Below are 230686 nucleotides of genomic sequence, written 5' to 3' on the forward strand. Positions count from 1 at the left end.
CGCCGCCTCCAGGCCGACGCGGACATCGTCACACCGACCGTCTGTCAGGATACCTTGCGAGCCCGCATAACCGCGCATCATCGGTAACGCCACCGCATAGCCACGTGACAGAAAATAGTATGCGGAGAATGTAAACCGATACCGGGGCTGCTGGCTCGGAGGCTCGTTCGATGTTGCACCATGATTCATCACGGCAAGCGGAAATGGCCCCTTGCCGTCAGGCACAATGATCGTCGTTTGCAGCCGTACGTCAGGGTCCGCGGACGGCACCATCACGACGCGCTCGTGCTCGAGCATCGCGGGCGGCGCTTTTGATGCATCGCCCTCATTGGCGGCGAATACCGGCTGCGCCGTGGCGAACGACTGCAACAGAAATGCCACGATTACAATAGATTGTTTTGACAGCATTATTCTGGTTCGGTGAGCGAGTTATCCGCAATCGTTTCTGGTAAAGGCAGTGGACTGCACCACCAGCGGGTCCGCGTGTTCCCTTTGTTCCATTGTGCAGTCCCGCGCTGTCGTCAACCAGGCCGTACAGTAATCGTGAAACTTGCCGGTGCTTCTCCGTCAAAATCAGCGGGCATCGGGTCCGAGCGGCGCACGGCGCGCAGGGCCGCCGCATCCCAGTCAGCATTGCCGCTTGAACGGACAACGGTCGCCGAAACCAGATTGCCATTCGGCAGACAATGCACTGCCACGGCGGTTTCAAGATGCTCCGTCGGCCCCGCCCAGACGATGTTGGGGCGGATGCGTCGCTGGATCTTTTCGGCATAGCTCAGATTGGCTGGCTCCGTCGGATGGGACACGCCATGCAACGATGCCAGGGAAGCAAACGCCATGATTTGCACGAGGACCTGTTTCGTGTCATCGTTTGCCGCGAGCATGGCCCAGTCACGATAAGGCTGCGCTGTAGCCTGCAGCGCGTGCTGTGAAACACGCATGGCCCGGCACCAGGATTGCGCAGACATGTCAGTCCGGTGTGCCATCAGCGCGGCGACATCGCCGGTTGCGGATGGATCACCCTTCAGCGCAGTTGCCAGCGACGCCGACATGGCCAGTTGGCCCTGCAGGCGCTGTTCGGGGGTAAGCTTTGGGACCGGCGTGGTCTGGGCCAACTGCTTCACAAGATCGAAGATCGTCTGCAGGTACGCTCGGAACTCATCGTCGCTCATTGTCTGGATCGACATGTAGCGTGACGTGATGGCAACCGGGTTTTTCAGACCACCACAGTCGGGTGGCGCGTTGTCCATTGCAGCCACGCTGACATCAAATAGTCGCGCCCGATCGTCAGGCGAGAGCCTCGCAATGCCATCGAAAAAACTGGTCACACGTCCGAGTGCATCGCGAGCCGCATTGGCTGCGGGACTATTGCTTGCGACAGGAGCCTTCAGGCCTGCAATGTAGCGTTTGATATCCGGATCGCCAGAGATTTCCTCTGCCCACTTCTTGATAATGTCCGCCCTGATTGAACCGGGCGCGATACTGAATCGCGCCATGAGCGCTTTGTCATCGAGTGGCGGCAACAGAAATGGTGCGCTCGCCAGGGGGGATACCCTGTCCGCAGGGGTGGCAGCTGTCGCCGGCATAACAAAAGCCGACGAGCTGGCGGAAGCCATACCTGCCGGAGAGAGGCCCTGTGATTCAACACCGGCGTTCGTCTCGGTAAGGGTCTGCGGCGGTACATAAGACGGCGACAGGGCCGCGTGTACTTCGCCCAGCCCGCCCAGCAGCGCCACGGGCAGGATGAACACTTTCATTCCGGTGATGCCGCCATCACGGCGGGCCCGGAGACCAAACGAACGCATGCTGATTTTCACTGCCACTCCCTTGCGCAAAGATCGCCATTTTGAAGAATTTTCCGTGATGCCGGCTTCCTGAAGCGTGCTCGCCATCGCAACTTCATCGCGTTTTACGGTGAACCCTGATTGTCGTCGTGCGCCAGATCACTCGCATCCAGTCTCCCGAGCTTTGCCGCGAGATCGACACGCGCATTGTCCCAGTCCGCCAGCGTCTGGATGCGCCGCTGTTTCGCGTTCGCCAGCGCCGCCTGCGTGTTCATCAGTTCAAGGATATTGCCGACGCCGGCATCGTACCGGTGTCTCGCCGCCTTCCAGGCCTGCTGCGCAGTGTCGAGCAGTTGCGCACTGTTCTGCGCGTTGCGCGTCGCGCCCGTCAGCGCCTGGTAGCTCGTCCACACATCCAGCGCGACCTTTCGCCTTGCATCGTCAACGGCATCCTGCTGCCGCCCGGCCTGCGCCCGTGCCTGGTCGATCTGGTAATGCCGTCCAAACCCCTCGAAAAGCGGGATGCTTACCTGTACGCCGATATAGGCTTCATGTCCGGTCGCCGGATAAGTAGGCAGACCAAGCCCCATGCTTTCGGGCTGGTTGTCCGAGCTGTATTTCCCCACCAGACTGATTGAGGGCAGGCCCTGCGCGCGCGTCTGCGAAACCTTCGCGAGCGCGGCGGCGTACTGCGCCTGCGCGGCACGAACCGAGGGATGCTCGATCTGCACATCACGGATCAGCTGCGCAACCGGCTCGCTGAACGTCGCGTCTGTGCGGGCATCTTCGGTCACAGGCGGCACTTCCAGCGGCTCGGCGGGATCCAGGTTCATGTCCGACGCCAGCGTGCCCAGCGCAGCCTGCGCTTCGCTTTCGGCCTTCGTGAGGCCGAACACCGCCTGTTCGTGCTGCGTCTGCGCCTGCAGCGCATCCGTGACGGGTGCGATACCCCGGTCGGTGCGCGCCTGCGCGGCCACCATGCTCTGGCGTGTCATGTGCTCCACGTCTTTCTCTGCGTCGAGTTCACCGATCGCCGTCTGCACTGCATAGTAGTCCTTTGCTACCGTTGCGAATTCATCCTGCAGCGTCGCATCCTGTGTAGCGCGCGCCGCCTCCAGCAGCGCATTCGCGTTCCTGAGCGCCGCCTCGCGCCCCCCGAAGTCAAACAGCAGCCAGTTCAGCGATACGCCTTCCGAGCGCACCGTCGAGGTGTAGTCCGTGCCGAGCGTCGGGTGATTCCTGATATCGACCACGGAATTCTCGCGCACGCCCTGCCAGTTCGCGGAAACGGTTGGCAGGTATGCCGCGCGCGCGATGCCGACCGCTGCTGCCTGCGCCTTGACATCGGCCCACGCCTCGCGGGTCTTCGGATTGCTGCACAGGGCCCGCTCGACGGCTTCGGACAGATGCAGCGGTCGCGCCGGTGCGCCGGTCGGGCAGCCGTCAACGGCCGGGAGCATGGCACCTGCCGCCGTAGAGGAAATGTTCCGCTCCGCGCGCAGCACGTCGAACGCGCCCGCTGTTTGCGCCGTCACCATCGCCACGCCGGACAGGATCACGATATGCAGCCGCCTAGCGTTCATGCATGCTCTCCCGCGCCGTCTGCATCAGCGGATCGAGGAAATATCCGATCACGCTGCGCCGCCCCGTGCGAATGTCGGCCGTCACCGCCATGCCGGGAGTGAGCGTAATCCAGCGGTTATCCACCCTGATCCGGTTCGTGTTCAGGCGGATGCGCACCGGGAAGGTCAGTCCGAGCTTTTTGTCCTGTACCGCGTCGTTCGAAACCTCGACCACCGTCCCGTCCAGGTAGCCGTAACGTGTATACGGAAATGCCTCGATCTTCACGGCGACGCGCTGCCCGACCTCCACGAAGCCCACGTCCCGGTTCTGCAGCCGGGCCTCCACCTCCAGCGCATCGTCCGGCACGACCTCCATCAGCGTCTGTGCGGTCGTCACCACGCCGCCGAGCGTATGCACGGCGAGCTGCTGCACCGTGCCCGCTACGGGCGCAGTGAGGCTCAGCAGCGCCTGGCGTGTGTGCGCCTTGGTTTCGTCGTCGCGGCTCTGTGTGGCCTGCTGGGTGTCCTTCTCCAGTTCGTCGAGCTGGTCGTGCCGGAACTTCGAGGCGGTCGCTTCCAGGTCCGAACGCTGCTCCGCGATACCAGCGGCCAGTTCCTTCGCGTGCGCACGTTGCGCAGTGAGTTCGTTCTCCTTGTCAAGTGCGCCCTGCTCCTTGTCCAGGTAGTCGGTACGCGCGACATATTTATCGCCAACGAGCGCCCGGTACGCGTCGGCCTGCTGGCGCGCCAGCGGCGCGGTCTGTTCCAGCTTCACAATTTCCGCGCGCGTGCTGTCCAGCTCGGCCTGACGCTTGAGCAGTTCCGCATGCGCGCTGTCATACTGGTCACGGTAGGCGAGCCACGCGCCTTCGGCCTGGTGCTGCGCATCCTGCATCCGGTCGGCCGCCGCGCCTTCGACCGGGGGAATCACGGGCGCGTGATTCTCACGCTGTGCCGTGAGCAGCGCACTGGCGCGCGCGGCGGCAAGTTCGGCATCGAGCCGGGACGACCGGGCCTTGTCCGCATCGGCCGCCGCCTGCGTGGTGTCCAGCACCACCAGTACCTGGCCGGCGTTCACGCGCTCGCCGTCGTGCACCCGGATGTCGCGCACGACGCCTGTGATCGCCGGCTGGATCACCTTGACCTGGGCATTGGGGATGAACTGGCCGCTGGCCGATACCACGATATCGAGCCGCCCGGCCACACCGATCAGCAGCACCAGCAGCGAGAGGACCACGAGGACGCGTAGTGCCCACCGGGGCGCGGGATGCACCGGTGTCTCGACCAGTTCCAGTTCGGCGGGCAGGAACGCGAGCTGGTCGGCGTCGCGCGGCGGCCGTTCCAGTTGCTCCCGCATCGACCAGACGCTTCGCCAGATGTGAGCGTAGTGGCGCATCAGATCGCCCAGGGCCTGAAGGCGCAGTGATTTCATGATCAGTCGTTCTGAAGGGCTACGAGATGGGCGTAATAGCCGCCCTGGCTCAACAGGCTGTCGTGATTGCCCTGTTCGACAATACGCCCGTGGTCCATGGCGATGATGCGGTCCGCGTGCCGCACGGCCGAAAGACGGTGCGCGATGATGATGACGGTGCGCCCTGTGCTCATCGCCTTCATGTTGTTGCGGATGACCCGCTCGGTCTCAAAGTCGAGCGCGCTGGTCGCTTCATCGAAGATCAGGATGCGCGGATTGGTCAGCAGCGCCCGGGCAATAGCCAGGCGCTGGCGCTGGCCACCCGACAGGTTGCCGCCGTGCTCCCCCACCAGCGTGTCGTAGCCTTCAGGCAGTTCGCAGATGAACTCGTGCGCACCGGCCAGTTTTGCGGCGCGGATCACGGCGTCGAGCGGCGCGCCCGGATCGGTCAGCGCGATGTTCGCCCGCACCGGGCGGTTAAACAGCAGGTTTTCCTGCAGCACGACGCCAACCTGGCGGCGCAGCCAGGCGGGATCGGCCAGCGCCAGGTCGATCCCGTCGATGCGCACCGTGCCCTGCTCGGGAATGTAGAGCCGCTGCAGCAGCTTCGTGAGCGTGCTCTTGCCCGAACCCGAACGGCCAACGATGCCGATGACCTCGCCCGGGCGGATATCGAGCGATACGCCGTCGATGACGGGCGGGCCGTCAGGCCGGTAGCGGAAGCGGATGTTGTCCAATGCAATGTCGCCCCGGATGGGCGGCAGCGCCTGGCGGCTTGCAGGCAGCTCGGTGCGGGTGTTCAGGATATCGCCCAGGCGCTGCATCGAGATGCCGATCTGCTGGAAGTCCTGCCACAGCTGCGCGAGGCGCAGGACCGGCGCGCTCACGCGTTGCGACATCATGTTGAAGGCGACCAGTTCGCCCACGCTCAGGTGCCCGTCGATGACGAGCCGGGCACCGAAAAAGAGCGTGCCGAGCGTCACAAGCTTGCCGACGAGCTGGATCAGCTGCTGGCCGACGTTGCCCAGCTGGGTGACACGGAAACCTGCGCTCACGTAGGCGGCAAGCTGTGATTCCCAGCGCCGCACGAACTGTGGTTCGACTGCCATGGCCTTGACGGTCTCGACGCCGGAGACCGACTCAACCAGAAACGACTGGTTGTCTGCACCCCGGGCGAATTTCTCGTTGAGCCGCACACGGAAGGCCGGCACAAGTAATGCCGAGATGGCGACGTAGACCGGCAGCGACGCGACGACGACGAGCGTGAGCCAGACACTGTAGACGCACATGACGCCGATGAAGACGAACGAGAACGCCAGGTCGATCAGCGCAGTGAGCGCCTGGCCGGTCAGGAAGTTGCGGATGTTCTCCAGTTCGCGCACCCGAGCGACGGTGTCGCCAACGCGCCGCGCGCCGAAATACCCGAGCGGCAGTGCCACCAGATGCCGGAACAGCCGTGCGCCGAGTTCGACATCGATGCGGTTCGTCGTGTGGGAGAACACGTAGTTGCGCAGGCCCGTCAGCAGCACTTCGAAAACCGAGCTGACGAGCAGCGTGATACATACGACATTCAGCGTGCTGTAGGTGCGATTGACCAGCACCTTGTCCATCACGACCTGGAACATCAGCGGCGAGACAAGCCCGAAGAGCTGCAGCACGAGCGAGACGCCCAGCACTTCGAGGAGCAGCCGGCGGTAGCGGACGATCGCCGGGATGAACCAGGAGAAATCGAACCGGGCCAGTTCACCTGCGAGCGATGCGCGCGAGGCAAAGAGGATCATCGTGCCGCTGCTGCGCGCGAGGACTTCCTCCAGCGGACGCACCGAAGGCGCGGCCGCACCTGGCTCCATCACGAGCGCGCTCTTGCCGTCCGATTTCGCGAGAATGAAGTGCCGTCCTTCGCGGTCAAGTACGAGTGCGGGCAGTGGCGTGCGCGAGAACCGTTCGGGGCGCAGGGCAACGACGCGGGCTTTCATGCCCAGACGGCGTGCGGCAAGCACAAGGTCCTTCGCACTGAAGGCTGACGCAGTGGCGGCATCATGCCGGATCTGCGCGGCATCGGCCGCGATGCCGTGAAAGCGGGCGATATCGACAAGCGCGGTGAGGCCCGCGTCGGGTGGGGGGGATACTTGGGTCTGCATGCGGGAGAAACGGATTACACAGGCAAGGGCACATGTACGTCACGCCCCTGCCGCCAGGCAGCTCAGGCCTGGCAGCAGGGGGGCGTTGTTAGTGAAATGGCCTGACGGCCTGTCAGGCAGCGGCAAGCAGCGTCTGGGGCTGCTCGATGGTTCCCGTTACGGTGGTGCCTGCCGACGACTGTGGCGCATAGGCCGCCATCGCCTGGATCAGCTGGCTCACTGCGGAGGACGACGTGGCCGACGCATTGCCGCCGTACAGCGTCTGGATGCCCGCCAGGTCCGTCGCATCAAGCGTGCGGTTGGTCGCGCCCAGCTCGTAGTACATGATCGAGTTCACGTCTGCGTTGCTGGCCAGACCCAGCGCGTGGCCGATCTCGTGCAGCACAACCTGCTCGAACTCCGCGTCCGTACCGGAGTAGGCCAGCTGGCCATCCGCATCCGTTGTCAGGGCATCCTGGTTCGGGTCCTCGATCCGGATCGTTGCACCCGATGCGAACACCCCATCCTGGGCAGGCGTCGTGGTCATGCCCACGACGCCTGTACTGGCCGTATCCAGATCCGCGAGGCCGAGCGTAATGTCGGCCTGCGACGGATCCGCTACTTCCACGAACTGCAGGCCTGAAGCTGCCGCCCACGTTGCAAACGCCTGCTCGACCAGGATTTCCTCGGTGCTGGTCATATCGGCACTGAAACCGCTCGTGCTGTCACCGAAACTCCAGGTGACGACATTGCTGTTCCAGCTTGCCCCCTCGAATATCGATGTACCCGTTCCGCCCGACATGGATGAGAGCTGCGCTGCCAGTGCCGCTTCCTGCAGCCCGCCTTCTGCTGCCGTGGTGCCTGCCGCCGTCCCACCGCCGACTGCCTGGGCAGCCGCATCCAGGCCCGCACCCAGTGTCTGGTTGATGACGCTCTGGCTGCCTGCCAGACCGGCATATTCACTGAGGCTGTCTATGTCGTCGCCGATCGTATCCAGTTCACTGCCGAGATCGGCGAGGTCATTCAGGCCGTAAAGACTATCATCCAGACCAGCCAGACTATCGGTGAAAGAGCCCAGATCCAGAACTGAATAATCGAAGCCCGATGCCAGAAGGCCATTCACGTTCGCGGAAACGGCATCCCCCACCTGGGTAAATACCCACGGGTTCAGGATCGCATCGGGTGTTCCGGACGTGGCTTGACCCTGCGAGTTGATATTGACGTAATCAGTAACCTGGCCGTTATCGATGACATCCACCCTGTTCACATAGTGATTATTCGGGTCATCGTTAAAGAAAACCTCTCCCGTCACAGCCCCACCACTTATCGTCGTGATGCCAGTGACCACGCCGCTCGACGTGTCGTAGAAGATGGTGTCGACCTGCTGGCCGTCACTGAAGATCGCCTGGGCTGTCACCTGCTGCTGGTCATTGAACCAGAAGTAGCCATCCTGCTGCGCCTGTCCATTAACGTCAGTGAAGGTCGCTTCGGTTTGCAGTACGCCGCCCTGATAGCTCAAGGCCGCCGTTTCCACGCCCGTTACGGCGTCGTACTGCTGCGTTTGCGTGAGCTGACCATTCTGGTAAAAATCCAGCTCCGTCCACACGCCAGTCGTCGGGTCGCGAACCTCGTTCTCCGTCACCTGGCCCGTGGCCGGATCGATCGACTGGTAGCCGGTCTGCTGGCCGTCGCCGAAAATCGACTGCGCAGTGACCTGCTGCTGGTCGTTGAACCAGTAATACCCGTCCTGCTGCGCCTGCCCGTCCACATCGGCAAAGGTGGCCTCGTTTTGCAGCGTGCCGTCCTGATACAGATAAGCGGCGGTTTCCACACCAGTCTCCGGGTCGTACAGCACGGTTTCCGTGAGCTGGCCATTCTGGTAAAAGTCCGTCTCCGTCCACACGCCGGTCGTCGGGTCACGAACCTCGTTCTCCGTCACCTGGCCCGTAGCCGGATCGAAGTTCTGCCAGCCGTCCTGCTGACCGTTTGCGTTGAACAACGCCTGGCTGACCAGGTCTCCGTCCTGATAGTTGAGCTGTGCCGTTTCCGTGCCCGTTACCGCGTCGTACTGTTTCGTTTCCGTGAGCACACCGTTCTGGTAGAAGTCCAGCTCGGTCCACACGCCGGTCGTCGGGTCACGAACCTCGTTCTCTGTCACCTGGCCCGTAACCGGATCGAAGTTCTGCCAGCCGTCCTGCTGGCCGTTGTCGTTAAACAACGCCTGGCTGACCAAGTCTCCGTCCTGATAGTTGAGCTGTGCCGTTTCCGTGCCCGTTACCGCGTCGTACTGTTTCGTTTCCGTGAGCAGACCGTTCTGGTAGAAGTCCAGCTCGGTCCACACACCGGTCGTCGGGTCACGAACCTCGTTCTCTGTCACCTGACCCGTAACCGGATCGAAGGTCTGCCAGCCGTCCTGCTGACCGTTGTCGTTGAACAACGCCTGGCTGACCAGGTCTCCGTCCTGATAGTTGAGCTGTGCCGTTTCCGCGCCCGTTACCGCATCGTACTGTTTCGTTTCCGTGAGCAAACCGTTCTGGTAGAAGTCCATCTCGGTCCACACGCCGGTCGTGGGATCCATCACGTCGCTCTCGGTCACCTGACCCGTGGCAGGATCAATGGTCTCGTAGCTGGTCTGCTGGCCATCGACATAACCGGCATACCCGACCTCCTGCCCGTCCTGGTAGATGATGGTGGCGGTCTGCTCGCCGGTGGTCGGGTCGAACTGGCGGTCCTGGGTCACCTCGCCGGTGCCCGGGTCAATGACCTCATAGTCGGTCATCTCGGTATTGCTGTTGTACAGCCGCACGCCATCGATCTGACCGTCCGTGTCGTAATAGTCGATTTCGAGCCACTGGCCTGTGTCCGGGTCACGGACTTCATCGGCTGACATCTGGCCCGTGGTCGGATCGAAGACGAGATAGTCGGTCTGCCGGCCCTGGTCGTTGAAGAGCGCTTCGCCCGTTATCTGGTTGCCGTCGGCCGGGTTGTCATCGTAACAAATGACAGCCGTTTCATTCCCGGTCTGCGGGTTCCGCTCGACATCCTGTGTAACCAGTCCGGTCGTCGGGTCGATCGTAATGTAGTCGGACTGCTGGCCATTGACGTAGTCGGCATACCCCACCTCCTGGCCATCCTGGTAGACGTACGTAATGGTCTGCTTGCCGGTGGCCGGATCGAACTTGCGGTCCTGCGTCATCTCACCGGTAGCCGCATCGAAAAGTACGTAGTCGGTCTGCTGCAGATTGGAATTGAAAATCTGCTCCGTGGTCAGGTCACCATTCGCGTCAAAATACAGCTTGTCGTCTGGCTGTCCGTTGGCATAGTCAGTCTCCACTGATATCACGCCATCCGAATAGCTGATCGTACTGCTGAGCTGCTTGGTGCCGACTATGTAGTTGTTTTCCTGCGTTACGTCGCCCGTGTCCGGATCGAAGGTCAGTGCACTGACTTTCTGGTTGTCGCCATTGAACAGCGTTTCGCCCGTAAGCTGCCCGTCTGCGTTGTAGGTCATGTCGGTCAGGGACGTTTCATCTCCGTTGGCGTCGAATGTCTGCACCGTGCTCAACTGGCCGTTGCCGGTATAGGTGAATTGCGACGAGCCGGTCAGGGCGCCGTTTGCATCGAACGTGTAAAGCGCAGTCTGCTGACCTGCCGTATTCGTAACGCTAAGCGAGCTGCTACCGTCTAGGTTGTAAGTATACGTATTGCCACTTGCTGCGGTATACGAACCAATCGAAGAGGACACGTCACTGGTAGTCGTCGTAATACCGTTGCTCGTTGACGTGCTGTTACTCAACGAAAGATTGATAAGAACATTCCCGTTCGCATCCGTTGCGGAGAATTGATAGCTGCCGTTGCCGGAATTCACGTCGAGGGTGGCCGTACCACCGCCAGATATCGGGATCGACCACACCCGGTCGAAGGCGTTGACGCTGATGTTGTTGGCGTCGCCGCCGGCTGCGTCTACGGTCAGCGTCGTCCCATCTGGAAAGGTATATCGCGTAGCACCATTTGCAAGCGTCGTAGTGCTGGTCGGCGATTCATCAGTGGATGTCGTCAGATTCCCGGATGAATCTACCTTCGGCACAAGGAAAGTCTGTCCGGAGGCATCACTTGTGCTCAGCCCCACGCTTTGCAATGCCGAATCGAGCACCGACTGGTTACCGGATAGCGTTTGTGTGGTAAGGGCAGCCTGAGTCAACTGCGAAGATGTCAGCGTCGTTTGCGCGACAGAGCCGGACGCACTCACCGTCCACGCATTAGCAGTCGCGACAAGTTGCCATCCGCCGGCTGCGGTCGAAACCAGAACCAGTGGAACGACAACCCAGTCAGATCCGTCAGCCAAAATTATGCAATTAGCTGCAAGGCCAAATATGTTCCCTACCAACTGAGCAACGTCGCTTTGTGCAACTGGTGTCTGATTGCTTAGCGCGCCCCATATATTTTTAATGGCGCCTGAGATTTGCGACGCGTTAAATGCGGCGCCCATCCCCGTAACGGAAATCGAGGATGTTGCAATCGAAACAATGCTTTGAGCTGTTTGCCCAACGTTAATAACCGTCGCTGCCGCATCGCTCGCACTAGTGAACGTTCCGGCCGCCGTGGTTCCGGCCGACAAATTACCTATCACAACAATACCTGCTGGAATTTCGCCGCTCATGCCTTCTTACCTTCCTTCTTAAAAACAAGATACAACACGAAAATGACTATTACGACTAGTCCAAATTGAAGCCAGCGATTAAAGTCGACCTCCTTTTCGTATGTAGATTTGATTTGAGAGAAAGGCACATCGATGGCTGCGCAATCTACCCGCCAAACGAAAAAACGCGAAGGGAATTGCCAGTCCACCTTTTTCCCGTATATCGTTGCATCGCAGTTTTTTAGCAACTTCGCCTGCGTGATTGTCAAACCGGAAAACCGGCGATCCGTCGTGAGAATAGAGTTATTGACGGCCGGAAAGAACGCTCTCCCGACCACACCTTCAGGGAATACAAGCGTAACGCCATCATTGATTTCACTGACATCGATAATTTTGGCGTGAAAGCTGGTTAAATTATTTTCACTTGGCACGGGATTCTTCCAGCGTATAATGAACGGATATCCAAAAATAACAATGAATGCCAAAGCCAAAAAAATCGTCCGCGGATATTTTTTAAATAGATCTCGCATTTTCTCGTCCACTCACGCAACAACCTTACAATCATTTCGCGCGACTAGCTAAGTTGCAGATGTCGCTGCCCCCGATCCGCGCAGATCATGAATAACCGCATTGTTCACGGTGGTGATTGCGCGGGAAAGCAGGCATTAAGATTGCAATTAAAACGGCTGAAAATAATACAATCAAGGTCCCTGCAAATGGGGGCACTCTATGAAAGATGCCAAGAAGTCCATCACAACCTGAAAACGAAAAAGCTCCAACCAAGAGCATCAGGATCGCTGTGAATATAACGAGCAGTGCCTTCGAAAGGCAGTTACTGTTGAAAGCTTGCAGTTTCAACGTCGTTTCTCCTGACTGTTCGATGGGCGCCGCTGAGGGGGGAGCTTTTTTCCGGAATCACGTTCTAGTCCTACTTAGAGTGGCTAACACAACCTGGACATGAGGCCATGAAAGCCATATCCTGGCGGCATGTCCAGACGCAAAATCAGTAACGAGTTATGGGCGGCGTTGGAGCCGCTGATTCCGGAATTTACGCCATCGCCCAAAGGTGGCCGACGCCGAACGGTGGATGACCGCGCAGCATTGAATGGCATCCTGTATGTCCTGCAAACAGGCATTCCGTGGGAATACCTGCCCAAGGAACTGGGTTTCGGCAGCGGCATGACCTGCTGGCGACGGCTACGGGACTGGCAGGCCGAAGGCGTGTGGGAGCAACTGCATCTGGCAATGCTTCGCCGCTTGCGTGAGCATGACCAGATTGATTGGGAGCGAGCGAGCCTTGATGCCGCCAGCGTTTCCAGCCCCCGGGGGGCCAGGAAACCGGCCCCAACCCGACGGACCGGGGCAAACTCGGGTCGAAGCGGCACATCGTCGTAGACGCGCGCGGCATTCCTCTGGCCATCACGGTCACGGGTGCCAACCGCCACGACTCGATGGCCTTCGAGCCCACGCTCAATGCCATTCCGGCTGTGCCGGGACTGAATGGCCAGCCTCGCAAACGCCCGGACAAGTTGCATGCGGACAAGGGCTATGACTTTGCACGCTGTCGGCGTTACCTGAAGCGGCGCGGCATCACGGCACGTATCGCCCGTCGCGGTGTGGAAAGCCGCGAGCGGCTCGGACGGCATCGCTGGGTGGTCGAGCGCACGCATGCCTGGTTTGCCGGTTTCGGCAAACTGCGCATTCGTTTCGAACGGCGTCTCGACATTCATGTCGCGTTGCTTTCCCTGGCGGCTGCCGTTATCTGCTCACGCTTCGTTGATGACTTGTGTTAGCGACTCTAAAGTGGGGTCGGAAATCTCAGTTCGCGACGTTCGCCATTGCTTGTCTCAACAACCAGATTGGGTGGTCGCTCCGAGACACGCAGTATCTTGGCGTGAAAATGAGTCAAGTCAGATTCAGGAGGTGGTGGATTGAGTTTCACCAGTAAAGCCGGCACACCAAAAATGACGGCCCACAATAGAACGCCCCATACGACATTGGAATATTTTTTATCAAGCCCACCCTCCAGATGTTCCCTCTCGTTTTTTAATTTCCTTCACCCGTCACTTCAAATGACCCCATTGCACATGTCCTCGCGTCACGCAACCCTTTGATGAATACGCGTAATCGTCGATGTGACGCGCAGACAAAGCCTCACTGACCATCGAATTCTTTCCTGGTCGCGCCCATCATGTAGCTGCCGGAAGGCAGCACAACCATCTCGGAGCATGCATCGCGGTCGTGAAAATGGCCAATCTGCGCAACTTGCTCCGCGCGCCCGTCAGCCATCGCAGCACCCGATACTATTGAAAATGCAACGACGGCCAACAATCTTCCTACGATGGTCGTTTCCTGCTTATCCGACATTTTCAATACTCCCGACAGGCATGACGCGAGCAGCTAGGATTAGCCCTAGCCCCGATATTTCCCCAACTCTCACTCCAAAACAATCAGACAGGCACTAAAAAAAGGGACACAACCTTACAAATAAAAGAGACGCATCCTTACAACTTTAAATTATTTCCCTTCAGGAAATTGACTTCCAGAAAAACAGCCTCATATGGTCGGTAATCAGGACGCTCCACTGCCGCTCCCGAACTCCGAAAGCCCACAATCGGGCTTTGTCGTTTACAACAATCCCCGTATTTCCTCGGCATGCGCCTGATCAGTTTTAACGGATTTTATGCACTGAAGATATGCGCGCAGCCCGAGCCCGTAACCAACGAGCGCCTTTTATGATTCGCTCTGCGATGGTGCAGCGTCACCGGGCGACCTCCCCGCGTCGCCGAGGATATCGCCGCGTTGCACACACGCAGCAAACGCGAACGCGAAGTTCAACACCACCTCGAATGGTGCCGCGTAGCGATGCACGAGGATCGAGACACTGATGGCCGCCGCCATGGTGGCCACCAGCGTGCGCGCGATCGCCATGCGCCCCGGCTGCGCACGCGGGAAGCCGGTGAAGTACGCGCGCGCTGCGCACGCGATCGCGTTGGCGAGACTCCACAGGGTGTCAGCGTTCATGGGGACGTTCGGGCGGGTCCGCGCCCGTAATCCGCTTGCGCGCCTCCGCGCCAATGCGGCTGGCGAGCGACGGGAACACCTTGTCGGCCTGCCGGAACGCCGCGATCGGGGCGCCCACGATCAGCGCACTCGCCAGCGCCCCGGCCAGCATGTTCGGCATGATGGGTACGCGCTGATGGACCCAGGGCGCGACGCCGTAGCCCAGCACCACCGAAATGACGGCGTAGGTGATCTTGCGCCAGCGCCGCGATTCGGTCGTCTCCAGCAGATAGACGAACGCGCCGCAGACGTTGCCCACAGCAATCGCGCCGTGCACCTCATCACCGCTCCAGATGCCGGAGGCCGCCGCCCACAGCGCCGCTTCGAAGCCGGTACAGTCGGGCATGACTCACGCGAGGGCAAACGCGGTTCTGGCCGCCGCCCAGTAGGTCTCGCGCCTTACCTGACCGTCCATCGCGGGTCCGTTGATGATTCTTGTCGTGGCCGCGAAGTCGCCGCGATCGGCGGCCTCATTGCAGCCGTGCGAGGCCCAGAACCACGCTGCGGAGCGCGCCGCCAGATGGTCGTCCGTGGCGAGTTCATCGGGATGGCTGACGAGATCGACGCCCAGCGCGCGAGCGCAGTCGCGGTAGTTGTCGCGAAAGGTAATCTGCTTCAGTCCCCGCCCGCGAAAACGCCAGCCATCTCCGCTCGCGGCATCCCCATTGCCATAGCGGCTCGCGTAGGCCAGATTGGCGATCTGCTGCTGGCGTGCCAGCGGTACGGTCGTTTCGTTGGGATGCCGCCCGAGTGTCGCGCGCATCGCCGCCGGCACGCGCGAGAAGATCGCCAGCGCTTCGGGGCGGTAGTTGAACGCTTCAGTGAGTTGCGTCAGCCCCCCGATTCGTGGCGGATCTGCGCGAGAAAAGCGGCTTGTCGCGCGGGCGTATTGATCGCGAATTCGGTCATCGCCGCCGACACGGGCGCGAACCAGCGCGCGGTGAGCGTATCGGTAAGCGCCGCAGCGCGCTGGAAGGTGTCACGGTCCATGTTGGCTCTCCACAAAAAACGCGCGACCAGCAACGCCGCGCGTGCGAAAGACAGGGCGTCGTGCAGTCAGACACGCATGCCGACGTTGTAGTGATTGCGAACCTGTTGCGCGGTGAGCGCATAGGTGTAAAGGGCGACTTCGCCGATCACGCCTTCGAGCGGCCCGAAGTTCCAGCCGATCGAGCCGATCTGCAGGGTGCTCTGGATGGTCGGCGCATTCAGCAGGTTGGCGTCGCCCGCATTCGCCACCAGGTGCCCGTTGACGTAGATCGAGGGTGGATGTGACGTGCCCGTACCGTTCATCACGTAGACGTAATGCGCGACGCTGTCGAGCGGCGCAACGGTCCCGTTGGCGGAGAAATACTGCGCGTTGTTGCCCGTCCAGTAATAGATCACGTCCGCCTGGCCGCCCTGGTTCTGGTGCTGGATACCCAGGTCCAGCCCGCCCTGGCGGCTGCTGCCGCCAAGCCAGGTCTTGTTACCGAGAAAGCGCACGCCGGTACAGGGCGGATAGGAACCATTCGCGCCCGCGTTCGTGTACGCGGTGAGATTGACCCACCATTCGACGCTCCACGTACTGCCCGAGCAGAAGCTCGCGGCGGCGCTTACGTCGATATACGCATCCGACGCGCCCGAAAGGCTCACATAGGCATCCGCACTATTGGGCGGGAGCGAAGAGAGGTGGCCGCGCAAATTCGGACAGTCGGATAAGTGGTTTGGCCGGGGCCTGAGCCAGCGATAATGCTGGCAAAGGAACCGAGGAAATGACGAAGAGAACCCGACGGACGCACTCAGCGGCGTTCAAAGCGAAAGTGGCACTGGCAGCGGTCAAAGGTGAGCGCACGCTGGCCGAACTGGCACAGCAGTTTGATGTACATCCGAACCAGATCACGGAATGGAAGCGGCAGTTGCAGGAGCGTGCGGCAGACGTGTTTGGTGCGACAGGTGCACCGTCGAGCGATCCGCCGGTGGACGTGAAAACGCTGCACGCGAAGATCGGGCAGTTGACGCTGGAGAACGATTTTTTGTCAGGAGCGCTCGGCAAAGCCGGACTGCTGAGCGCAAAGCGATGATTGACTGTACGCATGCGCTGCCGGTTTCGCGACAGACGCGACTGGTTGGCATCGCGAGATCGAGCGCATATTACCGGGCGCAGCCGGTCAGCGAGGTCGATCAGTTGCTGATGCGGCGAATCGACGAACTGCACATGGAGTTCCCATTTGCAGGGGCGCGGATGCTGGCGCGCCTGTTGCGCCGGGAAGGCCATGAGGTGGGTCGCCGTCGCGTACGCACGCTGATGAAGCGCATGGGCGTCGAGGCGCTGTACTGCAAGCCGAACACGAGCCGCCGCAACGCGCAGCACAAGATCTGGCCGTACCTGCTGCGCGGCATGAAGATCGAGCGTGCCAATCAGGTGTTCGCCCTCGACACGACGTACATTCCGATGGCGCGCGGCTTCGTGTACCTGACGGCAGTGGTGGACTGGGCGAGCCGCAAGATTCTCGCGTACCGGGTCGCCATCACGCTGGAAGCCACGCACGCCGTCGAGGCGCTGGAAGAGGCGTTCGCCCGCTACGGACTGCCCGACATCGTGAACACCGATCAGGGTAGCCAGTTCACGGCGGGCGCGTTCACCGAGGCGGTGCTGAGCCGGGGCGTGCGGCTGTCGATGGACGGCAAAGGGGCCTGGCGCGACAACGTGTTCGTCGAACGGGTGTGGCGCAGCATCAAGTACGAAGAGGTCTACCTGAAAGCGTACGAGTCGGTCAGCCATGCCCGGCGCTCCATCGGCGAATACGTCGAGCTGTACAACCGGAAACGGCCCCATTCGAGCCTGGCGGATCAGACCCCGGATGAGGCATACTTCGCGACGCTGCCTGCGATCAAATCGGCAGCATGATTGCCTCGGACGTTCCACTTAAAAATCTCAGATGACTGTCCGAACGAGTGAGGCCACCTCTAAGCCGCTGCGAGCGTCACTCCGGTTTGATAGGTGCCATCGCGCCCGTTACCCGAACTGTCGGCGGCGACGATACCGTCCGCTTCGTTGAGCCGGTAATACGCATAAGGGTCATCGGCCAGCACCACAGCCTGATAGGGCGGCCCGCTGCCGCTTGCCATCAGCAGCCGGCGCGCGAGATGGTTCACTGATTTTGTGCTGCCATGAAACCGCAGTACGTCGCACCGCCGTCCTGGGTGTACAGGATGAAAGTGTCGACCTTGCCTGCCGCCCCAGAGAGCGACGGCGCGAGGCCCTGCGGCCATCTGATCGTCGAGGGCCAGGTGATCGCCGAACCCGTACTGTTCGTGACGACCAGCACGAATTCGGCGAGGGTGCCCGCGGCCGGCGCATTGGTGATCGAGACCGTGGTGTTCGTGCTCGAGGCGACCGGCAGGTTAAAGAGGATTTCGGGCGCACCCTGCGCAAGCGGCGTGAGGTCGAGCGCGACGCTCGCCGCGCCGGTGCGATGGTCGTCCCGGGTCCTGCGATGACACCGCCCAGCGTCGTGGCCGTCGCTGCCGGCAGCGTGTAGTCCACCGGGATGCGCGTGACGAGCACATCGTATTCGCCGTTCACGCGCGCAAGACACACCGCGAACTCGCCTGGTTGCAGAACCACCTCCGCGACCGCAGTCGGCCCGCCCATCCAGATGAAGTCGCTACCCTGCGCGACCAGGTTCAGCACGCCCAGACCGTGGTTGTAGACGAGAAACGCAATGGCGCTGAGCGGCAGCGTCGCGGTCGGCGCGAGCGTCAGGGTGCCGCCGTCCGGACCCGCCCACTGGATCGCCATGCCGGCATCGGTCGCGTCCAGTCCGGTATCCTCACCATAGGTCACCTGGCCCGCGTAACTGCCCAGCGCGCGCTGCACGAAAGCGCTCGTAGCGGCAGCGGTGCTGACATCGAACTGCGGCGGCGTGGTGAACACCGGCTCGCCGGTCAGGTCCGCATAGCTGCCGGTGGTGGCGACCGTGGCGAGGTCGGGGCGATTCAGGATCTGCGCGGGGCCGCCCGCCGCGTCCCAGTCGGCGTTGACCTGGGCGGCCGGAATCTCCGGTACATCCGTGAGATCGCCGTAGCGGCCAGTGGTCGCCACGGTCGCGAGATTCGGTCGATGGAGGATCTGCGCAAGCCCCGAGGTGGCGTCCCAGTCGGCGTTGACGGGCGCGGACGGCGTGCCGGTGAGGTCGCCATATTGTCCGCTGGTTGCGACTTTCGCGAGATTGGGGCGGTTGAGGATCTGCGCGGGGCCGCCCGTGGCATTCCAGTCGGCATTCAGGAGCACCCACCCGCTCGCACTGCCGTCGTTGGTGATATCTGCGGCGTCGGGATCGGTGGTGTTGTCATCCCGCAGGTTCAGCCACAGCCCCTGGCCATTCGCGCGCAGCAGCACGACGCCCGCCGGATAGCCGCCGATGTTCGGGTCATTGGCAAAGGTGGCGCTGTAGACGAGCGGGCCACCGGCCATCAGCCACCGCACGGCCTGCGAGAGCACGAACAGGATGCCGTTCATGTCGACGCCGAACGGCGGGATGCCGCCCTTGAGCGGGTCGGTCATCGTCAGCGGCGGGAAGCCGTCATTGAACGAGGCCGCGCCTTTCGTCATGCCGGTCTGCGAGGCGACCGGAATCGTGTTGCGGTTGCCGTTCTGCGCGAACGGCACCGTGACCGGCGGCGGGCTATCGGTCAGACGCATGATCGTGACTCCGCTAACGTGTCAGGTTGCCTGCCAGGTGATCGCCCCGACCTGCGCGACGGTCGTAGCCGCCATGACCGCAGCGATCTTCACGAGCAGCGCCGCATAGTCGGGTTGGGCGCGGTTCGCGATGGTCCGCGCGAGTCCCTCCAGATCGTTCCAGGTGAAGGGTGAGACCGGCAGGCCACCTGCGGTTAGCCACAGGTCGGGGGGCCAGCTCCCGGCCTGTGTGTTTGCCGCGAGCATCGCGTCAAGGTTCGCGATGCTCGCGGCGTCACACGCGTACAGGTCGGTATGACCTGCGGCGGTCGTGAAGCTGACCGGTGCCTCGCCTGCGGCCTGCCAGGCCGCGCGCAGTTGTGCGATTCGCGCGGCCTGCGCTTCGGCCAGGCTCATCGATAATTCGGGCGGTGCCGCAAACAGCGCGTTTTCGGGTGGCGTCTCGCCCAGCGCCGTGATGCGGTGTGCGCTGCCGTCCGCGAGCCAGTACGCCGTGTCGCGCCAGTCGGCGACCACCGCCCACTGGCCGCCCGCGATCACGGCGATCTCATGCGCGCCCGCAGCGGGCCGGTTCTCCGGCGTGGGTACGACAATGGACGGCGGGACAGACGGCGCACCCTCATCGGGCGTCGCAGGCACGGGTGCCTCTTCGGGCGGCGGCAGAGCGTGCACGGCCCATGCGCCCTCTTGCCAGACGGCGGTCTGCGACACCGGTTCGAACGCGGGCGGCGCATGCAGCACGCAGCCCGGCGGCAGCAGAAACGTGCCCGGCGTCAGCGGGTCCTCCTGGACGATCGTTTCGCCAATGAACACTCCCTGCGCGTCGCATTGCCAGGCAGTCCGGATTGTCATCCTGCGCGCCATCGACGCGTCAGTACGCGATGAGGAAGTTGACGGCGAGGTTCTTGCCGCGCGTTTCGGTGCTGCCCGCCGCGGCGATGCTGATGCCCGTGCCATTGCTGTAGATCCCTATATTCGTCGCGCTGCCGTAGATGCCGATGCCCGTGCCCGAACCCCCGATATAGATGCCGGTCCCGCCTGCGCTGGTGGCGTTGCGCGTGCCGTTGTAGGCCCCGTACTGGTTCGGCGGGCTGACCGCGCACGCCCCGCCGTTGTCCTGGCCCGCCTGCACCCAGCCGCCCGCGGGCATCACGTGCGCGTGACCCGGGTCGCCCACGCCGTGCGCGTGGCCGGGGTCCGCGACGCCATGCGCGTGTCCCGGATCGGACACACCGTGGGCGTGGCCGGGGTCCGAGACGGTGTGCGCGTGCGAGGCGTAGGCGTCGGCCTGGTAGCTGCCGAGCGCGCGGCCTGAATCGAGCCCGCGCCCGTTGTCGAGCCCCCGCAGGCACACGCCCCGTGTATCGGGCAGGTTGAAGGTGGTGGCGCCATCGCCCGTGCCGTAGGTCGTGCCGATCGCGAGAAAGAGCGACGCATAGGTCGCGCGCGACACCGCTGCACCGTTCGCGAGCAGAAAGCCTGCCGGCACCGATCCGCCCGCGAACGGCAGCAAGGCACCGGGCGGGATGAACGAGCCCGGCACACCGGTCAGGTCGCGGTACTGGCCGGTGGTGGCAACAGTGGCGAGATCCGGCCTGTTGAGGATCGCCCCCGGCCCGCAAACCGCATTCCAGTCGGCGTTCAGCGCGAGCCAGTTGCGGGCCGCATTGGGGTCATTCGCGTCCGTCGCATCGGGGTTCGTCGTGTTGTTGTCGGCGCTGTTGAACCAGAAGCCCGTGAGATCCGCGCGCAGCACCACCGCCCCAGCCGGATAGCCGCCGAGGTTCGGGTTACGGGTGAACGCGGGATCGTAGACAAACGAGCCGCCCGCCTGCATCCAGCGCGCCACTGCCGAGATGACGAACAGGATGCCGTTGAAGTCGAGGCCGTCCGGCGGCACGCCGCCCTGGGTCTTCGGCTGCATCGTCAGCGGCGGAAAACCGTCGTTCTGCGACGCCTCGGGGATCGTATTGCGCAGCCCGTTGGCGGCAAACGGCAGCGTGACGAGGGCCGGGGACTGGTCAGCCTGCACTGAGCACTCCCGTCGAGAACACCCCCTGGTTGAAGGGCTGGAAGTCGTCGACCGCGTTGGCGAAGCCGAACACCTCGCCGGAGGCCTGCACGAGATTGCACAGCACACCGGTCGGACGCGGCAGCACACCCGACTGCGTGAGAAACGCGACTTCGAGGATCGTCAGGTCGAACTCGAACACGTACAGCATCGTCATCGCGCCGGTGTCGAGCGCATAGCAGCGACCACGGCCCGCGAACAGGTACTGCAGCATCTGGTTCAGCGACGCGCACGAGCCCGCCGTGATGTTGCCGATCGCCTTGGTCATGATGAGCGTGCGATAGGTGGTGTCGTCGAGCGCGACGTTGCGCACCACGGGCGGCGAGCCGTCGCTGAAGACGCCGTAGTTGAACGGCTGCACGCCTTCGGTCGGGTTGGCCGCATCGAACGCTTCGGCAAAGCCAAACTCGGCGGGCGGCAAAGCCGCCGCCACACCACGCGTCACGTTGACGATCCTGCCCCACACGTCCAGCCCGTTGCCGATGGCGGTCGCGACATTCCAGATCGTGTCGTAAAAAGCATCGAGGTCCGCGTGCGGCTCGATGTCCTGGTTGAGACACCCGATCAGCGCCGTAATCGTGGGGCTGTTCGCATACTGCGCGAGCAGCGTGGCGGTCCAGTCTTTCATGACGTGCTTACCTGGATCACCGCCACGTTGGTCGGATCGAGCGTCGGGTACTCATCGATGCCGAACGCAAGCGACGTTTGCGACACGTCCAGCGGATCGGTGCCCAGCGCAATCGAGAAGATGTTCACGTTCGCGTCGGTGGCGGCGACGCCTGCGTAGTAGCGCCCCGCATAGGTGGTCGAGCCGATGCGCGCCCTGGTGCCTCCACCCGCCCCGCCGTCCTCGCCATTGAAGGCCGACACGATCGCCGCCTGGATCAGCGAGGTGATGTCGTCAGGCAACTGGTCGTTCGCCTGGATCGTGACGGTAAGAAAGCACTGCACCGGCGCGGGCGTCTCCCAGCTCACCGTGTACTGCGGCTGCGGCGGCGTGTAGCTCGTGTCATGGAGCGTGTACGAGGTGTTGCCGTTGTAGTCGCAGCCCGGGGCCTTCCTGCTCCAGATGGCCGCGGCAATCGCGGCAGGGTCGCCGCCAATGGCCGAGACGAACAGCGAATGGCCCGCGAGCGGATAGTTCGTCGCGCCGTAGTTCACCACCGCACTCGTGGGGTTGTCGATCACGAACGCATCCAGCACGTTCGGCACGTTGAGCACCGCGCCATAGACCGACTGCACGCTGTTGACCGAGTTGATCGCCACCGACAGGCGGCGGCGCGCCTCGAACGCGGCGCGGCTCTCGACGAGCTGCCCCGGCGTGCCCGCCGTCGCGTTCGTGACGCGGTCCCAGCTCTGCGCTGCGGTGTAGATCGTTGCGAGCGCCCCGATCGGGCAGGCCACCGGCCCCATCGTCTGGCACTGGAAGGGCACGTCGACCGAGCCTGAAGCGGGGATCGTCGCGGCTACCGTCGAGGCGTACAGGTAGCCGTTCACGTCCTGGGCCACCGACCCTGCCGGGATCACCGCCCCGACGAGGCCGATGCAGGTTGCCGTGACGACCGTGCCGGAGGCCGCGATGCGGTTCAGGAAGTAGATGCGCCCGATCGCATCCTGCCAGCGGCCCGAGGCGACATCGGGATCGATCTGGTTCGCGACCGCCAGGATGTCGGCGTTCTTGTCGCCGATGATGGCAGTGAGCGACTGCGCGAGCTGTCCCTGCGGCGAGCTGAGCTGCGGATTGACGCCGCCGCCGAAGGCCGCGTCGATATCGGCCTGCACACCGGCGAGGATCGCCGATTCGGCAGGCACGACCGGCCCCTGATCCGTGCACCGGATCGGCGGAACACTGGTCTGCATGGCTGCGCCTGCAGCACGAAGGACGGCAATTCGACGGCAGTCTAAAAGGTCACGGTTTGCGTATTACCGCTGGTGTCGGTCACGTCGATCTCGCCCGCCAGTTGCCGCCCGTTGAGCACGAGCTGCGTAACGGTGGCTGAGGCGGCGTTCGGCACCGTCAGTGCGGCATTGACGAGTTCGCTGCGGATGAACGAGGCCGGGGGTAATTGCCCGAGTACCGCCTGCCAGTAAGGGATGCCGAGAGTCGTGTCGTACCAGCATTCACCGCGAAAGGTCTGGATCGCGCTCGCGACATCCTGCGCGACCTGATACGAGTCGCTCGCGCAGGCAATGTTGCCGGAGGCATCCAGAACAGGATCCCACCCCGTGCGATCGAGCAAAAATGTGCGCACGTCAGAGCCACCTGGTCCGGTGATCCGCGGCAAGAAACGGGGATATTTTTGTCGACGTCAAAGTCACCAGCAGGCAGCATCGTCGCCAAAGTGACAGCCTATGGAGCAACCATGGAGGGAAATGTGGAAAATTTTCAGTATCAGATGGTCCAGATACCACCCAATATCGCCGTCAATGCAAAGGCTCATCGCGGCAATGAGGCCGCCACGCACCTTCAGCAAATTGTCGACAAATATGCCGTAGACGGTTGGGAGTTCTACCGGATCGACAATTTTGGCGTCAACGTGCAGCCGGGTTGTCTCGGTGCCTTGTTCGGAGGCAAAGCGCAATCCATCGTCTATTACGTCGTTACGTTCAGACGCCGTGCTTAGGGCAAGCGAGTGGGTCATTGCCCTCTACCGGCGCCTTGCTCCCAGTCGTCTCAGGTCCGCCTGTCGTTTCGAGCCCACCTGTTCCGAATATGCGTTGCTTGCCATTCGCAGGTATGGTGCCATCCGGGGGTGGGCCAAGGCGCTTGCACGGATCTCGCGATGCCGCCCCCCCAATGGCGGCATAGACAACCCGTAAAGTCGAAAAATCGCTGCCCGGTTCAAAGTGGCGTGCTCGTCGTGCCGCCCATCGAATCGCGGTGCTCGTGACCATGCACGCTCGTCCCGGCAGCGGTCACGTCCTGATACACCGTCAGCGGCCCCGCCATCGTTGCATCGCCCCCCTCTGGCCCTTCACCTTGCGTGACCGCCCCATCGAGTTCGATGGCCGGGGCCGGATCCGTGATGCCACTGCCTGCCGTGAGACCGATGTCGTTATCCGCCTGCAGCACAATGGTAGGAGCTGCCAGCCGGATCTGCACGGGCGACACGATATCGATTCCGTCCGGTGCGAACGCCACGTACTGCTGCGGCGCTGCACCGAGCGCAAATCGTTGACCATTGCCTCGACGCAACCCGCGTTGAGCCAGCGTTGTGGTTGCTGGTAGACCATCTCCCACGGCGCGAAGTTGGTCGGCAGCATGCTGCCACGACGCACCGGCACGCGCCATCCAGCGCAGCGCGTTGAACATTCCACGCAGTTCGTATCGGCGCTGCGGCGCGTCTTCGCTCATCAAGATCAGGTATGGAGCGGCGAAGCTCCATTCTTCGTCTGAAACGTCCGTGGGGTAGGGCTTGCGTTCTGGCATCCCGCCAGGTTACCAGGTTAGACCGAAAGTACCTAGGGTCTGTTTACATTCGATGAAATGTGTTTACATCTTGTCTTTTGCGCGAGCAGGCCAAGGTGATCCGAACGTTATTGAGCGATGAAGTATGGTCACGAATCGAATCCGTCTTGCCGGGCAAGGAAGGCGATCCAGGTCGAACCGCGACCGACAATCGTTGGTTTGTCGAAGCAGTCCTCTGGATTGGCCGGACCGGTTGCCCGTGGCGCGATTTGCCAAAGGCGTTCGGCCGATGGCATACGGTGTACATGCGTTTCTCGAGGTGGCGTCGCAAGGGAGTGTGGGAACGCGTGATCCACGCCCTGGCCGACGAAACCGAGATCAGGCATGTGCTGATCGATTCGACCATTGTGCGGGCACACCAGCATTCATCTGGAGCTCGAAAAAAAACGGTCCGCAAGCACTCGGCCGCTCGCGAGGCGGACTGACCACCAAGTTGTACCTTGCCGTCGATGACGCCGGACGCCCCCTGCGGTTGATTGCCACCGAGGGACAAGTTTCCGATATTACGTGCGCGAATGAACTGGTTGAGCATTTGCGCGCCGGTGCGGTCATCGCTGACAAGGGCTACGACTCGAACGCCTTTGTGGAGCGCATCCGCGCTACGCGTGCGAAGGCTGTGATCCCATCGCGTTCGAATCGAAAGACCAAGCGCTCCTATAGCCGTGTGCTGTATCGGACCCGCAACATCGTCGAGCGCTTTTTCAGTCGTATCAAACATTTTCGTCGTGTCGCCACTCGCTACGACAAGCTGGCAGGGAACTATCTCGCCTTTGCTTCGCTTGCCTGTGCCTTTGGACCGCTCGTGAGAATGTGAACAGAACCTAACACGCTACAAGGGCTTCCCCGTTGAGCGCAAGCTCAATCGAGGTTCGCTGTTGATACATGCCGCAATGCCGCGCTAGTGCATGTGAGAAGGTGAAGGACTGCGGTTCTACAACCGGTCATGTTGGGCCAATGGCCCGGACCCTGATGAAAGACGCGCGCAGGGGCCTCATTCTCTAGCCGGGAATGGATATCCCCGCCGTGTTAGCCAGGTGCGCCCTGCGCGGGTCCAACCCGCTTCACATCACCGCTGGCAGTGCAAAGTGATCGTTTTCAGGTGCTCATGATGTCCGTGCTCAAGTCCAGGCGTCGGTTGATTGACAGGCTCGAATCGAACTCACTCTGCCGCAAGTTCGAGCTTGAAGTTCTCGCCATATTTCAATGAGGCCCACGCCAATCTCGCGTTCTTTGCGGCAATCGCGATGGCGGCCCGCCAGTAGCCGCGGCGCTCGACCAGGGTTCGGACCCACCGGCTGAAGCGGTCCTGTTTCTCGCCGAGACTGGCAATAACGGCGCGGGCGCCGTTGACCAGCAGGCCACGCAGATAGGCGTCGCCTGCCTTCGTGATACTGCCCAGCCGCGCCTTGCCGCCACTGCTGTATTGACCGGGCGTGAGTCCGATCCACGCGGCTACCTGTCGGCCGTTTCTGAAGTCGTGCCCGGCACCGATACTGGCGAGCAACGCACTGGCCGTGGTTGGGCCGATGCCGCGCAACTGCATCAGCCTCCTGCTGCGCGCATCCTCACGCGCGATCTCGCTGATCGCACGGTCGTAGTCGAGCAGGCGATCCTCGATATGGCCGGCGTGCTCAAGCAGATCGCTGATGCTACGCTTCGCCCAGCCTGGCAATGTGTCCAGATGTTCCGTGATGTACCTGCGCAACTTCTCCGGACTCTGTGGCAGCACTACACCGAATTCCGAGAGCAGGCCTCGCAACCGGTTGTAGGTCGCTGTCCTCTCTTCGACGAAGCCTTGTCGTGTCCGATGCAGGCAAAGCGTTGCCTGCTGATGTTCGTCCTTCAGCGGCACGAAACGCATGCTCGGGCGCGTCACCGCTTCGCAGATCGCAGCAGCATCCGCCGCGTCGTTCTTGCCGCGCTTGCCCGACATGCGATAAGGCGCGACAAGATCGGGCGCCATGAGCTTGACCGTATGGCCGTGCTGCTGGAACAGGCGTGCCCAGTGATGCGCACCGGAGCAGGCCTCCATGCCGATGAGGCACGCTGGCAACTGCGCAATCAACGTCGCCAGCTGATCGCGCGGAACACGTGGCTTGATGAGCATTGCTTTACCGGTTTCGTCCACGCCGTGAACGGCGAATACATTCTTGGCAAGATCGATTCCGATAGTGACAATAGGCATGGACTTCCCCTCTCGCTGGTGTCGATGAACGTTCGCAACTTCATCCTGGCACATTGATGCCGACTCGCGGCTTCCGCCGCAGCCTCGGGACGGGGAAGTCCCTTTCATTCTTTAGAAGTTGTACTGCAGGTAGAGCTGCGTAAAGTTGATGCCCGGATTCGGCGTCTTGATGTCAGCATTCGAGAGGTGCTGGAACCGGAGCCCGGCCTGATAGTTCTGATGTTCGCCGAATTGCGCGCCGACGCCAACCGCGTCGGCAAACTGGAATGCGGACGACAGCCTGCGATCGGGCGTCAGCTCCACATGCGAAAGCAGGCGCACGCCCACGCCCGCCTCGAAGTACGGGCGAATCCAGCCTGTGTCCTTGATGATGCGAAACATCGGCGTAAATCCGAACTCCCAGATCTGTGGCTGCGTGGCGGCCCGCTCGGTCAGATGCCAGTACGCGACGTGACCTTCGCCGACCACGGTGAAATGAAAACCTCCGATATGCCACCACTGCCAGCCAGGGTCCCATACGACGCCAAGGTCGAGCTTCTTGACGTCGTGGTCAGCCACGCCTGCACCAAACTGGATACCGAACTGGTCCGCATGCGCGCTTGCGGACCCGAGCGCGAGAAGCGCACTCAGCGCGCCGCCCGCGACCTGAACCTGCCAGACTGATCTTCTTGTTACCATGTATGCAAATCCGCGATACAAACGACAACGTGTCGCGAGGCTGGCACAAACCCGCCTCGGTACGGCCATCGCTCCGCGCATAGGCGGGCCGGTCCAGCACTCGTCGTCTCAGTTGCGAAACGGTCCGCTGTTGGCCGCAGCAAACGTGCCACACGGGGCCAGAAGGTACCGTTTCCGCAGAGTCGAATAAACCGTTAACGCGGTAATTCATAATTACGCAATCGACACCAGTACGACATGCGCCGCCCAGTCAATTCAGGCAAATCTGCTTGAGTTATTAATCAAACACTTCGCTTTTGGCTTTCTTGACGGCCACCAGGGCAAGCGAGTGGGTTATTGCCCTCTACAGGCGCCTTGCTCCCAGTCGTCTCAGGTCCGCCTGTCGTTTCTAGCCCACCTGTTCCGAATATGCGTTGCTTGCCATTCGCAGGTGTGGTGCCATTCGGGGGTGGGCCGGGGCGCTTGCACGGATCTCGCGATGCTGCCCCCCCAATGGCGGCATAGACAACCCGCAAAGTCGCGAATCGCTGCCCGGTTCAAAGTGGCGCGCTCGTCGTGCCGCCCATCGAATCGCGGTGCTCGTGTCCATGTACGCTGGTACCTGCCGCCCTCACGTCCTGCTGCACCGTCAAGGGGCCTGCCATCGTCGCGTCGCCCCCCCTGCGGGCCTTCACCCTGCGTGACCGCCCCGTCGAGTTCGATGGCCGGAGCCGAGGCCGTAATGCCGCTGCCCGCCGTGAGACCGATGTCGTTATCCGCCTGCAGCACGATGACCGGTGCGGCCAGCCGGATCTGCACGGGCGAGACGATGTCGATGCCGTCCGGCGCGAACGCCACGTACTGCTGCGGGGCTGCGCCTAACACGGTAGTGACGTACACCGAATCCGACAGGTCGTGGCGACGCAGGCTGCCCGGTGCCGCCGGTCCCGCGTTCGCGATCACCGACGAGCTGTCGCGGTCGCACACCGCGACGAGTCCAATGTCGCCCGCCTGCGGATCGAGGATCACCGCGTTCGCCCCACCCGCCAGCCGCAGGTACGGGATGCCGTAGATCACCCCATGCGCGATCACGTTGCCGACACCGTCGAGCTGCCCGGCGAGCGGCAGCACATCGACCGTGCCTGCGCCCTGCACTACACCGTTTTGCCTGGCCGCGACGACCTTGCCGAGATACGCGGTACGCACGCGCGTGAGCAACTGCTCGACCACGGTACGCTGGCGCGCGTACTCGCCCGCCAGCGACCACGGACGGATGCTGGTGACGGCGGCACTAGTTGGGACTGACACCGAGATACCCCACCGGAGAAAGATTCAGCGTGCTGAACCATGGACCGTCGGGCGTGAGCGTCGAGAGTTCGTGGCTCGAGCGCATCACCTGCCAGCTGCCAGAGGCCATCGGCACGATTGACCGCACGTTCGCGGTCGCACCAAAGAGGATCGCCGCATTCCATTCGCAGCCCACCTCGATTCCAGTCGGCGTGAAGGTCGGATAACCGCGCATGCCGGTCGAGGCCGACAGTGTGACGGCGGGATAATCCGGTGCGCCACCGTTGGGCCATATGTGCAGCACACCCTGGTCGAGCAGCACGAGCGTCTGCGTCGCGCCCGCCACCTTTTCGATCTGGTCCATCAGCGTGCCGGCCAGATACTGGCCCGAGATCTTCGCGGTGACGCCGTGATTCTGGAACGCGTAGCCCGCCTGTTTCGCCAGTCCCCCGATGATGCTCGCCACGTCCTGCGGGCCGGGATAGGTGTTCGGCGGCGCGGCCTGGATACGCTGCAGGAAGCCGCTCGACGCGTTGACCACGAACGACACATCAGGGCTGCCGCTGAAGTCGGTGATCGCCGAATAGATCGTGCCGACAAAAATCGTGTTCATGAGGCCATTGCCCGCGCTGTCCACCGAGCCCGCCTCGATGGTGACCTGGTCGCCGTTCACGGCGAGGCCCGTGAGGCCCCGCGTCGCCAGCGCCCCCATGTCGGCGAGCCGCATGCCGTAGATTCGCAGCGCGAGCGTCGGCAGTGCCAGGCCCCCGCCGTTGTTGGCGAGGCTGACCTGCACACGATGGCCTGCGAGGTCGAGGATCTGCGAGCCATCGGGAAACGTCGTCTTCGCCAGTGCGAAGGTCACGTCGATGCGGCGCCGGGCGAAGCCCATGTGTCACCGCCCTGCTCGCACCCGGCTGCAACGGGTCGAAACGTTGCCTGCTACGACGCCGGAAGAACGGTCCGCCCTTGCAGAAGCTGTTCATAGGCTTCCGGCTCAAGTAATGCAGAAAGCTGCAGACAAACTGGTTGCGATGGGGGTGGAGCATCTGCCGGACGCAGCTCACATGCTACATACGTGGATACACCAGATTTCAGCGTGAGCACGCGCCGCAGGAGCACGAAGCCAATACAGGGCGGCAGTTCACGTCCCTCGCGGGTCGTGGTGCCGATATCGGATGTCAGGCGAATCCACAGCTCGGGCCGGTCGCACGGCAGATCGAGCGCAATACGAAAAAAAGCGTCGAAGTCGGCATGCACCGTGCTCGCAATCTCACGCGGAGAAGCGAAGCGGTGATAGAGGTCAATCGCTGGCATCCCTTCCTCCCTGCATCTGTCCAGAACTACCGCGCCTCACGGTGTCGCCGCGACGTACAGCAGCAGCCAGCGCGAGCCGAGTCCCGTGTAGTTGGGATCATCGCTGCCCGCCGTATCGGTGAACACGCGATCCCCGGCAAAGCCCAGATACGCCTCGCGCACCAGATACACGCCTGTGCGGCACAGCACGCCCGCCATGACGAGGTTGCCCGCGACGTACAGGTCAAGATAAAGGCCCGTGCGTTTCTGGTAGAGCGCGAGGCCGCAGTTCTGCTGCGCGAGCGCCACCGACAGGCGCTGCGAGGGCACCGCCGCCAGCGGCACGGTCTGCATCTGGTCCGCCTATGCAAAGAGGCCCGAGGCGGCGGTCTCGAGCGACGCGGCCACGCCCGAAAAACCCTGCGTGAGCTGCGTCGAGATGGTCGACTCGATCTGCTGCAGGGAGGGCTGTGCATTCGCGAACATCGATGCGACGCTCGCCGACGCCTGCTGCAGCGGCGTTTGCTGGTTGGTCGGCGCGCTCGGATCCGCCGCGGTGCACACCCACCCCTGGCTCTGCGGATCCGCGCCCGAGGGCTGTGCCGTGTTCGAATACGATGCCTGCGTGCTGGTGCGGATCTCGGTGAAGTGGACCTCCGCCGTGATCAGCGACAGACCGGTCGAGGCTTTGCGCACATAGTCGACCCGGTCGATGTTGTAGTTGCGAAAAGTAACCTCAGGCGTAGAGATGCAAACGAGCGTGAGCGACGTGCGCAGCGTGTCGAGCGTCGCGAGAAACGCATCGCGCCCCATGTTGTGCCCGCCGCACGACAGGCGCAGCGTCAGCTCCTGCGGCTGCGCGACCTTGTTGTAGGAGGCGAACGAGCCTTGCTCGACCGGATAGGAGGCGACGCGCTCCTCGCCGCAATAGCTGAGGTCGACCAGCGAATCGGGCGTGATGAGCGCATTGCCCTCGTCATCGCAGATCATCCACTGCGGCGTGTCGCCCGGCAGGAATCCGAAATAGTCGAGCCCCTGCACCGCCTGAACCGTGCCGGTGAACGCGTCCACCGCGAGCGGCACGCGGGCGAGGTCCGGCACACCCGCCACGGCTGGCACATCGGGAAACGGGATCAGCGGCATCACGTCACCTTCAGCTCATGCCGTAAGCCGCGCCCGCGATCAACCCGTTCTGGCTCAGCTCGTCGCGCATATCCGCCACCACAGCATGGCCGTCGCTCGTATCCGAACCATAGACGTTCACCGTGCCGATATGGGTGTCGGTGCGGTTGTGGCTGTTGACCATCGATGCGCCCGCGCCCGCCTGATACGCGGCGGTCATCATCGGGGCGGCGGCGGGTGGTGCAGCGCTCCCTGCTGCTGCTCCGCCGGGCAGCGACGCATACAGCGCGCTCGCCGCCGCCGAGCGCTTGGCCGTTTCCTTTTCGACGTGCAGGGGCCGCTCGTACTTCGCCGACACGATCGCGCCCGCCTCGCCAGCGGATCTCGCGCCTCGCAGCGCGCGGCCTGCGGCCTGCTCACGCCCGCGCGTGAGTTCATAGTTCACGAACGCCAGCTGCTCGTCGAGCGACGAACCACGAATGTCGTGACCAAATACGCGCCTGAACCCGGCCTGGCGGTCGGCATGCCACTGGCCGATGCCATAGGCCGCGCCGTTGTCGCCCACGATGTTGGGCCGCAGCCCGCTCTCGATATTCAGGTTCGCCGCGATGCCCGCCGCCTGCTCGCGCGACCAGCCCATCTTCATGAACGCCGCGGCGGCGGACTTCGCACTGCCGGTCACGACTGATCCCGGCGCGGGTCCGGGGGCGGCACCGGATCCGGCAGGCAATTCAGCCGCACCCGCCCCGGTCGATACCGCGTTCGCCAGATCCTTCGCCGCATCGACCAGCGCCTGCGAGGCCGCCCTTGCCCCATCAAGTTGCGACTGCGCGGCCTTGTCCTGCGCCCTGGCCGCTGTCTCAAGCGGGTTCGCGCCCTTCGCGATAGCCTCGGCAATCTGCTCGTTCGTCCGCCCCTCCGATCTGGCCGTCAGCGAACGCATCAGATCCAGCGGGTTCATCTCGGCGGAGGCCGTCCACCAGTTGCCCTTGCGGATATCCTCTGCGGCCTTCCTGCGGTCCACATCCGGTAGGCCCGCCGCTTTCGCGACCTGCAGGCCGCCAACCGCCGCAAGACCGGCAATACCCAGCGTGGAAGCAAGACCGCCGCCCGCTGCACCACCGAAGCCCAGCATGGGGCCCACGCCCCCCAGTACGGTTTTCAGGCCACCGAGCGCCCCCGTGAGCTTCATGATGCCGCCCAGCGTCGAGGCTGCCATCAGCGTGCCGAAGAGGCCCGCCGTCAGGTCCGGGTGCGCCTGCATGAAGGTATTCAGGCCACCGAGCGCGGTACTGAGTCCCCCGATCGCGGGCGTCAGGTCCTGGAACAGCGTGTTCTTCACGTTGTCCCAGGTGGTGGCAAGGCGCGGCGGGTCTCGTCGGCCTGCCTGGCGCTTGCTTCGCTCACCGCCGAGTTGCGGTAGCTCTCGTCGTAGAGCGCCGAGAGCGCCCCGCGCCCCTGGCGCAGCATGTTCAGCGTCCCTTCGTCGATCCCCAGGCGCCCCGCCCACACGATCTGGTCCTGGCGGTTCGGCATCTTGCGAAAAGCCGCCGCGAGATCGAGCAGCACCTCCTTCATCGGACGCATCCTGCCCGAGGCATCGGTCACCTTCACGCCCAGGTTCTGCAGCGAGGCGACCACCGTGTTCGACACGTCGCCTGCCTTGAACGCCTCGATGCCGCCGAGGATCGACTGCACCGACCTGTCGAAGCCCACGGCAGTACCGCCCAGGGCCTGCTTCGCGCTCTGGTGCCACGCATCGAGTTCGCGCGCGGACAGGCTGAAGTCTTTCGAGGTCTGCAGGAGGCGCGACTGCCCGCCCACGACCGAGGTGAAAAAATCCTTGATGGCCAACGCGCCGAACGCGGCGGCGGTCATGCCGAGGATCTCGTTGCGCACCTTTTCGTACTGACGCTCGAGCTTCTTCGCCTCGGCCCCGGCGGCCCTGGCCGCGCGCACCTGTTCGGCGGCGGCCTTCTTCGCCGCCTTCTCGGCCTCCGACGCCGCCTTCCTCGCGGCCTTCTCCTGTTCGGCTTCGGCCTTCTGTGCGGCTCTGGCGACTGCCTGTGCGGCCTTCTCCGCACTCGCCCCCTGGTCGTTCGCGAGCGCCTTGCCCGTGGCGCTCGCCTCGTCGGCACCCGCCTTGTACGCCGAGGTGTCGAGCCCAAGCTTGACGATCAGCGTATCAATGACGGTCGGCATCGCGGGCCTTTGCGGTGTTGTGACAGTTCACGGCGTGAATCTCGATCAGGTCCCACAGGTCTTCTGTGCCATAGATGCCCTGCAGTTCGGCCAGGCTCGCCAGCCCACTCGTGACCACGAAGCCGATCGGGGGCGGCACATTCAGGTAGTCCATCCGGCGCGCGGGTTGACCATGCATCGGGCCGTCAGGAATGCCGAAGTCCAGAACCTGACGGCCACTCAAAAACCCGTGTGCAGGCGCATCACCTCGCGCCGCAGCGCCAGGCGCGTGGCGATCTCCTCGACGTCCTCGGGCACCAGCTCGCGCACGATCGCCGGATTGGCCGGATTAGGCTGGAAGCGCACGCACGCCATCGTCTCGTCGAGCAGCGGTCCCGCGTCGCTGAAATCGATGCGCATGAGCGCCGACAGGCCAATGCGCGCGAGCGCCGCCATGCCTTCGTGCTCGATGCCGGGCGGCAGATCGACACCCGCGCGCCCGATCGCCAGCAGCACGCGGATCGCCCACCGCTCGCCCGCGTCGGCGGGCATCTCGGTGAGATGAAACACCTTGCCCCTGTCGCGGCCTTCGGCCTGCACGGTATAAGCGAGGGTCTTTCTCATGCGCGCCTCTCCTAAACCTGCTCGCCTATGATTCGCTCGAAGGCGATCACATACGAGACGTACTCGAGCACGCGCTTCGCGTTGACGATCGGGTTGCCCGAACGCAGGATGCCGTTGAGCAGCGTGTACTTGCGTGAGATCGATGGCACCGCGATCGAGCCGTTCGCATAGAACACCTCGCGCGCGGTGCGCTGGTAAGTCATCCAGTTTTCGAACACCGGCATCGACGGCGAGTCGGGCATGATCGCCACCTTCAGCAGCGACGGGTTGAAGATAAAACCGCCCGACATGTGGCCGTCCACGCCCATGACGATCTCGGCCAGCTCGATCGCCTCGGCGCTGAACGCGTCGTCGGCGGCGTAGCCCTGGTTCGACTGCGGTGCGGGATAGAGGTTCGTCACCGCGAGACTGAAGGCCGGGTTGGCGGAAGTGATAGTGGACATGCTGTGTCCTCCTCTGTCGATACGCCTGCCCTGTCACCGCCGTGTCGTTACATCACGCAGATGCTCGCGAGCGTGAGCGTCTGGATGCTGCCGCCGTCGGTGTAGTACAGCGTCATCGAGGGGCTCGCGCGCGCTGCGCGGATGGCGGCGGTGGCCGGCTGGATCTGCAGATAGAAGCCCTTGGCCTCAATCGACGGCGAGGCATCGAAACCGAGTGCGTTCTGGATGGCGCTGACTTCGCTGTCCGAGAGTTCGATGCCGGTGCGGATCGCGCCGAAGTTCACGGCATTGCCGATCGGGTCCATGCAGGCCGCCTCGACCATCGCGTAGCCCGCGTCGTTGTACGGCAGCGACCCCACGTTCATGAGCAGCGTGATCATCGCGAGCTGCAGGTTCGCGTTCAGCCAGATCTGGTCGAGGAACGAATCGAGCCACGCCCACTGGCCCGAGATCGAGCCGGGGTAGGCGAAGTTGAACGATTGCGTCGCGGTGGCCCACGCGCCGAAGAAGTTGTAGCCGTTGGCCTGCAGCGCCAGTGCGTCCGAGGCGTTGGTGACGCCTGGCACGAGGCCCCCCTGGTTGCGAAACGCGAGCGTCGTGCGGCCGTTCAGGCGCGCAAAGTCGAGCGAGGCCGCGAAGCCCAGCACGAACGCGGCGTGCGTCGCATCGCCAAAGAGCGGCACCGAGCCGTCGATCGCGTCGGCCTGGAGCACCGCGCCCCAGCAGATCGTGGAGCCAGAGAATTTCGCGCCCGGATCGGAGTCGTAGCCGACGTAGCCGAAGCGGTACGACGTGCCGTTGGCCCACTGCGAGAACGCGAGCTTGTCCGCCAGCGGCGGCTCCCAGGTGGTGGCGAAGAGCGCCCAGTTCTGCGAGACGTTCGTGATGAGGTCATCGAGAAACGTGGCCGGGTCGGCGGCGTCCGCCCCCGGCGAGACCGTCGCGCCCGAGGCCGCGTCGAGCGCCAGCGCCGTGGCTGCCGGGCCAGTCGCTGCGGTGATCGTCGAGGCCGCGCCCGTCGTGGCCGAGGTAATCACGAACGCCTGGCGCTGCGCATCGAACGTCACGTCCGCGCCGAGATCCGTGGACAATGCCGCTGCCGCATCCGAAAAGCTCGTCGCGCTGGAGAGGTCCACCGTGGCGTCCAGAACCACGCCGTCGACCGTGACGCTCAGATCGCCCGCCACCGCCTGCAACTGCACGAGGGTCATCGACGCGAGCGACGCCCCGCACAGCTAGGCCGCCACCGGCACTGTGTTGTACTGCGCGAAATAGAGCGCCCCCGGGGTCTTCGTGCAGTTCGTATAGCCCGCGAAATAGATCGTCGCCATCGCGGCCTCGGTCGAGGCCGCGCCGAAGGTCGAGATCACGTCCTGCTTGTCGGCATACACCAGCGCCTGGCCGATGGGGACCGAGGTGGAGTGCGTCAGGACCAGACCGTTGAGGTTGACGGCATTGCCTGCCGCCGCGAGCACGCCCGGGTTGACCCGGACGATCTGTGAGATCGGAATCGTGTTCGGCATGGCCGCACCTCAGCGGTGAGGGTTTTCGGGAGTCCGGAGCAAAGCGCAGCGGGTCAGAGACCGATCCGTCACGCGGGCTTGTGTCGACCTCGCGTGTCGATCTCGATGAGGCCGGCCCAGGGCTGGACGGTCGTGGTTTGTGCGGTCACGGGGTGCCCCGCGTCGCCGATCTCGAGTGAGGCGGCGAAGGCCTGCGGGACCGTCACGGCGGGGTTGACCTGGAGGACGAGATCGACGCTCCAGCGCGTCTCGACCTGCTGCTCGCCATTCAGGAACGGGATCTGGCGGGCTTCACTGGCGTAGAGCGGCGCGAGATCAAGAGCACTCGAGGCGAGCGCGTCACAGGCCGTCACATCGCGCCACAGCGTGGTCACAAGCTGGGTGGCGTCGGCCCCTGCCGGACCGTGGAGGTCGAGCTGCACGGCGAGCTTCGTGGCCTGGCGCACGGCCTTCTCACAGGGCGCATCGGGCCAGCCGTCGCGCCAGGTGGTGACGTTCGTCGACAGCCGCTCGCGCAGCACCGGCGTCATCACCACGAAGTCGACCCCGACCGGTGGAGGCACGCGATTGTCCTGACCCGCGATGACCTCCGTGCCGTGCGGCAGCACCGCCAGCAAGAACGCGCGCACGGCCGCCATCGCCTGGCTTTCGCTCAGGCTCAGCAGTGGGCGCGGCATGATGAACACTCAGGCGGTCAAGGGTGGGCGTGCGATGAGGCGTGCTCAGTGGCCGGGTTCAACTGGCGCGTGACGGCACATTTGCACCAGCCATCGGTGAGCCACCAGTTCTCCAGCACGAGCGCCACGAGCCACAACGAGCCCGAATCTGATCCATCGGGCAGCGTGACGAGATCGCCGCCCTTCACCTCGGGGCGCAGCACGCCCTGCCAGTTGCCGTTCAGGTACAGCGCGCGGCGCTCGCCCTGCAGGTTCAGTCCATCGAGCTGCAACAGGTCACGCAAGGTAAGCGCCTGCACCTGGGCCAGTACCGGCACCGGCTCGGCATAGGCGGGTGTGCGTCGGCCATCCGGCGCGGTCGTGTAGCCGGTCGATGCCGCGAGCGTCACGGTCAGCCACGGATTGACCGCCGCGACGCAGGGGCCGACCACGCCGTGAAGATTCATGACTCACGCCCCGGTGCCACCGGGGTCGATGCGCCAGGTGGTGCCCCTGAGCATCGTGCCGCTGTCGACGAGCGGGTCGTCGACACCCTTCTTCGCGATGGTCGAGGGCGCGTTGGGCGGGTCCGTGAAGTTGCGGATCGACTCGATCAACTCGCCGTTGATGGCCTCGCCCATCAGGTCGAGCGCGCGGTCGGCGTCGTAGTTCACGGCCACCAGTACCTTGCCGAGATCGCCGCCCCAGTGCTAGCTTTCTTTCGCGACCATCGAGCGGAAGAACGGGCGTGGCGGGATCGTCACCGTGTAGGCCGGCACCTCGTGCGTGGTCGCAAAGTTCGACTGTTTTGCCTTTACGAAACGTCCGCCGCGCAGCAGGTCGCCCGCGCGCCCGAGGCTGCGGTACACGGTGGTCTCGTGCGCGGGCACGTTCACCGTGCCGCCGAACTCGTTCACCGTCGCCACCTCGACCACCGGCGTGTTGTCCGCTTCGGTGGCCTCGCTCATGAAGCCCACCTCGAGCGTGCCCGCTGCCGCGAGTTTCGCGGTGGCCACGCGCAGAACCGCCTCGAGCTTCGCGCCGCCGGTGATCGTCGCTGCCATGATGCGTATCTCCTGTCATCGGGTGATGAAGGGCGCGTAAGGGTCCAGATTGCGCGGCGGGGGTGCCGCGACGACGTAGCGCATGGTGCGGTACGCGGCAGTGGCAGCCCAGAACTCGGCGCCATATGGCGTCTGGTTAAACCACTGCGCACTGCCCGGCGGTACGTCCATCTGCGTGGCGACCGACACGCTGCCTTCGGTGGCGCTGATGATGCGCCCCACCAGCGGAGAAGGTCCGGGCGAGGGACCCGCTGCAGCGCCACCACCTCCGCCGGTCGTTGAGCCGCCGGACGTGGCACCTGAAGCTGTACCTTGCGGCATATTCAGGATCGCCAGGTGCGCGACAAGCAGGTTCAGGAGCGTCGCGCGGATCGCGAGGTTGCGCACGGGACTCATCGGTGTGTTGTCGCAAAAGAGCTGCGCCTCGCTGAAATACGCCTGCGCCTGCTTCGGCCTGACACTTGCCGCCAGCGACGGATAACGCGCGGCCCAGGTGCGGTACGAGAACACCACCACCCCGGTCGGCATGATCCTGCTCACTCTTTCGACAGCGGCGCGAGATCGCGGCCCGGCTTCTTCGGATCCATCGGATCGAGTCCGCTCTTGACCTCACCGCGCTCGCCCGCCTGGTCCTCGACCGATGCCTTCTGTTTGTGCGCGAAGATCAGGCCGTGCTTCACGGCGGGCAGCTCCTGGTGCTCCACCAGCCACTGCTCGAAGAACGCGCGCGGCACGTGCTCCGTGATGCCGAAGCCCGCCACCGCGCGCGGCGAGTTCGCGCCATTCAGGGTCACGCGACGGCGCACTTCGCCGTGCCGGATGATGTCCAGATGCAGGCCCTGCGGCAGGCGACAGGCCACCGTCACGGTGTCGCCGGAGGGCGCCGGTGCGACCGGGGGCGTCGCCACAGCGGGCTGCAGGACCGGCGACTCCGGGGGCATGGGGGGCGGTTCAGCTTTACCTGCAGCAGGCGTTGCCGCCTTGGCACCGGTGGTACGCGTAGCCATGTCATGCTCCTCAGACGCCGAGCATCGAGGCGATCGCGAACGGCTGGAACAGCACCGCGCCCCACGAGCCCTGCGACTTCTTCTGCTTGAAGCTGCTCGTCTCGCGCACGATGCCGTGCGCGCGCAGCTTCTCGGTGAACGCGCAGTACCCCGTCTTCTGTCCGTCGATGGCCTCGGCGATCAGTTGCAGCAGGTTGCCGCCCGCCGGGTTCTGGTACTGCACCGCCGTCTCGATCGTGAGGTTCGGGAAGTTCTTCTTCAGCAGGTCGGTGACGTTGACGTTGTACAGGTTGGTGGTCGTGAGCGCGACGCTCGACGAGGGGGCCATCGCCAGCGTCATGCGCGCATCCATTTCGATGAGCCCCCCGACTGCAGCACCAGCTCGTTAAAGAGCGTCTGGATGTCGGTGTAGATCTCGTTCGCGCTCGCGGTCACCGCGCCGTTGGTGATCCATGGTCCCGAGGCGTTGTCGTTGAACGCCTTGGCTCCTGGTGTGAGCGAGGCCGCCGGGCGCGGGTCGTTCAGGAGGCCGTAGTTCTGCAGGCCCGCCACGCCGAAGAAGTACGTGTTGTTCTGGAACTTGTCGAGCACGATGGCCGAGGCGATGTTCACGCGCGACACGTAGTCGATCTTCGCGAGCGAACTCATATCGAGCTGCCGTTCGCCCCACTGCGTCATGGTCTGGTAGTGGTACGACTGCCGCTGCGGGAATTCGGCGTTCGCGCCCACCGAGCCGTTTTCGTTGTAGTCCCCATAACTGGAGACCTCGCCGGTCGATTCGATCACCGGGAAGGTGGCGGTCAGCGTGGTCCAGTCGCCCTTCTTCGCCTCGCCGAGGATCGCGGCGGCCTTGTTGGGCGTGACCAGCACCTCGATGAAATCCGGATCGATGAAGTTGGCGAGCCACGCGGGAATGCCGGCGTTGGGCGCGGTGACGAGCGGCCCCTGGGCGTCCATGGCCATGAGCGCCGTGGTGTAGTCGAGCACCTCCGGCATGACGATGCCGAAGGTGCGCTCGAGCTGGTCGAAATCGCTATGTCGCATGGTCGCCTCGCATGATCGTCTGCGCGCGCAGCAAAAACACGAAGGCCCCAACCGGTTACCCGGTCAGGGCCTTCGAGGGGATGGGGCGTGGTTCGGTTGTCGGTGGTAGATCTGGCCGCGGCTTTATCCCAGCGGCCAGGACGAGATCTTCATGAGTTCGCCCGGGGCGGCTGCCGACATCACGAACCACTTCGTCTCGACCGCCCCGGCCACGCTCGCGCCCGCCGCACCCGGCGAGGCCGAGCCATCGGTGGTGCTCGCGAACGCCTTGTCGCCTGCCGCAGACGGCGCGCTGCCCGCGTTGCGCGCCCAGAAGTCGCCCGCGCTGTGCAGCGTCACCGGCAGTCCGGCAGGGACGAGCAGCGTCGACTCGGCGAGCCACTGCGTGATGAGCGCCTGCTGCTCGCGGTGCACGAACCCGGCAGGCACGCCCGTGCCGGTGTTGCTCACGAGGTTGTAGAAATCGGTCTCGCCGGAACTGGCGTTCTCCTCACCATTCGAGGCGGCCCAGGCGAAGCGCCCCACCGTGACGCCCTCGGGTCCGGCCACCAGCGCGCCCGGCCCCGCCAGCACCGAGGCGCGCGGATTGGCCGAGGCGAAATCGCCCTCGACCGCCGGCGAGGGCTGCACATAGACCTGCTGCTGGAATCCCATGACTGGTTACCTCCGGTCTGCCGGGCTGCGTCATCCAAGCTGTTTCACATTGGCCGCATGCGGGAAGCGCTCGGCGAAGCTCTTCATCGAGGGGGCGTCCATCGCGGGTTGGCCACGATTCAGGGCGCGATGCAGGCCGGGTTTGGGTTGCGCCTCGAGGATCGCGCGGTACGCGCTCGGGTGAATGCCATCCAGCCGCACACCGAGCGTCGTGAGGGCCGCGCGGTGGACCTCCTCGGCGCTGTCCTGCGCGAGCGCCAGATGTCCGACCCACGGCTGCACGAACGCCTCGGCATCGGCCACCGCGCGCATGCGCCGGATCGCGGCGGTCTCCGCATCCTTCGCGGCCTGCTGGGTCGCCTGCTTGACCGCCTCGCGCATGGCGGCGTCCATCGCCACGCGCGCATCGCGCCGTACCTGCGCAATTGCGGCATCCATCGCGGGACGGCTCACCGGATCGGTGTCCTTCGCAGCGGGCGAGGCTGGCACGGGCGGCGCGGGCGCACCCGCTGCACTAGGTCCGGGCGGCGGCGCGTCGAGCGCCGACACTTCGCCCTCCTGATCGCCCGCGAGCTTCAGCGCGCGCAGCTTCGGCTCGATGGCGGCCAGGTCCTCGTCGCTGAGCTTGCCGCGCAGCGCGCCGAGAATCTCGGCGATCGGGTCCGCGTCCTGGGTACTGGCTGCCGCGACCGGCACGGCGGGTGCGGCAGGCGCATCGGGCTTCGCCCCCGGCTCGCCGTTATCTCCCTCGCCCGCGTCTTCGGTGTCGAGACTGTCGAGCAGCGACACGAGGTTCTCGATGTCGGCGTCGGTGGCCAGCTTCGGCTTCAGTGCCGCGAGAATCGACGCCTTGCCCGCCGCCCAGTTCGCGCGCGTGAGAGCCGAGAGCGTCGGACCCAGACCGCTGCAGGCATCGGCAGCCAGCGCGGGGCGAAAGCCCAGCAGCGCGCCGCGCACGAGCGCGCCACGGCGCGAGAGTTTCGGACGCTCGCCGCCATGCAGGCCGGTGAGTGCTACACCGACGAGGCGCTTGCCAGCAAGCTCGGCTGGCCGATTAGCGTGACACGCGAAACATCCGCCGTGCGGAAAGAGCCGATGTCCTGCTGCGACAGATCTGGGCGCGGCATGCCGTTTATCTGCGTGCCTATGGCCGGTTCCCGGGCGCATCATTGCCGGACCGGGGCGGCGGGCTCAGGCATGAACGGGTGGAACTGGACGCGCGGCAACGGGACATTAGCGGCTATGAACAGGCATGGCGCACTTTCCGTGATCTGTGCATGCTTGCGCACCGGTCGTAAGCACAGGGACTCGAAAACACAGGTCGCGCAAAACTCAACGTCGTCTATGCTTTCATGGTCGGTTACTGGATCCGCGTGCGGGATCCAGAGGATGAGCCTGTTATGCCTTTGCATGGAGAGGCGGATGAAAACGGTATGCATCGATGTCACCCCGGCGCTTGCACGCCGGTGGCTCAAACATAATCAGGGCAACCGGCGCGTTCGTGCGAGCTGGGTGCAGACACTGAAGGCGGCGTTCGAGCGCGGCGAGTATGTAATGTCGCATCAGGGGGTTGCCTTCAGCGACACGGGCGAGCTGCTCGATGGCCAGCACCGGTTGATGGCGATTGCCGCGCAGCCCGATGAGCGGGCTTTTCCGATGCTGGTGACCCGGGGTCTGTCGCGAGATACGGTGTTTCAGGTCATGGATAGTGGCCAGCGCCGCACGCTTTCGGATCTGACGGGCCACGGCCACCAGGAGATTGAGATCGCGCGTCTGATCGCGCGGCAATTCTCCAGTGCGCCGGTGACGCCAACGTTGCTGATTCCGCTGTGCGAGCGGCTTGCGCCCTGGCTTGAACGTCTGCTCGATGGTAGTCACGCGCTGGTTCGCACCTGGAGCAGCGCGCCCATGCGCGCGGGCGCGGTACTCACGATGATGATGGGTCACGATGTCAGTTAAGTGCACGCGGTCTATCACGCCTTTGTTGTCCAGGATTTCATGGCACTGCCCGCGGCGGCGCACGCACTCATGCGCGCGCAGATGCGTGGCGTGGTGGATGCCATGCATACGGCGGAGCTGTTTCGCCGGGCACTGGTGGTGTTCAATCCGCAACTGCGTGAAGTGACGCGCCTGGCGCCGCGCGATGAGAAGGCCATGCTCGAGGCGATTGGCGGGTTCGTGCGAACACAAATTCTGGATGTGGTGCTCCCCGAAGCAACTGGGACGAGTCCGGCGAGGAAGGCGGCACCCAGTGGCGATTCGGCGAGAAAGGTGCGCTCGGGGGTATCCCGGCCGGATGCCATCAGGGCGTCATCGACCCTTCATTAAGGCCTCCATCGCCTGACGCCTGGGTTCTCGTGCACGGAGACGGCGCTCGATGGCGACGGGTGATGTTCAGCGGCCACGTGCCGGTCTGCGCGTGGTTCAGTGTCGCGAGGGTCGCACGCCAAAATGCGGCACCCCGGAGCGTGGCTCACTGGATGCGGGTTGGTCCGCCCCGTATAGCGCCGCAGCTTCGCGATCGAGCCGCCGGCTGTCCATCGTGGTCCGCCGCGACCGGGTCAATATGCGGCGTAGTCGTGTCCTGAACATTGTGTTCCTTGTATGGTGAGCCGCATCTGAAACGCCTGGCCGCCTGCTTCGGCCACAACCTTCACTGCCCTTTCGCCGTAACGCGTGAGTGCGCCGATTTCAGGCGACCCGGGCTTGCGTCATCTGGAGGGCATGCAATTCATGCGGATGTTAACGCCCAATGCCGATTTGATAATAGTTGATAAATGGTGTGGTATGAACTTGACGATGGGGAGAATCAGACATGATTAGCGCGGATCTTGGGCGGCAGTTCGAAGAGTATGGTTAAAGTTGCCCATTCCCCACAGATTGAAAACCTTCTCGAAACCCGTTCCAGCATTGGCTTTTAGAGGTGCGGGAGAGCTAAAATTGGCTTGGAGGAGGGATTTTCTTGGTGGTCGTTCAGCATTCGTCAGGTTCGGCCGCCGCGTCCCGCCCCCGTTGCCCAGTACTCCAGATCGTCGTAATACGCGGCGAGCAAGTCGATGTCGATGGGAGCCGATGCCGGGGGACGGCTTGCGGTCCGTTATGGCATTACAAACGTTTTCACGAGCGTCAACTCGCCCGGCTTACGCATCGGCACTCGAATGGTTTCGCTCTTTTCGTTCGGCGTGTTCTCGTTCGTGATGATCGTCACCTGCGCGACGGTCATATCGCTGCCGCTGTTCCCGTTACCGTAGTAATTCACATACACCAGATACGTGCCCTTCAAGGGCGCCGCCGACGAGTAAACCTCTGGCCCATAGCCAGTCGTCACATCCACGTCGAGCGCGCCGCCGTTCGGCGCGACACGGTCGCCATACCAGGTATGCACCCCGTCCGGCGACACCACGTGCAAGTCCAGATCGGTGCCGTCGGTGTCCCATGCGAGCACGACGCGCAACTTGGGCTGCGTCTTGCCGCTGTAGGCGTCGTAAAACTGCACGCGCTTGCGCGAGCCGTCCGGCGCCCGCAGTTCCACGCTGTTGCTGCCGGATGGAAACGCATAAGGCCGCGAAAACTTACCGTCTTCCTCCACGCGCTGAGGCAACGGCGTGCCGTCGACCACCAGCGTGCCCACCGTGGCGCCCTTCTTCTTCGGGGTGTTGCGGATCTGCCCTTCGATCAGCGCGAACTTCGACTGCCCTTCCGGCGTCGACACCGATACTGCCGGGTAGTGCACGTCCTGCGTATAGCGCTCGATGTCGCCGCTGGTGTTGCGCCAGCCGTTCAACGGCGCGCCGAAGTCGATGTCGCTCGCGTGCGCCACGGCCGCAGCCTGCAAGCAGGCGACGACGAGCATCATCCGGCCAGCCTTCACCCACCCCGTCATCTTGACCTTCATCGTCACTGCCCCCATCCCGCTGTCAAAGTTGCTCGCTTTTCACGAGCATCAGGTCGCCGATCTTACGCAGCGGCACAACCATCGTCTCACGCCGTTCGTCCGGCGTGTTTTCATTGAACACCAGCGTCAACGTCGCGGTAATCACGTCGCGCTCGTGCGCGGCGGCGTCGAAGTTGTAGCCGGTCGAATCGAAATTGCCCCAGTAGTTCAGAAAGAACAGCCACGTACCGTGCTCGGGCGCCGCCGACGAAAATATCTCCGGCCCCGCGCCATCCACCGAATCGACATCGAAGCCGCTACCGTCTTCGAGCGTCGGATTGGCGAAGAACGCGTGCAGACCACCTGGCGTGATTACGTGCAGATCCATCTGCGCTTTCGGATCGTCCCACGTGACGATCGCGCGCAGCCTGGCCTGCGGCTTGCTGCGGTCGGCTTCGTAGAACTGCATGCGCTGGCGCTGCTTGCCGTCGGCGGAAATCAGCTCGATGCTGTTCGAGCCCGCGCCGAATGCCCACGGACGCGCGAATGCACCTTCGTCGTCGGTATAGAGCGGTGTCGGGTTGCCGTTGACAACCAGAATGGGCGGCTTGCGCGCGTGTTTGTCGATCTGCTTCAGGCGCCCTTCGATCAGCGTGCGATAGCGTTGCGCGCCTCGGTCGACCGGCGGCCGGGGATACGCCGCGACGAACTGCTCGCCTTCATTCGTGAGTCCGCTGTGGCGCCAGCCGCCGAACGCGCCGGTGAGATCGGCGAGTGCGCCGCCACCGCCATCCGCACCGGCGGCTTGCACATTCGCCGTCATACTCGCCGCCAATACAGCCGAGGTTGCGGCAATTGCCATATGAGTTCGGACACCGCGCGCAAGAAGTGGCAAGGTAATGGCCACGCGAACTCGAACGCTATGCGCAGCAGGCGCCAAGGCAACGGCCGCAAGAACCCGAACGCGGCGTATCACAGGAAGCACGCGGAACACGGCGGAAAACGAGCGCGAGACGGTGTTCATTGGATCGGATTGTCGGTACGGATCAGCGTACGTGCGGTGCGTTCGACAAACGCTTCGTCGAGGCCGCGCGGATGATGCTGAAACGCGAGGTGAATATATTCATGCGCCAGCGCGATGCGGTCCTCTTCGGTTTGCAGGCGGTACACATACACGCGATTGCGCTGCGCATCGGCATACGGCCGCCCTTCACGCACCGCGCACACGGCCGGTAAATCAGGCGTCTCATAGCCTGCCGCGCCGTCCATGCGCCGCGCCCACAACGGCGCATTGCGCTGCAGCCATTGCTGGGCGCCGGCCACCTGGATGCAATCGCCGGACAACGGACTCTCGAACGACGTCAAGGTCCCTTGTGGCCAGGTCCGCGAGAGAATGGTGTCGAAGGTGAGGCCGGTTTGCGCAGCCGCCTTCGCGGCGAGCCAGTTCATCTGGCCCGGCGCGGCCTTGTTGTAGTGATACTGAACCGGCACGCCGGTGAGCACGAGCGCATCGGTCAGATCGGCCGCGCGGCGCGCAGCCGCGGTCGGCGCGCGCGGCAGGACGCGCTGCGTGCTGCTACTGTCGTCGATACGGAAGCAGCCGTGATCGTGATTGCTGTGCTGCACGACGTAGGAGCGCACCGCCACCGCCAACGCCTTGGCCGCTTCCGGTTGGGTCGTGTCACCTTCCCGCTCGACCACCCGCGCGACGTAGTCATTCATGCCGAAGCGGCCGACCACGTGAGGCGCACCTGCGGCGTCGCGATCGAGCCGCAGTTCGCCGCGGCTTTCCACATGCGCCCAGTTACCGTTGACAAAGCCGATTCGGAACTCGCCGCGCAGCGGACCATCCTGCACCGCAGCCGGACCTTTCTCGCCGAGCACCTGGCGAATCGGATAGCGGCTGAAGAAGTCGACCAGCACGCACGCATTGTCGTCCGGTACGGTGACTTGCGTGAGCAATGGCGCGACGCGCGGCGCGGCGTCCGCCAGCACGCGCGCACTGCCGCCGGGGCCGCCCAGCCACACCGGCGTGCCGTCGGCGAGCCAGCCTGCCGCGCCACCGATCGAAGCGCCAGGCCGGGCCGGGTCTGGCATCGTCCAGGTTTTGGCGCGCAGCAGGCTGCCGTATAGCGACACGGTGCCCTCGCCGCGCCCGCTCGTCAGCACCGACACCAGCGTGCTCGCCGCCGCTTCGCGCGGCTTTGCCGGCATGGCCTGCAAGGCCGCCAGCAAATCGGTCACGGGCACGCGTCGCGTCGGCGTCATCGCGTAAAGGTCGCGCAGCCAGGCGGGCGCATGCGCGGCGGCCCAATACTTGCGCCAGTCGGCGGGATCGAGCTGCAGGCGTGCGGGCTCGAAAAAACGTCCGCACGATTGCACCAGCGCATGTTCGCGGTCGATGTGACCGCCCGTCATACAGCAATACACCTCTTCAGGATCACCGCCGTTGCAGACGTAGTCGGGTGTGGCGATATTGCGATCGACCAGATAGCCATAGACGAAAAGCTTCCACACGCTGCCGAGCGGAGTCCCGAGTGTCGCTGGCAAGGGCTGGACGGACTGCGGCATGAAGCCGTCCGCAGTGGTTGCGGCGCCGGTGTTGAATTGCCAAAGCTGCGATTGACCGTCGCGCAACCAGGCGAAGTGCAGCATTTGCGCCGGCGATGCTGTTGAGGACAACTTTGACGACGCGATCGGTGCAGAACTTGCCGCCGCAGCCGGCGACGCAGTCGACGATGCCATCGCCGCATTCGCCGCCACGCCCGCACCGCCAAAAACACACCCCGCCCCCACGGCGAGCGCAACCCGCAGCGTAGCTGCCAGACGATCACGCGAGTGCCGAAGAGCGGAGAGCATAGCGGTCTCGCTTACTGAATACGCAAAGTTGTCACGCGATCGCTCTTGCCGCCTTCGAACGCCTTGGCGTCCGGCTGATACATGCGGAAGTAGCGAGCCGGTGGCAAGGCGAACGTGCCCGGCAATGCAAAGCGCACCAGTTGCCGCAACGTCACAGGGCGATCGAGCAAGGGCACCGGCTGATGATAGGCCAGTTCACCCATCTCATACGAAGCGGCACGCGCGAACGGCTGCGGACCGCTTGCCCCTTCCTTCACACCCGGCAATCCGTCGATCGACACGCCCCAGCTGGTCGCCTCGACATCGCCGCCCGGCGGTAGCGGCACGTCGAGCAGACCATAGTGATATGCGTTGCCGGAGCGCGGCGTAAGCGTGACTTCGTCAACGTACAGCGCATTGCTGTCGATCGCATTGCCCGGCTTAACCAGGCGCGCCGTAAATGCGGAGCGACCCAGTTGGTTCTTCGCGTTCCCCGCCTTCGGATCGACCATCACTTCCAGCGGCTCGAGCTTGTAGAAACGGCGTTCGACGGTGACGTTCAGTCGGCTGTCCTCGCTCGTATGGCTGCGGAACGAAACCAGTGCGTTCACATCGGTGCGCGGGCCGCCTGCATCGAACGTAGCCGGCAATGCTGCCCCGGTCCACTTCCAGAGCGGCGTGCCCGTCGGCGTCGCGGCGCGCCTCCAGCCCGCACCTTGCAGCGAAGGCAGTGAGGCCATCGCCACATCACCGCCGAGCGCTTTACGCACCCACAACAACGTGAGTGCGCGGTCGAGCGTCGGGTAGTCCGCGCTGCTTTTCGCGAGCAAAGCCGATGCATCGACCGTCGCGCCACCATTGCCACGTGTCATATAAAGCAGGCTCTGCACGAGCGGGGCGGGATCGTTGGCCAGAGCCGTACGCGCGGCGTCCGCCGCTGCCTCGAAGCCATCCGGCAGTTGAGCACTCGCGCTGCGCGCCAGGTTAGCGATCAGCAGCGTCGCCATCTGCTTGCCGCGCGGTGAATCGGCTTGCGCGAACACGATGCTGTCCGTTGCGCCATACGTGAATTTACCCGGCGGCGCTTTGCCCGCGGCCGCTGCATCGCCCGTCAAATCCGCCGCAACCCCCGACACCGGCGTCGTGACCGGCAGGCCCATTTGCTGCATGAACCACAGCGCCAGCGCGCGATGCAACAGTGGTTCTTTCGCACCGGCATCGCGATAGACGTCCATCGCATGCTGCCAGTTGTCGGCAGGCAGAGTAATGCCGAGGCTGCGGCTCGCGAGCCAGTCTGCGTAGTACGCGTACGCGGTGATCAGCGAACTGCCGCCAGTCGTATCGCCCCACCAGCCAAACGTGCCGCCGACACCAGCCAGCAGCGCCAGACGTTGCCGCTGGTTGCGCAACAGCGCTTCGAGCCCCTGTGTCGAACTCGCACTATCGCCGCGGCCGATGGCATCGTGCGCGAGCGCAAGGGGAATCAGGCGGCTCGACGTCTGCTCGGCGCATCCGTACGGATAATCGATCAGATCGTCGGTGACGCGCGCGAACTGGCTCGCGGCATTGCCGATGAAACGCACGCTGACGTCCTGCGCATCTCGCGGCAGATTGAGCGGCTGGTTCGACCCGTCGAGCGCCACGGTGTTCTGATGCAAATCGAGCCAGCCACTCGCATCGAGCTGGATCGTGGTCTGCAAGCGATCCACGTCCTTACCCGCACGACGCAAGGCCGCGTTGATCACACCCGCCTTCAACGCGCCGGTCGGCAGCCGCAAGTAGTTCGCGCCGCGCTTGAGCGTGACCTTCTGGTTCAACGAGAGACCGCCGCCGTCGACCACCCACTCGGCGTCCATATCCGTGTCGGTCTGATTGAAGGCGATCATGTCGATGGCCGGCTGATCGTTGGTGCGGAAATGCGAAGGCCCGCTCCACTTGAGATACAGCGCCTTGTCCGAACGCACGTAGGCGGTGCGTTGACCGACCATGCCGTCTGGCGCCGCCGCACGCACGGTGACGCGCCAGCGGGCCAGCGAGTCCGGCATCCTGAACGCCATGGCGGCGTGGCCGTTCGCGTCGGTCTTCAGCGTGCCTTCCCACGCGGCCGTGTCCTGATCGTCACGGCGCGGCCGTTCGAGCACCTTTACACCGCGCTCGTTATAGTTGGCGCGCTGCGGGCTGTCCGGCGCCCCCTTCAACGGCGAGCGCGCGAGATCGTACGTAATGAACGACAGACTCGACGAAGTCCGTACATTGTTGCGGCGCGGGTGATAGAAAAAGTCGACGATGTTCGGTGCGATTTCCGGCTGCAACACGTAGACCATTTCATCGACCACGCTCACCGTCAGGTTCGCCACTTTCGGCTTGCCGTTCAGCGTGCTGTCGAAGTTCAGCGTGACCGTATCGCCCGGACCGTACACCGGCTTGTCACTCTTCACGTTCAGTTCGATCTGCGGTTGCGCCACGACGATGCCAGCGTTCTGGAACACGTATTCGCCGGCATGCACGTACAGCACCGAGAACGTCATGTTCGGCGCGAATGCTTCGCCGACCTTGATGTGCGCCTTCCATTGCGACGGCGCCACGCGTTGCAGTTGCAGCCAGTCGCCACCGGTCGTCAGCAACGCGCGATGTTCGACGTTGTCGCGCTCCAGTGTCAGGAGCGCATCGTCGACCGGCATCGGGAAGGTGATCAGCGCTTCGGCGGTATCGCCGATTTTGTACCTGTCGCGATCGAACACGATCTCGACGCTTCCCGGAATCGACTTCAGGCCGTCGCCCGCCACCCAATGGCTCGCGGCGGCGAGCAGATTGCCCGTGTCGTCCTTGACGGACAGCATGTATGAACCCGGCTCAACGAACTGCACCGGAAACGACTGCTTGCCACCCGCCGTTGCGCCTTTAAGGGCGCCTTCGCCATGAGTTTGCGATTCGAGGCGCGTCCATTCCCACCTGGCCGGCGCACGCGAAGACGGATCGATCGTACCGAGCGCCTGCAGATCGAAGTTGACCGTTTCCTTCGGTTGCGAAAACGATTTGGCCGTCGACAGGCGATAAGGCGTCGCACCACGCGCAATCAGCACCTCGCGTGTCACACGCACCTTGTAGGCCGCACCGTCCTGCGCGAACAGCGTCAACGCATAACGGCTCGGTTCTTTGGCGGCAGGCAGCGTGAGGCTCGCGTTGCCGTCGCTATCGGTCGTGAGCTCCTGCTGTTCCAGCTTGACCGGAAACAGCCCGGCATAGCGCAGTTCACCGTCGACGATCGTCACTTTCTGCGCACGCAGCGTGACCGACACCTTGCTGTCGCGCACCGGCTTGCCATCCGGATAGCGCAACTGGATTTTGCCCTTCAGTTGCTCGCCCGTCGCATAGTCGGCCTTATCCATCGACAGGTTGACGTCGAAATGCGGCTTCACATATTCGGCGACGCGAAATGCGCTGCCGTATATATCGCCGTTGTAATCGAAGCGCAGCGTATAGCCACCGGCGGTGGCATCGGCGGGCAGCGTGAAGGACGCATCCGCACCCGTATCGGAAGCGAAATGCACCTTGCTGGTTGCGACCGGCGAGCCGTTGGGATCGAGCACGTCGAGCTTGATATCGGCTTGCGCAGGCGCGGTCGATTGTGTCGCGTTCTGGAACGTGCGGCCGATGAACTTCACGTGCACCCCGTCACCGGGCCGGTACATCGGACGGTCGGTCACCGCGTAGATCCTGGTGTTGTAGATCTCGCTGTCGTAGTAGAAATTCTCCGAGACAAACACACCGCCTTGCGGATCGGTGCCGAGCACGTAGCTGCGCTCGGGGCTCACGTGTTGCAGCATCAGTGCGCCGTCGCCGCCGGTGGTGCCGCTTTGCAGCACGCCTACACCGTCGGTCCAGTTCACGTAGGTATTCGCCACCGGCTTGCCGCTATCGCGCCGCGCAGTCCACACCAGCATGCCGCTCGATGCCGCTTTCACGACCGCGACCGTGTCCGATACGAACAGCAAGGTATGCGCACGATAGTTGCCGATCACCGCCTCGACGATATACAGCCCCGGCGGCAGCTTGCCCACCGGAATCATCACGTTGCCCGAACTCGCCTCGATGAAGTTACTGCTGCTACCTTCGAGATTCACGCCCTTCGGCGGTTCGATCACTTTCGCGTCCCAGATCGGATAGCGAAAGCGCGCGACCATGTCATAGCCCTTCAGCGGCGCGAAATTCGAATTCTGCTGGAATTGCGTCTGCTTGCCGGTCTGCTCGCCGAGCTTGAATTGCGGCGTGGCTTCGGTCGCCTTGCTGCGCGTCGCGAACGACAGCACACGCTGCCACGCGCGGCGTGCTTCGGTGAACCAGCGGTCCCACAGATAAGCCAGCGTATTCGCCAGCCCTTCGCCCTGATAATTCGGCGCGACATTCAACCGATGCAGATTCTTCTGCGCCTTCAGAAAGTCCAACGGCTTCGGTACGCGATACACGACAATGTCCGCACCGCCGTATGCTTGCAGCTCGTCCTTGAACTCGCGACCGGGGGCTTCGAGACGCACCTGCGCCAACTGATCGCTGCCGAAGCTCGCATCCGAGAGCAGGAAGAACGGCTGGCCGTCAACCTTCTGCGACGCGAAGTTGCTCGATGGCGCGGTTTGCAGCGTCGGGTTCGCGGCGATGTTGGTATCGGCGGTGCTGCTCGATGCGGCGTCGTCGGCATAAACCGTTGGCGCGATGACGAGCGTCATGGCCGCGAAGAGCGCGACCGCGGCGAGGCCCGCGCGACGTTTCAGATTGCCAAGCCAGGCGCGCGACGCGGTGACGGAGTTCATTCGGGTCATGGTGTCAGAAAGTCCAGACGAAACACGCCAACGAAATTCGGATTGCCGTCGAGCGGCTGCCAGCGGGAATCTTTCCATTGCATCAGGTCGGAAACGGCCACGGCGCGCAGACCGGTATCGGCCGGCGTAACGGTGCCTGTGTGATAAGCGACGTAGCGATCCAGCCAGATCATCAGATGCTGGTCGTCGCCCTGGTCGAAGAACAGCAGATCGCCGGGCAGCGCCTGGTTCACGTCCTTCGAAACAAAACGGCTGTTGCGTTGAATCAGTGCGATCGCCGACGCGTACGCGCCGGTCGAGCCGTCGAGCCGGCTCCAGCGGTTCGCGATTGTGCGTTGCGATGCGGACAGCTGCAGCTCGGGCGGCATGCTGCTGGTGTCCGCGAGACTGGTCATGCCGTTCGCGCGCAGCCATCTGGTGTCGTGCGGTTTGAGCGTCTCGCCGACGGCAAAGCGCACGAGACCCGCGCAATCTCGCTGGGTCCAACGCGGCGTCGGGCCGCGGCGCATTTGCTGGTCGACGATACGCACAAACCACGCGCGAAACGCGGCGGACTGCCGCGGGGAGAGCGCGTCGGGGTCGGGCGGGGACGTGGTGACGGTCAGTGCGTTCGCGTACGGCGCGAGGCCGGCCATGACAAACGCCGACGCAGCGCGCGCGAGCCACATGCGGCGTGCCGTGCGGGCATTCGTCGCGACTGCCGCGTCGGGGACGTGAAGGCGGCGCACTTAGTCGGCCTCTGTGCCGGGCTGATCAGCAGGCGCATCGGCCACGCCGGCATCCACACCGCCGCCTGCCTTCGCGCGATCGAACCACCACTCCACCGGAACCCAGCCCGTCGAACCCGGCAAGTTCTGCGGCAGCGTCAACGAAACCGGCGGGTAGTGTGCGAGCGCATGCAGCTTCGGCACGAGATGGGTGCGCGATGCATTGCGGAACACCGCTTCCTGATCGGCTGGCAACGCCGCGCCCGCTTCACGCTCGATCAATGCCGCCGCCGCCGAAGGCGTCAGCGTGAGAATCGTGCGCGGCAGACGCTGCGGCGCAAGCGTATCCGCGAGCGCCGGATAGCGCTTGTCGAGTACGGCGAGCGTGTCGTCGACCAGACGTGAATCAGGGGAGAAAATCAGGTAGCCGTTCGCGAGAGCGAGCGTCACCGGGAAATAGCGCTCCGCCGACAGTTGCGACGCAAACGGCGCCTTGCTGGACAAGGCCGTACCTGAAAGCGCACTGACCGGCCGTTGCCACACGGTAACGCCCGCGCTCTGATCGTGCTTCGTAACCGGCAAGCGACGATAGCCCGAATCGGCGTCGCCGGACATGGCGGCCTTCGCCTCGTACGCGCCGATCACGTCGCCAAAGGTCTTGCCAAGTGCGGTCTTCAGCGCGGCCATGCTCGCCACGTCCTGCGCCTTCACGCGCGCGACGAACACCGGCGCGACCAGCGTGGACTTCGCATACCAGCAGACGGCCGCGGGGCCGGCGAGCTGATCGCCGATCGCAGCAGCGCCGTCCGCGCCTACATCGGCCACCTTGCCCAACAAGCCCGCTGCCTCTTTCCAGTCCGCCGGCAAGCTCGTGCACGCTGCCGGATTGGCCGGCAAGGCGCGCCACAGGTCGGCGCTATTCCACGCCTGAGGCAACTTGCCCGGCTCGATCAAAGCGGAGGTCTGCCAGTTTGCCGCAGCACTGCCGTTTGGTGAAAAATCGAACCGCAGTGCGTCGATACCAGGGAAAAATGCCTGATAGCCAAACGACAGATAGTTGGCCGACACCACCAGCCGGTGGCCCTTCGGTGCATCGTCCGGTGCGTCCAGCTGATAAGCGCGCGCCGCGTCGTCGCGCCCGGAAGCAAGCATCTCCGACACGGCGTCGGCCCGCTCGCCCAGCAAGCTGCCTTTGGCGTCGATCAGCACGCCGGGGGCGGACATCACGACAAGGCGGTCGTCTTTCGTCGCGAACAGAATCGTGCGGCCAACCGCCAGCTTCAACGCGTAGACCGGCACGTCGCCGGAGAGTTTGGCGACCTGGCTCAACTGCGAATCGCTCGCGGCAACGTTGCCGAAGCCTTGCAGCAGCTTCACCAGGCCGTTGCGGTGTATCGACATCACCCAGTACCCGAGGCGGCCATCCGGCGAACGCCACAGCAGCACATGGGCGGGCTCGTCGAATACGCGGCGGATCAATTCATCGCGCCAGTCGAGTTGATGTTCGAACGCGAGACGACGCAGCGCGCCTTCTGTGGTTAAGCGCGTATCGTTCGATTCGTAATAGTCGACGAAGTCCTGAGTCAGCACGTCGTGCAGCAACGGCACGCGCAAGATGTCGCGCGGCAAACGCGAGAGCGCCTCGCTGTCGATCACCGCATCCGGGTGATGAATATCGAGCACGATTTCGCTTGTCCCGGCGGCTTTGTGATGCGCGAATGGTCGCCACACCGCCTGAATGACGACACCGGCCACGGCCAGAAGACCGACTACCAGGATTGCAATCTTTTTTCGCGACATCTTCTTCATGCCGGCCTCCGGCGGTACCTTCGCGCAGCTTTTTCAGGTCGACTACACCAAAGAGTTCCGAGGGTTGTGTAAATCTCACGAACAGGTATTCGAAATAGCTGCCTTCCAGTGTTTGCGCCACACGATGGACGTCGGCCCTCCTGGCCGTGCCAGGAGGGCCCGCGAACGGAAATTTGCAGGGAGGACATCTTGAGAATTTCGCAATTGGCAGAACCGCTTATTCTGACGCAAAGCCAATTCAGGCCATCTCAAATTAATCAAATTTGAATATGGTTCTGGCACCAGGAATGCAAAGACAACGAGGTCGCCGATCAGGATTGTCGGAATGCATTCGCAATACAGACGACGAATATTTCCGCTCCGGCCGGCCCTGCGCGTTGGTCCTCCACCTGCTGGGTGAGCCGCCCGACGTCGATTGGCATTTCAAACCGTCGCCTGGCAGCATCGTTACGAACGGCAGTAGACGACCCTACCCGCCCGTCATCCACTGAATGGCCGGCAACGCGGCATGGAGATCCTGCGCGAGACGCGACAGCGACACGTTGACGATAGTCGCATCAAGCCGATCGCGTTGCGTCGCGCTCAAAACAGACCTTCGCGACGCACACGGCCGAAATGAACCGATGTGAAAACACCCATGACTAGCATGCCGGCAAGCAGCGCCGCGCTATCGACGTTCATGCCCGGCGCGAACGGATGGTAGACCAGCAGCGCCAGACCAATCAATGCATTCAGCATGCCCCACAGGAAATTGACCAGCGGCGACGACGGCCCCTTGCCATGCGGCGTCGAGAACGGAGAAGGGAACACCTCGCCGCGCAGACCTGCGGTGAGATGCGGCATAGCGTTACACAGGAAGGCACCCGCGAAAAAGATCGCAACGAAGCTCATGGTTCGTTCTATCAGAGATGGAGAAGCCGCAAAGGCTAGGGAAATGAGGAATCGCCGAGCCGCCGGATGAGTGGAATGGCCGCAGCAAGCGTCGCGACGTCGTGCGGATCGAACTGTTCGAGCTTCGCCAGCAGCCACTCGCGTTTGGCCGCCGTGCGCCGCTTGCGTTCGTCCAGCCCTTTGCGCGTGATCGCGAACAGGATCTGGCGAGCGTCCGTGGGATGCGGTTCGCGCTCGACGCATGCTTCTTCTTCGAGGCCCCCGAGGATGATTCTCATAGACTGCGGCTTCATCAATTCGGCGCGCGCGAGATTCGCGGTGGTCATCGGGCCTTCACGTTCCAGCCGCGCGAGCACGCTGGACTGCGACAGGTTCAGGTCGCCGGGATTGGCGCTGCGCAGCCGGCGCAAAAGCTGGCCGACAGCGAGCGTCAGATCGGAGACAACGCATTCCAGCGGCGGAGTGGATTCACGGGAGCGGGCCATGCGTGAAGCGTAAATCAAGACAGATAAACTTGCAAGTTTATCTGTCTAATTGTGAACGCGAACTACAACGCGCGCATTCATTCGGAACGTATGCCGGATCGTCGTCCGGCTGAATCCGCCGGTGCGAAGTTGATGCTCGAATGCCTCATCGAGGGAGGCGGCAAATGGTAGATGTTGGCCGAACATGGTCAGGCTGACCTTGCCCCATTTCCGCGTACAGCACTTCATGCAGCGTCGAGCGTGGCCTCGCATTTGATCGGAGTGCGGTATTCGGTTGAGGAATGAAGGCGTTGCCGATTGTAATAGCCTTCGATCCAGTCAACGATATCCAGCCTCTCCCGTGCGCATGTTTCGTACCGCATCTGATAGATGCGTTCGACCTTTAGCGCCCTGAAAGCTTTCCATCGGAGCGTTATCCCACGCGTTGGCTCTGCGGCTCATCGACACCATCATGCCCCAGCCGTTCCACTTATCGACCTGTCCAGATTTCCGCCGCCAGCTCTCTCCCGAACGCTGTTTAGCATGCGTCCGGCAACAGCGGTTCATGTCACGCCGTGAACGTGGTTCCCGGCAAGGGCGAGCCAATGGGAAAAAACAATTGGCGTGCTTGAGTGGCGCGCATAAATTAAGAATAATCTTATGTATTTTGAAGGACATTTCATACTTGTCCGAATAAAAACAAGCGATTTTTCTGTAAACTGCAATCAACATACCTGATGAAAATGCTAACGAGAAACAATCGGTATGGACTGGGAGGCGGGTCTCGCCGTCCAGAATCCGTGTTGACGCGGCTAACGTCGCCGTTGCGGACACTCATCTGCCGACACCCCTGAAACATCGGACTGACGTCTGACCATCTTCGGCGTGGGGGTAGGTCGAACGGACTGTGGCAGCTTTGCTGCAGTCCTGCCTGGAGTAAATGTCGCATGAAAATCAAAGTCGTAATTGCCGATCACCATCCAGTGGTTATCGCAGGATTGTCCCAATTTCTGGGCGATATAGGGACCATAGATGTTATCGGTGTAACGGAAAATTATGCAGAAATCGTAAATCTTGTGAGCAGTGGAAACTGCAATGTGCTCATCATGGGTTTATCGTCGCCCGGCGGTACAAACGGTGATGGTCTCAGGTCAATCGCAGATGTTCGTCAACAATTCCCGGCGCTCAAGATTATCGTATACACGATGATCAGCAATCAGGCGATAATCAAACAGCTCCTGCAGCTTGGTGTTCGCTCGGTCATAAACAAGAGCGAAAAAATGGATCATCTCATCGTGGCCATTCATGCAGTCTACGCGGGGGCAATATATTTTCCGGCAGCAGGGGATGCCACGTCGAACGCGACCAATCGTGCATTGGTTGCCGGATCGAGGTTCCTGGAGTTGTCCAAGCGTGAACTGGAGGTAATCGGGTTGCTCGCGTCTGGCATGTCGATGAGTGAGATCGCGGAATACAAGCATCGATCGATAAAGACAGTCAGTGCGCAAAAGAGGAGCGCGATGAAAAGGCTTGGAGTCTCTCGCGAAGTCGAATTGTATCAATATGCGTTCGAATCAGCCCTGGAATTTCCGGACCAGCTGAAACTTGAGAGAACGGCTTCCAGCGGAGAAAGGAAGTCATGAAGAAGAGCCGGTTCACCGGCGAGCAGATGGTCTCGATCCTGCGTGAGGCAGACAAGGCGCCAGTTACCGAGGTCGCGAAGAAGCACGGGATCAGCGAGCAGACGATCTATAACTGGCGGCAGCATGAACGCCCCGGCTATTCCACTTAAAAATCTCCGGACCCTGCCCGAACAGGCGATGCCACCTCTCCCGTACCCGTCTTCAGGCGTGCCGTGAAGGGCGAAGCTGGCAAGGTCGGCAGCGAAGCGACCTACGGTGCGCTCATCTGCAAGTTCGTTGTGAACGGCGGAAATGCGAGCGACTTCCGCTCCATTCAGGAGCGCTTCGCGGAGTAGATCCGGTCCACCGGGAGACCGCTACTTACTTACGCCTGGCGGGATGGGTTTTCCCATCCCGCTTTTTTTCGGTTCATCGCAGATTTCCGGGGAAAGGCTCTGTTCGACCCTGAGCGGACTGTCATCCTATTTGAGAGCGGACATTCACCGGGTGCAACGGAATGTAGATTCTTACTCGGGAAAAGTACCAGGTTCGAAGACTTGCGCTACGTCCCGCGCGATCTGCTCTAGGCTGCCAGCTTCCAGCGCGAGATGGGTCGACATCGAACTCGTCAAGGCGGCAAGTTCGATTGTGAGCGCAACTTGCCCAAGCCTGGTGATTGTCGCAGAGAGATTCAAGTCTCCATCTATGGAAGTCCAACTTTTCGCGCCGTCCCACCCAGTCCATGCCTCTGCCATTTCGCGAAAGAAGGCAGAGATCGGTCCGACCACGTAAGTCGACGCTCCCACCTCGCCGTGGAATGGTGGATCCGTGAGCGTGGCGATAAACAGTGTCTCGTCCGAAGCACGAGACGTGACTCGCAAATTCAATGAACCTCCGCCGTGACAGGACTTCACTTCGACACAATCCATTTTTGCTCCGCTGGCGTTCATTCGTTGGGCAATCTTAGCGGATACGCTTGTCTTCGTAGCAACAACGCGCAGACCATTCGTCCGCTTTGGAGACGCAATTGTGAGTGTCTCTTAGTGGCCGATTGTGTTGAAAAACTCATCGAGCAAGTGTTCAGTGCGGTTTTGAGGAGTCCTCTTACCCCTACCCGATGCTCACGAGCGGTTTGTGAGGCGATCTGAGAGGCCGATTTTTCGCGAGCCGGTCCTGCGCCGCAGAGAACAGAGTTTTTGAACACAATCGGCCGAGTACGGCCTGTCCGTGAGCGGCCCCCCCGGAAATCCGCGAAGAACCTTTTTTTCTCCCTCTCTTTCAACATCCCATCGTCTGGGCCCGACAATCTTCATCGGAGTCAACGATGCCCGGCGTCATTACAGCGGAATTTTTCAAGCGTGATCCATTCTCGCGAACTACGAACACAGTTATTTGGAATTCCCGTCCGAAACAAAATAACTCACCTGCGCATCAGCGATCCGACTGGTCAGTTCTGTTACGACCCCTCGTTTCCGCGCCTCATCGGACGAAAGCACCTTCCTCTGGTCTTCACTGTACAGAATGGATTTGAGTTCACCCTCCCTGAAATCCGAACATCCCTTGTAGATATCAACAAGCATCTGGTTGTATCTGCCCAGAGTTTGCTGTGCCATTTCCAGCTGGTCAGGCTGCATACGGCTGCTTTGCGAGATGGCGGCTGGGTGCATGATAAACTGTGCCCCCTCAAATGAGGATCTTTCGCTTGCGCCACAGAACAACATGGTGGCCGCCGACATCACCGTGGCAAGATTGACCGTCACGACAGGAATCCTTGAGCTTTTTATGGCCTGGTAGGCGATATACCCACTGTCCATATCGCCACCATAACTGTTTATGTACAGATAGATCTTGCCCAGATTTCTGTAATTCATGTTCAGGTCGTCAAGTGCTCCGATCAGCTCATTGGTCTTCTGAATGTTTATGCCGCCGGTGTAGTATATTTTTGCGATGGTCACTTTTTCCGATGTACTATCGCCTGTCTGGGATATTTTCCTGTAGTCGGCACTGGCATCTGTCATCAGGCAAAGAATGATTCCAATGGAAAACAGAAATCGCTTGTAGAAAACGTTCATGCCGAATTAATCCCTTGTTTCGCACTGCATTATTACTGAAAAGCCTTGTGAGCCGGAAGCGGTAACCTCAGCCGTCACTCCGGAACAACTCCTGCGGATTTGAACTTCCTTACCAGATCCACTGGCGTCCCGGCATCCGCATGCTACCTTTACCGTAGATCGCCACGCAGTTCACGGCAGTCGGGGAGTAAAGCGCTGTCTACTCCTCCCCTCGCCCCCCTTGGGGACCGAGAAAATTTGGCCTGCATAGCACCCTCCCCGGTGGAGAGGGCGTCCGGATGTTTCTTGTTTTGCCTTAAATCAGATCAGCACGATCAGCCGGTAACCGCGCTGCTCGATGGCGTATTCACTGCGGCCAGCGCTGCGACCGCAAGTGCCGCCGTCACGTCCTGCCCGGTCGACAGCACGGAGCTCGATCTCACCTGATTGGCCGCTGTCAAACGCAATCTCAAGTTGATACATCTTTGGAGTGAACGCGGCTAGGAACAGCGAAATAACCAGCGCGAACATGACCAAAGTGATGGTTCGTCGTAGCATGATGGACTAGCGCTGGATTGTATTCGTTGAAAAAATGATTGCCAGGATCAGGCGCAGAAAAGCCAAACTGAAAACAAACGAAATAATCAGGGCAATGATCGCGGTCCGGGGTGTCCACTGCAGTCGCATTCTGCCGCGTTCCTGCCCGATTGTCCTTTGTGACCTCGTCAGCCATTTCACGTCGCGTGTACCGGATGTATATTCCTGCTCACCCATGGTTTTAGTTTGATTTGTCAAATTATTTTGACGTAGCAGTCGTAACCAGCCTGTACAAGGCTTTACTATTGGTTTTGTGCGGGTACTTGCATCGCCTGATTATACCGGCCTCAAGCAGTTCATCCATCGCCTGATGGACAGCTTGTGCCGGCAGTCCGGTCACGTTACTGATCGGCGGGAATGATAGACAGGTATCCTCGTCGAATGACAGCACGTGTGCGATAACCTGAGCCGTGAGGAATGCCGGGTCAGAAACACCCAGTCCGGCTCGTGCCTGGGTGCGCCGGGCGATGCCGCTGAACGTGATCGAACCCTGTGGGCCGGCGCACCAGTCCGCAGATGTCGCGCTGTGTGGCAGACGAAGCTGCCGCACGATGGACAGCATCCCCGCATAGCGACCTGTTTTCTCCTCCTTTATATGCTTACCCGTCATGACGGCTCAATTCGCTCCTGCGAGAGCGTTTCCCGAAGCTCCATCGCGTAACGGCGGTACAGCCATGCCGAGCACGATACGCTCACGAGCAGAAGTACTGTAAAAGCAAGGGGCGACGCGATCCCAAAGAACCAGGCCGATGCGTTACCACCCGCACCCCTGAGAACGCGCCGGAGGACTGCGAAGCAAATCGTCACTGGCAGCGAAAGCGGCAGGGCCGCCATGACATGGCTGCCCCACAGACTCCAGAAGCGACCGCGTGAGTCACGCCATGCCTGCCTCCAGCGTACCCGGCCGCCCGCCGCAACATGTGCGAGCAGCAGGCACAGCCGGGTGCTCAGATACGTCAGACAGACGACAAACAAGCCAGCGACAAGCATCACGGTGTACGCACGCTCAAAGCGCACGCCCAGCGCACGGATAAGCGCGGACACCAGCCATCCGCTGGTTGCTGCCATGACGCCTGCCAGCACGAAGACCGCCAGACAAACCCCCAGGTAACGCCAGAAGCCGCGATCAAGAAATTTGCTGGCACGCGCCCTGACAGGATCGAGCAGGACATACCTCGCCGCCTGCACCGGCAGGGCAACCCAGGCAGCAAGCCGGACCAGCGAGCACACCATGTTCACGGTGGCCTGCCACAGGGCCGGGGTGCCAGCTGGACCAGCAGTTGCCGCATCGAGCTGCATCTGAACCTGGACGAGGCATGAGAGAAGATAAACGATCAGGAGCAGTACACTGCCCGGCCTGTTCATCAGGGAACGCCACGCATCTCGCCATGCGCCCTTGAAGCATTGTTCGAATGAAATCTGTTCCATACTGTCTGCCGTCATCGTATTGCGGTTTTTCCTGTTCACCAGTTCACACGCTCATCACCGGGTGAACAACGCGCGCACAATCCTCGCAGGCCATCCATGGCGACTGCCCGCCGTATCACTGTCACTGCTGGATGGCTGCGCCCTTGATCTGCGCGGCGGTAAACTGCGCCGCTGCCTTCTGTACCGCGAGCGCCTGCAACTGCTGACGCATCGTGTCCTTTGCCTGATCGAACGCCGGTACCTGCGTCGGGCGCTTCGCGTCGAGCTTCACGATCACCCAGACGTTGCCCACCTGGACCGGTTGCGGCGTCATCCCGCCCACCGGCAGCTTCGCGATGGTCTGCGCCAGTACCAGAGGCAGGCCCTGCGTCCTGCCCTCCGTCACCGGCACCGGATAGCTCACCCACGGCATCTCGCCACCGTTCGCCTTGCTGGGGGCAACGCTGTACTGCTTCGCCAGCGCATCGAATCCAGCGCCCGACTTCGCCTTGCCCAGTACCGACTTCGCCGTCGCCTCATCCGCCACGGCAATGATCCTCGACTTGAACTCCTCCTTGCCGAGCCCGGCGACGATCGCGTCGTAGCGCGCCTTCACCTGGTCGTCCGTCACCGCCTCCGCGTGGATGTTGTCCTTGAGGTACAACCGGATCTCGGTATCGGCTTTTGCGTCCGTTGCCGCCTGCTGCACTTCGGGCTTCTGGCCATAGTGCGCCTTCTCCGCGTTCTGGCGGAACACTTCGCGCGCGATCAGGTCGCTCTTGAGGATCTGGCGCAACTGCGGCGTTTCGGGCTGGCCGGTCTTCGCGGTCACCATGCGCACGGCAGCGTCGAGCTGGGCCTGCGACACCGCCACGCCATTGACGGTGGCCACCGTGCCTGCGGGCAGGTTCGTTGCAGGCGCATCGGCTGCGTGTGCGAACGAAGGCGCAAGGCCGCTGAGCGTCACGGAGGCGAAAGCCGTCAGGCAGGTGGTACGGATCGTGTTTTTGAATCGGAGCATGCTGTTACCTCTTTTCGAAAGTTCAATAAGTCCAGTTAACCGTGCCGAGCGCGAGCGTCGACTTCGGGCCGCTGGCCGCGGGACGGCACAACTGCCGCCCCACCAGCCCTTCGGCGGAGAACTGCTGGTGATGCCACTGCCATTGCGCACGCAGGCCTGCACCCACACCGGCCAGCGTCGAAAAGCCCGGTGTTGCGATGAGGTCCGCCTTGCCCGCATCGAGAAACACGTAGGGTTCGATACGCCCGTTGTGCCACACCGGCACGTTCACCCAGGCCAGTTCGTTGCGCGAGTAGATACCCCGGTCGCCCGCGATATCGCCCGAGCGGAAACCGCGGATTGTGTCCATGCCGCCGAGGTATAACTGGTCGGTACCGTATAGCGCCACATTCGTGTACTGGCCTCCCATCGCGCCACGATACGCCAGCGAGGCGGGGCCTACCTTCGGCAACGGCACCGTCCACGTCGCCGTCGCGTCGAATTTCGTGAACTGCGCATGCGCGTCGTCCCGCTGGATCGCTGCGGCGTCATGGTTCGCGCCGAACCACGGCAGGCCCTGCGAGAAGCCCGCGTCGAGCGTGAAATTGCCCGGCGCGTCGTTCAGCACGAAGCGGTGCAGCCAGTTGCCGCCCACGCGCAGCACCGCCACGCGCTGCGGGTCGAGATCGAAGTTGTTGATCTCGCGGTCGGTGCGCCGCCACGCGAGCGTCGCATCGAGCGCCGTGAGGTCGGAGGCCGTCCGCCCGAGCTGGTAGTTCCAGCCGAAGATGTGGCTGAGCGTGCGCCCGTATTCGAGCGCGGTGGTACCGACGAGCTGCTGGTATTCGGAGTCCGAAAGCGTATAGCTGAACGTGTTGCGTCCCCACGGAATCGCGAACGAGCCGACCAGCGCGTTGCTCTCGATGCTGTCGATGTAGTTCAGGCTCAGCGATTCCTGCAGGCCGATCAGGTTGTCGGCCTCGATACCCGCGCGGTAGCGCGTCACACCGGTCGATGCCGCGCCGTAGTTGTCCACGCCAAGTGTGTACCAGGTGCGGTCACCCGGCTGGTTGCTGATGGCCACGACCGAATCGCCTACGGCCTGCCCGGGCAGCACCTGCACGCTCGCCTGGTTGCGCCGCAGGCGATTGATCTGGGACACGCCCTGATCGATGTCGGAGAGCCGCAGCGGATCACCCGGGCCGGAAGGGAACGCGTTCTGGTAACCCGCGTCGGTGAGCCACCCTCCCCCGGCAGACTGCCCGTTCGTCGGGACACGCTGGATGGGCCGGCCGTTGACCGTGAACGCCTCGATGCGGCCCGTCTGGATCACGACCGTCAGCGTACCCGCACCGATGTTCTGTGGTCCGAGCACCGCGCGTGTGGTGACGTACCCGACCGAGACATACGCGTTGGTCAGGCGCCGTAGCAGCACGTTCAGGCGGTGCGAGCCGATCTCGTGGCCAGTGAATGCCGCCGTGATCGCATCAAGCGTCGACTGCGACACGGCAGTGCGTGCAGGCGGCTGTCCGCCTGGCCCCGTCAGCACGATCTGCTGCACACGAAAGGTCGGGCCGGGTTCGGGGATCTGGTCGACCGGCGTATCCAGCGGGATGTTCAGCGAGGCATCACCGCCCTGCGGCGCGACGCCGATCTGCGCGGGCGGCTCGGCAAGTTGCCGCTGACGGGCCTGCTCGCGCTGCTGTTCGATCAGTTGCTGCGCCGGGTCCTGCACCGGGCGCGGTGCCGCAGGTGGTGCAACCGGAGGGGGCGTCTGTGCGCAGACGTTCGTGACAAGGGCGAGCGCCGCCGGAAGCGCGGCAAGCCGCCATGCTGTTTTCATCCGCATCGTCAGAACCACCACCACGTCGCCAGGCCCAGATGCTGGCCGATCTGCACCGGCGTGCTCGACGGCGCGCGCAGCGTCGTGACGTGGCCGCTGACGCCCTGGAGGCCACTGATATAACCGCCGTTAATCAGGGCGTCGCCCGTGAGCGTTACGAGCCCGTCTGCCGAGAAGCCACCGCCGGTATCCGTCGCGATGAGCTGCGCCCAGGTCGAGCCGAAGAACGCCTTGAAGCCCCGGTCCTGGTGGATCGCCGAGTAGCCCGTCACGCCCGTGGCATAGGCGAGCGGCGCATCGACCGTGATGTTGCCGTTTGCGATGACGTTGCCGCCGATGTTCGCGGCGCTCGTGCCGGCTGTGATGGACACGTTCTGGTTCGAATAGATCGTGCCGCCGTAGGGCGTCACATTGCTCGACGCGCTACCGTGGCAGAAGATGAAGCAGCTTTGCGAATAGCTCGCCTGACCCGCGAACACCGCCGCGTTCGTGAACGCATCCTGCGCGTGGATCGTCACGTCGCCGTCGCTGGCCTCGATCAGGCCGCCCGAATTCGTGACGTTATGTCCGGAGATCGAGACCGGCCCGGTGCTCGACGCGATATACGCGAGCTGGTCCGGCTCGGTGACGGTGCCATAGTCGACGTTGAAACCACTCGACGTGTGCTGGAAGAACAGGAACCGTCCGCCTTCATACGAGTACGCCACGGGTGCGCCACCATTGATGCCACCGGTATGGTCGATGATGTTGTTCACGTCGCCCTGCGCGGCGAGTGTGATCGCACCATTGGCGAGGATTCGCGCATTGTCGTTCGTGATATCGCTCTGTGTGCTGAGCAGTGCCTGGCCGTTGGCCGAGAACAGGATGCCGAGGTTCGTGGCATCCGACCGGTTCGTGATGCCGCCGCCGGCGTCGAGCGTCAGGTCGCCGCCCGAGGACGTGCCATCCGGCTGCACGACGCCCGCCTGGATCAGGCTGCCGGTGTTCGAGATATCTCCCGTGCTCGTCAGCGTCAGCGCGTTGTCGGCCCGCACGGTCGCCGGACCCGACGCGTCGTCGGACACCGTTATGCCGGCGGCCTGGAGCGCTGCATCGCGACTGGCCCCGATCAGGCCGCCCTGCGTCGACAGTGCGCCGCCTGCAGTCAGCGACAGGTCCTGCGTGGCCAGCGTCTGCGCGTCCTGCAGCGTGACCGCGCCCGCCGCGTTGATGGCTGTGTCGTTGCCGGACTGGATCGTGCTGCCGGTACTGGTGAGGTCGCCACTGCTCGCGAGGATCGCGTTACGGTTCGCGGAGATCGTCGAAGGCCCCGTGCCGTCCGTTACCAGCGTGATGCCAGCCGCCTGCAGCAGCACGTCCTCACCCGACAGCACCTGAGAGCCCGCTGCGCTGAACGCACCGGCTGCGGTCAGCGAGACATCCTGGCCAGCGGTGACCGTCATATCCTGCAGCGTCATCGGACCACCCAGCGCATCAAGCGTTGTATCGCTGCCTGCCTCGACGGAACCGCCCTGCAGCGCGATGGTGGTGCCGGCGCTCACATTCACATCGTGGCCCGCCTTGACCGGCGTGCCCTGCACCGACACCGCACCGGCTGCGGTCATCGTGACGTCATTGGCTGCGGTGATAGAACCGCCCGCGACTGTGACGTCGCCATTGGCCTGCACGACCGCGTCGCCTGCCGTGGCATTGAGCGTGCCGGCGCTGCGCACGCCCGCGCCCTGATCCGTCACGATCAGTTGTACGCGGCCAGCCGTGAGGCCGCCCGCCTCGGTGATATCGACCGCATAGGCCGGACCCTGCACGTCTGGCGAAGTCAGGCCGATGAGCCAGTCGTGGCCGTTGTCGGAGGGCGAGAGGCCCGTGTCCCACGTGGTCGTACTGCTGCCGGTGATCACGCGGATGCCGCCGGTTGAACTTGAATAGTCGTTCGTGATCGGGCCATTTACCGCGAGCTGCTTCGAGACGAGGTCGAGATTGATGAGCGTTCCCGTGAGGCCGCCCGGTCCGATCGTGATCGCACCGCCGTTCGTCGTGAGCACAATGTTGCGCTGGATCTGGCCCGGAGCCAGCGTGAGATCATCGAACCTGACCTGTCCCGTCGACAGCACGACGTGGCCGGCGTTCACGAATGAGCCGCCATCCACGGTGATGCCGTTGGGGTTCGCCAGGATAACGTTTGCGCGAGCGCCCAGCACATTGACGGCCCCCTGGATCAGCGAGGGGTTCGTGCTGGTGACCTGGTTGACGATGGTACGCGCGTTGATGCCAGCGTTGTTCAGGTCCGCGCCTGCCGTCGATACGTTGAACGAACGGTAGGTGTTGTTCGACACGCCTCCGACCGCTGGCGCGATGCTGACCGTCTGGTGGCCATTGGCCGCCGTCGAGACGCTGGTTGCAGTACCACCATCGGTGACGATCCCGGCGGCATGCGCACCCGACATGGCGAACGCCAGTGCCACGCAAAGACTGAACAGCTTCAGTGCTGTCGACCCTTCCCCGGTGCGCTCCGAGGCGATTTTTCTGGATATTCTCATTCTTCGTTCTTCACAATCGCGAATCTGCTACGCCTTTCCAATTCCACCGCAATCGATTGGGAAGGTATTTCTATCAAAATCAATCTCACCTGAACTGGTTCACCGGCTCAGGAATATGAGTTTCGTACTTCAGGCCCTGAATAATCGACTGCGCCGAACCGGCTTGTTCCAGCGTCGGAGTGATCCGCCCAACAAGAATGCCGAGACCGACAGAAGTACGAACATATTTGGTCTCGCCCGAATTAAGCGAGAAGGTCACATCCTTCTCAACCTCGGTTTTGGTCGCTACCGTATACTTCCCTGCGGGCTCGTCAACATAGAAGAATGCCCCCGGAATCGAGTTACCGACTGCCGTATTGTTCACGCGGATTTCAGGCTGAATCCCGCCACCGAAGAGCGAAGTCTCGCGGAAAAAATAGATTCGCCCCTGGCCATCTGCCAGCGTCGGAATAGACGCTGCCATATCCTTGTATTGCGGACCTGATGCACACCCCGCAGCCAGAAGCGCAACAACACAAGCGACAAAAAAAGCACGATACATCTTCATCATTCAGTATCTCAAGGCGTTATGGAAGCCGGGTTATCCAGCGGCGAAAATATTTGTCCAGGTCCGCGCCTGCCGTCGATACGTTGAACGAACGGTAGGTGTTGTTCGACACGCCTCCGACCGCTGGCACGATGCTGACCGTCTGGTGGCCATTGGCTGCCGTCGAGACGCTGGTCGCGGTGCCACCTTCAGCGACGATGTCGGCGGCGTATGCGCCAAGAATCGTCAGCGCAAGCCCAACTGCAAGGCACAGCGGACGTAGCAGGCCACGTCCACACCCGGCGCGCACAACGCGCGCCAAACTTGTAGTTTTCTGCATCTTAATTTTCAATACTGCTACCTACCGCCCCCTGCCCGACGAATGATCCCGCTACTCAGTGGGGCACCGTGAGAACAAAGGACCAAGTTCTGCATAAGTGTCCGTTGGCTTATGCTCCGACAGCGAAGCGTGGCACTATGTCAACTCCTAAACACATTGACCTCTCAATCGAGGTTCCACTTCATAGTTCAATCGGCTTCTTCGTATGACCACAAACCTTACGCATCTCGACCAGATCAGTAAATACCTCAGCTATATCCTTCGCCACGAACCGCATGCCATTGGTTTGCAGCTCGATACGGAGGGCTGGGCAAATATCGATGACTTAATTGAATGTGCGAACAAGCATGGACATGCGCTCGACAAGGCAACAGTCCACGCTGTTGTAGTTACCAACAGCAAGAAGCGATTCACCATTTCGGACGACAATCAACGAATCCGTGCTGTCCAAGGACATTCGACGCCAATCGTGCGACGCATGTACACAGAGACAGCACCACCGGAAGTCCTATATCACGGCACTGCTACGCGTTTTCTTACCCCAATTATGGAGCAAGGACTAAAGACCGGATCTCGCCACCATGTACATCTGTCACTTGACATCCCCACTGCTGTCACTGTCGGGATGCGCCACGGAAAGCCAGCGATATTAGAAATCCAGGCCCTGCGAATGCACCATCAAGGTTTCAAATTCTTTCTCGCAGAGAACGGTGTCTGGCTCACAGACTTTGTTCCACCCGCATTTCTTAAATTGATCGGATAGTGGGCTCACCGAGCGAGACATCACTCGCCAAAACTTCCAGCAGGAGGTTTTCCGCCACGAAAGCGATGCTGTAATGGCGAACATCTCTGGAATTTACAAAATGCCGGACCCAAGCCTTGGCAGCATCTGAATCGGGGTATTCAACCAACACTCCGCGCAAGAGCAATGCGACATCACGCTCCTCAACTTCAAGCATCGAGGGCCCTGGAAATAGTTGTGAGTAAAAAGAACAAGCAGAAGCACACCGCAGTTCCCGCTCACACTCCCCTGCATCGGAGTCGTACTGTATCGTAACGATCAGGTCAGTACCTTCCGTTCGAACATTTACAGCATTCTCACCGTGCCCCGGAAGCCACTCATAGGGGTCGAGAACTTCAATGCCGCGACCTATCTTCATCATTTTGACCCCCTCGGCACAGTAGATGTCCCTGTTGGCGATAGCTTGTTTCGTGCCAATTGCGCTGCAGCTAAATCGTTAAAAGTAGTCCCAGTTGGCATACCAGGCACCTGAACACCAGTTTGATTGACTCCGTACCATTCTGACTGCGGTATCCCTGCTTGACTCAGGGCAACGGAGGTGCGTGTATTCAATATTAACTGCGTTCCATTCGATGAAACCACATAGTCGACAGGCAGTTGACTCGGCCTAATAAGACCGCTCGCAATAGCCCCAGCCAAGTCATCGATTGTGTTTATAGGTACGCCCGCAAGTTGACTGTACTTGGCGGCGCCTGCGGCACTAAATGTACCAGCTGCGTTAATAGCAGATTGCGCAAAGTTCGCATCTGCGACCGAGCCAGCTACCGCATTATTTGTGGCCGCCTCAGTTGCAGCGGATTTAGCAGTACCACTTACCAGCGCGCCTACACCAAGCGCTCCCGCGAACGACACCAGACTTCCGAAGTCCGGGTCGTCGTACGGCAGCATATAGCTGCTCAGGAACGGAACATAATCCGGGTAGCCCGGCAATGCCCCGCTCACCAAGTTCGGCACGGACTGCACCGCACCCAGCGCAGTATTCCATGCCGCTCGTCCGGTATCCTTCACCGCGCTCGCCAGTGTCCCGCAATTGTGGCCTGCCGCGCAGGTGTTGTTCAGCGTCTCGTTTTCGGCTGCCAAGGCTGCTGCACTCGCGTTCTGCCCGAGGAGCGCTGCCGCACCGCCACCCAGCAGCATCGTCGCTGCCGTGACCGCTGCCAACTGGCTGGGGTCGGTAATCCCCTGACCACCCGTCACAAGCGTTGCGATCTGGTTTGCCAGTGCCGCCGACAAAGCCCCGCCAATGGCCCCACCGCCACATCCTTCACCCGATGCTGCTCCCGCCGCACACCCCAATGCGGCTTGGCTAACCGCACTGTTTGTGGCGAGTTATCCCCACCACCTAAGTTATCTCCCAATAAAAGTCGGTCAATAGGTGCTCCATAGTGACCGGCAATTGCCCTTGAGTGCGATACCGCTCTAGCCAAAGAAACACTTCCCTTGGACTATGCGTTGAGGAGAACGTTTTGAAAGCCGCCCCCATACTGGCATCCGCAGCATCGAGGTCGCGCTGAAATTCCGCATAGTAGTAGGCAATTCCTTTCATTTCCCGTTCCCTGTTGGGAGCGTCCCGAAGCCCTTGACTTGAATCGGCTGGTTCGTAATGGCTTGCGTGCCTCCACCAGTTCCCCATTCAGGGAATGTATTGGTGATCGGTTCGGGCGTTGTAGTCGTATTCCACTTTCCCATTGGGATCGACAAATCATTGATAAGCGGCAGCGTATCAAAACTAACCCAATTGGACGGTGTCCGCGGCAACTGCAAAAGGCTTTGTGCCGCAGACGGGCTCATGTTAGTGATGTCGTCAAACGTAATATACGTCGGATTGCGAGGCGCGATCGTCCCTGCCTGGGCCTCTGCAACTGCAGGACCACCCACCGCACGATAGCCCGTCGCCGGCACTGCAGTCCCATCAGATGTTACATAAAAGTTGATTCCGCTTAAGCCAGCAGTAGCGTCGCGGTTTGTGGCTGCCGCGCCAGCTGAAATCGCTGCTTCCTCTGCGGCAAACGCACCTTCCGCAGCTTCAACCGGTCCCTCGTCCTCCCCAGCAACACCCGCAGCCTCAATCGAATTGGCGACCAGCATGCCTGCCGGCGTAGTGAACCAGGTCGCTGCCGTAACGCCAGCGTTCTTCAATGTATTGACGATGTGCTGCCACGCCCCCGAGTTATTCAGCGCCTCACTCGTGGCCTGACTCACTGCACCCTGCAGGTTCGTGCCCGTCAGGATCGCGGCGCTGCCACCAGCGGCCGTCGCAAACGCGGCCAGCACCGCCTGCTGCGCTGCATTAAGCGGTGCGCCTGACGGATCCATCGCGCTCACCAGGCTCGGTGACAACGCCGCGCTCGCGGCCCCGCCAATGGCCCCGCCACCACATCCTTCACCCGATGCTGCTCCCGCCGCACACCCCAATGCGGCGTGACTGACGATGCTCGCCAGCATGTTCGGATCATCACCAGTCGGACCGAACAGATTGCCGATCGCATAATTCGCCGACGCCGCGACATCCGCTACCGCATCATTGCGCAGGTTCGTCAGGAAGCTGCCGCCCTCGATCAGGCTCTGCGCACCCGCCTGAATGCCCGCGGCTGCCGCCAGTGCAAGACCGGCTTCGACGCCGCTGCCCGTCGCGCTCGATGCAGTCGGCACCAGCGCATTGCCCACGCTCTGCACGCCTGCCAGCGCAGCCAGGCTGTTCGACGAGGCCGTCGTCGTGAAGCCGACGCCTGCTGCATCGCTATAGGTAATGCCGTTCGTCAGGCCTGCCGTTACGAACGCCGTTGCGCCCGCTTCCAGCATTGCGCCAAAACTGAAGTCATTGCCGAACGCCGTCTGCGTCATCGCACTGTCGACCATGCTACCGACCGCAGCCGACAGCGCAACGTTGCCGACGCCCGCACCCAGCGCCCCTACCCCCGTACCTGCCGCGGCGAATGTCGCGCCCGAGCCTGCTGCCCCGGCTCCCGCCGCAGACGATGCCACACCGACCGCCGCAGACGCTGCCGAGGCTGCGCCCATCGAGATCACCGCGATCGTCACCATCGTGAACAGCTTGCCCCAGAGGCTTTCACTATCGTCAGCCACAACCGTCGTCTGCAGATCGTTGCTCACCGTGGTCTGCATGAAACTGCTGCCCAGCTGGTTCTTCAGGTTCGCCAGCAGCTGCGCGGTCGCGGCATCGTTCGCGCTGCCGTCCGCATTGAGCTGCTCCAGCACACCGCCGATCTGGTTCAGGCTCTGCACCTGCAGGTCGTAGTTGGCGGCGGTCATCACACCACCCTGCTGCACCACCGTGCCGGTCGTATCCGTCACGCCTGCGCCATCGGCCAGCCTCGTGTAAACGTCGCCGATGTTGGTCGAGCGCTGCTCGTTCGTCAGCGACGCCGTATTGACCGTCAGACTGTCGGCGCTGATCGTCCCGGTATTGAGGATGCTGTTCGCGTAGTTCAGCGCGACGTTCGTGCCGGTGATCGTGCCGTCCGCGTTCACCTCCGCAAAGTTCTGCGGCAGCAGCACCTCGGGCATGAGCGCCTGTACGGTCGGACATGCGCCGTTACCCGTGGCCGTACAGCCCGGCTCGGGCACCGTCTCCTCGACGTACCAGAGCATCGGGGCATTGACGAGCGCAAGCTGCGCCTCGCTCAGCTGCGTGCCCAGCGCGACGTTGTTCTGCTCGGCATACTGCAGCGCCGCGCCGTACAGCGCCGCCGTATCGAGGTTATTGACGGTCGTCTGGCTCGCGCTGTCGGTCTGCGACGGCAGCGCGTAGAAGCTCGACTGCCCCGTCGCCTGCAGCGCAGCCTGCTCGACCTGCTGCGCCTGCGTGTACGGGTCGTAGTAGAACTGCGTCGTGTCCGGCTGCAGGCTCGCGGGCAACTGCGCGATAAGCGCCGCCGGCGACAGGTCGTTCGTGACCGCCGAGGCCGGACTGTTGAGCAGGTACGTCACGTCGACCGTCTGTCCGCCGACGGTCTGCACCATCGTGCCATTCGCCACGCTGGCAGCCGTACCTGCCGAGGCGGTGCCAGCCTGCGCGCCAGATGGCGTGCCCGACGTCACGCTGCCCGGCGCAACCGGCTGTCCCACTGTCGTCACGCCAATCGGCGAGTTCGACGGCAGGCCCGCCGCGCCCGTTACCGAAACCGGCTTGCCCGCCAGGTTCGTCACCAATCCCGCTGCATTGACTGTCGTGGTCGCTGTTGACGGCACCGAAGGCGGTCCGAGCGTGATCACCTGGCCTGCCACCGCAGGCGGTGGCGTATAAACGTCCAGGTTCGTGAGCCCGTTCACGAGCGTCGAGCCCGTGAGGCTCACGGTCGTCCCGATCACGTTGCCCGTATTGGTCAGCGTGGGTGAGTTCACCGCGAGCGTATTGCCTGCCTCGATCGTGCCCGGCACGAAGTCAGACAATCCCACGGCATCCGGCAGTCCCGCCGGGTCCTGTGCCTGCGCACTCTGGTATGCACTGCCATAGAGCGACGCACACAGTGACGGATCGTTCGAGCAGCCCCACGCCGGGAAATTTGCATCGAAATAGGTGAGATTCGCGTGCCAGTACGCGTTCAGGTACTGGTTGTCACTGCTCGCGCCCGTCGTCGCGTTGACCGTGACGTTGTTCAGCGCGCTCACCAGGCTGCCTGTGTTCGAGAACGTACCTGCGTTCAGGTTGACATCATGGTTGGCCGTGATCGTCGCCGGATCGGCTGACTGCACCTCGACATACGCCTCGCAGTTCGACGAACAACCCGTGTAGGGCGTTGCGCTGCCGTAGTTCTGGTGAATCTGTACCGGCGCCGCGATCGTGTTGACAAGGCTCGCCGCATTGATGTCCACATCGTTGCCCGCTGCAATCGCACCCGAGATATTCGCCACGCTCGCGGCCTGCGGGACACTCACCGGTGTCGTGGACGTATCGCCCGCCGTCGTACCCGCGCCGCCGATTACGACGTTTCGGCCCGCCACCAGGTTGCCGTAGGTATTGCTGACCGTGTTTGCGGCGATCACGACATCGTTGCCCGCCGTCACGTTCGCATTGATCTGCTGGTAGCTGTACGCCGTCGAGTTGGGATTTGTGGTCGACAGCGACGAACAGCCGGCGCTGTAGCCTGCCGCGCAGCCGGCGGTAGTCGTCATCGTCCCGGTGTTGGTCCCCTGGTTCGTGAAGCTGCCCGCCGTGATGTTCACGTCGTTCGCCGCGGCAATCGTGCCCGCGTTCGTGAGATTGCCGCCCGAGAGGTCCACATTGTGACCGGCGACGATCTGCCCGGCCTGACCCTGCACCGTCACCGATGAACTCACCGAGGGCGACGCCACCGTCCCCGGTGCATCGATTGAGAATGTCGCAGGGGCGTAATCGCTAGTAGTAACCGTGTAAGGCATCCCGGAACCATAGACTGCCACGACTCCCGCCCCCGAATACGTAGGGCCCACTGGATTCGGTATGGGCAATGTCGTCAATGCCGTCAGGAACGTATCAAGTGAGGCTGCATCCACCGTATCGGTCACTGTCTGCGAATACGTGGCCGCACCGTTCTCCAGCGACTTGATGTTGAGGTTCGCGTCGTTACCGGCACTGACCGTGCCACCCGTGTTCTGCAGGTCGTTTGCCGTGAGCGTCAGGTTATGCCCGGCGGCGATCACCGAGTTGTCGGTGGTGCTGCCGGTCGTCGTCACCGTTTCGGTGACCGTTGGCAGTGCTACGGTTACGACATCGTAAGTACGATATGTTCCGGCAGGATAAACTGACCCCGAAGTCGGGACGCTGCCATCCTGGATATACCAGTAAGCAGTCGAATAGTTAGCCAACACACTGCTGCCAAAGTATGCTATGGCTGTCGGCACATTGACGAGCTCGACCGTACCCGATGTCGCGACCGGATCTGTCCGGGTGGACACGACTGGCTGAAAGGTCGCGTATCCGCCAAGAGCGTAACCAGGGATCGAGTAGCTCGTGTCAAAATATGATGTCCATGCCTTCATGTCCGGTGCAGCGCCGCTTGGCGACAGCAGATCACCCAACGTCAACGGAATGGTCTCTTTGGCCGCGGTGCCTACGAGCGCCCCTGGGTTGATGACCGCGACCAGGGTTTCCGTGCCAACGACGGTCGACATCAGCAACGGGGTGTTCTCAACCGTGGTGGTGGTGGTCGTCGTGGCCCCGGTGGCCGTCGCACCCGTATTGATGACAGCGTTCGCCGTGATCGCGAGATCGTTGGTCGCGGTGATCGTCCCGCCCGCGTTGATCAGATCGCCCGACAGGTTGATCGACATGTCGCCGGTGCCCGCCGTGCCCGTACCGGACTGCGTCATACCGTTCGAGTTGTCGTAGCTCGCGCCGCTGAGGGTCAGGTTGTTGAGGGCCTCGACCGTCCCCGCATTCGTGCCCGAACCATTGAGCGTGAAGGCATCGTTCGCCTGCACGGTCGCGCCCGCCGCATTCGCCAGCCAGCCATTGATCGTCAGGTCCTGCGCGCTAATCGTGCCGCTGTTGGCCACCGCTCCGTTGAGCGCGAGCGACCCCGACGCCTGGTCTATCGTGCCGGTATTGCTGATGCCCTGGCTCGCCGTCACGCTGACAGCTGTATCCGGCAACGTCCACGTCCCGCTGTTGGTGATCGCCGCCACCGACAGGTTGAATGCGTTACCGCCGTTGGCCGTGCCGAACGTGGCCGACAACGGATCAAGCGCCTCATTGGGCAGATTCAGCGTCACGCTGTCAAAACCGAGGATCTGTCCGTTCGTGTTGCTGAAGCTGCCAGCGGGGCCGGTCAGGTTGACCGTCACGTCGCCCGCGCCCGAGGTCGGGTTGTTCACGTCGCCCGCGAAGATGAGCCCGTTGCTGTTGTCCAGCGTGGATGTGGCCAGCGTAAGCGCGTCGGTCGCCATCAGCGCGCCGCTGTTGGTCGCGCTGTTCGCGACCGTGATATTCGTGCTCGGCCCGTACACCGTGCCGCTGTTGACGAGGTTCGTCGCGTTGATGTTCGCAGCAGTCAGGCCCGAGAGCGCGCCCGCATTCGTCACCGTCGAGCCCGATACGGTCAGCGTGCCCCCCGCCATCTGCGTGCCGCTGTTCGTCACCGTGCCGCCTGAGCCACCTGAGAGCGTCGCGTCGCCGAGATACGCGCCCGTACCCGTCGTCGTCAGGCTCTGCGTGCCGGTCGCACTGTATGTACCGCCCACGGTCGCATCGCCCGTCGTCACCGTCACGCCCTGGAGCGTGGCCGCGCCGTTCACGGCCAGCGCGCCCGCCGACGTGTCGAGGTTCTGCGCAGCGGTGGCCGTCAGGTTGCCACCGGCCGAGAACGCCTGGGTCGTGATGTTCGCGCCCGTGAGCGTGGCATTGCCCTGGATGGTCGTCTGGCCGTTCAGCGCGAGATTCTGGCCCGCGTTCAGCGTCGCGTTGCCCGCCGTCGAGACCGGGCCACCCGCCGTGAGGTTGCCCCCCTGCGCATTCAGGTTCAGGTCGCCCAGTGCCTGCGCGCTGCCCGGCACGTTCACATCCGTGCCGGCCGTGACACCCAGGTTGCCGCCCGTCAGCACATCGCCGCCAAGCGTCGCGCTGCCGTTCGTGGCCGTGATGCTCGCGTTGCCCACCGCCGTCACCGCGCCCGTCGTCACGTCCTGCGCGGCGGTGGCCGTCAGGTCATGGCCGGTCTGCACCGCACCCGTGAGCGCAATGCTGTGACCGGCGCTCAGCGTCGTGTCGTTCGCGACGTTGATTGCGCCGCTGCCGGTGATGTTGCCGCCCGCCGTGACGGTCGCATTGCCCGTGCCGTCGGCTTCGAGGCCGCCGTTCAGCGTCACGTTGCCGCCTGCGTTGACACCCGTGTCGCTGCCGCTGTGCACCGCACCCGCCACCGTCGCATCCTGCGCCGCGCTCACCGTGATCGTGCCGGGGCTCGTGAGCGTCCCCGCGACCGACACCGCGCCCGCACCCGAGGTAATCGACGCATTGCCCTGGCTGTAGACCGTGCCACCCAGGTTAGCGCCCTGCTCACCGCTCGCGGTGAGCGTGCCCAGGGTCACCACGTCGCCGGCCGTGGCGAGCGTACCGGCTGCCGCCGACAGCGTCATGTTGCCGATCGACCCGACCGTGCCGTCGATCAACGCGTTGTTGCCCGCCGCGACCGTCAGCGTCGAGCCAGCGGTCGCCGTCCCGCCAAGCGTGGCGTCCTGCCCTGCCGTCACACTGACCGCGCCGGGTGCGGTGACCGTGCCGCCCAGCGTGGCGTTCGCGCCCGCGCTCACGGCGAGGTCCGTGCCGGCCTGCAGATTTCCGCCCGCCTGCACGTTCTGGCCTGCGCTCAGCGAGACGGCATCACCCGACGAGGCGACATCGCCCTGCCCGGTGATCGAGCCGTTTGTTGCGGTAATCGTCACCGGTCCCTGCGCCTGCGCAGTGCCACCCAGCGACACGTCCTGCGCGGCGGTCGTCGTCAGCGCCCCGTTCGTCTGCACACTGCCCGCCACCGACGCCGAACCGGTCTGCGCCGTCATCGTCGTATCGCCGACGGCGGCAATCGAGCCGCTCACCGCCGCGTTGCGCCCTGCGGTGAGCGCCACCGTACCGCCCCCGGTCACATTGCCGGTCTCGTTCACGTCGCGGCCGGCCTGCACCGTGATCGCCCCCGGCGCAGAAATATCCGCGAGACTGGCATCCACGCCAGCCAGCACACCCAGGCGGGCGCCCGACTGGATGACCCCGCTGTAGTCGATACTGCCCCCGGCGCTCACATCCACGTCACCGCTGACCGTGCCGATGGCGCCGGAGCCGCTGAGGTTGCCGCTCGTGGCCGCAAGCGTCAGCGCGCCCGTCGTGTTCACCGCACCGTCCACGGCAAGATTGCCGCCCGCACTGACCGTCGCCGTCTGCGCCTGGGTCTGTCCGTCCAGCGCCACGTCCTGGCCGGCGGTCACGGCCAGCGCACCGGGCGTCACGACCGTCCCCGCCAGTTGTGCGCTGCCGTGCGTCGCCGCGATGGTCACGGCACCCAGCGCCGAGAGGTTGCCACCCACACTGACGTTCTGGCCTGCGCTGACATCGAGCACACCATTGGTAACCGCGTCACCGGCGATCGACGCCGAGCCGGACTGCGCGGTCAGCGTGGTGTCGCCCACGCCGCTCACCGAGCCATTGACTGTCGCGTTGCGCGCGCCCGTGAGCGCTACCGTGCTGCCGCCCTGCACCGCCCCGTTGATGGTCAGGTCGCGCCCCGCGGTGGCCGCGATCGTGCCGGGCGCGGTCAGCGCCGAATTGACGGTGAGGTCGCCGGTTCCCGTCTGCAGGGCGATCGCATTCGCTGCGAGCGAGCCGAGCGTCATCGAGTTGCCGGCCACCAGGCTCGCCTGGCCGTTCGCAGCGACTGATGCTGCGTTCAGGTTATTGCCTGCCGTGAGCGACACGTCCTGTCCCGCCGACACACTCCCCGTCGCGTTGATGTCGCCCGCCGCGGTGACGGTGTAGTTCTGGTTCGCCAGTCCCGTATCGGTGACCGACACGCTGCCTGCCCCCGTGAGGCTGACGTTCTGGTTCGCAAACGTTTGCCCGACGACGATGTCGCCATTCGAACTGACGCTCACGTCACCGGCGGTGGCCGCGAGCGGCCCCTGCATATTCACGCCCTGGCCTGCGGCCGTGGAGACGATATAGATCTGCCCCGCCGTGACCGATCCGTACTGGCTCGCGTCGACGGCCACTACACCCGGAGCGCCCGCCATCACGTTCGACGTGCCGTAGCCGGTGCCCGATGCACCCGTCGCGGTGGGTGTCACCGTCTGGTTGCCTGTAATGACGTTGACTGTCTGGTTCGCGTAAAGCGGCGCGACCAGGCTCACCGACTGACCGATGAGATCGATGTTGCCGACCGTCCCCTCGATGCCCGCGCCGGGGCCGTTCACGCCTGCCGGGCCGTTGACTGCGATGGTGCCCGAGGAAACGCTGTAGGCGACGGCGCCCGCGTTCGCGAAGCTCGTTGTACTGCCGCCCGGGCCGGTGATGAACTGCGGCACGCCCGTGGTCAGAACGAGGCCCGGTGCATTCGTCAGCGAAAGACCGTTGACACTGATTCCATTCGGATTACTGATGATGATGCTTGCCGGACTGCCGAAAACTTCAAGCGGCCCGGCCAGCGTCGAGGGCGCGGCAGAGGTCACCTGATTGAGAATCGTGGTGGCCGTGCGGCCGTTCAGGTTCGGGTTGGCACCGAGCGTGCCGCCCAGCAGCGGCGTGCCCGCCACCAGGCTGTTGTTCAGCACGATCCCCGCACTGTCGACATTGAACGAACTGTACTGGTTCGCGCTCAGGCCACTGGAATTGGGCGCGGCGATATTGACGGCCGGGACCCCGGTGCTGGTCTGCGTCACGGTCGGCAGGAACGTGACGGGCGCGCGCGGGTCGACGATCGGCGCGGCGTGCGCAGTCTGGTCGGCAAGCAGCACGGCGGGCGCCAAATACATCACGACCGTCATGACGGCGGCGGTCGCGCGCATCCACAGCGGACGATGCGCGTCCGTTCTCCCTTCGCCCGGAAGGCGAATGAAACGACGGCTGTCGAATGCCGCGCGATGCCGGACCAGGGAACCTCTCAGATGTGTCGTCATTGCTTGTGAATTTTTACTGACTTGTTTTGCAACAGACTGCTGGACGGCCGAACCGTAACAGTTCGGCGGGCCTCCGCACTGTCAAGAATCGTCAACACCTGACGCACAGCTTGACGGCCATCAACATCCCACAAGAACCTGTTGCGCCAACGGCTCATTTTCTGGCTCTGTCAGGAATGCTATTTGTACAAATTTGTACAATTCTCATAAGAAGCGCAGTATTGCTGTCGCCGTCGTACCATCCGTGGGCACTCCCCCGTCTGATGTAACGCCTGGACGATGAACGCAGCGTCCAGGCACGCACAGGATTTGGCCTGCCGGCCGACCTGCTGGAACACGTCCATCAATGCCTGACGCTGGGCTTCAATGGTGCCCGGCCACACGCTGCTGCGCGTGACTGGCCGCGAGCACCGCAAAATTCTCGAGGCGGTCGTTCTCGCACAGCAGGGCCTACAAGGTGTTGACCTGACGCGCAGGAAGAAGATCACTCCCAGCCGTCAACCTTGTTAGATATCCATAATAATTATAAAAAAAATGATAGGGTAGCTGAACAGCGTGAACATACGGGAGAGGAGATTCCGGCGTCCTGCGGGAACAGCCCGCAGCACCGGCCAGGACGGGTAAGCGGGCGAATGCCTGGGTTGGACGACCGGCGAGCCCGAAGGCTCCCCCCGACATCACCCGCCTGTAGAGAAATACAGGGACGAGCCGTTGACTGTCAGACCTCGCGAACGAGGATGACAAAAAACGACACGCTTTCGGTTCTGTCGCATGATGGTGCCTGCCGGATATCCGGATGTAACCGCCCTGCCCGGCTACCGCACTCACTGCGCCGATATTTTGTCAAGCACTATGAAATCGATAATTCCAGCGCGAATGAACGTGCGCTGGAATCTTATTCACCCGGTTTCTTCTTTGTCTTTTCCTCCTCTTCTGTTTCCTCTTCCTCATTTTCCTTCCTGTTCTTTTCTGATTCTTTCTCCTCCTCTTCCTCTGCAACGGGTTCCGCCTCTTCCGGTGCCGTCCGTTCCCCAGTTTCCTCCCCAGGCTCCTTGCCCGTACCGAATTCGGACGGCGTGGGCGCTGTTTCTCCCTCCCCCATTCCGCCACCACCGAATCCTCCGCCCCCACCAAACTCCGGCATTTCCCCTGTGCCCATATCTGATCCCATGGCGCCGCCCATGTCACCACCTGCCCCCCAGCCGCCAAACCCGCCGCCTTCACCGCCCGACATATCCTGTCCTGATGAATACGTGTCGGTACCCGTCGCTTCGGTCGTGCTCTTGTCCTGGATGGTCTTGAACTTTTCGTTGGCGCGGTTGGTAATCGGCAGCAGCCCCTTGAAGAAGTCCCCAAATGCCTTCTGCAGCTGTTCGATGTGCTCGGTCTGCATGCGGAACACATCCACGAGCGGCTTGCCGTCCTCGTCCATCGTCGTGAGTTGCGCGAGCTCCGGCAGCATGCCGTTTTCGATCATGTAGAGGCGCACGAAATAGGCTTTGGCCACCTCCTTGAGGACTTCGATCTTTGCGGCCACGTCCCCCCCCGTGTCGACGGTAAAGAATTTTTCCGAGAGCCACGCCTCGAGCCCCGCGTCGAGCGCCTTGGTGTACGTTTCAAGGGCTGTCACCTGGTTTTCGAGCGTCGACGAGTTCGGCCGCGGCAGTGACACCTCGATGTTCATGAGGAATTCGGTAAGAATCTGCCCGATCAGATATTCCTTCTGTTCCTCTGCGATGTTCCTGTCGCCATCGTTGTCGCCTTTCTCACGAATCGGGCGCTCGGTCACCACGCGCACCTGGGCCTTACGGTAATGCCCCCGTTTTCCACGGTGGGCAGAAGTAGAAACTAAGCGGCCATGGCCAGCCGCTGCTTCGGGGTAAAACCGCCCAATGCCATATTCGGGCGCTCGTGATTGTAAATCCACATCCAGTCGGCCGCCGCTTCGCGAACCTGCTCCAGGTCTTCCCACAGATACTGCGACAACCATTCGTACCGAGCAGTCCGGTTGAACCGTTCGATATACGCATTCTGCTGCGGCTTGCCCGGCTCGATGTATTCCAACCGGATGCCTTGCTTCTGCGTCCACGTCACGATGGCCGCGCTCAGATATTCCGGGCCGTTGTCGCACCGGATGACCTTCGGCTTGCCTCGCCATTCCATATGCTGCTTCAGCGTGCGAATCACCCGCTCGGATGGCAACGAGAAATCCACCTCGATGCCCAGCGCCTCGCGGTTGAAATCATCAATCACGTTCAGCGTCCGGATACTGCGCCCGTCAACCAGCTGGTCATGCATGAAGTCCATCGACCACACTTCATTGATGGCCTCCGGTACCGATAGCGGCTGCGGCGTTTCCCGCACCAGCCGCTTTTTCGGCTTGATGCGCAGGTTCAGCTCCAGCTCGCGGTAAATCCGGTAAATGCGCTTATGGTTCCAGCCGAATCCCTTCACGTTACGCAGGTAGAAGTAGCACAGCAGAAAACCCCAGTTGCGATGGCAACCCGTGATACGCAGCAGCCAGTTGGCAATCTCTTCGTTCTCCGTGTTCAACTTCGCCTCGTACCGGTAGCACGACTCGCTGATGCCAAACGCCGCGCACGCCACACGAATTGACACGCGCCGCTGTTGCACAACCCGCTTTGCCATCTCGCGCCGACGAGATGGCTTCAGAACTTTTTTTGCAGTGCCTCCGAGGCAATCTCAGCCTTGAGCTTCTCCTCGATGTACATCTTGCGAAGCCGGGCATTCTCCGCCTCCAGTTCCTTCATGCGCGACATCATCGACGCGTCCATGCCGCCGTACTTCGAGCGCCATTTATAAAACGTCGCCGAACTGATGCCCAGCTCCCGGCACAGCTCCGGCACCGCCAGTCCGGCCTCCGCGCGCTTGAGCGCCTCCAGTATCTGGCTGTCCGTGAATCTCGACTTCTTCATCTGCAGAACTCCCTCTTAACGAGAAAATTCTACTTCTCCCGACGATGGATTTGCGGGGGCATTACCTTACGATCAGCCGGAACTTCCGCGTGCAACCGTGACCATTGCCGCGCCTCCTGCCGGTCCTCCTGATCGAATTTGAGCTTGGCGAAGTTATCGCGCAGAATCTGCAACATGTCCTCCATCGTCTCCTGCGTGTTCATCACGTGAATGCGCATGTGGGCTGCGAGCTGCGGATGGAATTCATCCTGCAGCTGCATCACGCGCTTGGACATGAGCGTGTTGCTGGTAACAATCGAGGTCGCAAACTCAGGCTGGCTCGCGGTGTCGATGAGCTCGGGGGGCGTGCCTACCTTCATGAGCGCGCGCTTGCGCAGGTTGTCTTCGAGATCGGTGTCGGGCTTGGCGTAGTTCGTATTCTTCTCGCCAAAATCGATATTCACATCCGGATAGCCCGGATGCCCCTCGACCACGAAATTGAACCCGGCACGCCCGATAAAATCCAGCACATCGTAGGGCGAGCTGATCCCCACCGGCATCTGGTTCGAGCGCAGACGCGCGGTTTCATTCATGATCGTTTCCATCGTCTTCTCGGGGTTCGGGTCCTCCTCATCGAGCTTGATCTTCACGTCGGTGCGCGCGATCGAATTGCGCACGCCTGCCATCACGTTCGCGAAAAGCAGCGTGGTACGCAAGCCATTGAGGATGCGGATCTCGTCAAGCAGCGACTCGCCGATGCCGTTCTCGTTGTAGCGGAACGCGAAATACGTCATGAACTCCGCAGGGATGAAGAGCAACTGGCTGTTCTGGCGCGCGAGCGCCCGCGCGAACATCACCCGGTAGACCTCCTCGCGGCGCGCGAGCTCCACCCCCGAGCCATAGACGCCGTTGCGCAGGCGCGCGAGCAGGTCCTGCTCGATCATGTCGCCATAGACACGGGCGCTGTAGTCGATCGACTCGCGGTTCGTGATGTTGAAGCCCTCCATCTGGGACTTCACCTTGTTCATCATCGCCGAGGGAAACGAGCCGCCCGTATTGAGCTGCTGCGTCATCTGCTGGTACGAGTCGGTGATCGCCTGGCGCACGATCGGATGCCCCTCCATGTCGAGCAGCACGAAAAATCCGACCTGGTGCTCGGGGGTGCCCGGCACGTGAACTGGAATCACCGCTTCCGAAGGGATGTGCATCGTGAGGGGACTCCCCACCGTGCGGCGCGTGAGCTGCTCCTGGGTCTTGACACTCGCAATCGGCTGGTAGCCGTACTGCCGGTTGCGGTAGAGCAGTCCCGTGAGTTCGCGGTCGTTCATCTGGGCGATCGACCGTTCACCCAACCCCGCGCGACCGTAGCCAACCGACTCCAGCGCGGGAGACTTCAATGATTCGAGAATCCGGCGCTCGCGGATCTTCTGTTTGATCTCGGGGATCTTCAGCACCGTCGGATTGTCGGTAACGGTGAGAAATACGTCGGGGACCGGTAGCGGCTGGGTGAAGGCGAGTTCAAACCTCACCTGCCCGAGATGCCGGTTGTCCCACGCGTTGAAATGCGGCTCGGCGAACGACTCGGCAGAAATGCCTGTCGTCTTCTGCTCGGTGGGGGCGGATTTCTGCACAGGCCCGAGGATGCCGAGCGGTCGCAGCGTTCCGTCCGCGTAGATGTGCTCCGAGAGCGCTTCCATCGACAGGCGCTGCTCGCCATTGATCACGGCATCCACCGAGTTTTCCGGAATCACGGCGACGGGCCATGAGCCAGTCTGGAAAAGTGCCGTCCTCAGGATCTCGGGAATCAGTGCCTTGATCTTATGGACCTGCTCAAAGTGCCGCCGGTAGCGGTCGATGAGCGCCCCGCTCACGTCGGGCGGCATCAGGCCCTCCGGTGGCGTGAAGGTCAGGTCGATCGACATCATGTCCTTGGGCGAGCCGATGCTCGCCACCAGCACCTGCTGCGCGAGCTCCATGTCGGGCAGCAGGCCCATCACCGTTTCCGCGTCGTTAATGTTGCGCGCGGTCTGCTCCGCGGCATTGCGGAACTCATACAGGTTGGGCTGCGTGATCTCCCTTTGTCCTGTCTGGCTGTACTGCGGGGGATTGACCGGGGGCACGAGCTTGGCGAGGATCGCGGCCGTCTGCGGGTCGCGGCGCACCAGTTGCAGGACGTGGAACTTCTTGCCGGTGGCAGCGGATTCGATCACCCGCCGGTAGGCGCTTGAGCTCATGGGATGTCCCCCTGTTTCCGTTCCGGTAGCTGGTCCAGCAGCCCTGTTTCAGTGGCCCATTCAGGAACCCACCCGTGGAGCACTGTCGTGGCGTCGAGCAATTCGAGTGAACTACAGGTCTATCTGGACCAGTGCATCGCGCTTGCGAGCACCCTCGTCGTGAAGTCGCAGGAAAGCGTCGATGGACTGAACCAGTATGTGCAGGATTACTACGGAACAGGCACGTTTGACGAAACGGACCCAACGACCTGGAAGTACTACATGAATCTGGCGGGCCAGTATCACCCGACCGATACGATGATGCAGGTGAAGTCCCTCGACACCATGCAGGTCATCGATTTCACCGTCGCGAATCTGATGGTCCACACGGCCACGGCCGGCGCTTACCAGTTCAATACCTGGGAATACCAGCAGCTCGTCACGCAATATCCGAACCAGGTGTTCCTGATCCTCGGCGTCATCTATCCGGCGGACCTGCCCACGGCCATCAGTGCGGCGGACGGCACCATCCTCGGCTGGCCCGCCTCGCTCATTGAAGTCAACGAAGCAAGCCTCGTGAACAAACTGGAACAGTGGGTCAAGGCTTTCAAGGCGCGCTGGTTCAATCCCCAGTACGGCGTGAGCGACGAGCTCTACTTCACGGTACAGAATTCGAACCTGTACTACGGCCTGATCATGGCGATCATCGCGTATCGCCTCGAAGCCTGTGGCACGGCCGAGGCCCACAGCTATCACGTCAGGCAGTATCTCGCCTCACATCTCGCGCTCGATGCGTACTACGACCAGCTCACGCTTGAGCAGTCGATCTGGCTGTATCGCAACATCAACTACCTCGAGCGCAACGCCGGCAAGCAGTCAACCTTCCGCACCCTGATCCAGAAGCTCCTCACCGACCGGGGCATACCGCTTGCCGCCTACGTGATGAACCACAACGTGTCGGCGATGCCCGACGACCTCTATCCCACCGTCGAATTCGATGCCGTGCCGCTCAATCTGGGCTACAGCGCGGTGGCCGACACGACGTGGACGCTCGACCAGTTGCTGGACAACGAGCAGCCGGTGGCCACAGGCAATGCGCTGATCCAGCCGGACGTGGAAGCCGATATCCAGACGCGTCTGGAAAATTCCCGCTCGAACACCCTGCCCACCAAGGTGCTCAATTCGGCCATGATCGACATGTCTGAAACGGGGCCCTGGACGCTCACGGACCTCCTGCTGCACCACTGGGCGTTCTTCAGCAACCGGGGCCTCTATACGGCGTTTCTCGTGGTGAACAATCCGGTGACGGGCGAGCCGATCGTGCCAATGACCGCGCAGGATGGCTTCACCTTCATGATCTACTGCTTCTGCCAGTCGGCCGGTTTTGATCTTACGAACGAACCCGTTCCGTCCGTCATCGCCACGCGCGTGCAGCGCATCCCGACACCCTCTGTCGACGACCTGATGTCGGTGGTCGACACGACGCTCGTGACACAGGATATCGCCGCGCTGGCGCTATCCTGGCAGCCGGCGATCGCGCCGATGATATCGGTCGATGCCTTCTGCGCCACCGTCAACTCGATCTGGCAGGCCAGTACTAACCAGTGGAAGCTCATCGGTTTTCAGGAACATCAGGCGCGCCGCGGCATGGTCTCTGGCATGGTCGAGCGGATCTACTCCGACAACGTGATCCAGCTCGGCGATGGTGCCAGCAGCGGCAATGGCGAGACCTACGCGCAATGGTTCAAATTGCGCAACATCGACATCACGGTGTTCTCGGCCGACGACTACGGCCTGATGTACCAGTCGCTCGTCGAGGCGGCCACCGGCGTGAACCTGCAGTCGACGCACTCGGTCGCGAACCTGCAGGCCGCCATGCTCGCGATGATGCAGAAGCTCTCCAGCTACAGCATCCAGTTCATCTCCGAAATCAACGACTCGACGATCCAGGATGTGGGCTCGGCCATCATACGAACCGGCGACAACCTCACCTTCTCCACGGAAGACGTCTATGACGAGATCTTCGGCGCCGGGTTCGTTCGTCAGCGTGTGGCGCCTGCGCTGAACTTCACGTGCGAGATCAACGCGGCGCGCATGGACCACCCCGGCAACCGGCTCACCACATCCGCACAACTTGCTGTCAATGACCGCATTGGCCTGAAGGTCCAGACGACCCGCATCCCCCTTGAAGTGTCCGGCTTTGTGGGCATGGCGGGGCTTGACGTGCGCTCAACCGTCCGGGTTCAAACCGGCAGTCCGGTTATCCCGCCCCTGATCGGCATCGAGAACTGGCTGGCGCTGCCTGAGGCCGAGCGCGCCGCCTCCATTGTCAGCATCTGGCCACCCTCCTACCAGAGCCCGGATAACCCGCTGCCACAGATGTCCCGTATCTGGCCCGTGCGCAATCTCACCGGCCTCGTCTACACGCCACCGACCGAATAGAAACCGCTGCAGATTCCCCTCGGTTTCGCATCAGTTTTCCTTCTCCTGTCAAATCGGTCAATATGGAGTCCGAAGTGGAACAAAGTCAGCGTACCGCATGGGGGGCCTATCTGCAGACCTGCCTGCTGCAAAACCTGCCGTTCACGATGATGGCCAACACCACGCTGAACGAGAAGTTTGGCGTGCAGGCAGGCGTGGCCCCCTCCCCCGGCATTCTCCCCTCGCAGCGTTATTACTGCATCGGCAACGGCGGCGCGGGCGTGACCGCCGGCGCCGACAACGTCGCGCTCTCCCAGCCACTGCAGCATCAGGCCACCGATGCGACGCTCTTCAATCATCTGCCCTTCATCATGCGGCCGGTGAGTGCCGATCTCAGTGCCTCGCAGATGGCGCAATATGCGCTGCGTCAGGTCATCACCTGGAACAGCGTCGTCTATGCGGCCTATTTCCTGCGCCGCATAGACTTTACGGGCGTAGGCGTCGAACTGGACATGGTGACGACCTCCAGTGGCGTCGCCACCACCACCCCCTATGTGCCCGACGCCACGAACCTCAACCCGCAGCCGTCGATGCCGGCCAGTGGCACGATCAATATCCTCTCCGGGGACTTCATCACGGCCGCGGCCATCGTCACGCTGTCGTTTAGCGCGCAGGACGTCACGGAGCTACTGAACTGCACCAACATCATCTATGGCGACTCCACCTACGCGATTGTCAACGAGATTGGCCTCGTGAGCGGCGTGGACAAGGTCGTCAATGTGCCCGTCTCCGGCGGCTCGTTCAACATGAACGAGGTCATCTGCGCGCAGATCTGTTCGTTCTTTAATACCTACCAGGCGATGAATTACCAGAACGGCGGCGTGAACATCTCATTGTCGATCGGGGCCACCGAACCGCTCTTTACCTTACAGCCAGCCACAAGCTAGGGGGCGCCATGCCGACCGGTTCCCCGTGCGAACTCGCGATCGCCGGTATCGATCCAGGGAGCGTGCATCTGGGTACCACCATCCTGCGCCTGAACCTGGCCACGCTTGCCATTACCGGCACTTCTGCCCGCACCCTTGAAGCTCCACGGGAGGGTGCCGGACTGTGGACCACCCAGCTCTTTGGCGAGCGCATTGCGCGCATCGCCTCGCTCGAAGACGCGCTCCTCGCATTTTTTCGCGAGGCCGATCCCTGCATGATCGCCTGCGAGGCCCCCTTCATCAACCTGCGACGCCCCCAGGCCCATGGCGTCCTCACCGAGGTGATCTGTGGCATCAGGCGGGCCGTGATGCGCTACGACACATGGAAGCCGCTTTATCTGATCGATCCCGCCCGTGTGAAAAACGCCGTCGGCGCAAAAGGCAATGCGGACAAGGCGGCGATAAAAGCCGCAGTCCTGCACCTGCGCGACCTGCATTACGACGGCGAAATCCCGCTCACGCTGCTCGACGAGCACAGCCTTGACGCCATCGCGGTGGCTTACGCTCATCGCAAGGCGTGGATGGAGTCGCTATGTTTGGCAAACTGAAGGAGTACGCCGACATCCTGATCGGCGTCGGGGCGCTCATCGTGCTGGTGGCGCTCATCGACTTTGGCGCCTGGCAGTGGCACAAGGTCAGGGTCCTCAACCAGAGTCTCGAGGCGGCCCAGCTGCAGGTTGACCAGCTGCAGGTCGCCAACCGCAATCTCACCCTGCAACTGCAGCTTGCCCAGACGCTTAACCGTGTCAACGACGCGGTCGTCACCGCCACGCTCGAGGAGCACGCGCAGATGACGGCTACGCAGCAGACGATCACCTCCACCATCCAGACCCAGATCGCAGCGGTGCAGAAAAAATACGAACCGGCACCCGGCGAGACCAAAACCCAGACGCACATCGAAGCCGAGGCGCGTGAGATCAGCGAGATCCAGCTCGACGGCATGTGGAAATCCTTCTGTACCGCAGCGCCACCGGGGACCCGGGGCTGTACAGAATTTACTTCATCGCGTGATCCTGTAGCCCGCGCACTGGCATCAGCACCGATTCCGGTGCTGCTGGCCAGCACCGACGCGGCCTCTCGCCAGAACGGGCGGCCGATGCGCGCAACCGTCCCCGAACCCGGGAGCGAAACCGATGAAGCCATGCACTGTGATTGCCGCGCAGGTCCTCGCGATCTGTCTGGCGGCCTGCCAGACGCCCTCTCCCACCGTGGTGAACCACTACCAGACGATCCTGCCGGAGATTCCGTCGGTCCTGATGGCTGACTGCCCGGTGGCGCCGCCCCCCGATCGGGAGCAATACCTGGCGAGCGACTGGCAGGGCAAGGAAAACCTGCTCGCGCAGGCCTACATCGCACAGACCACGAATCTGGCCAGCTGCAATATCGACAAGAAAAACCTGCGCACCTGGTGGGCGCAGACGCGCGAGGCGGTGGAGAAAGCCAATGCAGCCGGTGAGAAGGCAGCGCCATGAGCGCAGACATCACCCAGGCGGTCAGGCTCATGCTCCGCGATGTCGAGGACGCGACGCTGCTAAAGGACACGGAGGACGGCCCGCATTCGCTGCACGACCTACTGCTCGCCTGGCAGATGCTCGCCGCGGACGATGCGCATCTGCCCACGCTCACCCCCGAGTCCACGGCGGGCCAACTCAAGGAGGCCATCGCAGAACTCGACCCCGCCCATGCTCTGATCGTGCTGGCCCGATACAGGGCACAGGACAGCCACGCACACAAGCATGCCCGGCTGGACTCCACGCCGGACCGGCTGCACATCGCCAGCATGCAGACCCAGATCTATGTGCTCGCACTCGTGCTCGCCGTGATGCTCGCGCTCGGTACGGTATTCGCCGCGCTCGCCGTCTTCATTCACCTCGGACTGGTGACACCCACTGCGGCACTGCAGGACATGCTGCAGACCCTGCGCGACGCGCTCAGAACGTTCACGAGATTCGACTGACTGCAATCCCGGTACGCAGTGACAAAACCTGGAGAATGCTTCATGTTCTTCGTTGAACGTTTCGACAGGAATACGCGCGGGCGGGATCTGGCCGTCGGCGATGTGCACGGCATGTACACCGTCCTCTCGCAGTTACTTCAGGCAAGCGGATTTGATCCCGCCGTTGACCGGCTGTTCTGCACGGGGGATCTCGTGGATCGCGGGCCCGAATCGGCGCGCGTACTCGAATGGCTCGACACTCCCTGGTTTCATTCCGTGCGCGGCAATCACGACGATTTCGCCATCCGCTTCCCTGAAGGCACCGTCAACGCAACAACGTATCTTGCCAACGGCGGCGCATGGAATCTCGCCAATCCTGCCGCATTGCAGCGGCGCATCTCGGCCGCCCTCGATCAGTTACCCATCGCGATTGAGGTAGAAACCGCAGCGGGTGTCATCGGCATCATTCACGCCGACTGTCCGCTGCCCTCCTGGCAAGATTTCGTCACTCGCATGACCGATATACGCGTTGCTGACGAAGAACACGATCATCTCGCGAACCTCGCCATGTGGAGCCGTGCCCGTCTCATGGCACAGGACCCTTCGGGTGTGGGCGACATTCACGCGGTCGTGGCCGGTCACACACCTGTCGTCGAATACAGCACGCTTGGCAACGTGCACTTTATCGATACGGGCGCCGTATTCGATGGCGGCCACTTCACACTGCTCGATATTGCAAGCCTGACACCGGTTGTGCCTGCTATCCCTCCTGCCAGCCAATCCAGGTAGCACTGTGGGCAGACTCGCAGCAATAAAACGGCGGTCAGACCTATATCACGTCTGGGAACAGTCACCGGGAGCGCATTCGCGCTCCCTTTTTCTTTTCCAGATCCGGGATATGTCATGAGCCGCAAGAACAGGAATCCGTTTCCGATTATTGCCGATCCGCACAAGCACGCCATTGTGGAAGGTTTGCGTTCACTTTCCCAGAAACGCCATCCGTATACCGTTTTCTGCGATTTTATCGAGATCAGTGCAATTCTCCTGAGTAACCGCACCGATTTTTCCAATGTCGAAAAGCGAAAAATCCGGTACGCCGAAATCATCAAGAAATACACCGATGATGAACAATCCAGCTTCGCGACGATGCTCCACGAGCTTGTGCTGTGTTACCAGCAGCGCGTCGATTCACTCGGCCCCGCAGGACTTCGCAACGATATCGAGAACATCGGCGACATACTTGGCAGCATCTATATGCAGCTAGAAATCGCCAATGAGCGCATGGCGCAGTTTTTCACGCCGTATAACGTCTCTACTGCCATGGCCACCATGATGTTCGGCGGCGAAAACCAGGTACGGGAGATGGTCCGCGAACACGGATTTGCCACGCTCCTCGACCCCTGCTGCGGTGCCAGCGGGATGATTGTCGCCGCGGCCCAGGCCTTTCACCAGTTGGGATTCAACTATGTCGAGCAGTTTCATGCTACCTGCGTCGACATTGATCCAGTATGTGTGCATATGTCCTATCTGCAACTCTCGCTGCTCGGCATTCCGGCAGTCATCATCCACGGTAATTCGCTGACGATGGAGTCGTGGGATACGTGGTACACCGTTCCCCATATCCTCGCTGGCTGGGGTAGACGATTGCGACGACGGCGCGAACAGGAAAAAGAAAAGGAAGCTATCCGGCAGGTTCAAAGTCTGCTCCAGTCAGCCGGCGAAACACCTGCGCCTGAAGCGACTCCCACCCAGGAGACCCACTATGCCAGCAAGCTTCGACTTCCGCCGCCTGCTGCCCGCGCGAATCCGGCTCCTCAGACTCCCCGCCCCCCTTCGCCGTGAACTGCAGCCCGAGCACCTGTCCTTAGGCTTCTGCCTTCATCGATACAGCAAATGGCAGATGGTCGATGGTTTCAGACGCTACAAGGACAGCCGGCGCCTGTATTGTGAACAGTACAGGGAATGCCAGAAGTGCGGCAAGGTCGAGCTTCGGCTTACCGATGCCCGCAACACGGGTTGAAATCTTCTGAACCCCTCTCATTGCGAGAATCTCATGCAAACCGATTTCGAAATACTCTCCGACGTCGACGTGCATCTCCGTGAGGCCGAACAGGCACTTGCCATCGCGATTGCCAAATTTGGCCCGCGTTGTGGCGGCTACTGGCGATTTTCCGGGGCCTGGCGGCACTACAAGAGGGCCATCGGCACGCTGCTGCGCCTGCGCGACTTCCGCAACCAGCTTGGCAAGGCGATCCAGCGGGCGGCCAGTGCCCCCAGCGATCGCTTTACCCCCTGAACAGGCATAATCGCCCGACCATCGATACCAGGTCACATGAAATTCCTTTCTCCCGCGCTATTTATAAGGATATCGAAATGCCAGAATCCACCGGAACTCAGGAAAACGAATCCGCAAACCTCAAGATCCGTCTTGAAGTTGTCATGAACCGGTTGCGTAAAGCGGGCTATCCGGTTTCGCTTTCATCCGATATGCCTTTACGGCTGAGAGTCGTTACCCGCGATGAGATCGCCGTCGCCCACCTGAACCCGGATGACGTCGACCAGTTTCTGGCTGACCATCCCTGCGGACCAAGAAAGCAGATGCCCACACCCGGCACCGGGGAGATTACGCAGGCACAGGCGGCTGGCTTCAGGGTGCATCAGGGACAGGCTGCCGATGGCGCAGAACTGGATGGACGCTGGTGGTGGACACTCAGTCAGCCAGGCTGGGTCGAAGCCGAATCGGGCGACGCCAGTTTTCCTGATGAGATGGGCGCATGGGCGGACGCCGTGCGCGAACTGTGGCGGGACCCCAGACTGGTCCTGAGCGGCAAGGATGATGTCTGCGCCGAAGCAGGCGCACAAGCCATTGTCCTCGTCAGCATTCCGGAACTCATGCACCGGTTTTCTGCAGAACAGTCGCTCAGTCCCGCCATGCGCATGGTGAGAATCGGACAGGCCATCAAGGCATGGCATGTCGCCGATCATGCTGATGAAATCCACGACACGCCTGAGAGTGCGCCATCAACGCTCGTTTGCATGCTCTCGGATCTGCGGCACGACTGCGAAGCCAACCAGCTCGACTTTACGAAACTGGTGGGTGAATCGTACACGGAGTGTCAACTGACGAAACACCATCACGCAGCAAAGGAGACTCCCGTGAACGTGCTGCCCCATGATGCGCAGGAATGCCTGATGGACTTCATCAGTCACCACGGCGATTTCATCAAGGCCTGCCGCTTTATCGCGGATGCCCAGACCGGTTCTGATGACCGGCTGTACTGGCAGCATCAGATCGACGTTCTTGAACGTATGAAACGCCAGGCGAATCGCGTACTGGATTATCTATCTGGTAAAACGCCAATGATCAGTTAGTGGATGTTCGGCGCGTCGATATCCTCGAGCGACGTGAGTTTCTGTGTGGTCGTATTACCCGTAATCTGCGCATTGCCCTTCACGTTCACGTTTGCCGCGATGCTCACCTGACCCGTACCCGCTCCCGTGCTGCCGGGAGCAGTGGTCATGTCGCCATTCAGTTGCAGCGCCCCGTTCTCGGTAAAGTTGCCAGTGTGCGTGGTGGTAGCCTGGATATTCAGGGTCGTCGTCCTGATATCGATTTCGTCCTGCGCGAACACGCTCAGCTTCGTGGCCATCATCTGCAGTAGCGACTGGTCTCCATTGCCGATCTCGAAGTGGTTCTGGGTCGAGTCGAGCACGAGGTAATTACCGATATCGTCCTGAATGCGCAGATATCCCTCCTTCGTGTTCAGCTGAATCCCATACGCGTAGGGCTCGCCATTCGCTTTCGAGGTGGTGAGCGTCACCAGCCCCGTGTGTGTCGAGACCTGAAAGTAGTAGCTGTTCGACGGATCCGGTTGCGCTGACTCGTCCTGCGTGCCACTCCAGGCGTGCGTGACCGTCTCGAGCTTGCGCAAGCCCGAATCATCTCCGCACACCGTCCAGTAATAGCGGTCGGTATCCGCGAACTGGTAGAGCTTCACGCGTGCACCACGCCTTACATCCGGTGCACTCACCCGGTTCGATTCCCCCTCTCTTAACCATTCAGCCTTGATCGTGTTCGATGAAGCAACCTGCGTGCTGTAGGCCGCCCCGTTCACATCCGTGCCCGAACTCGATAGCGTCGTTCCGGTCTGGGTGAGTTCGCCGTCCACGAACGGCAGTTTCTCGATCGGTGTGACCTCCACGGTATTGCTTGAAGGCAGCTTGTTTTCCGCCACGATACCAATGGAAAACGGCTGCAGGTGAGAAGCAGGAGGATTCGCCATAAAACCTCCGCATGATCGTCTGCAAATCAGTCAACCAGAAAAAAATCGCCCAGGATCATCGTCTGAAGGAGAACTCCAACAAGGAAAAATGACATGAACGATAAGGAATACCAGGTACATCGCGGAGACCTGATGCTCTACATGGCTACCGTGCCGATGCTCGTTGACGAGGAAGGTTCATTGCTCGCGTGTTACTGGTCACTGGCACGCGTCACCAGCGTGACGCCCAACGGACACGTAGGCGCATACCGCACGTTCGGCACGCATTTCGTGAGCAGAGAAGAGCCTGATGAGTGCGCGTTTCTTTCGGCCAGCAAGGTTGATGTCCAGGCGATCGAACGCGACATGAATGCACGGGTGGTGAGACAGCGAGATGCCAACAGGTTCAAGCTTCCCGACTACGCCTACGAGTACGTGCAGACATTCATGCTGGAGACCACGAAACCATGACAGAAACCCACCGCACCCAGGATGCCGGAATGACTGACATCCAGCACATCCCCACACAGAAACTGCTGGCAGAACTGGCCAGGCGTCAGGCCCTCCATCAGATGCAGGGTGCGATCGAGGCACTGTACGACCAGCTCGAACGTACCGGTGCTCTCTCAGGTGACAGCGCCCTGTCCGCCTACCTGATGTACCGGGTACGACGTGAGGCCGCTCTCGTCCATGGCACACCGAATGCACATCAATCTGCGCAGTTCTGGCAGGCAAAGATCGATGCGCTTGACGAAGACCAGCGTAATCCCGCCCGCCCTCCCCCCTTCAAAACCATTCATGAAAAAGGAAACTTCACCCGCACGGCGCGGGGACCTGATCATCACGCAGGCGACATCGTCATTCGTCCATCTCAAGGAAGGACGGCAAAGCCGCACGTTCTGGACACTGGGTCGCGTAACATCCGTGTCCCGCGACGGACGAGTGAAGGCGTATCGCACCTTTGGTGTCCATCATGACAGCCGGCACACACCGCTGCACTGTCATCTGGTAACAGCACAGAGAGCTGATCTCGCTGCGATCGCGCGCGACATGACCGAACTGATTGCAAGCCGGTGGAATGCCAACGAATTCGCCGATCTCGACGCCGTACGCGCTTACCTGCAGGCGTACAGGATCGAACCTCAACGCCGGTAACAAACTGTCCGCCTTCTCCATGAACAGGAAGAACAAACCCGCCCGGCGCGGAGATCTGGTCGTTGTACAGATGGCCGAACTCGCCACCCAGGACGGCGAAATTGAAATCAAACGTTGCTTCCTGACCCTGGGCCGGGTCACGCTCGCCAACGAAAAAGGAACCGTTATGGCTTACCGCCGCTTCGGCAGACATTTCGTTGACCGGGAAGTGCCAGAGCAGTGCGCGGGCGTCAACGCCCAGCGCATCGACATGCAGGCCATCGAGCGCGACATGACTGCGCGTATCGCGAAAAATCCCACCGCCAACGAATTCGCCGACCTCGAAACGCTGGAAGCCTATTTGTGCACGTTCATGAAGGAAACCCGCGTCCCATGAAAGCTAACCCGTCCACCACGTATTTCATCAGACTCGACACCGCCACCGGAATCGCCACCCGCGCAGCCGACGATTCCCGCCTGCCGCAAACGATATTCCGTACTCCCGACACAGCCGGCTGGACCCATACCAACTCGCTCGCACGTATCCTGGACAGCCGTCACTGCGAGGTTTTCGTGACGATACTGCCCCGACATTACTTCCCATAGCGCCAGCGCCGCGCAGAACCCGGAGGAAATGGCCGTGTACTACACCGCGTTAATCCTCAGGGGCTACAAACGTTTTGCCCTGAACCCGATCGCGACCTTCATCCTCCGGCCGGTCGAGATCATCCAGCTGATTCTCGGCACCAACGGCTCGGGCAAGTCTTCCCTGCTGCGCGAACTCTCGCCGCTACCCGCCGTGGCCGCTGACTTCCAGAAGGATGGCTCCAAGGAAATCCACATCACCGACCGGGGCCACCAGTACCGGCTCATCAGTTCTTTCGGTTCAACAACACGTCACAGCTTTCTCAGGGATGGCGAGGAGCTCAACCCGGGTGGCACCGCCACCGTGCATCGCGAACTGGTGCAGCAGACCTTTGGCGTCACGCCCGAGACGCACGAGCTCATGCTCGGCACCGAACGCTTCACCACCATGGGACCGGCGCGTCGGCGCGAATGGTTCACAAAGCTCTCCGACATCAACTTCGATTACGCGATTGCCGTCTATACGCGCCTGAAGGACGAATGGCGCAACGTGTCGGGTGCGCTCAAGCTCGATCGCAGGCAGCTCGTGCTCGAGCAGGCGAAGATCATTACCCGGGAGGAACAGGCAAAGCTCGACGCCGAAGTCAAAAGCCTGCACAGCGATCTCACCCGCCTCATTGAGCTGCGCGCGCCCATCGAGCGGCCAGTGGAGGACATCGACGTTGATCGCCGGGCGATCGAGAATGAGCTTCGCACGATGAGCCGGCAACTGCTCGGCCTTCGCGCACAGGCGCCACCCGCGCTTTCCGGCACGCTTTCCGGCACGCAAACCGGCCTCCCGGAAAAGCTCACCTTTGAGAACACCGGCGACGTCGACCGTCATATCGAGGCGATCCGCCACCGGATCACGGCACAGGAGGCCGTCCTCACCCGCTGCGTCACCGAGCACGACCAGCTCAGGGAGGCCGTCGATGTGCTGCGGCGGCGTGGCAGCGCTGACCTGAAAAGCCTCAGCAGGCGTATCTCGCAGCTGCAGGACGCCCGCCATCAACTCCTCGCCGCGCGGCGTCTGAAGCTCGAGGGGTTCGAGGCCACCGCAGCCATGCAGACGTTCACGTCCATCAGTGAGACGCTGGCAGAAAAACTCGCGACGCTGCCCGCCATCGGGGAGGGACACTACAGTGCGGCGCTTCTGAAGCAGGAACGCGAGCGCGTCCTGAAGCTCCGGGAGGCGCGCACGCAGTCCATGCGGCAGCTCGCGAGCCTGCAGGCGAAAAAGCTGCACGCCGAGCAGCATCGTGCGCAGGGCAGCATCACCTGTCCGAAGTGTCGTCATGTCTTCACGCAGGGCGCGACTGGGGACACGCTGCGCCAGCTTGCAAAGGAAATCGCAGCGGCCACCGATGCGCTGGCACGGCTGGAAAAGCAGGTCACCCGGGCCGAAGAATCGGTCGCCACGATCCAGGCCTATGGGGATCGCTACCGCGAGATCCAGCAGATCATTCACATGGCGCCGGCACTTAAATCCTTCTGGGAGCATCTGGCTGATACCAATGAACTGAGACTCGCCCCCGCGAAGCTCGTGGGCACACTCGCGCTCCTCGGTGAAGATCTCGAACTGGAGGTCAGGGCCGCCACCCACCAGCTTGAGATCGACGAGGCCAGGAAGCTGCTTGTCCAGTCTGAGCGCCTGGGAGACGCCACGCTTGAGCAGAGCGTACAGAAACTCACCGGGGCAGCGCGCAGCGTGGGTGAACTCACCCAGACGCTCGCGGCACAGCGCCAGTCGCTCGCGGACTTCACGCACTACCGCAGGAAGCTCGCCGAGGCGATGGCGCTCGCCTCCCGCATCGAAGCGGCCTGCCGCGAGTTCGAGACACTCACCCAGGAGCAGGTCGAGATGCTGTACCGTTCGACCATTCACCAGTGCATACGCCAGCTACAGAGCGAGCTCGCCCGCAAGGAGGAAATCCTCTCCAGCCTGAACCAGCAGAAAGCCGTCGTCGCGAGTCTGGAAAAGATAATCGACAGGCGCACGCTTGAGGAAGCGGCGCTCGCGGCCGCCCTCCAGGAGCTCTCCCCCACTGACGGCCTGATTGCCGAAGGCCTGACCGGATTTATCCGCGTGTTCACGCGCCAGATGAACCAGCTCATCCGCAAGATCTGGGTCTATCCACTGGAAATCCGGCCGTGTGTGGCCATCGAGGAAAAGGGCGTCGAGCTCGACTACCGGTTTCCGCTCATGGTGGGCGACGAGGCGAACGTGGTGGCGGATGTGAGCCGCGGCAGCAGCGGCATGCAGGAGATCGTCGATCTTGCCTTCAAGGTGCAGGCCATGAAATACCTGCATCTGGACGAGGGGCCGCTCCTGCTCGACGAATGGGGCATCACATTCGATGCCGCGCATCGCAGCGCCTCGATTGCCGCCGTCAAGCAGCTCATGGACACACGGCCCTTCAGCCAGCTTTTCATGATCTCGCACTACGCCGCGACCTACGGCGCGTTCAGCAACGTCCAGACGTGCGTACTGGATGCGCGCAACATCGCGGTGCCCAAAGTCTACAACACGCACGTCACCATGACCTGAGTGGGGAAGACATGACCCGCGATGAAATCACCCAGGCGCTCGCCTCAATCGGGCGGCATCACACCCATGCGCAGCGTGAACTCGTGCAGCTGGTCAAGCGCCTGCAGAAGGAGGGCGCAAGTATGGAACCGGTTGAGTCCACCGATGCACCGGTTGACGGGCCAGCCAGCGTACCGCGCGATCCTAGCGTGGCGCCGCCCACCCGTGAAGAGGCGCTCGCTACCGCAAAGGAAGTCCTCAGGGAGAAGCTGCGTGGCGCAGGGCAGTCCCATCTGCTGCATCTGGTCGACCAGGTACAGCAGCCGGATCTCGATGCGCTGCATCGTGCTGCACCCGCTGGCCCGAACCCGTCCCCCTGCACAGCGTTACGGGAGCGTGTCCCGGATACGGCCGACCTGGAATTCCTGCGGGACATCTTCGATGGCGAGACCCTTGCAGGCGGGCGCGGGCGCATCGGCCGTGGTGCCGGCGGGCTCAGGCAGTACGAGCAGGACGTCCGGGTGGCCAGCCAGGCTGATCTGAAAACCTGGCCCAGCGGCTTTTATACCGACCACACGAACCAGGCCACCCAGTTCCTCTTCAATCAGGCCGCGAACGGCTGGGCGCTCCTCATCGAGGGTCTGCCGGCCGGTACCGGTATTTTCACGCTGCATTACGGCGACGCCGGGCGAACCTGCTTTTTCCCGGTGGCAACCAGCGGGCTCGACCACGAGACACGGGAGTTTCTGGCGGCAAGTTTCAGGCAGGTGTTCATGCCGTGACACGCTCACGCCTGCTTCATCGAACCTGAGCCGCACCATATCCAGCCCGTACAGCTTTCCTTACATCAATCAGGATTACGAATTGATTTAGTTGATAATTCAGTTACCATTGACCGATGGGCGCATCTTGAACCGTTTGGCATTAACGCCCTCACGGGAGAGGCCTGTCACTACATGATGCGCCTGCTGTGCGATGTCAACGAGGAGGGGCGCCAGGCGCTCCTCGACTACCTTTCGCTGCCCGCCAGTACGGTACTCGCCGATCCCTGGAACCACTTCGTGAATGGCGAGCCCAGTGTGGGCAGCATCATGCTGCACACGGGCAGCCTGCCCGCGCTCGCCGAATTCCTGCTGCGGCGCTCGGGCGCGAAAGCGCTGGTGCGTCTGTCCTCATCAGGTGCCATCACCGGCCTGTTCACCGATGAGCGCGTGGCGCAGTACAGGCAGTTGCTCAGGGACATGCCCCATTCCACGCACCGCTGGCAGATCCAGCGCCTCACATCAGGTACCCAACCCCACGCCGGTTCGCGCAACCTCCACGCCGCGACCGGACGCTCACTATAGGGGTTACGCATTCATGACCGGACAGGACATTGAAACCGCCGCATGGCATTTTGTCATCGCGGCTATCTGGGCCGATGCCACCGAAGGCGTACTGGTCAGAAGCACCCGCGAGACCAGTGCCATTGCCCGAACCTTTGTGGAGGAATTCGTCAAGGCATACCCGGTCGAATGCGCCGCGATACTGGCAGCACAGGAATACGGCGCTCACCCTGATGCGGGCTCACCGGCTGCCGCCTTCGGCCACGATCTCTATCTGACCTGCACGGGTCATGGCACCGGATTCTGGGACCGGCGAGAACTGGGAGAAACGGGCAAACGCATCAGCGAGCGCATTCGCCTCGAATCACGACGCTGGAATATCGAAACGTATTGCGACCGTCGGCAGCTGCACTTCTGCGTCTCGCCGCGCATGCACTTTCTTTCCCGGTACCGCCCATGAAAGTCGGTCAGGACGTACTGAAAGTACTGGGCTCGGCATCGGTGCGTGGCAGTACGCTCGCGCTCAGCAACATGCTCGGGCGCCAGCTCTATCAACGTACCGACAAGGTACTCAAGGCAGCCGGCGGCGAATGGAACCGCAAGGCCCGCGCACATCTCTTTGACTGCGATGCCGCGGACGCAATCGAGCAGATCATCCTTTCGGGTGAAGTCACGGTTGCCCAGGACTTCGGCTTTTTCCCGACGCCAGCAACGATTGTGCAGCGCCTGATCGCACTCGCCGGTATCCAGTCAAATCACATCGTGCTCGAACCCAGCGCCGGTCGCGGCAACATCGCCCGCGCGCTCGGTCATGCCAGACGGGTGGACTGCTACGAACTGCTGCCGAAGAACGTTGCGGCATTGCGTGGTCTGGATCTGAAGAACTGCCGCATTGTCGAGGCTGATTTTCTTGACATCAAGCCGCGGCCTGTCTACGACCGCATCGTGATGAATCCGCCGTTCGCAAAACGCGCCGACATTCATCATGTCCGGCACGCGCTGGACTTTCTCAAACCCGGCGGCCGCCTCGTCTCGGTGATGTCCAGGAGCGTGATGTTCCGTGAGGACCGGCTCGCGAAGGAATTCCGGGACCTGGTCGCGCAACGGGGCGGGCAGTTCGAGGCGCTCGAGGATGGCGCCTTCACCGAAAGCGGCACGCTAGTCAGCACCGTGATCGTCACCATCCCGGGTACCGCGGGTCGCGGCACACGCCAGCGCCCCGTGGTACCCGTGCGCAAGCCCCGGCACACGGACGCAGAAAAGACTCTGGCGCAGGAGCGTATCGACCTCATCAAAACCCCGCAATCCGGTCGACCGGAAAGCCGCCCCCTCCCTCCCCGGGTTGAACTGCTGGCCAGGTTGCCGGTTGAGCTGCCTGAAGGGTGGAGTATCGAGCCCTAAGGCGAAGACGGCATCGTCGTCATCAAGGCCCCGCACCAGCACGGCACCCTGTCTTACAACTCATACCGGGATCCAGTCGCACGTTTGCTGACCCAGGACGAAGTTGACCAGCACCGGCAATACGTCGATGATGCCGTCACGCAAATGCGTGCCGGGCAACGGGCGCGGGCAAGCGCTACCGGTCGTGATGTGCTGGTTCCGCCCTCGCGCTAGTCGTCAGCTATTGAAATCAATGTCGCACCCGATCTGCAGGAAGTACGCGGGACTCACGCCCGCGGCATGCATCGGATTGCGACTGTCGGTCAGGCCCGTCTCGCCCTTCGCATCGACCGTGCGGTAGAGGTAATTGTCTTTCAGATTGTCCTCAACCCTCAAGGACCACTGCCTGTCCTCCGGGACGGGCCAGTATTCAGCGATCTTTCCGCTGCCTGTCATGAGCGGCCAGACGGGCTCCACGTAGCTGATATAGGCGCCCGGCCAGCGCGGCGCCTCCACGCCCACGAGTTCGGTCCACAGCTGCGTATTGTCGATGAGCACCACAAAGGACTGGCTCATCGCCAGATACGCCTCGATATAGGCGTCCGAGATCATTTCGGCCACCGTAAACGCATGCGGATTGTCCGGCCACTTCGAAAGCGGCAGCATTGAGAGGTCGATGAAGCGCCCCGACTCGTAGTACCGGTCAAAGAGCGGCAGGTTATTGAAATTGATCATGAGCGAGCGGATCCCCACGAGCGAGACGGTCTTCGCATCGAGCACGTGCAGGTAGCCGCCGATCACCACCATCACCGTATAGCCCGTCAAATCCACGCCCAGATTCAGGTACGCGCGGTTGCCCAGATTTTCGGTATCGATCTGTTTATAGATCATCTCCGGTGTGATCGGCACATACGTGAGCGTGCCCAGATCCTCAAAGTCCACGATCCCGACTTTAATTTTTTTGGCGTGTATCACGGATTTCATGCCGTCGATCACCCAGATGCCGTTCTCGCGGTCGGTGTCGATGAGGTGAAAGAAGCCGTTCACGCTCACCATGCAGCTCTGGATAAAATCGCTGTACGACGTCGACTCGCGTGTCATGAAGAGATCGGTCTTCTCCGTGGTGGGCAGGGGACTCGTGAGTGACGCGATGGGACTGATGGGTTCGATGGCATAGCCCGCCTGGAACGCATCCTGATAGCGTGCGTACGCGGGAGTAAGGGTCGGGATGGTGTCGGACGTGGGTAGCGCCGCATCACCCATCGCGGCCAGATACGCATTGAAGGTCTGCTGCTGGTCGGTAATCGTGGCGAGAATATCGTTCAGGTTCAGGGATACCGGCGCTGCGAGAAACGGGTTGGCCAGCACCGCGTAGACCACCGCGTAGTTCTGGATCACCGCTGCAAAGCTCATGTCGCCCAGATCAATGGCGCTCCAGTCCTGCCCCCCGCCCAAGGCCTTGCCCATCGCAGAAACGAGCGTATACATCGCTAACCTCCTCCCGGAAACCCTTCACGAATCGTATGGCTGCCTGCACATGCTGCACAGCCATACGATGCGCGACGTGTTTTCAGGAGTGCGAACAGCATGGCTACCACGCCTTCGTACCCGTTCGATCCGACCGGCTCACTCGCCTCGAACCTGATCACCGGGGAGCAGCAGGTGCTGGTCGCGCAGAACTATCGTGACCAGCACCTGATCATTCCGGCGGCCGCCCCCTATTTTGCCGACACCCTCCAGATCCAGTTCAAGGATACGAGCGGACAGATCACGACGCTCAAGGAGGGCACCGACTACTTCTGCACGTACTGGTTCATCTCCGCAAGCCGCTCGTGCGCGATGCGCATCTACGGCTCCGTGAGCTTCATCAATACCGCCCTCTCGGGTGTGGTGCAACTGCGCTACCAGACGCTCGGTGGCATCTGGGTGCTCGATGCCGCCACGGTTGCCCAGTTGCTCGCCAGCAGCATGAACAACGCGCGTGTGACCTCGTGGGAGGAGATCAGCGGCACACCGTACGCCTTTCCACCCGAAGCCCACACCTGGGACGTCTATGACATGGTGGGCATGGACTATGTGGTGGCCGCGCTCGCAGGTATCCAGGACACGCTGCAGCAAACCGGGGGCGCGGGACTCGCCGCCCACGAAGCGGACCACAGCAATCCACACATCGTCACCGCTGTGCAGGTGGGCTTAGGCAACGTCCAGAACTACGCCATGGCGGCCAGCAGTGACGCCGTGGCGGGCACCTCCACCACGCTTTACATGACGCCCGCGGCGACCTCCGCCGCCATCCAGTCCCAGGTGCTCGGCCCCTTTCTCATCCACGTCAGCAACACCGCCAATCCGCACCAGGTTACCGCCGCCCAGGTGGGACTCGGCAACGTCCAGAACTATGGCGTGGCATCGAAAAGTGATGCCGTCACCGGTGCCTCCACCACGCTTTACATGACACCGGTCGCCACGGCTGCCGCGATCAACGGCACCGTGGGCCTCACGATCAACCAGCACCTGCTCAACACCAGCAACCCGCACCTGGTCAGCGCCGCGCAGGTAGGACTCGGCAACGTGCGCAACCTGTCAACGGCGAGCAGCAGTGATGCCATCACGGGCACGAGCAACGACCTGTACATGACGCCGGCGGCCACGGCCGCCGCGATTGCCGCAACCGGGTCGCTCGGGCAGATGAATGCCCACCTCACCGACTACAGCAACCCCCACCGGGTCACGGCCGCCCAGACCGGTGCCATCACCCTGGACGATGCCAGCAACCTGCTGCAGGCCTGTCTGCCTGTCAGCGCAACGGCTGCCGACACCACGCTCGCGTACGGCATGACGCTCTCGGAGCTCACCGCCCAGATTCTCGCCGGCACGGCCTCCAACGCGGCGACGGTTGGCGGGATGACGCCGCAGGAGCTGCTCAGCTATGTGGCAAGCGGCGCCTCGAGTGACGCAACAACGTTCGGTGGCATGTCACCCACCGACTGGCAGACCTATATCGCCAACGCGACGGTGGCGAACTCGAACCTCGCCTATGGTCTGACCCAGAGCGCACTGACGGCGGCGATCCTCACCGGAACCGCCGGCAACGCAAACCAGCTCGCCGGCATGCCGGTGGCGGACCTCACGGCCAGCATCCTCTCGGGCACGGCTGCCAACAGCACGCTCGCCTACGGGTTGACACAATCACAGCTCGCAAGCGCCATTCTTCAGGGGACGGCTGCGAACGCGACCCTCTTCAATGGCATGACCTCGAGTGCGCTCATCCAGATGGCGGTGAACGTCGTCAGTGCAGCCGTCGCCGCCCAGGAATTCATTGCGGAAAACACCGACGCTGTCGCCAGTGTCTGGACGCCGCTTGGCCAGGTTGCCATGCCGGGGGCAGCGCAAACGCAGAGCGTCTTTCCGGACGTGCAGTGGATCGTCGCCGGGGGCGACGCGATCACCGACACCGACAGCGGTGCGTGGCTTGTGCGCGTCTCGGTGAGGGCCGCCAGTGCACCGGACAATGTCCGGCTAGGCGTCACGAGCCTCAATGGCATGAACATGGGCACCGTCTCGTTCGGTTTCACGGTGGATAGCACAACCACACCGGGCGCGCCCGTGCTCACCGTGTGGATGCAAACCCCGGGGGAAACCAACCCGATGACTGTTACATCCCTCTCCACCAATACGACCCAGCTCACGGGCAATGTCAACCCGGTCACGACTGAGCCTGCCGGCATTGTGTATTCGGCGGCCGATGAATTCGCGAAGTTCCCGGATCTGTCCGGTGTGGTGGACAACCTGATCACCGCGTTCACCACCCTCTCCAGCTCGCTGGTGTCCTGATCTACATCCTGATCCACGTCCTGATGTGTGCCCTGAAGTGAATCGCTGATGGGTCGCGGGGGATGCCATGTCTACACAGGTTTCGTTGCCTGTCTCGCTTGCCTTCGATCCGGGTGGCCGCTCACCGGCCAACCGCATCGAGAACGAAATCCAGGTCATCGGGCTGCGCGCCGTCCGCGCCTTTCCCCTGAACTACGGACTCTTCTTTGGACGCTCCCTCATTCTCGTTGATGATGCGAGCGGCGCTGTACTCGCACCCGACACGCAGTACTACGTCACGCAGATCGACGTCGAAGCCTGCATGCGCTGCGGCAGTGAGGTTGTCGAAGTGGTGGTCATCACCGACCTGACGGTGGGCGAGCGCGTGCGCGCAACCTACCAGGCGCTGGGTGGCCCGAACAGCGTGTCGCTGGGGGCGCTGCAGCTCGCCATCGACAGTCTGAACATCAATGACGGCCCCATCGCGTGGGACCATGTTACCGCCAGGCCCCAGGCTTTCCCGCCCACGCCGCACCACCCGCATATCGGGGATGACGTCTATGGCATGGAATACATCGTCGCCGCGCTTGCACGCCTGGCTGCCTCCATGCTCGCTGGCCAGGGCGGCGCGCAGGGAGAACTGCTCGCTTATGCACAGGACTGCGTGAACGAGGCGCTTGACTCGATTGCAGCGGCCAGTGCGGCACTGGATGCGCACGAGACCAATTACGGCAACCCGCATGAGGACACGGCGCACATGATCGGCGCTTACCTCACCGGGGAAACCCGCGCTGCGATCGCGCTTGAGCGCAGCAACCAGCAGGCGGCTGATACGGTCATCCAGGGCGAGCTCGACACCCATATCGCCGACACCGCCAATCCGCACGAAGTGAGCGCGAACCAGCTCGGCGGCTACTCGACGGCGCAGTCCGATACCGCTATGGCCACCATGCAGGCCACGCTCATGCAGTCGATCACGGCGACCGAGGCACTCCAGAACGCCCACTTCGTCAACACCGGCAACCCGCACCAGGACAGCGCCGCCAGTATCGGCACGCTCACCAGCGGCCAGATCGCAAGTGCTGCGACTGCGGGCGCCGCCTCGCCCGCCTCCCAGGCTTCGGGACTGGCGACTGCCATCAACAGCCACGTCACCAACATTGGCAATCCGCATCAGGACACCGCCAACAACACCGGCACATGGACCTACACGGCGATCCAGACGAACGTCGTCACACCGCTCACCGCCCACATCAACAACCTCAGCAACCCCCATCAGGTCAGCGTCGCCCAGCTCGGCACCTACCCGTCCACCACGATCAACAGCAACATCGCCGCCGCACTTAACCAGATCGTCGCCGACGTGAATTCACTGAACGGCACGATCTCGGCACACACCGGCAATTACAGCAATCCGCACCAGGACACGCTGGCCAATACCGGCGCGGCGGGATTCACTGCCGGCGCGCTACAGAACGCGATCAACCAGCTGCAGGGGCCCGGTGGCAGCGCTGCGAACGCCATCGCCGTGCTGCCCTGAATCCATCAACGATGGAGACCCATCGTGATACCCAATCTCTACCGGTACGCGCCCGACCTGTCGGGCTCGAGCCGCCGCAATTTCGTCACGGGCGAGCCGCACGCGATCGGCATGCGCCCGGTACGGGTAATTGCCCCCCGCCAGGGGCTTTTCTTTGCCCGCTCGGTCCAGGTGATGGATGCCTTCACGCGTGCGGTCCTCTCGCCGCTGCAGTACCGGTTCCAGTTCATGCACGCCCACGCGAGCCGGCTCACCGGCCAGGAGGTCGATGCCCTCATCGTCATCACCGACCACACCGTCGGTCCGATCGTGCTCATCACGTACCAGGCGCTGGGTGGCGAGTACAGCCAGCCGCTCGCCGCGATCGCCGGTGAAATCACGGCGCTCTCGAACGACACGCGCGGCGTCGCCTTTCGCAACATCCGCAACCGCCCCAATACGTACCCACCGGTGCCACACCTGCACGAGATTGGCGACACCTACGACTGGGACTACATCGTCACGGCCATCGAGATGCTGATGGCCATCATGAGCCTCGCGGAAAACGCCTCCTATGACACGGTACTGGGTTTTATCGACCAACAGGGCAACCTGCGCGATGCCGACATCGCCAGCCTGGCGCAGGCGCTGAACGCGCACATTACGAACTACAGCAACCCGCATCAGGTCACGCTCGCGCAGCTCGACATGTATTCGGCCACACAGGTGAGCGCACTGATTGCGGCCCAGAGCGGCATGCGCGTGGCGGACGACAACACGTTGCTGACCCATATCGCCACCCACGCGGCCGACGGAAATATTCCCCATGACGATACCGCTGCTGACGTCGGCGGCTATACCATCGAAGAGGCGGACGCCAGGCTGAACGCGATCGTGCTCGCGCTCGACGCGACGCTCGCAGCGGATGCACAGGCGATGGCGGCCCACGCGGCCGATACCAGTAATCCACATAAAGTCACGCTCGAACAGATCGACGCGCTCTCCACCGCCCAGATCGGTGACGTGATTTCCACGGCCATGCAGCCGGCCACAAGCCAGCTTGCTGCCTGCGAAGCCCAGCTCGACGCACACATCACGGATTACAGCAACCCGCACCAGACCACGCTCTCGCAGATCAGTGGCTGGGACAGCGGCAGCATCGGCACGCTCAACAGTGAGGCGGGCGCTCACATCGCCAGTACGGCCAACCCCCATCAGTTGACCGCGAGGCAGGTTGGCACGCTCACCGCGAGCCAGATTACCAGCAACATCAGCGGCAATCTCACCACGCCCGCCACGAACTCGTATCTCACACCGCAGGCCAACACCATCAACGGCCACGCCGGCGACACCAACAACCCGCACAACACCACGCCCGCGATGCTCGGCGGCTGGACCTACGCGCAATGGCAGGCGGCGCTGCAGGCCGCCATCAATGCCCTGTCTTATTGATGATCCTTATATTCAGGAGTCCATCTCATGTCGCACGTCATGAGTTTGCCACTGGATGTGACGGGCGCGGCCCCGACGAACCACATCACGGATGAGCCCTACGTGATCGGCTCGGCCCTCACCCGGGCCTTCGCCACGAATTACGGCGGCTTTTATGCATCGAGCCTCGTCATCCGGGACGTCGCAACCGGCATGCCCCTCGCACCGGACCAGTATTTCCTCTCGGGCATCATGGATCTCGCGACCGCGAAATACGGCAGGCCCAACGACACGCAGATCGTCTCGATCGTGGTCGTCACCGATGCGGGAGTTTCACCCGATGTCGAGCTCGATTACCAGGCGCTGGGTGCGAAGTACGCCACACCGCAGACCGCCATCGCGAATGCGATCGAGACCTACGAGCCCGATACGCGAAACGTGCAGTGGCCTTCAGTCATCGATAACGTGGCTGATCTGCCACCCTCGCAGGCCGTGCACGACGCCGGCCAGAAGGGGCTGATCACCTTCGAGTACGTGGTCCACGCGATTGACCGCCTACAGCAGCTCGCGCTCATGGGCGACCCGGTAACACAGGACGAGGTCAGGGCCTATGCGGATCGCGCCAAATCTGTGCAGAGCGCTGGCGTTCAGGCGCAGCTCGCGCTGCTCGATGCGCACGAAGCCGACACGGACAATCCGCACGAGCTCACGCCCGCACAACTGCAGGCGATGACCCGGTCCCAGCAGGACGCGGCGATCCTCACCGAAACCAGCGCGCGCATCGCAGCCGATGCCAGTGTTGAACAGACGCTCGACGCCCACACCACCAACTACGGTAATCCGCACCAGACCACGCTGGCGCAGGTCGACATGTATTCCGTCGCGCAGGCGAACAGCCAGATCACCACCGCCCGGAACGGCGTCAATGCGGTGCTCGCCTTGAATGTGGGTGCGATGAACGCTCACATCAACAACACGGACAATCCCCATCAAACCACACCCGCCGAACTGGAAACGCTCAGTGCGAGCGATATCTCGACGGCGATATCGCTCGCCGCCAGTGCGGTGAGTTCAGACACCGCGGCCACCCTCGTGGCACTGAACACCCATATCAGCAACACGGCCAACCCGCACGAGGTCACACCCGACCAGCTCGGCACGTGGAGTGCCGCCCAGCTCCAGTCGCTTGCCGGCACGGTATCGGCCCACACCGTGAACTATGCCAATCCGCACGCCGATACGGTTGCGGCTATCAGCGGCATGGCCAGCACCGCCATCGACAGCGCGATCAGCGCGGCACTCTCAAGCCTTCTTTCGTACTACTCGAACAATAATTCCGCGATGGTGGGCCACATCAACAATCTCAACAATCCCCATCAGGTCAGCGCCCAGGCGATCGGCTGCGTGGGTCCGTGGAATAACCTCGCGGGGGACCTCAACAACGCCCAGGCACAGATCACGAATTCGGTGCCTGTGATCAACGATGCAGTCTTTTCATCATTTCATGCCTATGTGGACCGGGACGGCTATATCTCGGTCGATTTCAGAACCGCTGCGTGGAGCGGTTACGGATTTAACGGAAACCATTCACCGAGCCTCGTATCCTATACGCCCGTGATGGGCGGCGTCTCGCAGATCGCGATATACCGGAGCGTCAGCACCAGTCCGGTCATCACCAGTACCGATGCCGGACCACCGCTATCCGTAACCTTGACCCAGGCGCCCAATGCCTCCAATGACTGGACGGCCATCGTCTACATCAACGATAACCCCCAAAGCGGGGCGCACAATTACTACGTTGATGTTCACCTGACCTGCACCATGTAATGAGGCCACCGGCTGCCTTCATGCAATGAGCATTAATCCGGGCAACGGCGATGGTGCGTGATCGTCAGATTGACTGGAGATTTTTTCATCCAATTCCCCGAGCAATCAGGAAGAACCTTATTCCCATCAGCACTATATTTAATAAAAGGATTTATCCGAAAGACTCAAAGGAGTAGCCATGAAGCGCGATAAATTTCACGAACTTCATTCACTATTACCGGTAGAACACCAGCGTGCGCTGCGTGCTGCCACACATGGTGATCGGGACGCCGTCATAGCGCTCCTGCGCAAGGAATCGCCCCAGTACTTCCATGTCGAACACGGCGAAAACCAGACGCTCAGGATGCGCGAGTTTGTCGACGAACCGGGCACCGAAGTATTGTGCCGGGGCTGGCTCCGAGATAGTGCCGTGAAACGGCGCGATGCGTGGCACCATGCGTTGTTCGAAACAGACGTGGCGAACATGGAATAACCTGGCGTCTTCGCCGCTCACCCGCGAAGAGTCCTGAGAACCTGCATCGTAGGGCAATGATGATGGAACTGCCATTCGGGAATTATTTCGGAATTCACGACAGGACTTCACGCCAGATTCTTCGTGATCTGGTTTTTTCAGTTCCGGCTTCATGCTGCCTGAATGCGGCATCGGGTTTGGCAAGCCGGTTCAGAACAGGCCCCTGCGGGGCGACGCCCTGAAGTGCAACACGCGGGTCACGGTCACGATCTATGGGATGGAGGAAGGTAAGCGGTGCGATGAAGGATACGGCGATGGACGCAGGGAGGAACCTCTGCGGGGCAGCCGCACCTTCTGGTACCGGCGCATTGATCTGCGCTTGGTTGCTGCTTCGCGCGTGCGCAGGCCCGCTGTTCCCATAGCCGGTTACCCGTCGCGCACGCATGAACTGCTCGATGAGATCAATCGGTATTACGGCCTGAAACTCGAAGAAGAAGATGTCGAGAATCTCGTCTACCAGCCAGGCGAGACCGCCTGGCTCGTGGCCAGTCCCGCGTCACTTGTCTTCACGGGACGCACAAGACTTGATCTCGCGCGGCCGGCCATCACGAGCCTCGTCGATATCACGAGCCTTGGTGGATTCGACGTGGCAGCATAAAGACTGGGTGCGCTGCGCGCTCGCCCAGGCGGCATATACTTAGACACAGTATGCAAACATTTGTGGCACGCAGGCATGGAACATTTTCTTGAACATAACGAGCAGGCTCGCGACACCTTTGAGCAACTCAAGGGCGGCGTACGCGACCGGTGGCGCCAGATGGCGCGCGATGCACTGGGCAATCTGCCCACCTGGGCTGACCCGTCACCGCGCCGGAGCATCAGCCCAGCCGCACCTGATGAAGACAGCACGCACACATCAGCCGTCTGACGTATCCAGCCGGTGAGGAGCCGGGTCTCACCTCCATGCAAAAGTGTGCGTGCCCAGGAAACTAAAAATCGCCATTGCGCCTAGGCCGACGACCAGAGCAGAGCAAGCTTCACCAGCAGTGCCAGGAATTCGCGCATATCTATCCCCCAGGTGGCCGGTTACCCGAACCAGACGTAGCAGGTTTCGACAGATAGGTCGGGAGCTGCACCAGCGCTCCCACGAACAGAATGAATCAGCTATCACTTCCGCTACGAGCAGGACAATCGGCAGCCCGTTAAAGAGCGCACGGAGGATCCAGCGCATGAAGCAGATCTCAAACTACCCGAAGCTGAATGTCGCGAACACGCGTCCAAACGGGTTAAAATTTGACATAAAAAATTAAACTTTGACACCTTCAAATTCTATGACGTCATTCAATTTTGGATATTTTTTCTTGAGCACCGCTACATAACATATCGCGCTTACCATAAACACAAAAATCATCGCGAATATTATGAAAAAAATAGATAGACCAAATTTAACAGCCAGAAAGATGATGGGCCAAATTGAAATAATCGCAAGCGATACAAAGCAACCCACTAAAAATCTTGGCCCGTTCATCCGCTCCCACGTGGAAGGATCTATACCATAAGATAAAAATATGCCAGGGGAAAATCTCAGGCCGCGAAGCGCCAATCCTTTTAAAACAGCAATCTGCAATTCACGTTTATTTTTGAATCTCTTAAATTCGCCCTGAAAATAAAGGACGTGCTTTTCTTGACCCACCCAAAATTCAAGGCCGGTAGGCTCATACTTCCTTCCGCCATGAGTTCCGACATCGTACCAACTGGACACGTTTTCCTTGATATCGCCCCATGCTATGTCACACACTTTTCCGCCATATGAAAAGTTTATGCCATCGTTATTTACAACAAATGAGTAATTTATTTCCTCCTTTCCAGATCGCCCCAGAAGATAAAAAGAAAATGCAAATAAGCCAACAACCAGGAAAAATTCAATAATAAATGCCGACGGAGGAAATCGCTCGCCATCTAAAAATAATATTACCATGAAGCCAAAACTGCCAATAGCGCAAAAAACCCCTGTCACAATATACATTATTTCCGTGAATAATTTTGCAGGAATGCCGCGCACTTCTTCGACAGAGTCAAAAGAAATAAGAAATTTTCTACTCATATTCTATTTTATGACATTTAATCCTAATGGCGAGCAGTTTCCTTGCCTTCGATAGAGGCTCGGAGGATACGTGACGTCATTGATAAAACCTGAATATTCGCGTCTACCTGCTTGGGAGTCGCTTGCCTGTTCCTCGCCAAACCCATGGCCGCGAGTTCTATTTTTCCTCGTCAGATAATTGAATTGGCGGTTTCGTAATGTCAAGATAACTGACGCTTGGCACCCCCTGGCTATGACGCCCACCCCTACATTAAGTATCGAATATGTCAGCGTAATCGGGATCATCTTTTGCCAGACGTCATACCCGGTTGAAGCAACAGCTTTGCTCGGCAAATGTTCGTATAGCGCCTTCCGTTTTCCATTATGTCCGAAAGACGAATGACATCAGTCATGCTTACGCTAATTGCCCTCTTGAGCAGGCCAAAATTCGTGAGCGCCATATAAACGGAAAAATCGATATCCCGATACTGCTCAGGGATTTGAGGCTTCAACTTTCGCCTAAGCCACTCACTATTTATCACAATAAGAGATTCCGGATCGCACATATCCATTACCACCTGATCCCGGCTCGTCAGACTGAGAGCCGAATCAGGCATAGCACGCACGGCATCACCACGGCCGAACTCATCTAACAATGAGGCTGCTTCCTCGTAAATATCCTGCTGCACCATATTCTGTGCTTTCTGGCTGCCACAATCCGGAACCGGACTACAGGCACTCAAATTTGCCACCGCGATAGTCAATAACAATAGCCGAATTATCCATTTCAAGCGCCCCTCTTTTGGCTGAGTTACATTGCCAAATAATTCGTGCTTACATAGCGTGGTACAACTTGCCCTAAAACAAAGGTCTGTGCCAACGGCAGGTTTGCGCACTTCATCGCGTTTCGGCCAGGCGCAGGTAAAGTGAACTTCCTACGACTGAGAATTCTGAAATCCCATGACCTTTGTTTTTTCCTGCCCGTAGTGAATAAAGACAGTATGGCCACATCCAGCCAGTGCTTCAGATGCTGGCTCTGGCACCACCATACCACGAGCCACAAACTGATATCATCAGGTTCAATAAAGTTCGCACACCCATAAGAGCGAACCGTTGAGACTTCGGCCGGATCATTCTTTGCATGGGTGTTACCGTCTCTGCATTTACCGGGGAGACTACCGAGTGAAAAATTTAACGACAGACAGCGGATAACTTGCATAACAATCTACGCGTTCGCTTGATAATTGCGCAAGTAATCATGAAAGGCGATCGCCAAATCATCAAGAAATGTCAAGGAAAACGCTGTCCACATTTGTGAATTCCCGATTTTCCTCAATTTTCATCTCACATGAAATACCACGGCAGTCAGCTTCCTGATGTCGAACCCATTTGTGTATTCCACGGATTATATCCGCTGGGTACCGCATTGACGAACGCGCTGCTGCCCGGATTGAACGTGACCTGATCGGCCACCTGCCAGGTCGACGCCGCGGGAAACACCTGCGTCGCCTGACCGTTGTGCTGGCAGATGCTCCCGATCGCGATGCCGCCCACGTTGCCCACCGGATTCTGGTTCATGGCCACGCCCCCGTTCCACTGCTGCGTGACCGGATTAAAGAACCAGATGAGCGCATCGACAAGATTCACCGCCATGCCGACCGTCACGCCCTGCGCGGGTGGCTGCGCGCCGATCGAGGCAACCGTGCCCCCCAGATAGAGCACGCCGCTCGTCGCCTTCGCGACATTGGTGACCATCATGATGCTGTTCGCATCCGCCCCGAGTTCGCCCACCGGCACACCAAACTGGTTCGTGAGGCCAAACCCGCTCGCGCCCGTGAGACGGTCATACGTCGCTTCGGCGTAGAAGTAGCCCGATACCTGCGCGTAGGTCGTGCGGGCACTCAGCCACTCGTTGGCCAGCGCCACCACGGTCATGTTGCTGTTGGCAAGGTCCATGCCATCGGGCAGCAGTGTCGCATCGAACGTCGCATTCACCGTCGGCAGGGTGGGCGTACTACCGCCACCTGGCGGCGCGATACCGGCGCCCGCAATGATGCCTTCGTCGATGAGGCTCTGGATGAACTGGGAGAGGGATGCGACCTGCTGCTGGAGGGTGGCAACCTGCACGCGTGCTGCGGCAAGCTGTGCGGTAGGGGTGCCGTTGCGTCCCATCAGCGCCTCACGGCTCGCGGTAACCGACGCGTCCTCGGCGGGACTGATCTGGGTCTGGGCGGTCACGGCGAGCGAGCGGATCGTGCCCGGGTCCACGCCGATCGCGTCCTGCACCACCGCTCTCACCTGCGACTTCACGTAGGTCAGGTCGAGCGAGTCGGGCAGCGCCCCCAGTTTCACCCCGAGCACGATACCCCGGTACGGGATGTTGTTGCCGTTGGGCATCTGGCAGATGTATGTGCTGGGCACGTGAATGCGGTTCGCGCCTGTCGCCTGCAGCGAAATGATGGATGCCCCCGCGGCGACATCGTTCTGGTAGTCGCTTTGCTGCAGATTTTGCGGCTGGTAGTAGAGCGTGAACGGATCCCCGCCATCGGCGATGATGTCGGCCAGCTCGCGCACCGCCACGCAGGTGTACGCGACGGTGGACGAAACCAGCTGGTCAAAGGGCGTCACCAGTGACCACAGGCCCGAGGCTCCGAGGTTCGGATTCAGGGGGGTTGTCATTGCGGTTCCGGTTTAAGGAGGCTTGTGTCAGGAAGTGGTTCCGGTCTCTGCCGATTGCTCCGGAGCGGGCACACCAGCCAGAGGAAAGCTGGATTTCGTGACCATCAGGTAGCTGATGTTGTTGTAATTCGTCACGAGATAGAGGACGTTGTTGCGCGTGAGTTTGGTCATGCCCGCGGGCACACTGCCGTACTGGGTGAGTGTCTCCGCATTCACGAGCATGGTCACGAGCAGCAGCAGGAAGTTTTGCGTGGCCACCGCCATGCGGTTAAAGTCCACACTCTGCGAGGGCACACCGAGGAGATCGGGAAACACGTCGACGATCTGGAAGGCGTTATTCTGGTTGCTGGGCGAGCCGCAGCTCACAAGCGCAATGGATTTATAGGGCACCGTCTGCACGCAGGCATTCGCATTTATATGACTCGCCCCATAGGCGGCGACCTGGCCGATCATCGTATTCGCGCGGCCTAAGTTCGCCACCGGCGAATAGATCCCGCGCTGCTGGCTGCGATCGGGAATCGCGAACTGGTCCCACATCGGCACGAGTGTAAATTCCGTGCGTTTGAAGATCTCCGGCAGGATCGCTTCCCAGTCGGCCTGATCATGCGTGCTGTTGGCGAGTATGAAATTGATGATCGCGCCCGCCACCGAATCGATGTTGTTGCCGGCAAGGCCATAGATCAGGATCGTCCAGTTCGTCAGGATCGTGTTCTCCGCATTGTTCGGATCGATGTAGTTGAAGCTCTGCGCCTCGAGCATCGTTTCCGGGAAATTGCCGCGCGCGGTGTTCACGAGCGCAATCGTGTCGGTGTACGTCTGGGCCGCCACGAGCGCCGCCACACTCGATGAGGTCGTGAAGAAGTCGTCCAGATTCGCGACTGGCGGCACGACGAGGATGGTGTAGTCGTCGTACTGCGAACCGAACGCGGAGTCGGTGAACCAGATGCGGATCACGCAGGTGCCGCCGCTCATCATCTCGCCGTAGACCGGATCAGTGAGGTTTTCCCACTGCAGCCACTCGGGCACCCAGTACGTGCCATCGGTCGCCATCGGGCCGCAGGTGAAATTCTGCGCCTCGGTCTGGAAAGTCGCGAGCAGCCGGTCGAGCAGCGTCTGCGCGGCAATCTCCCCGGGGTTCGGAACCGCCTGGGTCTGGGCATAGATCCACGCCGCGAAATTCAGGACCTGCGTGGCGATGCCCGCGGGAACGCCGACCGCGCCCGACTCGTCCTGGCTCGTAAAACTCACGAGAAAGAGATCGGGACTTGACTCCTGGAACTCCATCGACTTCGTCACTGCGTAGGTGCTCGAATACTCCGAGAGTGCACCAATCGTTGCGAGCGTGCCCGCTGGGGCGGCACTCGCCAGTTTCGAGTTGTTGATGAAACCTTTGAGCAGATACATCGCGCCACTCCCGCCAAAGTGTCGTCAAGAAGCACCCCGGGCTACCCGGGCCATAGAATGCGCGAGGCCTTCCATGCCATTTTTCCAGACCCTTCTGAAGCTGTTCACCTCGGTATGGTCGGTCGTGCGGGAAATGGTGCTCAACAACGAATCGTTCCTCGAAGTGCTGCGCCAGAACCGGCGCCGCGCGATTTTCAGCATCGTGGTGATGGCGAGCCTCGCTTTCAGCGCGATCAGTCTGGGCGTGGATGCGCGCTTCGTTTCCATCCTCATCCGTTATGTACGGCTGGAGCGCAAATATCAGGACCTCGAAACAGCATCGCGCCGTGAACACGAGATGGGTCACCCGCAGGCCGGTCACCAGCCTTCCGCACCCGATGCGAGAACCGGGACGACGTCCGATCCCGTCACGGATCTGCGCTCGGCGCTCACCGACTGGGAACCCGAAAACTGACACGCCCGTGGAAACCGCCATGTTCCTGCCCGCATGGGTGGCCTGCGGCACGACTGTCGTCCTGCTGCCGGGCTGCATCACGCTCAATACCACCACGCCTACCGCCACGCCCGTCCCGTTATATGTCTTCACCCCGGCAACCCTTCCTGCCCCATCCTCCGCCCCACCCGTCACTCCACTTGCTACCCCGCCCGTCACCGCTCCCTCTCCCGGCAGACCGCGCCACCCTGCCGCCGCACGCCGCTCCCGCACCCAGGCCCGGGCAAGCCCGGCCCCTGTGAACCCGTCACAGCCCGCCTGCACCCGCTTTGTCATGCCGGCGCTCCCCGCCCTGCCTAAAGCGCCGCTCAGGGAGCTCGACGCCGTCAGCGACACGGCCGCCGCACTTGCGCTCGCCGACCGGCACATCGTCGACCTGCACCACTACATCATCGCCCTGCGCAACACGTTCAATACCGCCTACCGCGACTATCTGGAGCGCTGCCACGCCAGCAGCGCCGGACACCCATAAAACCGCTGTAAAAGATTACCGGCCCGCCTGATTGTGTGTCCCGCCCCCCTGAGGAATCCTGACAAGGAGCCGCGATGAGCACAGACGACGAGGTACTGGAACAACCCCTGGAGGAAACACGGGAAGAAAATGCTGCACCCGACGAGGCTGCCCCAGACGAGGCCGCGGGGCATGCCCGCGCCCGCCCTTCATCGCCGGGGCTGGACGCGATCGCAAAAGGACTGGTGCTCTATACCGACGCGGGCAGCAACCCCAATCCGGGACCCACCGGCTGGGGCGTGCACGGCTACCTGTATGCCGATGCGGTACCCACCCGGGGCAGCGGCAACCCGCGGTGGCTGCTCACGCGCCGCGGCTATGTGGAAAAGTACGATGCCGCAAAACGCATGGGGCTCACCGAGGTCACCCCCATCCACTATGTCGACGGGTTTGGGTCCGTGCTGGCCAGCAACGGACATGCCCCGACCAATAACGTGGGCGAGCTCATGGCGGCGGTCCGTGCGCTCGAATACGCGCAGGCGTTCGACGTCGCCCGCGTGATAGTGCGCGTGGATAGCGAATACGTGCGTCGCGGCATGGAAGAATGGATCGCGGCATGGAAGAAGAACGGATGGGTCAAGCGCGGCGGCGAGCCGCTGCCCAACGCCGAACTCTGGAAGGAACTGGAGGTGGCGAAAACCCGCCTCATCGAACGGGGCGTAGAGGTAAAGTTCACGTGGGTGAAGAGCCACAGCCACCATCTGGGCAACGTGCTCGCCGACAAGCTCGCCACCATCGGCATCGCGCTCTCCGCCCAGGGCAGCGCGAAAAACGAAATCGGCTCAACCGCGGCCCAGGGGTACTGGAAGTACGATACCGGCCGTCATCCGATGCTCGCCAACCGGTGCCTGTACTTCAACAGCGTGGCGCAATACCAGCAGGCGGGTGTCTACTGGCTGGGCGACCACGGCAAGGAGGACGAGCTGCTGGGCAAGCGCGTGAGCGATGGCGCGCATACGGTGGCCAGGTTGCGCGAACCCGATGCGGCCATCGAGCTCGTGCGCCGCTACACCACGGAACTCGCCGGCGGCCTTGATTCCATCGTGATCGTGCGTCTGGACCAGCTCTTCAGCGCCACCACGCACCGCGAACTCCTCACCTGGGGCACCGCCGCGCTGCTGCGCCCGAGCGCCTGGCGGCTCGACCTGAACTGCCTGGATGAGGAGCCTGGCGGCCACACCCACAAGCCGCTTTCGCGCGAATGCCGCCCACCGCGCATTGCGATGCGTGCGATTGCAGCGGTCTCGGAACTGATGGAGCGTCTACGCCTCTACGAGGAGCACGATGCATCGTTCACCGTTACCGACCTGACTGAACAGCTTTATGAAACCAGGGAAAAGCGCGGCGGAAAAAAAGAGGCAACGGGCAGCACTTCGGAAAGCGTCACGGAAAAGACGATGGAACTGCGCGCCGAATACGGCGTGGGCTTTGCCGCCCTGACGGTACCGGCCCGCTATCGCGCAGGGAACTTTGTCTCGACCATTCCCGTGACGCTCACACTCGGCATCGACCTCATCAACCGCAACGCGCTCAAACGGCTGGAGAAGGCCAACCCAAAGGTGAGTCTGATCACATGGTCCGAGTCGGAGCGCTCGTTCCGGTACGCCACCGTCGTGGAGGCTGATGGAGATATCTGCATCAGCGCCGGCACTTACTCAAACCTGAGAGTCATCCCCTGACTCATCCGCGCTTTCGCAATCCCGCGAACGGATTCCATCCGTTATCGCCCTTTACCGTCTTCAGGTAGAACGGATAATTCGTGCACAGGGACGCTGCCACGGCAAAGCCCATGTTGATGCCAAAATCAATCCCGTGGGGAATGTCGATATTCGTCGCAACCTCGAAGACCGCTTCCAGGACACCCACTGCCAGCGCAATCGCGAGCCATGTTACCGCCCGCCGCCACATGCCCAGCGCGAGCCAGTAAAGCGGGCCGAAAAAAAAGCCCAGCCAGCTGGCGCTGATGAGCCGCTTTTTCCTGCCGGGCAGTATCCTGAACGCTGCGCTGAATTCAGCTGATGACGGCGCGCCATACTGTTCGAAGAATTCGAACCGCTCACGCCATTTCGGTTTCCGCTCAGAAGGCAATGCGCTGGCTCCAGGGGTGAGTTCAGGCATGGTTTCGTCTCCAGATTATTGTCATTTAGCGGGCAATCCTGGCTCAGCTATTATCCGGACCCGAATTGTCCGGCCGGACGGCTTTCACGTAGTGACTCTGCCAGTACGGCTGGTTGATGTTTTCCACCCGCACATGTTCACCCGTTGACGGCGCATGAATGAAGTCACCGTGACCGAGATAAAGTCCCACATGTGTAATGCCGCGACCGAACGTATGGAAAAAGACCAGATCGCCCGTGTGCAGGTCCCCGAGCGCAACGGGTTTGCCTTCTGAGGCCTGGGCCGCCGCCGAACGGGCCAGATGCACTCCGGCTGCCCGGCTGAGCACATACTGCACAAAGCCGCTGCAGTCAAAGCCGTTCGCGGGCGAGTTGCCGCCACGGCGGTAACGGATGCCCACGAGGCTCAGCGCCTTGTCCTGTATGCGATCAAGCGCCGCACGCCATCCGCCGGCTGAATTCGCATCGGGATCAACGGTCGTCCAGCCTTCCGAATCACGGTCTGATACCGTAACGGGCCCGGGGGTTGATTCACTCGACGGCCCGGCCTCACTGTCAGTGACCGGCCCAGTGAGCCGAACGTCCTTCAACGCCCCGACCGGCTGCAGGTCCGGCGCAGCAGACGAAGTGGATGCTGTGGTGTGCTCAGGAACGACATCCGCATGCAGGGCGACATGCTGCGCAAGACGATGCGCTAACGGCCGATGCTGGACCTTTTGCACGCGGTGCTGCTCAGGATGCGCCCATACGGGCATAGCGCCCGTGACGGCCGCGATGGCCAGGATGATCGCCTCGGCGCGCAGCACAGATGTCGCCTTGCGGCAAAGGGATTGCAGTCGCATGGTGCTCTGGCCAGTCAGGCGCCAGAGATGCGCACGGACCCAAACCGGCGTGTCGTGATGATTGTGTGCACAACAATATCACCGGATCAATACAACTGAAAGCTTTGTTAATTTTCATTTAACGCTTATGGCAAATCCCCCCTCAAAATAATCAGGCCCCCTTGCCCTGCATTCCATGCCCGTCGCCGTCTGGCAGCTGAAGAGCCCGCAACACGACCTGGGTGCTGAAGTTCACCGCGGTGACGAATGTCTGCACCTTGTACCAGATGGTGCTGTACATCTCGAGCTGCGAAGCTATCTGGTACGCCCCTTCCGAGAGCTCCGTCACGACCTCGGGTGAAATGCCTTCAAGCTCGCGGCGCGCGATCTTCTTCTCGATTACACCCAGCAGGTGAAGGGATTCGTCGATCTTCTTCTGGATGAGCGTGCGATCGACGCGGCTGATCTCTGCCGCAAGACGGCTGGTTACCTCGAATACCGCCTTCCAGTCGGCATTACGCGAGACCACATCCGCGTAGGTGCGATCTGTCTTCGTGGAGCCGGCCTGGAAACACTCGCCGAGCTTCAGATTGTCTTCATCGCGCTGGCGATGTAACCCCCCGTAGTAGTCCGGGTTGTACTGCGCGCTGAACTGGAAATCGGCGCTGGTCACGAGCTGGCCGAGAAAGAGCGTGTAACGCGAAAGCTCATCGAGAATGGCCGTCGCATGCGAGACCGCCTCCGAGAGCGCTGCGGCATAGACGAGGTATGGCACCTTCAGCCCCTGCGGCACGCGTGCCGGCAGCGGCGAGAGCGTGACGTAGTTATACCCCGCAAGCAGCGCCAGAAACTGTTTCTGGTCGGCGCTGAACGCCACGGGCCGCTCACCCGGCGAGACGAGCGCGGCAAGATCCCCAAGCCCCTGCCGGACGGCGGGAATGATCCGGTGCAGCAGTCCGGTGATATCGGCAAGGTTAAAGGCTTCGAGCGCCACGACCTGGCGCTGGTTTTCGAGTAGCGTGGTCATGACAGGTCATCCATGATCGCGGGCAGACATAAAATAATTTCGCGGCACATCGTCTGCAAGCACTCCTGAACAGCGTATTTCCCATCGCGGGAGAAACCATGCCTGCGGACATCGATCTTCGCTCCAGGATGACGCCCGCACCGAATGTCAAGCTCATGATCAACCTCGGTGCGTGCCTGGACATTCCCACCGGCCACTACATCGAGGGGCAGCGCGGCGAATCGGTCCTCAACGGGGGACTCGGCTACATCACCGGGATCGTCGGCATCGGCAACAACTTCAAGTCCACCATCGAGCGCTTCATGATGCTCACCGCCATGTCGCGCATGATGTACTCCACCGCCAAGACCTACGACACCGAAACCAGTATCCACGAGGAACACCAGATCCGGGTCGCCGCGAACATCGCGGACTTTCACCACGAGAACATCCTCGCCAGTGGCCGCTGGCTAGTCACCGACAAGACCGTCTATGCCGGTGACGAGTGGTACCGCCTGCACAAGGAAGAACTGGAAGAAAAGCGCCGCCGCCGCGACATCACCGTCGCTACCCCCTACTGGAACCGTGAGCGCTCGGCAAACCTCTCGATGCTTGTTCCCACCTTCACCGAGATTGACTCGTTCAGCGAGTTCGAGACGAGCAACATCATCGAGATGCAGGACGAGATTGAACTCGGCGAGGCCAAAGGTAACACCATCGACATGCAGCAGGGGCGCGTGAAAAACCGCATCCTGATGGAGGTGCCGCGCATCCACACGAGCGTCTACGACTATCTGCTCATGACCGCGCACATCGGCCACGTGATCGATCTGCACGGCGGGCCGCCCGGTACCGGGGGCGCTGCCACAATGCTCAGATACCTGCGCAACGGCGAGAAGATCAAGGGGGTACCCGCGAAGTTCACGTTCCTCACCCACAACTGCTGGCACGCATTCAATGCGGCACCGCTCGTCAATCATGCCACGAAGGGGCCAGAATATCCGCGCAGCAGCAGCGATGACCTCGCCCACGACACGGACCTGAACGCGGTGCTCATCCGTAACCTGCGCGGCAAGGCGGGACCGTCTGGCATGCCCATCACACTGATCGTTTCGCAGTCCGATGGCGTGCTGCCGTCACTGACCGAGTTTCACCACATCCGGGAGAACGGCCACTATGGACTTGAAGGCAGCAACACGAGCTATGCACTCGCGCTCTACCCGGAGGTGAAACTGCAGCGCACCACCGTGCGCGCGAAGATCGATGCCGATCCGCTCCTGCGCCGGGCGCTCACGATTACCTCCGAGATGTGCCAGATGAGCTATCTCTGGCACACCCAGCCCGAGCGGTTCCGCCTCACACCCAGGGCGCTTTACGAAAACCTCAAGGCACAGGGCTACGACTGGAAAGTGCTGCTCGATACACGCGGATGGTGGACCCACGAAGCGGGTGAGACCCGGGAGCTGCCGTTTCTCTCGACGCTGGATCTCATTCGTATGAGTCTCGCGACGGGCCACCCCGAGCGTTACGTGCCCTACTGGCTCGAAGCAGACAGGAAGACCATCAAGGCCCGTTACCAGCGCTGCATCGAAGCCTACCGCGCACGCGACGTACCGGTCGACATGCAGGCCGGCACAAGCGTCGCCTGACACACATACACAGAACCGATCGCAAAAGGGCTGAGTCCTATATCACGTCAATGGAAACGCATCATGACTGAACCCCACGATGCCCCGGAAGGCATGGACACAGCGGGTCCGGATACAACGCCTGAAAACCTGGTCGCCTTCGTCACGCCCCTGCTCGCGGCGCATCACCACCCGGAACCCCATGCGTGGCTGCGCTTTCTGCAGGCCGGTGTCGAGTCGTTACCCGACCCCAACTATCAACGCTTTGCCATCAACCGGGCGTGGCGGCTTATCTTCGCTAAACTGAATCAACGCGAGCGCATCGACACCATCGACGTGCGCTACTGCCTGGTGGACAAGGAAGGGAGCATTCAGGATTGGAAAAAACTCTTCGAAACCGGCGTGCTGCCGTTCATTCTCGAGCACCAGCTCCCCGGGTCCCTATGATCGGCCACTACGCACTCAGCCACGCCGCGATAACGGGCTTCGACGAAGCCGTGGTGGTCTCGGGCAGCCGTAGCTTTAACAACTATGCCCTCTTCGTGGAGCTGCTCGAGTCGTGGATCGCCCACACGGTGCCCGATGTACCGGTCATCTTCATGACCGGTCGGGCCGCGAGTGGCCCCGACGAAATGATCATCCGGTGGTGCCGCCAGAACGGGCGCGCCTGGACCGAATATCCGGCCGACTGGGAGGATCTGGGCGCACCGGACTCGTATATCAAACGCAACGCTGTCACGGGGCGCCTCTACAACGCCCGCGCGGGCCATCAGCGCAACCGCGAGATGGCACGCGTGGCCACCCGCGTGGTGTGCTTCTGGGATGGCGTCTCGCCCGGTACCCGCAACATGATAGCGGAGGCTGAAGACCGCAACATCGCACCCACCGTCTTTTTCGTCGATCGCGATCCGGAGTCCTGTCATGGGCAATATGGACAGCACGGAGAACACACAGGGCACAGGCAAAACGGACAAACCCACCGGAAGGAGAAAGCAGACCGAAAAATTCATCCTTGACTACATCGGCCGCCTGATCCCGGGATCCGACAGCAACGTCAGGATCTATCAGTCCCTCTTTGCCGGCATGGACGACGCCGCCTTTCACACGTTCATGCGGCAGCTTGAGCACGGCGAAATCCACCTGGCGCTCGTCGCTCCCAACCTCTCGAAAGAGAAGGTCACCATCGCCAATAACCTGGCGATCGCCGACGAGCTCGGGCACAACTTCTTCGAGCGCATCTGGATCGATCACGGCAATGACACACCGCCTTATCTCTCGCCAGTGCGCTATCTCGTGTGCGACCTCACGCTGTGCCGCCAGGCGCAGCTGCTCGTGAAGAAGATCTCGATTCCTGAGGACAACCGCAGCGTCGACGATCTCACCGGCCAGCCATCGGGCAAGTCGGAAGCGAGCAAGATCTCGTTTCCCGAGAACCAGGTACTCGCCGCCTTTCATCTGGACCGGACCCTGCACGAGCTGATCACGCTGCGCGGGGGCGACACCCAGGGGTTCAATGCGATGAACGAGAGTTTCGCGCGCACGGGCGGTGCCTCGCAGAAGGCGATCGAACCCTTCCGTGGCGGCGTGAAATCAACCCAGGCGCTGCGCATCATGCTGCTGTCCATGCACCTCGATGCCGAGGGACTGTGATTTGCCCAACCAGGGAGCGCATCCGTGGCTCTCACAACCGACGAATGGCGGGACACCGCCGCAGTCTTTACGGAAAGCGTGGAGTTTGTCCTCAATAACGTGGCCGGCCCCAACGACGAGCTGCGCGAGAAGCTGACCGGTTTCCTGATGTCGCTCATTCTCGCCGACAAGCCCTATCTGCTCGCCGCCGCGAGAGGACTCGAGCGGGCCGTCGATCTCGCGTTTGAGGATCCGCAGGTGTGCGACTTCATCCTCATGATCGTCTTTGTATTCTTCTCGCGCTGGGGCGCGTCAGGTGAACGTTACGCGAGCCTGGTCGAGTCGCTCGCCTTTGCCGTTGAGGCTGACGCCTCACACCTGTCGCACGCATCACCTGCGCCGGGTGTCCAGCGCCAGGAGCTCGTCGCCACACCGCCCGAAATCCATGAGTCGCTGCCCGACCCCGGCCTCACCCGGGAGCTGCTGCTGCAGAACAAGTGGCTCACGGTGCTGCTGCTCATCCACCTCTTTGTCGTGATTCCGCGTGCAAAACACACGGTACGCACGGTACGCATGACCCGCACCGCACATAGCGAAACCACGACCGGGTAACCCACCATGACCGAAGGCACGCATCTTGCCTCGGTCCTGATCTTCCTCGACTGCCTGCTCGACACGCGTCTGGCCACGCTCGCCGTGATCGACGACGCCCTCGCACGGCGTGCGCTCTTGGGCAACTATCATCAGCGCGAGGAAGATGTGTTTGACGGGATCGAGCCTGAAACCTTCCGGCGCCTGTATCGCGAGCGCGACATCAACACACTGCGGCACGCCACCATCACCACGCTCACCACGCTGCTTGCGGATTTCACACGCACACTCGCGGGCATTGTCGGCTCACGCCCCTGGCTCGACGGTGCGCGCCTGCTCGTGAACACCTGGCCGTACCGGATCGATGCCGCCACGCTCGAAGCATTACAGGCCGCCATCACATACTGGTGCCGCGGACACATGCCGGTCGAGATGGTTAGCCACACGCCCGCGCAGCTCACGCCCCTTGTTGTGAAGGCGAGTTTTGACATGCTCTTCATGTATGACTATGAAGAGTGGCTCGACATGCATGAACAGGCGTTTCACAGGACCTCGCTGGCCGATATCAACGTGGTGGTGCCCGCGCTCTACTTTAACCACCGCCCGGACGAGGCTACGCTGCAGAAGTTTGTGCATGATGGCAGCCATCCCTTTGCGGCGATGACCATACTGACCTCCGCCTTCGTCGGGCTGGAGCTCATCGACGTGCGCTATTTCAGCATTGCGCAACCCGCTGGCAGGGTGTCGACGTGAACAGCGGGCGCTATGGCAGGTACAGGCGGCGGCATAAGCCGCCTCTCCCCACCGGGACGAGGCGGCCGGTCATGATGTTGCTGTCAGGATGCCTTGGCGTTTTCACGCAGCAGCGCTAAAACCCGCCATGAAGGTGTCGACATCCATCTGCGCGGCATCCATGTCGGTTTCGCCGGGCACCAGCACGGGCTCCGGCACGCTTGCAGGCAGCACCGTAATGCCTTGTTGCTGCCGGGCGAGCAGGGCACCCTGCCCGATGCCCGGTGTGCCGAGTATCCGCGCGATAATTGCGGCGGCCGCGGCCTGGCTGGCCAGCGCCAGGTTCTCCGACTTCAGGCGCTTTTTGCCGAGCGCCACCCGGTCCATGCCATCGAGCGCGGCCAGCAGTACGTCCAGATGGCGCAGGGAGAGATCTTTCAGGCTCGCGCCGTCCTCGCCCACCATCGTCACGATGATTCTGCGGCGCTCACGCACCGTGTAATCGAGAATCTGGTCCTCGTCATCGAACCCGTCAATACCGGCTCCTGTGCCCGGCTGCCCGCGTTGCCCGGCTGGCATGGATACGTACTGCATACAAGGGGGCGACATGATTTTCCTCTCGTGGTGTTATCACAACCGGAATTGAACGGCCTATCATAAAAATGAACGATTGCGCGCGAGCAGGACTGCCGGTGAGGTTTCAATGCGATCGTGGCAAATTCAGTTCAGACACTGGTTTCGCGGCAAGCGCTGCGCACGGCATCTGGCCCGCCTCATTGCGCAGGAACAGGCCCTCTCCAGTCATGAGGCCGGCCGCGCGGTACTCCAAGCACTGTGCCAGTGCCTGGACATGGAAAGGTTCCAGAACTTCCACCTCTCCGATTCGTTTGGTTTCAGCATCCGGCCGTTCTACGCCACGATCGGTCTTTACTGCAGCGAACTGCGCATCATCAATGCGCGTCTGGCTTCAGGCGCGCCGCTGTCCACACAGTGGGCCACGCTCGAAGGCCGTGCGACCACGCTCGACCGCTTCTTCGAATCGAAGGAGGGCTTTTATGTCGATGTCCCGGAACACCTCGCGTGCTTTCGCGCCGAAATCCTGCACCTGTGCCACCTCATGCGCGAGAGCGACAGCGTACAAACAGGTATCCATCCGTACAACCTGCGCATGCTCACACGCGTGTTTGTCAACCTGCGCCGACTCATGATCGTCCTGATCGAAATGAGCCACGCCATCGAACAGGCCGGCGCCTGAGCGGGTGCCGGACGCACAGGCAGTCTCACGGACCGTTCCACACGTATTTTCACGAGGCAGCACGATCATGGTTTCCCGACAGCTCGGCCAGATCCTGCGCGCGGGCAATTCCGCCGATTCCAGCGGCATCCTCACGGGGCTCTATCGCAAGATGCTTCTCGAGCTCAATATCGGCCCGGTGCGCCTCAGCGATCTGCTGCACGAATACGTGAGCGATCCACGCAATGCCATCCCACAGACCCCTTCGGACCTCACCACCGTACGCGGCAACTTCACCCGCGAGCTCGCGCGTTCCGGCATGACCTTCAAGGTCTTTCTGAAGGCCCTGCGCCTCTTGATGATCGTGAAGCTCGATTTCGGCGTGCGCTGCCACTTCCCGGATGGACGCTATTCGGACCACACCATCACGATCTATCCGGGCAATGCCAGCGCCGGCCCCGTCATTCCCCCCAATGTGATTCTCGCCACGCTGCTGCGCAGGATTCTGGTCGAACTCGACATCGGACCCGAGCGTCTGAGTGCCCTGCTCGATGACTACGTGAGCGACCCGCGCAACGCCATCGCCCAGACGCCCACGGAGCGCACCGCGGCCCGCTACAGACAGGCAAGAGAACTTGCCCGGCCCGCGATGACCTTCAGGGTATTCGTGCGAAGCCTGCGCCTGCTGCAGACCTCGCAGGCAGATTTCAGCGTGCGCTGTCATTTCCGTAGCGGCCGCATCTCGGTGCACGGCACGACCATCGGCTTCGGGCAACTGCTGCCTGGCGCCGGTCCCCGTGACGTATCCGGCCACCGCACGGGACAGGATGAATTCCGTGACGAAATGGATTCGCCACGGCCTGAAGATGAGTCACGCCTGACCCTGATGAGCCTTGATTCATTGTGATATCTGACACCACAGACTGTGTGTCTTCCCCGGTCCTGAATCGCGGAGCAAACCATGTCATCAGGCGTGCTGGCCAATCCAGGCTTTCTCACCGGTCCCGCAGACAGTCTTGCCGCGATTGACGTCTATAGCGGCACAGCTGCCGGCATCGTCAACTCGATCCAGAGTCTCGCCGCGAAATACGACGTCAACCTGCTCGGCATGCTGCGCGCGGGAGCCGCCGCGGCCCAGCTCCTGCCGCTCGTGCAGAGTGTCGCCAACGGCCAGCTCCTGATGAACCCACAGAACACCATCGCACGCATCCTCACAGCGTCCAATACGCTCGTGCAGGCGGTCTCCGGTGGCACCGTCAACAGCGCGGTGTCCGCGCTCTCGCCCACCGCGCAGGCGAGCCTCACGTCCCCAGCCCAAGTCATCGGCAGCGTGCAGGCCAGTGTGGGTGGAGTCGTGAGCAGCATCGCCAACGGCGCCATTACCGATATCCAGAGTCTGGGCAGGCTCATCAATGCCTTCTCGGGATCGTCGTCGTTCATGATGATCGACAACCAGGCCCTGGGCGGCGTGGCTGCGAGTGTCATCAACCAGTGCGCGAGTCTGGGCGTCTCGGGCGTGTTTGCACCGCTCGTGAGCCAGATCACGAGTCCCACGGTGCTCTCGGCGATCGTCAGCCAGACCTTACCCAGTCTTGTGAGTACGGGGGACCTCGCGAGCCTGCAAAGCCTCGCCGCCACCGCAGGCCCGGCCGGCATCGCTGCGGTCAATCCGATGGTGATCGCGCAGTTCGTACAGACCTACAACCGCAACGCCTCGGGCGCGCTCTCGCAGGCCACGCCCGCGCTTGATACGCTCACCTATGTGCAGATGATCAACGTGTTCGATACGGCTTCGCCATCATGGAAAATCTGCACCCGCTCGAGCACCAGACCCGATGACGACGCGATTGACATCTCATCGCTCATCGGCGGCACTGACGACTTTAACAGCGTGCTGGCCGCGGGCGTATCCAGCGCCACGGACCCCGACGAACAGCTCTATGGGCTAGCCGCAACCTGCCCGCTTACCGACGTCGATACGCTGCTCAAGAACCAGTACCCGGGCGCCTATATCGATCCGGCGCTACGCATTACGGGCCAGTCGGTCGATCCATCACAGGCGGGGACAACCACCGGTGTGAGCGCAGCCACCAGCACGACGGCCATCCAGACCACGACCACTGCGGCCACCGCAGCCACCTCCACCCCACCAGCGAGCGACCCCGTCAGTGGCCAGTCCAATGCGTCAACCTGGGCCCTCCTTTTATCAGGCTCGTCCAGTTCGTCCGGCACGGGCGCATCCACCACCGTAACGAACAACCAGATCAACTGGCTCGCCGCGGCCTGACTGCTCGGTAGTCTTGACTTTTTATCTGCGGTCGTTTCTACCTCTCTATTCACTTCAGGAGCTTACCTTGATGAACTCACTCGAAACCGCGATGCAATCCAGCCCGTTCCGGAAGCTGGACGATAAACAATTGTCAGACGAACTGACCCGGGTTGAACTTCATGACGCACATGTAGCCAGTGCGCTCAGGTATGAAAATCTATGGTCAGCCCGATTTTTGCAAGTGAGGTTGTGTTGACCTAAAGTGGACTTGCTCGAATCTATCCGGGGTCGTGGATGGGAATCTATGGTCAGCCCTGAGAAAAGCGGCACGAGGACGTCTCATGGCTGATGCATTCCTCAGAATCGCCAACAGCGCACGCCTGCTGGACAGCAGCCAGTTGACCCAGTTTGTCACGCCAGCCATTCTCGATGCCGTATCACGATATAACCTGAACCGCCCGCTCCCCGAATTCAACTGGGATATTGCCGTCGCGCTGAAGGATATCCATGCCGCGGCTGGCAATGGAACGCCCTACTCGCCGTCAGAATTGCAGGATCTGGAGAAATTTGGTCACGCGTGGTTTGGTGCACCGGTTCTTTGTTCCCAGGAGGTGAGAGATCTTCCCAGTGAGATCGGGATGTGCGACCCCCAGACACTTGAAATCAACAACCAGCCCGGAGCGCTCAGACTGAGCATTGACCAGCGAGCAACAATAAAGATGTACCGCGGCGAGTTTGACTATCTGATGGACTGTCCCACCGAAGAAGCGTTTAAGGCAGCGCTGGATCAATGTGGATGCGAAGTGCTAAAGATCACGCTTCCAAAAAAGATGCCTGCACACAGCACCACCCTTTCGCTGGAGAACCGCGCTGCCTTCAGGTAAGTTGCCGCGTGCGAATTGCAACCTATGCAATTTTTTGTGAATCTGTCGATATCGGCACAATCGTGATTCACCTGCCCCCCACCGTTCATTAGCGGAACAAAGAGAACCCCGGCGCGCTGCCGTCTGGCTCAGGCGGTCCATGTCGGGCTCTTTTTTGTTTGTCATACTAACAAAATAATCCTTCCACCCTTCACGATTACCACGGAAACCACCATGTCTGCACACCGGTGCTGCCTGCGCGGCAACCTCCTCCTCAAGGAACATATCACTCATGAGGCCATCGCCCATGCCGTTGCGCCATTGCTCGAAGCCAATGGCTTCGAATTCACACGTGAACTCGCCCACAGCGCGATCGAAATCCAGGAAGACCCGCCCAGGCTTAATCTGTCCATCGAATTCTGGGGCAAGGCATGGTACGTCGATACGGAGCTCGTCCATACCGCCGAACGTCTGAACCAGCTCGTCGCCGATCATGGCTGCCTCGAACTGGTCGACCACGATACAGCCGACACGGAGTCCATGATCGTCCCGCGGTTCCTGGGTACCACCCTGCTCGCGCGGAACCGCGCCCGTGTCCAGTATGCGATCGATCAGGCCTCTCCGTGGCTGGAGGGTGCACTCGATGCAAAAGCCTTGCACAGCATCCGGGATTACATCGCTTCGCTCGAGCCACTCGCCGAGCCTCTGTCCAGAAAATCTGGAGTGCATGATGACGCGGGATGAGATCCCGTTTCAGACCGGCTATTCCATTCGTCCTGAACACATGCAGTCGATGTTGCTGGCCCGACTGGAGCGGGCCAGCCATTTCCTGCTGATGACTCCCGGTGCGGCGATCGCTGCGCGCGCGGCATCAGTTCCTTCCGGGTTGGGTGTCTTCGTTCTGGCTATGTTCCTGTTCGTCTGGCAACCCGGCACTAAAAGTGTTCTGGCGAGCGCACAGAAACAGAATTACGAAAACCTGCGCGCGAAGATTGACGATCTGCCGAAAGCCGGATTGCAGCAAGGCTTTGCCCTGTTACAGGAGAATGATTCGCAGACGCCCGGTTGCCTGTGCGAGGTGGCTTGCATGGGTGAAATGATCCGGCGTGGCATCACACCGGATTTCAGCCTCACGTGGCTTCAGAAAGTGATGGCCTTCATGGCCGGAGACCTGCCGCGGCAATGAGTACGCGCAGATCCTTTAAATGGACCGCAGCCTGCCAGACAGGATGCGCTCGAATCGAATGACCGCTTTTTGGAACATCGAATCATCATAACGTCACAACCGTCCGCAGTCCGATCACAGCCTCGTTGCCGATGCGCGCACCGTTGTTGTTCGGATCAGGGATGCCGCCGCCCGGATGGAAGATGTACTGAAGCTCGCCCTGCAACAGCCACCACGGCGTGACCTGGTATTGGTACATCGCCTCGATCACCGTCTCAGCCGTTCGCACGGGGTAACCCGGCGTCTGGAATGTTGCAACGTCACGATCGAGCGCGCTCGCGCTCGAGCTGACGTTTGCGTAACTGAGTGCGAGCCCGACCGAGTCGTTGTCCCGGCCCTTGAATGGAGCCTTCAGCACAACTCCCGCATTGATATTGAAGTCGAGCAGGTTGCGGTCGCCCGGCGCGCCCATCACACGCGTAAACACGCCGAGCGACTGTGCGCTGCCGGCATCCGGACGCCACACCATCTGGTCTGCGACTGTATAAACGCTGAAGTTGCCGTGATGCGAGGCGGGTACGCCATTCGACGACGGGCTTGCGAGCGAGATGCCGTTTGTATCGAGGTGTTGATCTGCGAAGCGATTGTTGTTGTACCAGAAGCCCAGCTTGTACGTGCCGGGGAGCCCGCTCGGTTGCGCCACGCCGAAATCGCCTGCTGCGGGACGGTTTACTGCGTACTGGACCTCGCCGATGATCATTGCTCCGTTGTGCAGATTGAACCGCGTGCCGCTGGCGTTGATCTGTTGTGGGTCGCCATTGCCCGGCGCCGGGTTGCCGTCGAAGATGCCACCGAGAATCGTCATCGAATCACTCGGCTTGAACCGCAGGCGCACACCGGGCGATGACAGTGGGTAGGCGGGGCCGCCCGCAGGCAAGGCGGTAGCAGCGAGAACGGGCCAGCCGAATGTTGCGTTAGCGAAAGTGCTGGCGTACTGGCTGACGATGAATTCCTGATCGAGGCTCTGCTGGCCAATCTTGACGTCGAACTCGTCGCTGAGCGCCTGCTGATACCAGAGCCCCCACAAACGTGTCGTCGCTTCGGCTTCGACGCCGCTCACGGCTTGCAGCGAATCTAAACGCGCTGCCGTGATGCCATGCCCGTGAATCTGCAAGGCATCGACGAAAAAGGTGCCGCCCTTCAGGCTGAACGCTTTGTCGGTATCAACGCTAAGGCCGAATTGCGTGGCGCCGTTGTAAGAAGCTCCCTTCGAGATACCGCCGGAGAAGTTGCCGTAGAGCTCGCTCGTCTCTTGCGCATTGAACGTGACACCGTGGTCGCCCAGCAGCGTGCGCAATCCGTCCATGTCGCCGAGCAGGTTCGAGCGCTCCCAGAAGCCGGTCGGTGCAGCCGGGGCGGCGGCACCGCCCTGTGTGGGCTGTACGTCAGCGTCCGTGGCCGGTGCGGAGTCCTGGTTTGTCGCTGACGGCGCGGCTGACTCCGACTCTGCGTAAGCCGGCGTAGGTACACCGGTGGCCAGTGCAATCATCAGCGCCGCAGCGGCGCAGACCGGCTTCAGGCTGGACGACGGGGCGAGGAGGCACTGCTTGTGAATGCCGTTGGCGTTTTGTGTGAGCGTGGTAGAGGAGATCATTTTTACTTTTTCTGAGAAATGCACTGACGAATGAGCGATGCCGAAGCAGGAAGATGTGCGCACACGGCTCGCAGTTGGTCCGCATTCTGGTGAAATCGTACTCGCGACAACAGCCCATTCAGGCCGGCCACGATGTGCCGGGAGTGTTGCGTCGTGATGTCGGCCAGAGGGACGCAATTGAGGCACTGCCTTGCACTGCCTGATTTGTGAGGGTGCTTGTGCGCTGCCAGAGCAGGCCTGGGCCATCAAAGCCCCCGCGCGGCGCGACGACCGGTGACGCCCGCAGGTAAGCGCGCGAAACGCGTAGAAAGCGTTCGATATGCATGATTCAACTCCCGTCGAGCCCGGCCAGGCCCGACAACGTTCGATAAGCGAAGAGCCTTCAGCGAAGTTAAACGCTGTCGGCTTTCTTACACAAAAAAGGGAGCGTGCTACAGACAGACCGCACAGGCGGTCTGGGAAGAAGCGCGCTGACCCGGCAATCGGGGTCAGCGGCAGGGAGGAAAGTCCGGCGTCGCTAACGCGCGATTGCAACCTGGGTGCCGGCGTGGGCCGACGTACAAGATCGACTACTAGAGCTTGCGTCCACGAAGGACTCTCCTGTTCCTAAGACAAGGCGAATTCTATGCGCGCCATTTGGGAATGCACAAGCAGAAATTGCTTTGCAGTGCTTAGCCACTTGCAAAGCATCATCGCGCGCAACACTGCGGCATGAATGCAATAGGTAGAGGTGTGGAAAATGATTCGCATCCAGCGCAAGTAACGGATTCGAAAGAAAAATGTCCGAAATAATCGTTGACTCGGCTCGCGCATCATCACTAGAATCTCGACGTTTCCACGAAAGGGGCATATGCCTTGGACAGTTGTTGTAGTCGATCCTCGAAATGTTTTTCTGCCTGACCGGCACGACGCCCGCCTGGATTCTTCCTTAGCCGCCGTCCTGCCCGCAGGCAGACGGTGCGCGCCGCAGTAGATTCCGCAGTTTCTTCCCTCGCGCATCTCCTCGATTGACCACCGTCGTTGACGCGTGCGTTGTAACGCACATTCGTCTACGCGACGACATGACGCGTAGAGCCGTTGGCTCGCGTGTCGCTTGCTCACGCCGCTTTTGCGCCTCGAATGTTGCGCGAATCCAGCGTGCGGTTAAACACGTCCGTTAAACGCGTATCGGACACAAACGACAGAGGAGTTCACGATGCCCGACCCTGAGCCTTGTCCTTACATGACCCGCCGCGCGTTCTCGCTGAACGCCGCCCGTTTGGCCTGACCTCCTGGCCGCACACGTTCCTCCCACACGCCCGGGCACTTCGCCCCGCGTGAACTGAAACGAAGGCAGGCCTGGTCGAAGGCGCCACGTTTCACGTACTGGAGGAATCACCATGAACTTCGCTCTGCTCGTTTCGCAACTCCCGCGTGTCGAAGAAGCTCGCACGTACTACAACGAAATGCTCGTGCTCGACGCCCGTCCGCACGTTTCGGCACGCGTGGTCGCCGCCATCCGGACGGCGCTCAGGAAGCTCGTTCACTGATGCCACCAGGCGTTGCCGCCCGCCGGTGCGCTGCACGAATACTGGCGCACGGCAACGTCGTGCCGCGTGTTCAGGCATCGACTTCAAGAATTACAGAAAAGGATAAATTCAAATGTCCACCACACCTGCAAACGTCACGCCGCGCCGGAGTGCCGTGCTCGACGACGCGCACGTCGGTGATATCAAAGGCGCCTTCGGCACGATCGCCCACCACGACACTGCCCCGCGCAGCAACTGGATGGCACGTCTGCGTACGCTGCTCGCGATCCTTGGCCCCGGCCTCATCGTCATGGTCGGCGATAACGACGCCGGCGCTTTCGGCACCTATACGCAAGCTGGCCAGAACTACGGTACGTCGCTGCTCTGGACGCTCGCCCTGCTGATCCCGGTTCTCTACGTAAATCAGGAAATGGTGCTGCGCCTCGGCGCCGTGACCGGTGTCGGCCACGCACGCCTCATCTTCGAACGCTTCGGCAAGTTCTGGGGCGCCTTCAGCGTCATCGACCTCTTCCTGCTCAATGCGCTCACGATCGTCACCGAGTTCATAGGTATCACATTTGCGCTCGACTTCCTCGGCGTCTCGAAGGTTCTCGGCGTCTGCATTGCTGCACTCCTGACGATGGCTGCGGTCAGTACCGGCAACTTCCGGCGCTTCGAACGCTTCGCGATCGTCCTGTGCCTGCTGAGCCTCCTCCTGATTCCCGTGCTCGTCGCGATCCACCCGCCGGTCCATGTCATCGCGCGCGACTTCTTCGTGCCGACCTGGCCGAAGAATTCGAAGCTCTCCGACGTGATGCTGCTCGTCATCGGCATCGTCGGCACGACCGTCGCACCGTGGCAGTTGTTTTTCCAGCAGAGCTACGTGATCGACAAGCGCATCACTCCGCGCTTCATGAGGTACGAAAAGGCGGACCTCTGGATCGGCATCGCATTTGTGATCATTGGCGCCGTGGCGATGATGGCCTTCACGGCCGCGCTTTTTGACGGCAGGCCCGAGTTCGGCAATTTTACCGACGCGGGTGGTGTTATCGCTGGCTTGCACAAGTATGTCGGCGAGACGTCGGCGACGATCTTCGCTGTCGCGCTGCTCGACGCGTCGATTATCGGCGCTGCCGCCGTTTCGCTCTCGACGGCCTACGCCATCGGCGATACCTTCAAGGTAAAACACTCACTGCACCGTAGCGTACTCGATGCAAAGGGCTTCTATCTTGTCTATTTCGGCATCATTGTGCTCGCTGCGGCCCTGGTGCTGATGCCCGGCAGCCCACTTGGCCTCCTGACCGAGGCCGTGCAGACGCTCGCCGGCGTGCTGCTGCCGAGCGCAACAGTTTTTCTGCTGCTGCTGTGCAATGACAAGGCCGTGCTTGGCCCGTGGGTGAACTCGAAGAAACTGAACGTATTCACGGGCGCCGTCATCGCCGTCCTCGTCGTGCTGTCGATCATCCTGACCGCCGCCACTGTGTATCCGGACCTCAGCGGCGCGGCGATCGTCAAGATTCTCGTGGGCGGCTGCGGTCTCGCCGTGGCCGTGTTCGCCGCCGTGGAAATCTCGCGCAAACTACATGGCACGGCTGCCGCCAACGATGTTTCGACGCTGAACAAGCCGTCCCTGAAGGCGTTGCGCGAAACGTGGCGCATGTCACCGCTCGAAGACCTGCCGGCGCCGCAGCATATGACGCTGTCGACACGCGTGTGGATGGGCGTGCTGCGTGGCTATCTCATCGTCGCGGTGGGTCTCGTCATCGTGAAGGTCGTGCAGATGGCCATTCACTAAGGGCGGTCGAGTGGCACGGACAGCGTGTGCGCGCTTTGCTCTTCAAACGCGTCACAGCGTAGAACGGGTGCCCGAAGCGGACAGATTGTCAACGATTTGTAGGTGGTGTCAACTGGCCGAAACTGGCCGAAACTGGCCGACCAGCGTCCCACGACCGAGCGCAACGATCGCCTCAGGTGCGATTTCTCATGCAAAAGGCATAACCCGACCCGGAGCGGTTATTCAAGTTAGCGTTGCGAGTGTCCGCTTCCCAAATTTCTTGAGACATTTTACGGACCACTCCGTCCCACGTGCGTTCAATGAACCCACTGCATCCTTGATACGCTCTACATCGCGAGTACCAAGGGGACACATCGGCACACTTATCTTCACCGGTGCCGTAAGCTTGGTTTGCCCACATCTACAGCACCGAGACAGACAAAATCAACATGACAGACAAACTTCTCGTCGGTCTGGCTGCCACAGTCACGATAGGAATCGGCAGCGCCCACGCACTGCCATCGTCACAGTATGTGCCAGCGGGTCGCATACCATGTCACTATGGCTTGCCGCCTGAGGCACTGTATAAACTGCCTCCGCAGCGCCTTTTTGCTGCAGTCCGGGTCTATCTCGATGAGCACGGTAAAGTGAAGGACGCCGTGCTTGAGAAGTCTTCGGGTGATTCTGCCTTTGATAGTCTCGCGGTACGCCAGTCCCGGCAGGCCATTTGCAAGCCCTTTTTCGATGTCGGCGGAAACCCCGTCCAGGTAGAAACGAATTTCACATTTGCTGTCGAGTCTGCCGAACTTCGTCCTGATCCTTCATCCGAGTCGTTTGCGGCGCAGGTTGAGCGTCGGATCAGGGCCAACGTTGTATGGGACGGAGAAACTGGCCACTTACAAACAACAATTTCCGTACGCTGCTCTACAGACGGTAAGCTGTTATCGGCGAAAATCGTTCGATCAAGTGGCAATCCCGCATGGGATGTAGCCGCGCTAAAAGCGGTTCAACGCTCAGACCCAATGCCGACCGACATCTACGGGAGAACTCCGAAGTATTTCAAGGTAACGGTTCAGCCGGGACCAGCGTGAACCGTAACGCGCAGCATCTGGCGCACGTTTAGTGGGAGTCTGATGCACTACTTCAAAACACACGTGCAGGCCGATGACAATTGTCCGTCGGGCTCCGGTCATTCAGAACGCCATTCCGAACGTCTCTGAATGGCCGATTCTGTTGAAAAACTCGGAATCGGGAGGCTCGCACGGGCGATTTCGCTCTATGAGCCCTTGACTGAATGTCCTGCGTTCCGCGGGCTACCGCCCGAACAAGAAATCGCGCCTCAAGCCCACTACGCGTCTCCGAAGGCCATCGACGCAGCACGCGCGACCTGGAGTTTGCAAGCGGGGCATGACGGGCCTCGTCCGGTGCTCGAGTTTTTCAACAAAATCGGCCGGTCAGCGCCATTGCACCTGGACATTAATCCGGTGTTTGGTGCGGCGCACAAGACTAAGAGCGGCTAACACAACCTGGACATGAAGCCGTGAAAGCCATATCCTGGCGGCATGTCCAGGCGCAGAATCAGTAATGAATTGTGGGCGGCGTTGGAGCCGCTAATTCCTGTGTTCACACCGTCTCCCAAGGGCGGACGACGCCGAACGGTGGATGACCGCGCAGCACTGAATGGCATCCTGTACGTCCTGCAAACAGGCATTCCGTGGGAATACCTGCCGAAGGAACTGGGTTTCGGCAGCGGCATGACGTGCTGGCGACGGCTGCGAGACTGGCAGGCCGCAGGCGTGTGGGAGCAACTGCATCTGGCGATGCTTCGCCGGTTACGTGAACATGACCAGATTGATTGGGAACGGGCGAGTCTTGATGCCGCCAGTGTTTCCAGCCCCCGGGGGGCCAGGAAACCGGCCCCAACCCGACAGACCGGGGCAAGCTCGGGTCGAAACGGCACATCGTCGTAGATGCGCGCGGCATTCCGTTGGCCATCAAGGTTACCGGTGCCAACCGGCACGATTCGATGGCATTCGAGCCCACGCTTGATGCCATTCCGGCGGTGTCGGGCCTGAATGGCCAGCCTCGCAAACGCCCCGGCAAGTTGCATGCAGACAAAGGCTATGACTTCGCACGCTGTCGTCGTTACCTGAAGCAGCGCGGTATCACGGCCCGTATCGCCCGGCGCGCAGTGGAAAGCAAGGAGCGGCTCGGACGGCATCGCTGGGTGGTCGAGCGCACGCATGCCTGGTTCGCCGGTTTCGGCAAACTGCGAATTCGTTTCGAGCGTCGTCTCGACATCCATGTTGCGTTGCTTTCTCTCGCTGCTGCCGTTATCTGTTCACGCTTCGTTGATGACTTGTGTTAGCGGCTCTAAATCAACCGCGAAATGCACATAATTTTTTGCATCACGACAACTTCAGATATTCGAATCGATACCCTTGAAAAAACCCGAAATAAGGCGCGCCGGCATGATGTCGCCCGCAAAGCTCGCCCAGTGCGCCGGCGAGAGCCATGACTTCCACTGCGCCATCTGCATCGTGAGATTGAGCTTCAGGCGCCGGAACACGTAGATCTGGTCCGCGAGTCCAAGCCCCCCTAGCACTGCCATGTAGTCCGTGAACGGATTGTCGCCATCGAAGATATTGTCTAGCGACGTGGCGATGTTCGATGCCGTATCCACCACCGTGCCCAGTGCCGCGCCCGCAGCTGACACCGCCGTGGCCGCCGGCAGCGCCGCAGCAGCAGCCCCCGCTCCACCGGCAACCGCCCCGGCTGGTCCCGCTACTGCTCCACCTCCCACGGCACCCGCCACCGCCACCGCCCCCTCTGTCACCGCAAATCCCAGGCTCGCTCCCGTCTGCGCCGCCGCCGTGCTCAAGCCCTGGCTGATCGGCAGATACACGAGCGAGGAAAGATCAGCGACCGTGAAGGTCACGTCGATCGCCATCGCGCGGCCTTCATTGCTGAACCCCAGATTGCCCGTGCCGCGGGTGACCGAGAGGCTGTCGATGACGCCCAGCCGCACCTGGCAGCGGCCACGATCGTAGAGCTCGCAGATAAAGGGCGCCGTGTACGACTGGCGGCCGGTGGCAAGTGGCAGCGCGCCCGCGATCAGCATCGCCAGCGGGATGTACAGGTTGATCAGCTGCGAGACCGGATTGCCGTAGGGACTCACGAGGTTGACCGTGTAACTGGTTCGCGCCAGTGTGGCCGAGGCCGACTGCCAGTGCCGCGGAATATCGACGAACGCCGAGCCGCCGAGCGCGGCGAGTCCCGAGAGGCCCATGCCACCTGCGATGCCGGCCGCAAAGTCCAGCGCATCGTTGACCGCACTGCCCACCAGTCCCAGCACCCCGCCGCTCGCGAGATTGCCGCCCGCCGCATCAAAGCGCGTGGTGCGCGCCTGGCTCGACATGCTGTTGATCTTGTTCGCGATCTCGGAGTCGGCCGTCTGGTTCTGGAACGAATCGGTCACCGCACCCGTCGCGTTCACCCGGAAACTCACGAACGCACCGCCGTCGTTGAGTTCCGCGTTCAGGAAATCGAAGAAGCCCGCGTTGTCGCTCTGGCTCTGCGAGAAGGCTTCCGTGACCGAGTCCAGTGTCGCGTTATCCTGCGTCTGGGTCACTGACGTGCCCGTACCCGTTGACGTAGCGCCTGAGGTTGCGGTGGCATTGGTGCCCGTGGTACCTGTTGTGTCTGCGGATGCGGTAGTCCCCGCCGCGCTGTCGTCGCCTCCCCCTGACGGTTTCACCTGCGCGTTGGCGACCGTGCCGAACCACTGCGAGATATAGTCGCTGAACGATCGTGCACCCGTGTCGTCGAGCTTGTTGCCGGGCCCGAAGATGCCCTGGATGACCGAGGCAAGACTCGTGTTCGTCAGCGTGCCGGTATCCATCGCCGCCTGGTACATCGCGATCTGTTTCGCTTCGAGCCGCCGCGCACGCGTGGACATCCTGTAGACGTCGATGCCCCCGCCATCGAAAAAGATGTCGGGCCACGCCGCCTGCATCTGTGCAACGGCTGCTGCATCAAACTGGTACTGCTCGCCAAGCCCCGGGATGTTGGTTACGTCCGCGCCCACCACCGCCTCGCCCGCACGGGGAATCACGCCCATGTTCACGGCAATCTGGTTGACAATGGTCTGCACGACCTGCCAGTAGACCGGCATCGTACGCTTGAGGTAATAGAACTTCGAGGAGGGCTTGTTCATGAGGAAGTTCAGCCCCACGCCCGCCAGATGAAAGGCAAGCAGCTTCCAGCTCATGAGCGACACCACAAAACCTGCCGCCTTGCCCAGCGTGTAGAAGAACGTGGTGCCGCGCCCGGTGCGCGCAAGCACCCCCGCACCGCTGTTGTAGAAGCTCGTAAAGAACTGCGTGAGCGAATTGAACTGCGGCACACCGAAGCTCAGGTGGATGACCTGGGCGTTGTCATCGATTGCCTCGCTGTAGTAGATACCGAGGCCATTGCTGCCGTTCAGGCGCGAGGGTGCCTTGGGGTCGGCGTAGCGCGTGAACTGCGGCGGCGGGTTGATCGCGATGTTGCCGCCGGGTCGCGTATCGACGTACTTGAGTGTGGCGCTCGTATAGAAACGGTTCGCGACGTCGGCGCTGCCCGCTGTGAAATACGAGGACGGCACGAGAAAGGACTGCCGCACCCAGCTCACATCACTGCCCTGGGTGTCGAGCGTGTTGAGATTGCTGATCATGAAGGAATCCTTACTGTATGGGTGAGACTGGAAGACACGATGACTTCCGGTGCCCGGTGGCGGATGGCACCCGGCCTCAGGTGACGGGTCGCCTCGACCGACTCTCGACGGACAACTACAGGCCGGTCGACTGCAGGCGGCTATGCCATCCGGACCATCGACACGGGCGGCGTGGGCATCGGGCGCGATACGCCACCCGTGGGCGTCGGCAGTCCAGTGGCAGGCGCACCTGGGCTGCCCGCACCGCTGTTTGCTGCCGTACCCTGACGTGCGCTGACCGCCTGCTGGATCAATGCATACATCGCCTTGAGGACATCGAGCGCCTGCTCGTGGACCTTCAGTGAGGAAGCCAGCGTGTCGCCCACACCACCGAGCGCGTCCATGTGCTGGTCATGCTGGGCCTGCTGGACTGCCATGATGGATTTCGGCCCTTCCCCAACCGGCTTCGCCGAGGCCGGGCCAAAGCCAAACGGTGAGGCGCCCGCCAGTGCCCCAGCGAACCCACCCACAGCCGGCAACCTCGCAAGCGCACTGCCGCTCATCACGTTCATGCCCGGTTGTGGCACCAGTCCCGTCTTCGACAGCGCGGTATTGATGAGACCCGACACCGAACCCGTCGCCGCACCCGGTGCGGCCAGCCGTGGTGCCACCGGCACGAGCGCACCCTTTGAAGGGTTCACGACGGGAATCGTCGCCACAGGCCGTGCCACTGGCGCCGCTGCGCTTGACGCGGCCGCTGTCATGCCCGCCGCAGGACCCGCCGCGGTGCTGCCCGCACCACGCGTACCCCTCACCCCTGTCACCCCCGTCGTGGCGGAGGTGGCCGCTGCACCGATAGCTGTGCCGGCCGCCGTATTGGCCGTCGTATTAACTGCCCCAGTACTGGCCGCTGATGCCGGCGAAGCCGGTCTGGCCGGTGCGCCAGGCGGCGGAGCGTTAGTTGCATTTACCCCCGATGTCCCGGGGGCGGCAGGCCCGGCGGGGTTCGCCGTCGCCACCGTTGTCTTGCCCGCCGTTTTGCCATCACCCGTCCTGACTGGCGCCGAGGCCACATCAACCGCCCCGCCCGATACCCCTGTCTGTTTCAGTCCGAACTGCACGCGCCGGCCAATCTCCGCATAGACCTCCCTGACCGTGCGGTGCGAGCCATCCCTGTTAAAGAAGATCGAACGGTTCGCGGCCGCCGGGCCCGGCATCAGCGCCACCGCATCCGTGCCCGGGTCGGCCTTCAGAAGCTGGCGCGCGCCACCCGGGCCTAGGAAGTGGGCGAGATAGACATCGGTCGGCGTGATGTCCGACTTCACGCCCTTCAGTGCCGCGACGTTTTCCTTGATGAACTCCGCCCCCATCAGCGCGCTCGCGCGGGGATCGGTCTGCGGCGTACCCGCCGGAATGTCATACTTCGCCCCGTACTTGCGGAGCATCGTCTGCCAGGTGCTGTTGATGAACTGGAACAGGCCCGAGGCGCTGCTCGTGGGCGCCTTCGCTGCCGGATTGAACGCTGACTCGATCGCGCCGATGGCGGCGAGCAGGATCGGATCCACGCCCACCATCGAGGCAGCCTTGCCGATCAGGTCCTTCAATGCGCTCCAGCCACGGCCAGTGGGCAGGGGCAACTGGCCGATCCGGCCACCGAGCGCCTGCAGGCCCGTCCTGATCGCGCTGCCTGCGGCACCCAGTCCACCAGCCACACCGGCTACGGTCTCCTTCACGCCCGAGACCACCCTGCCCGCTGCGCCCGCCACCGCGGCACCCGCACGGGTAGCCGCTCCCGCGACACCTGCCACAACATCTTTCGCAACCGTACTCACGCCCGAGGCGACCTTGCCCGCCACGCCCTTCACGCCACCCCACATGCTGGCGATCAGCCCCGAGGCATCTCCCACGCCCGCTTCCACCTTGTCCGTGAGCAGGTCCGTCCAGCCCTTGCCCTGATCCTTCGCCGGTGTGCTGGCCGCCTGCCTGCGGGCGGCATCCTGTTTTGCGTCCTCTTTCTTTTTTGCCTGTGTCGCGGCCGCTGCCGCTACGGCCCCCGTCTTCTTCGCGCCCGCTTTCGCGTCAGCCGCTTCCTCTGCGGGCATTTTGTCGATCTGCGCCTGGGCGGCCGCCACATAGGTGCTCACCGTCTTCGGCCCCGAATCGAGCGTGAGGCTGCGGTGCAGCGTGAGGATCGAGCCGTGAAACGGCGAGCGCATTTCGTTGTACGGACCACCCGGCCAGGCGACCAGTTTGAGGTACTGCTGCCGGTCCGCCTTGCTGCGCAGCTTCTCATCGACCTCGGTGAGATTCACCGCCTGATGCAGCACCGGGCCCATCGACCTGAGGGCGCTCAGGTGCGTGCAGAACACGGGCTTGAAGCGCCGCAGATACCACATCGCAAAGTTAGCCACTTCGCTTTTATTGGCCGGATCGATATCGAAGGGCGCCACCACCTCGCGGAAATTGATCGACTTGCCGCTGATGTCGGCCTGGGTCCCGCCCTTGCCCTCGCGGTACCACACGCCCTTCATGAGCGTTGCTTCGAGCGTGAGCACCACTTTCACGCTGTCCATGTCGTCGGGCATGAAGCCATACTGCGCAATGCGCACGCGGGTGAGTGGCCCGGGCTTTTTCTCCAGCAGCTTTTTGATGCCGCGATACGCGAGATAGCCAAGACCGGCCACTGCCGCCGCGCCCAGCAGCACGGGCAGCGAGAGGAACCCGCCCACGGCCGCCACGCCCGCACCGATCACTTCGCCTGTCGCGGCCAGCGCTTCAGCACCCGTGGCACCTGCCGCGACCGCCTCTCCTCCGGCCAGTGCCTGCGCGCCTTCAGTGAGCGCCGCGCGCCCGAGCAGCCGGCTGATACCCTTGCCGCCGATTGCCTTCAGGCCGCGCCCTGCCCACTTCGCACCCCTGATGAGTTTGCCGCCACCGAATTTACCCAACCGCGCGCCGAGCTTCTTTTCGACCCAGTTTTCCGCTGCACCTGTCAGACCTCCGCCACCGTCTTCCTCATCCCCTTCGCCTTCGTCTTTCCCCTTGCCGCGGCCCCGCAGTTTCCCAAGCAGTCCCCCCAGTCCCGCAAGCAGGCCTCTGGACGCCCCACCTTCCCCAGCCGCTTCACCAGCCTGCCCTTTTTCCGCGAGCGCCTTCCTGCGCTGCAGGTCCTCCCACGAGTTCGTGATCAGGCCCGTGCCTTCCTCGTCGCCAACGAGCCGTTTGCGGGGTTTGGGCAGACGTTCGGTGAGCAGATCCCGGATTTCCGTCAGCCGCTGCGTGATGGTCCTCGAACCCGCAAAGACGATGCCTTCGGGACCCACGAGCTTGTTGAACCACTCGCCAAGTCCCCGGAAGGGCGAAAGCGCAAGATCCCTGATGAGGCCCACGCCCTTTTTCACGGACCTGAACAAACCCTTCACCGGCGCCATTACGAGCGCAGCAAGCTTCATGAGCGGCGTGCGGATGGGTCGCCCCTGGGCATCCACCAGGCCTTTGGCCAGATCCTCTTTTCTCAATACGACCTTCGGATTGCCACGTTCGCTCACATCGAGCACCGGACCGTCGATCATGCCCGGGCGCAGGATCACCTTCTCTTCATGCAGCTGCGAGCGGTAGGCGCCAGAGCGCATCATGATAGCGAGCAGCCGCGGCTCACTCTCGCCCTTCACGTAGATGTCGACGGGCTCATCGAGCAGTGCGAGTCCCCTTTTCGCGAGCCCCATGCCGGTGCGCAGCACACGCTGTGCCATCGGAAACACATTGCCGGTGAGCAGCGCCGCAGCACCGCCAATGAGCTTGCCGCCCGCGCCCAGCGCCGAGATGAGTTTTTCCTTCAGACGACCCTTCGCATACGCGCGCTTGATGTCTTTCTCCTGCAGCACCACATTGTTGCCGTCCGTGACATCGATCACATCACCCTTGATATCCCGGTACGAACGGATGACCGTGCCTGTTGCGCGGTCACGGTAGTGACCCAGACGCATCTTCCAGGCAAGCAGCACGGGTTCGCTCGACTCGGGCAGATAGACGTCCTTCAGGCTTGCGATGAATTCGAGTCCCCGGCCTGCTCCTGCCTTCGCGATTCCGAAGCCTGAACGCAGGGCGTGCGCACCCAGCCGTTCCGCTTTCCCGAACCACGTGCGGCCCGCGCGGCCCACCGCACTCATGGCACCGATGCCAGCACCGGCCAGATCGCCCACGGTCCAGTCAGCCAGACCCTTATGCCAGATTGAATCCCTGAAACGCTCCTTCATCTCGTCAAGCCGCTGCGCCGTACCGGCGGCAGCACGCCGTGCCGCTCCCTTCAGACGCGTGCCCAGTCCGGAAATACCAGGCACCCCGGGCATCACCAGCAACCCCTCCTCAACCTTCTTCTGGATGGCGAGCACCGATTCGTAGAGCTTTGCCACCAGCGGCCTGCTGCTGTGCTCGCGGATGGCCTCAATTACTGAACCCGTGGTGGTGCCCGACAGCGCATCGGCGTGCGTGAAGGGATGCGCCGTACCGAATGCAGGTGTCGCAGGGGACGCGGACATCGCTGGCATGGCCGCGGGCTGCAGCGAGCGGCCCCACTTCTGCTGCAGGAAGCGGTCCACATCACGTGCCGCGCTGCCGTGATGCACCGGATGTTCGGACTCCTCTCCTTCACCCGTTGGCGCTTGCTGCTGCGTCTGCTGCTGTGCAACGCCCGCCACCGTGGTCGCCGGTGGCGGCGCGGCCTGCCCGAGGCCAGTCACGCCCGTGAGCGGCTGGGCAGGACGGGCACGCCGCGGCCTTGCCCGGGGTGGCACGCGCGCGAAGGTCCGGATGGCGCGCGGCGCGCGCCGGCGTGCTGCCATCGAGCTCACGCCCGACACCGGCCCTCTGCCTGGACCACGCGCCCCGCCGGGCACTGCACCCGGTTCGCCGCCTGGCCCCACACCGCGCAGCCCCCCTACGGCATGCTCGACACCGGGGGTGTACTCCTTCGACAGGTAGTAGTCGATCAGGCGCTGCGGGTCGATCACACCGTTCTTGACGATGCCCGCCTCTTCGGCAAACTCGAGCATGCCGGCATTGATGAGGTTCTGGATCATCTCGCGCGGGTCGGCGATCGCGCCACCGAGATTCGCAAAGCGCGCATGGAACTCCCGCTGCCGCGTCTCACGGTCCTGCGCCCCATACTGCTGGAACAGCTTCGCGAAGGTGCCCGCGTGTTTCGCCTCCTCTCCGGCATACGTCCACACATCGGCGTAGCGTTTAAGCGACCCGCTGCGGTTGGCGAAGTTGTCCCGCACGAGCCGGCGGATTAATACCTGGCGCTGCTCGTCGTCGAGCTTCACGCCACTGTTCTTTTCCAGCTCATCGATGAGCGAGCCGGCGTGCTGCCGGACATACTGCCGCTCGCTGGGCTTGACGACCGCCTCGAACGCGCGTTTGAAGGTCTGCGAGCGATCGCGGAAACGGCTGGTTGTCCAGTCGAAGCTCGTGAGCTCCACCTTCGTGTCGCCCGTGCGCAGGATCTGCAGTTCGCGGTAGATGCGCGCGAGAAACCCCGGGATGATCTCGGTGATCGACTTGCGTGCCAGATTCGTGAAGGGCGCCGGCTCCTGGAGATTGCGCAGGGTATCGACCTGTACACCCGTCTGCACCGCGCCTGCCTGAATGATCTGGCTCTTGAGCCAGCGCACCGCGGACCCCACCACCGGTGCGTCATCCAGGCGGTCCGAATGGGCGAACTCGGTGAGGTGCTGCGGAATGCTCTCACCGAGATAGCCGGCAGTGCGCCCGTGCCGTTCCAGAAATTCGCCCACACGCGTGCCAGTCAGTCGCCGGCCGATACGCTTGCCGAGAGCCGAAGCGAGACCCTGGGTCACGCCCCCGCCAATCATCCCGCCTGCCATCGCCGCGCGGCCAGGCGCCATGCCGTCCATGTCCTCCATGCCGGGCATCGCGGCGCCGGTATCCGCCATGGCGAGGCCCATCTGGGCGCTACCGACCAGGTTACGCAGCGACGAGGTCAGTGAGGACTTGATCTGCCCGGAAAGCGCGCGCATGAAGTTGCCGCGCTGGCCCAGAAACCAGCTGCCCGCATTGCCCATGAACTTGTTTCTGAGCAGTGTCGGCCAGTCTTCGCGCATCCTGATTTTCAGCAGATCCGGCAGCGCCGTGTTCTTCTGGATGTTCGTGAGCAGCTCGCGCGTGGCCACACCCTGCTTTCGCTGCTCGATGAGCGTGTCCATCGCCACGAAATAGTGGCGCAGCTGCACCTCAAGCGACTTGCGCTGGTAGTTGACCGTGACGCGGTCCTGATAGTCGGCCAGCCGCTGCAGCGCGAGCCGTATCGAATTCAGGTGCGAGAGCTGGCTGCCCGCGCGGTCGGTCTCGATCTGTTTCTGGATGTTCGCTTCGGCTTGGTCCTCGGCGCGCTGCTGTGCCTGGGTCTCGGCCTGATAGCTGAAGATGTCGCCGAGTGTGGCCTGCAGGCTCGCGTGACGCGCCGCTTCCGTGGAGAAGCCCGTGCCGGTATCGGCCGACTCCGCCCAGCTTTTGAGGCGGTCCTGCGCGCTTTTGGGCAGGAATTTGCCACCGGCCGGCAGCAGTTTGGCGACGGTGCGCCTGAGTTCGTTCTGGACCGGCTTTATTTCGCGTACCGAAGCATTGTATAGGTCCCGGATCGACGAGGCGGCCTCGTCCGCACGGTCCATCGCGCTCCCGTAGCCCGCAGGCAGCGCCTCGCGCAGGGTCCGGCTGATAAAAGCCCTGCTGCGCGCACCCTCCCAGAGACCGCCTGCCGCCCCCCGCACGAACTCCTTCGCGTGCTTCGTGACCGGCACCCGGTCCTCCTTTTTCCTGCTCTCACGAAAATCGAATTCGGGAATCGTGAGATCCGCATCAAAACCAAAGTCGCTGCTCGCCTTGAACGTCTTCTTTCTGAACATGGCGGCTCCCGTTTCAGCCTGTGTGAAAACGTGCTGATCGCCTAAACTGAATCAACGCACTGAGACCGGGTGACTCATGAAGCGATTCGTTGAAGGCGATGACCGCAAACAGGTCGCACTACTTCCCGAATGCGTCGATGACTATATCGAAGCAGACAATCCGGTCAGGGTCATTGATGCCTTCGTCGACGAGCTGGACCTTGCGGAACTCGGTTTCGACGGCATCACACCGGCGACTACCGGCCGACCGTCCTATCACCCTGGGGTGATGCTCAAGATTTATATCTACGGGTACGTGAACCGCATCCCCTCCAGCCGACGGCTGGAGCGTGAATGCCAGCGCAACGTCGAATTGATGTGGCTAACGGGCCGTCTGGCTCCGGACTTCAAGACAATCGCGGACTTTCGGCGTGACAGCGGCATGGCCATTCGTAACACATGCCGGCGCTTCGTCGAACTGTGTCGCGGGCTGAAACTGCTATCCAGTGACATGGTGGCCATCGACGGCAGCAAGTTCAAGGCATCAAACAGCCGGGACCTGAACTACACAACAGGCAAGATCGACAGGCGCCAGCAGCAGATCGAGGAGAGTGTGCAACGATATCTCGACCTGATTGAAACCGCAGACCGCACCAGTCCAACAGGTTTCGCCGCGAAGACTGACCGGCTGTACGAGAAGATCGCCCGCCTGCGCCTGCAGATGCGTGAACTCGCACAGATCAGGAAGCAGCTGGAAAAACAACCAGACAAACAACTATCGATGACGGATCCCGACGCGCGCTCCATGGCGACAAGCGGAAGAGGCTCCGGCATAGTGGGTTATAACGTGCAGGCGGCCGTAGACACGAAACATCACCTGGTCGTCGAGCACGAGGTAACCAACATCGGAAATGATCACGGACAACTCAGCAGAATGGCGCTCGCCGCAAAGAGCGCGATGGGCAGATCGAATCTGGAGGTTGTTGCTGATCGTGGTTACTTCAGCGGGCCGGAGATAAGAACATGCGATCTGAACGGAATCCGTGTGTACGTGCCCAAGCCGCTCACTTCTGCGTCACGGAAGAAAGGTCTGTTCACCAAAGCCGACTTTGTGTACGAGGCAAGAAGCGACGTGTATCGATGTCCTGCCGGCGAGAAAGCCATTTATCGATTTACGACCGTTGAACATGAAATGAATCTGCGGGTCTACTGGCCGAGTGCGTGCCCGGGTTGCCCTATGAAGGCGCGATGCTCTCCCAGTGACTATCGCCGCATCCGAAGATGGGAGCACGAAAAGATACTGGAAGCCATGGAGCGACGGCTCGACCGGAAGCCCAATGCAATGACCATCCGACGAAGTACCGTCGAGCACGTCTTCGGAACGCTCAAGCACTGGATGGGTCCTGCACACTTCCTGACCCGAACGCTCGGACGAGTGAGTGCCGAGATGAGCCTGCAGGTACTAGCCTACAACCTGAAGCGGGTCATCAGCATACTGGGCGTGGCAAGGACTCTGAAGGCCATGAAATTGGCGGGAGGCTGAAGCCCCGAGGGGCTTTGTTGTGCTCGTGACGTTCGATCAGTTCAAACTCACCGCAAAAAACTAGACCCGCATGGGCCGTCCATTGCTCGCGCGGCGGAAAAAGGCGTTTCCACACACTCTGGTTTCAGGGGGGACATCACCGACCCCTCATAGGTTTTCCGCGTCCCTGCGTGTTCTTTCCCGTTTCCCGTGGAGCGCCTCATGCCCGAGCGTCTGGCCATTCCCTTTAACATCAGGCTGCTCGAACTCACCCCGGCGCGGCTGCAGAACATTCGTCCCGTCACCTCGCTCGAGTTCTTCGATGGCAACAGCCAGAATTTCCACCCCGAAGGACTGTTCTCGACGCTGATCTTTGGCCGCGTCGGCGACGAAAAGCGCTCGCTGCGCTTTTCCTGGATCGACATTCACGTGAGCGTCTTTCACCCGGTGATCTACCGCGCGCTCACCAGTCTGAAACAGCTTTACAGGGACATCATCGCGGGTACCCAGCACGCGCTCTGGAACGACCAGACGAAGGACTTCGAGCGCAGCGACGCGCTGCATGGCCAGAGCGGATTTCATTTTTTTGTTTCGCACTGGAAGGACATCGAATTCGGCGAAACGAAAAGCGATGAGCGGCAGGCGAAGCTCGAACTGCTGCGCAGGTACCGCGACAAATCAATGACCTCGAAGATCGTCGTGATGCCCGCCGGCATGCGCGATCTGGAATTTACCGATGACGGGCGCATCCGCGAGGACGAGATCAACACGCTCTACCGCTCGATCATTGCCCGCTCGAACAGCGTGAACGAGAACACGGTGCGGCGCACGCCCGAACTCGTCGACACGGTGCGCTACAGCCTGCAGACCACCTTTAACCAGCTCTACGAGCTCATCGAGAGCATGGTCGAAGGCAAGCACAAGCTGCTGCTCGGCAAATGGGCCAGCCGCCGCGTGTTTGACGGCACCCGCAATGTCGTGACCGCCATGGATGCCTCGCAGCGCTATCTGGGCGCACCGGGCTCCATCGGCCTTAATGATCACGTGGCGGGACTCTACCAGGTCCTGAAGGCCGCGCGCCCGCTCGCGGTCTATCACGTCCGCACCGGCTTTCTGCAGTCGGTCTTTCCGGGTCCGAACATGCCGGCACGGCTCGTGGACAAAAAGACCCTCATGAACGAGCCCGTCACGCTCAAACCCGACTACTACGACCGCTGGGCCACCATCGAGGGCGTCGAAAAACTTCTCACGCTCTTTGGCGAGGAGAGCCTGCGCCATCGCGTGATCGAGATCGAGGGGCATTATCTCGGCCTCATCTACAAGGCCCCGACATGAGCTTCCGGCTCATGAACAGCATCGACGAGCTGCCCGCCCACCTCGAGCGTCAATACGTTTTTCCGCTTACCTTCTGCGAACTGCTGTACTGCTCGACCTACCGGCACATGAACAAGGTGGCGGCATTGCTCACGCGCTATCCGATCACGGGACTCGGTTCCATCGTGCCCGGCAAGATCCACATGCGCACGACAATCCGCAACGAAGTACGCCGCGAACTCGCCGCGGACTTCACGCCACTGGGTGAGGACTACATCGCCTATGAATTCCCCATCCGGGGTGGCGAATTCATTAACAGCATCGTGGTGGCGCCGGCGCTCCTGGGTGAGCTTGGCATGGATTTCGATGGCGACACCGGATCGCTCAACCTCGCCTACACCGACGACTCGATCGGGGAAGTCGACGCGTTTCTCAGGAGTCGTCGCGCCTACATCGGCCCGGACGGCAGGCCGCTTAAAAGCTGCGCGGTCTCCACCGTCAATCTCGTGCTGCACAACATGACGGGCGACGCCTGATGGTTACCTGATGGTGAACCGTGTAACCCTGCCCGCACGCTATCCGGCCTTGCTATCGGTGGTGAAAAGGCTTTTGAAGAGCCGTTCGGATTCGAGCAGGCCTTCATCGGTGAACACCACCGATTTGGCCTTGTTGACCGGATTCTCAATGAGCCCCCGCTCGTGAAGCCGGCTGAGCGCGGCCCAGTCATGGCCTTTCCATGCCCTGAAGCGGTCGTGCAGGGTCAGATAAAGCAGTGCGAGAACGGCGTCGTCAATCGCAGCGGTATTGATCGTCATGTCACCGGTTTCCTTCTGGAACCCGGTGAATTTACCACTCACGGCACTGACATGGAGCAACGACATGTCCGTTCTCTTTGAGACGTGGTACCGGCAGTTCGGCGTGCGTCGCAGCAACCAGCTCGTACAGCCGCCGCTGCCGGGCATGGACCGCCTGATCCTGCCGCGCCGCAGCCTCTTTCACTACCCGGGCACGGGGCCGCTTGACGACGGGCCCGACATGAACCAGCCCGAATTTCGCGGTAACACCAAACCCATCCTCGTGCATCACCTCGTCAGGCAGTCGGTGAATCTCGGTAACCCCCGGCCACTGCCCACGCCCGTCACCCTGCTCGCCTCGCGCTTCTTCCAGAAAAAACGCCGCTACAGGAAGCTCATGAACTTCGACACCGCCACGCGCGACGACAACACGCTGTGTGTGTTCAGTTACGCCTTCCTGTGGCGTGTGTACCACTATCCACGCTCGATCTATGCCGGCACGTACCAGTGGCACAACATCCACGAGACGCTGTGGATGCAGGTCATGGAGGTCGCCAACCGCTCGAACCGCAACCAGTTCATTCCGCTCACGCTCCCCGCCATCCTGCCGTGCCTCACGGACCTGAAACTCGGGGAGATGGGTGAGCTCAATCATCAACCCAGCCAGCGCATTGTCAAGCGCTTTGCCGCCCACGAATCGCTCATGATCCTCGAGATCTGGAAGTGGCTCGGCGAGAACCGCAAGTCGTCGATACTTTCGCACGTGCCAGAGGACAGGCTTGGGCGCGTGAACCTGATCCTGGAGGAAAGCGGGCGCTGGTTTGCCGTGAATCTCGGCACGCTGAACGGCTGGCGTGTCGCCAAGAAGGAAGAACTCGAAGCCAACCCCGAGGCCAACCGGCACGGGTTCGAACCCAACCGGCTCCAGCGCTACTTCCTGCGCATGCTCATGACACTCATGGAAGTGCGCACGTCGGCCGCCCCTGAAGTCAGCGCACAGAGCAGCGCCGGCACCGAGCCTTCCGGCATGCCGCCCGAAGAACCGGCCAACGTGGTCGATGAAACCGGTCCGCAAACGGGCGCGCAGACGGGATCCCTTATCCAGAGCGTCCAGCAGCCGGTGGACTCGCCCCTCACCCCGGCGTTCCATGCCACGCAGCCCCGGCCTGCAGGACATGACGAAGAAGAGGATGAGGAAAGCGCGCGCGCGGCCGGCAACGCGAAGGTCATGCGCATTGCCGCACGCATGGCGAGCGCCCAGCACGAACCGGACGAGCGCGGCGTGGACATTCATCCCGACGAAAAACTGGAGCAGCAGATCGAGGCCGACCTGCAGCAGCTCGAACATATCGCCAACCTTACGTTTGCCGATGCGGAGCAACTGCAGCCGACCACGCCTGGGCCTGCGGCACCCGCTGGCGCCGTGACACCCGAAGCCGCGGTGATGAAGATCGCCAACCGGCTGGCTGCGCAGGGCATGATGAGTGCGGGCGAGCACCGCCGTTACCAGACGCTCTCCGAGGCCTATAAAAAGATCGTCGCCCCCGATGGCCGCACGACGCTCGGTGCATTCGTGCAGATCCCGCCTGAAAGCATCCAGATACAGGAGTCGCCCGCGATCGCCGACATTCCGGCCGTGCTCGACAAGACGATGCTCAGGTCGTCACTCCTGACGTTCGATCCGAAGTACATCCGCGAGGTCATGCAGAAGGACATCGCCGGCATGGTCCTGAACCTGCAGCAGGGGGGACTATGCGTGACCGGTTACGACGTTGAGGAGGTCGATGACGTAATGGGCGCGTACCGGATGTACACCGCACGTGTGGTGCCGGTCGAGGGTTCCGCCTCGACCCTGCGCTTTCGCCTGCCGGTCATCGACGAGGATGGCACCTTCACGGCCAATGGCGTGAAGTACCGCATGCGCAAGCAGAAGGGAGATCTGCCCATCCGCAAGATCGGCCCCGGGCGGGTCGCGCTCACGAGCTACTACGGCAAGGTGTTCGTCTCGCGCTCGACCAAACGCGTCAACGATTACGGGGTGTGGCTCACTAACGCCATCATGGCCGCGGGCCTGGATGTGCATGGTGGTCCAGACGGCGGGCTGCATGCGGGCCCAATCACGCAGATGCACACGGCCCCCGTGTTCGACAACCTCTTCGCGTGCCCGCGCCTGTACAGCACGCTCGCCATGTCGTTTCGCAGCTTCGCGCTTGGCGGCTTCGAGTGGAACTTCGATCACACGCGCCGCGAGACGCTCTATGGCACCGATACCCTGAAACGCTACGAGCAGGGCCGTGACGTCAACCCGGGCACCATCGTCTGCGGGCAGTCGCTCACGGATCCGGCTGTCCTCGCCGTCATGGATGCACACGGTGCGCTCTACGCGCTCAGGGACGGCAAGCCTGAAGCGTTGCCCGGCTTCGAGGCCATGCTGCAGCTCGACACCAGCAAGGCACCGGTAGAGTTCGTCGAGGTGATGGTGCTCGGCCGCACCATACCGCTCGGTCTCGTGCTGGGCTACGAGATGGGCCTCACGCAGCTCATGATGCTGCTGCGCGTGAGCCCACGCCGTGTGCCCGCCGGCCAGCGCGTGAACCTGCAACCCACCGAGTATGCGCTAGTATTTGCCGACGAGACGCTTGTCCTTGCGAAAGCCCATGCCTTCGCCTCACTCGTGCTCGCGGGTTTTAACGAGTATCACCGCAGCATCCGCACCTTCAACGTGCACGAGTTCGACCGGCGCGGCGTGTACCTGAATGTACTGGAGTCCGGTGGCCAGTCGCAGCGCTACCTGCGCGAGATCGACCTGCAGTATAAGCTCTTCATCGACCCGATCACGCGTGAGTTACTTCTAGAAATGAAGGAACCCACCGACTATCAGGGGTTGCTGCTGCGTGCCTGCACGATGCTGCTCTCCGATCATCACCCGGACGAGCTGGATTCCAGCTGGATGCGCGTGAAGGGCTATGAGCGCATGGCGGGCGCCGTCTATTCGGAAATCGTGCGGGCGATACGCATCCACAACGGGCGCCCCGGGCGCAACCGCCTGCCCATCGATCTGAATCCGTTCCAGGTCTGGAAGAGCGTCACGCAGGATCCGGCAAAGATCCAGATCTCGGAGATCAACCCGATCCAGAACCTCAAGGAGATGGAGTCGGTCACCTATACGGGCGTGGGCGGGCGTGGCTCGCGCAGCATGACGAAGCACACGCGGGCCTATCACCCGAACGACATGGGCACGATCTCGGAGGCCACCGTTGATTCGAGCGATGTGGGTATCAACACCTACACTAGTGCCGATCCGCAGTTCACGTCCCTGCGCGGCCTCTCGCGCCGCTACGAGCTCGGCAAGACCGGTGCCACCGCGCTCTTTTCCACCTCCGCGCTGCTTGCCCCCGCGGCCGACCGCGATGACCCCAAGCGCGTGAATTTCATCAGCATCCAGTCCGGCCACCGTATCGCCTGCCGCGGCTATCACCAGCCCGCGCTGCGCACCGGCTACGAGCAGGTGCTCGCCCACCGTACCAGCGACATGTTCGCGGTCACCGCGAAGCAGCCCGGCCGGGTCGTGTCGGTGGGTGCCGAGGGCATGAAGCTCCAGTACGAGTCGGGTGAGCTCCAGGGGATCGAGCTCGGACGACGCTTTGGCAATGCGGCGGGGCTCGTGGTCCCGCACCAGATCGTTACCCCCCTGCATGCCGGACAAAGCTTCAGGCCAGGGGACGTCATCGCGTACAACACAGGCTTCTTTGAGCCGGATCTCCTGAACCCCGCCAACGTCGTCATGAAAACCGGCGTTGCGGTCAGAACGGTGTTCATGGAAAGCCCGATGACGCTGGAAGACTCCTCGGCGATCTCGAAGGAGACTGCGGCGCTCCTGATGACAAAACAGACGAAGGTCAGGACCATCGTCATCAACTTCGATCAGGAGGTTCACCGGCTGCTCAAAGCGGGCGAAAAGGTCGGAGCCGACGATATTTTATGCGTCATCGAGGACGCCGTGACCGCGGGCACGCGCCTCTTCGACGAGGCGTCGCTCGACACGCTGCGCGTGCTCAGTGCCCAGACGCCCCAGGCGAAAACCCAGGGCGTTATCGAGCGCGTCGAGGTGTTCTATCACGGCGAGCCCGAGGACATGTCCCCAACGCTTGCGAAGATCGCCGCGGCCAGCGACGCGCAGATGATCCGGCGCTCGCGCATGACCGGCAGGAAGGCGTTCACGGGCAGTGTGGACGAGGCGTTTCGCGTCGAGGGCAATCCGCTGCAGCTCGATACCGCGGCGATCCGCATCTATATCACCTCGGATGTCCCTGCCGGGGTCGGAGACAAGGGTGTGTTCGGCAACCAGCTCAAGACAGTATTTGGCGAGGTGATGGAGCGCGACATGTTCACCGAGTCGGGCAAAAAGATTGGCGCCGTGTTCGGTGCGAAATCCGTAGCTAACCGCATCGTCTCCTCCCCCGAACTGATCGGAACGACCACCACGCTGCTCGACGTAATTGGAAAAGCTGCGGTCGATGTCTACAACGGGAGAAAAGCATGAAGTCGCACGCATCAGAGAAGACGCTCGTCACGCTCGCCAATGCCACGACGCTCGTGCGCTGCATCGTGCAGGGTGTGGTCGGCAACGATCTGGCCGACACCTTTGCCGGCATGCCACTGACCGATGACGTCATCGACCAGCTGGCCCAGGCCCGCTTTCAGGCCGCTGTCCAGCAATACCTGTAATGGCCTCACAAAAATCACGCCGTGAACGCCAGAGGCTCCCTGTTTGCTGGACGGTAACAAATATCAGTGTTCGTCGGGACTGACCCGTTTCAGTTCGCTCTCGATACTGTGCCTGCCCTGCCCGCTTATGAGGAAAAAATATTCACCGGGCTGATAGTCCAGTGGCTTCGGTACAAGAAAATCCAGGACGCCGGGCTGACGTTTGTGCTTGTTCAGATACGTCGCAAATGCGGAAGACAAGATGATGTGTGGATCAGTATATGTCCCCGTTCCACACGTGAGCGAGTAGTCATCCGAAGTCTTTCCCAGATGCATGTCACAGGCGCCGGGACTGACAGGCAATACATATTCCTGCCCATTCCTGTCGTAGAAGTGAAATAGTGGATTGCCCTGTTCCGACTTTGACAGTTTGATCACTTTGGTGCGGTTATCCACCCTGGCATCAACAACCTCGTAGGTTCCGTAAAGGTGTTGAATGCCTTGCGCCGCATCACCATTAAGCACCGTATTGCGCTCTGTCCAGGCCGAGCTGCCGGATGGGAAAGTGCAGGCTGTCAGTACCGACAGCATTGCTGGAACGATCAAGCTTCCCGGAAAAGTCATGCGCATTCGTCAGGCCCCGTAGTTTCACGCCGGAATGTTAACACCTGACGTTATGTCGCGATCTTGAAAGTATGTGAAAGAAAACACCCGCCGGTTTCATGCAGCGTCTCGTGAAGACTGCCGATCTTTGTGAAGACGTGCGCGGGAAGGACTCGCCATCATGCTCAACGAACGTACCCTGCGCTTAACCGGGCACTGGAGCGCATCGCACGGGCGACGAAAAGCGGCCTGCTCGTACGCGAGATCGCCGGCAGCAAGACCGTCGTCTACGAGCCCGTGTACCGCGAGTATCTCGAACAGGGCGGCAGCAATGAAATGCTCTTCGCCAATGCGCTCTCGCAACCCTTTGCGATGACCTCAGCCGACCTGCTTGCACAGAAGGAGGCCCTCGCCCGGCGCTGGGCCGCGCACAGCGCGCTCGTCGCCACCGCGGAATGCAACCAGCGCTACAACAAGATCATCGAGCTGCTGGAATTGCACTTTCGCTCGCAGTTCAATGAGGCGACCGAGGGCGAGGACACCACCGCACCGAATCGCGATACGGTGCTCAAGCTCTTCAGGGAGTGTCTGAAGCACATCACGGAGAGCGACCTGAACGATCTGTACGCGGTATGTCTGAAGCTCGTGTGCCGCGCCCGGTTTTACACGACCGACGCCGAGCGCATTCTCACCGGCATGGAACTCGCCCGTGCACGCAACCCATCCCTCTCACCGCGCGAAGCGGCCACGGCCAGCATCGTCGATTACATCGCCTGGTGGGTCGCCGCGCAGATGCGGCTGGCGAGCTGCTGAAGGGATGCCCTATCACGGGGGACATCACGGATCCGAAGCATCTGGTGCGTGACCCCGCGCGGGTCAGGGCCGCACTCGTTGAAACCCCCGACGGCAGGCTCGTCGCGAAAGAGGCCGTGAAGATCACCATTCCAACCCGCTTCGCCGAGCGGGGGCTCGCTGAAGTCGGTATCGAAACCTTCATCTACGGTGTGTATGCGATCACGCTCGAAAACAGCTACTACGGCGTCTCGCTCGTGAACGCCATGATCCGTATCGAACCCACCTCCATGATGAAGGTGCTCTCAGGTGACGATGAGTACTACGAATTCAGCTTCGAAAAGGGTTCCGTCATCACCCCGTCACTCGATCTTGTCAAGAACGATTCCCTCATCTACCGGATCTTCAACGAGATGCTCGCGGGCGCCCATGTGCCGTGGTACATCGGCTACGCCGAGATGGCCTGCCTGCTCGATACCGCGAAATATCACGCCGGCGCCAACGTCGGGCGCAACCACGACATCACGGAGCTGCTCGTCTCGATCATCTCGCGCAATGCGCATGACCGCCACGAGTTCTACCGCACGACCGTGAAGGACCTGCACGACCTGCTCACGAATCCCCCCGTTTTCATTCCCCTGCGCTCAATCGAATTTGCCGCCACCAGTGAAGGTCACGGGCAGTTACTTCAGCCGCGGGGTGGTCAGCGCCCTGGTCAGTCCCAGCACGCGTGTGGAGCGCCTGAATGACATCCTCGCGCGGTAATGTCTCGCCCTGTCGCCCATTGCCTGACCATGAAATCGCATGGCTCGCAGGAGAAAGATCGCCATATTGCAGGGAAACTGAGGGAAACGCCCCTTAGGTCCGAATATCCTCAATTGCCAGTAACGGCCTGTAGCACGTTCTCCCGCCGGAGGGTCTCGCCAAGGAATTTTCCCATTTCCTCGCCGCACTCACCCGCGCCGCGAACGCTAGCCTGACATGCATCTCCCTCAACCCGAGACTTGAAGATTGGCTTCGACAGGACTCGCTCGCTCCATTGGCCCTGCATGGAAATAGAACGCTTGATCGTGACACTGTAAACAATCATTTTCCACGTCACGCTAACCGGGAGAAGGCCCCTCGCCGAATTTCTTTCTGTGAATAGCGAAATCACGTGACTAGGACGCGCATTCTGCACCAATGCCCGAACAGATTCAGGGCCATCCTGCCAATCAGTTTCGGCGAATTTTGCTGGAATATCCGGCAGCGTCTGCCGCAAGCCACTGCGGAGTCCGGCCATATACGCCGGGCCCGTCGTAGCGAGCACAGGCGAGTTAAATACCTTGTCTTCCGTGATTACCAGTAGCGAACTCGCAGCGATCGGGTGCCCGACCAAGCGGCTTTCGTCCAGAAGAGACGGCGCGTCTGAGAGGTGGCCTCACTCGTTCGGACAGTCATCTGAGATTTTTAAGTGGAACGTCCGAGGCAATCATGCTGCCGATTTGATCGCAGGCAGCGTCGCGAAGTATGCCTCATCCGGGGTCTGATCCGCCAGGCTCGAATGGGGCCGTTTCCGGTTGTACAGCTCGACGTATTCGCCGATGGAGCGCCGGGCATGGCTGACCGACTCGTACGCTTTCAGGTAGACCTCTTCGTACTTGATGCTGCGCCACACCCGTTCGACGAACACGTTGTCGCGCCAGGCCCCTTTGCCGTCCATCGACAGCCGCACGCCCCGGCTCAGCACCGCCTCGGTGAACGCGCCCGCCGTGAACTGGCTACCCTGATCGGTGTTCACGATGTCGGGCAGTCCGTAGCGGGCGAACGCCTCTTCCAGCGCCTCGACGGCGTGCGTGGCTTCCAGCGTGATGGCGACCCGGTACGCGAGAATCTTGCGGCTCGCCCAGTCCACCACTGCCGTCAGGTACACGAAGCCGCGCGCCATCGGAATGTACGTCGTGTCGAGGGCGAACACCTGATTGGCACGCTCGATCTTCATGCCGCGCAGCAGGTACGGCCAGATCTTGTGCTGCGCGTTGCGGCGGCTCGTGTTCGGCTTGCAGTACAGCGCCTCGACGCCCATGCGCTTCATCAGCGTGCGTACGCGACGGCGACCCACCTCATGGCCTTCCCGGCGCAACAGGCGCGCCAGCATCCGCGCCCCTGCAAATGGGAACTCCATGTGCAGTTCGTCGATTCGCCGCATCAGCAACTGATCGACCTCGCTGACCGGCTGCGCCCGGTAATATGCGCTCGATCTCGCGATGCCAACCAGTCGCGTCTGTCGCGAAACCGGCAGCGCATGCGTACAGTCAATCATCGCTTTGCGCTCAGCAGTCCGGCTTTGCCGAGCGCTCCTGACAAAAAATCGTTCTCCAGCGTCAACTGCCCGATCTTCGCGTGCAGCGTTTTCACGTCCACCGGCGGATCGCTCGACGGTGCACCTGTCGCACCAAACACGTCTGCCGCACGCTCCTGCAACTGCCGCTTCCATTCCGTGATCTGGTTCGGATGTACATCAAACTGCTGTGCCAGTTCGGCCAGCGTGCGCTCACCTTTGACCGCTGCCAGTGCCACTTTCGCTTTGAACGCCGCTGAGTGCGTCCGTCGGGTTCTCTTCGTCATTTCCTCGGTTCCTTTGCCAGCATTATCGCTGGCTCAGGCCCCGGCCAAACCACTTATCCGACTGTCCGAATTTGCGCGGCCACCTCTCTGTACTACAGGCAGTCGTTAAGATGGCAGCGGTACACAGGACGAGAACCTGAAATTTCATCGTTGGGAAAAGTTAGTATGTTTCGATTTTCAAACGTTGCTCCGCCAGACCGTCGTGCGAATTCATCATAAAGTGGTGACTTGCACACCCTCACTTCCATGAGATGTTTGCGCGACGCGCACCGGAACTATTGCTTGATAAAGTTGTACATCGTCAGTGTTGCTGGAACCGGTGACGTTGCGCTATCGTCAAAGATGATGTCAAACGCTCCCTTGGGGTAAGCGGCGCTCGGTCCAAGCAGAAATGCTGTGCCAGTATAGGTTTTTCCGGCATATGCACAGGCAATCGCATTGGGATTCAAGGTTGTGCCCGCGGTCCGGAACGTGATGTCTGTAACGTCAATGGTCTTTGCGTTTGGACTGAGCGTCGCACTCCACATGCAGGTATTGCCGTAAGTGCCCGTGAGACTCGTTCCATCAATGGTGACAGCCGATGTGGAGACAATGCCATATTGCCCCGCGAGTGCCCCGGGCGTTGGCGCAATAACGGTTGACAGTACCTCCATGCTGGAATCAGACGCCTGAGTGCCGGTAGCCTGTGCGGCAATTGTGTACGTTGTACCGTCTGCATTACCACTGAGCGTTACGGTGCCCGGCTCAAATGTGCTACCCGAAACCAGCCAACCGCTGGCACTGGCCGTATTCCCGGTCAGCGACAGCGGCGTAGAGCCCGCGGCAATTCGCACATTCTGCCCGCTCCCAGTTCCAAACGCCCTGACAATACCGGCCTGATTGATCGTGGCGAACACACCGTCTGCTGCATAGGAGTTCGACACCAGCACGTTATCGGCCAGCACCGGAGCAAGCGGCGCAGCAGTATTGACGCTGCTGCCTGTGCTGGCCGAACTACTGCCGCTGCTACCTGAACCGCCACCACCACAGCCAGCAATGAAAAAACACGAAAGCACGGCACACGGCAGCGTGAGTTTCTTGGACATGGAATTGACGGAATCGCCTGGACAGGAACATTGACATGATAGATAGCTGGAAATGTTACAGCTGCCCAATCCGGGAAAATGTCAAGAAGTGTTATCGCCACAGCGCCGTTTAGCGGCGAATGAGCCTGGAAGGGTAATTCGGGGACGAGCGTGGGTGCATTCTCCGGCAGGCATTCCTTTTAGCGGGACCAGCTTCATCACGAGCTACCTGGCCTCGTATCGCTGCCCCGCGCCCATGCCATGACCGGACATTCGCGAGGTGGCTTCTCATGAACCACTACGTGCGCTTTGGCCTCACGGCACTCAATGGCATGAACAAGGCGGGCACCCTCAGGCCCGATGCCAATGGCTACTACCCAGTGGTGCTCGGCGGCCTGAACATGTTCAATTCGGTGAACCAGTTCTACCCGTATGAGCCGGCGCGCGAATTTTTCGAGCACTCCAGCCAGTTCATGCGCCGTGTGCATTCGGGCAACCTGCGCGGGGAATACGCCCCCCCCCGACGCCTGCCTGGCCAGCCCATCGAGGACTACGCACGCCGCATCCTCGACATCGACGTCAACAACGTCTCGCATCACATTGCCGAAGTCAGTCTCGACTTCGAGAACTACAAGGATCCAGACGGGCGCGGCATCGTCGCCATCCTCGGCCAGGTCAAGCCCTCCGGTCCCCATGGTGTGCATCTCAAGGACTCGCTCGACAATCCGCGCGAGAACGTCTGCTTCTCGATCCGCTCCTTCACGCTCGATGTGCCCTCTGGCCGCACCGTGCGGCGCGAACTCAAGAACGTCGTGACCTGGGACTACGTGAACGAGCCGGGCCTCTTTATCGCGAGCAAGTACAACTCGCCCGCGCTCGAGGAAATCGGCGAGACGATGTTCTCGAAGCCGCAACTCGATCGCGCCTTGTGCGCCACGCACGACGCCAGTATCGGGCTCGAAGCCGCGCGGCTCACGCTCGACGAGCTCTACCAGTCGCTTGGCTGGCTGCACGAATCCACGGCCCCTTCCTGGCTCGCCTGGTGAATCTTCGCTGCCTATACTCAAATGCACGAGTTCAAACGCATGAGGCTGGCCGCACCGGCAGACGGCCAGCCTCTATGCCGCCCGTGATGCGATTCAAACCCGTTTTGGTTCTATATCACTGCAATGAGCCGTATCAGGAATGTGGCTCGGGAAATTCTTACCGCGTCGAAGTTTTCTGTGCAGTGACCTTCTCTTGAACTGGAGCATCATGGGCACCCCCAACCTACACCGCCGTGCCAGACCCGTACTCACCTTCAAGGGCCAGCAATACCGGCTGGATCTCCTGAAGTCGCTACTGAAACATGCCAAACCCATCGATGTGTGGCCCGAGGAGATCAATCCGGCCGGCGCCCCTGACAGCCCGTTTCACGTACGCTTCTCCCGCCATGCTGCCGATGGCACGCAAACTGAAATCGTGTTTTTCCGGCAGGAGGGCAAATACACGGTTCTGCTCGGACAGGCAGAAGTCGCACGCCTCATCGCCCGCGGCGCACGTCCCATTGTCGGGTCCATCATTTCGGGTCCGATGCTCAAGCGCGCACAGTTCACACCTCCCGATTCGGGGTCGGGAAACGTCCCTCCTGTTTCTGCGCCAGCACCGGCACTCATCACGAGCGCTGCACCGGCCGCTGCACCTGTAGCACCTGTACCTCGACCGCAATCCAGTCAGCACCCCCGGCAGTCTCGCCAGCAACCCCGCAGCGCACAATCCCGCGAATCCCGGAGCCCGCCCCCCAGGCGCAGCGCGGACAGCCGTGCGCATTCAGCCGCGCGCGACCAGAAGGGGACGATGAACCAGGTCCGGACTGACTGACCGCCCCGAATGTCCCACGCTGCCGGCCCGCCTCCACCACCCGGCAGCTTCTACCATCTTCGAGAGGAACCGCAACCATGAGCACCACCGAACTGGACACCGAACAAGGGGTCGCTTCAGGAAACGGAAAATAAAGCACGCTTAGCTTGATCTACCCGGCGCACTGGGCGGCGTACAAACGGAGCCGGGATTTCCCGCGAACTACTGGTCTTCGTCTGGAACGAATGGGATGACGCCCTGGCGGAAGGCTTCTTCCTGCAAATCGCGCGGGATGCGGCGCGCGTCAATGATGAGGCCGTCGATCTCGATGAGCCAGGCGAGCGGGTTTCTGGCGATCTGACTGGGAAGCGACCATCGAGGGTCGAGCTGGCCGATCTTCAAAAGGTTGAGGATTGCTCCTGAGCGGGCCGAACCGGTCTGGGTGCTCAACCCGAAGTGCTGGCATAGCGCATCGGCGCGCATGTGGGGCTTCTGGGATTTGTCGAAGAGGAAGTTGATGCGCCCGATCGCGTAGGTCACGCCGCAGGCCCAGGAGCGTGCCGGACCGGTCACCAGTGGCGATGGCCGCTTGCGGCACAGGGTGGCAACGAGACGCCGGCAAAGGTCGCGGTATTCATCGGTCAGATGCTGCGCGCAAAAGGCATCGGTCAGCGCTGTAATCTTGCGATACCGGTCTTGCATGGCGACCGGCACACGCTCGCCGTCAAAGATTGGCTTCATGGGATTCACACAACCCGTATGAGTCAGTTGCCCGGTTCGGCGAGCCCGTGAACATCGCCCTCCCGCTCGATCAGGCGCAACCACATATCCAGCTTCTCACTGCTGCCGTTAAGCAGCCGGTCAACCAGGGGCCGGTCGTTCGCCTTGCCCAGCATGTTGTGCAGTCCCAGGTATGCCACAAGGAGGTGGTACATGGTGCAACGCAAATCATCACGCTCACCCTGACAGCAACGGGCATGGCGATGCAGATCCGCAATGGCGAGCCCGAGTTTCTCACCGACATACGAAAGCGGTATGCCGTCACGATCCTGTCGCGACGTGTAGGCGGGGCCGTTGGCGTTCAGGGGTAGATCTGCATCATCCGGGATCTGGGCCATTGCGTGTCTCCGTAGCTGTGCTGTCTGATCAGTGAAACGTCGGCGAACTGGCCATGCAGCAATGCTTGTACTTGCGGCCACTACCGCATGGGCACGGCTCGTTGCGTCCGATCTTCGGTTCTTCACGGCGCATGGGAACACGTGCCGGGATGCTCGCCAGTGCTCGCCGGTGCGGCTCGAAGTAACGGTAAATGTGGGTCAGCCCGGCGATCATCGTCTCCAGCAACGCCTCGCGCTTCTCCGCAGGGATCGGTGGAGGTCGCATCTGCGGGTCGGGATTGTGTTCATGATGCAGCATCATGATCGGGATCATCGGGCCGCCGCGGTCCTCGTCGTGGATCAGTTCGCCCCAGCTCGCAGGACGCGTCTGTATGCCGCGCATGAAGCCGTGCGCCCAGTCGTTGGCCGGGGCAACACCATCCTCGCGCTCGAGCAACACCGGCAGGTACACGTTCGGCTCATGCAGCGTCTGTTCCAGTTCCGTGCTGATCGTGTTCCAGTGACGCATGAGCAGTTCGATGATTTCGGTAGCCTGCCCGTCACTTTCAAACGAAAAATCTTCCCCCCATATCTGCGACAGATACTCGCTGGGCAACACGATGTCGGGTCCGCAAATCAAAGCGCAGAAATAGCCATCGAGCGTTTCGATGTTCATCGCTGCGTCGCCGATGGAGTCGAGAAACGCGGCGAGACGGGCGAAATCGTCATCGGCAAGTGGCTGTTGGGACATCAGGTTATTCACGGCGGATTTTCTCTTCGCGAGGTCGATGCGACTGTACCTGGCGATTATACGACGTCAAGCTCGCCGGACATGGCGGCAGGATTGATCGACCCTGCGGCAGATCGCGAGGGACGCCGCCTCCGCGACTCTGTCCCCGGCTCCGGCCGCAGCGGTTTGAACCGGCCGGCCTCGAGCTTCCTGTCCCGCTGCCATACGTAGTCTCCCGTCAGGTTGATGTGCTCCCAGCCGAGGGGAGAAAGATACGGCAACAGCATTACGTCGGGCGGAGAGCCTCGTGTTCCCATTGCCTGAATAGTCCGCTCAAGGTAGACGGTGTTCCACAATACGATGGCAGCAGTGACCAGATTCAGACCGCTGGCGCGATAGCGCTGGGCCTCAAAGCTGCGATCGCGGATTTCGCCGAGTCGGTAGAAGAACACCGAGCGGGCAAGCGCATTACGGGCCTCGCCTTTGTTCAGACCGGCATGAACGCGGCGGCGCAGTTCGACGTTCTGCAGCCAGTCGAGAATGAACAGCGTGCGCTCGATGCGACCGATCTCTCGCAATGCGACGGCGAGACCATTCTGTCTTGGGTAGCTGCCGAGCTTGCGCAGCATCAGCGAGGCCGTGACCGTCCCCTGCCGGATCGACGTTGCCAGGCGCAGCACCTCGTCCCAGTTCCGGCGGATGTGCTTTTCGTTATACGTGTCGCCGATCATTGTGGCAAGTGCAGGATAGTCCTTCGGATTGCCAGGCACGTACAGCTTCATGTCGCCGAGATCGCGAATGCGCGGCGCAAAGCGGAAGCCGAGCAGATGCATCAGCGCAAAGACGTGATCGGTAAAGCCATTGGTGTCGGTGTAATGTTCCTGAATGCGCAGGTCCGATTCGTGATACAGCAACCCGTCGAGCACGTAGGTCGAATCGCGCACGCCGACGTTGACGAGGTTCGGATAGAACGGGGCTTACTGATCGGAGATGTGCGTGTAGAACATGCGCCCGGGTTCTGCGCCGTATTTCGGATTCACGTGCCCGGTGCTCTCGGCACGGCTGCCCGCGCGAAAGCGTAGTCCATCGGATGACGACGTGGTGCCATCGCCCCAGTGGGCCGCGAAGGGATGGGCGAACTGCGCGTTGACGAGCTCAGCCAGCGCCTGTGAGTAGGTCTCGTCGCGGATGTGCCACGCCTGCAGCCACGACAGCTTCGCGTAGGTCGTGCCCGGGCAGGCTTCGGCCATTTTCGTCAGCCCGAGATTGATCGCGTCGGCCAGCACCGTCGTGAGCAGCAACGTCTTGTCTTTCGCTGTCTCGCCGGTCTTCAGGTGCGTAAAGTGGCGGGTGAATCCGGTCCAGGCGTCGACCTCCATCAGCAGCTCGGTGATTTTCACGCGCGGCAGCATGATCGACGTCTGGTCGATCAGCGCCTGAGCCGCCTCGGGTACCGCGGCATCGAGTGGCGTGATCTTCAGACCCGATTCTGTGATGATCGCATCAGGCAGTCCGTTATCGGCGGCGAGCCGGTTAGCGGCTGCCAGTCTCTGCTCCAGCAATTTTCTCCTTTCGTTCAGGTATCGGTCGCAGTCAGCGATGATGGGCAGCGGCAAGGCGTTGCCCTGCAAGAGGGTCTGGAAGTTTTCTGCAGGCAGCAGGTAGTCGTCGAAGTCCCTGAACTGGCGCGAGCCCTGCACCCATATGTCGCCTGAGCGTAGAGCGTTTTTCAGCTCGGCCAGTGCGCATAGTTCGTAGTAGCGGCGATCGATACCGCCATCGGTCATCACGAGCGGTTTCCAGCGCGGCTTGACGAAGGCAGTGGGCGCGTCCGCTGGCAACTTGCGCACGCCGTCATTGTCCATGGTCCGGATCATATCAATTGCGTCAAGCACCTCTGTCGCCGCCGGCGCGGCGCGCAGCTTCAGGATTTCGAGGAAGGACGGGACGTATCGGCGCAACGTCGCATAATGGTCTCCAATCTGGTGAAGAAAATCGAACGCTTCGGGCTGGGCGAGTCGCTCGGCCTCGCTGACGCTTTTCGTGAAGGCCTCCCACGACATGATGGATTCGATCGCCTCGAACGCATCGCCGCCCTTTTCTTTGGCTTCCAGCAGGACCCGGCCCAGCTTCCCGTACAGTCTCACCTTGTCGTTGATGGCCTTGCCAGAGCGTTGAAACTGTTCCTGATGTTTCTTTTTCGCAGTATTGAAGAGCCGGCCGATAATGCGGTCGTGCAGGTCGACGATCTCGTCGGTGACCGTCGCCGTGGCTTCCATGACAATGGCCACCAGCGTTGCATGACGGCGCTGCGTTTCGAACCTGGCCAGATCAGCCGGCGTCATCTGCGCGCCTTCGCGCGCAATCTTGAGCAGGCGGTTCCGGTGCACCGTCCGGTCGAGGCCCGCGGGCAGATCAATGGCGTGGAGGATTTTCAGGCGATCAATGTGCTTGAGCATCTGGGGTGAACTCGCCTTTCCCGGCGGCAGCCGTAGCCACGCGAGCCACGTCATGCGGCCGTCGTCACGACGCTTCAGTAGCTCGTCAAGTCTTTGCCGGTGATGGTCCGACAATGAGGCAGTGAGGACCTCGTAGATCCGGCGGGTCGCGCGAGTAACCGCCTCCGCACAGATGCGCTCGATCACGTTCGCGCCGGGCAGCAGGATTGCCCGCTGCCGCAGGTATTCGACCAGCGCCTGCGCGAGCACGAGCCCCTTGTCCGTCTGCATTGCCAGATCAACAAGGGCGAGCACGGCCGGACGGTAATCGGCCACGGTGAGCGGCCGGAGCTGCAGCGCCGCCTGCAGTTCGAGTAAATGTTCGCGGCGCGTCTGGTCCCGCTTTGCGTACTCTTTCCAGAGCGTCGGGGCGGTGTCAAGCTGTCCTGCAACGTACTGCAACAGCGCAGGCGGCGGCTCGATGCCTGCGCCCAGGATGATGCCGGGGTAGCGCATGCAGCAGAGCTGCACGGCAAAGCCCAGACGGTTGGCTGCGCCGCGGTGCTGGCCGATCAGCGACAGCTCCGTTTCGCTGAACGTGTAATGGCGGATGAGCTCATCGTGGCTGTCCGGAAACGAAAAGAGGCTGTCGCGCTCGGCGGGCGAGAGAATGGAACGTCGTGGCATGGTGGCTCGGCAGACGATGGGGATGGTGCCGACACGGGTTGCGGCACCGATTCCATCGGACTGACGGTTAAGAAAAATGCAGTGTAATACGTTCCATCGTCATAATCCTTCTTATGGCGATAGCTATTTTTATTCGATAAACTACCAAGCATGAAAACGCGTTACACACTAGCTGCCGGGTCCAGCATCGCGCCCGACTCGCCGATGTTTCCGGATGCAGGCCAGCTTGCCGCGTTGCGCGGCTGGTATGCAGGCCTTTCGGCCCGGGCTGCCGTGGACCGCTACCTGCCTCACGTCCGGGCACCGGGCGAATCGGCGCGCGGCATCATCGGTGCCATCCGCCGGCAGCTTATCCGCTTTGCCCTCGAACGGCAGCGCACAGATCTGGCCGATCTTCTGCAGCACCCCATCAGTGAGCGAACCAAGCGCGCAGCTGCGGTTGCGCGTGCGATCGACATCCTGCGTACGCTGCCCGCACCCCAACCGCAGATCGCCGACGACATCGGCCTCTGGCTCGCGCCCCGCGCCGTGCGGGTGCTGCGCGTTTATGGCATCGCGACCCTCGCGGACCTGACGGTACGCGTGCCCCGCCGGCGCCGCTGGTGGAGCGTGGTGCCCGGGCTCGGCCAGACCAGCGCCCGTCAGATTGAAGCGTTTTTTGAGACCCACCCGCAACTGACGGAGCGCGCCCGGGCGCTGGTTGCGGTAAGCACACCCAGCGTCGTTGTTCCCTGGGAACGGCTGCGGATACCCCATGAGGTCGATGGTTCGCACGGCAGCTTCCGCGCGCCCCGGCAGGCCTGCGCGCTCGACGCAAACAACGATTACGAAGCAGTACAGGCCTGGCTTGCCCTGCACGAAACCCCCACCACGCAAAGCGCCTACCGCAAGGAGGCCGAGCGCCTGATCCTGTGGGCGATCGTCGCGCGCGGGCGGGCGCTGTCCTCGCTCACGACCGAGGATGCCACCGCATACCGGAGCTTCCTGCGGCATCCGCAACCGCGTGAGCGCTGGGTTGGGCCAGCGCGCCCGCGTAGTGCTCCCGAGTGGCGCCCCTTCGCCGGGAATCTGTCGATGCGCTCCACTGCCTACGCGCTCTCCGTTCTCGGTGCACTGTTTCGCTGGCTTATCGAGCAGCGCTACGTGCTCACCAATCCGTTTGCCGGCATCAAGGTTCGCGGCAGAACGCGTGCCACGCCGCTCGATACGTCACGCGGCTTCACCGAAGGCGAGTGGGGGCTGCTTCGCACGATTGCCAATGGACTGGAGTGGTCCTATGGCTGGGGAGCACCTGCCGCACAGCGACTGCGTTTCCTGCTCGACTTCTCCTATGCGACGGGCGTGCGTGCGAGCGAATTCGTCGGTGCGAGACTTGGCGACATCCGCACAGGTGAAAATGGCGCACATTGGCTCAATCTCGTCGGCAAAGGCGGCAAGGCTGGCAAGGTAGCCTTGCCGCCACTCGCCCGCACCGCACTCGAGCAGTATCTCGTCCAGAGGCGGCTACCAGTGACGCCGCAGCGTTGGGACCCGAAGACCCCGTTACTGGCGAGCGTTGACGAGGAAGGCGCAGCGGGCATCACCCGTTCCCGGCTCTGGTATGTGATGCGTCGTTTTTTTCGCCTGGCCGCCGATGTCATCGACGCCGACCATCCTGTGCTGGCCGAAAAGTTGCGACGCGCCAGCCCCCACTGGACGCGGCATACCCACGCCACGCATGCACTTGCCCGGGGCGCGGAACTGACGACAGTGCGCGACAACCTGCGCCACGCCTCGATCGCGACAACGTCGATCTACCTCCTGAGTGACGAAATCAAACGCTTCCGGCAGATGGACGAGGCGTTCGCTGCACCATAGCTGGTTACCCAAGCTCCTGGGGTTGACAGGCTAAACGTGCTTTATTTTCCGTTTCCTGAAGCGCCCCCAACCAGCGCTTCATGTCGTCGAGCAACGGCACAGCCTGCTCCTGGCGCACACGTCGCCGTTCATCCGGTGGCTGGCCGCGAATCTGCTCTTCGATTCGATACAGGGCTGCGAGGCGGCGCAAGGCCTCTTCGGTCACCGCATTGGGCCGCACGGCATGCAGGTCGTGGATCTTGCGGCGCGTGCGCCATGCACGCAGCTTCCCGGATGCGATCGCCCCGATACAGTTCGGCGTAACCGGCGAACGCATCAGCCTGCAGCACGCCGGTGAAGTCGGCCAGATGCTGTTGCGGATGCTCGCCGCGCCGGTCAGGCGTATAGGCAAACCAGACTGCCGGTGGCTCGTTGGTGCCGCTCGACCGGTCATCGCGCACATAGACCCATAGCCGCCCGGTTTTCGTGCGGCCGTTGCCCGGCGCGAGTACCGGCAGTGGTGTGTCGTCCGCGTGGACCTTGCTGCCTGCCAGTGCGTAACGACGCACGGCGTCGACCAGCGGCGAGAGCAACTGCGAGATGCTGCCGAGCCAGTAACCCATCGCGCCGGGATCGATCTCGACACCGTCGCGCGCGTACATGACCGCCTGCCGGTGCAATGGAATGTGGTAGCTGAACTTCGATACCGCGATGTGTGCGAGCAGGCCCGGGCCGGGAGCGCCGCGCTCGATCGGACGACTCGGAGCCGCAGCTTGCACGATACGATCACAACACGCGCAGGCCAGCTTCGGGCGGCGATGGCGGATCACGCGGAAGTGTGCACGCACGTATTCGAGTTGCTCGGCGACGTCTTCACCCAGCGGTTTAAGCCTCCCGCCGCAATCCGGGCAACTGTCGCTGTCGGGCAGGTGGATACGCTCTTCACGTTCGAGGTGATCGGGCAGAGGTTTTCGGCTCGCGCCCTCACGACACGACTTCGGTGCAGCAGCGGATGCGCCGCTATCGGCGGCACCTTCATCAGCGAGCAGATCCTCCAGCCGTAGTTCGAGCTGTTCGATCTGGTGATCGAGTTTTTCCGATTTGCGGCCGAACTGCATGCGCCGCAGCTTCGCGATGGTCAACTTCAGTTGCTCGATCTCGATAGCGCGCGACGAGAGCTGTTCGCGCAGGCTGGCGACCATCGCCTTGAGCGCGTCAACGTCATCGGGGAGATCGGCAGGACTGGCAGACATGCAGCGAGTTTACACGTCGCGTCTGCACGCAACTGCGGGTGTAATGAACGTTTACAACGCGCTGCGCGGGCGCACCGCATCGATGGGCTGGCGCCAGTCGAACCCTTCAAGCAGGAGCGCCAGCTGGGCGTTCGTCAGGGCCACCACGCCGGAGTCGGCGCGCGGCCACGCGAAGCGACCTTTCTCCAGTCGCCTGGCCAGCAGGCACAGGCCGCCATCGCACCACCACAGGCATTTGAGCAGGTCACCGCGCTTGCCGCGAAACACGAATACGTGTCCGCTGTAAGGGTCTTTGTCCAACACCGCCTGCACCTTCGCGGCCAGCGAGTTGAAGCCACAGCGCATGTCCGTCACACCTGCAGCGATCCAGATTCGCGTGTTCGGTGGAATCACTTCAGACAATCCCGCAGAAACCGCTCGGCGAACGCCTGCGATACACCGCGGATGCGCACCCGTCGCTTGCCGACCTCGACTTCCACCTCGCAACAGGAGGCCATCGCCGCAGGTTCTTTCGTGGATGGTGGCGCTACGTCGATGATATTCACCGGCAGTAGCTGTGCTGGCTCCGTGGTCCCAGCGGCAGTCACAAGAGCCTTCGCAGTCAGTTCGGCCTTGAAGCGCTGCCGCCACTTGAACAGCATGTTGTCGTTCAGACCGTGTTCGCGAGCGATGCGCGCGACAGAAGCACCCGGCTGCATCGTCTTCTCGACGATTTCACGCCGGAAGTCGTTGGAGAAATTCGGCCGCTTCGGGGCCGCCGTTACCACATCGTCAGAGTTGTCCACGATCGCGTCCGCTATCTATTTCGCGGACGCGATATTTGCCGATTGCCGTCATAGCCTCAAGACGGCCTTGGTCGAGTGCTTACCGCCATCGCACCAGTAAAGCGCTTTCAGCAGATCACCCCGCTTGCCCCTGAAGAGGAAGATGTTCCCGCCGTACGGGTCTTTCTCCAGCACGGTTTGCACCTTCGCTGCCAGAGAGTTGAAACCGGCGCGCATGTCGGTCACCCCTGCAGCAATCCATATCCGGGTGTTCGGCGGGATCACTTCAGGCAGTCCTGCAGAAACCGCTCGGCGAACTCCTACGATACGCCCCGGATGCGAATCCGTCTTTTGCCCACCTCGACTTCCACTTCACAACCGGTCGTCATCGTAGCTGGCTGCGTCGTGGGCGGCGACGCAACATCGATGACGTTCACCGGCAGCAATTGCGCGGGTTCCGCCAGAGTCGACACTGGAATCGACACGGTGGTCTTCGCAGACTGCTCTCTCTTGAATCGCTGCCGCCACTTAAACACCATGTTATCGTTCAAGCCGTGTTCCCGCGCGATTCGCGAGACAGAAGCCCCTGGCTGCATCGTTTTCTCGACGATCTCACGCCGAAACTCGATCGAGAAGTTCGGCCGCTTCGGCGCCGCCGTTACCACGTCGTCAGAATTGTCCACTATCGCGTCCGCCAAATATTTCGCGGACGCTATATTTGCCTACTGCCGTCATATCCTCAAGACGGCCTTGCTCGGGTGCTTACGGAGCAACCCTACAACGAGGTGTATCAATTCCTAACTGCGTTGCTGTATCAATTTACAACTGCGTGCGACACCGTTTCGGCACTGACTTTTCTGACATGCAATCCTCCGTACACACAGGAAATTAACAAAATTCCTGCTGTACGCGAAATCGAGGCATGGTCACACTTGCCTGCGTCATCTGCGCATTCACGACCGACCATGCCGGATAGCCGCGTGCGTGCGCCGTCTCGACCGTCTCGTTGAACAACCCCACGATGGCATCGTGCTCAAGCAGCCGGTCACCGTTCTTGCTGAAGGTCGAGTGGTCCCACACCACGTCGTCCATCGCCAGGCCGGCAAACTGCACGTCCGGCAGCGAAAAACACAAGGCAGGTAAAACACCGCCGTACCGGGATAGCGCGGGATTTCCCTGTTCCGGTACGACAAACCGGCCACTAACGCATCAGCGCGACATCAGCCAGCCGTGTGCCTTGACGGTGTACGGCTTACCATCCTTCACGCCACTTTCCTCGAAGAAGTACTCGCGGGTTTCGTGGTCAAACGAGAGCGACGAATGCGTCTTCGCCACCGCGTCGTCTGCCTCGAAATGGTCCACTCCGTCCGCACGGTCCTTGAAGGCCAGATTGCGTTCGATAAGCCCGGCTCTCGTGTGCAGGCGCACAATCGCACGATGCTTGAACGCATCAACTTCGACATAGTCCAGGGTAGCGTCCACCCACAGCACGGAGTCTCCCGCATCCACCGTCAGTGCCTGCGGACTTTCGAGAATCCAGTCGTGCGTCGCGTCGTACCAGAAGAGCCAGCCGGCCAGGCCAAGCAGGCCAGCACCACCGACCCCCTCCCCGATCACACCGGCATTGCTGCCGCTGCTTGGGCTATACCCGCACATCACCCCGTTAAACGACCCGTCCGGGCAAATGATGTTGCTGGCAACGTTAAGTGTGCTGGTGTCATCAGTGTTGACTGGCCCGTGGTTAATCAGATCCCCACCGATGTTGATCACGCTGTTGTCAGTGGTGTTCAGCGAACCGTTCGCGTTGTTCACGACCGTACCATTCACGTTCAGTGAGCTGTTGTCCGACGTGCTGACGTTGCCGCTGTTGTTCAGGTCACCACCGATGTTCGTCGTGCCGTTGTCGGTCGTGTCCAGCGTGCCGCTGTTGTCCACGCTGCCGTTGACGTTCAGCGAACCGTTGTCCGTCGCCACCGTGCCGTTGTTCGACAGGCTGCCGTTGACATCCGTCGTGCCGCCATTGCTGGTGTCGATCGTGCCGTTGGCGTCGTTCGTGACGTTGCCAGCCACGTTCAGCGTGCCGTTGTCGGTCGTGCTGACGTTGCCGCTGTTGTTCAGGTCACCACCGATGCTGGTCGAGCCGTTGTCCGTCGTGTCCAGCGTGCCGTTGTTGTCCACGCTGCCGTTGACGTTCAGCGAACCGTTGTCCGTCGCCACCGTGCCGTTGTTCGACAGGCTGCCTTTGACATCCGTCGTGCCGCCATTGCTGGTGTCGATCGTGCCGTTGGCGTCGTTCGTGACGTTGCCCGACACGTTCAGCGTGCCGTTGTCGGTCGTGCTGACGTTGCCGCTGTTGTTCAGGTCACCACCGATGCTGGTGGTGCCATTGTCCGTCGTGTCCAGCGTGCCGTTGTTGTCCACGCTGCCGTTGACGTTCAGCGAACCGTTGTCGGTTGCCACCGTGCCGTTGTTCGCCAGGCTGCCGTTGACATCCGTCGTGCCGCCATTGCTGGTGTCGATCGTGCCGTTGGCGTCGTTCGTGACGTTGCCCGACACGTTCAGCGTGCCGTTGTCGGTCGTGCTGACGTTGCCGCTGTTGTTCAGGTCGCCACCGATGCTGGTCGTGCCGTTGTCCGTCGTGTCCAGCGTGCCGTTGTTGTCCACGCTGCCGTTGACGTTCAGCGAACCGTTGTCGGTTGCCACCGTCCCGTTGTTCGACAGGCTGCCGTTGACATCCGTCGTGCCGCCATTGCTGGTGTCGATCGTGCCGTTCGCGTCGTTCGTGACGTTGCCAGCCACGTTCAGCGTGCCGTTGTCGGTCGTGCTGACGTTGCCGCTGTTGTTCAGGTCACCACCGATGTTCGTCGTGCCGTTGTCCGTCGTGTTCAGCGTGCCGTTGTTGTCCACGCTGCCGTTGACGTTCAGCGAACCGTTGTCCGTCGCCACCGTGCCGTTGTTCGACAGGCTGCCGTTGACATCCGTCGTGCCGCCATTGCTGGTGTCGATCGTGCCGTTCGCGTCGTTCGTGACGTTGCCAGCCACGTTCAGCGAACCGTTATCCGTGTCGACCGTCCCGTTGTTCGTGACGTTGCCACCCACGTTCAGCGAGCCGTTGTCGGTCGTACTGACGTTGCCGCTGTTGTTCAGGTCACCACCGATGCTGGTGGTGCCGTTGTCCGTCGTGTCCAGCGTGCCGCTGTTGTCCACGCTGCCGTTGACGTTCAGCGAACCGTTGTCGGTTGCCACCGTCCCGTTGTTCGACAGGCTGCCGTTGACATCCGTCGTGCCGCCATTGCTGGTGTCGATCGTGCCGTTCGCGTCGTTCGTGACGTTACCCGACACGTTCAGCGTGCCGTTGTCGGTCGTGCTGACGTTGCCGCTGTTGTTCAGGTCGCCACCGATGCTGGTCGTGCCGTTGTCCGTCGTGTCCAGCGTGCCGTTGTTGTCCACGCTGCCGTTGACGTTCAGCGTGCCGTTGTCCGTCGCCACCGTGCCGTTGTTCGACAGGCTGCCGTTGACATCCGTCGTGCCGCCATTGCTGGTGTCGATCGTGCCATTCGCGTCGTTCGTGACGTTGCCCGACACGTTCAGCGTGCCGTTGTCGGTCGTGCTGACATTGCCGCTGTTGTTCAGGTCGCCACCGATGTTCGTCGAGCCGTTGTCCGTCGTGTCCAGCGTGCCGTTGTTGTCCACGCTGCCGTTGACGTTCAGCGAACCGTTGTCGGTTGCCACCGTCCCGTTGTTCGACAGGCTGCCGTTGACATCCGTCGTGCCGCCATTGCTGGTGTCGATCGTGCCGTTCGCGTCGTTCGTGACGTTACCCGACACGTTCAGCGTGCCGTTGTCGGTCGTGCTGACGTTGCCGCTGTTGTTCAGGTCACCACCGATGCTGGTCGTGCCGTTGTCCGTCGTATCCAGCGTGCCGTTGTTGTCCACGCTGCCGTTGACGTTCAGCGAACCGTTGTCGGTTGCCACCGTCCCGTTGTTCGACAGGCTGCCGTTGACATCCGTCGTGCCGCCATTGCTGGTGTCGATCGTGCCGTTCGCGTCGTTCGTGACGTTGCCAGCCACGTTCAGCGTGCCGTTGTCGGTCGTGCTGACGTTGCCGCTGTTGTTCAGGTCACCACCGATGTTCGTCGTGCCGTTGTCCGTCGTGTTCAGCGTGCCGTTGTTGTCCACGCTGCCGTTGACGTTCAGCGAACCGTTGTCCGTCGCCACCGTGCCGTTGTTCGACAGGCTGCCGTTGACATCCGTCGTGCCGCCATTGCTGGTGTCGATCGTGCCGTTCGCGTCGTTCGTGACGTTGCCAGCCACGTTCAGCGAACCGTTATCCGTGTCGACCGTCCCGTTGTTCGTGACGTTGCCACCCACGTTCAGCGAGCCGTTGTCGGTCGTGCTGACGTTGCCGCTGTTGTTCAGGTCACCACCGATGTTCGTCGTGCCGTTGTCCGTCGTGTCCAGCGTGCCATTGTTGTCCACGCTGCCGTTGACGTTCAGCGAGCCGTTGTCCGTGTCGACCGTCCCGTTGTTCGACAGGCTGCCGTTGACATCGGTCGTGCCGCCATTGCTGGTGTCGATCGTGCCGTTCGCGTCGTTCGTGACGTTGCCAGCCACGTTCAGCGAACCGTTATCCGTGTCGACCGTCCCGTTGTTCGTGACGTTGCCACCCACGTTCAGCGTGCCGTTGTCGGTCGTGCTGACATTGCCGCTGTTGTTCAGGTCGCCACCGATGTTCGTCGAGCCGTTGTCCGTCGTGTCCAGCGTGCCGTTGTTGTCCACGCTGCCGTTGACGTTCAGCGAACCGTTGTCGGTTGCCACCGTCCCGTTGTTCGACAGGCTGCCGTTGACATCCGTCGTGCCGCCATTGCTGGTGTCGATCGTGCCGTTCGCGTCGTTCGTGACGTTACCCGACACGTTCAGCGTGCCGTTGTCGGTCGTGCTGACGTTGCCGCTGTTGTTCAGGTCACCACCGATGCTGGTCGTGCCGTTGTCCGTCGTATCCAGCGTGCCGTTGTTGTCCACGCTGCCGTTGACGTTCAGCGAACCGTTGTCGGTTGCCACCGTCCCGTTGTTCGACAGGCTGCCGTTGACATCCGTCGTGCCGCCATTGCTGGTGTCGATCGTGCCGTTCGCGTCGTTCGTGACGTTGCCAGCCACGTTCAGCGTGCCGTTGTCGGTCGTGCTGACGTTGCCGCTGTTGTTCAGGTCACCACCGATGTTCGTCGTGCCGTTGTCCGTCGTGTTCAGCGTGCCGTTGTTGTCCACGCTGCCGTTGACGTTCAGCGTGCCGTTGTCCGTCGCCACCGTGCCGTTGTTCGACAGGCTGCCGTTGACATCCGTCGTGCCGCCATTGCTGGTGTCGATCGTGCCGTTCGCGTCGTTCGTGACGTTGCCAGCCACGTTCAGCGAACCGTTATCCGTGTCGACCGTCCCGTTGTTCGTGACGTTGCCACCCACGTTCAGCGTGCCGTTGTCGGTCGTGCTGACATTGCCGCTGTTGTTCAGGTCACCACCGATGCTGGTGGTGCCATTGTCCGTCGTGTCCAGCGTGCCGTTGTTGTCCACGCTGCCGTTGACGTTCAGCGTGCCGTTGTCGGTTGCCACCGTCCCGTTGTTCGAGAGGCTGCCGTTGACATCCGTCGTGCCGCCATTGCTGGTGTCGATCGTGCCGTTCGCGTCGTTCGTGACGTTGCCAGCCACGTTCAGCGAACCGTTATCCGTGTCGACCGTCCCGTTGTTCGTGACGTTGCCACCCACGTTCAGCGTGCCGTTGTCGGTCGTGCTGACGTTGCCGCTGTTGTTCAGGTCGCCACCGATGCTGGTCGTGCCGTTGTCCGTCGTGTCCAGCGTGCCGTTGTTGTCCACGCTGCCGTTGACGTTCAGCGTGCCGTTGTCCGTCGCCACCGTGCCGTTGTTCGACAGGCTGCCGTTGACATCCGTCGTGCCGCCATTGCTGGTGTCGATCGTGCCGTTCGCGTCGTTCGTGACGTTGCCAGCCACGTTCAGCGTGCCGTTGTCGGTCGTGCTGACGTTGCCGCTGTTGTTCAGGTCGCCACCGATGCTGGTGGTGCCGTTGTCCGTCGTGTCCAGCGTGCCGCTGTTGTCCACGCTGCCGTTGACGTTCAGCGAACCGTTGTCCGTCGCCACCGTCCCGTTGTTCGTGACGTTGCCACCCACGTTCAGCGAGCCGTTGTCGGTCGTACTGACGTTGCCGCTGTTGTTCAGGTCGCCACCGATGCTGGTGGTGCCGTTGTCCGTCGTGTTCAGCGTGCCGTTGTTGTCCACGCTGCCGTTGACGTTCAGCGAACCGTTGTCCGTCGCCACCGTGCCGTTGTTCGACAGGCTGCCGTTGACATCCGTCGTGCCGCCATTGCTGGTGTCGATCGTGCCGTTCGCGTCGTTCGTGACGTTGCCAGCCACGTTCAGCGAACCGTTATCCGTGTCGACCGTCCCGTTGTTCGTGACGTTGCCACCCACGTTCAGCGAACCGTTGTCGGTTGCCACCGTCCCGTTGTTCGACAGGCTGCCGTTGACATCCGTCGTGCCGCCATTGCTGGTGTCGATCGTGCCGTTCGCGTCGTTCGTGACGTTGCCAGCCACGTTCAGCGTGCCGTTGTCGGTCGTGCTGACGTTGCCGCTGTTGTTCAGGTCACCACCGATGTTCGTCGTGCCGTTGTCCGTCGTGTTCAGCGTGCCGTTGTTGTCCACGCTGCCGTTGACGTTCAGCGAACCGTTGTCCGTCGCCACCGTGCCGTTGTTCGACAGGCTGCCGTTGACATCCGTCGTGCCGCCATTGCTGGTGTCGATCGTGCCGTTCGCGTCGTTCGTGACGTTGCCAGCCACGTTCAGCGAACCGTTGTCGGTCGTACTGACGTTGCCGCTGTTGTTCAGGTCGCCACCGATGCTGGTGGTGCCGTTGTCCGTCGTGTCCAGCGTGCCGCTGTTGTCCACGCTGCCGTTGACGTTCAGCGTGCCGTTGTCGGTGGCCACCGTCCCGTTGTTCGAGAGGCTGCCGTTGACATCCGTCGTGCCGCCATTGCTGGTGTCGATCGTGCCGTTGGCGTCGTTCGTGACGTTGCCCGACACGTTCAGCGAACCGTTATCCGTGTCGACCGTCCCGTTGTTCGTGACGTTGCCACCCACGTTCAGCGAGCCGTTGTCGGTCGTACTGACGTTGCCGCTGTTGTTCAGGTCGCCACCGATGCTGGTGGTGCCGTTGTCCGTCGTGTCCAGCGTGCCGCTGTTGTCCACGCTGCCGTTGACGTTCAGCGAACCGTTGTCGGTTGCCACCGTGCCGTTGTTCGACAGGCTGCCGTTGACATCCGTCGTGCCGCCATTGCTGGTGTCGATCGTGCCGTTGGCGTCGTTCGTGACGTTGCCAGCCGCGTTCAGCGTGCCGTTGTCCGTCGCCACCGTGCCGTTGTTCGACAGGCTGCCGTTGACATCCGTCGTGCCGCCATTGCTGGTGTCGATCGTGCCGTTCGCGTCGTTCGTGACGTTGCCAGCCACGTTCAGCGAACCGTTATCCGTGTCGACCGTCCCGTTGTTCGTGACGTTGCCACCCACGTTCAGCGTGCCGTTGTCGGTCGTGCTGACATTGCCGCTGTTGTTCAGGTCGCCACCGATGTTCGTCGAGCCGTTGTCCGTCGTGTCCAGCGTGCCGTTGTTGTCCACGCTGCCGTTGACGTTCAGCGAACCGTTGTCGGTTGCCACCGTCCCGTTGTTCGACAGGCTGCCGTTGACATCCGTCGTGCCGCCATTGCTGGTGTCGATCGTGCCGTTCGCGTCGTTCGTGACGTTACCCGACACGTTCAGCGTGCCGTTGTCGGTCGTGCTGACGTTGCCGCTGTTGTTCAGGTCACCACCGATGCTGGTCGTGCCGTTGTCCGTCGTATCCAGCGTGCCGTTGTTGTCCACGCTGCCGTTGACGTTCAGCGTGCCGTTGTCGGTTGCCACCGTCCCGTTGTTCGAGAGGCTGCCGTTGACATCCGTCGTGCCGCCATTGCTGGTGTCGATCGTGCCGTTCGCGTCGTTCGTGACGTTGCCAGCCACGTTCAGCGAACCGTTATCCGTGTCGACCGTCCCGTTGTTCGTGACGTTGCCACCCACGTTCAGCGTGCCGTTGTCGGTCGTGCTGACGTTGCCGCTGTTGTTCAGGTCGCCACCGATGCTGGTCGTGCCGTTGTCCGTCGTGTCCAGCGTGCCGTTGTTGTCCACGCTGCCGTTGACGTTCAGCGTGCCGTTGTCCGTCGCCACCGTGCCGTTGTTCGACAGGCTGCCGTTGACATCCGTCGTGCCGCCATTGCTGGTGTCGATCGTGCCGTTCGCGTCGTTCGTGACGTTGCCAGCCACGTTCAGCGTGCCGTTGTCGGTCGTGCTGACGTTGCCGCTGTTGTTCAGGTCGCCACCGATGCTGGTGGTGCCGTTGTCCGTCGTGTCCAGCGTGCCGCTGTTGTCCACGCTGCCGTTGACGTTCAGCGAACCGTTGTCCGTCGCCACCGTCCCGTTGTTCGTGACGTTGCCACCCACGTTCAGCGAGCCGTTGTCGGTCGTACTGACGTTGCCGCTGTTGTTCAGGTCGCCACCGATGCTGGTGGTGCCGTTGTCCGTCGTGTTCAGCGTGCCGTTGTTGTCCACGCTGCCGTTGACGTTCAGCGAACCGTTGTCCGTCGCCACCGTGCCGTTGTTCGACAGGCTGCCGTTGACATCCGTCGTGCCGCCATTGCTGGTGTCGATCGTGCCGTTCGCGTCGTTCGTGACGTTGCCAGCCACGTTCAGCGAACCGTTATCCGTGTCGACCGTCCCGTTGTTCGTGACGTTGCCACCCACGTTCAGCGAACCGTTGTCGGTTGCCACCGTCCCGTTGTTCGACAGGCTGCCGTTGACATCCGTCGTGCCGCCATTGCTGGTGTCGATCGTGCCGTTCGCGTCGTTCGTGACGTTGCCAGCCACGTTCAGCGTGCCGTTGTCGGTCGTGCTGACGTTGCCGCTGTTGTTCAGGTCACCACCGATGTTCGTCGTGCCGTTGTCCGTCGTGTTCAGCGTGCCGTTGTTGTCCACGCTGCCGTTGACGTTCAGCGAACCGTTGTCCGTCGCCACCGTGCCGTTGTTCGACAGGCTGCCGTTGACATCCGTCGTGCCGCCATTGCTGGTGTCGATCGTGCCGTTCGCGTCGTTCGTGACGTTACCCGACACGTTCAGCGTGCCGTTGTCGGTCGTGCTGACGTTGCCGCTGTTGTTCAGGTCACCACCGATGCTGGTCGTGCCGTTGTCCGTCGTATCCAGCGTGCCGTTGTTGTCCACGCTGCCGTTGACGTTCAGCGAACCGTTGTCGGTTGCCACCGTCCCGTTGTTCGACAGGCTGCCGTTGACATCCGTCGTGCCGCCATTGCTGGTGTCGATCGTGCCGTTCGCGTCGTTCGTGACGTTGCCAGCCACGTTCAGCGTGCCGTTGTCGGTCGTGCTGACGTTGCCGCTGTTGTTCAGGTCACCACCGATGCTGGTGGTGCCGTTGTCCGTCGTGTCCAGCGTGCCGTTGTTGTCCACGCTGCCGTTGACGTTCAGCGAACCGTTGTCGGTTGCCACCGTCCCGTTGTTCGACAGGCTGCCGTTGACATCCGTCGTGCCGCCATTGCTGGTGTCGATCGTGCCGTTCGCGTCGTTCGTGACGTTGCCCGACACGTTCAGCGTGCCGTTGTCGGTCGTGCTGACGTTGCCGCTGTTGTTCAGGTCACCACCGATGCTGGTCGTGCCGTTGTCCGTCGTATCCAGCGTGCCGTTGTTGTCCACGCTGCCGTTGACGTTCAGCGAACCGTTGTCGGTTGCCACCGTCCCGTTGTTCGACAGGCTGCCGTTGACATCCGTCGTGCCGCCATTGCTGGTGTCGATCGTGCCGTTCGCGTCGTTCGTGACGTTGCCAGCCACGTTCAGCGTGCCGTTGTCGGTCGTGCTGACGTTGCCGCTGTTGTTCAGGTCACCACCGATGTTCGTCGTGCCGTTGTCCGTCGTGTTCAGCGTGCCGTTGTTGTCCACGCTGCCGTTGACGTTCAGCGAACCGTTGTCCGTCGCCACCGTGCCGTTGTTCGACAGGCTGCCGTTGACATCCGTCGTGCCGCCATTGCTGGTGTCGATCGTGCCGTTCGCGTCGTTCGTGACGTTGCCAGCCACGTTCAGCGTGCCGTTGTCGGTCGTGCTGACGTTGCCGCTGTTGTTCAGGTCGCCACCGATGCTGGTGGTGCCGTTGTCCGTCGTGTCCAGCGTGCCGCTGTTGTCCACGCTGCCGTTGACGTTCAGCGAACCGTTGTCCGTCGCCACCGTCCCGTTGTTCGTGACGTTGCCACCCACGTTCAGCGAGCCGTTGTCGGTCGTACTGACGTTGCCGCTGTTGTTCAGGTCGCCACCGATGCTGGTGGTGCCGTTGTCCGTCGTGTCCAGCGTGCCGTTGTTGTCCACGCTGCCGTTGACGTTCAGCGAACCGTTGTCCGTCGCCACCGTCCCGTTGTTCGTGACGTTGCCACCCACGTTCAGCGAGCCGTTGTCGGTCGTACTGACGTTGCCGCTGTTGTTCAGGTCACCACCGATGCTGGTCGTGCCGTTGTCCGTCGTATCCAGCGTGCCGTTGTTGTCCACGCTGCCGTTGACGTTCAGCGTGCCGTTGTCCGTCGCCACCGTGCCGTTGTTCGACAGGCTGCCGTTGACATCCGTCGTGCCGCCATTGCTGGTGTCGATCGTGCCGTTCGCGTCGTTCGTGACGTTGCCAGCCACGTTCAGCGTGCCGTTGTCGGTCGTGCTGACGTTGCCGCTGTTGTTCAGGTCACCACCGATGCTGGTCGTGCCGTTGTCCGTCGTGTCCAGCGTGCCGCTGTTGTCCACGCTGCCGTTGACGTTCAGCGAACCGTTGTCCGTCGCCACCGTCCCGTTGTTCGTGACGTTGCCACCCACGTTCAGCGAGCCGTTGTCGGTCGTACTGACGTTGCCGCTGTTGTTCAGGTCGCCACCGATGCTGGTGGTGCCGTTGTCCGTCGTGTCCAGCGTGCCGTTGTTGTCCACGCTGCCGTTGACGTTCAGCGAACCGTTGTCCGTCGCCACCGTCCCGTTGTTCGTGACGTTGCCACCCACGTTCAGCGAGCCGTTGTCGGTCGTACTGACGTTGCCGCTGTTGTTCAGGTCGCCACCGATGCTGGTGGTGCCGTTGTCCGTCGTGTTCAGCGTGCCGTTGTTGTCCACGCTGCCGTTGACGTTCAGCGAACCGTTGTCCGTCGCCACCGTGCCGTTGTTCGACAGGCTGCCGTTGACATCCGTCGTGCCGCCATTGCTGGTGTCGATCGTGCCGTTCGCGTCGTTCGTGACGTTGCCAGCCACGTTCAGCGAACCGTTATCCGTGTCGACCGTCCCGTTGTTCGTGACGTTGCCACCCACGTTCAGCGAGCCGTTGTCGGTCGTACTGACGTTGCCGCTGTTGTTCAGGTCACCACCGATGCTGGTGGTGCCGTTGTCCGTCGTGTCCAGCGTGCCGCTGTTGTCCACGCTGCCGTTGACGTTCAGCGAACCGTTGTCGGTTGCCACCGTCCCGTTGTTCGACAGGCTGCCGTTGACATCCGTCGTGCCGCCATTGCTGGTGTCGATCGTGCCATTCGCGTCGTTCGTGACGTTGCCCGACACGTTCAGCGTGCCGTTGTCGGTCGTGCTGACATTGCCGCTGTTGTTCAGGTCGCCACCGATGTTCGTCGAGCCGTTGTCCGTCGTGTCCAGCGTGCCGTTGTTGTCCACGCTGCCGTTGACGTTCAGCGAACCGTTGTCCGTCGCCACCGTGCCGTTGTTCGACAGGCTGCCGTTGACATCCGTCGTGCCGCCATTGCTGGTGTCGATCGTGCCGTTCGCGTCGTTCGTGACGTTGCCAGCCACGTTCAGCGAACCGTTATCCGTGTCGACCGTCCCGTTGTTCGTGACGTTGCCACCCACGTTCAGCGAGCCGTTGTCGGTCGTGCTGACGTTGCCGCTGTTGTTCAGGTCACCACCGATGTTCGTCGTGCCGTTGTCCGTCGTGTCCAGCGTGCCATTGTTGTCCACGCTGCCGTTGACGTTCAGCGTGCCGTTGTCCGTGTCGACCGTCCCGTTGTTCGACAGGCTGCCGTTGACATCGGTCGTGCCGCCATTGCTGGTGTCGATCGTGCCGTTCGCGTCGTTCGTGACGTTGCCCGACACGTTCAGCGAGCCGTTGTCGGTCGTACTGACGTTGCCGCTGTTGTTCAGGTCGCCACCGATGCTGGTGGTGCCGTTGTCCGTCGTGTCCAGCGTGCCGTTGTTGTCCACGCTGCCGTTGACGTTCAGCGAACCGTTGTCCGTCGCCACCGTCCCGTTGTTCGTGACGTTGCCACCCACGTTCAGCGAGCCGTTGTCGGTCGTACTGACGTTGCCGCTGTTGTTCAGGTCGCCACCGATGCTGGTGGTGCCGTTGTCCGTCGTGTTCAGCGTGCCGTTGTTGTCCACGCTGCCGTTGACGTTCAGCGAACCGTTGTCCGTCGCCACCGTGCCGTTGTTCGACAGGCTGCCGTTGACATCCGTCGTGCCGCCATTGCTGGTGTCGATCGTGCCGTTCGCGTCGTTCGTGACGTTGCCAGCCACGTTCAGCGAACCGTTATCCGTGTCGACCGTCCCGTTGTTCGTGACGTTGCCACCCACGTTCAGCGTGCCGTTGTCGGTCGTGCTGACATTGCCGCTGTTGTTCAGGTCGCCACCGATGTTCGTCGAGCCGTTGTCCGTCGTGTCCAGCGTGCCGTTGTTGTCCACGCTGCCGTTGACGTTCAGCGAACCGTTGTCGGTTGCCACCGTCCCGTTGTTCGACAGGCTGCCGTTGACATCCGTCGTGCCGCCATTGCTGGTGTCGATCGTGCCGTTCGCGTCGTTCGTGACGTTACCCGACACGTTCAGCGTGCCGTTGTCGGTCGTGCTGACGTTGCCGCTGTTGTTCAGGTCACCACCGATGCTGGTCGTGCCGTTGTCCGTCGTATCCAGCGTGCCGTTGTTGTCCACGCTGCCGTTGACGTTCAGCGAACCGTTGTCGGTTGCCACCGTCCCGTTGTTCGACAGGCTGCCGTTGACATCCGTCGTGCCGCCATTGCTGGTGTCGATCGTGCCGTTCGCGTCGTTCGTGACGTTGCCAGCCACGTTCAGCGAACCGTTATCCGTGTCGACCGTCCCGTTGTTCGTGACGTTGCCACCCACGTTCAGCGTGCCGTTGTCGGTCGTGCTGACGTTGCCGCTGTTGTTCAGGTCGCCACCGATGCTGGTCGTGCCGTTGTCCGTCGTGTCCAGCGTGCCGTTGTTGTCCACGCTGCCGTTGACGTTCAGCGTGCCGTTGTCCGTCGCCACCGTGCCGTTGTTCGACAGGCTGCCGTTGACATCCGTCGTGCCGCCATTGCTGGTGTCGATCGTGCCGTTCGCGTCGTTCGTGACGTTGCCAGCCACGTTCAGCGAACCGTTATCCGTGTCGACCGTCCCGTTGTTCGTGACGTTGCCACCCACGTTCAGCGTGCCGTTGTCGGTCGTGCTGACATTGCCGCTGTTGTTCAGGTCGCCACCGATGTTCGTCGAGCCGTTGTCCGTCGTGTCCAGCGTGCCGTTGTTGTCCACGCTGCCGTTGACGTTCAGCGAACCGTTGTCGGTTGCCACCGTCCCGTTGTTCGACAGGCTGCCGTTGACATCCGTCGTGCCGCCATTGCTGGTGTCGATCGTGCCGTTCGCGTCGTTCGTGACGTTACCCGACACGTTCAGCGTGCCGTTGTCGGTCGTGCTGACGTTGCCGCTGTTGTTCAGGTCACCACCGATGCTGGTCGTGCCGTTGTCCGTCGTATCCAGCGTGCCGTTGTTGTCCACGCTGCCGTTGACGTTCAGCGTGCCGTTGTCCGTCGCCACCGTGCCGTTGTTCGACAGGCTGCCGTTGACATCCGTCGTGCCGCCATTGCTGGTGTCGATCGTGCCGTTCGCGTCGTTCGTGACGTTGCCAGCCACGTTCAGCGTGCCGTTGTCGGTCGTGCTGACGTTGCCGCTGTTGTTCAGGTCGCCACCGATGCTGGTGGTGCCGTTGTCCGTCGTGTCCAGCGTGCCGCTGTTGTCCACGCTGCCGTTGACGTTCAGCGAACCGTTGTCCGTCGCCACCGTCCCGTTGTTCGTGACGTTGCCACCCACGTTCAGCGAGCCGTTGTCGGTCGTACTGACGTTGCCGCTGTTGTTCAGGTCGCCACCGATGCTGGTGGTGCCGTTGTCCGTCGTGTCCAGCGTGCCGTTGTTGTCCACGCTGCCGTTGACGTTCAGCGAACCGTTGTCCGTCGCCACCGTCCCGTTGTTCGTGACGTTGCCACCCACGTTCAGCGAGCCGTTGTCGGTCGTACTGACGTTGCCGCTGTTGTTCAGGTCGCCACCGATGCTGGTGGTGCCGTTGTCCGTCGTGTCCAGCGTGCCGCTGTTGTCCACGCTGCCGTTGACGTTCAGCGAACCGTTGTCCGTCGCCACCGTGCCGTTGTTCGCCAGGCTGCCGTTGACATCCGTCGTGCCGCCATTGCTGGTGTCGATCGTGCCGTTGGCGTCGTTCGTGACGTTGCCCGACACGTTCAGCGTGCCGTTGTCGGTCGTGCTGACGTTGCCGCTGTTGTTCAGGTCACCACCGATGCTGGTGGTGCCATTGTCCGTCGTGTCCAGCGTGCCGTTGTTGTCCACGCTGCCGTTGACGTTCAGCGAACCGTTGTCGGTGGCCACCGTCCCGTTGTTCGAGAGGCTGCCGTTGACATCCGTCGTGCCGCCATTGCTGGTGTCGATCGTGCCGTTCGCGTCGTTCGTGACGTTGCCCGACACGTTCAGCGAGCCGTTGTCGGTCGTACTGACGTTGCCGCTGTTGTTCAGGTCGCCACCGATGCTGGTGGTGCCGTTGTCCGTCGTGTCCAGCGTGCCGCTGTTGTCCACGCTGCCGTTGACGTTCAGCGTGCCGTTGTCCGTCGCCACCGTGCCGTTGTTCGTGACGTTGCCACCCACGTTCAGCGAGCCGTTGTCGGTCGTACTGACGTTGCCGCTGTTGTTCAGGTCGCCACCGATGCTGGTGGTGCCGTTGTCCGTCGTGTCCAGCGTGCCGTTGTTGTCCACGCTGCCGTTGACGTTCAGCGAACCGTTGTCCGTCGCCACCGTCCCGTTGTTCGACAGGCTGCCGTTGACATCCGTCGTGCCGCCATTGCTGGTGTCGATCGTGCCGTTCGCGTCGTTCGTGACGTTGCCAGCCACGTTCAGCGAACCGTTATCCGTGTCGACCGTCCCGTTGTTCGTGACGTTGCCACCCACGTTCAGCGTGCCGTTGTCGGTCGTGCTGACATTGCCGCTGTTGTTCAGGTCGCCACCGATGTTCGTCGAGCCGTTGTCCGTCGTGTCCAGCGTGCCGTTGTTGTCCACGCTGCCGTTGACGTTCAGCGAACCGTTGTCGGTTGCCACCGTCCCGTTGTTCGACAGGCTGCCGTTGACATCGGTCGTGCCGCCATTGCTGGTGTCGATCGTGCCGTTCGCGTCGTTCGTGACGTTACCCGACACGTTCAGCGTGCCGTTGTCGGTCGTGCTGACGTTGCCGCTGTTGTTCAGGTCGCCACCGATGCTGGTGGTGCCGTTGTCCGTCGTGTCCAGCGTGCCGCTGTTGTCCACGCTGCCGTTGACGTTCAGCGAACCGTTGTCCGTCGCCACCGTCCCGTTGTTCGTGACGTTGCCACCCACGTTCAGCGAGCCGTTGTCGGTCGTACTGACGTTGCCGCTGTTGTTCAGGTCGCCACCGATGCTGGTGGTGCCGTTGTCCGTCGTGTTCAGCGTGCCGTTGTTGTCCACGCTGCCGTTGACGTTCAGCGAACCGTTGTCCGTCGCCACCGTGCCGTTGTTCGACAGGCTGCCGTTGACATCCGTCGTGCCGCCATTGCTGGTGTCGATCGTGCCGTTCGCGTCGTTCGTGACGTTGCCAGCCACGTTCAGCGAACCGTTATCCGTGTCGACCGTCCCGTTGTTCGTGACGTTGCCACCCACGTTCAGCGAACCGTTGTCGGTTGCCACCGTCCCGTTGTTCGACAGGCTGCCGTTGACATCCGTCGTGCCGCCATTGCTGGTGTCGATCGTGCCGTTCGCGTCGTTCGTGACGTTGCCAGCCACGTTCAGCGTGCCGTTGTCGGTCGTGCTGACGTTGCCGCTGTTGTTCAGGTCACCACCGATGTTCGTCGTGCCGTTGTCCGTCGTGTTCAGCGTGCCGTTGTTGTCCACGCTGCCGTTGACGTTCAGCGAACCGTTGTCCGTCGCCACCGTGCCGTTGTTCGACAGGCTGCCGTTGACATCCGTCGTGCCGCCATTGCTGGTGTCGATCGTGCCGTTCGCGTCGTTCGTGACGTTGCCAGCCACGTTCAGCGAACCGTTATCCGTGTCGACCGTCCCGTTGTTCGTGACGTTGCCACCCACGTTCAGCGAGCCGTTGTCGGTCGTACTGACGTTGCCGCTGTTGTTCAGGTCACCACCGATGCTGGTGGTGCCGTTGTCCGTCGTGTCCAGCGTGCCGCTGTTGTCCACGCTGCCGTTGACGTTCAGCGAACCGTTGTCGGTTGCCACCGTCCCGTTGTTCGACAGGCTGCCGTTGACATCCGTCGTGCCGCCATTGCTGGTGTCGATCGTGCCATTCGCGTCGTTCGTGACGTTGCCCGACACGTTCAGCGTGCCGTTGTCGGTCGTGCTGACATTGCCGCTGTTGTTCAGGTCGCCACCGATGTTCGTCGAGCCGTTGTCCGTCGTGTCCAGCGTGCCGTTGTTGTCCACGCTGCCGTTGACGTTCAGCGAACCGTTGTCCGTCGCCACCGTGCCGTTGTTCGACAGGCTGCCGTTGACATCCGTCGTGCCGCCATTGCTGGTGTCGATCGTGCCGTTCGCGTCGTTCGTGACGTTGCCAGCCACGTTCAGCGAACCGTTATCCGTGTCGACCGTCCCGTTGTTCGTGACGTTGCCACCCACGTTCAGCGAGCCGTTGTCGGTCGTGCTGACGTTGCCGCTGTTGTTCAGGTCACCACCGATGTTCGTCGTGCCGTTGTCCGTCGTGTCCAGCGTGCCATTGTTGTCCACGCTGCCGTTGACGTTCAGCGTGCCGTTGTCCGTGTCGACCGTCCCGTTGTTCGACAGGCTGCCGTTGACATCGGTCGTGCCGCCATTGCTGGTGTCGATCGTGCCGTTCGCGTCGTTCGTGACGTTGCCCGACACGTTCAGCGAGCCGTTGTCGGTCGTACTGACGTTGCCGCTGTTGTTCAGGTCGCCACCGATGCTGGTGGTGCCGTTGTCCGTCGTGTCCAGCGTGCCGCTGTTGTCCACGCTGCCGTTGACGTTCAGCGAACCGTTGTCCGTCGCCACCGTCCCGTTGTTCGTGACGTTGCCACCCACGTTCAGCGAGCCGTTGTCGGTCGTACTGACGTTGCCGCTGTTGTTCAGGTCGCCACCGATGCTGGTGGTGCCGTTGTCCGTCGTGTTCAGCGTGCCGTTGTTGTCCACGCTGCCGTTGACGTTCAGCGAACCGTTGTCCGTCGCCACCGTGCCGTTGTTCGACAGGCTGCCGTTGACATCCGTCGTGCCGCCATTGCTGGTGTCGATCGTGCCGTTCGCGTCGTTCGTGACGTTGCCAGCCACGTTCAGCGAACCGTTATCCGTGTCGACCGTCCCGTTGTTCGTGACGTTGCCACCCACGTTCAGCGTGCCGTTGTCGGTCGTGCTGACATTGCCGCTGTTGTTCAGGTCGCCACCGATGTTCGTCGAGCCGTTGTCCGTCGTGTCCAGCGTGCCGTTGTTGTCCACGCTGCCGTTGACGTTCAGCGAACCGTTGTCGGTTGCCACCGTCCCGTTGTTCGACAGGCTGCCGTTGACATCCGTCGTGCCGCCATTGCTGGTGTCGATCGTGCCGTTCGCGTCGTTCGTGACGTTACCCGACACGTTCAGCGTGCCGTTGTCGGTCGTGCTGACGTTGCCGCTGTTGTTCAGGTCACCACCGATGCTGGTGGTGCCATTGTCCGTCGTGTCCAGCGTGCCGTTGTTGTCCACGCTGCCGTTGACGTTCAGCGTGCCGTTGTCGGTGGCCACCGTCCCGTTGTTCGAGAGGCTGCCGTTGACATCCGTCGTGCCGCCATTGCTGGTGTCGATCGTGCCGTTGGCGTCGTTCGTGACGTTGCCCGACACGTTCAGCGAACCGTTATCCGTGTCGACCGTCCCGTTGTTCGTGACGTTGCCACCCACGTTCAGCGAGCCGTTGTCGGTCGTACTGACGTTGCCGCTGTTGTTCAGGTCGCCACCGATGCTGGTGGTGCCGTTGTCCGTCGTGTCCAGCGTGCCGCTGTTGTCCACGCTGCCGTTGACGTTCAGCGAACCGTTGTCGGTTGCCACCGTGCCGTTGTTCGACAGGCTGCCGTTGACATCCGTCGTGCCGCCATTGCTGGTGTCGATCGTGCCGTTGGCGTCGTTCGTGACGTTGCCAGCCGCGTTCAGCGTGCCGTTGTCGGTCGTGCTGACGTTGCCGCTGTTGTTCAGGTCGCCACCGATGCTGGTCGTGCCGTTGTCCGTCGTGTCCAGCGTGCCGTTGTTGTCCACGCTGCCGTTGACGTTCAGCGTGCCGTTGTCCGTCGCCACCGTGCCGTTGTTCGACAGGCTGCCGTTGACATCCGTCGTGCCGCCATTGCTGGTGTCGATCGTGCCGTTCGCGTCGTTCGTGACGTTGCCAGCCACGTTCAGCGAACCGTTATCCGTGTCGACCGTCCCGTTGTTCGTGACGTTGCCACCCACGTTCAGCGTGCCGTTGTCGGTCGTGCTGACATTGCCGCTGTTGTTCAGGTCGCCACCGATGTTCGTCGAGCCGTTGTCCGTCGTGTCCAGCGTGCCGTTGTTGTCCACGCTGCCGTTGACGTTCAGCGAACCGTTGTCGGTTGCCACCGTCCCGTTGTTCGACAGGCTGCCGTTGACATCCGTCGTGCCGCCATTGCTGGTGTCGATCGTGCCGTTCGCGTCGTTCGTGACGTTACCCGACACGTTCAGCGTGCCGTTGTCGGTCGTGCTGACGTTGCCGCTGTTGTTCAGGTCACCACCGATGCTGGTCGTGCCGTTGTCCGTCGTATCCAGCGTGCCGTTGTTGTCCACGCTGCCGTTGACGTTCAGCGTGCCGTTGTCCGTCGCCACCGTGCCGTTGTTCGACAGGCTGCCGTTGACATCCGTCGTGCCGCCATTGCTGGTGTCGATCGTGCCGTTCGCGTCGTTCGTGACGTTGCCAGCCACGTTCAGCGTGCCGTTGTCGGTCGTGCTGACGTTGCCGCTGTTGTTCAGGTCGCCACCGATGCTGGTGGTGCCGTTGTCCGTCGTGTCCAGCGTGCCGCTGTTGTCCACGCTGCCGTTGACGTTCAGCGAACCGTTGTCCGTCGCCACCGTCCCGTTGTTCGTGACGTTGCCACCCACGTTCAGCGAGCCGTTGTCGGTCGTACTGACGTTGCCGCTGTTGTTCAGGTCGCCACCGATGCTGGTGGTGCCGTTGTCCGTCGTGTCCAGCGTGCCGTTGTTGTCCACGCTGCCGTTGACGTTCAGCGAACCGTTGTCCGTCGCCACCGTCCCGTTGTTCGTGACGTTGCCACCCACGTTCAGCGAGCCGTTGTCGGTCGTACTGACGTTGCCGCTGTTGTTCAGGTCGCCACCGATGCTGGTGGTGCCGTTGTCCGTCGTGTCCAGCGTGCCGCTGTTGTCCACGCTGCCGTTGACGTTCAGCGAACCGTTGTCCGTCGCCACCGTGCCGTTGTTCGCCAGGCTGCCGTTGACATCCGTCGTGCCGCCATTGCTGGTGTCGATCGTGCCGTTGGCGTCGTTCGTGACGTTGCCCGACACGTTCAGCGTGCCGTTGTCGGTCGTGCTGACGTTGCCGCTGTTGTTCAGGTCGCCACCGATGCTGGTCGTGCCGTTGTCCGTCGTGTCCAGCGTGCCGTTGTTGTCCACGCTGCCGTTGACGTTCAGCGAACCGTTGTCGGTTGCCACCGTCCCGTTGTTCGACAGGCTGCCGTTGACATCCGTCGTGCCGCCATTGCTGGTGTCGATCGTGCCGTTCGCGTCGTTCGTGACGTTACCCGACACGTTCAGCGTGCCGTTGTCGGTCGTGCTGACGTTGCCGCTGTTGTTCAGGTCACCACCGATGCTGGTGGTGCCGTTGTCCGTCGTGTCCAGCGTGCCGCTGTTGTCCACGCTGCCGTTGACGTTCAGCGAACCGTTGTCGGTTGCCACCGTCCCGTTGTTCGACAGGCTGCCGTTGACATCCGTCGTGCCGCCATTGCTGGTGTCGATCGTGCCATTCGCGTCGTTCGTGACGTTACCCGACACGTTCAGCGTGCCGTTGTCGGTCGTGCTGACGTTGCCGCTGTTGTTCAGGTCACCACCGATGCTGGTCGTGCCGTTGTCCGTCGTATCCAGCGTGCCGTTGTTGTCCACGCTGCCGTTGACGTTCAGCGTGCCGTTGTCCGTCGCCACCGTGCCGTTGTTCGACAGGCTGCCGTTGACATCCGTCGTGCCGCCATTGCTGGTGTCGATCGTGCCGTTCGCGTCGTTCGTGACGTTGCCAGCCACGTTCAGCGTGCCGTTGTCGGTCGTGCTGACGTTGCCGCTGTTGTTCAGGTCGCCACCGATGCTGGTGGTGCCGTTGTCCGTCGTGTCCAGCGTGCCGCTGTTGTCCACGCTGCCGTTGACGTTCAGCGAACCGTTGTCCGTCGCCACCGTCCCGTTGTTCGTGACGTTGCCACCCACGTTCAGCGAGCCGTTGTCGGTCGTACTGACGTTGCCGCTGTTGTTCAGGTCGCCACCGATGCTGGTGGTGCCGTTGTCCGTCGTGTCCAGCGTGCCGTTGTTGTCCACGCTGCCGTTGACGTTCAGCGAACCGTTGTCCGTCGCCACCGTCCCGTTGTTCGTGACGTTGCCACCCACGTTCAGCGAGCCGTTGTCGGTCGTACTGACGTTGCCGCTGTTGTTCAGGTCGCCACCGATGCTGGTGGTGCCGTTGTCCGTCGTGTCCAGCGTGCCGTTGTTGTCCACGCTGCCGTTGACGTTCAGCGAACCGTTGTCGGTTGCCACCGTCCCGTTGTTCGACAGGCTGCCGTTGACATCCGTCGTGCCGCCATTGCTGGTGTCGATCGTGCCGTTCGCGTCGTTCGTGACGTTGCCAGCCACGTTCAGCGAACCGTTATCCGTGTCGACCGTCCCGTTGTTCGTGACGTTGCCACCCACGTTCAGCGAGCCGTTGTCGGTCGTACTGACGTTGCCGCTGTTGTTCAGGTCACCACCGATGTTCGTCGTGCCGTTGTCCGTCGTGTCCAGCGTGCCATTGTTGTCCACGCTGCCGTTGACGTTCAGCGAGCCGTTGTCCGTGTCGACCGTCCCGTTGTTCGACAGGCTGCCGTTGACATCGGTCGTGCCGCCATTGCTGGTGTCGATCGTGCCGTTCGCGTCGTTCGTGACGTTGCCCGACACGTTCAGCGTGCCGTTGTCGGTCGTGCTGACGTTGCCGCTGTTGTTCAGGTCACCACCGATGCTGGTGGTGCCATTGTCCGTCGTGTCCAGCGTGCCGTTGTTGTCCACGCTGCCGTTGACGTTCAGCGTGCCGTTGTCGGTGGCCACCGTCCCGTTGTTCGAGAGGCTGCCGTTGACATCCGTCGTGCCGCCATTGCTGGTGTCGATCGTGCCGTTCGCGTCGTTCGTGACGTTGCCCGACACGTTCAGCGAGCCGTTGTCGGTCGTACTGACGTTGCCGCTGTTGTTCAGGTCGCCACCGATGCTGGTGGTGCCGTTGTCCGTCGTGTCCAGCGTGCCGCTGTTGTCCACGCTGCCGTTGACGTTCAGCGTGCCGTTGTCCGTCGCCACCGTGCCGTTGTTCGTGACGTTGCCACCCACGTTCAGCGAGCCGTTGTCGGTCGTACTGACGTTGCCGCTGTTGTTCAGGTCGCCACCGATGCTGGTGGTGCCGTTGTCCGTCGTGTCCAGCGTGCCGTTGTTGTCCACGCTGCCGTTGACGTTCAGCGAACCGTTGTCCGTCGCCACCGTCCCGTTGTTCGACAGGCTGCCGTTGACATCCGTCGTGCCGCCATTGCTGGTGTCGATCGTGCCGTTCGCGTCGTTCGTGACGTTGCCAGCCACGTTCAGCGAACCGTTATCCGTGTCGACCGTCCCGTTGTTCGTGACGTTGCCACCCACGTTCAGCGTGCCGTTGTCGGTCGTGCTGACATTGCCGCTGTTGTTCAGGTCGCCACCGATGTTCGTCGAGCCGTTGTCCGTCGTGTCCAGCGTGCCGTTGTTGTCCACGCTGCCGTTGACGTTCAGCGAACCGTTGTCGGTTGCCACCGTCCCGTTGTTCGACAGGCTGCCGTTGACATCGGTCGTGCCGCCATTGCTGGTGTCGATCGTGCCGTTCGCGTCGTTCGTGACGTTACCCGACACGTTCAGCGTGCCGTTGTCGGTCGTGCTGACGTTGCCGCTGTTGTTCAGGTCACCACCGATGCTGGTGGTGCCATTGTCCGTCGTGTCCAGCGTGCCGTTGTTGTCCACGCTGCCGTTGACGTTCAGCGTGCCGTTGTCGGTTGCCACCGTCCCGTTGTTCGAGAGGCTGCCGTTGACATCCGTCGTGCCGCCATTGCTGGTGTCGATCGTGCCGTTCGCGTCGTTCGTGACGTTGCCAGCCACGTTCAGCGAACCGTTATCCGTGTCGACCGTCCCGTTGTTCGTGACGTTGCCACCCACGTTCAGCGTGCCGTTGTCGGTCGTGCTGACATTGCCGCTGTTGTTCAGGTCGCCACCGATGTTCGTCGAGCCGTTGTCCGTCGTGTCCAGCGTGCCGTTGTTGTCCACGCTGCCGTTGACGTTCAGCGAACCGTTGTCGGTTGCCACCGTCCCGTTGTTCGACAGGCTGCCGTTGACATCCGTCGTGCCGCCATTGCTGGTGTCGATCGTGCCGTTGGCGTCGTTCGTGACGTTGCCCGACACGTTCAGCGTGCCGTTGTCGGTCGTGCTGACGTTGCCGCTGTTGTTCAGGTCGCCACCGATGCTGGTCGTGCCGTTGTCCGTCGTGTCCAGCGTGCCGTTGTTGTCCACGCTGCCGTTGACGTTCAGCGTGCCGTTGTCCGTCGCCACCGTGCCGTTGTTCGACAGGCTGCCGTTGACATCCGTCGTGCCGCCATTGCTGGTGTCGATCGTGCCGTTCGCGTCGTTCGTGACGTTGCCAGCCACGTTCAGCGTGCCGTTGTCGGTCGTGCTGACGTTGCCGCTGTTGTTCAGGTCGCCACCGATGCTGGTGGTGCCGTTGTCCGTCGTGTCCAGCGTGCCGCTGTTGTCCACGCTGCCGTTGACGTTCAGCGAACCGTTGTCCGTCGCCACCGTCCCGTTGTTCGTGACGTTGCCACCCACGTTCAGCGAGCCGTTGTCGGTCGTACTGACGTTGCCGCTGTTGTTCAGGTCGCCACCGATGCTGGTGGTGCCGTTGTCCGTCGTGTCCAGCGTGCCGTTGTTGTCCACGCTGCCGTTGACGTTCAGCGAACCGTTGTCCGTCGCCACCGTCCCGTTGTTCGTGACGTTGCCACCCACGTTCAGCGAGCCGTTGTCGGTCGTACTGACGTTGCCGCTGTTGTTCAGGTCACCACCGATGTTCGTCGTGCCGTTGTCCGTCGTGTCCAGCGTGCCATTGTTGTCCACGCTGCCGTTGACGTTCAGCGAGCCGTTGTCCGTGTCGACCGTCCCGTTGTTCGACAGGCTGCCGTTGACATCGGTCGTGCCGCCATTGCTGGTGTCGATCGTGCCGTTCGCGTCGTTCGTGACGTTGCCCGACACGTTCAGCGTGCCGTTGTCGGTCGTGCTGACGTTGCCGCTGTTGTTCAGGTCACCACCGATGCTGGTGGTGCCATTGTCCGTCGTGTCCAGCGTGCCGTTGTTGTCCACGCTGCCGTTGACGTTCAGCGTGCCGTTGTCGGTGGCCACCGTCCCGTTGTTCGAGAGGCTGCCGTTGACATCCGTCGTGCCGCCATTGCTGGTGTCGATCGTGCCGTTCGCGTCGTTCGTGACGTTGCCCGACACGTTCAGCGTGCCGTTGTCGGTCGTGCTGACGTTGCCGCTGTTGTTCAGGTCGCCACCGATGCTGGTCGTGCCGTTGTCCGTCGTGTCCAGCGTGCCGTTGTTGTCCACGCTGCCGTTGACGTTCAGCGAACCGTTGTCGGTTGCCACCGTCCCGTTGTTCGACAGGCTGCCGTTGACATCCGTCGTGCCGCCATTGCTGGTGTCGATCGTGCCGTTCGCGTCGTTCGTGACGTTACCCGACACGTTCAGCGTGCCGTTGTCGGTCGTGCTGACGTTGCCGCTGTTGTTCAGGTCACCACCGATGCTGGTGGTGCCGTTGTCCGTCGTGTCCAGCGTGCCGCTGTTGTCCACGCTGCCGTTGACGTTCAGCGAACCGTTGTCGGTTGCCACCGTCCCGTTGTTCGACAGGCTGCCGTTGACATCCGTCGTGCCGCCATTGCTGGTGTCGATCGTGCCATTCGCGTCGTTCGTGACGTTGCCACCCACGTTCAGCGAGCCGTTGTCGGTCGTACTGACGTTGCCGCTGTTGTTCAGGTCACCACCGATGCTGGTCGTGCCGTTGTCCGTCGTATCCAGCGTGCCGTTGTTGTCCACGCTGCCGTTGACGTTCAGCGAACCGTTGTCGGTTGCCACCGTCCCGTTGTTCGACAGGCTGCCGTTGACATCCGTCGTGCCGCCATTGCTGGTGTCGATCGTGCCGTTCGCGTCGTTCGTGACGTTGCCAGCCACGTTCAGCGTGCCGTTGTCGGTCGTGCTGACGTTGCCGCTGTTGTTCAGGTCACCACCGATGTTCGTCGTGCCGTTGTCCGTCGTGTTCAGCGTGCCGTTGTTGTCCACGCTGCCGTTGACGTTCAGCGAACCGTTGTCCGTCGCCACCGTGCCGTTGTTCGACAGGCTGCCGTTGACATCCGTCGTGCCGCCATTGCTGGTGTCGATCGTGCCGTTCGCGTCGTTCGTGACGTTGCCAGCCACGTTCAGCGAACCGTTATCCGTGTCGACCGTCCCGTTGTTCGTGACGTTGCCACCCACGTTCAGCGTGCCGTTGTCGGTCGTACTGACGTTGCCGCTGTTGTTCAGGTCACCACCGATGCTGGTGGTGCCGTTGTCCGTCGTGTCCAGCGTGCCGCTGTTGTCCACGCTGCCGTTGACGTTCAGCGAACCGTTGTCGGTTGCCACCGTCCCGTTGTTCGACAGGCTGCCGTTGACATCCGTCGTGCCGCCATTGCTGGTGTCGATCGTGCCATTCGCGTCGTTCGTGACGTTGCCCGACACGTTCAGCGTGCCGTTGTCGGTCGTGCTGACATTGCCGCTGTTGTTCAGGTCGCCACCGATGTTCGTCGAGCCGTTGTCCGTCGTGTCCAGCGTGCCGTTGTTGTCCACGCTGCCGTTGACGTTCAGCGAACCGTTGTCCGTCGCCACCGTGCCGTTGTTCGACAGGCTGCCGTTGACATCCGTCGTGCCGCCATTGCTGGTGTCGATCGTGCCGTTCGCGTCGTTCGTGACGTTGCCAGCCACGTTCAGCGAACCGTTATCCGTGTCGACCGTCCCGTTGTTCGTGACGTTGCCACCCACGTTCAGCGAGCCGTTGTCGGTCGTGCTGACGTTGCCGCTGTTGTTCAGGTCACCACCGATGTTCGTCGTGCCGTTGTCCGTCGTGTCCAGCGTGCCATTGTTGTCCACGCTGCCGTTGACGTTCAGCGTGCCGTTGTCCGTGTCGACCGTCCCGTTGTTCGACAGGCTGCCGTTGACATCGGTCGTGCCGCCATTGCTGGTGTCGATCGTGCCGTTCGCGTCGTTCGTGACGTTGCCCGACACGTTCAGCGAGCCGTTGTCGGTCGTACTGACGTTGCCGCTGTTGTTCAGGTCGCCACCGATGCTGGTGGTGCCGTTGTCCGTCGTGTCCAGCGTGCCGTTGTTGTCCACGCTGCCGTTGACGTTCAGCGAACCGTTGTCCGTCGCCACCGTCCCGTTGTTCGTGACGTTGCCACCCACGTTCAGCGAGCCGTTGTCGGTCGTACTGACGTTGCCGCTGTTGTTCAGGTCGCCACCGATGCTGGTGGTGCCGTTGTCCGTCGTGTTCAGCGTGCCGTTGTTGTCCACGCTGCCGTTGACGTTCAGCGAACCGTTGTCCGTCGCCACCGTGCCGTTGTTCGACAGGCTGCCGTTGACATCCGTCGTGCCGCCATTGCTGGTGTCGATCGTGCCGTTCGCGTCGTTCGTGACGTTGCCAGCCACGTTCAGCGAACCGTTATCCGTGTCGACCGTCCCGTTGTTCGTGACGTTGCCACCCACGTTCAGCGTGCCGTTGTCGGTCGTGCTGACATTGCCGCTGTTGTTCAGGTCGCCACCGATGTTCGTCGAGCCGTTGTCCGTCGTGTCCAGCGTGCCGTTGTTGTCCACGCTGCCGTTGACGTTCAGCGAACCGTTGTCGGTTGCCACCGTCCCGTTGTTCGACAGGCTGCCGTTGACATCCGTCGTGCCGCCATTGCTGGTGTCGATCGTGCCGTTCGCGTCGTTCGTGACGTTACCCGACACGTTCAGCGTGCCGTTGTCGGTCGTGCTGACGTTGCCGCTGTTGTTCAGGTCACCACCGATGCTGGTGGTGCCATTGTCCGTCGTGTCCAGCGTGCCGTTGTTGTCCACGCTGCCGTTGACGTTCAGCGTGCCGTTGTCGGTGGCCACCGTCCCGTTGTTCGAGAGGCTGCCGTTGACATCCGTCGTGCCGCCATTGCTGGTGTCGATCGTGCCGTTGGCGTCGTTCGTGACGTTGCCCGACACGTTCAGCGAACCGTTATCCGTGTCGACCGTCCCGTTGTTCGTGACGTTGCCACCCACGTTCAGCGAGCCGTTGTCGGTCGTACTGACGTTGCCGCTGTTGTTCAGGTCGCCACCGATGCTGGTGGTGCCGTTGTCCGTCGTGTCCAGCGTGCCGCTGTTGTCCACGCTGCCGTTGACGTTCAGCGAACCGTTGTCGGTTGCCACCGTGCCGTTGTTCGACAGGCTGCCGTTGACATCCGTCGTGCCGCCATTGCTGGTGTCGATCGTGCCGTTGGCGTCGTTCGTGACGTTGCCAGCCGCGTTCAGCGTGCCGTTGTCGGTCGTGCTGACGTTGCCGCTGTTGTTCAGGTCGCCACCGATGCTGGTCGTGCCGTTGTCCGTCGTGTCCAGCGTGCCGTTGTTGTCCACGCTGCCGTTGACGTTCAGCGTGCCGTTGTCCGTCGCCACCGTGCCGTTGTTCGACAGGCTGCCGTTGACATCCGTCGTGCCGCCATTGCTGGTGTCGATCGTGCCGTTCGCGTCGTTCGTGACGTTGCCAGCCACGTTCAGCGAACCGTTATCCGTGTCGACCGTCCCGTTGTTCGTGACGTTGCCACCCACGTTCAGCGTGCCGTTGTCGGTCGTGCTGACATTGCCGCTGTTGTTCAGGTCGCCACCGATGTTCGTCGAGCCGTTGTCCGTCGTGTCCAGCGTGCCGTTGTTGTCCACGCTGCCGTTGACGTTCAGCGAACCGTTGTCGGTTGCCACCGTCCCGTTGTTCGACAGGCTGCCGTTGACATCCGTCGTGCCGCCATTGCTGGTGTCGATCGTGCCGTTCGCGTCGTTCGTGACGTTACCCGACACGTTCAGCGTGCCGTTGTCGGTCGTGCTGACGTTGCCGCTGTTGTTCAGGTCACCACCGATGCTGGTCGTGCCGTTGTCCGTCGTATCCAGCGTGCCGTTGTTGTCCACGCTGCCGTTGACGTTCAGCGTGCCGTTGTCCGTCGCCACCGTGCCGTTGTTCGACAGGCTGCCGTTGACATCCGTCGTGCCGCCATTGCTGGTGTCGATCGTGCCGTTCGCGTCGTTCGTGACGTTGCCAGCCACGTTCAGCGTGCCGTTGTCGGTCGTGCTGACGTTGCCGCTGTTGTTCAGGTCGCCACCGATGCTGGTGGTGCCGTTGTCCGTCGTGTCCAGCGTGCCGCTGTTGTCCACGCTGCCGTTGACGTTCAGCGAACCGTTGTCCGTCGCCACCGTCCCGTTGTTCGTGACGTTGCCACCCACGTTCAGCGAGCCGTTGTCGGTCGTACTGACGTTGCCGCTGTTGTTCAGGTCGCCACCGATGCTGGTGGTGCCGTTGTCCGTCGTGTCCAGCGTGCCGTTGTTGTCCACGCTGCCGTTGACGTTCAGCGAACCGTTGTCCGTCGCCACCGTCCCGTTGTTCGTGACGTTGCCACCCACGTTCAGCGAGCCGTTGTCGGTCGTACTGACGTTGCCGCTGTTGTTCAGGTCGCCACCGATGCTGGTGGTGCCGTTGTCCGTCGTGTCCAGCGTGCCGCTGTTGTCCACGCTGCCGTTGACGTTCAGCGAACCGTTGTCCGTCGCCACCGTGCCGTTGTTCGCCAGGCTGCCGTTGACATCCGTCGTGCCGCCATTGCTGGTGTCGATCGTGCCGTTGGCGTCGTTCGTGACGTTGCCCGACACGTTCAGCGTGCCGTTGTCGGTCGTGCTGACGTTGCCGCTGTTGTTCAGGTCGCCACCGATGCTGGTCGTGCCGTTGTCCGTCGTGTCCAGCGTGCCGTTGTTGTCCACGCTGCCGTTGACGTTCAGCGAACCGTTGTCGGTTGCCACCGTCCCGTTGTTCGACAGGCTGCCGTTGACATCCGTCGTGCCGCCATTGCTGGTGTCGATCGTGCCGTTCGCGTCGTTCGTGACGTTACCCGACACGTTCAGCGTGCCGTTGTCGGTCGTGCTGACGTTGCCGCTGTTGTTCAGGTCACCACCGATGCTGGTGGTGCCGTTGTCCGTCGTGTCCAGCGTGCCGCTGTTGTCCACGCTGCCGTTGACGTTCAGCGAACCGTTGTCGGTTGCCACCGTCCCGTTGTTCGACAGGCTGCCGTTGACATCCGTCGTGCCGCCATTGCTGGTGTCGATCGTGCCATTCGCGTCGTTCGTGACGTTACCCGACACGTTCAGCGTGCCGTTGTCGGTCGTGCTGACGTTGCCGCTGTTGTTCAGGTCACCACCGATGCTGGTCGTGCCGTTGTCCGTCGTATCCAGCGTGCCGTTGTTGTCCACGCTGCCGTTGACGTTCAGCGTGCCGTTGTCCGTCGCCACCGTGCCGTTGTTCGACAGGCTGCCGTTGACATCCGTCGTGCCGCCATTGCTGGTGTCGATCGTGCCGTTCGCGTCGTTCGTGACGTTGCCAGCCACGTTCAGCGTGCCGTTGTCGGTCGTGCTGACGTTGCCGCTGTTGTTCAGGTCGCCACCGATGCTGGTGGTGCCGTTGTCCGTCGTGTCCAGCGTGCCGCTGTTGTCCACGCTGCCGTTGACGTTCAGCGAACCGTTGTCCGTCGCCACCGTCCCGTTGTTCGTGACGTTGCCACCCACGTTCAGCGAGCCGTTGTCGGTCGTACTGACGTTGCCGCTGTTGTTCAGGTCGCCACCGATGCTGGTGGTGCCGTTGTCCGTCGTGTCCAGCGTGCCGTTGTTGTCCACGCTGCCGTTGACGTTCAGCGAACCGTTGTCCGTCGCCACCGTCCCGTTGTTCGTGACGTTGCCACCCACGTTCAGCGAGCCGTTGTCGGTCGTACTGACGTTGCCGCTGTTGTTCAGGTCGCCACCGATGCTGGTGGTGCCGTTGTCCGTCGTGTCCAGCGTGCCGTTGTTGTCCACGCTGCCGTTGACGTTCAGCGAACCGTTGTCGGTTGCCACCGTCCCGTTGTTCGACAGGCTGCCGTTGACATCCGTCGTGCCGCCATTGCTGGTGTCGATCGTGCCGTTCGCGTCGTTCGTGACGTTGCCAGCCACGTTCAGCGAACCGTTATCCGTGTCGACCGTCCCGTTGTTCGTGACGTTGCCACCCACGTTCAGCGAGCCGTTGTCGGTCGTACTGACGTTGCCGCTGTTGTTCAGGTCACCACCGATGTTCGTCGTGCCGTTGTCCGTCGTGTCCAGCGTGCCATTGTTGTCCACGCTGCCGTTGACGTTCAGCGAGCCGTTGTCCGTGTCGACCGTCCCGTTGTTCGACAGGCTGCCGTTGACATCGGTCGTGCCGCCATTGCTGGTGTCGATCGTGCCGTTCGCGTCGTTCGTGACGTTGCCCGACACGTTCAGCGTGCCGTTGTCGGTCGTGCTGACGTTGCCGCTGTTGTTCAGGTCACCACCGATGCTGGTGGTGCCATTGTCCGTCGTGTCCAGCGTGCCGTTGTTGTCCACGCTGCCGTTGACGTTCAGCGTGCCGTTGTCGGTGGCCACCGTCCCGTTGTTCGAGAGGCTGCCGTTGACATCCGTCGTGCCGCCATTGCTGGTGTCGATCGTGCCGTTCGCGTCGTTCGTGACGTTGCCCGACACGTTCAGCGAGCCGTTGTCGGTCGTACTGACGTTGCCGCTGTTGTTCAGGTCGCCACCGATGCTGGTGGTGCCGTTGTCCGTCGTGTCCAGCGTGCCGCTGTTGTCCACGCTGCCGTTGACGTTCAGCGTGCCGTTGTCCGTCGCCACCGTGCCGTTGTTCGTGACGTTGCCACCCACGTTCAGCGAGCCGTTGTCGGTCGTACTGACGTTGCCGCTGTTGTTCAGGTCGCCACCGATGCTGGTGGTGCCGTTGTCCGTCGTGTCCAGCGTGCCGTTGTTGTCCACGCTGCCGTTGACGTTCAGCGAACCGTTGTCCGTCGCCACCGTCCCGTTGTTCGACAGGCTGCCGTTGACATCCGTCGTGCCGCCATTGCTGGTGTCGATCGTGCCGTTCGCGTCGTTCGTGACGTTGCCAGCCACGTTCAGCGAACCGTTATCCGTGTCGACCGTCCCGTTGTTCGTGACGTTGCCACCCACGTTCAGCGTGCCGTTGTCGGTCGTGCTGACATTGCCGCTGTTGTTCAGGTCGCCACCGATGTTCGTCGAGCCGTTGTCCGTCGTGTCCAGCGTGCCGTTGTTGTCCACGCTGCCGTTGACGTTCAGCGAACCGTTGTCGGTTGCCACCGTCCCGTTGTTCGACAGGCTGCCGTTGACATCGGTCGTGCCGCCATTGCTGGTGTCGATCGTGCCGTTCGCGTCGTTCGTGACGTTACCCGACACGTTCAGCGTGCCGTTGTCGGTCGTGCTGACGTTGCCGCTGTTGTTCAGGTCACCACCGATGCTGGTGGTGCCATTGTCCGTCGTGTCCAGCGTGCCGTTGTTGTCCACGCTGCCGTTGACGTTCAGCGTGCCGTTGTCGGTTGCCACCGTCCCGTTGTTCGAGAGGCTGCCGTTGACATCCGTCGTGCCGCCATTGCTGGTGTCGATCGTGCCGTTCGCGTCGTTCGTGACGTTGCCAGCCACGTTCAGCGAACCGTTATCCGTGTCGACCGTCCCGTTGTTCGTGACGTTGCCACCCACGTTCAGCGTGCCGTTGTCGGTCGTGCTGACATTGCCGCTGTTGTTCAGGTCGCCACCGATGTTCGTCGAGCCGTTGTCCGTCGTGTCCAGCGTGCCGTTGTTGTCCACGCTGCCGTTGACGTTCAGCGAACCGTTGTCGGTTGCCACCGTCCCGTTGTTCGACAGGCTGCCGTTGACATCCGTCGTGCCGCCATTGCTGGTGTCGATCGTGCCGTTGGCGTCGTTCGTGACGTTGCCCGACACGTTCAGCGTGCCGTTGTCGGTCGTGCTGACGTTGCCGCTGTTGTTCAGGTCGCCACCGATGCTGGTCGTGCCGTTGTCCGTCGTGTCCAGCGTGCCGTTGTTGTCCACGCTGCCGTTGACGTTCAGCGTGCCGTTGTCCGTCGCCACCGTGCCGTTGTTCGACAGGCTGCCGTTGACATCCGTCGTGCCGCCATTGCTGGTGTCGATCGTGCCGTTCGCGTCGTTCGTGACGTTGCCAGCCACGTTCAGCGTGCCGTTGTCGGTCGTGCTGACGTTGCCGCTGTTGTTCAGGTCGCCACCGATGCTGGTGGTGCCGTTGTCCGTCGTGTCCAGCGTGCCGCTGTTGTCCACGCTGCCGTTGACGTTCAGCGAACCGTTGTCCGTCGCCACCGTCCCGTTGTTCGTGACGTTGCCACCCACGTTCAGCGAGCCGTTGTCGGTCGTACTGACGTTGCCGCTGTTGTTCAGGTCGCCACCGATGCTGGTGGTGCCGTTGTCCGTCGTGTCCAGCGTGCCGTTGTTGTCCACGCTGCCGTTGACGTTCAGCGAACCGTTGTCCGTCGCCACCGTCCCGTTGTTCGTGACGTTGCCACCCACGTTCAGCGAGCCGTTGTCGGTCGTACTGACGTTGCCGCTGTTGTTCAGGTCACCACCGATGTTCGTCGTGCCGTTGTCCGTCGTGTCCAGCGTGCCATTGTTGTCCACGCTGCCGTTGACGTTCAGCGAGCCGTTGTCCGTGTCGACCGTCCCGTTGTTCGACAGGCTGCCGTTGACATCGGTCGTGCCGCCATTGCTGGTGTCGATCGTGCCGTTCGCGTCGTTCGTGACGTTGCCCGACACGTTCAGCGTGCCGTTGTCGGTCGTGCTGACGTTGCCGCTGTTGTTCAGGTCACCACCGATGCTGGTGGTGCCATTGTCCGTCGTGTCCAGCGTGCCGTTGTTGTCCACGCTGCCGTTGACGTTCAGCGTGCCGTTGTCGGTGGCCACCGTCCCGTTGTTCGAGAGGCTGCCGTTGACATCCGTCGTGCCGCCATTGCTGGTGTCGATCGTGCCGTTCGCGTCGTTCGTGACGTTGCCCGACACGTTCAGCGTGCCGTTGTCGGTCGTGCTGACGTTGCCGCTGTTGTTCAGGTCGCCACCGATGCTGGTCGTGCCGTTGTCCGTCGTGTCCAGCGTGCCGTTGTTGTCCACGCTGCCGTTGACGTTCAGCGAACCGTTGTCGGTTGCCACCGTCCCGTTGTTCGACAGGCTGCCGTTGACATCCGTCGTGCCGCCATTGCTGGTGTCGATCGTGCCGTTCGCGTCGTTCGTGACGTTACCCGACACGTTCAGCGTGCCGTTGTCGGTCGTGCTGACGTTGCCGCTGTTGTTCAGGTCACCACCGATGCTGGTGGTGCCGTTGTCCGTCGTGTCCAGCGTGCCGCTGTTGTCCACGCTGCCGTTGACGTTCAGCGAACCGTTGTCGGTTGCCACCGTCCCGTTGTTCGACAGGCTGCCGTTGACATCCGTCGTGCCGCCATTGCTGGTGTCGATCGTGCCATTCGCGTCGTTCGTGACGTTGCCACCCACGTTCAGCGAGCCGTTGTCGGTCGTACTGACGTTGCCGCTGTTGTTCAGGTCACCACCGATGCTGGTCGTGCCGTTGTCCGTCGTATCCAGCGTGCCGTTGTTGTCCACGCTGCCGTTGACGTTCAGCGAACCGTTGTCGGTTGCCACCGTCCCGTTGTTCGACAGGCTGCCGTTGACATCCGTCGTGCCGCCATTGCTGGTGTCGATCGTGCCGTTCGCGTCGTTCGTGACGTTGCCAGCCACGTTCAGCGTGCCGTTGTCGGTCGTGCTGACGTTGCCGCTGTTGTTCAGGTCACCACCGATGTTCGTCGTGCCGTTGTCCGTCGTGTTCAGCGTGCCGTTGTTGTCCACGCTGCCGTTGACGTTCAGCGAACCGTTGTCCGTCGCCACCGTGCCGTTGTTCGACAGGCTGCCGTTGACATCCGTCGTGCCGCCATTGCTGGTGTCGATCGTGCCGTTCGCGTCGTTCGTGACGTTGCCAGCCACGTTCAGCGAACCGTTATCCGTGTCGACCGTCCCGTTGTTCGTGACGTTGCCACCCACGTTCAGCGTGCCGTTGTCGGTCGTGCTGACATTGCCGCTGTTGTTCAGGTCACCACCGATGTTCGTCGAGCCGTTGTCCGTCGTGTCCAGCGTGCCGTTGTTGTCCACGCTGCCGTTGACGTTCAGCGAACCGTTGTCGGTTGCCACCGTCCCGTTGTTCGACAGGCTGCCGTTGACATCCGTCGTGCCGCCATTGCTGGTGTCGATCGTGCCGTTCGCGTCGTTCGCGTCGTTCGCGTCGTTCGTGACGTTACCCGACACGTTCAGCGTGCCGTTGTCGGTCGTGCTGACGTTGCCGCTGTTGTTCAGGTCACCACCGATGCTGGTCGTGCCGTTGTCCGTCGTATCCAGCGTGCCGTTGTTGTCCACGCTGCCGTTGACGTTCAGCGAACCGTTGTCGGTTGCCACCGTCCCGTTGTTCGACAGGCTGCCGTTGACATCCGTCGTGCCGCCATTGCTGGTGTCGATCGTGCCGTTCGCGTCGTTCGTGACGTTGCCAGCCACGTTCAGCGTGCCGTTGTCGGTCGTGCTGACGTTGCCGCTGTTGTTCAGGTCACCACCGATGTTCGTCGTGCCGTTGTCCGTCGTGTTCAGCGTGCCGTTGTTGTCCACGCTGCCGTTGACGTTCAGCGTGCCGTTGTCCGTCGCCACCGTGCCGTTGTTCGACAGGCTGCCGTTGACATCCGTCGTGCCGCCATTGCTGGTGTCGATCGTGCCGTTCGCGTCGTTCGTGACGTTGCCAGCCACGTTCAGCGAACCGTTATCCGTGTCGACCGTCCCGTTGTTCGTGACGTTGCCACCCACGTTCAGCGAGCCGTTGTCGGTCGTACTGACGTTGCCGCTGTTGTTCAGGTCACCACCGATGTTCGTCGTGCCGTTGTCCGTCGTGTCCAGCGTGCCATTGTTGTCCACGCTGCCGTTGACGTTCAGCGAGCCGTTGTCCGTGTCGACCGTGCCGTTGTTCGACAGGCTGCCGTTGACATCGGTCGTGCCGCCATTGCTGGTGTCGATCGTGCCGTTCGCGTCGTTCGTGACGTTGCCCGACACGTTCAGCGTGCCGTTGTCGGTCGTGCTGACGTTGCCGCTGTTGTTCAGGTCACCACCGATGCTGGTGGTGCCATTGTCCGTCGTGTCCAGCGTGCCGTTGTTGTCCACGCTGCCGTTGACGTTCAGCGTGCCGTTGTCGGTGGCCACCGTCCCGTTGTTCGAGAGGCTGCCGTTGACATCCGTCGTGCCGCCATTGCTGGTGTCGATCGTGCCGTTGGCGTCGTTCGTGACGTTGCCCGACACGTTCAGCGAACCGTTATCCGTGTCGACCGTCCCGTTGTTCGTGACGTTGCCACCCACGTTCAGCGAGCCGTTGTCGGTCGTACTGACGTTGCCGCTGTTGTTCAGGTCGCCACCGATGCTGGTGGTGCCGTTGTCCGTCGTGTCCAGCGTGCCGCTGTTGTCCACGCTGCCGTTGACGTTCAGCGAACCGTTGTCGGTTGCCACCGTGCCGTTGTTCGACAGGCTGCCGTTGACATCCGTCGTGCCGCCATTGCTGGTGTCGATCGTGCCGTTGGCGTCGTTCGTGACGTTGCCAGCCGCGTTCAGCGTGCCGTTGTCGGTCGTGCTGACGTTGCCGCTGTTGTTCAGGTCGCCACCGATGCTGGTCGTGCCGTTGTCCGTCGTGTCCAGCGTGCCGTTGTTGTCCACGCTGCCGTTGACGTTCAGCGTGCCGTTGTCCGTCGCCACCGTGCCGTTGTTCGACAGGCTGCCGTTGACATCGGTCGTGCCGCCATTGCTGGTGTCGATCGTGCCGTTCGCGTCGTTCGTGACGTTGCCCGACACGTTCAGCGTGCCGTTGTCGGTCGTGCTGACGTTGCCGCTGTTGTTCAGGTCACCACCGATGCTGGTGGTGCCATTGTCCGTCGTGTCCAGCGTGCCGTTGTTGTCCACGCTGCCGTTGACGTTCAGCGTGCCGTTGTCGGTGGCCACCGTCCCGTTGTTCGAGAGGCTGCCGTTGACATCCGTCGTGCCGCCATTGCTGGTGTCGATCGTGCCGTTCGCGTCGTTCGTGACGTTGCCCGACACGTTCAGCGAGCCGTTGTCGGTCGTACTGACGTTGCCGCTGTTGTTCAGGTCGCCACCGATGCTGGTGGTGCCGTTGTCCGTCGTGTCCAGCGTGCCGCTGTTGTCCACGCTGCCGTTGACGTTCAGCGTGCCGTTGTCCGTCGCCACCGTGCCGTTGTTCGTGACGTTGCCACCCACGTTCAGCGAGCCGTTGTCGGTCGTACTGACGTTGCCGCTGTTGTTCAGGTCGCCACCGATGCTGGTGGTGCCGTTGTCCGTCGTGTCCAGCGTGCCGTTGTTGTCCACGCTGCCGTTGACGTTCAGCGAACCGTTGTCCGTCGCCACCGTCCCGTTGTTCGACAGGCTGCCGTTGACATCCGTCGTGCCGCCATTGCTGGTGTCGATCGTGCCGTTCGCGTCGTTCGTGACGTTGCCAGCCACGTTCAGCGAACCGTTATCCGTGTCGACCGTCCCGTTGTTCGTGACGTTGCCACCCACGTTCAGCGTGCCGTTGTCGGTCGTGCTGACATTGCCGCTGTTGTTCAGGTCGCCACCGATGTTCGTCGAGCCGTTGTCCGTCGTGTCCAGCGTGCCGTTGTTGTCCACGCTGCCGTTGACGTTCAGCGAACCGTTGTCGGTTGCCACCGTCCCGTTGTTCGACAGGCTGCCGTTGACATCGGTCGTGCCGCCATTGCTGGTGTCGATCGTGCCGTTCGCGTCGTTCGTGACGTTACCCGACACGTTCAGCGTGCCGTTGTCGGTCGTGCTGACGTTGCCGCTGTTGTTCAGGTCACCACCGATGCTGGTGGTGCCATTGTCCGTCGTGTCCAGCGTGCCGTTGTTGTCCACGCTGCCGTTGACGTTCAGCGAACCGTTGTCCGTCGCCACCGTGCCGTTGTTCGACAGGCTGCCGTTGACATCCGTCGTGCCGCCATTGCTGGTGTCGATCGTGCCGTTCGCGTCGTTCGTGACGTTGCCAGCCACGTTCAGCGAACCGTTATCCGTGTCGACCGTCCCGTTGTTCGTGACGTTGCCACCCACGTTCAGCGAGCCGTTGTCGGTCGTACTGACGTTGCCGCTGTTGTTCAGGTCACCACCGATGTTCGTCGAGCCGTTGTCCGTCGTGTCCAGCGTGCCGCTGTTGTCCACGCTGCCGTTGACGTTCAGCGAACCGTTGTCGGTTGCCACCGTCCCGTTGTTCGACAGGCTGCCGTTGACATCCGTCGTGCCGCCATTGCTGGTGTCGATCGTGCCGTTCGCGTCGTTCGTGACGTTGCCAGCCACGTTCAGCGAACCGTTATCCGTGTCGACCGTCCCGTTGTTCGTGACGTTGCCACCCACGTTCAGCGAGCCGTTGTCGGTCGTACTGACGTTGCCGCTGTTGTTCAGGTCACCACCGATGTTCGTCGTGCCGTTGTCCGTCGTGTCCAGCGTGCCATTGTTGTCCACGCTGCCGTTGACGTTCAGCGAGCCGTTGTCCGTGTCGACCGTCCCGTTGTTCGACAGGCTGCCGTTGACATCGGTCGTGCCGCCATTGCTGGTGTCGATCGTGCCGTTCGCGTCGTTCGTGACGTTGCCCGACACGTTCAGCGTGCCGTTGTCGGTCGTGCTGACGTTGCCGCTGTTGTTCAGGTCGCCACCGATGCTGGTCGTGCCGTTGTCCGTCGTGTCCAGCGTGCCGCTGTTGTCCACGCTGCCGTTGACGTTCAGCGAACCGTTGTCGGTTGCCACCGTGCCGTTGTTCGACAGGCTGCCGTTGACATCCGTCGTGCCGCCATTGCTGGTGTCGATCGTGCCGTTGGCGTCGTTCGTGACGTTGCCAGCCGCGTTCAGCGTGCCGTTGTCGGTCGTGCTGACGTTGCCGCTGTTGTTCAGGTCGCCACCGATGCTGGTCGTGCCGTTGTCCGTCGTGTCCAGCGTGCCGTTGTTGTCCACGCTGCCGTTGACGTTCAGCGTGCCGTTGTCCGTCGCCACCGTGCCGTTGTTCGACAGGCTGCCGTTGACATCCGTCGTGCCGCCATTGCTGGTGTCGATCGTGCCGTTCGCGTCGTTCGTGACGTTGCCCGACACGTTCAGCGAGCCGTTGTCGGTCGTACTGACGTTGCCGCTGTTGTTCAGGTCGCCACCGATGCTGGTGGTGCCGTTGTCCGTCGTGTCCAGCGTGCCGCTGTTGTCCACGCTGCCGTTGACGTTCAGCGAACCGTTGTCCGTCGCCACCGTCCCGTTGTTCGTGACGTTGCCACCCACGTTCAGCGAGCCGTTGTCGGTCGTACTGACGTTGCCGCTGTTGTTCAGGTCGCCACCGATGCTGGTGGTGCCGTTGTCCGTCGTGTTCAGCGTGCCGTTGTTGTCCACGCTGCCGTTGACGTTCAGCGAACCGTTGTCCGTCGCCACCGTGCCGTTGTTCGACAGGCTGCCGTTGACATCCGTCGTGCCGCCATTGCTGGTGTCGATCGTGCCGTTCGCGTCGTTCGTGACGTTGCCAGCCACGTTCAGCGAACCGTTATCCGTGTCGACCGTCCCGTTGTTCGTGACGTTGCCACCCACGTTCAGCGTGCCGTTGTCGGTCGTGCTGACATTGCCGCTGTTGTTCAGGTCGCCACCGATGTTCGTCGAGCCGTTGTCCGTCGTGTCCAGCGTGCCGTTGTTGTCCACGCTGCCGTTGACGTTCAGCGAACCGTTGTCGGTTGCCACCGTCCCGTTGTTCGACAGGCTGCCGTTGACATCGGTCGTGCCGCCATTGCTGGTGTCGATCGTGCCGTTCGCGTCGTTCGTGACGTTACCCGACACGTTCAGCGTGCCGTTGTCGGTCGTGCTGACGTTGCCGCTGTTGTTCAGGTCACCACCGATGCTGGTGGTGCCATTGTCCGTCGTGTCCAGCGTGCCGTTGTTGTCCACGCTGCCGTTGACGTTCAGCGTGCCGTTGTCGGTTGCCACCGTCCCGTTGTTCGAGAGGCTGCCGTTGACATCCGTCGTGCCGCCATTGCTGGTGTCGATCGTGCCGTTCGCGTCGTTCGTGACGTTGCCAGCCACGTTCAGCGAACCGTTATCCGTGTCGACCGTCCCGTTGTTCGTGACGTTGCCACCCACGTTCAGCGTGCCGTTGTCGGTCGTGCTGACATTGCCGCTGTTGTTCAGGTCGCCACCGATGTTCGTCGAGCCGTTGTCCGTCGTGTCCAGCGTGCCGTTGTTGTCCACGCTGCCGTTGACGTTCAGCGAACCGTTGTCGGTTGCCACCGTCCCGTTGTTCGACAGGCTGCCGTTGACATCCGTCGTGCCGCCATTGCTGGTGTCGATCGTGCCGTTCGCGTCGTTCGCGTCGTTCGCGTCGTTCGTGACGTTACCCGACACGTTCAGCGTGCCGTTGTCGGTCGTGCTGACGTTGCCGCTGTTGTTCAGGTCACCACCGATGCTGGTCGTGCCGTTGTCCGTCGTATCCAGCGTGCCGTTGTTGTCCACGCTGCCGTTGACGTTCAGCGAACCGTTGTCGGTTGCCACCGTCCCGTTGTTCGACAGGCTGCCGTTGACATCCGTCGTGCCGCCATTGCTGGTGTCGATCGTGCCGTTCGCGTCGTTCGTGACGTTGCCAGCCACGTTCAGCGTGCCGTTGTCGGTCGTGCTGACGTTGCCGCTGTTGTTCAGGTCACCACCGATGTTCGTCGTGCCGTTGTCCGTCGTGTTCAGCGTGCCGTTGTTGTCCACGCTGCCGTTGACGTTCAGCGTGCCGTTGTCCGTCGCCACCGTGCCGTTGTTCGACAGGCTGCCGTTGACATCCGTCGTGCCGCCATTGCTGGTGTCGATCGTGCCGTTCGCGTCGTTCGTGACGTTGCCAGCCACGTTCAGCGAACCGTTATCCGTGTCGACCGTCCCGTTGTTCGTGACGTTGCCACCCACGTTCAGCGAGCCGTTGTCGGTCGTACTGACGTTGCCGCTGTTGTTCAGGTCACCACCGATGTTCGTCGTGCCGTTGTCCGTCGTGTCCAGCGTGCCATTGTTGTCCACGCTGCCGTTGACGTTCAGCGAGCCGTTGTCCGTGTCGACCGTGCCGTTGTTCGACAGGCTGCCGTTGACATCGGTCGTGCCGCCATTGCTGGTGTCGATCGTGCCGTTCGCGTCGTTCGTGACGTTGCCCGACACGTTCAGCGTGCCGTTGTCGGTCGTGCTGACGTTGCCGCTGTTGTTCAGGTCACCACCGATGCTGGTGGTGCCATTGTCCGTCGTGTCCAGCGTGCCGTTGTTGTCCACGCTGCCGTTGACGTTCAGCGTGCCGTTGTCGGTGGCCACCGTCCCGTTGTTCGAGAGGCTGCCGTTGACATCCGTCGTGCCGCCATTGCTGGTGTCGATCGTGCCGTTGGCGTCGTTCGTGACGTTGCCCGACACGTTCAGCGAACCGTTATCCGTGTCGACCGTCCCGTTGTTCGTGACGTTGCCACCCACGTTCAGCGAGCCGTTGTCGGTCGTACTGACGTTGCCGCTGTTGTTCAGGTCGCCACCGATGCTGGTGGTGCCGTTGTCCGTCGTGTCCAGCGTGCCGCTGTTGTCCACGCTGCCGTTGACGTTCAGCGAACCGTTGTCGGTTGCCACCGTGCCGTTGTTCGACAGGCTGCCGTTGACATCCGTCGTGCCGCCATTGCTGGTGTCGATCGTGCCGTTGGCGTCGTTCGTGACGTTGCCAGCCGCGTTCAGCGTGCCGTTGTCGGTCGTGCTGACGTTGCCGCTGTTGTTCAGGTCGCCACCGATGCTGGTCGTGCCGTTGTCCGTCGTGTCCAGCGTGCCGTTGTTGTCCACGCTGCCGTTGACGTTCAGCGTGCCGTTGTCCGTCGCCACCGTGCCGTTGTTCGACAGGCTGCCGTTGACATCCGTCGTGCCGCCATTGCTGGTGTCGATCGTGCCGTTCGCGTCGTTCGTGACGTTGCCAGCCACGTTCAGCGAACCGTTATCCGTGTCGACCGTCCCGTTGTTCGTGACGTTGCCACCCACGTTCAGCGTGCCGTTGTCGGTCGTGCTGACATTGCCGCTGTTGTTCAGGTCGCCACCGATGTTCGTCGAGCCGTTGTCCGTCGTGTCCAGCGTGCCGTTGTTGTCCACGCTGCCGTTGACGTTCAGCGAACCGTTGTCGGTTGCCACCGTCCCGTTGTTCGACAGGCTGCCGTTGACATCCGTCGTGCCGCCATTGCTGGTGTCGATCGTGCCGTTCGCGTCGTTCGTGACGTTACCCGACACGTTCAGCGTGCCGTTGTCGGTCGTGCTGACGTTGCCGCTGTTGTTCAGGTCACCACCGATGCTGGTCGTGCCGTTGTCCGTCGTATCCAGCGTGCCGTTGTTGTCCACGCTGCCGTTGACGTTCAGCGAACCGTTGTCGGTTGCCACCGTCCCGTTGTTCGACAGGCTGCCGTTGACATCCGTCGTGCCGCCATTGCTGGTGTCGATCGTGCCGTTCGCGTCGTTCGTGACGTTGCCAGCCACGTTCAGCGTGCCGTTGTCGGTCGTGCTGACGTTGCCGCTGTTGTTCAGGTCGCCACCGATGCTGGTGGTGCCGTTGTCCGTCGTGTCCAGCGTGCCGTTGTTGTCCACGCTGCCGTTGACGTTCAGCGAACCGTTGTCGGTTGCCACCGTCCCGTTGTTCGACAGGCTGCCGTTGACATCCGTCGTGCCGCCATTGCTGGTGTCGATCGTGCCGTTCGCGTCGTTCGTGACGTTACCCGACACGTTCAGCGTGCCGTTGTCGGTCGTGCTGACGTTGCCGCTGTTGTTCAGGTCACCACCGATGCTGGTCGTGCCGTTGTCCGTCGTATCCAGCGTGCCGTTGTTGTCCACGCTGCCGTTGACGTTCAGCGAACCGTTGTCGGTTGCCACCGTCCCGTTGTTCGACAGGCTGCCGTTGACATCCGTCGTGCCGCCATTGCTGGTGTCGATCGTGCCGTTCGCGTCGTTCGTGACGTTGCCAGCCACGTTCAGCGTGCCGTTGTCGGTCGTGCTGACGTTGCCGCTGTTGTTCAGGTCACCACCGATGCTGGTGGTGCCGTTGTCCGTCGTGTCCAGCGTGCCGTTGTTGTCCACGCTGCCGTTGACGTTCAGCGAACCGTTGTCCGTCGCCACCGTGCCGTTGTTCGACAGGCTGCCGTTGACATCCGTCGTGCCGCCATTGCTGGTGTCGATCGTGCCGTTCGCGTCGTTCGTGACGTTGCCAGCCACGTTCAGCGAACCGTTATCCGTGTCGACCGTCCCGTTGTTCGTGACGTTGCCACCCACGTTCAGCGAGCCGTTGTCGGTCGTGCTGACGTTGCCGCTGTTGTTCAGGTCGCCACCGATACCGGTGGTGCCATTGTCACCCGTCGTATTCAGCGTGCCGTTGTTGTCCACGCTGCCGTTGACGTTCAGCGAACCGTTGTCCGTCGCCACCGTGCCGTTGTTCGACAGGCTGCCGTTGACATCCGTCGTGCCGCCATTGCTGGTGTCGATCGTGCCGTTGGCGTCGTTCGTGACGTTACCCGACACGTTCAGCGAACCGTTATCCGTGTCGACCGTCCCGTTGTTCGTGACGTTGCCACCCACGTTCAGCGTGCCGTTGTCGGTCGTGCTGACATTGCCGCTGTTGTTCAGGTCGCCACCGATGTTCGTCGAGCCGTTGTCCGTCGTGTCCAGCGTGCCGTTGTTGTCCACGCTGCCGTTGACGTTCAGCGAACCGTTGTCGGTTGCCACCGTCCCGTTGTTCGACAGGCTGCCGTTGACATCCGTCGTGCCGCCATTGCTGGTGTCGATCGTGCCGTTCGCGTCGTTCGTGACGTTACCCGACACGTTCAGCGTGCCGTTGTCGGTCGTGCTGACGTTGCCGCTGTTGTTCAGGTCACCACCGATGCTGGTCGTGCCGTTGTCCGTCGTATCCAGCGTGCCGTTGTTGTCCACGCTGCCGTTGACGTTCAGCGAGCCGTTGTCCGTGTCGACCGTCCCGTTGTTCGACAGGCTGCCGTTGACATCCGTCGTGCCGCCATTGCTGGTGTCGATCGTGCCGTTGGCGTCGTTCGTGACGTTGCCAGCCGCGTTCAGCGTGCCGTTGTCGGTCGTGCTGACGTTGCCGCTGTTGTTCAGGTCGCCACCGATGCTGGTCGTGCCGTTGTCCGTCGTGTCCAGCGTGCCGTTGTTGTCCACGCTGCCGTTGACGTTCAGCGAACCGTTGTCGGTTGCCACCGTCCCGTTGTTCGACAGGCTGCCGTTGACATCCGTCGTGCCGCCATTGCTGGTGTCGATCGTGCCGTTCGCGTCGTTCGTGACGTTACCCGACACGTTCAGCGTGCCGTTATCCGTGTCGACCGTCCCGTTGTTCGTGACGTTGCCACCCACGTTCAGCGAGCCGTTGTCGGTCGTGCTGACGTTGCCGCTGTTGTTCAGGTCGCCACCGATGCTGGTCGTGCCGTTGTCCGTCGTGTCCAGCGTGCCGTTGTTGTCCACGCTGCCGTTGACGTTCAGCGAGCCGTTGTCCGTCGCGACCGTCCCGTTGTTCGACAGGCTGCCGTTGACATCCGTCGTGCCGCCATTGCTGGTGTCGATCGTGCCGTCGTTCGTAAGATTGCCCGAGATGGTCGTCGAGCCATTGTCCGTCGTATTGATCGTGTCGTTATTCGCAACGTCCGTACCACTGGCCGAGTTGCCGGTGATATGGGTTGTACCGTTATCGGTATTTATCGAACCGTTGTTTTCGACGCCCGTCCCGCTGGTCGAATAGCCCTGGATTGCGATCGTGCCGTTTTCCGTTGCGTCCGTGGAACCGTTCGAGCCGATCTCCACACCCGTATTCGTCCCCGAGTCACCCGACACGTTAATCGTGCCGTTACCCGACACAGTGGTCGTGCCGTTCAGTTCCGCGCCAATGCCCGTGCTGGAGTTGCCCGAGATGTTCGCCGTCGCGTTGCCACCCAGCGTCAGGCTGCTGCCCGCATCCTCCTGGAAACCCGTCCCGTTCGTCGAACTGCCGGAAATGGTCACGCTGCCGTTGTCCGTCGCGCTCAGAGTCGCGCTCAACTCCACGGCCGTGCCGTTGACCGACGTCCCCGACAGGTTCAGCGTCCCGTTGCCCGTGACCACCGTATCGCCATTGAAGTCGTTACCCGTGCCGTTCACCGAGCTGCCCACCGCGTTCACCGCGCCGTTGCCGCTGATCGTCACCGTCGACTGCGGCGTCTCGCTCTCCAGCACCCCGGTCCCATCCACCGAGCTGCCATTGATGTTCAGCGTCGCGCTGTCCGACACGTTCGTGCTGCCGTTCAGGCGCACCCCCGTCCCGTTGCCCGTCGCCGTACCATCGAGGGTTACCGCCCCGTTGCCGCTGACATTCAGCGACCCGTTGGCGTCCTGGCCCACACCGGCACCCGTCGCCGTGCTGCCCGTCACGTTCAGCGACGCATTGTCCGTCACCGTCACGTTGAGCAGTTCCACCCCGGTGCCCGCGTTCGACGTACCTGCCAGGTCCAGCGCCGTGTTGCCCGCCAGTGTCAGGCCACTGCCCACGCCCACCTCGATGGCCACGCCCGTGTTCGACGTACCGTCCAGCAACACCGTCGTGCCCGGCGTCGCGCTCAGCGTTCCGCCCAGGCCCAGGCCCGTGCCGCTGTCCGAGTTGCCCTGTGCAATGAGCGTCGCGTTATCCGTGAGCGTGTTGTTGCCCATCAGGTCCACGCCATCGCCCGCCGTCGAATTGCCCGTGATGTTCACGGTGGCATTGCCACTGACGTTCAGGCTCGCACCCGCGTCCTGCATCGCACCGGCCCCGTTGGCCGATGTGCCATCAACAGCAACACTGGCGTTGCCAGCGGCCGTCAGGTTCGCACTCAACTCCACGGCCGTGCCGTTCACCGACGTCCCCGACAGGTTCAGCGTCCCGTTGCCCGTGACCACCGTATCGCCATTGAAGTCGTTACCCGTGCCGTTCACCGAGCTGCCCACCGCGTTCACCGCGCCGTTGCCGCTGATCGTCACCGTCGACTGCGGCGTCTCGCTCTCCAGCACCCCGGTCCCATCCACCGAGCTGCCATTGATGTTCAGCGTCGCGCTGTCCGACACGTTCGTGCTGCCGTTCAGGCGCACCCCCGTCCCGTTGCCCGTCGCCGTACCATCGAGGGTTACCGCCCCGTTGCCGCTGACATTCAGCGACCCGTTGGCGTCCTGGCCCACACCGGCACCCGTCGCCGTGCTGCCCGTCACGTTCAGCGACGCATTGTCCGTCACCGTCACGTTGAGCAGTTCCACCCCGGTGCCCGCGTTCGACGTACCTGCCAGGTCCAGCGCCGTGTTGCCCGCCAGTGTCAGGCCACTGCCCACGCCCACCTCGATGGCCACGCCCGTGTTCGACGTACCGTCCAGCAACACCGTCGTGCCCGGCGTCGCGCTCAGCGTTCCGCCCAGGCCCAGGCCCGTGCCGCTGTCCGAGTTGCCCTGTGCAATGAGCGTCGCGTTATCCGTGAGCGTGTTGTTGCCCATCAGGTCCACGCCATCGCCCGCCGTCGAATTGCCCGTGATGTTCACGGTGGCATTGCCACTGACGTTCAGGCTCGCACCCGCGTCCTGCATCGCACCGGCCCCGTTGGCCGATGTGCCATCAACAGCAACACTGGCGTTGCCAGCGGCCGTCAGGTTCGCACTCAACTCCACGGCCGTGCCGTTCACCGACGTCCCCGACAGGTTCAGCGTCCCGTTGCCCGTGACCACCGTATCGCCATTGAAGTCGTTACCCGTGCCGTTCACCGAGCTGCCCACCGCGTTCACCGCGCCGTTGCCGCTGATCGTCACCGTCGACTGCGGCGTCTCGCTCTCCAGCACCCCGGTCCCATCCACCGAGCTGCCATTGATGTTCAGCGTCGCGCTGTCCGACACGTTCGTGCTGCCGTTCAGGCGCACCCCCGTCCCGTTGCCCGTCGCCGTACCATCGAGGGTTACCGCCCCGTTGCCGCTGACATTCAGCGACCCGTTGGCGTCCTGGCCCACACCGGCACCCGTCGCCGTGCTGCCCGTCACGTTCAGCGACGCATTGTCCGTCACCGTCACGTTGAGCAGTTCCACCCCGGTGCCCGCGTTCGACGTACCTGCCAGGTCCAGCGCCGTGTTGCCCGCCAGTGTCAGGCCACTGCCCACGCCCACCTCGATGGCCACGCCCGTGTTCGACGTACCGTCCAGCAACACCGTCGTGCCCGGCGTCGCGCTCAGCGTTCCGCCCAGGCCCAGGCCCGTGCCGCTGTCCGAGTTGCCCTGTGCAATGAGCGTCGCGTTATCCGTGAGCGTGTTGTTGCCCATCAGGTCCACGCCATCGCCCGCCGTCGAATTGCCCGTGATGTTCACGGTGGCATTGCCACTGACGTTCAGGCTCGCACCCGCGTCCTGCATCGCACCGGCCCCGTTGGCCGATGTGCCGTCAACGGCAACACTCGCGTTGTCAGTGGCCGTCAGGTTCGCACTCAGCTCCACCCCCGTGCCGTTCACCGACGTCCCCGACAGGTTCAGCGTCCCGTTGCCCGTGACCACCGTATCGCCATTGAAGTCGCTACCCGTGCCGTTCGTGCTGGTGCCCGAGATGTCCAGCGAGCCGTTGTCCGTGGTGCTGGCCGATCCATTGAAGTCCGTGCCGTTGCCATTCGTCGAGTTGCCGCTGACTTTGGTCGAGCCGTTGCCGCTCGTGTTCAGCGAGCCGTTGTCGCCTACGTCCGTACCCGTGCCGTTCGTGCTGTTGCCCGAGATGTCCAGCGAGCCGTTATCCGTGGTGCTGGCCGAACCATTGAAGTCCGTGCCGTTGCCATTCGTCGAGTTACCGCTGACATTGATCGAGCCGTTGCCCGAAGTATTGAGCGAGCCATTGTCGCCCACGACCGTACCCGTGCCATTCGTGCTGTTGCCCGAGATGTCCAGCGAGCCGTTGTCCGTGGTGCTGGCCGAACCGTTGAAATCCGTGCCGTTGCCATTCGTCGAGCTGCCGGATACATTCGCCCGGGCGGCGCCACTCACATTCAGACTGCTGCCTGAATCCGCCTGGAAACCTGTACCGTTGGTCGAATTACCAGAAGCGGCGACCGTACCGTTGTCTGTAACACTGACGTTCCCGCTCAGCTCTACGCCCGTTCCATTGACCGAACTGCCCGTCGCATTCAGCGTCCCATTGCCAGTGATCGATGTATCACCGTTAAGGTCATTGCCCGTACCGTTGACCGAGGTGCCATCAACGTTGACGGTTCCGTTACCGCTGATGTTCAGCGTGCCAGTCGGCTCCTGACTCTGGAGCACCCCCGTGCCGTCCACGGAGCTGCCATTGATGTTCAAGGTCGCATTGCCCTGAACATCGCTGCTGCCCTCCAGCAGCACACCCGTGCCGTTGCCTGTCGACGTACCGTTAGCATTGACAATGCCATTGCCACTGACGTTCAGATGACCGTCCACGTCCTGCGATACACCAACACCCGTCGCGGTATTACCCGTCATGTTCAGGGTGGCATTGTCCGTGACTGTGATGTTGCCCAGTTCCACGGCGATGCCAGACGACGAATTACCACTGAGGTTCAGGGTGTTGTTTCCACTCATGGTCAGGCCGTTACCGGCGCCGACATATACCGCCACACCCGAATTCGTCGTGCCGCCCAAATCAAGCGTCGTCCCCGGCGGCGCAGTCAGCGACCCGCCAACTGCCAGCCCCGTGCCACTATCCGATGTACCCTGTACAATCAGGGCGGCATTGCCCTGCAGCGTATTGTTCCCGAGCAACTCAGCCCCATCGCCCGTGGTCGAATCGCCTGAGATGTTGACCGTCGCGCTGCCACTCAGATTCAGGCTACTGCCCGGATCCTGCACGACGCCCGCCCCGTTCTCCGAGGTCCCCGATACCGTCACCGTCGCGTTGTCCGTGGCGCTGACGTTGTAGCTCAATTCGACACCCGTGCCATTCGTGGACACACCCGACAGGTTCAGCGTACCGTTATTCGTAAGCTTGTTGTCGCCGTTAAAGTCGTTACCTGTGCCGTTGACCGAACTACCCCAGGCGTTAATCTGGCCATTGCCGCTGATATTCACCTTCGCAAGTGGTGACATGCTCTCCAGCGTCCCGGTGCCGTCGACCGAACTGCCAGCAATATTCCAGACGGCGTTATCCGCAACGTTACTGCTGCTGCCGTTTAACCAGACCCCAACGCCACTACCGCACGCGGTGCCGGCTAGATTCAGCGAACCACAACCACTGAGGTTCACGACCGAGCTGGTGGTAAACTCCACCCCGGCTACATTGGATGCTGTGCCGGCAGTGGCGCCCGTCACATTCATCGTGCCGCTACCATTCACTGCGACGGCACCAGACAGGTTCACACCGATACCGGTGTTGGAGATGCCCGAAACGTTCAAGGTGCCATTGTCGGTTACCGTCGTCACGCTGGAAAGATCCAGGCCATCCCCACTATTCGAAGCACCAGTCAGGGTAAGGTTACCGCTGCCGTTCACCGTCACTGACACATTGTTCAGGTTCACGCCGGCGTAGGAACCGTTCGACGTACCGTTAATCGTTATATTTGTGGTACTGACCGTCAGGTTAGGAAGCCCGGTAACGCCAAAATAGCTGTTCGATGAACCTATGAGCGTCAGTGTGGCATTGCCGCTGGCCACCATCCCCTTGGACATATTCAGACCTGCTCCGGTGTTCGACGCGCCAATGAGCGTCACCGTTGCATTACCGTTCGCTGTTACGCATCCGCCCAGAAGAACGCCAGGGTCGGAGCTGTTCGACGTACCGTTGATCGTTACGTTACCGGTGCTCACATTCAGTGGGGTGGCCAGGTAAACGCCCGGGTTACCACTGTTCGTGCTGTTCGATATGCCGGTGACATTCAAGATACTGCCGGAGCCGTTCACCGTCACGCACCCAGTCACGTTCACGCCAGCGTTGCCGTTCGACGTACCCGTGATGTTAAGTGTGCCATTGTCGGATACGGTCACTGCCTGTGGCAGGCTCAAACCAAGCCCGGTATTCGACGCACCCGTAAGGGTTACATTGGCGGTTCCGTTGACCGTCACACTCCCACTCAGGCTCACGCCGGTGTAGGAACCATTCGACGTGCCGTTGATGATCAACGTACCGCTATTGACGGCCAGCGAAGGGATCCCGTAAACGCCGTACCCGCTGTTCGATGTACCCGTAATGTTCAGCGTGCCATTGTCAGAGACGCTTTCCGACGAGACGAAATACACCCCCGCGCCCGCATTGCCCGTGCCGCTGATTGCCGCGTTGCCGCTGCCATTCACCGTCACAATTCCAACCAGGTACACACCGTTATAGGGAGCACCCGAAGCCGTACTGTTCGACACACCGGTGACGTTCAGCACGCCCGTGTCGGTGACCGTTACTCTATCCGGGAGGTAGACACCAGCGCTACCGTTCGACGTCCCGCTGATCGTCACGTTATCGGTGCCGCTTACCACGAGGCCACCGACACCCGCGTACACGCCATATCCGGTGCCGTTCGATGAACCGTTGAGCGTAACGTTGGAATTGGTGGCACTCAGCGCTGTAGGCAAATACACGCCATACCCGCTGCCGTTCGATGAACCATTGAGCGTAACGTCGGAACTGTTGGCATTCAGCGCCCCAGTCACATACACGCCATATCCGCCGCCGTTCGATGAACCGTTGAGCGTAACGTTGGAACTGGTGGCATTCAGCGCCCCGCCAATGTACACACCATGGGCACTGGCGGAAGCGCAGGCCGATATACCGGTGACATCCAGCGTGCCGTTGGTCACCGACACACCGTTCTCTATGTCCACACCCCGGTCTGTACCACCCGTTCCACTGACCGTCGCCGTGGCATTCGTAACTTTCAGCCCATTTGATACATAAACACCATAGCCGCCACCGGAAGCGAGGATCATCGTACCGGTAGCGTTCAACGTGCCGTTGGTCACCGACATGCACCCCGCCACCCACAGACCCGTCGAAGAATTCGATGTGCCGGCGATCGATGCATTGCCACCCGTCGAGTTCAGTCCCCCGGCCAGGTCCACGCCATAGCCGCTGCCGGCCGCCGTGCCGTTGACTGCAACTTCGGCAGCGCTCGCGTTCAGCGCTCCAGCAATGTAAATGCCAATGCCGCCTCCTGAAGCACGGGCCGACGTACCCGTGATGTACAGCGTGCTGTTGGTCACCGATACGCCGCTGCTACCCTCGATGTCCACGCCACGGCCGTCGCCTGGCGCCGTACCGTTGATTGTCACCGTAGCATTCGTAACGTTCAGCCCGTTGCTCACGTAAACACCATAGGCGCTACCGGAAGCGCAGGTCGAGATGCCGGTCAGATTTAATGTGCTATCGCTTACGGAAACTCCCCCGCCGATCTGCAAGCCTCTGCCAGTACCGGCCGAGATGCCATTGAGCGTCACGCTGGAGCCGTTGCTCACGGTCAAATTGGACGACTCGTAAATGCCCAGACCGCCGGCACTGATGCAGGTGGACACGCCAGTGATGTTCAGCGCGCCATTCGACACATTCGTGGCGCCCGTTATATACACGCCACTGTTACTGCTCGCCGTGCCGTTGAGCGTTACCGACGCGCCGTTGGTGACGCTCAGCCCGTTCCCCAGACTGACCCCCGCGCCAGAGCCCTGCGCCGTGCCGTTGAGCGTCACGTTATCGTAGCCGCTTACGTTGAGCGCGCTTTGCATATAAATGCCAACACCTGAACCAGACGCGCAGGTCGACGTGCCAGTTATGTAGAGCGCACTGCCATTGACCAGCGTCAGGTTCCCGTTCACCTGCACGGCATTACCGCTGTAGGATGTGCCCGTGATCGCGCCGGAGCCAACGTTCAGCAGGTTACCGCTGAGGTTGACAGCGACGTTTGATCCCATCGCAGTCGTATTGCCTGAGATGTTGATCGTGCCACCACCGAGATCGATCGTTGTCCCGACGGTATTCACCAAACCTGTACCGTTGTTGCCGATATCGGCTGTCAGGTTCAGGTCCAGCGCGCCGCCAGTAGACGTAATATTGCCGCTGAGGTTGATGCTGCCGTTGGCCAGCATCGTCAGCGACGTCTCACTGGTGCATGTGTCAACGATATCTGCGCCCGCCTGCTGCGTAATGTTGCCCGTCGCGCTGCCGCTGCTCGCCGTCGTGATCGTCACGTTCGTGCCCGAGCTCAGCGTATTGCTGATCGTGGTACTACTCACTGTCGCGGTCGTGTTGCTCCCGCCACTGAACGTCCCGTCGCCCAGGTTCCCGCTGTAGTTCGCGTCCGTCCCGGAACTGATGGTCAGGTCCGTCGGGTCGATCAGCCACTGCCCACCCACGCCGTTGGGCGCCGCCGCCGTGATGTTGCCCTGGACTTCCAGGTCATGGCCCGAGGTCTCAATAAAACCACCATTGCCGTGCGCCGACCCCGCGTCAATGGTTGCGCCTGACCCCACCACCGTCAGGTTCGCGAAGTTCACGTCTGAGATCAGCGATGCAGCTGAGCTGTTGGACACGTGATTCAACGTGTCTCCACCCAGAATCACCGTGCCGCCCTGGGCATCACCGCTCACGTTGATGCTTGCATTGCCAAGGATGCCTACCCGGTCGCCCGTGATGACAACCGTGCCGCCCACGCCACCCGCCGTCGTGTTCGAAGCATCGATCTGGCCCGTCACGATCGCATCGCCCGTGTTGCCCGCGTCGGCCACCACGGTTCCCGCCTTGACCACGCCAGACATATTGATCACGGTCTCAAGCACCGTATCGGCACCGCGGGCTGTCAGCAGCACCGCTCCATTGCCCGTCTGGATATTCCCGCTGTTGTCCACCAGCGCATTGGCCGTGGCATTGTTCAGCGTGACCGAAATCCCCTGCCCGTTGTCCAGCGCCACCGTCGCGCTGTCGCCCGCAGCCAGCACCACCGTCCCGTTCGGCACCGTGATGGTGCCGGTGTTCTTCACCTGGTCGGCAACGAGCGTGACATAGCCCTTTGCGTTGATCGTGCCATCGTTGACGATCCCGGCGTTTATACCCGTCGAGCTCAGATTCAGCGTGTCGCCCGCCATGAACTGGGTCGGGTCGATGTTCTTCGTCGTCGCCAGCAGCGACCCCACGTTCACCACCGCGCCGCTGCCGAACAGGATCCCGTTCGCGTTCTGGATCAACACCTGGCCGTTGGCCAGCAGTTGGCCCTGAATGTTCGACGGCACACCGCCCACCACCCGGTTCAGCGTCTGTGACGTCACACTGGGCTGGATGAACTGGACGGTGTCGCCCGAGCCGATGCTGAACGTGTTCCAGTTGATCACGCCGCGCTGCGTGCTCTGGGTGACCGTCATCGTGTTGCCGCTCTCGCTGATGCTGGCCTGCCCGGCCACCACCTGGCCCCCTGTCGGCAGCGTCGTCGCCAGAACCGTCCCTGGATCGACAAGCAAAAAGGCGAGAGCAATCGAGGTCAATAATGAGACAGCGCCAAAATTGACAACGGGAACCGCAATACCGCCGCCTTCTCCCGGCTGTTTGCCCTGACTCTTTGCAGTCTCCTCGACGGCCACAAGCATGCCCAACCGCTTACTGAAGACCTTCCTGAATCGTCCCTTGTTCATACTGATCCTAACTTGGTGTTTATTCGGCGTGCCAAATGGCGGAATATTGAGATATGGTCCAGGCGGAGTGCGCGAGGTATTCAGTCGCAATTATTTGGCCGTCCCAGAATTCGCCTATGCTAAGGATCGTCAAATTGGGATGTTTCTGACTCCATTTACGGGCCCTATCAATTTTTTGAACTGACTGACGGGCCCAACGTCGCTCGAAAAAAATCTGCCACTGTCAGAACTCGCGAGATGACCAGCCACTGGTGGAATTGACGCCGCAATTCCGCACCGCCGAATTCGATCCTGGAAAGTCGACGGCAACAGGATGGCCGCCTGCTGCCGAACGTTTAGTTGGGACAGTAAGTTGAGGTCGCAACCATCAGGAACCGGAAAGACTCTGCGTCCCGGATCGGCGGGGGATGCAAAAACGTGCCCGATCGCGTAGACCGCGCAACCTTTTCGCGCGACAGGAGAGGATGGTGGCGATTTGTCGAGGGTGCGACCCGCAATCAGTCAACACTTCCGCCGCAGCGTATCGACGACTTGATCGGCGAAGACAATCCGATCCGGTATCGCTACATTCGTAGCTCGACTACGTCGCGACCCGGAGTAAGCGTGGTTACACGAACTGGCCGAGGTAAAACGCGTCGGCTACGCGCTGACGCAGACAGAAACGCTGGCTGGCGTTTTCACGCTCGCGGCGCCTGTCCTGAACCGGCGGGGCGAGCCGCTTGCCGCCATGGCCGTGTGTTTCGATACGCAGCGCGACATCCGCGCGATGGCCACGCCGTAGATTCATGCGACATGGCAGCTGTCCGCCCGTCTCGGCTAGCAACAGGTTGGTATCTGTGCCATTAGGGCTCTTCGGCCGGTTCAGACAGTTCAGGTGTAGTTGACAGCGCGTCGACGGGAACGTTGAAGTGGCGATTACACGCTGAGCACCGGAACAGGCGTACCTGCCCGTACGGGATGGATTTCCTTTGCAAGAATCCGCACGGTTTGGCGGGCGCCTCGACCTCGCATTTCGGACAGGTGAGAACGGGCCATGGTGACTTCAGTCCGAGACGCACTCGCCGCTCATAGTGGCCGGTTGGATCGAGTTTGAGCAGCCAGGAACGAAACAACTTGATCCAGGCGATGATCGTGTCGGACGTGACCTCGAGTTGCCCGGCGATCTGTGCGACCGCGACATGTTGAGAGAGCAGCGGCAGGAGTTTTTCGAGCATGTCCTTGCGCCGCATCTTGACCATTGGTGTTCCGGTTGGCCTTGTAAAACGACGCATGCACGTGGCGCACTGGAACTCGGGCAGGCAGGGAGGTTTATTGTGCCGGCGCGTGAACCGCGCATCGCTTCCCCCGCAGTGCGGACAGTGTGGTATCGGCTCGATGTCGGGCGAAAACACCTTGTCGATTTCCGCCCTGAGATAACCGGTAAGCTCAGTATCTTCGGAATGTCGGCGCGGCAACGTGCTCCGCTTCGACGACAGCGGCTGTGTGAAATCGAATCGTAATGCTTCTGGTTCGGGAGCCTGAGTGAAAGTGATCGCGGAGACTTGAGGCCGGGAGGGGATCGTCAGCACGCCCTTCTCGGCGCGCACCAGATCGGGTGCCGGGAAGCCCTTGCGCCGCCGCCTCCGGACCGCAGTCAATGCCGGATCGTGTGCGATGCTTACCGCGATCTGCATACCGGCATCATCCCGCGTAATTGTCCAGCTATGATTGCATTCAGGACACAGCGCCCGCTTTCGCCCGGCGCCGTCAAAACCGCTGCTCGCCAGCTGGCCACTATAGCCACAATGTCGGCAGGTGCCGTGCGGCCGGTACCGGATGCCAAGTCTCACGCGTGGGATCCAGTGGCCATCAGGATCGTGCTTCTCGATCAACTGGCGAAACCGCATCAAATGGTTGCAAACCGTCTCGCGGTTGAGATCCAGCCGCCTTGCGGCTTCATCAACCGGGATCGCTTGCGGCAGAAGGCGGATGAATGCAGGCAATCTTTCCGGAAAACGCACGTGCGCAAACGGTGAGCCAGTCAGGCGCGTAAAGTAGTGCTTGCACTCATTGCACCGGAACACCGGCAGCTGCGTGCGGTGATTGTTTTTCCGTGAGTGCAGGTGGGTATGCGTGTCGCCGCAGCGCGGACAGGTCGGTGTCGGGTGTGCGTCGGGGGAATACAGCTCGTCGCACAACGTCGTCACGAACGCTGTCAAGGCAGGGTCCTCGACGTCCACAAATGGGCGGCGTGTGCCACTGAGAAGGGGTTCCGACACATCGAACCGAAGCACGGGTGGGCGAACAGCTGGCAATGCAGGCATATCGCTCTGCATCTGCTCAGTGGACTGTCGCGACGACGAGCCGTCCCGTCTTCCCTTTTTTTCCATTTTCATTCCGGTTCGCAAAATGAATTCGTATCACCTGGCATTGAAAGCCGGTAGTAGTTCACGCGCGCGATCGGGCGTTGATAGACCTGGTGTTCGATCGCGCCGGCTGCAAGCAGTTCATCTATCGCTTGCCTGACGTCCTTCGTCGGCTGCCCTGTCACATCGCTGATCGACCGGAACGGCAACGGCACGTACCGGTCGAACCACAGTATCTGCACCACGGCCAGCGCTGCGATGAGTGCCTGATTCGATACACCGAGAATGGCGACGCATCGGATCAGCGTCTGTTTTTCTACTGGTAAGCGTGCGCACGAATCCCACAGGCTTTGCAGCGGAGCTGGCTGTTTCATGCGCTATATCTTGCAGGTCTACGGTTGTCGCGCCGGGATTGTACGCCCATCGCTAAATGTCCCGCAAACAACGATCACCCCGTCGGGGAGTGTGCGAAACAGAACATTGTTGCCCTTGATTTACATGCCCGACCCATTTCGCAAGTGCAGACAGGAGAGTACGCACCCGCCGACGAAGTGCAACGTATGTGATGTCGTGTCATGCACGTGAGCGACGTGGTGACTCAACACCCGCGACAGATCCTCGATCTGGACTTGTCGGATAAAGGGGACGTTGCCATTGATGCTGCCCGATTCTGAGTCGGGTAGCAGCGACGCGTTGCTGCGCCAAGACGCACGCCGACAGCCCACGGCGTCTGTCGCTCAGCGGGGAACATCCGCGTGCCCTTCTTTGTTCGGCGTGGCATGGTGGATTAGTGCTGGCTTGTATTTGTCGAAAAAATAATGGCCAGGATCAGGTGAGCTTCCCCTGAAATTTCGCCTTCCATGAGGTCGTATGTAAACTCGACGGAAAGGAAGGGAATCAGGCATGTTCAAGGTACCGAAGCAGGTCTATACGACGGAGTTCAAGCTGGCCGCAGTGCAGCGGGTGAAGGACGGCCAGGGGTTTGCCGTGGTGGCCCGAGAGTTGGGTATGTCGGAGCAAACGCTTCGCAACTGGGTGAAGGCGGAGCAGGCAGGCAAGTTGAACGGTGCGGGAGCGAAGGCGATCACGCCGGAGCAAATGGAGCTTTCGCGCATGCGCGCCGAGATCAGGCGCCTGCAAATGGAACTTGAGATCGCAAAAAAAGCGGCGGTAGGTTCAATGAGTCGCCGCAACAGCCTCGCGTAGTTTATCGGCCGGAGACATGAAGCCCAATGTCTTTCTGGGCCTTTCATTGAGTCGCGCTGCGATTTTGTTCAGTTCCGCCTGAGAATATTGATCAAGTTGCGTGCCGTGAGGCAAGTACTGACGCAGAAGTCGGTTCGTGTTTTCGTTGGTACCGCGTTGCCAAGGACTTCGCGGGTCGCAGAAGTAGACCTTCACATCCGTGGCAATCGTGAAGTCTTTGTGGTTCGCCAGTTCCATGCCACGGTCCCAGGTGAGCGACTTGCGTAGATGCTGCGGCAACCGCTTAACCTCGCGCTTCAGGCCCGCGACAACGCTCACCGTGTCCTTTCCCTTTACCTTGACGAGAATGGTGAATCTCGAGCGCCGCTCGACCAGCGTAGCGACATGAGTATTGTTGGCGCCACTGACGAGATCTCCTTCCCAATGACCAGGTACCGCACGGTCAGCTGCTTCAGGTGGTCGCTCGTGAATCGAAACCGCGTCAGCAATCTTGTTGCGAGCGCCCTTCGTGCTGGAGAAGCGTGAGTGACGCATCTTCCGTTGGGTCCGTAAGTGATACTGCAGCTCCTTCTTCAGGACGCCGCGCGCTTGCACAAACAGGCTGCGATAGATCGTCTCGTGAGACACGCGCATCGACTCGTCATCGGCATATCGGTTTTTAAGCCAACCGCTCACTTGCTCTAGAGACCATTCGCGGCAAAGCTTACGCTCGACCGCGTAGCGCAAGCGCCGATTCTGCTCCAGGAGGCAGTCTTTGGGTCGCAGAGCGGCCTTCGAGGCTCGCTCCTCAGCTTCCAGAGCTCGATAGTGGCTCGTTCCGCCGTTACGCGCAATCTCACGGGAAATCGTGGAAGGCGCGCGACTCAAATCGCGGGCAATCGCTCGAATCGAAAGTCCAGCGGAGATGCCGCGCGAGATATCTTCACGTTCGCTCAACGTCAATGCCCGCAACGGCCGCTTACGAGCAGCAGGGGTATACCCTCCGCATAGTCGGATCCCGCCGTAAATTGACCCTGCAGGCTTGCCTAGCGCCTTACCGATACCAAGAAACGATTCGCCTGCCCGCCACCGCCGCCAAACCTCTGACTTGCCTTCCGGCGGCAACCCGGGCCGTCCCATCTGTGCCATTCGCCAACCCTCCCTCATTCGATATTAATAGGAAGGCGTTGCAACGACTCATTGAACCTACCCACCTCACCGCGCGGTGCGCGAAATGAAGGCAGAGCAGTTTCTGCCCGCGGACACGACGTTGCGATCGTCGAAGTATTCAACAGCTTGATTGAGCAAGATCATCTCAACGTCAAGTCCATGGTCAATGCAATGCCCGGCTTCAAACGCGTCAGGAATGCCGCCCTTACGATATAGGGTGTCGATCTGATGCACCTCATTCGCAAAGGTCAGTTCAACCCCGCACGATCGCGCCGCGAAGATACCACTGCGCCCGCTGTTTGGAAGACCGCTCAATCAGCGTGTTGATACGACGGTGAACACGCCGTTTTTCGCTCGCGCCCGTGATTTTCACGACAGCCATCAGCAGCACGCTGGATCCGGCATTGTTCAACTACGAACCGCGTGGGCTGGTTTTCTGGAAGCCAGCGCCCCGCTATCCAGCGCCTCACGCACCGATTCCGGTTTCAAGCTCGTTGAGCGCGCCTGCATGTGCCGCGAGCAGCCGTCGCACTTCAGGTATCGCACGGCGCACGAGCGATCGTGCCGACGCGGGAAGATCCTCGCACGCGTCTTCAATATCACCCGTTCTGTGCTCGCCGAGCATCGCAAGCAGCACGGATGCCTGCTGGACGTCCTTTTGCGACTTAACGAGCATGTTGGTGCGCAAACGCGATACAAGCAGCTTGTGAATCGCGAAACGCGCCGGGTTGGGAATACGGACGGGCACTGCGCCGTGCCTCGAAAGCAGCGTAGCCATCTGCGATTGACCGAGCAGGTAGGCGAGATACGGGAGTCCCGTCGCATGCGCATTCAGCTCAGGCACCGGTATCGTCGGGAACGAATCGTCCCCGGATGGTACAAGCAGGTCGACATGAAAGCGGGTCGCGCCAGCTTGCTTGAATGACGTCGATGGCTCTCCGCGATTCATCGGTGGCACTTCCACGAACGCGATCCCGGTCTCTTTCAGGATCGCGAGCAATCCACCTGTCGGCACATGTTCGAGGGCGAGTTGCCGCCCGCGCGCTATATCGACGTCCTCCGTTTCGTAGGAAACCGACCTGATACCGAGACTGTTGAGTAGCACTGCATAGGCATGAGAACCGACAAGCACTGCCCCGGCCTGGAACAGACCATGGTTGTACAGAACTCCCATCGTGGCGCAGGTTTTGTTATCGGCCACCTGAAAGCCAAGCTTGGCGAGTTCGCGGATGCGGTTCACCAAGTCCTTGCCCAACAGGATGCGGTCGCGCACCTCTTGCACGCGAGCTTCCACGGTCGGGTCGCCTTTTGGACCCCCGAGGCTCTCCTCCTGTTTTTTGCCTTCGGCATTCATGTATTGCCGGGCGTAGTACACAAGGTCTCCGCGCCGGTGCTCGAGGATCGTCCCCGGCGCGCCGAGGAGCACCTTGTCTTGCCCCGCAGCCGCCTGCTCGATATTGGCGAGCTGTGCGCAGTAAGCTTGGTCGTGGCGTTGATAAAGCGGGAAACCGGACATGCCCAGAATACCTTCAGTAGTTTTCTGTATTTTACTGAAAAGCCCCCCCCCAAGCAAGCTTCAGTAATTTTTATAGAGTTACTGAAATCGGTTAGCCCGAGCCGGCAGTCGGGCCTTCACACCTGTCCGTGATGACCGATGTCGCACAGCGCCAGTTCGTCTCCACCTGTCGAATTTC

164 protein-coding genes and 10 pseudogenes are annotated in these 230686 nt (G+C 61.9%); 68 read left to right on the plus strand and 106 right to left on the minus strand.

Annotated elements, in window-relative coordinates; genetic code table 11:
• From L0U80_RS28070 to L0U80_RS28105, 8 genes are all read right to left on the minus strand, one after another.
• Positions 1–408, minus strand: a 408-nt coding sequence (locus tag L0U80_RS28070) for an alpha/beta hydrolase family protein (protein ID WP_233873945.1), incomplete at its 3' end; no start/stop codon positions are given.
• 113 nt (positions 409–521) lie between these two features.
• Positions 522–1892: an energy transducer TonB gene (locus L0U80_RS28075; protein ID WP_233873948.1), complete on the minus strand. Its 1371-nt coding sequence runs from the start codon at positions 1890–1892 to the stop codon at positions 522–524.
• 17 nt (positions 1893–1909) lie between these two features.
• Positions 1910–3367 carry a TolC family protein gene (locus L0U80_RS28080; RefSeq protein ID WP_233873951.1) on the minus strand — a complete coding sequence of 486 codons (1458 nt, stop codon included), beginning with the start codon at positions 3365–3367 and terminating at the stop codon, positions 1910–1912.
• Complete coding sequence (locus L0U80_RS28085; RefSeq protein ID WP_233873954.1) at positions 3357–4778, minus strand: HlyD family type I secretion periplasmic adaptor subunit; 1422 nt, start codon at positions 4776–4778, stop codon at positions 3357–3359. The genes L0U80_RS28080 and L0U80_RS28085 overlap by 11 nt, the downstream gene beginning before the upstream one ends.
• A gap of 2 nt (positions 4779–4780) precedes the next feature.
• Complete coding sequence (locus tag L0U80_RS28090) at positions 4781–6898, minus strand: type I secretion system permease/ATPase (RefSeq protein ID WP_233873957.1); 2118 nt, start codon at positions 6896–6898, stop codon at positions 4781–4783.
• A gap of 112 nt (positions 6899–7010) precedes the next feature.
• Positions 7011–11537 (minus strand): matrixin family metalloprotease, encoded by a 4527-nt coding sequence (locus L0U80_RS28095; RefSeq protein ID WP_233873960.1) that lies wholly within the window; start codon positions 11535–11537, stop codon positions 7011–7013.
• The gene (locus L0U80_RS28100) at positions 11534–12058 is read right to left on the minus strand and encodes a hypothetical protein (RefSeq protein ID WP_233873963.1); all 525 of its coding nucleotides are present in this window, start codon (positions 12056–12058) and stop codon (positions 11534–11536) included. The genes L0U80_RS28095 and L0U80_RS28100 overlap by 4 nt, the downstream gene beginning before the upstream one ends.
• A gap of 73 nt (positions 12059–12131) precedes the next feature.
• Positions 12132–12374: a hypothetical protein gene (locus tag L0U80_RS28105; protein WP_233873966.1), complete on the minus strand. Its 243-nt coding sequence runs from the start codon at positions 12372–12374 to the stop codon at positions 12132–12134.
• Between the two features lie 129 nt (positions 12375–12503).
• Here L0U80_RS28105 and L0U80_RS28110 point away from each other — a divergent pair.
• A protein-coding gene (locus L0U80_RS28110) for an IS5 family transposase (protein ID WP_233862878.1) occupies positions 12504–13309 on the plus strand; the annotation gives its coding sequence in 2 pieces (ribosomal slippage) (positions 12504–12834 and positions 12834–13309; 807 coding nt in all).
• 361 nt (positions 13310–13670) lie between these two features.
• On the opposite strand, the gene L0U80_RS28115 is transcribed toward L0U80_RS28110, so the two are convergent.
• The 6 genes from L0U80_RS28115 to L0U80_RS28140 all read right to left on the minus strand — a co-directional run bounded on the left by L0U80_RS28115 (position 13671) and on the right by L0U80_RS28140 (position 16214).
• Positions 13671–13883 (minus strand): hypothetical protein, encoded by a 213-nt coding sequence (locus L0U80_RS28115; protein ID WP_233873969.1) that lies wholly within the window; start codon positions 13881–13883, stop codon positions 13671–13673.
• A gap of 366 nt (positions 13884–14249) precedes the next feature.
• Positions 14250–14540: a hypothetical protein gene (locus L0U80_RS28120; RefSeq protein WP_233873972.1), complete on the minus strand. Its 291-nt coding sequence runs from the start codon at positions 14538–14540 to the stop codon at positions 14250–14252.
• Positions 14530–14925, minus strand: a complete 396-nt coding sequence (locus L0U80_RS28125) for a putative holin (protein ID WP_233873975.1) — start codon at positions 14923–14925, stop codon at positions 14530–14532. Before L0U80_RS28125 ends, L0U80_RS28120 begins: the two co-directional genes overlap by 11 nt.
• Positions 14926–14928: 3 nt before the next feature.
• Positions 14929–15342 (minus strand): glycoside hydrolase family 19 protein, encoded by a 414-nt coding sequence (locus tag L0U80_RS28130; RefSeq protein ID WP_233873978.1) that lies wholly within the window; start codon positions 15340–15342, stop codon positions 14929–14931.
• 68 nt (positions 15343–15410) lie between these two features.
• Entirely contained in the window at positions 15411–15569 is a 159-nt protein-coding gene (locus tag L0U80_RS28135; RefSeq protein WP_233873981.1) for a hypothetical protein, read from the minus strand.
• Positions 15570–15635: 66 nt separating this feature from the next.
• Positions 15636–16214: a LamG-like jellyroll fold domain-containing protein gene (locus tag L0U80_RS28140; RefSeq protein ID WP_233873984.1), complete on the minus strand. Its 579-nt coding sequence runs from the start codon at positions 16212–16214 to the stop codon at positions 15636–15638.
• 119 nt (positions 16215–16333) lie between these two features.
• On the opposite strand from L0U80_RS28140, the gene L0U80_RS28145 reads away from it, so the two are divergent.
• A protein-coding gene (locus tag L0U80_RS28145) for an IS3 family transposase (RefSeq protein WP_373322092.1) occupies positions 16334–17469 on the plus strand; the annotation gives its coding sequence in 2 pieces (ribosomal slippage) (positions 16334–16589 and positions 16589–17469; 1137 coding nt in all).
• Between the two features lie 59 nt (positions 17470–17528).
• Here the strand turns inward: L0U80_RS28145 and L0U80_RS31590 are convergent.
• The 8 genes from L0U80_RS31590 to L0U80_RS28180 all read right to left on the minus strand — a co-directional run bounded on the left by L0U80_RS31590 (position 17529) and on the right by L0U80_RS28180 (position 23979).
• Positions 17529–17654, minus strand: a complete 126-nt coding sequence (locus L0U80_RS31590; protein ID WP_267955008.1) for a hypothetical protein — start codon at positions 17652–17654, stop codon at positions 17529–17531.
• A complete protein-coding gene (locus L0U80_RS28150) occupies positions 17641–19266 on the minus strand; it encodes a hypothetical protein (protein ID WP_233873987.1) in 1626 nt (541 codons plus the stop codon). The genes L0U80_RS31590 and L0U80_RS28150 overlap by 14 nt, the downstream gene beginning before the upstream one ends.
• A 21-nt stretch (positions 19267–19287) precedes the next feature.
• Positions 19288–20118 (minus strand): hypothetical protein, encoded by an 831-nt coding sequence (locus L0U80_RS28155; RefSeq protein ID WP_233873990.1) that lies wholly within the window; start codon positions 20116–20118, stop codon positions 19288–19290.
• A gap of 19 nt (positions 20119–20137) precedes the next feature.
• Entirely contained in the window at positions 20138–21298 is a 1161-nt protein-coding gene (locus L0U80_RS28160) for a tail fiber protein (RefSeq protein WP_233873993.1), read from the minus strand.
• Entirely contained in the window at positions 21288–21965 is a 678-nt protein-coding gene (locus L0U80_RS28165; RefSeq protein ID WP_233873996.1) for a baseplate wedge 1 family protein, read from the minus strand. The genes L0U80_RS28160 and L0U80_RS28165 overlap by 11 nt, the downstream gene beginning before the upstream one ends.
• Complete coding sequence (locus L0U80_RS28170) at positions 21962–23197, minus strand: baseplate J/gp47 family protein (RefSeq protein WP_233873999.1); 1236 nt, start codon at positions 23195–23197, stop codon at positions 21962–21964. The genes L0U80_RS28165 and L0U80_RS28170 overlap by 4 nt, the downstream gene beginning before the upstream one ends.
• 41 nt (positions 23198–23238) lie before the next feature.
• Complete coding sequence (locus tag L0U80_RS28175; protein WP_233874002.1) at positions 23239–23589, minus strand: hypothetical protein; 351 nt, start codon at positions 23587–23589, stop codon at positions 23239–23241.
• A 63-nt stretch (positions 23590–23652) separates the two neighbouring features.
• A complete protein-coding gene (locus L0U80_RS28180; protein ID WP_233874832.1) occupies positions 23653–23979 on the minus strand; it encodes a hypothetical protein in 327 nt (108 codons plus the stop codon).
• Between L0U80_RS28180 and yidD the strand changes: the two genes are divergently transcribed.
• On the plus strand, positions 23954–24157 hold the full coding sequence (gene yidD / locus L0U80_RS28185; RefSeq protein WP_233874004.1) for a membrane protein insertion efficiency factor YidD: 204 nt from the start codon (positions 23954–23956) through the stop codon (positions 24155–24157). The two genes, L0U80_RS28180 and yidD, sit on opposite strands and share 26 nt — an antisense overlap.
• A gap of 333 nt (positions 24158–24490) precedes the next feature.
• Here the strand turns inward: yidD and L0U80_RS28190 are convergent.
• Positions 24491–24767, minus strand: a pseudogene (locus L0U80_RS28190) (transposase); the annotation flags it as partial.
• Between the two features lie 95 nt (positions 24768–24862).
• On the opposite strand from L0U80_RS28190, the gene L0U80_RS28195 reads away from it, so the two are divergent.
• Positions 24863–25620 (plus strand): IS5 family transposase gene (locus L0U80_RS28195; protein ID WP_233874007.1). Its coding sequence is split into 2 segments (ribosomal slippage): positions 24863–25184 and positions 25184–25620, totalling 759 coding nucleotides; the frame shifts between segments, so codons are not numbered across the junction.
• Between the two features lie 345 nt (positions 25621–25965).
• On the opposite strand, the gene L0U80_RS28200 is transcribed toward L0U80_RS28195, so the two are convergent.
• The 23 genes and pseudogenes from L0U80_RS28200 to L0U80_RS28315 all read right to left on the minus strand — a co-directional run bounded on the left by L0U80_RS28200 (position 25966) and on the right by L0U80_RS28315 (position 41719).
• Positions 25966–26991, minus strand: coding sequence for an IS110 family RNA-guided transposase (locus L0U80_RS28200; protein ID WP_233874010.1), 1026 nt, complete (start codon positions 26989–26991; stop codon positions 25966–25968).
• A 111-nt stretch (positions 26992–27102) separates the two neighbouring features.
• Positions 27103–27669: an acyloxyacyl hydrolase gene (locus tag L0U80_RS28205; RefSeq protein ID WP_233874012.1), complete on the minus strand. Its 567-nt coding sequence runs from the start codon at positions 27667–27669 to the stop codon at positions 27103–27105.
• Positions 27670–28038: 369 nt separating this feature from the next.
• Positions 28039–28956 carry a hypothetical protein gene (locus L0U80_RS31955; protein WP_444544286.1) on the minus strand — a complete coding sequence of 306 codons (918 nt, stop codon included), beginning with the start codon at positions 28954–28956 and terminating at the stop codon, positions 28039–28041.
• Positions 28940–29827: a baseplate hub protein gene (locus tag L0U80_RS28220; protein ID WP_233874021.1), complete on the minus strand. Its 888-nt coding sequence runs from the start codon at positions 29825–29827 to the stop codon at positions 28940–28942. The genes L0U80_RS31955 and L0U80_RS28220 overlap by 17 nt, the downstream gene beginning before the upstream one ends.
• A gap of 50 nt (positions 29828–29877) precedes the next feature.
• The gene (locus L0U80_RS28225) at positions 29878–30252 is read right to left on the minus strand and encodes a hypothetical protein (RefSeq protein WP_233874024.1); all 375 of its coding nucleotides are present in this window, start codon (positions 30250–30252) and stop codon (positions 29878–29880) included.
• A gap of 36 nt (positions 30253–30288) precedes the next feature.
• Positions 30289–30585 (minus strand): phage baseplate plug family protein, encoded by a 297-nt coding sequence (locus tag L0U80_RS28230; protein WP_233874027.1) that lies wholly within the window; start codon positions 30583–30585, stop codon positions 30289–30291.
• 9 nt (positions 30586–30594) lie between these two features.
• On the minus strand, positions 30595–31374 hold the full coding sequence (locus tag L0U80_RS28235; protein WP_233874030.1) for a phage baseplate protein: 780 nt from the start codon (positions 31372–31374) through the stop codon (positions 30595–30597).
• A gap of 10 nt (positions 31375–31384) precedes the next feature.
• Positions 31385–32695, minus strand: coding sequence for a phage tail tip lysozyme (locus L0U80_RS28240; RefSeq protein WP_233874033.1), 1311 nt, complete (start codon positions 32693–32695; stop codon positions 31385–31387).
• A complete protein-coding gene (locus L0U80_RS28245; RefSeq protein ID WP_233874036.1) occupies positions 32692–33555 on the minus strand; it encodes a hypothetical protein in 864 nt (287 codons plus the stop codon). Before L0U80_RS28245 ends, L0U80_RS28240 begins: the two co-directional genes overlap by 4 nt.
• Positions 33539–33778, minus strand: coding sequence for a hypothetical protein (locus L0U80_RS28250; protein ID WP_233874039.1), 240 nt, complete (start codon positions 33776–33778; stop codon positions 33539–33541). The genes L0U80_RS28245 and L0U80_RS28250 overlap by 17 nt, the downstream gene beginning before the upstream one ends.
• Positions 33775–34158 carry a hypothetical protein gene (locus L0U80_RS28255; RefSeq protein WP_233874041.1) on the minus strand — a complete coding sequence of 128 codons (384 nt, stop codon included), beginning with the start codon at positions 34156–34158 and terminating at the stop codon, positions 33775–33777. The genes L0U80_RS28250 and L0U80_RS28255 overlap by 4 nt, the downstream gene beginning before the upstream one ends.
• Before the next feature lie 11 nt (positions 34159–34169).
• The gene (locus L0U80_RS28260) at positions 34170–34601 is read right to left on the minus strand and encodes a phage tail fiber protein (RefSeq protein ID WP_233874044.1); all 432 of its coding nucleotides are present in this window, start codon (positions 34599–34601) and stop codon (positions 34170–34172) included.
• Between the two features lie 47 nt (positions 34602–34648).
• Positions 34649–35836 carry a DUF3383 family protein gene (locus L0U80_RS28265; protein WP_505880164.1) on the minus strand — a complete coding sequence of 396 codons (1188 nt, stop codon included), beginning with the start codon at positions 35834–35836 and terminating at the stop codon, positions 34649–34651.
• A complete protein-coding gene (locus L0U80_RS31985; RefSeq protein WP_505880163.1) occupies positions 35837–36124 on the minus strand; it encodes a DUF3383 family protein in 288 nt (95 codons plus the stop codon).
• A gap of 68 nt (positions 36125–36192) precedes the next feature.
• On the minus strand, positions 36193–36801 hold the full coding sequence (locus L0U80_RS28270; protein WP_444544289.1) for a phage neck terminator protein: 609 nt from the start codon (positions 36799–36801) through the stop codon (positions 36193–36195).
• Between the two features lie 17 nt (positions 36802–36818).
• A complete protein-coding gene (locus L0U80_RS28275) occupies positions 36819–37247 on the minus strand; it encodes a hypothetical protein (protein ID WP_233874047.1) in 429 nt (142 codons plus the stop codon).
• Between the two features lie 3 nt (positions 37248–37250).
• Positions 37251–37454, minus strand: a complete 204-nt coding sequence (locus L0U80_RS28280; RefSeq protein WP_233874049.1) for a hypothetical protein — start codon at positions 37452–37454, stop codon at positions 37251–37253.
• A 36-nt stretch (positions 37455–37490) separates the two neighbouring features.
• Entirely contained in the window at positions 37491–37844 is a 354-nt protein-coding gene (locus tag L0U80_RS28285) for a hypothetical protein (RefSeq protein ID WP_233874052.1), read from the minus strand.
• Between the two features lie 15 nt (positions 37845–37859).
• Positions 37860–38372, minus strand: a complete 513-nt coding sequence (locus tag L0U80_RS28290) for a DUF4054 domain-containing protein (RefSeq protein WP_233874054.1) — start codon at positions 38370–38372, stop codon at positions 37860–37862.
• Between the two features lie 8 nt (positions 38373–38380).
• Complete coding sequence (locus L0U80_RS28295) at positions 38381–38851, minus strand: hypothetical protein (RefSeq protein WP_233874057.1); 471 nt, start codon at positions 38849–38851, stop codon at positions 38381–38383.
• Positions 38852–38861: 10 nt separating this feature from the next.
• A pseudogene (locus L0U80_RS28305) lies at positions 38862–39895 on the minus strand (major capsid family protein).
• Positions 39896–40018: 123 nt separating this feature from the next.
• On the minus strand, positions 40019–40549 hold the full coding sequence (locus tag L0U80_RS28310; RefSeq protein WP_233874066.1) for a structural cement protein Gp24: 531 nt from the start codon (positions 40547–40549) through the stop codon (positions 40019–40021).
• A gap of 30 nt (positions 40550–40579) precedes the next feature.
• A complete protein-coding gene (locus L0U80_RS28315) occupies positions 40580–41719 on the minus strand; it encodes a hypothetical protein (RefSeq protein WP_233874069.1) in 1140 nt (379 codons plus the stop codon).
• A gap of 252 nt (positions 41720–41971) precedes the next feature.
• Here L0U80_RS28315 and L0U80_RS28320 point away from each other — a divergent pair, with 252 nt between their 5' ends.
• On the plus strand, positions 41972–42508 hold the full coding sequence (locus L0U80_RS28320) for a hypothetical protein (protein WP_233874072.1): 537 nt from the start codon (positions 41972–41974) through the stop codon (positions 42506–42508).
• Positions 42509–42877, plus strand: coding sequence for a hypothetical protein (locus L0U80_RS28325; protein ID WP_233874074.1), 369 nt, complete (start codon positions 42509–42511; stop codon positions 42875–42877).
• Between the two features lie 769 nt (positions 42878–43646).
• On the opposite strand, the gene L0U80_RS28330 is transcribed toward L0U80_RS28325, so the two are convergent.
• The 10 genes and pseudogenes from L0U80_RS28330 to L0U80_RS28375 all read right to left on the minus strand — a co-directional run.
• Complete coding sequence (locus tag L0U80_RS28330; RefSeq protein WP_233874077.1) at positions 43647–44444, minus strand: YfaP family protein; 798 nt, start codon at positions 44442–44444, stop codon at positions 43647–43649.
• A gap of 22 nt (positions 44445–44466) precedes the next feature.
• Positions 44467–45285, minus strand: a complete 819-nt coding sequence (locus L0U80_RS28335; RefSeq protein ID WP_373322325.1) for a YfaP family protein — start codon at positions 45283–45285, stop codon at positions 44467–44469.
• Between the two features lie 158 nt (positions 45286–45443).
• Positions 45444–47282 carry a DUF2300 domain-containing protein gene (locus L0U80_RS28340; protein WP_233874080.1) on the minus strand — a complete coding sequence of 613 codons (1839 nt, stop codon included), beginning with the start codon at positions 47280–47282 and terminating at the stop codon, positions 45444–45446.
• Positions 47283–47293: 11 nt separating this feature from the next.
• Positions 47294–52078: an alpha-2-macroglobulin family protein gene (locus tag L0U80_RS28345; RefSeq protein WP_233874083.1), complete on the minus strand. Its 4785-nt coding sequence runs from the start codon at positions 52076–52078 to the stop codon at positions 47294–47296.
• The gene (locus L0U80_RS28350; protein ID WP_233874820.1) at positions 52075–52746 is read right to left on the minus strand and encodes a DUF1175 domain-containing protein; all 672 of its coding nucleotides are present in this window, start codon (positions 52744–52746) and stop codon (positions 52075–52077) included. The genes L0U80_RS28345 and L0U80_RS28350 overlap by 4 nt, the downstream gene beginning before the upstream one ends.
• Before the next feature lie 60 nt (positions 52747–52806).
• On the minus strand, positions 52807–54594 hold the full coding sequence (locus tag L0U80_RS28355; RefSeq protein WP_233874086.1) for a DUF2138 domain-containing protein: 1788 nt from the start codon (positions 54592–54594) through the stop codon (positions 52807–52809).
• Between the two features lie 31 nt (positions 54595–54625).
• Positions 54626–54805 (minus strand): annotated as a pseudogene (locus tag L0U80_RS31595) (AAA family ATPase); the annotation flags it as partial.
• Between the two features lie 371 nt (positions 54806–55176).
• Entirely contained in the window at positions 55177–55485 is a 309-nt protein-coding gene (locus tag L0U80_RS28365) for a hypothetical protein (protein WP_233874089.1), read from the minus strand.
• Positions 55486–55520: 35 nt separating this feature from the next.
• Positions 55521–55970, minus strand: coding sequence for a MarR family winged helix-turn-helix transcriptional regulator (locus L0U80_RS28370; RefSeq protein WP_233874092.1), 450 nt, complete (start codon positions 55968–55970; stop codon positions 55521–55523).
• 224 nt (positions 55971–56194) lie between these two features.
• A pseudogene (locus L0U80_RS28375) lies at positions 56195–56417 on the minus strand (integrase core domain-containing protein); the annotation flags it as partial.
• Positions 56418–56896: 479 nt separating this feature from the next.
• Between L0U80_RS28375 and L0U80_RS28380 the strand changes: the two are divergent.
• The 3 genes and pseudogenes from L0U80_RS28380 to L0U80_RS31600 all read left to right on the plus strand — a co-directional run bounded on the left by L0U80_RS28380 (position 56897) and on the right by L0U80_RS31600 (position 57927).
• Positions 56897–57592, plus strand: a complete 696-nt coding sequence (locus L0U80_RS28380; protein ID WP_233874094.1) for a response regulator — start codon at positions 56897–56899, stop codon at positions 57590–57592.
• Positions 57589–57714: pseudogene (locus L0U80_RS28385) on the plus strand (transposase); the annotation flags it as partial. The gene L0U80_RS28380 and the pseudogene L0U80_RS28385, both read left to right, overlap by 4 nt.
• A gap of 90 nt (positions 57715–57804) precedes the next feature.
• Complete coding sequence (locus L0U80_RS31600) at positions 57805–57927, plus strand: hypothetical protein (protein ID WP_267955010.1); 123 nt, start codon at positions 57805–57807, stop codon at positions 57925–57927.
• Between the two features lie 171 nt (positions 57928–58098).
• On the opposite strand, the gene L0U80_RS28390 is transcribed toward L0U80_RS31600, so the two are convergent.
• The 10 genes from L0U80_RS28390 to L0U80_RS28435 form a co-directional block, all read right to left on the minus strand.
• Entirely contained in the window at positions 58099–58521 is a 423-nt protein-coding gene (locus L0U80_RS28390; protein ID WP_233874097.1) for a DUF6228 family protein, read from the minus strand.
• 438 nt (positions 58522–58959) lie between these two features.
• A complete protein-coding gene (locus L0U80_RS28395; protein WP_233874100.1) occupies positions 58960–59643 on the minus strand; it encodes an ATP-dependent Clp protease proteolytic subunit in 684 nt (227 codons plus the stop codon).
• Between the two features lie 300 nt (positions 59644–59943).
• Positions 59944–60180, minus strand: coding sequence for a hypothetical protein (locus tag L0U80_RS28400; RefSeq protein ID WP_233874103.1), 237 nt, complete (start codon positions 60178–60180; stop codon positions 59944–59946).
• A gap of 238 nt (positions 60181–60418) precedes the next feature.
• Positions 60419–60829, minus strand: coding sequence for a hypothetical protein (locus L0U80_RS28405; RefSeq protein ID WP_233874106.1), 411 nt, complete (start codon positions 60827–60829; stop codon positions 60419–60421).
• Complete coding sequence (locus L0U80_RS28410; RefSeq protein ID WP_233874109.1) at positions 60826–61686, minus strand: hypothetical protein; 861 nt, start codon at positions 61684–61686, stop codon at positions 60826–60828. The genes L0U80_RS28405 and L0U80_RS28410 overlap by 4 nt, the downstream gene beginning before the upstream one ends.
• Positions 61687–61768: 82 nt before the next feature.
• Positions 61769–62647, minus strand: coding sequence for a foldase protein PrsA (locus L0U80_RS28415; RefSeq protein ID WP_233874112.1), 879 nt, complete (start codon positions 62645–62647; stop codon positions 61769–61771).
• 22 nt (positions 62648–62669) lie between these two features.
• Complete coding sequence (locus L0U80_RS28420; RefSeq protein WP_233874115.1) at positions 62670–64469, minus strand: ShlB/FhaC/HecB family hemolysin secretion/activation protein; 1800 nt, start codon at positions 64467–64469, stop codon at positions 62670–62672.
• 8 nt (positions 64470–64477) lie between these two features.
• Positions 64478–67006 (minus strand): two-partner secretion domain-containing protein, encoded by a 2529-nt coding sequence (locus L0U80_RS28425; protein ID WP_233874118.1) that lies wholly within the window; start codon positions 67004–67006, stop codon positions 64478–64480.
• Between the two features lie 85 nt (positions 67007–67091).
• Positions 67092–67556 carry a DUF2846 domain-containing protein gene (locus L0U80_RS28430; protein WP_233874121.1) on the minus strand — a complete coding sequence of 155 codons (465 nt, stop codon included), beginning with the start codon at positions 67554–67556 and terminating at the stop codon, positions 67092–67094.
• Between the two features lie 16 nt (positions 67557–67572).
• Positions 67573–67872 carry a hypothetical protein gene (locus L0U80_RS28435; RefSeq protein WP_233874833.1) on the minus strand — a complete coding sequence of 100 codons (300 nt, stop codon included), beginning with the start codon at positions 67870–67872 and terminating at the stop codon, positions 67573–67575.
• A gap of 205 nt (positions 67873–68077) precedes the next feature.
• Here L0U80_RS28435 and L0U80_RS28440 point away from each other — a divergent pair, with 205 nt between their 5' ends.
• Positions 68078–68635 (plus strand): RNA 2'-phosphotransferase, encoded by a 558-nt coding sequence (locus L0U80_RS28440; RefSeq protein ID WP_233874124.1) that lies wholly within the window; start codon positions 68078–68080, stop codon positions 68633–68635.
• On the opposite strand, the gene L0U80_RS28445 is transcribed toward L0U80_RS28440, so the two are convergent.
• From L0U80_RS28445 to L0U80_RS28470, 6 genes are all read right to left on the minus strand, one after another.
• Positions 68619–69035 carry a hypothetical protein gene (locus L0U80_RS28445; protein ID WP_233874127.1) on the minus strand — a complete coding sequence of 139 codons (417 nt, stop codon included), beginning with the start codon at positions 69033–69035 and terminating at the stop codon, positions 68619–68621. The two genes, L0U80_RS28440 and L0U80_RS28445, sit on opposite strands and share 17 nt — an antisense overlap.
• Entirely contained in the window at positions 69032–69907 is an 876-nt protein-coding gene (locus tag L0U80_RS28450; RefSeq protein ID WP_233874130.1) for a hypothetical protein, read from the minus strand. The genes L0U80_RS28445 and L0U80_RS28450 overlap by 4 nt, the downstream gene beginning before the upstream one ends.
• Before the next feature lie 309 nt (positions 69908–70216).
• Entirely contained in the window at positions 70217–79276 is a 9060-nt protein-coding gene (locus L0U80_RS28455) for a two-partner secretion domain-containing protein (RefSeq protein ID WP_233874133.1), read from the minus strand.
• An 895-nt stretch (positions 79277–80171) separates the two neighbouring features.
• The gene (locus L0U80_RS28460; RefSeq protein WP_233874137.1) at positions 80172–81065 is read right to left on the minus strand and encodes a hypothetical protein; all 894 of its coding nucleotides are present in this window, start codon (positions 81063–81065) and stop codon (positions 80172–80174) included.
• 59 nt (positions 81066–81124) lie between these two features.
• Positions 81125–82212, minus strand: a protein-coding gene (locus L0U80_RS28465; protein WP_233862864.1) for an IS3 family transposase whose coding sequence is annotated in 2 segments (ribosomal slippage) — positions 81125–81963 and positions 81963–82212 — 1089 coding nt in all. Because the reading frame shifts where the segments join, the coding sequence is not laid out codon by codon here.
• 29 nt (positions 82213–82241) lie between these two features.
• Positions 82242–84425: a hypothetical protein gene (locus L0U80_RS28470; protein ID WP_233874140.1), complete on the minus strand. Its 2184-nt coding sequence runs from the start codon at positions 84423–84425 to the stop codon at positions 82242–82244.
• 87 nt (positions 84426–84512) lie between these two features.
• Here L0U80_RS28470 and L0U80_RS28475 point away from each other — a divergent pair, with 87 nt between their 5' ends.
• The 8 genes from L0U80_RS28475 to L0U80_RS28510 all read left to right on the plus strand — a co-directional run bounded on the left by L0U80_RS28475 (position 84513) and on the right by L0U80_RS28510 (position 91589).
• The gene (locus L0U80_RS28475; RefSeq protein ID WP_233874143.1) at positions 84513–86846 is read left to right on the plus strand and encodes a hypothetical protein; all 2334 of its coding nucleotides are present in this window, start codon (positions 84513–84515) and stop codon (positions 86844–86846) included.
• A 74-nt stretch (positions 86847–86920) separates the two neighbouring features.
• The gene (locus tag L0U80_RS28480; RefSeq protein ID WP_233874146.1) at positions 86921–87772 is read left to right on the plus strand and encodes a DUF7208 family protein; all 852 of its coding nucleotides are present in this window, start codon (positions 86921–86923) and stop codon (positions 87770–87772) included.
• A gap of 8 nt (positions 87773–87780) precedes the next feature.
• Complete coding sequence (locus L0U80_RS28485) at positions 87781–88359, plus strand: RuvC family protein (RefSeq protein WP_233874149.1); 579 nt, start codon at positions 87781–87783, stop codon at positions 88357–88359.
• A complete protein-coding gene (locus L0U80_RS28490; RefSeq protein ID WP_233874151.1) occupies positions 88344–89075 on the plus strand; it encodes an FtsB/FtsL family cell division protein in 732 nt (243 codons plus the stop codon). Before L0U80_RS28485 ends, L0U80_RS28490 begins: the two co-directional genes overlap by 16 nt.
• Entirely contained in the window at positions 89068–89283 is a 216-nt protein-coding gene (locus L0U80_RS28495) for a hypothetical protein (protein ID WP_233874154.1), read from the plus strand. Before L0U80_RS28490 ends, L0U80_RS28495 begins: the two co-directional genes overlap by 8 nt.
• Entirely contained in the window at positions 89280–89768 is a 489-nt protein-coding gene (locus L0U80_RS28500; protein ID WP_233874157.1) for a hypothetical protein, read from the plus strand. Before L0U80_RS28495 ends, L0U80_RS28500 begins: the two co-directional genes overlap by 4 nt.
• A 42-nt stretch (positions 89769–89810) precedes the next feature.
• On the plus strand, positions 89811–90536 hold the full coding sequence (locus tag L0U80_RS28505; protein ID WP_233874160.1) for a metallophosphoesterase: 726 nt from the start codon (positions 89811–89813) through the stop codon (positions 90534–90536).
• Between the two features lie 114 nt (positions 90537–90650).
• Positions 90651–91589 carry an N-6 DNA methylase gene (locus L0U80_RS28510; protein WP_233874162.1) on the plus strand — a complete coding sequence of 313 codons (939 nt, stop codon included), beginning with the start codon at positions 90651–90653 and terminating at the stop codon, positions 91587–91589.
• A gap of 22 nt (positions 91590–91611) precedes the next feature.
• On the opposite strand, the gene L0U80_RS28515 is transcribed toward L0U80_RS28510, so the two are convergent.
• Positions 91612–91788 carry a hypothetical protein gene (locus L0U80_RS28515; RefSeq protein WP_233874165.1) on the minus strand — a complete coding sequence of 59 codons (177 nt, stop codon included), beginning with the start codon at positions 91786–91788 and terminating at the stop codon, positions 91612–91614.
• Between the two features lie 12 nt (positions 91789–91800).
• On the opposite strand from L0U80_RS28515, the gene L0U80_RS28520 reads away from it, so the two are divergent.
• Together L0U80_RS28520 and L0U80_RS28525 are read left to right on the plus strand one after the other, a co-directional pair.
• Positions 91801–92043: a hypothetical protein gene (locus tag L0U80_RS28520; RefSeq protein ID WP_233874167.1), complete on the plus strand. Its 243-nt coding sequence runs from the start codon at positions 91801–91803 to the stop codon at positions 92041–92043.
• Between the two features lie 77 nt (positions 92044–92120).
• Positions 92121–93119 carry a hypothetical protein gene (locus L0U80_RS28525; RefSeq protein WP_233874169.1) on the plus strand — a complete coding sequence of 333 codons (999 nt, stop codon included), beginning with the start codon at positions 92121–92123 and terminating at the stop codon, positions 93117–93119.
• Here the strand turns inward: L0U80_RS28525 and L0U80_RS28530 are convergent.
• The gene (locus L0U80_RS28530; RefSeq protein ID WP_233874172.1) at positions 93116–94030 is read right to left on the minus strand and encodes a hypothetical protein; all 915 of its coding nucleotides are present in this window, start codon (positions 94028–94030) and stop codon (positions 93116–93118) included. The two genes, L0U80_RS28525 and L0U80_RS28530, sit on opposite strands and share 4 nt — an antisense overlap.
• 93 nt (positions 94031–94123) lie before the next feature.
• On the opposite strand from L0U80_RS28530, the gene L0U80_RS28535 reads away from it, so the two are divergent.
• The 9 genes from L0U80_RS28535 (at position 94124) to L0U80_RS28575 (ending at position 101020) form a co-directional block, all read left to right on the plus strand.
• Positions 94124–94480 carry a hypothetical protein gene (locus L0U80_RS28535; RefSeq protein WP_233874175.1) on the plus strand — a complete coding sequence of 119 codons (357 nt, stop codon included), beginning with the start codon at positions 94124–94126 and terminating at the stop codon, positions 94478–94480.
• On the plus strand, positions 94477–94986 hold the full coding sequence (locus tag L0U80_RS28540; RefSeq protein WP_233874178.1) for a class I SAM-dependent rRNA methyltransferase: 510 nt from the start codon (positions 94477–94479) through the stop codon (positions 94984–94986). The genes L0U80_RS28535 and L0U80_RS28540 overlap by 4 nt, the downstream gene beginning before the upstream one ends.
• 197 nt (positions 94987–95183) lie before the next feature.
• On the plus strand, positions 95184–95540 hold the full coding sequence (locus tag L0U80_RS28545; protein WP_233874181.1) for a hypothetical protein: 357 nt from the start codon (positions 95184–95186) through the stop codon (positions 95538–95540).
• The gene (locus L0U80_RS28550) at positions 95537–95749 is read left to right on the plus strand and encodes a hypothetical protein (protein ID WP_233874184.1); all 213 of its coding nucleotides are present in this window, start codon (positions 95537–95539) and stop codon (positions 95747–95749) included. Before L0U80_RS28545 ends, L0U80_RS28550 begins: the two co-directional genes overlap by 4 nt.
• A gap of 34 nt (positions 95750–95783) precedes the next feature.
• A complete protein-coding gene (locus tag L0U80_RS28555; RefSeq protein ID WP_233874187.1) occupies positions 95784–98315 on the plus strand; it encodes a hypothetical protein in 2532 nt (843 codons plus the stop codon).
• A gap of 11 nt (positions 98316–98326) precedes the next feature.
• Positions 98327–99076 (plus strand): hypothetical protein, encoded by a 750-nt coding sequence (locus L0U80_RS28560; RefSeq protein WP_233874190.1) that lies wholly within the window; start codon positions 98327–98329, stop codon positions 99074–99076.
• A gap of 174 nt (positions 99077–99250) precedes the next feature.
• Positions 99251–99640, plus strand: a complete 390-nt coding sequence (locus tag L0U80_RS28565; RefSeq protein WP_233874192.1) for a hypothetical protein — start codon at positions 99251–99253, stop codon at positions 99638–99640.
• Positions 99641–99653: 13 nt separating this feature from the next.
• Entirely contained in the window at positions 99654–100079 is a 426-nt protein-coding gene (locus tag L0U80_RS28570) for a hypothetical protein (protein ID WP_233874195.1), read from the plus strand.
• 71 nt (positions 100080–100150) lie between these two features.
• Positions 100151–101020, plus strand: a complete 870-nt coding sequence (locus L0U80_RS28575) for a methyltransferase (protein WP_233874198.1) — start codon at positions 100151–100153, stop codon at positions 101018–101020.
• Between the two features lie 216 nt (positions 101021–101236).
• On the opposite strand, the gene L0U80_RS28580 is transcribed toward L0U80_RS28575, so the two are convergent.
• Positions 101237–102487 (minus strand): hypothetical protein, encoded by a 1251-nt coding sequence (locus L0U80_RS28580; RefSeq protein WP_233874201.1) that lies wholly within the window; start codon positions 102485–102487, stop codon positions 101237–101239.
• Positions 102488–102586: 99 nt separating this feature from the next.
• Between L0U80_RS28580 and L0U80_RS28585 the strand changes: the two genes are divergently transcribed.
• The 4 genes from L0U80_RS28585 (at position 102587) to L0U80_RS28600 (ending at position 109586) form a co-directional block, all read left to right on the plus strand.
• A complete protein-coding gene (locus L0U80_RS28585; protein ID WP_233874204.1) occupies positions 102587–104830 on the plus strand; it encodes a hypothetical protein in 2244 nt (747 codons plus the stop codon).
• 67 nt (positions 104831–104897) lie between these two features.
• Positions 104898–106349 carry a hypothetical protein gene (locus tag L0U80_RS28590; RefSeq protein ID WP_233874207.1) on the plus strand — a complete coding sequence of 484 codons (1452 nt, stop codon included), beginning with the start codon at positions 104898–104900 and terminating at the stop codon, positions 106347–106349.
• Positions 106350–106373: 24 nt separating this feature from the next.
• Positions 106374–107780, plus strand: coding sequence for a hypothetical protein (locus tag L0U80_RS28595; RefSeq protein ID WP_233874211.1), 1407 nt, complete (start codon positions 106374–106376; stop codon positions 107778–107780).
• Positions 107781–107807: 27 nt separating this feature from the next.
• Positions 107808–109586, plus strand: a complete 1779-nt coding sequence (locus tag L0U80_RS28600) for a hypothetical protein (RefSeq protein ID WP_233874214.1) — start codon at positions 107808–107810, stop codon at positions 109584–109586.
• A gap of 214 nt (positions 109587–109800) precedes the next feature.
• Here L0U80_RS28600 and L0U80_RS28605 read toward each other — a convergent pair whose 3' ends face one another.
• Positions 109801–110211 (minus strand): hypothetical protein, encoded by a 411-nt coding sequence (locus tag L0U80_RS28605; RefSeq protein WP_233874217.1) that lies wholly within the window; start codon positions 110209–110211, stop codon positions 109801–109803.
• Between L0U80_RS28605 and L0U80_RS28610 the strand changes: the two genes are divergently transcribed.
• Both L0U80_RS28610 and L0U80_RS28615 read left to right on the plus strand, forming a co-directional pair.
• Entirely contained in the window at positions 110210–110695 is a 486-nt protein-coding gene (locus tag L0U80_RS28610; RefSeq protein WP_233874220.1) for a DUF7941 domain-family protein, read from the plus strand. The genes L0U80_RS28605 and L0U80_RS28610 overlap by 2 nt on opposite strands.
• A 75-nt stretch (positions 110696–110770) precedes the next feature.
• A complete protein-coding gene (locus L0U80_RS28615; RefSeq protein WP_233874223.1) occupies positions 110771–110965 on the plus strand; it encodes a hypothetical protein in 195 nt (64 codons plus the stop codon).
• Between the two features lie 378 nt (positions 110966–111343).
• Here the strand turns inward: L0U80_RS28615 and L0U80_RS28620 are convergent, their stop codons facing one another.
• The 4 genes from L0U80_RS28620 to L0U80_RS28635 form a co-directional block, all read right to left on the minus strand.
• A complete protein-coding gene (locus tag L0U80_RS28620) occupies positions 111344–112141 on the minus strand; it encodes a hypothetical protein (RefSeq protein ID WP_233874226.1) in 798 nt (265 codons plus the stop codon).
• Between the two features lie 281 nt (positions 112142–112422).
• Positions 112423–112911: a hypothetical protein gene (locus tag L0U80_RS28625; protein WP_233874229.1), complete on the minus strand. Its 489-nt coding sequence runs from the start codon at positions 112909–112911 to the stop codon at positions 112423–112425.
• Positions 112912–113485: 574 nt separating this feature from the next.
• A complete protein-coding gene (locus L0U80_RS28630; RefSeq protein ID WP_233874231.1) occupies positions 113486–114799 on the minus strand; it encodes a DUF7194 family protein in 1314 nt (437 codons plus the stop codon).
• Positions 114800–114826: 27 nt separating this feature from the next.
• A complete protein-coding gene (locus L0U80_RS28635) occupies positions 114827–116203 on the minus strand; it encodes a hypothetical protein (protein WP_233874234.1) in 1377 nt (458 codons plus the stop codon).
• 73 nt (positions 116204–116276) lie between these two features.
• On the opposite strand from L0U80_RS28635, the gene L0U80_RS28640 reads away from it, so the two are divergent.
• From L0U80_RS28640 to L0U80_RS28650, 3 genes are all read left to right on the plus strand, one after another.
• Positions 116277–116657, plus strand: coding sequence for a hypothetical protein (locus L0U80_RS28640; RefSeq protein WP_233874237.1), 381 nt, complete (start codon positions 116277–116279; stop codon positions 116655–116657).
• A 313-nt stretch (positions 116658–116970) separates the two neighbouring features.
• Positions 116971–117168: a hypothetical protein gene (locus tag L0U80_RS28645; RefSeq protein ID WP_233874240.1), complete on the plus strand. Its 198-nt coding sequence runs from the start codon at positions 116971–116973 to the stop codon at positions 117166–117168.
• Between the two features lie 74 nt (positions 117169–117242).
• Entirely contained in the window at positions 117243–118886 is a 1644-nt protein-coding gene (locus L0U80_RS28650; protein WP_233874243.1) for a ribonuclease H family protein, read from the plus strand.
• 1 nt (position 118887) lies between these two features.
• Here L0U80_RS28650 and L0U80_RS28655 read toward each other — a convergent pair whose 3' ends face one another.
• The 3 genes from L0U80_RS28655 to L0U80_RS28665 form a co-directional block, all read right to left on the minus strand.
• Positions 118888–119325, minus strand: coding sequence for a DUF2628 domain-containing protein (locus tag L0U80_RS28655; protein ID WP_233874246.1), 438 nt, complete (start codon positions 119323–119325; stop codon positions 118888–118890).
• Positions 119326–119368: 43 nt separating this feature from the next.
• Positions 119369–120166: a C40 family peptidase gene (locus L0U80_RS28660; RefSeq protein ID WP_233874249.1), complete on the minus strand. Its 798-nt coding sequence runs from the start codon at positions 120164–120166 to the stop codon at positions 119369–119371.
• 151 nt (positions 120167–120317) lie between these two features.
• Positions 120318–121172 carry a hypothetical protein gene (locus L0U80_RS28665; protein ID WP_233874252.1) on the minus strand — a complete coding sequence of 285 codons (855 nt, stop codon included), beginning with the start codon at positions 121170–121172 and terminating at the stop codon, positions 120318–120320.
• A gap of 98 nt (positions 121173–121270) precedes the next feature.
• Between L0U80_RS28665 and L0U80_RS28670 the strand changes: the two genes are divergently transcribed.
• The 6 genes from L0U80_RS28670 (at position 121271) to L0U80_RS28695 (ending at position 125752) form a co-directional block, all read left to right on the plus strand.
• On the plus strand, positions 121271–122800 hold the full coding sequence (locus L0U80_RS28670; RefSeq protein ID WP_233874255.1) for a hypothetical protein: 1530 nt from the start codon (positions 121271–121273) through the stop codon (positions 122798–122800).
• A gap of 63 nt (positions 122801–122863) precedes the next feature.
• Positions 122864–123226, plus strand: coding sequence for a hypothetical protein (locus L0U80_RS28675; protein WP_233874258.1), 363 nt, complete (start codon positions 122864–122866; stop codon positions 123224–123226).
• Positions 123223–123795 carry an SLOG family protein gene (locus L0U80_RS28680; protein WP_233874260.1) on the plus strand — a complete coding sequence of 191 codons (573 nt, stop codon included), beginning with the start codon at positions 123223–123225 and terminating at the stop codon, positions 123793–123795. Before L0U80_RS28675 ends, L0U80_RS28680 begins: the two co-directional genes overlap by 4 nt.
• Positions 123701–124429, plus strand: coding sequence for a hypothetical protein (locus L0U80_RS28685; protein WP_233874263.1), 729 nt, complete (start codon positions 123701–123703; stop codon positions 124427–124429). Before L0U80_RS28680 ends, L0U80_RS28685 begins: the two co-directional genes overlap by 95 nt.
• 24 nt (positions 124430–124453) lie before the next feature.
• Positions 124454–125020, plus strand: coding sequence for a hypothetical protein (locus L0U80_RS28690; RefSeq protein WP_233874266.1), 567 nt, complete (start codon positions 124454–124456; stop codon positions 125018–125020).
• 6 nt (positions 125021–125026) lie between these two features.
• Entirely contained in the window at positions 125027–125752 is a 726-nt protein-coding gene (locus tag L0U80_RS28695) for a hypothetical protein (protein ID WP_233874268.1), read from the plus strand.
• A gap of 102 nt (positions 125753–125854) precedes the next feature.
• Here the strand turns inward: L0U80_RS28695 and L0U80_RS28700 are convergent, their stop codons facing one another.
• The gene (locus L0U80_RS28700; protein ID WP_233874271.1) at positions 125855–126340 is read right to left on the minus strand and encodes a hypothetical protein; all 486 of its coding nucleotides are present in this window, start codon (positions 126338–126340) and stop codon (positions 125855–125857) included.
• A 94-nt stretch (positions 126341–126434) separates the two neighbouring features.
• Here L0U80_RS28700 and L0U80_RS28705 point away from each other — a divergent pair, with 94 nt between their 5' ends.
• From L0U80_RS28705 to L0U80_RS28730, 6 genes are all read left to right on the plus strand, one after another.
• Positions 126435–126986, plus strand: a complete 552-nt coding sequence (locus L0U80_RS28705; protein WP_233874274.1) for a hypothetical protein — start codon at positions 126435–126437, stop codon at positions 126984–126986.
• A 67-nt stretch (positions 126987–127053) separates the two neighbouring features.
• Positions 127054–127872, plus strand: a complete 819-nt coding sequence (locus L0U80_RS28710) for a hypothetical protein (RefSeq protein ID WP_233874276.1) — start codon at positions 127054–127056, stop codon at positions 127870–127872.
• A gap of 54 nt (positions 127873–127926) precedes the next feature.
• The gene (locus L0U80_RS28715) at positions 127927–129252 is read left to right on the plus strand and encodes a hypothetical protein (protein ID WP_233874279.1); all 1326 of its coding nucleotides are present in this window, start codon (positions 127927–127929) and stop codon (positions 129250–129252) included.
• Between the two features lie 323 nt (positions 129253–129575).
• Positions 129576–130118: a hypothetical protein gene (locus tag L0U80_RS28720; RefSeq protein WP_233874282.1), complete on the plus strand. Its 543-nt coding sequence runs from the start codon at positions 129576–129578 to the stop codon at positions 130116–130118.
• Positions 130119–130331: 213 nt separating this feature from the next.
• Positions 130332–130841, plus strand: a complete 510-nt coding sequence (locus L0U80_RS28725) for a hypothetical protein (RefSeq protein WP_233874285.1) — start codon at positions 130332–130334, stop codon at positions 130839–130841.
• Positions 130825–131283: a hypothetical protein gene (locus L0U80_RS28730; protein WP_233874288.1), complete on the plus strand. Its 459-nt coding sequence runs from the start codon at positions 130825–130827 to the stop codon at positions 131281–131283. The genes L0U80_RS28725 and L0U80_RS28730 overlap by 17 nt, the downstream gene beginning before the upstream one ends.
• 85 nt (positions 131284–131368) lie before the next feature.
• On the opposite strand, the gene L0U80_RS28735 is transcribed toward L0U80_RS28730, so the two are convergent.
• Entirely contained in the window at positions 131369–132811 is a 1443-nt protein-coding gene (locus L0U80_RS28735; protein ID WP_233874821.1) for a carbohydrate porin, read from the minus strand.
• 1484 nt (positions 132812–134295) lie between these two features.
• Here L0U80_RS28735 and L0U80_RS28740 point away from each other — a divergent pair.
• The 5 genes from L0U80_RS28740 to L0U80_RS28760 all read left to right on the plus strand — a co-directional run bounded on the left by L0U80_RS28740 (position 134296) and on the right by L0U80_RS28760 (position 138566).
• A complete protein-coding gene (locus L0U80_RS28740) occupies positions 134296–134445 on the plus strand; it encodes a hypothetical protein (RefSeq protein WP_233874291.1) in 150 nt (49 codons plus the stop codon).
• Positions 134446–134557: 112 nt separating this feature from the next.
• Positions 134558–136219 (plus strand): NRAMP family divalent metal transporter, encoded by a 1662-nt coding sequence (locus L0U80_RS28745; protein WP_233874294.1) that lies wholly within the window; start codon positions 134558–134560, stop codon positions 136217–136219.
• Between the two features lie 428 nt (positions 136220–136647).
• Positions 136648–137289 carry a TonB family protein gene (locus L0U80_RS28750; RefSeq protein WP_233874296.1) on the plus strand — a complete coding sequence of 214 codons (642 nt, stop codon included), beginning with the start codon at positions 136648–136650 and terminating at the stop codon, positions 137287–137289.
• A gap of 129 nt (positions 137290–137418) precedes the next feature.
• A complete protein-coding gene (locus L0U80_RS28755) occupies positions 137419–137718 on the plus strand; it encodes a hypothetical protein (RefSeq protein ID WP_233874299.1) in 300 nt (99 codons plus the stop codon).
• A 42-nt stretch (positions 137719–137760) separates the two neighbouring features.
• A protein-coding gene (locus L0U80_RS28760; protein WP_233867024.1) for an IS5 family transposase occupies positions 137761–138566 on the plus strand; the annotation gives its coding sequence in 2 pieces (ribosomal slippage) (positions 137761–138091 and positions 138091–138566; 807 coding nt in all).
• 51 nt (positions 138567–138617) lie between these two features.
• On the opposite strand, the gene L0U80_RS28765 is transcribed toward L0U80_RS28760, so the two are convergent.
• Positions 138618–140912 (minus strand): DUF8550 family phage structural protein, encoded by a 2295-nt coding sequence (locus L0U80_RS28765; protein WP_233874302.1) that lies wholly within the window; start codon positions 140910–140912, stop codon positions 138618–138620.
• 140 nt (positions 140913–141052) lie between these two features.
• On the minus strand, positions 141053–147814 hold the full coding sequence (locus L0U80_RS28770) for a transglycosylase SLT domain-containing protein (protein WP_233874305.1): 6762 nt from the start codon (positions 147812–147814) through the stop codon (positions 141053–141055).
• Positions 147815–147890: 76 nt separating this feature from the next.
• Here L0U80_RS28770 and L0U80_RS28775 point away from each other — a divergent pair, with 76 nt between their 5' ends.
• The 3 genes from L0U80_RS28775 (at position 147891) to L0U80_RS28785 (ending at position 151165) form a co-directional block, all read left to right on the plus strand.
• The gene (locus L0U80_RS28775) at positions 147891–149336 is read left to right on the plus strand and encodes an IS1182 family transposase (RefSeq protein WP_233874308.1); all 1446 of its coding nucleotides are present in this window, start codon (positions 147891–147893) and stop codon (positions 149334–149336) included.
• A gap of 201 nt (positions 149337–149537) precedes the next feature.
• Positions 149538–150650 (plus strand): hypothetical protein, encoded by a 1113-nt coding sequence (locus L0U80_RS28780; RefSeq protein WP_233874310.1) that lies wholly within the window; start codon positions 149538–149540, stop codon positions 150648–150650.
• 11 nt (positions 150651–150661) lie between these two features.
• Complete coding sequence (locus L0U80_RS28785; protein ID WP_233874313.1) at positions 150662–151165, plus strand: hypothetical protein; 504 nt, start codon at positions 150662–150664, stop codon at positions 151163–151165.
• Between the two features lie 39 nt (positions 151166–151204).
• Here L0U80_RS28785 and L0U80_RS28790 read toward each other — a convergent pair whose 3' ends face one another.
• Complete coding sequence (locus L0U80_RS28790) at positions 151205–151444, minus strand: DUF6429 family protein (RefSeq protein WP_233874316.1); 240 nt, start codon at positions 151442–151444, stop codon at positions 151205–151207.
• A gap of 64 nt (positions 151445–151508) precedes the next feature.
• Here L0U80_RS28790 and L0U80_RS28795 point away from each other — a divergent pair, with 64 nt between their 5' ends.
• Together L0U80_RS28795 and L0U80_RS28800 are read left to right on the plus strand one after the other, a co-directional pair.
• Positions 151509–155966: a hypothetical protein gene (locus L0U80_RS28795; protein ID WP_233874319.1), complete on the plus strand. Its 4458-nt coding sequence runs from the start codon at positions 151509–151511 to the stop codon at positions 155964–155966.
• Positions 155963–156151, plus strand: coding sequence for a hypothetical protein (locus tag L0U80_RS28800; RefSeq protein WP_233874322.1), 189 nt, complete (start codon positions 155963–155965; stop codon positions 156149–156151). The genes L0U80_RS28795 and L0U80_RS28800 overlap by 4 nt, the downstream gene beginning before the upstream one ends.
• A 63-nt stretch (positions 156152–156214) precedes the next feature.
• Here the strand turns inward: L0U80_RS28800 and L0U80_RS28805 are convergent, their stop codons facing one another.
• Entirely contained in the window at positions 156215–156754 is a 540-nt protein-coding gene (locus L0U80_RS28805) for a hypothetical protein (RefSeq protein WP_233874325.1), read from the minus strand.
• A 129-nt stretch (positions 156755–156883) separates the two neighbouring features.
• On the opposite strand from L0U80_RS28805, the gene L0U80_RS28810 reads away from it, so the two are divergent.
• Together L0U80_RS28810 and L0U80_RS28815 are read left to right on the plus strand one after the other, a co-directional pair.
• Positions 156884–157546 carry a hypothetical protein gene (locus tag L0U80_RS28810; RefSeq protein WP_233874328.1) on the plus strand — a complete coding sequence of 221 codons (663 nt, stop codon included), beginning with the start codon at positions 156884–156886 and terminating at the stop codon, positions 157544–157546.
• A gap of 44 nt (positions 157547–157590) precedes the next feature.
• Entirely contained in the window at positions 157591–158274 is a 684-nt protein-coding gene (locus tag L0U80_RS28815; RefSeq protein ID WP_233874331.1) for a hypothetical protein, read from the plus strand.
• Between the two features lie 722 nt (positions 158275–158996).
• Here the strand turns inward: L0U80_RS28815 and L0U80_RS28820 are convergent.
• Both L0U80_RS28820 and L0U80_RS28825 read right to left on the minus strand, forming a co-directional pair.
• A protein-coding gene (locus L0U80_RS28820) for an IS3 family transposase (protein WP_373322092.1) occupies positions 158997–160132 on the minus strand; the annotation gives its coding sequence in 2 pieces (ribosomal slippage) (positions 158997–159877 and positions 159877–160132; 1137 coding nt in all).
• 275 nt (positions 160133–160407) lie between these two features.
• Positions 160408–161217, minus strand: coding sequence for a hypothetical protein (locus tag L0U80_RS28825; protein WP_233874334.1), 810 nt, complete (start codon positions 161215–161217; stop codon positions 160408–160410).
• Between the two features lie 269 nt (positions 161218–161486).
• Here L0U80_RS28825 and L0U80_RS28830 point away from each other — a divergent pair, with 269 nt between their 5' ends.
• Both L0U80_RS28830 and L0U80_RS28835 read left to right on the plus strand, forming a co-directional pair.
• Entirely contained in the window at positions 161487–162242 is a 756-nt protein-coding gene (locus L0U80_RS28830; protein ID WP_233874336.1) for a S80 family phage morphogenetic serine protease, read from the plus strand.
• Between the two features lie 208 nt (positions 162243–162450).
• On the plus strand, positions 162451–163056 hold the full coding sequence (locus L0U80_RS28835) for a hypothetical protein (protein ID WP_233874339.1): 606 nt from the start codon (positions 162451–162453) through the stop codon (positions 163054–163056).
• Between the two features lie 201 nt (positions 163057–163257).
• Here the strand turns inward: L0U80_RS28835 and L0U80_RS28840 are convergent, their stop codons facing one another.
• The 4 genes and pseudogenes from L0U80_RS28840 to L0U80_RS28855 all read right to left on the minus strand — a co-directional run bounded on the left by L0U80_RS28840 (position 163258) and on the right by L0U80_RS28855 (position 167987).
• Positions 163258–163776, minus strand: coding sequence for a DUF6398 domain-containing protein (locus L0U80_RS28840; RefSeq protein WP_233874341.1), 519 nt, complete (start codon positions 163774–163776; stop codon positions 163258–163260).
• A 23-nt stretch (positions 163777–163799) separates the two neighbouring features.
• On the minus strand, positions 163800–164153 hold the full coding sequence (locus tag L0U80_RS28845; RefSeq protein ID WP_233874344.1) for a hypothetical protein: 354 nt from the start codon (positions 164151–164153) through the stop codon (positions 163800–163802).
• Between the two features lie 28 nt (positions 164154–164181).
• Positions 164182–164895 carry a YecA/YgfB family protein gene (locus L0U80_RS28850; RefSeq protein ID WP_233874347.1) on the minus strand — a complete coding sequence of 238 codons (714 nt, stop codon included), beginning with the start codon at positions 164893–164895 and terminating at the stop codon, positions 164182–164184.
• Positions 164896–164939: 44 nt separating this feature from the next.
• Positions 164940–167987 (minus strand): annotated as a pseudogene (locus L0U80_RS28855) (Tn3 family transposase).
• Positions 167988–168137: 150 nt separating this feature from the next.
• Between L0U80_RS28855 and L0U80_RS28860 the strand changes: the two are divergent.
• Positions 168138–169844: a site-specific integrase gene (locus L0U80_RS28860; protein WP_233874350.1), complete on the plus strand. Its 1707-nt coding sequence runs from the start codon at positions 168138–168140 to the stop codon at positions 169842–169844.
• Between the two features lie 49 nt (positions 169845–169893).
• Here the strand turns inward: L0U80_RS28860 and tnpC are convergent.
• From tnpC to L0U80_RS28895, 7 genes and pseudogenes are all read right to left on the minus strand, one after another.
• A pseudogene (gene tnpC, locus L0U80_RS28865) lies at positions 169894–171076 on the minus strand (IS66 family transposase); the annotation flags it as partial.
• 51 nt (positions 171077–171127) lie between these two features.
• The gene (gene tnpB, locus L0U80_RS28870) at positions 171128–171469 is read right to left on the minus strand and encodes an IS66 family insertion sequence element accessory protein TnpB (RefSeq protein ID WP_308444898.1); all 342 of its coding nucleotides are present in this window, start codon (positions 171467–171469) and stop codon (positions 171128–171130) included.
• Positions 171466–171861: an IS66-like element accessory protein TnpA gene (tnpA, locus tag L0U80_RS28875; RefSeq protein WP_233874353.1), complete on the minus strand. Its 396-nt coding sequence runs from the start codon at positions 171859–171861 to the stop codon at positions 171466–171468. The genes tnpB (L0U80_RS28870) and tnpA (L0U80_RS28875) overlap by 4 nt, the downstream gene beginning before the upstream one ends.
• A gap of 48 nt (positions 171862–171909) precedes the next feature.
• Positions 171910–172125 (minus strand): IS66 family insertion sequence element accessory protein TnpB, encoded by a 216-nt coding sequence (gene tnpB, locus L0U80_RS28880; protein WP_233874356.1) that lies wholly within the window; start codon positions 172123–172125, stop codon positions 171910–171912.
• A gap of 35 nt (positions 172126–172160) precedes the next feature.
• A complete protein-coding gene (gene tnpA / locus L0U80_RS28885; RefSeq protein ID WP_233874359.1) occupies positions 172161–172523 on the minus strand; it encodes an IS66-like element accessory protein TnpA in 363 nt (120 codons plus the stop codon).
• 289 nt (positions 172524–172812) lie between these two features.
• Positions 172813–172947 (minus strand): annotated as a pseudogene (locus L0U80_RS28890) (IS5/IS1182 family transposase); the annotation flags it as partial.
• Between the two features lie 102 nt (positions 172948–173049).
• Positions 173050–224292, minus strand: a complete 51243-nt coding sequence (locus tag L0U80_RS28895) for an ESPR-type extended signal peptide-containing protein (protein ID WP_233874363.1) — start codon at positions 224290–224292, stop codon at positions 173050–173052.
• A gap of 664 nt (positions 224293–224956) precedes the next feature.
• Here L0U80_RS28895 and L0U80_RS31875 point away from each other — a divergent pair.
• Positions 224957–225073: a hypothetical protein gene (locus tag L0U80_RS31875; protein WP_373322339.1), complete on the plus strand. Its 117-nt coding sequence runs from the start codon at positions 224957–224959 to the stop codon at positions 225071–225073.
• Positions 225074–225134: 61 nt separating this feature from the next.
• On the opposite strand, the gene L0U80_RS28905 is transcribed toward L0U80_RS31875, so the two are convergent.
• Both L0U80_RS28905 and L0U80_RS28910 read right to left on the minus strand, forming a co-directional pair.
• Positions 225135–226661, minus strand: a complete 1527-nt coding sequence (locus tag L0U80_RS28905) for a DUF746 domain-containing protein (RefSeq protein ID WP_233874369.1) — start codon at positions 226659–226661, stop codon at positions 225135–225137.
• Between the two features lie 2 nt (positions 226662–226663).
• Entirely contained in the window at positions 226664–227011 is a 348-nt protein-coding gene (locus L0U80_RS28910; protein WP_233874372.1) for a hypothetical protein, read from the minus strand.
• A gap of 529 nt (positions 227012–227540) precedes the next feature.
• On the opposite strand from L0U80_RS28910, the pseudogene L0U80_RS28915 reads away from it, so the two are divergent.
• A pseudogene (locus tag L0U80_RS28915) lies at positions 227541–227804 on the plus strand (transposase); the annotation flags it as partial.
• 9 nt (positions 227805–227813) lie between these two features.
• Here the strand turns inward: L0U80_RS28915 and L0U80_RS28920 are convergent.
• Positions 227814–228971 (minus strand): IS30 family transposase, encoded by a 1158-nt coding sequence (locus L0U80_RS28920; RefSeq protein ID WP_233874375.1) that lies wholly within the window; start codon positions 228969–228971, stop codon positions 227814–227816.
• A 67-nt stretch (positions 228972–229038) separates the two neighbouring features.
• Between L0U80_RS28920 and L0U80_RS31960 the strand changes: the two are divergent.
• Positions 229039–229319 (plus strand): annotated as a pseudogene (locus L0U80_RS31960) (DDE-type integrase/transposase/recombinase); the annotation flags it as partial.
• Between the two features lie 139 nt (positions 229320–229458).
• Here L0U80_RS31960 and L0U80_RS28930 read toward each other — a convergent pair.
• A complete protein-coding gene (locus L0U80_RS28930; protein WP_233874380.1) occupies positions 229459–230508 on the minus strand; it encodes a GSU2403 family nucleotidyltransferase fold protein in 1050 nt (349 codons plus the stop codon).
• Between the last annotated feature and the right edge of the window lie 178 nt (positions 230509–230686).

It is taken from the genome of Paraburkholderia adhaesiva, from assembly GCF_021390575.1.
Classification (GTDB): domain Bacteria; phylum Pseudomonadota; class Gammaproteobacteria; order Burkholderiales; family Burkholderiaceae; genus Paraburkholderia; species Paraburkholderia adhaesiva.

Excerpts from the sequence above, each read along its gene's own strand:
- L0U80_RS28075 (WP_233873948.1), bottom strand. The coding sequence starts at position 1,892 with ATGGCGAGCACGCTTCAGGAAGCCGGCATCACGGAAAATTCTTCAAAA.
- L0U80_RS28080 (WP_233873951.1), bottom strand. The coding sequence starts at position 3,367 with ATGAACGCTAGGCGGCTGCATATCGTGATCCTGTCCGGCGTGGCGATG.
- L0U80_RS28085 (WP_233873954.1), bottom strand. The coding sequence starts at position 4,778 with ATGAAATCACTGCGCCTTCAGGCCCTGGGCGATCTGATGCGCCACTAC.
- L0U80_RS28090 (WP_233873957.1), bottom strand. The coding sequence starts at position 6,898 with ATGCAGACCCAAGTATCCCCCCCACCCGACGCGGGCCTCACCGCGCTT.
- L0U80_RS28095 (WP_233873960.1), bottom strand. The coding sequence starts at position 11,537 with ATGAGCGGCGAAATTCCAGCAGGTATTGTTGTGATAGGTAATTTGTCG.
- L0U80_RS28115 (WP_233873969.1), bottom strand. The coding sequence starts at position 13,883 with ATGTCGGATAAGCAGGAAACGACCATCGTAGGAAGATTGTTGGCCGTC.
- L0U80_RS28120 (WP_233873972.1), bottom strand. The coding sequence starts at position 14,540 with ATGAACGCTGACACCCTGTGGAGTCTCGCCAACGCGATCGCGTGCGCA.
- L0U80_RS28125 (WP_233873975.1), bottom strand. The coding sequence starts at position 14,925 with ATGCCCGACTGTACCGGCTTCGAAGCGGCGCTGTGGGCGGCGGCCTCC.
- L0U80_RS28130 (WP_233873978.1), bottom strand. The coding sequence starts at position 15,342 with ATGCGCGCGACACTCGGGCGGCATCCCAACGAAACGACCGTACCGCTG.
- L0U80_RS28135 (WP_233873981.1), bottom strand. The coding sequence starts at position 15,569 with ATGGACCGTGACACCTTCCAGCGCGCTGCGGCGCTTACCGATACGCTC.
- L0U80_RS28150 (WP_233873987.1), bottom strand. The coding sequence starts at position 19,266 with ATGCGTCTGACCGATAGCCCGCCGCCGGTCACGGTGCCGTTCGCGCAG.
- L0U80_RS28155 (WP_233873990.1), bottom strand. The coding sequence starts at position 20,118 with ATGACAATCCGGACTGCCTGGCAATGCGACGCGCAGGGAGTGTTCATT.
- L0U80_RS28165 (WP_233873996.1), bottom strand. The coding sequence starts at position 21,965 with ATGAAAGACTGGACCGCCACGCTGCTCGCGCAGTATGCGAACAGCCCC.
- L0U80_RS28170 (WP_233873999.1), bottom strand. The coding sequence starts at position 23,197 with ATGCAGACCAGTGTTCCGCCGATCCGGTGCACGGATCAGGGGCCGGTC.
- L0U80_RS28180 (WP_233874832.1), bottom strand. The coding sequence starts at position 23,979 with ATGACCCACTCGCTTGCCCTAAGCACGGCGTCTGAACGTAACGACGTA.
- L0U80_RS28200 (WP_233874010.1), bottom strand. The coding sequence starts at position 26,991 with ATGCCTATTGTCACTATCGGAATCGATCTTGCCAAGAATGTATTCGCC.
- L0U80_RS28205 (WP_233874012.1), bottom strand. The coding sequence starts at position 27,669 with ATGGTAACAAGAAGATCAGTCTGGCAGGTTCAGGTCGCGGGCGGCGCG.
- L0U80_RS28220 (WP_233874021.1), bottom strand. The coding sequence starts at position 29,827 with ATGGGCTTCGCCCGGCGCCGCATCGACGTGACCTTCGCACTGGCGAAG.
- L0U80_RS28225 (WP_233874024.1), bottom strand. The coding sequence starts at position 30,252 with ATGCCAGCGATTGACCTCTATCACCGCTTCGCTTCTCCGCGTGAGATT.
- L0U80_RS28230 (WP_233874027.1), bottom strand. The coding sequence starts at position 30,585 with ATGCAGACCGTGCCGCTGGCGGCGGTGCCCTCGCAGCGCCTGTCGGTG.
- L0U80_RS28235 (WP_233874030.1), bottom strand. The coding sequence starts at position 31,374 with ATGCCGCTGATCCCGTTTCCCGATGTGCCAGCCGTGGCGGGTGTGCCG.
- L0U80_RS28245 (WP_233874036.1), bottom strand. The coding sequence starts at position 33,555 with ATGCCGACCGTCATTGATACGCTGATCGTCAAGCTTGGGCTCGACACC.
- L0U80_RS28255 (WP_233874041.1), bottom strand. The coding sequence starts at position 34,158 with ATGAGAAAGACCCTCGCTTATACCGTGCAGGCCGAAGGCCGCGACAGG.
- L0U80_RS28260 (WP_233874044.1), bottom strand. The coding sequence starts at position 34,601 with ATGTCCACTATCACTTCCGCCAACCCGGCCTTCAGTCTCGCGGTGACG.
- L0U80_RS31985 (WP_505880163.1), bottom strand. The coding sequence starts at position 36,124 with ATGCCGAACACGATTCCGATCTCACAGATCGTCCGGGTCAACCCGGGC.
- L0U80_RS28270 (WP_444544289.1), bottom strand. The coding sequence starts at position 36,801 with ATGCCGCGCCCACTGCTGAGCCTGAGCGAAAGCCAGGCGATGGCGGCC.
- L0U80_RS28275 (WP_233874047.1), bottom strand. The coding sequence starts at position 37,247 with ATGAATCTTCACGGCGTGGTCGGCCCCTGCGTCGCGGCGGTCAATCCG.
- L0U80_RS28285 (WP_233874052.1), bottom strand. The coding sequence starts at position 37,844 with ATGGCAGCGACGATCACCGGCGGCGCGAAGCTCGAGGCGGTTCTGCGC.
- L0U80_RS28290 (WP_233874054.1), bottom strand. The coding sequence starts at position 38,372 with ATGCCGACCGGGGTGGTGGTGTTCTCGTACCGCACCTGGGCCGCGCGT.
- L0U80_RS28295 (WP_233874057.1), bottom strand. The coding sequence starts at position 38,851 with ATGGCTACGCGTACCACCGGTGCCAAGGCGGCAACGCCTGCTGCAGGT.
- L0U80_RS28310 (WP_233874066.1), bottom strand. The coding sequence starts at position 40,549 with ATGGGATTCCAGCAGCAGGTCTATGTGCAGCCCTCGCCGGCGGTCGAG.
- L0U80_RS28315 (WP_233874069.1), bottom strand. The coding sequence starts at position 41,719 with ATGATGCGCCCGGGAACCGGCCATAGGCACGCAGATAAACGGCATGCC.
- L0U80_RS28320 (WP_233874072.1), top strand. The coding sequence starts at position 41,972 with ATGAAAACGGTATGCATCGATGTCACCCCGGCGCTTGCACGCCGGTGG.
- L0U80_RS28330 (WP_233874077.1), bottom strand. The coding sequence starts at position 44,444 with ATGAAGGTCAAGATGACGGGGTGGGTGAAGGCTGGCCGGATGATGCTC.
- L0U80_RS28335 (WP_373322325.1), bottom strand. The coding sequence starts at position 45,285 with ATGGCAATTGCCGCAACCTCGGCTGTATTGGCGGCGAGTATGACGGCG.
- L0U80_RS28340 (WP_233874080.1), bottom strand. The coding sequence starts at position 47,282 with ATGCTCTCCGCTCTTCGGCACTCGCGTGATCGTCTGGCAGCTACGCTG.
- L0U80_RS28345 (WP_233874083.1), bottom strand. The coding sequence starts at position 52,078 with ATGACCCGAATGAACTCCGTCACCGCGTCGCGCGCCTGGCTTGGCAAT.
- L0U80_RS28350 (WP_233874820.1), bottom strand. The coding sequence starts at position 52,746 with ATGTGGCTCGCGCGCGCTGCGTCGGCGTTTGTCATGGCCGGCCTCGCG.
- L0U80_RS28355 (WP_233874086.1), bottom strand. The coding sequence starts at position 54,594 with ATGAAGAAGATGTCGCGAAAAAAGATTGCAATCCTGGTAGTCGGTCTT.
- L0U80_RS28365 (WP_233874089.1), bottom strand. The coding sequence starts at position 55,485 with ATGAGCTTCGTTGCGATCTTTTTCGCGGGTGCCTTCCTGTGTAACGCT.
- L0U80_RS28370 (WP_233874092.1), bottom strand. The coding sequence starts at position 55,970 with ATGGCCCGCTCCCGTGAATCCACTCCGCCGCTGGAATGCGTTGTCTCC.
- L0U80_RS28380 (WP_233874094.1), top strand. The coding sequence starts at position 56,897 with ATGAAAATCAAAGTCGTAATTGCCGATCACCATCCAGTGGTTATCGCA.
- L0U80_RS28390 (WP_233874097.1), bottom strand. The coding sequence starts at position 58,521 with ATGAACGCCAGCGGAGCAAAAATGGATTGTGTCGAAGTGAAGTCCTGT.
- L0U80_RS28395 (WP_233874100.1), bottom strand. The coding sequence starts at position 59,643 with ATGAACGTTTTCTACAAGCGATTTCTGTTTTCCATTGGAATCATTCTT.
- L0U80_RS28400 (WP_233874103.1), bottom strand. The coding sequence starts at position 60,180 with ATGCTACGACGAACCATCACTTTGGTCATGTTCGCGCTGGTTATTTCG.
- L0U80_RS28405 (WP_233874106.1), bottom strand. The coding sequence starts at position 60,829 with ATGACGGGTAAGCATATAAAGGAGGAGAAAACAGGTCGCTATGCGGGG.
- L0U80_RS28415 (WP_233874112.1), bottom strand. The coding sequence starts at position 62,647 with ATGCTCCGATTCAAAAACACGATCCGTACCACCTGCCTGACGGCTTTC.
- L0U80_RS28420 (WP_233874115.1), bottom strand. The coding sequence starts at position 64,469 with ATGAAAACAGCATGGCGGCTTGCCGCGCTTCCGGCGGCGCTCGCCCTT.
- L0U80_RS28425 (WP_233874118.1), bottom strand. The coding sequence starts at position 67,006 with ATGAGAATATCCAGAAAAATCGCCTCGGAGCGCACCGGGGAAGGGTCG.
- L0U80_RS28430 (WP_233874121.1), bottom strand. The coding sequence starts at position 67,556 with ATGATGAAGATGTATCGTGCTTTTTTTGTCGCTTGTGTTGTTGCGCTT.
- L0U80_RS28435 (WP_233874833.1), bottom strand. The coding sequence starts at position 67,872 with ATGCAGAAAACTACAAGTTTGGCGCGCGTTGTGCGCGCCGGGTGTGGA.
- L0U80_RS28440 (WP_233874124.1), top strand. The coding sequence starts at position 68,078 with ATGACCACAAACCTTACGCATCTCGACCAGATCAGTAAATACCTCAGC.
- L0U80_RS28445 (WP_233874127.1), bottom strand. The coding sequence starts at position 69,035 with ATGATGAAGATAGGTCGCGGCATTGAAGTTCTCGACCCCTATGAGTGG.
- L0U80_RS28455 (WP_233874133.1), bottom strand. The coding sequence starts at position 79,276 with ATGACGACACATCTGAGAGGTTCCCTGGTCCGGCATCGCGCGGCATTC.
- L0U80_RS28470 (WP_233874140.1), bottom strand. The coding sequence starts at position 84,425 with ATGAGCTCAAGCGCCTACCGGCGGGTGATCGAATCCGCTGCCACCGGC.
- L0U80_RS28485 (WP_233874149.1), top strand. The coding sequence starts at position 87,781 with ATGCCGACCGGTTCCCCGTGCGAACTCGCGATCGCCGGTATCGATCCA.
- L0U80_RS28490 (WP_233874151.1), top strand. The coding sequence starts at position 88,344 with ATGTTTGGCAAACTGAAGGAGTACGCCGACATCCTGATCGGCGTCGGG.
- L0U80_RS28495 (WP_233874154.1), top strand. The coding sequence starts at position 89,068 with ATGGCTGACTGCCCGGTGGCGCCGCCCCCCGATCGGGAGCAATACCTG.
- L0U80_RS28500 (WP_233874157.1), top strand. The coding sequence starts at position 89,280 with ATGAGCGCAGACATCACCCAGGCGGTCAGGCTCATGCTCCGCGATGTC.
- L0U80_RS28505 (WP_233874160.1), top strand. The coding sequence starts at position 89,811 with ATGTTCTTCGTTGAACGTTTCGACAGGAATACGCGCGGGCGGGATCTG.
- L0U80_RS28510 (WP_233874162.1), top strand. The coding sequence starts at position 90,651 with ATGAGCCGCAAGAACAGGAATCCGTTTCCGATTATTGCCGATCCGCAC.
- L0U80_RS28515 (WP_233874165.1), bottom strand. The coding sequence starts at position 91,788 with ATGAGAGGGGTTCAGAAGATTTCAACCCGTGTTGCGGGCATCGGTAAG.
- L0U80_RS28520 (WP_233874167.1), top strand. The coding sequence starts at position 91,801 with ATGCAAACCGATTTCGAAATACTCTCCGACGTCGACGTGCATCTCCGT.
- L0U80_RS28525 (WP_233874169.1), top strand. The coding sequence starts at position 92,121 with ATGCCAGAATCCACCGGAACTCAGGAAAACGAATCCGCAAACCTCAAG.
- L0U80_RS28530 (WP_233874172.1), bottom strand. The coding sequence starts at position 94,030 with ATGGCGAATCCTCCTGCTTCTCACCTGCAGCCGTTTTCCATTGGTATC.
- L0U80_RS28535 (WP_233874175.1), top strand. The coding sequence starts at position 94,124 with ATGAACGATAAGGAATACCAGGTACATCGCGGAGACCTGATGCTCTAC.
- L0U80_RS28540 (WP_233874178.1), top strand. The coding sequence starts at position 94,477 with ATGACAGAAACCCACCGCACCCAGGATGCCGGAATGACTGACATCCAG.
- L0U80_RS28545 (WP_233874181.1), top strand. The coding sequence starts at position 95,184 with ATGAACAGGAAGAACAAACCCGCCCGGCGCGGAGATCTGGTCGTTGTA.
- L0U80_RS28550 (WP_233874184.1), top strand. The coding sequence starts at position 95,537 with ATGAAAGCTAACCCGTCCACCACGTATTTCATCAGACTCGACACCGCC.
- L0U80_RS28560 (WP_233874190.1), top strand. The coding sequence starts at position 98,327 with ATGACCCGCGATGAAATCACCCAGGCGCTCGCCTCAATCGGGCGGCAT.
- L0U80_RS28565 (WP_233874192.1), top strand. The coding sequence starts at position 99,251 with ATGATGCGCCTGCTGTGCGATGTCAACGAGGAGGGGCGCCAGGCGCTC.
- L0U80_RS28570 (WP_233874195.1), top strand. The coding sequence starts at position 99,654 with ATGACCGGACAGGACATTGAAACCGCCGCATGGCATTTTGTCATCGCG.
- L0U80_RS28575 (WP_233874198.1), top strand. The coding sequence starts at position 100,151 with ATGCTCGGGCGCCAGCTCTATCAACGTACCGACAAGGTACTCAAGGCA.
- L0U80_RS28580 (WP_233874201.1), bottom strand. The coding sequence starts at position 102,487 with ATGTATACGCTCGTTTCTGCGATGGGCAAGGCCTTGGGCGGGGGGCAG.
- L0U80_RS28585 (WP_233874204.1), top strand. The coding sequence starts at position 102,587 with ATGGCTACCACGCCTTCGTACCCGTTCGATCCGACCGGCTCACTCGCC.
- L0U80_RS28590 (WP_233874207.1), top strand. The coding sequence starts at position 104,898 with ATGTCTACACAGGTTTCGTTGCCTGTCTCGCTTGCCTTCGATCCGGGT.
- L0U80_RS28600 (WP_233874214.1), top strand. The coding sequence starts at position 107,808 with ATGTCGCACGTCATGAGTTTGCCACTGGATGTGACGGGCGCGGCCCCG.
- L0U80_RS28610 (WP_233874220.1), top strand. The coding sequence starts at position 110,210 with ATGCTGCCTGAATGCGGCATCGGGTTTGGCAAGCCGGTTCAGAACAGG.
- L0U80_RS28605 (WP_233874217.1), bottom strand. The coding sequence starts at position 110,211 with ATGAAGCCGGAACTGAAAAAACCAGATCACGAAGAATCTGGCGTGAAG.
- L0U80_RS28615 (WP_233874223.1), top strand. The coding sequence starts at position 110,771 with ATGGAACATTTTCTTGAACATAACGAGCAGGCTCGCGACACCTTTGAG.
- L0U80_RS28620 (WP_233874226.1), bottom strand. The coding sequence starts at position 112,141 with ATGAGTAGAAAATTTCTTATTTCTTTTGACTCTGTCGAAGAAGTGCGC.
- L0U80_RS28630 (WP_233874231.1), bottom strand. The coding sequence starts at position 114,799 with ATGACAACCCCCCTGAATCCGAACCTCGGAGCCTCGGGCCTGTGGTCA.
- L0U80_RS28635 (WP_233874234.1), bottom strand. The coding sequence starts at position 116,203 with ATGTATCTGCTCAAAGGTTTCATCAACAACTCGAAACTGGCGAGTGCC.
- L0U80_RS28640 (WP_233874237.1), top strand. The coding sequence starts at position 116,277 with ATGCCATTTTTCCAGACCCTTCTGAAGCTGTTCACCTCGGTATGGTCG.
- L0U80_RS28645 (WP_233874240.1), top strand. The coding sequence starts at position 116,971 with ATGCCGGCGCTCCCCGCCCTGCCTAAAGCGCCGCTCAGGGAGCTCGAC.
- L0U80_RS28650 (WP_233874243.1), top strand. The coding sequence starts at position 117,243 with ATGAGCACAGACGACGAGGTACTGGAACAACCCCTGGAGGAAACACGG.
- L0U80_RS28655 (WP_233874246.1), bottom strand. The coding sequence starts at position 119,325 with ATGCCTGAACTCACCCCTGGAGCCAGCGCATTGCCTTCTGAGCGGAAA.
- L0U80_RS28660 (WP_233874249.1), bottom strand. The coding sequence starts at position 120,166 with ATGCGACTGCAATCCCTTTGCCGCAAGGCGACATCTGTGCTGCGCGCC.
- L0U80_RS28665 (WP_233874252.1), bottom strand. The coding sequence starts at position 121,172 with ATGACCACGCTACTCGAAAACCAGCGCCAGGTCGTGGCGCTCGAAGCC.
- L0U80_RS28670 (WP_233874255.1), top strand. The coding sequence starts at position 121,271 with ATGCCTGCGGACATCGATCTTCGCTCCAGGATGACGCCCGCACCGAAT.
- L0U80_RS28675 (WP_233874258.1), top strand. The coding sequence starts at position 122,864 with ATGACTGAACCCCACGATGCCCCGGAAGGCATGGACACAGCGGGTCCG.
- L0U80_RS28680 (WP_233874260.1), top strand. The coding sequence starts at position 123,223 with ATGATCGGCCACTACGCACTCAGCCACGCCGCGATAACGGGCTTCGAC.
- L0U80_RS28685 (WP_233874263.1), top strand. The coding sequence starts at position 123,701 with ATGGGCAATATGGACAGCACGGAGAACACACAGGGCACAGGCAAAACG.
- L0U80_RS28695 (WP_233874268.1), top strand. The coding sequence starts at position 125,027 with ATGACCGAAGGCACGCATCTTGCCTCGGTCCTGATCTTCCTCGACTGC.
- L0U80_RS28700 (WP_233874271.1), bottom strand. The coding sequence starts at position 126,340 with ATGTCGCCCCCTTGTATGCAGTACGTATCCATGCCAGCCGGGCAACGC.
- L0U80_RS28705 (WP_233874274.1), top strand. The coding sequence starts at position 126,435 with ATGCGATCGTGGCAAATTCAGTTCAGACACTGGTTTCGCGGCAAGCGC.
- L0U80_RS28710 (WP_233874276.1), top strand. The coding sequence starts at position 127,054 with ATGGTTTCCCGACAGCTCGGCCAGATCCTGCGCGCGGGCAATTCCGCC.
- L0U80_RS28715 (WP_233874279.1), top strand. The coding sequence starts at position 127,927 with ATGTCATCAGGCGTGCTGGCCAATCCAGGCTTTCTCACCGGTCCCGCA.
- L0U80_RS28720 (WP_233874282.1), top strand. The coding sequence starts at position 129,576 with ATGGCTGATGCATTCCTCAGAATCGCCAACAGCGCACGCCTGCTGGAC.
- L0U80_RS28725 (WP_233874285.1), top strand. The coding sequence starts at position 130,332 with ATGTCTGCACACCGGTGCTGCCTGCGCGGCAACCTCCTCCTCAAGGAA.
- L0U80_RS28730 (WP_233874288.1), top strand. The coding sequence starts at position 130,825 with ATGATGACGCGGGATGAGATCCCGTTTCAGACCGGCTATTCCATTCGT.
- L0U80_RS28735 (WP_233874821.1), bottom strand. The coding sequence starts at position 132,811 with ATGATTGCACTGGCCACCGGTGTACCTACGCCGGCTTACGCAGAGTCG.
- L0U80_RS28740 (WP_233874291.1), top strand. The coding sequence starts at position 134,296 with ATGAACTTCGCTCTGCTCGTTTCGCAACTCCCGCGTGTCGAAGAAGCT.
- L0U80_RS28745 (WP_233874294.1), top strand. The coding sequence starts at position 134,558 with ATGTCCACCACACCTGCAAACGTCACGCCGCGCCGGAGTGCCGTGCTC.
- L0U80_RS28750 (WP_233874296.1), top strand. The coding sequence starts at position 136,648 with ATGACAGACAAACTTCTCGTCGGTCTGGCTGCCACAGTCACGATAGGA.
- L0U80_RS28755 (WP_233874299.1), top strand. The coding sequence starts at position 137,419 with ATGGCCGATTCTGTTGAAAAACTCGGAATCGGGAGGCTCGCACGGGCG.
- L0U80_RS28765 (WP_233874302.1), bottom strand. The coding sequence starts at position 140,912 with ATGATCAGCAATCTCAACACGCTCGACACCCAGGGCAGTGATGTGAGC.
- L0U80_RS28770 (WP_233874305.1), bottom strand. The coding sequence starts at position 147,814 with ATGTTCAGAAAGAAGACGTTCAAGGCGAGCAGCGACTTTGGTTTTGAT.
- L0U80_RS28775 (WP_233874308.1), top strand. The coding sequence starts at position 147,891 with ATGAAGCGATTCGTTGAAGGCGATGACCGCAAACAGGTCGCACTACTT.
- L0U80_RS28780 (WP_233874310.1), top strand. The coding sequence starts at position 149,538 with ATGCCCGAGCGTCTGGCCATTCCCTTTAACATCAGGCTGCTCGAACTC.
- L0U80_RS28785 (WP_233874313.1), top strand. The coding sequence starts at position 150,662 with ATGAACAGCATCGACGAGCTGCCCGCCCACCTCGAGCGTCAATACGTT.
- L0U80_RS28790 (WP_233874316.1), bottom strand. The coding sequence starts at position 151,444 with ATGACGATCAATACCGCTGCGATTGACGACGCCGTTCTCGCACTGCTT.
- L0U80_RS28795 (WP_233874319.1), top strand. The coding sequence starts at position 151,509 with ATGTCCGTTCTCTTTGAGACGTGGTACCGGCAGTTCGGCGTGCGTCGC.
- L0U80_RS28800 (WP_233874322.1), top strand. The coding sequence starts at position 155,963 with ATGAAGTCGCACGCATCAGAGAAGACGCTCGTCACGCTCGCCAATGCC.
- L0U80_RS28805 (WP_233874325.1), bottom strand. The coding sequence starts at position 156,754 with ATGACTTTTCCGGGAAGCTTGATCGTTCCAGCAATGCTGTCGGTACTG.
- L0U80_RS28825 (WP_233874334.1), bottom strand. The coding sequence starts at position 161,217 with ATGTCCAAGAAACTCACGCTGCCGTGTGCCGTGCTTTCGTGTTTTTTC.
- L0U80_RS28830 (WP_233874336.1), top strand. The coding sequence starts at position 161,487 with ATGAACCACTACGTGCGCTTTGGCCTCACGGCACTCAATGGCATGAAC.
- L0U80_RS28835 (WP_233874339.1), top strand. The coding sequence starts at position 162,451 with ATGGGCACCCCCAACCTACACCGCCGTGCCAGACCCGTACTCACCTTC.
- L0U80_RS28840 (WP_233874341.1), bottom strand. The coding sequence starts at position 163,776 with ATGAAGCCAATCTTTGACGGCGAGCGTGTGCCGGTCGCCATGCAAGAC.
- L0U80_RS28845 (WP_233874344.1), bottom strand. The coding sequence starts at position 164,153 with ATGGCCCAGATCCCGGATGATGCAGATCTACCCCTGAACGCCAACGGC.
- L0U80_RS28860 (WP_233874350.1), top strand. The coding sequence starts at position 168,138 with ATGAAAACGCGTTACACACTAGCTGCCGGGTCCAGCATCGCGCCCGAC.
- L0U80_RS28895 (WP_233874363.1), bottom strand. The coding sequence starts at position 224,292 with ATGAACAAGGGACGATTCAGGAAGGTCTTCAGTAAGCGGTTGGGCATG.
- L0U80_RS28905 (WP_233874369.1), bottom strand. The coding sequence starts at position 226,661 with ATGGAAAAAAAGGGAAGACGGGACGGCTCGTCGTCGCGACAGTCCACT.
- L0U80_RS28910 (WP_233874372.1), bottom strand. The coding sequence starts at position 227,011 with ATGAAACAGCCAGCTCCGCTGCAAAGCCTGTGGGATTCGTGCGCACGC.
- L0U80_RS28920 (WP_233874375.1), bottom strand. The coding sequence starts at position 228,971 with ATGGCACAGATGGGACGGCCCGGGTTGCCGCCGGAAGGCAAGTCAGAG.
- L0U80_RS28930 (WP_233874380.1), bottom strand. The coding sequence starts at position 230,508 with ATGTCCGGTTTCCCGCTTTATCAACGCCACGACCAAGCTTACTGCGCA.